This is a genomic window from Bacillus sp. FSL E2-8887 (genome assembly GCF_038007205.1).
GTDB classification, from domain to species: Bacteria; Bacillota; Bacilli; order Bacillales; family Bacillaceae_G; genus Bacillus_A; species Bacillus_A mycoides.
This window is the reverse complement of the sequence record NZ_JBBOWS010000001.1, coordinates 1,614,800-1,845,485: the sequence shown is the minus strand read 5'-3', so window position 1 is coordinate 1,845,485 and position 230,686 is coordinate 1,614,800. Positions and strand designations below refer to the sequence as shown.

The following is a 230,686-nucleotide window of genomic DNA, read 5'->3' as shown; positions in this document are numbered from 1 at the left end:
CTTGTTGTAATAAAACTTTCCAGTCATACTTCGCATTTCGCTCCACTGCTAAAAAGTCGGCTACATGATATACACCTTTAATGCCTTCAATTTTCAAAATTCCTTGCACTTGCATTGGTGCTTGTTCTTTATTTTCATTTGTATAATTATTACGCGCTCCTGATGGTAATACTTCATTCAAAATAACTTTCATTGTATTTGGACTTGGCGTCGGTTCAATTGCTTTAATCTTCACGTAAAAAACTCTCCTTTATTGCGTGTTCTTAGCTGTATTGTAACATGTTACCCCTCTATACTCCTACTCGGATGCTTAATTTTACTAATTCCTCTTCTACATTTTTAGAATTTCAATTATTTCTATTTTCACCTAATCGTTCCGGAACTATAGTTAAAAGTCTAATTGACAATAACAAAAAAAGGTATTAATCTTAACTCATAAAATGACCCTGGTCATTTTATGAGTTAAGTCACTTAATTGTGGAGGGATAACAAATGAATAATGTCATGATTATAGGTGGTGGTATTGCTGGTCTTTGCGCAGCAATTTCCTTACAAAAAATAGGCTTAGATGTAAAAGTATATGATAAAAATATTGAAACTACTGTTGCTGGTGCAGGTATTATCATTGCCCCAAATGCGATGCAAGCACTTGAACCATATGGAATTTCTGAGCAAATAAAAAAATTTGGCAACGAAAGTGACGGTTTTAACCTTGTATCCGAAAAAGGAACTATATTTAGTAAATTGACCATTCCAGCTTGTTATCCAAAAATGTACTCCATTCATAGAAAAGATTTACATCAATTGCTACTTTCCGAACTACAAGAAGGTACTGTCGAATGGGGAAAAGAGTGCGTAAAAATAGAACAAAATGAAGAAAACGCCTTAAAAATATTATTTCAAGATGGTAGTGAAGCACTCGGCAATATACTCATTGCTGCAGATGGTATTCATTCTGTCGTTCGAAAACAAGTAACACAAAGTGACGGTTATCGTTATGCCGATTATACGTGTTGGCGCGGCGTAACTCCAGCTCATAGTCTATCTTTAACAAACGATTTTATTGAAACTTGGGGAACAAACGGTAGATTTGGTATCGTCCCTCTCCCAAACAACGAAGTATACTGGTATGCGCTCATAAACGCTAAAGCTAGAGATCCCAAATACAAGGATTACACAACAGCAGATTTGTATAATCATTTCAAAACTTACCATAACCCCATCCCATCTATTTTAAATAACGCCTCTGACATTGATATGATTCATCGTGATATTGTAGACATTATTCCAATGAAACAGTTTTTTGACAAACGCATCGTCTTTATTGGGGATGCTGCCCATGCACTTACACCTAATTTAGGCCAAGGAGCTTGTCAGGCAATTGAAGATTCTATTATTCTTGCTGAATGCATCAAAAATAATGCCCACTATCGCCAAGCATTTATAGAATACGAACAAAAAAGACGAGAAAGAATTGAAAAAATCTCAAACACTGCGTGGAAAGTTGGAAAAATGGCGCAAATAGAAAGTAAACCTTTAACTATACTAAGAAACCAAGCAATGAAACATATTCCGAAATGGATTTCTGATAGGCAAGCACATGAACTATACAGTTTTCATTTATGACAAACTCCAACGAAAAGTATGAACGGAATTCTCTCTATCCTTCTTTCAATTGTATTAAACAGTAAAATTAGGAGGCATGAAATAAGATTTCATTTGAGATACTCTAATAAACAGATATAATTGTTTGTATTAGGAGTCGATTATATGCTTAGAGAAACGAGAAAAAAAGAATTAAAAGAACTTATATTCCTAAAAGCAGTACAGCTCTTTCAAGAACGTGGGTACGAAAATGTAACGGTTCAAGATATTACTACTGCATGTGGGATTGCAAAAGGAACTTTCTTCAACTACTTTCCGAAAAAAGAAAACATATTATTATTTTTAGGTGATTCTCAAATTGAACTATGGAATGAAAGTTTAAAAACGTATGAAAATGTGGAACATCCAAAAGAACGAATCAAACTTGTTTTAGGAGACTTACTAGATCGCTTTACTGGACATGGAGAATTAATGAAGCATGCTGTTTTTGAAATTATTAAATCTAACTACTTAGTAGAAAATGAATTAAAAAGTATACAACAGCTACAAGAAAGTTTGTCTTCAATTATTACAGCAGCGAAAGAAACAGGAAAATTAAACAGTCAATGGGATATAAATATTATCACTTCTACTATTATGAGTACTTATTTTTATACACTCATGTCCCAATCCCTATTAAATTCTAATGAAACAAATGCAAAAAATATACTCAATCAACAGTTAGATGTTGTTTGGGAAGGTATCAATCAAAAATAATAGAGGGCTATACTACATAGCCCTCTTAATTTTTAATGCTCTTTACGTTCTACCCCTATGCACCCTCCCTCCTTCTCTCCAGAAATGTAATACTCTCAATCAGAACTTCAGTTCTATATACTCTCTTTCCTTGTTCATCATCGTAATTACTCGTATGAATACGCCCTGTAATCCCAACAAGTGAGCCTTTCGTACAATATTCTGTTACATTTTCAGCCGACCTTCTCCATACAACACAATTAATAAAATCTACTTGCTGTTCACCTAAACTATTTCGAAAACCTCTATTCACCGCAACACATATTCGTGCATAAGCGACACCTTGTTTTGTGTAGTATAATTCTGGCTCCTTTGTCAATCTACCGATTAATACAACCCGATTCATCATAAGTTATACCACCTCACATATTTTTCTTCATTGTAAAGAAAAATGTTGGAAGGGTAAAAAGCGCAAAATGATATGTTTGTAAGCAAAAATTATTACTTTATATCTTACAAATCAAAAAAAGAAACCCTACATAGTTTAAACATGTAAGGTTTCCAAAAATATTATACTTCACTGCAAGATATGTAATATCCTCCGCGGGCCATCTTTATTTCGGCGCGGTACATTACATTTTCTAAGTAGAAAGTAATCGGTTTAACTTTACTCTCAATTTTTAATTGTTCATTACATTTAGCCGCATAGCTTTCAATAGCTGAACGAATAACTTCTGCTGATGGATATGTTAAAGCGTCATCTAGTTCTATGAAAAAACTTTTAGAAAATAGTTTTTTCATAATCCCTTTTTTCTCTTTCATCATATTCCATCCCCCTTCAATTTAAGTCGCCAACATCCATATTTTCAATTTATCTTTAAAAATAAAAAAACCTGCACATTTCATGCAGGATTTTTTATTAGTCATTTTTCGTAAAGTAAGAAACGAAACGAAGAATTTCTAAGTATAACCATACTAGCGTCATCATTAGACCCATTGCACTGTACCATTCCATATATTTTGGAGCTTGGCTACGTGCACCATTTTCGATTAAATCGAAATCTAGTAATAAATTTAATGCAGCAACTACAATAATAACTGCACTAATGATCATACCAATTGTTCCACCTTGGTGAATATATGGAACAGAAACACCGAACATGTTTAATAAGAATACGATTAAATACATAACCATAATTCCCATTGTTGCTGCCATAACACCTGTGCGGAATTTATCAGTTACCTTCACTACGCGTGTTGCATATAAAACTAACATCGCAAATAGAATTGAGATTGTTAGTAATACAGCGTTTAAAACGATAGAATCCTGAAATTTCATTGCATAAACTGCTGAAATACTTCCTAACACTACCCCTTCTACTGCCGCATAAATCGGTGCACCAATTGGTGATATGCGCGGGAAGAAGATAGATGCAAATGCAACGATTGCCGCAATAACTAAAGCACCAATTAATACTGGCATTTTCATCGTACCTTGCGTCATCTGTATGTATGAATAGACAGACGTTGCAAGCAGCAAGATAAGCATGATAAACGTTTTGCCTACTGTTCCGCCAATAGTCATCGCAGAAGTATTTGCTCCCTCTTTACGGAATGCCTCTTTTTTCAACATTGGATTAGATGTTCTCATTTTTTCCCTCCTAAAATAGGTTCTACCAATAGTGTAAAGTTTTTCTCTTTACTTTTCAATATATGCAGCTTGTTTTTATTTTAATCCTTCAACGATGTCGGATAGTTCACTCCATCGTTCCATCGTTTTTTCTAGCTCTTCTTCTATCTTCTGCCCTGCTTCAGATAATTCTTGGGCCTTTGTGAAGTCAGATCCAACATTCGTAAGTTCTTCTCCAATTGATTCAAGTTTCTCTTCTAGTTGTGCAATTGTATCTTCAATTGTTTCCCATTCACGCTGCTCATTGTAAGAAAGTTTACGTTTACGTTGTTGTTTCGGAGCCTCTTCTACTACTTTTTTCTCCTTTTGAACTTCTGCTTTCTCAATGAGTTCTCTCGTTTTTTCCATTTCTAAATACTCTGTATAACTACCTAGGAATTCACGCACTTCGCCTTCGCCAGTAAAGATGAACAATTCATCTACTACTTTATCTAAGAAGTAACGGTCATGCGATACAGTTAAAACGACACCTGGGAAATCTTCTAAATAATCTTCTAGCACTGTTAATGTTTGTGTGTCTAAATCATTCGTAGGCTCATCAAGTAATAGTACGTTTGGTTCTCCCATTAAAATACGCAATAAATATAACCGTCTTCTTTCGCCACCAGATAGTTTACCAAGCGTTGTTCCATGTGAATGCGGTAGGAATAAGAAACGTTCTAACATTTGAGATGCGCCAATTACCTTTCCGTCTGTCGTATGAATAACTTCCGCAATTTCTTTAATGTATTCAATCATACGCTGGTTTAAATTCATCTCTTCATTTTCTTGCGTATAATAGGCAACTTTTACAGTTTGTCCTACTTCAATTTCACCACTATCAGGAGAGAATTTTCCTGCAAGCATATTTAATAGTGATGATTTTCCGCTTCCATTTGCTCCGATGATTCCGATACGATCACCAGGCTTCACAATATGATTAAAGTTATGTAATACTGTTTTATCACCAAATTTTTTCGTTACATCTTTTAATTCAAGTACTTTCTTTCCTAAACGACTTCCACTTAGTGCAATATCAACTGATTGCTTCGCTGCTGGTCCTTCTTGTCCCTTCAGCTCATCAAAACGCTGAATACGCGCCTTTTGTTTCGTAGAACGGGCTTTTGCACCACGGCGAATCCAAGCAAGTTCACGACGATATAAATTTTGGCGTTTTGATTCTTGTGCCGATTCTTGCTCTTCACGAAGTGCTTTCGCTTCTAAAAATGTACTGTAGTTTCCTTCGTAGCTATACAGTTTACCGTTATCTAATTCAAAAATACGGTTTGTCACACGATCTAAGAAATAACGATCATGGGTTACAAGTAATACCGCACCTGTATATCTTGCTAAATATTCTTCTAACCATTCAACTGTCTCATGGTCAAGATGGTTCGTAGGCTCATCCAAAATTAATAAATCAGGTGTTTCAATAAAACATTGCGCCATTGCAATACGCTTTTTTTGTCCACCAGATAGGCTTCCAACAGTTGCTGTAAAATCAGTAATTCCTAATTTCGTTAATAACGATTTTGCATTCGCATTTGCTTCCCATGCACTCATCGCATCCATACGTTGCTGCACTGCAAATAATTGTTCCTGTACTTTTTCATTACTTGGATCTTTTTCGATATTTAATAACGATTGTTCATAATCACGAAGAAGACGAATTAAAGGTGTATCACCATGGAACACTTGCTCTAATACTGTTAGTTTTTCATCAAACTCTGGTTGCTGTGATAAATAACTAATTGTATATCCGCGTGAATGCGTCATATCACCTGTATCAGGAGTTTCTAATCCTGCAATAATTTTTAATAACGTTGATTTACCAGTGCCGTTTACACCGATAATTCCGACACGTTGTCCTTCTGTAATACTACATGATAATCCATCAAATAACGGTTTTTCTCCGTATGATTTCGATAAGTTCTCCACAGTTAACATTTTCATATTTGTGCATTCCACTCTTTCATAAATTGTTCAATAAACTGTTCCATATAACGATGACGAACTTCAGCCTCTTGTTTTGCTGCGTTCGTGTTCATTAAATCTTTTAGTTTTAAAAGTTTTTCATAAAAATGATTTAAAGATGGATCATTATTTTTTCTATATTCATCTTTCGTCATCACTTCTCGAGGAGGGATAGTTGGATCATACATTAATCTCCCTTTCGCTCCTCCGTATGCAAACGTTCGAGCTATTCCAATTGCACCAAGAGCATCTAAACGATCCGCATCTTGAACAATTCTACCTTCAAGTGACTCAACTGTGCCACCATGACCGCCCTTATAAGACATATTGGCGATGATATGAAGAACATGCTTACTTTCATCTTCTTCAACACGTAACTCTTCTAACCAATCAGAAACTTTTTTCATTCCTGCTTCTTCACTCTCATTTAACTTCTCATCTGCTACATCGTGAAGTAATGCTGCCATTTCAATTATAAAACGATTTCCCCCTTCTTGCTCGGATAAAGAAATCGCCAATTTATGTACGCGTTCAATATGATACCAATCATGCCCACTCGCATCTTTTTCTAAAATATGCTTTACGAAAGTTATTGTTTTTTGTATTTTTTCTTGTTTTATCATTTTATCTTCACCCAGTTACTTATTGTAACACGCCCGCATTTTTTCATCACATATTTTCTTGTCCGCCCATACACTAGGTGGTAGGCATCATTATGAAGGAGGAATAAAAATGTTCTATAATAACCAACCACCTTACCCACAACAACCTCTTTATCCTCAACATCAGGAACAAAGATATGCTGAACAATATGAGGAGCAAGAGACACAACATCAAGAGCCACAATACGAACAAAATCCATACGCAACACCGCAAAATCAAGAAACTGAATATCCTCAAAACCCTTATGACACACGTCCAAATTATGAATATCCTCAAAATCCATACGCAACACCGCAAAATCAAGAAACTGAATATCCTCAAAACCCTTATGACACACGTCCAAATTATGAATATCCTCAAAATCCATACGTAGCACAACCTAGCCAAGAACCTCAATTTCAAGGTACTCCATACGAGACGCAACCACAATATCAACAAAATCCATACCAACAACAAATGTATCAACCAAACTATGACGCACGTGTCTCACCACCTAAACCACCAACAATTGATCCGACGCAACCACAAATATTACCACCTGGGCCGACTTTAGATATTACACAACCACAAATTTTACCACCTGGACCTATTACAGAACCAACGCAACAACAAATCCAACAAGTTGTCGGTACACAGTTTTTACCTTTAAAGAAACCTGTACTTGATTTCGTAAAACCTTGGGTAGATTACGGCTTGAATGAAGCGAAACATACATCACACAAACATGCTTTAACAGAAGTTGCTGCGATTATGTTCTTAGTTGGTAAAGGATTCAACCCAACGATTGCTCATTATATTGTAGAATCTTGGGAGAAGAATGAGCAGTTTTAGAATTGTTTATTTATTAATATATTAAAACTAAGAAAGTGCCCCAAACGCCTGTTTCACAAGCATTTCCGGCACTTTCATTTGTTATATTATATTCTATCTCAAAAGGAAATTTCATATTTTTTCACGTGTTTTTATATTATTTGTAAGCAAATAATATCCTTAAGTAAATTTTAAATACTATAATTTAAAAAGTCTGACTCAAAATGAATTACTCCATAATATACATAGATAGGCTGCCCTTTTATAGTATGATGTACTTCATTTTTCTCTGCTTTAGATATTTACATTTTTTTCTTCTTGCCTCCTAATTTTAATCGGGAGGGTGAGGAAGAAAATGGTTCAAATAAAAATTACGCCTGAAGAACTAGAACAAGTTGCAAAGCGGGCTAATGATACAAAGCATGCGCTAGAATCCATACATAATAATTTATGCAATCAAATTGATTACATGTGTTTCCAATGGACTGGTGCATCGAATCAAAATTTCGTTCAAATGTTCAACATGCAAAAGTGCATTCACAGCTATTAATGCACTTTTGCATGTTGAAGAAGAATTAAAGAGAATTGCTGAGAAATTCCGCGTTACAGATAGTCAAGATGTAACGACTCAAAAAAGTACTACACATAGTAAAGCACCTGAAAAATCTATCCTTGAAAAAGTTTGGGATGGTATAGTAGATGGTGCGGGAGATGCTGTTGGAGATACAATTGACGGTATAAAAGCACTAGGAGACTGGGAAACTTGGAAAGGCATGGGCTATACTGTCACCCATTTAGATGAAGCTTTGCCTGCTATGTGGGATGCATTATCAGATTCTTTTAATAAAGATGTTATAAATGGTGATGCAGAAACCCGCGCAAGATGGGGATCATATGCTTTAACACAAATTGGATTAGGATTCATTGGAGATAAAGGTGTCAGCAAAGCCGCTAAACTAGCTCAAGGTGCTAAATTCTCTCAAGGTATATCAAAAGCTGGACAATTATTTAATAAAGGCGATAACTTGGCTTTTGCAGGTGGTAGTAATGGTATCAAATCTGGATTTGACAGTGCTTTATTTAGACAAGCTGAGGCGGAACTATCAAGCTATCAGTTTGCTAAAGGTGAAAATACTACTACTGTGAAACCTGGTGATAGCAGTTCACTTGCCCCTGGAGGAGGCTTAGCTACACATGAGGCTAGAGGTGGACATTTACTAGAAAGACATGTAGGTAAAACGGATGAAGAACTATTGCAAATATTAGAAAGTGATACTAGAATAACAGGTGCATCCACCTTTACAGATAGAGCGACAGCTGAAAATATAGCTAACAATGTTTTAAATAACCCTAGAAACCAAGAACTTATTCAAAACTGGTTAAATAATTCACGTAATAATCGGCCCTTAGCCTTACCCTATAGTGGTAATGAAATAATTGGTAGAGGAATTCAAAGAGGTTCTACGACAATTGAGGAAATGACCAATGCTAAAATTTTTTTAAAGAAAGATGCAAACGGAAAATTTATTTTAACTGGCTATCCAAATTAATAAATAGGAGGATAAATATGTTATTAAAACACAATCCAGAAGATGAAATTTATCAATTCCTAGCAGGAAACTTTCATCAAGATTCTTTCTATGAAGAGGTAATTCAAGAACTAATAGAAGAGGAAAACAAAGAATATATACAAGATGCTATTATTTTCTTAACTAAATTTATTCAAAGTGATTACAGTAACGAAGAAAAAAATAGATATATAAAAGAAGCTGCAGATGGAATATATTTTGAGGGATTAAAAGTAACACCTTTAGAATGGTTAGAACAAACCGTTGATTTATTAAAAAAAAGATAAAAAATGCAATGCTACCCAAAAGCCGTCTCTACTAAAGGAAACGGCTTTTATCTTACTTCACAAACATATAGACTTCATTTACTGTTACGTTGTATATTTTCCTTTCCATATGGGGCTACCGTATAACAAATATACATTCAATAGTTAGTGAGGTGATAATGACAAATTGTTCAAAGTTATTTGTTATTATCACCCATTAATTTTAAACTTTAATCCTTCATCTACTATGTTCTTCTAATACAGAAATAGAATCTAAAAAAGGAAATCGAAATAACTACCTTTTTTATTTTATAAGTTGTAAAGCTTTCATGTAAGGTAAAACCTGGTGATAGCAGTTCACTTGCCCCTGGAGGAGGCCTAGCTGTACATGAGGCTAGAGGTGGACATTTACTAGAAAGACATGTAGGTAAAACGGATGAAGAACTATTGCAAAGATTAGAAAGTAATTCTACAATAACAGGTGCGTCCACCTTTGCCGATAGAGCTACGGCTGAAAAAATAACAAATGAAGTTTTAAGCAACCCGCAAAATACGGAAAAAATAAACAGATGGTTAAATAACCCTAACAGCAGGCCAACCTTACCGTTAAGATACCAAAGTACAGATGTTACTGGTAGGCATGTTGCTAGAGGATCAGAAATTATCTCAGAAGTAACAAATGCAAAAATTGTTTTAAAAAAAGACAGAGATGGTAGTTTTATTATTACAGGATATCCAGAAAGATAGATGAGAGTTTACATGAAAGATAAATACACACAATATGAAGAATTAGGTGGTTTTTTAGCAGGAACTTTCCATCAAGATATTGAATCACTCGAATTCGCCATAAACGAATTTATCACTGAAGTTACTAATATATGTTTAGAGAATACGATTGAAGACATTACATCATTCCTACAAAGTGGTTTAACTGTTCATGAAAAAGAAGAGTTCATTAAATATAATGCCGAAATTTATTTTCCTGCTTTAAACCTTACCCCTATAGAATGGCTAGAGCAAATAGTTGACCTCTTAAAAAGAGCATTAAAAAATAAATAGTAAGAACGATTTTCGACCGCCCTTTACAGGTGGTCTTTTACTTTTTTCTACTTCATATATACAAAAGCTTCATTTGTCGTAACATAGTATATTTCCCCCTTTTCTATTGTGTACTTTATATTGTAGCGGATCGTTTACATTTACTTTTTATCCCTTATGGCGATAATTTTAATGACCAATAAATAACCTAGCGACTACTTACAATATCCTCAAACAGGAAATGGATTTGTAATGTCCGAAAACGGACGGATTATTCCAGAATATGAATCTTAGAACCAAAAGACGGAGCGGAAATCTACACGATAATTAATGGTGAAGAAAAATTAGTAGGAGTATATCGCGAAAAATACCAGCATTTTATTCCAGCAACAACAAAAAAATTTTGTTTTTAAATGTTTATTTTCTAATCGTAGCTGTTCCAATTCATTTAGCTCTTTTGGCCCTTTTCTATAAGAATATTGTTTTCCTAAAGGTTGTTGAAAACGATAAGTTTGACCTGTACGATACCATTTCATCCATGTCTTAATTTGGGAAACATTTTTAATTTCGAGTATCTCCATAATGGTACGATTTGAATAACCATCCTTTTTCATCTCAATCACTTTCCACTTTATTTCTTCTGGATAATGAACTCTTGTCTTCAAACGAAAAACACCTCCATTGAATTTGCATACTTAGTATGCGAATTCAGGAGGTGTTTTTCTCATGTACCACTATTCGGGTTCACTTCAAAAGTGAGAGTGGTCTTTTTATTGCTTTATCTAGCGACCTTTTCAAATCTCCTTATATTAATGCTCGCTATTAAGACCTTCTCCTTCTAGGACCTACAATTAATTTGATTGCTGTTCTTTCTTGATTATCGATAGTAACCTCTTGAAATGCTGGAACAAGAACCAAGTCAATGCCACTTGGAGCTACAAAACCTCTTGCAATCGCAATTGCTTTAATCGCTTGATTTAAAGAACCAGCTCCAATCACTTGGATTTCTACTTTGCCACTTGCTCTTAGTACGCCCGCTATTGCACCTGCCACTGAATTCGGACTTGATTTTGAGGATACCTTTAATATATTTTCCATGTAAGTTGCTCCCTCTATTATTTAATCTCTCTTTTCTTACTGTTTGAAATATAACTAACGTATCTTTAACTACTATTCGAAATAAATACAAACAATTCTGTATAATTACATTCATTCGATATTTTTTGCCTTCTTCCTGCACAACTACATAAATAAAAAGCGACGACTAAGTTAAAAACTTAATCATCGCTTTATCCATTTCTCTGTTTCACTAAAATGCTGTCCTTTAAATACTTCTCTTCTTTACTTTGGCGATATACTATCTTAAAGTTTAAATACTTCAACATTTTAAAACCTTGGATAGAGTTATCTGCTAAATATTCATCCTTTTTCTTCTCCAAAATTCATTACATAGAATATTCTAACTCCATTTTTTTGAAAACTATATCTCCTCATTAGAGCACTTTATATTATGCCAGCTTTTTATCCCAAATCTATTACCTTATATATGGACAAGTATACACGCCAATTGCTTTTCGATTGCATAAACTACTATGTGTTATACATTTATTAATAATAGGAGGTAATATATTGGGTTCATACTATCATTCTTCAAGTTCATATAAAAGATCTTCATGCCACTCTTCTTCTAGTTCATATAAAAAATGTTCGTGCCATCAATCTTCCAGTTCGTATAAAAAATGTTCATGCGACCATTCACATAAATCATCTAAGCCTGCTTACGGCACTTTTTGGCAAACTGAGTTTATAACTGTTCCTTTTGGCGGTTCTTTTCCGTTTAATCACGTTGGCCCTTTGGCAGGGGGAGTTTCCTTATTAAATCCGACTACTATACAATTTAGTAAAGCTGGTGATTATAGAATTTCTTTCATTTCAAGTATTAACACTACGTTAAATCCTGTATTTCCCCATATTCCAGTCATAACTATATTTTTAAATAATAATCCACTTGCTAATAGTCAAGGTGATTTCGCTTTTCAAATGAATACTTCATCAAATAACGAATGCCTTCAACTAGTTGGCGAAACTATTGTTACGGTGCCTGCTAATTCAACTCTTCAACTTAGAAATAATAGTGGTTTTAATCATCAAAGTATTGTAACTTGTGATAATGGTATAAATTCAGTTGAATTAACAGTTACAAAACTAAGTTAATACTATTCCCTCACATTCAGATGCTAACTCAGCATCTTTTTTATTGCATAACGCTTTTTTTATTCCTATCGTCCTCTTATAGAACATAAGCTCCTATTTCACTTTTCTATTCATCTAATAAACATGAAAAAGTGCCGAAATCCTTCTTCCACAAGAATTCGGCACTTTTTTTATTAAAACCGATTCATTCTTTCCTACTTCTCCACATAAACCGATTTAACTATCGTACGATTATAAGGTTGTCCTTCCTTATTCATTCCTTTCATATCAATTGTAACGTTATATACACCTGGCTGTTCTATATTTTTCAAAGCACCTGTAAATGTAGTTGTATTAATGTTTTTCGATTCATTTGATTCAGAAACTAATTTTCCATCTTTATTAATTACTCGTACTGTTACTGAAAGATCGCCTTTCATTTCTGGAGCTACAGGTGATTTTTTGAGTTTATACTCTGCTTTATTTACTTTAACCTTTGCCGGCATTTGAAGGACGAACGGAGCATCTTTTTTGTAATCGGTCACGATTAAATATGCATCTTTCGGCTGCTTCGCCATCATTTTAACTTGCCATTCTCCTGCTTCCATTTTATCAAATTTAAATGTTCTTATAGTGGCTCCTTTAAAGAGAGATTCACCTTCACCAGTAGATACAGCACTATCTTTATTTGTATAAACTTTTCCTTTTGGAGATATTAGTTGTATTTCTACATCTGAAGAAGCTGTTAAAATAGAAACTACCCCTTCTGCTTTTTTATCAACTGCGACAGTTTGTCCTACCCACTCATTTTGTGACAACTCTCCTCCTAAAATAGCTTGATTAGAAGTTGTGTTTAATTGTTCTGCCTTATCCTCTGAACTATTACTCGGGGCTAATAAAGCTGGTACTGGTACATTTACTGTCCGTAAATATGGTTCAATTCGTGCGAAAACGGCTGAACCTTTTCGTATATTATCATGATCAAATCGTGAATCTGTAAATAAATGTGTTCCATATGGTAACTTAGCACTCCATTCGTTCACCAATCCATCATTAGAACCGTATGATGACAAATACAACCCGCCCATAGATAGTGCTGAAAAAACAGGTCCCCAGCTTGTCCCAGTAGCCGTATAGTAACGGTTTAATTTAGCTGCAGGATTATTATCTATTGTAGAACGAAACTTTGCCATTTCACCTATTTGCAATGAATATGTCCCATCATCTTTTTGACCTAATATAGAGGCAAGCCATCCTGCCCACCAACTATATGATAAATCCGCTAAATTGGATCCGTAATGCGGAGTGGCAAGCGTAATAACATTTCCAACAAATCGATTCGCTCCATATCCAACTAACGCAGCTTGTGTATCAATACCACCTTTACTGTGAGCTACAATATTTACTTTTTTGCCAAAATGATTATAAATCTCTTCAAGCTTTTGTGCTAACAATTTTCCATTGTCCCATTGGCTAGCTGATCCTTTCCCCGCGGCATCATATAATTGAATAAATACAGTTTGATAGCCTGCTTTCAAAGCATAATCGTACATATCATTCATCTCATGATATACTGTCTTTCCATACCAACTATCCGCATTACCATTTCTTCCTTGTACAAAGAGAATTGGTGTTTTATTCTCATCATAATTAGCAGGTTTCTGACCTAAAAACCATTCTCCAGGAGTAAATACTTCTTGATTTGGAAAGCCAGTCTTAAGCTCTGTTACAACCTCCGCGTGTACATTTGCACTAAAAACCAGCGGACTCATAAAACAAAGTACAATAAATAATGCGATACTCCTTTTCATAATTCCCATTAACATCCCCCTTTTTCTCCTGAAAGAAAACGCTGCCATTCCGTTGAACACCAATTGTTTTAAATTCCATTTAATCAATTACTTTTACGTTACAATATAATAAGAAATTAATAGCCGCATTCCTTTCTTATCAAACGTTATTCTCTCAACATTTCTTCATTCCTTTTTACAATAAGCGTTTTGAATATTTCTCAATAAAGCTTTCTCTTTACAAAAAAGCTGCGTATAAAAGGTCTCTTTAATAACCTTTTATACGCAGCTTCTTTGTTTAAAACTCGATGATGTACTCATCATCATATTTATCGTATTGCAAACCCGCTCCTATTTTGAATTCTGTAACTTGATCTCTTAGAAATGGTGCATCTTCTATTTTACTAGTTGCTATTTCAATCCCATATTTTTTTGTTAAATGCGCTAATTCTATTAAAAACCATTCTCTTCGTAATACGACTGGAATATCATACGTTCGTCTTTTCATATATACTAGCACCTCTTTTATTTTCATTATTGAAAAGAATATCACTTCTACTTTCGATACACTTTTTAAAACTATCGTTCATCATCAAAGGCCAATGAAACATTATAGTATATGCATGTCCGTTTTAAACGTGCTATGGCAAAAATAATATTAAAAAACTTAAAAATCCTTATTTAGTTTACATAAAAAAATTATGTAATAGTAAAAGGGGAAGGCTTGTCCCTCATCCTTTTACTATCAAAAGCTAAATTAAGAACATCTTGGTACACCTAAAGCTAAGAATAAACCTGCTACTCCTGCTGTAATTGGCACTTTCAACGTAATAACATCGTCTACTTTTGTTACTAAAAAGTAAGCATTCCCTTCTTGTAACACACAATTCACTAATAATTGAAATTCCATTCAAATCTCCTCCTCTCAATCGATATACCATAATTTATGAAATCTCTTTCAAAATGTAATAGTAAATATATCTATTTTTCCTTATATACGAAATAAATGTTTATACGTCTATTAAAAATATTAATTTTCTAAATTAATATAAAACGTGTAATATCCAATAAATCCCTATATAATCAATAGAGAAAATCTTACAAATGGAGGTATGAAAATGGCAGTTTTGAGTAATATTGGTGCAGCTTTATTTTTTATTGCTTTTATCCTTTTAATTCTTTGCATCATCTCGTTCTTTAAGAAAAATGGTAAAGCAATACGATATGGTCGTTCTACCGTTATTCTTTTTATGATTTCAATCGTCTTAATAATAACTGGCGCAGAGACTTCTAATCACCCAATCGTTGAATTCTTTTCTATTTTAAGCTTTGTTTTATTTATTTTCTTCCTCGTACTAGCAATATTATCTGTAATTAAAAAGACAGGTGTTGCAAAAAAACAATTTATCATTACAGCTATTTTATTTGTCATTTTTGTTGTGCTATTAGGTATTTCAGGTCCTTCTTCTGAAAAAACGACAGCAACTAATAAACAAGTCGCTTCTAATAGTGAAGAGAAAAAAGATGACGAAAAGAAAAAGGAAGTAGAAAAGAAAGAAGCGGACGAAAAAACTCGTAAACAACAAGAAGATGAAAAACGCCAAGCCGAAGAGCAAGCTCTTAAGCAAGAAGATGAAAAGCGTCTAGCTGATGAACAAGCTCGTAAACAACAAGAAGAGCAAAAACGTCTAGCTGATGAACAAGCTCGTAAACAACAAGAAGAGCAAAAACGTCTAGCTGATGAACAGGCTCGTAAACAACAAGAAGAGCAAAAACACCAGGCTGATGAACAAGCTCGTAAACAACAAGAAGAGCAAAAACGCCAGGCTGATGAACAAGCTCGTAAACAACAAGAAGAGCAAAAACGCCAGGCTGATGAACAAGCTCGCAAACAACAAGAAGAGCAAAAACGCCAGGCTGATGAACAAGCTCGCAAACAACAAGAGGATCAGCAAAAAGTACAGCAAGCTCAAACACAACCAGCTGCAGGTAACAATAGTAATGTAACTTACAAAAATTGTACTGAAGTTAAAAACGCTGGAAAAGCTCCATTATATAGAGATCAACCAGGTTATAGCTCTAAACTTGATCGTGATGGCGATGGAGTTGCATGTGAAAAATAGTAGTAAAAAAGAAGCTTCTAGTAAGCTTCTTTTTTTATTATCAGAAACTATTGCGACGAATTACCCTCCCTCTCCCTTTTATAAAACTCATTTTATTATTCTCAAAAATGACACATAATAAGTGATTTAAATCACCACATTGATTTTAATTTAACGCTATTCTTAATTTAGATATTACATTTAAACTTTATGGAGGCATTCATATGAAACATACATTTACTGAAACTTCAATTATCGGTGAGATTGTTACACAATTTCCGAAAGCTAGTGACCTTTTTAAATCATATAGAATAGACTTTTGTTGTGGTGGTAATAGACCACTTATTGACGCAATTAATGAAAGAAATTTATCGGCAACAGAGGTAATTACAGAGTTAAATACACTTTATAATAATACGAAACTATTAAATGAATCTGAAATTGATTGGAAAAATGCTTCATATCGTGAATTGATTGATTATGTGATTAATAAGCATCATCGCTATTTAAATGAAGAGTTGCCACAGCTAAGTCCATATGTGACGAAAGTATTACGCGTTCATGGAGCAAATCAGCCTCATTTAGCTCAAATTCATAAACTATTTCATGAACTTAAGATTGAATTAGAACAACATTTAATTAAAGAAGAAACGGAAGATTTCCCATTAATTTTAGAATTCGAGCAAAATCCAACTGATGAAAACTATGCAAAGTTACGTAAAGTAGTAGATGAGCTCGAAAATGAACATAACCACGCTGGCAATATTATTAAAGAACTTCGTAAGGTGACAAATGACTTTATTCCACCAGAAGGCGCTTGCGGCACTTATCGACTTGTTTACCAACGTCTTGAAGCGCTAGAGTCTGATTTATTTGAGCACATTCATTTAGAAAATAATATTTTATTTCCACGTGCTATTACGAGAGTATAAATCAAGTGCAGGACATGAGTGTAAATACTTATGTCCTGCTTTTTCATTTTTTGAAAAATATCCACATCCCCCTCACACAAATCCTAATTTTAACAATTTGTGAATCATTGTCAACTACCCCCACTGAGATAAAACGTTTCAGTGGAGGCTTGAGTTAGAACGCTAGGTCTTTTCGTCTATCGCTAGACAGTTTGACGCTCTAGAATTCATGCCACCTTAAGGTAACACCCCAAGTAAGTTTTTGGTTGGTACTAGAAACGAACAATCGTTTCCCCACTTGCACCACCCTTTCGAAAAAGAGCAGTTCTTCCTTGAGGAAGAAGCCACCACTCAGATGAATCCGGCGTGTGCTACAAGCCCCGACAAGTCGAGTACACATGGATGGTTGACACACCCACTAAGCTATGCGCGAAGCAAAAGCCCTACGTTTTTGCACTTTTAATAGAATCGGCGTTTTCACTTTGAGATTGTCATCCAATTGTACAATTTTTGATTTTTCCAATGTATTCAATGCACCATTAATATCAGCATGGATACATGTTCCTGCTTTACTTTGGTACAGACCACGAGTGATTCGTTTGCCACTAAAGCGATAATGCGTCCTATCATCCTTATCCCAAACTGGAACCCTATCTTTATCAAGAAAACTAGCTTTTGAAGTATAGCTTTCTTCTTGTTTTAAAAATCGGATGCCTTCTTTTATACATTTATTCTCAATTGCTGCAATCAGTTTATGAAATGGGATTTGAACAAATTTTTGATTATTCTTTTTTCCCATATCAGATTTTTGTTTCCAACCAGCGTTATACCCTACGACAACAGTATCTATGTTGCATGCTTTCACTTTTTCGAACAACAAGCCTACAGTTTGTGAAATGTAACCATTTATTTGTCTTTCCCGTTTATGCCAAAGTGCAGCCATTTTGTTCGTTACAACTCGTTTAGAAAGTCCATTTTCCATGTTTTTCAGTTGTAGATTACGTATCATTTTGTTGAAGTACTGGTTAATGGATTTTAATTTTTTTCCATCAATTAAAAATGCATCACCTGTATTTGTTACGCAACTTACTAATCTGTCTACACCTAAATCGCAACTCAAAGCTTTACTAATAGTCGTGGGTTGTTTCTTCATTTGAGAAACGTGCATTTCATATGTGTAATGCACCTCAAAGAACCGACCTTTTTGCTTCGGTACAATCTCAATGTAGGAGATTTTTTTATTTCTTAAGTTTTTAGGCATACGTATTTTAATGGAACCGAATTTTTTTCTGAATGCAACATTCATCGGAATCATCCAATACCCGTTATTATCAACTTTTGGAACTTGATAGATTTCAATGATTCGTTTGTCAGTGGAACGGGAATAATTCGGAAACTTAGGACGACCTGTGAAGGTTTCAGGTTTTTTCTTCCACTGTTCCATTGCTTTAAAAAAGCTCTTCACTTCTGTAAATAAGGCTCTACGAATCGCTTGAACAGAGTTTGATTGAATACCCCAGTAGTTCATATCGGTTTGCATGGCAGTGTCCACTTCTTTTACAGTAGCCATCTTGTTATTATTCAAATAACTTTGTTTAATCGTGTACAATCCAACATTTCGCAATGCTTTAGAACTATGTGACATGCGTTGCAGTAAGCGAAATTCTTTAGCTGTGAGACAAGCTCGTCCGATATTCTGTTTCTGCGTGAATCGTTGCATGGTTTCTCTTTTCTTTTGTTTACGTAATACTTTCACTGCTTTCTTTCTAGCCATTGTTTTCACCACCTTTCTTAGAGAGTCCATTAAAATTATTTCTTTCCTAAGATAGTGTTTTATCTTAGGGAAGAAATAATTTTGTAACTGTTAATTACTTTTGACAAATCAATATTTGGAACGAAACGGAACAAAATGTGAACATGTTCTTCATCGTAATTACATTTGGCTCAAGTAACCGAATGATGATTATTATCCAATTTCGTTATCTTACGATATATTCCCTCCTTATCTACGACAGATTATATCGCAAGACAAAAAGAAATAAATATTCGCCCTCAAAAAATTATTATGAACCAAACAAAAGTGTTTGGTCTATTGAATGATAGCAATTCATCTCCACCTGAATTGTTGGGTTTCACCCGTAACACAAATTAGATGGAGTCTTCTTGCCGAAAGGGATAAAAATGTGATAAATATCACATCTCCCTCTTTTTTAATTTTCTATAATAGAAATATAATCCTTTGTTCAACATTTCACATAAAAAGGGGAAACGAAAATGAAAAAACGTTTAGTTATGATCGGAAATGGTATGGCTGGCATACGTTGTATGGAAGAAATATTAAAACATGATAGTAATTTATATGAGATTACTATTTTCGGAGATGAACCACATCCGAACTACAACCGTATTATGCTCTCTCATGTATTACAAGGAAAAACAAATATGCAAGATATCATTATGAATCAATACAGTTGGTATGAAGAAAATGAAATAACTTTGTATACAAATGAAAGAGTTCAAAGTATTAACCGAAAAGAAAAAATTATTATTACAGAAAAAAATCGTACTGTTACATACGACAAACTCATTATCGCAACAGGTTCTAGTGCTTTTATTTTACCAGTTGAAGGTTCCACCCTTCCTGGTGTAACAGGATTTCGAACAATTGAAGATACACAATTTATGATGGATACCGCTAAAGAAAAGAAAAAGGCCGTTGTCATTGGTGGTGGATTACTCGGTTTAGAAGCCGCAAGAGGTCTTATTGACTTAGGAATGGACGTACATGTTGTTCATTTAATGCCTAGCTTAATGGAGCAACAACTAGATACGAAAGCATCTTCCCTATTGCGTGAAGATTTAGAAGCGCAAGGCATGAAGTTTCTAATGGAAAAGAAAACTGTAAAGATTCTTGGTACAGACCATGTTGAGGGCATTCAATTTGAAGATGGTGAAGTTGTAGATTGTAATTTAATCGTAATGGCTGTCGGAATACGCCCAAATACTCAAATAGCAAAAGATGCTAGTTTACTTGTAAATCGCGGCATTGTAGTCAATGACTATATGCTAACGAATGATGAATCCATTTATGCAGTTGGAGAATGTGCAGAACATGACGGTATCGCATATGGACTTGTTGCTCCTCTTTATGAACAAGGCGCAATATTAGCAAAACATATAACGAATTTACAAACTAATGGATATACGGGCAGCATCGTCGGTACACAGTTAAAAGTTGCAGGTTGTGATTTATTCTCTGCTGGTCAAATTTATGAAGATGATCAAACGAAAGCAATTTCAATCTTTGATGAATGTAAACGTTCCTATAAAAAAGTATTAATTCGTGACAATAAAGTCGTCGGTATCGTTTTATATGGTGATGCAACTGATGGTACACGCCTCTTTAGCATGTTAAAGAAAGAAGAAGATATACAAGAATATACAGCCGCTTCCCTTCTTCACAAAGCTGGTGAAGAAAGTGAACTTGACGTTGCTACAATGAGTGCGGATGACACAATTTGTGGATGTAATGGCGTTACGAAAGGTACAATCGTTCATGCCATTTTAGAACAAGAGTTAACTACTTTTGAAGAAGTTAAAGGATGCACGAAAGCCGCAGGGTCTTGTGGTAAATGTCGTCCGCTTGTGGAACAAGTTCTAGCTCATACACTCGGAGATGCTTTTGATGCTTCTGCGCAGTCTGCTGGTATGTGCGGATGTACAACTTTATCACGTGACGAAGTCGTAGCCGCCATTCACGAGAAAGGTTTAAAATCGCCAAAAGAAGTACGAAATGTACTCGGTTTTGCACATGAAGACGGCTGTTCGAAATGTCGTCCTGCTTTAAATTACTATTTACGTATGGCGATTCCGGAAGAATATGTAGATGATAAATCATCCCGTTACGTTAATGAAAGAATGAATGGTAACATCCAGCATGATGGTACATTCTCTGTTATTCCACGTATGTACGGAGGCGTTACAACCGCAGATGATTTAATGAAAATTGCTGAAGTCGCAAAAAAATATGACGTTCCTCTTGTGAAAATTACAGGTGCGAGCCGAATCGGCTTATATGGTGTTAAGAAACAAGATTTACCTAACGTATGGGCTGACTTAAATATGACTTCTGGATATGCGTACTCAAAATCGCTTCGTAATGTAAAATCATGTGTTGGTTCTCGCTTCTGTCGTTTCGGTACGAAAGATTCTTTAGGACTTGGTATGCTCCTTGAACAGTCATTAGAAATGGTAGATACACCTCATAAAATGAAAATGGGTGTAACAGGTTGTCCACGTAACTGTGCGGAAGTACTTACGAAAGATTTCGGCGTTGTGTGTGTTGAAAATGGATTCCAACTGTATATCGGTGGAAATGGTGGTACGGAAGTACGCGAGGCTGATTTTGTAATGATCGTCCCTACTGAAGACGATGTCCTTCGCATCGCTACAGCTTACATGCAATATTATCGTGAAACTGGTATTTACGGGGAGCGTACTGCCTATTGGACAGAACGATTAGGCTTCGATCATATAAAAGAAATACTACAAGATACAAGTATGGTCACGATGTTAAATGATCGTTTCCAAACAGCTCGTAGCACATATACGGAAGCTTGGGGAGAAGCACTCGAAACGAAGTCTTTAAAAGCGATGTATGAAGTAGAAACTGTGAAATAAGGAGCTGTGATCTATATGATACAAACGAAAGAAAAAATAAAAGTTATGCGTGCGGAAGACCTTCCTATTCAAATTGGTAAAGAGGTACAAATGAAAGACATGTCTATCGCCCTATTCCGCCTTTCAAATGGTGATATTCGAGCTGTAGAAAATCGGTGCCCTCATAAAAATGGACCGTTAGCGGAAGGAATTGTATCTGGGGAATTCGTCTTTTGTCCACTGCATGATTGGAAAATCTCATTACTAACAGGTGAAGTTCAAAAACCTGATGACGGCTGTATCCAAACGTACGAAGTAGAAGTTATTGATGGTGACATTTATATAAAGTGAAACTTTAATCAGCGGGGATTGGTTCATCCCCCGCTGATTATTAGCCCTCACCAATCGGGCTTTTACGGGCAGTTGATCCCTACCTAACTACTTTGCTTTCGCTGAATTTTGAGGTAGGGGTCTTACTGCCCTGCAAATAGCGGGATAAACATGTAATTTACGAAAGGAAGCCTCCTCTGGCTTCCTTTTAAATAAAAAATGATGAGGTGCGATTATGAACGGATATGTATATTTAGTTGGTGCAGGACCAGGTGATGAAGGGCTTATTACAAAGAAAGCGATAGATTGCTTAAAGCGTGCAGATATTGTCTTATATGACCGCTTATTGAACCCTAACTTTCTTAGCTATACAAAGCCAACTTGTGAACTTATTTATTGCGGTAAAATGCCAAAGAATCATACTATGCGTCAAGAAATGATTAACGCCCACCTCCTTCAATTTGCACAAGAAGGAAAAATCGTTGTCCGCTTAAAGGGCGGAGATCCATCTATTTTTGGCCGTGTTGGTGAAGAAGCAGAAACTTTAGCAGCAGCGGACATTCCATATGAAATTGTACCAGGTATTACATCTAGCATCGCCGCTAGTAGCTATGCAGGTATCCCCCTCACCCACCGTGACTATAGTAATAGCGTTACTTTACTAACTGGGCATGCAAAAGGTCCTTTAACCGATCATGGAAAATATAATTCATCCCACAATAGCGATACAATTGCCTACTACATGGGTATAAAAAACTTACCTACAATTTGTGAAAATTTACTACAAGCAGGAAAACAAGAAAATACACCCGTAGCAGTCATTGAGTGGGGTACAACTGGAAAGCAACGCGTTGTCACAGGAACACTTTCAACCATTGTTCCTGTCGTCAAAAACGAAAATATTTCTAACCCTTCTATGACAATTGTTGGTGATGTCGTTTCCTTACGGGATCAAATCGCTTGGAAAGAACGTAAACCATTGCATGGTAAAAAAGTTTTATTTGCATCCGCAACAAATAAAACCAGTTTCATAAAGCAAAAGTTACAAGAATGCGGTGCAGAAACATATCAAATTCCAACTTTCAAAAGGGAAGAATACACGTTAACATCTGAACAAATCAATGAAATTTTTAACGTTGATCGCCTTGTATTTTGTTCAGATGAAAGTGTAGAAATCTTGATGCGATCATGTAGTAAACACCAGAAAGATATTCGTTCCTTACAGGCGAAACTGCAGTATATGAACGTTGCCACTCAAGAAAAACTTATGCAATATGGGCTACTAAGTAAACAAGCAGAGTTCTCTTCCGATACAACTGTTTATTTAGGCAGAAATATTAATCGAATTGGTTTTATTCAAGAAAAAATTGGTGCTGGGTCTTATATGATGACTCATGAGTATACAATTGATCATCGCTTCGATGAAATTCATTCTCGTATGCTTTCTGAATTCTCATGGGATAGCATTGTATTTGAAGGACGTGCTTCAATTGATACGTTTCTAGCAGAAATAAAACGACTTGGCTTTATCGATATTCTTACTCTTCCCTTCTCGTATACCGACATTCCAACGTTACACTATGCGAATAAAGTTGGTTTTCATAATGTAGATGAGCAATTACAAGACATGATTATGAAGAAAGATTTGGTGGTACGATGAAAGGAATTGTATATGTTGGACACGGTAGTCGCCTGCGAGAAGGTAATGAACAATTCATTCACTTTATTCAATCTGTTATGAAAGAACGTAACGAAAGGAGTCAAAAAATAGCTTTTCTAGAACTAACGACACCTACCATTTCGGATGCAGTTACAGAAGCAATACTAGAGGGCGCAACTGAAATATTGATTGTACCTGTTTTATTATTTGCAGCAGCTCACTATAAACGTGATATTCCTTTTGAAATAGAGCAACTACAAAAGAAATATCCACATATAACATTTTCAGTTGTACCACCTTTTAGTACGCATCCACATATGGTTGAACTTGTAGTGAAAAGAATACGTGAAACTATGCCAAAGCAAGATAGTAGCGTTTTACTCGTAGGACGAGGCAGTAGTGATCCACAGCCGATACATGAGTTACAACAAATCGGAGCAGCGGTCGAACGAAAACTCGGTATGCCCGTATCGTGCTCCTTTTTAACGAAAGGAGCGCCCTCTTTTACTGCTGAGCTCAAGACGATAACATCGACTGCGTCCCATGTATATGTCATGCCGTACCTTCTCTTTACCGGATTGTTGCTTCAAAAAATTAAGTTGCATACAAAAAAATATGATCACGTTACGACTTGTAATTGTCTTCAATTTGATACATATATGAAGTTGGCATTATTAGAACGAATGGAGGAATGTGTGTATGTATAATATGTATCCTCTTATGTTTAATTTAGATAAAAAAGTTGTTGTTATAGTTGGTGGTGGTAAAATTGCATATCGGAAAGCGTCTGGATTAAAAGATACAGGCGCTTTTGTCACCGTTATCAGCCCAGAGATTTGCGAGGAAATGAAGGAACTTCCTTATATTACTTGGAAGCAAAAAACTTTTAGTAATGATGATATTAAAGATGCTCACCTTATTTATGCAGCTACAAATCAACATGATGTCAATATGATGGTCAAACAGGCCTCCCATGATTTCCAATGGGTTAACGTTGTAAGTGATGGCACAGAATCATCCTTTCACACACCTGGTGTCATCCGAAATGATGAATATATTGTAACGATTTCAACTTCAGGTAAGGATCCATCGTTTACAAAGCGTTTGAAGCAGGAACTAACATCTATATTTCCTAAACTTATAAAAAAGCTTTCTCGTACTCACAAATAATAATCTATTTCTTAGCTAAAATAGTAATTACCTTTGGACAAACGTTTTTTTAGAAGCGTTTGTTCTTTTTGTTTTAGTTCCTTTTTTGAATTAAGCCGCTTGATTATCAGACATGGTACAATTGTAAACGACACCCAATATATCAAAGACTGTTTTCTTCTCATATCGATGGGATTTCCGTCCATCATTTACCGCCTCAAATCTATCCGTTTTTGCACGTATATTCAAAACAAAATATATGACACATAAATAACGACAGTTACTGTAATAATGCTGAAAAGTGTTGAAAATAAAACGATTTGTGCATGTAGTTCAGGCTCTATTTGATACTCCATAGCAATAGTTGCTGTATTTCTTGAAGTAGGAAAAGAACTTGCAATAAATAATGATTGTGCAACAATACCATCAATGTTTAGTAGGTATATCATGGCAAGTGCTAATAATGGTCCCATCAATAATCTTCCAATTAAAGCCCATGTTATGACTCGATGGAAAAAATTAAGCTTAATGTTGGATAATTGCGCTCCTAGCAATATGAGTGCTATTGCAACAAAACTATTCGCAAGCTGATTAAGAGGTAGAAAGATAGAATTAGGTATTTGAATTGTAAAAGATTGAAAGAGAACCCCTAATATGAGTGCATGAAATACAGGCAGTCTTAGAAATGATTGAATAATACTTCCGATTGTTTTTGTTGCTGATAGTAAGTTATATATCCCGTATGAATAAGTTAAAAGATTCTGGAAAATCACAATGAAAATCTGAATGGAAACCCCCACTGGATTGTGACTGAAAATCAATTGACTTACTGGTAATCCATAATTACCGGAATTCATTAACGAAATGCTATTTTTTAGAGCTGCACTTTCTCCTTTTTCTAACTTTAATGTTTTTGAAATGAAATGACTTACTATCATCACACTCAGACTGTAAAGTATTAAATAGTATATTATCTGGAGCAACAAACCTGTTTCTATACTAATATCATATATATTCACAAATACAGCCGCTGGCATCAAGCAATAAGTAATAAGTGTAGATAGCTGCTTTAAGTTAAATTGGAACTTTCTTTGTAAGATTGCACCAATTAGAATCAATATTAATATTGGTAATATCACGTCTAATATAATAAAAACAAACATTTAATACCCCATTCTAAATACATTATAGTTGGATTAAACTCTTTACTAAATATGGATACAGTTAATTCAAATGTAGCCCCTGACGCTACCCAAAATACCATTTGAAAGCATTCGTATACAGGATTTTATCGGTAGCTTGTTCATCAAATAGCTGTTGAATCAATTTGATATCTCCATACTCAAAAGGTCTTTTTGCTCTTGTAGATGGTAAATCTGTTCCAAACATAAGTGCATCTGGGTTAACTTCATAAATCGACTTTAAGGCATTCTCAACATCTAATTCGACACGACCAAAACCAGTAGCTTTCACATGTACCCCTTTATCAACTAGTTTTAATAAATATGGTAAACCTTCTTCTGATAACCCTAAATGGTCAATTGATATAGCTGGTAATTTTTCTATAGTGGATGCAATTTCGGGCAACTCTTTTGCATCCATATAAAGCTCACTATGCCATCCTACTAAATCATGAACTCTTCTAGCAAAGTAATCCAGCTTCGATAAATCTTCTGAACCACCTCTTTTAATATTAAAGCGTAATGCTTTTACCCCATTTTCATTTAAATTTAGTATTTCTTCATCCGTCACTGTAAAAGGTAATTGTGTTACGCCACAAAATGTTGAACCCAACTGTTTTAGTGCCTTTAATAAATATTCTTGATCAAACCCTTGGAAAGAACCAGATACGATCGCTCCACCAATTACATTCAAATTAGGAGTTTCATTCTGATAATCTTCTACAACAAAGTTGGGTGGAAAATACCCTTGGTTCTCAATAATCGGAAAATTAAAATCAATAATATGAAAATGTGCATCAAAAATTCTCATTTCATTTCCCTCCCCTCTCTTTTCTTTAACATATCAAATATGACTCATAAAGAAAATTATGGATTATTTATACAAATTCATAATTTTATCTTATCGACCTAAACTTTATTCTTTATTTTAAGTGTACTTTTTCACAATATCCATTAGCCTTACGAAAAAATCTGGCCCTAAAAAATATGAAGTTTTTTCTTGTTATAAATACCGTCATATGTTTTGGAATTTCAGAATATTTAAATCCACCAATATATTTTTATACAGATTAATAGATATCCTTTAGAAAGGAGCGACTATTTATCGATTCGTTAGCGATCAATAGTCATCGTTTAATTCAAAAGTTATTATTTTCGTTCTCGATATATTCCGAATGTTTTATGAGGATTTTTCGTTTGTTCATTTCAGTCTTATAACAATCGTACTGTTGCTTTTACTTTGGAAACTTTCAATAGACAAAAAACAGAGTTCTCGATTGTGGAATTAGATTTAAGTTCATACATTTATCTCTTAATATCTTTATCTGTAGGTAAAACAATTGCAGCTATTATATAAAGTAACACCGTAAATCCACTAGTAAAAAAGGCTGATAATGCAGTGACTATGCGAAGGATACTTACATCAATTCCATACTTATCGCTTAAGCCACCTAATACACCTGATACTTGTTTATCTTGAGTGGACTTATATAATTTTTTCATCTAAACACCCCGATCCAATTAAGTATTTGTATGCTAAAAATTAGTTCTATCTTCGGAAGAGATTTAAACTTTCTTTAACTAACCCTTTAATTGAATAACATCTGATATCTATATTTTAACATAAAATTCCATAAAACTTCTGTTTTTCATTTTTAAACCACATTATTTTAGAATACAAGTGTTTGTTAAGTTAGCAATAAAAAACATATCGAAGCCTATTACTAAAAGAACCCTCCTAGATTACTTTAGGAGGGTTCTTTTTCTTTATTAATGATTCTTTAACATCACTAACAGCTTCTCTTGGCTATACATCCATACTGTAATGATTAAACAAGCAAGAGCGACTTCTGATAACGCCATAAATCCAATTGCATAATGACCTGTTAGTTGGAATAGTAACGTTAAAATTAATGGTGGGAAGAACCCTCCTAATCCACCTAAAGCTGACACAACCCCATTTACAATCCCTGCTTGCTCAGAGAAGTACATTGGAACAAGCTTAAAGATTGTGCCATTTCCAATACCTGCACAGAATGCGACTAGTAAGCAACCAAACGTATACACGTTCATACTAGGCATGAATGATAAAACAATACCAGATAGTGTTAAGCCGATAAATACGAAGATTAATATTTTAAATGGATTAAATTTATCACCGAGCCAACCACCAATCGGGCGCATCATTGTTGCTAATACGATGAATCCAGCTGTCCGCATGCCTGCATCTACTTTCTCTAATCCGAAGTGAGATACTAAAAAGTTTGGTAAATATACTGTAAATGCAACAAATGATCCGAAAGTTAAAAAATAAAAGATACATAGAAACCAAAGTTTTTCATTTTTATATACACCTTTTATTTGTTCCATTAATGGTGTATTCACCTTTTTTTCCTTACGATCGCCTAATAAAAAGTTCATAAGTGCAAATGCTGCAAGTAAAACTAAATAACACTGTACTGTTGTTCTCCAGCCAACTGATGTCGCAATTACAGGTGCTAAAAATGAAGTAATTGCTGTTCCAGCGTTACCCACACCGTAAATACCATTTACAAAACCGTGACTCTCTTTCGGGAAGTATTTCGGTAGAGAAGTTACTCCTACAGAGAATACAGCACCACCAATCCCTACAAATAATCCACCAATAATTAAATCCATCATAGAATTGGCAACACTAATGTAAAAGACAGGGAATAATAAAAGTATAAAACTAATAAAGAACAATTTTCTTGCTCCGTAACGATTTGTCCAATAACCAATTGGAATGCGAAGAATAGAACCTAAAATAACCGGTACTGCTGTGACCATAGAAATTTGTCCCGCAGTTAATGGAATATCCGCTTTAATATATGGCATTAATGATGATAAGATAACCCATACCATAAAACCGATAACTAGATTAGAAGTTTGTAAACTTAATTGAAAATTAGGACTTTTCACCTTGTTCCCTCCTATGTATGCATAGTTATATTCATTCTCTCCAGCCTAATCACGTCCTAACATGATTAGGCTGAAAAGAATCAACCACCACTTACTGGCGGAATCATTGCTACTACATCGCCAGTTTGAATAATGTCATCCTCATTTGCATACTCTTCATTTACGGCGACCATTATCTCGTTTGAAATCGCTACGCTGTATTTCTTAATGAGAACTTCCTTTAGTTCAGCAACCGTAATATTTTCACAATCTATGTACAAGGCCGGCTTACTTGCTTCTTCTTGCAAATGTGCAAATAATAGTACTTCAATCATGTTCTCATCTCCCTTTCAGGCTCACCATTTGCATATGCTATTTTCTCTAACTGATCACCTATCCATGACTCACCATCTTCCCAAAACTCTTTCTTCCAAATCGGAATAATTTGTTTTATACGCTCCATAATATATACGTTCGCCTCATAGGCTGCTTTCCGGTGTGGTGTTGAAACGGCGACAACAACAGCAAAATCAGAAATTTGCAATGTACCAATGCGATGTGTAATTGCTACATATGTCCCAGGCCACTTCTCTTCTACTTCATTACCAATTTTCTCAAGCTGTTTTTCCGCCATTGTTTTATATGCTACATACTCTAAATATAGCGTACGACGTCCTTTCGTAAATTCTCTGACGGTACCAATGAAAGTAGTAACCGCACCACACTCACACCGAATTACTTTGTTTGTAACTTCTTCAATTGAAATAGGTGTATCAATTACTTCATAATACGTATGTGTCATTTTGCACCTCTTACCTTTGTATAAATTAGCAATCTATTTTTCTATTACTTGTATGATCGAAGTGGTTCTTTCCACGGCCACTCACTTCCTATGTTCGATTCCAATAATAATACCGAAACAATTATTCCTGCTTCAAATCCTCTTGTTCCGCCCGGCAGGACGATAAATGCGTTCGCCTCTGCAAGTGAAGAAATTGCACTAGATTTATCTAAACCAACTGGTGTAGCTTGCAATTGGCCATCTACAATTTCTACTCTCCCTCTTACAAAACGAGTAAATGGGTTTGCTTTCGGAAAATCTTTCTGTAAAATCGCTTCTGCACGATATACATGCGGATCTTTTCTTTGCAAATATGTTCGAATAACTGGTCTAACATATAATTCACATCCGACATAACAAGCAGAGGGATTACCAGATAGACCAAATAATAGTTTTCCTTCTAGCTCAGCTACAGTTGTCACGCTTCCTGGTCGCATCGCTATTTTATTGAAAAGTACATTAGCTTGTAATCTCTCATAAATAGCAGGTAAATAATCGTAGTCTCCTACTGAAACGCCACCAGTTGTAATTAAAATATCGACTTCTTTTATTGCTCTTTTTACGGTCTCATAACACGTCTCTAAATCATCAGCAAATTGTCCATAATAGCGTACAATTCCACCTGCTCGCTCAATTTGAGCAGCAATCATATAGGAATTACTATTTCGAATCCTCCCCGATTTAAGCTGTTCATGTACTTCTAAAAGTTCACTTCCTGTCGCTACAATTCCAATAACCGGCTGTTTTACAACATGTACGGAACTATAACCAAACGTAGCAAGAAGCGCCGCTACTCCAGGGTTAATAGAAGTCCCTTTTTTCACAAGTATGGCATTTTGTTTTACATCTTCTCCTTTAAAAGAAATGTTATCACCAGCAGCAAAAGAGCGTTTTAATTTCATATAAGTCTTTTCTTTTTCTTCAAATCCTTCCGTTAGCTCTAACATAACAACCGCATTACATCCTGCTGGAATTGCAGCTCCTGTCATAATACGTACAGCTTGAAATGCTTTCACCTCTTCTCTAAAAACAGAACCTGCCCCGATCTCACCAATCACTTCAAACTGAATCGGGTTACTGCTATTTGCTTCTTTTGTATCTTCCGCTCGAATCGCAAATCCGTCGTACGGAGAGCGATCGAAATGCGGGACATCATGATCTGCAATAACATCTTCTCCAAGCATTCTACCGTAGCTGTCTATAAGAGAAACCTTTTCTATTTCACCTTGATGAGCATACTCCATTATGCGTGCAACTGCTTCTGCTACTGGAATTGGTTTACGTTTTTCTAGCATTCTTTTTTCACCTCGTTTTGATAAGGATAAACTCTCTTTCTGTTCATCCTATATATTTTGCGTATAATCGTTTTGCCATTTTTACATCATTTGTCCCATGAATAAATGCCCTACCGTCTGTAAATAAAACAAAACGATATTCATCTACTAGAAACGATAGTAAATATGGAGTTTTTTTGACACTCACGCTTTTTTGTAAGCGATTTCGAACTTCTTCTAAATTAAGAACTCGCTTTATCCCTGGACGGATTTGAACTGTATTCCGCCCGCATAGCACTTCAGTTTTCATCTGTGATCCAAATGTTAAATTTGGGTAAGTGCGTACATTCCCACAAGATGGACATGTACTTTTCTTCTGCCTATTTACTTTTAATGAGAGATATTGATTGTTCCAAATATCAAATGATAACATCGTTCCCCTTAGCGCCTGAAAATCATTCACCAATATTTTCATCGCTTCTGTCACTTGGTGAGCAACGACCATTTGTACAGCCGGCTGAATGATTCCTGCTGTATCACATGTTGCACCGCCCATAGGATGATCCATTAGGCAGCGAAAGCATGGTGTTTTCCCCGGAAGAATTGTATACGTTACACCGTAACTTCCAATGCATCCACCGTATATCCAAGGTATATTTTCTTTTTGCGAAATGTCATTTATAAGTAGACGCGTATCGAAATTGTCAGTCGCATCTAATATAAGATCCACTTCTTTTGTTAACTCTTCTATTTCTTGCATTGTGACATCCGTTACAATTGGTACAATTTCTACTTCAGAATTAATCTTTCTTAAATGTTCTGCCGCTGCAATTGCTTTTGGTTTACACTGCTGTGCATCTTCTTCTGTATATAACTGTTGCCGCTGTAAATTACTCCATTCGACGTAGTCACGGTCAGCAATTGTCAATTTCCCAATCCCCATCCTAACGAGCGCTTCCGCATTTGCAGCTCCTAGTGCACCCGCACCGATTAGGAGGACATGTTTTTTTCTTATTTTTCTTTGTCCCATTTCACCAATTCCAGAAAACAATACTTGCCTTGAATATCGCTCTTGCATAGGGAATCCTCCTTTCGCTATCCACCAATATAAGACATTTCAACTTTTGGACGTTTATTTGTACTTTCAGCCGTTCTTTCATCCGAATACCGATCTGTTCTGCACTCCCATGTATGTTGGAGAATTTTTAATAATGAAGCATCAGAAATATTTTCTCGAAGAAGCGTTCGCAAATCAGTTCCTTTCGTTCCAAATAAGCACGTAAAAAACTTACCGTCTGCCGAAATACGAGCTCTCGTACAAGAGGAACAAAAAGATTCAGAAACAGAAGTAATAAATCCAACTTCTGCATCGCTCCCTACATATCGATACAATTTCGCAACTTCTCCAAAGTAACGAGGTTTAACAGGCTCAATCGGATATACACGATTAATTTTCTCTATTAATTGTTCCTTCGTAATAACTTGTTCAAAGTTCCATCCGTTCGTACTGCCCACATCCATAAATTCGATAAAACGAAGCTGAATTTCTTGTTCTTTAAAATAACGAGCCATTAGAAGAATTTGACTATCATTCATCCCTTTTTTTACGACCATATTTACTTTTACTTCTAATCCAGCTGCTTTTGCTGCTTCAATTCCTTTCAATACAGGTTTTGTACTTACATTTCGTCCATTAATTTTTCGGAAGACATGATCTTCTATCGCATCTAAACTAATGTTTACACGTTTTAATCCCGCTTCTTTTAATGACCTTGCCTGTTTTGCTAAATGAATACCGTTTGTTGTGAGTCCAATATCCTTTAAGCCTTCTAGCTTTGTAAGCCTTGCAATTAACTTCGGTAAATCTTTACGCAATAAAGGTTCACCGCCAGTAAGTCTAATTTTATTAACACCCATACTTATAAATAATCTCGCTAACCTTTCTATTTCATCGAACGTTAATAAAAACTCTTCCTGTAAAAAAGCATAATCAGGTCCGAACACTTCAGCTGGCATACAGTACGTGCACCTAAAATTACAACGGTCAATAACTGAAATACGTAAATCTTGAAGTGGCCGCTCTAAAGAATCTTTCATCTTCTCGTGCATCTATATCCCTTCTTTTCTACTGCAATCATTAGTAAGCTTTCAATTTTTTTATTTGCCTTCATTATAAAAAAGAAGCTACATATTCAATGTGACTTTTCTCACATTACTTTCCCCATTCAAAAATTCTTCACAAATCCGTTCGAATTTTGTTCACATCTCTAGTCCCATTCTCTTTACATACTAAAATTTCTTAAACTAAAAAACTTATATTCGTATAATATAAACCCTTACTATAAGTAGCTTTTTAGACATTTAAGGTCGTTTTTCCTTACGGTCATTGAAATTTTACTTTATTTTCAAAAATATCTCTTGCAATTTCATCATGATTACATCCAAAATAAGAAATATACTGCTTATAAGAAGAAAGGTGATTGCTGTGGCAAACAGTACGGCATTATCCAAAGATTTAAAGGAGTTACTTTCATCTGTTGAATATAAAATGCAAATCAATAAGGGGAGTTTTATTTTTCAAGAAGGTATGGAAGCAACAGAAATTTATATCATTCACTCTGGAAAAGTGCAAATCAGTAAACTTAGTGCTGACGGACAAGAATTAACACTTCGCATTTGTTCACAAAATGATATTATTGGGGAATTAACATTGTTCACGGAAGATGCAAGGTATTTATTAAATTCAAAATGCCTTGAAGATGTTGAAGTAGGCGTTATAAAGCGTGAAGCCTTAGAAAAAGCATTACTCCAAAAACCCGCTCTTGTATTTGAATTTATGAAATGGATTAGTGAACATTTAAGAAGAATGCAAACGAAGTTCCGAGATCTAGTATTACACGGCAAAAAAGGTGCCCTATATTCTACTCTCATTCGAATGACAAATAGTTATGGTGTGTTAAAAGAAAATGGGATTCTCATCGATTTACCATTAACGAATCAAGAACTTGCAAATTTCTGTGCAACTTCGCGTGAAAGCGTAAATCGAATGTTAAATGATTTGAAAAAAAAAGGTACGATTTCTATTCATAAAGGAAAGATTACAATCCATGATTTACAATTTTTAAAATGTGAAATTGCTTGTGAAGATTGCTCTGCCTCTGTTTGTAGCATAGAGTAGCATCTTATTTAGATGCTACTCTTTTTCTCTTGCATACAGTTATTTCCTAAAAAAGACGAGGCCTTCCATTAGACCTCGTTTCATGTTAGTTGCTAACTTCTATTCGTTTACTGTGGCATTATTTTTTCAATTCATTAGGAATACGTCTTCTGTAAATCACATAACTACGGCTTAAGTATTTAATTGGGGCACTAAATACATGGACAAGTCTAGTAAATGGCCATACTGCGAATAGACCCATACCTGCAATTATATGAATTTTAAACCATACTGGTACTTCCATCATATATTCAACTTTCGGTTGGAAAATAAAGAGACTTCGGAACCACGGACCGATTGTTGTACGATAATCAAACCCTTTTGAGTCGATATTTAAAAAGGTTGAAGAAAGTCCCGCTAGCATTACGATTAGTAATAAAATAAGCGCAATATAATCTCCCCTTGTACTCGTTGCAATGATGCGTTTTACTGTTACACGGCGGTACGTTAATATAATTAAACCGATGATAGAAGCAACACCTGCCGGAAGTCCGAAACTAATTGCCATTATATGATACATATGCTCAGAAATACCTATTGAACGGTATACAGACTCTGGAATTAAAATCCCCATAACATGACCACCAATGACGAACATGACCCCAAAGTGGAATAATAGACTTCCGATTCGGAGCATTTTCTTTTCTAATAGTTCACTAGATTTTGACGTCCATCCAAATTGATCATAGTTGTATCTGAAAATATGTCCACCGATAAAGATTGCAAAAATGATATAGGGAAACAATACCCATAGAAATTGATCCATCATTTTGACAACTCTCCTTTCTAATTTGCCTGTACACCCCATGTATTGATAGCGAGTAGAACAGCGGCGAGAATTGGTTCATACATACAGTTTGCTTCTTTTAATTGCCCGTGCAACGCTTGTATATTTTCCGTGTATTTACTCATAATTGGTTCGCTATCTTTTTCATTCGCGTTTGCAAGAAACTCAAGTAGAAGCGGTAAATAATCAGGTAGTTCTTTATCTGTTACGTTAAAACCAGATTTTTGATAATGCTGTTTTAACTCTAATAATTCAATTCCACGCTCTCTTTGTTCACCTGTTTTCATGTAGGTAAGATACATATTTGTCTTCTTTCCAAAGTCGAATGTATAGACGTAAGAATCAATAAGTTGATTGTCTGTTTTATTTAGCGCTTCTTTTATAAATGTTGTAAGTGATGCTCTGATTTCTTCCTGTTCAATTTCTTGAATCTCTTCCTGTAATTCTAGTAAAGCTTCCCTCCAACCTAGTTCAGGATAGGAGAGAAGAAAAGAAGAACAAGAAAAAGCTGTTTGTAAACTTTGTTTCATAGTTTTCTGCCCCCTTTTTTTAAGAAATTGTCGTACAAGAGCCTGGCCCACCTGCGAAAGATAAACCACAACTTCCTTGCTCGCTATATAAATCTGCAACTTGTTCGCGGTGAGACGTCGGGATAACAAAGCGATCTTTATATTTCGCAATAGCAAGAAGACGATACATATCTTCTACATCTTCTTTCGTTAAACCGAGTTCTTTTAATACAGCTTCATTTGGTTCTTTATTAATTTGCAATGCTCTCATATGTGTTCGCATGACAGCCAATTTTTTCAATGTAAGACGAATATGTGATTCATCTCCTGCAGTGAGTAAATTCGCTAAATATTGAATTGGAATACGCATATTATCAATAGCAGGGAAAATCTCTTCTGCTTGCCAGTTACTACCTTTCCCCTCCACCATGTTCATAATTGGGCTAAGCGGCGGGATATACCAAACCATTGGCATTGTACGATACTCTGGATGAAGAGGTAGAGCGATTTTCCAATCGATAATCATTTTATAGATTGGCGACTGTTGTGCCGCTTTAATCCATTCTTCAGGAATCCCTTGTTTTTTCGCTTCAGCTGCTACTTCTGGATCATTTGGATCTAGGAAAACAGTAAGCTGAGATTCATATAAATCTTTTTCATTTTCAACAGAAGCCGCTTCTTTTACTTTGTCAGCGTCATATAGCATTACCCCAATATATCGAATACGTCCTACACATGTTTCAGAACAAATTGTTGGCATACCAGCTTCAATACGAGGGAAACACATTGTACATTTTTCAGCTTTATTTGTTTGCCAGTTAAAATATACTTTTTTATACGGACAAGACGATACACAAAATCTCCATGCACGACATGCATTTTGATCCACAAGAACAATCCCATCTTCCTCACGTTTATACATCGCACCCGATGGACAAGAAGAAACGCAAGATGGATTCATACAATGTTCGCAAATACGTGGTAAATACATCATAAAGACATTTTCAAAATCCGTTTTAATTCCTTCTTCCATTTTCTTGACGTTCGGATCTTGTAACCCTGTTATATGTCCGCCTGCTAAATCATCTTCCCAGTTTGGACCCCATTCAATTTTGTCGATAAATTCACCCGTAATTGCTGATTTCGGACGAGCAACTGGTTGATGCTTACGCTGTGGGCTATTTGTTAATGTTTCATAATCATAATTCCAAGGTTCAAAGTAATCATCAATTGTTGGCTGATCTGGATTGTGGAAAATATTCATAAGACGCTTCATTTTCGAACCGGATTTCAGCTGAATTTCACCATTTTTCAATTCCCAGCCGCCTTTGTATTTCTCCTGATTTTCCCATTGTTTCGGATAACCAATTCCAGGTTTCGTTTCTACGTTATTGAAGTACATATATTCAGCACCTGGACGATTCGTCCAGGTGTTTTTGCATGTTACGCTACAAGTGTGGCAGCCGATGCATTTATCTAAGTTCATTACCATTCCGACTTGCGCTTTAATCTTCAAGCCAATCTACCTCCTTCAGTTTACGGATTACAACGTTTAAGTCACGCTGGTTCCCAGTCGGACCATAATAGTTAAATCCATAGCTTAATTGGCCATATCCACCAATCATATGTGTTGGTTTAACGTGAATACGGGTTGGACTATTATGTGTTCCCCCGCGGGTGCTTGTTAATTTCGTACCAGGCACGTTAATGTGACGATCTTGCGCATGGTGCATAAATGCCATCCCCCTCGGTATACGGTGTGTTACAACAGCACGTGCTACGACTACGCCGTTACGGTTAAAGCATTCAATCCAATCATTATCAGCAACACCAGCTTCATTCGCATCATCTTTATTCATCCAAACAGTTGGACCACCTCTAAACAGCGTTAACATTGGCAATGAATCGAAGTACATACTATGAATCGACCACTTATTATGCGGTGTTAAATAGTTTAGTGTAATTTCTTTCCCTTCTACTTCAGGGCGTGATTTACGGAATGGTTTATGTTGCAGTATTGGTTTAAATGTTGCCATCGTTTCGCCAAATTCTTTCATCATGTCGTGATCTAAGTAGAAAGATTGTCGACCAGTTATCGTTCTCCAAGGGATGAGACGTTCAACATTTGTTGTAAATGGTGAGTAACGGCGTCCACCTTTTTCAGAACCCGTAAAGGCCGGAGAAGTAATTACTGTTTTAGGCTGCGCTGTAATTTGTTCAAATGTGAAGCATTCTTCTTCACGTTCTTCTGCTAAGTCACGTAGTTTTAAATCGGTTTGTTTTTCAAGCGCTTCCCATGCTTTTACCGCCATATGACCGTTTGTTGTAGAAGAAAGTGTTAATACCGCCTCAGCAGCATTAATTGCTTCTTTTATGTCTGGGCATCCTTTCGCAATAGAATCCGTTCGAACAACTCCTAATCGACTCTTTAATTGCTCATATTCTTTTTCTGCCGACCAAGAAATCCCTTTCGTACCAATCGGTTGTTTTCCGGTATTTGGTCCAAGCGCTGTCATCTTGTCATAAATCGTTTTATAATCCCTTTCGACAACATGAATTTGCGGCATTGTTTTACCTGGGATCGGTTCACACTCACCTTTGCTCCAGTCTTTAATCTTACCAAGTGGTTGTGCTAATTCTTGCGGTGTATCGTGAAGAAGTGGTGTTGCAACAACTTCTTTCATTGGTTCAAGATCGATTTTCTTCGCTAAATCTGACACAGCTTTAGAAAGAGAGGTGAAAATATCCCAGTCAGAGCGTGCTTCCCACGGTGAACCGATTGCTGGATTAAATGGATGCACAAATGGATGCATATCCGTACTGCTTAAATCATGCTTTTCATACCAAGTTGAAGCAGGTAAGACGATATCAGAATAAAGCGCCGTTCCAGCCATACGGAAATCTAAATTAATGAGTAAATCTAACTTCCCTTCAGGTGCATCTTCATGCCACTTAATTTCTTCTGGTCTTAATGAGTCACTATCGTCATTCATTAATCCGTTTGTTGTACCTAATAAATGTTTTAAGAAATATTCGTGTCCTTTACCGGAACTTGAAATTAAGTTTGCACGCCATACGAATAAGTTACGCGGGAAGTTGTTTTTATTATCTGGGTCTTCAATCGCAAATTTCAGTTCTTTTTCTTTTAATTTTTGTGCAACGTATTTTCCGATTTCTTCTTGTGTTGTTGCACCAGCAGCAACAGCTTCTTTATATAATTCAATTCCATTCTTCTCGAATGTTGGATATGAAGGCAACCAGCCAAGTCGTGCTGCTAATACATTGTAATCACCGTGATGTTGATAACGAGAGTTGCCCTCAACTGGTGATGCTAAATGTCCAACAGGTGTATCTTCATAGCGCCATTGATCTGTTACGAAATAGAAGAAAGATGTACCGTTTTGTAATTTCGGTGGCCCCTGCCAATCTTTCGCCATCGCGATTGTTTGCCATCCTTCTGCTGGTCGTAATTTTTCTTGACCAACATAATGTGCCCAACCGCCGCCGTTTACACCTTGTGCCCCAACGAGAAGAACAAGATTTAAAACTGCGCGATAAATCGTATCAGAGTTAAACCAATGGTTAATACCAGCTCCCATAATAATCATCGAGCGGCCATTCGTATCAACTGCATTTTGCGCGAACTCACGAGCAATTTGAATAATAAGCTCTCGTTTTACTCCAGTCATTTTCTCTTGCCATGCAGGTGTAAACGGTACATCATCATTGAAATCTTTCGGTTCTTGCCCGCCAAGACCTCGGTTCACACCGTAATTTGCTAACGTTAAGTCATATACAGTTGTAACGAACACTTCGCCTTCTTCTGTCATAACTTTTTTCACTGGAATTGTACGTTCTAATATTGTATTTCCATCATCAGAGAAGTACGGAATTTGCACTGTTTCAACACTATCTTCCATTCCAAGTAAAGAAAGACGTGGATCAATCGTTTCACCTGTCTGTTCATCTTCTAAACGCAAGTTCCATTTCTTCTCGTTATCCCAACGTGATCCCATTGTGCCGTGAGGTGTTGCAAAATCTTTCGTGTTATCGTTCCAAAGAACAGGCTTCCATTCTCCTAACTTTGTTTCACGTCCAATATCAGTAGCATTTAAGAAACGATCAGCGACGAATTGATCTCCTTTTTCTTTCAATGTGACAAAGAAAGGAAAATCAGTATATTGCTTCGCATACTTTGTGAAGTATTCCACTTGATTATCTACGTAAAATTCTTGTAAGATCACATGCCCCATTGCCATCGCAAGCGCACCGTCTGTACCTTGTTTCACACTAATCCAATCATCCGCAAACTTAGTAGACTCGGCGAAGTCAGGACTTACAGAAACAACTTTCGTTCCTTTATATCGAACTTCGGCTAAAAAGTGTGCATCTGGCGTTCTCGTCATCGGTACGTTTGAACCCCATGTCATAATGTAACCAGAGTTATACCAGTCACTACTTTCTGGTACATCAGTTTGATCACCCCAAATTTGCGGAGAAGCTGGTGGTAAATCAGCATACCAATCATAAAAGCTAAGCATCGGTCCACCCATAAGTTGCATAAAACGGCTACCTGCAGCGTGACTTAACATCGACATTGCTGGAATTGGTGAAAAACCAACATTTCGGTCTGGACCGTATTTAATTACTGTGTATAGTAATGAAGCAGAAACGAGTTGTAATACTTCATCCCAATTCGCACGAATGAATCCCCCTTTACCACGCGCCTGCTTATACGTACGTGCTTTTTCAGGGTTTTCCACAATGCTTTTCCAAGCGTCTAGTGGTGACTCGTTATTTTGTAGTTCCTCTTGCCACATTTCCCAAAGCACACCACGTACATACGGATATTTCACACGAAGCGGACTGTAAATGTACCAAGAAAAACTCGCTCCACGCGGACATCCTCGTGGTTCAAAATCAGGCATATCAGGACCTGTTGTTGGATAGTTAAGCTCTTGACCCTCCCATGTTACAATTCCATCTTTCACATAAATGTTCCAGCTACAAGAACCAGTACAGTTCACACCGTGTGTAGAACGGATTACTTTATCATGCTGCCAACGCTTTCTGTACACATTTTCCCATTCACGATCTTCATATGTTTCTTGTGTATGATTATCGTTATAACGATCTATTGGTGAAAAATATTTTAAACGTCTCATTAATGCTGAAGGTTTCTTCTTCATACTGTTCACTCCTTTAGTACGTCTCTCTTACATACCCTTACTATAAAAGAGGTTGTAAAATACAGATGTGACATTTCGCACAGTTCAAGAGATTGTCAAAAATTCCGGAACAAATATAAAAAAGTGAAAATCTAATCATTGTGGAGGGTTCACATCCTTCACTGACTGTTAAATTACTTCCTTGCTTCTAGCAAAATTTAAGATGAAGTACAGATTATAATGAGCGTGCAAAAAATTTCTTATATAATAGCGGAAGTAATTTGGGAATAGTTAAATTTGATTTACCTAAATCGTAAGATAAGTTTATAAATGAAAATACAATACTTTCAATCCAACATACTAAGGGTAAATATCCTGAAAATAGTTGAACAAAAAACGCCAGGAAACCCATATGATTTGCCAGCAACTTGGATTGAATGAAGAGAAGAATACACCAGAATGGTAGGATATTAAGATAATAATAAAAGGAGTAGATTATGATATTAGAACCGCTTTATGCAGAAAACATTATAGTAGCCGTCATATATAAAAATGAGTTTAGGTGGTATGTAACAGATAAAGAACTATGGTTTTTAGATTATAATAAATTAGATAATGCATATAAAAATTTAGGTATAAGCATTGAAGATAATGATGAAACGGAAGAAAGAAATGGAATAAAAGTATTAGATCATGAAAATGTAGAAGTATTTTTAGTAAGGATTAATCAATATAAAACAACTAAAGAAGAATTAAATTATTTACTACTTGAAAATATTAAAAGGAAGAATGCAGTAGAAGATCTATTAGATTATAGTCCAGTCTTATTAATTAACTTTGATAATAAAATACTATATTCAATGTTTCCAGAACCGGCATCATACGAAAACTATGTTCCAAAAGATTGGATAGGTACATATGAAGATTTCACTGAACTCATACCTACATCAGAGAAATATTGGATAAATAAGTTTAATAACAATCTACTTTTACTATAAATGTAAGTAAGACAAGAGTAATGATAGTATAAGAATTTATTACCTTAATAGAGCTTATGAGATTAATAGAGAAGTAAATAGAGTCACTAAAGCCAGAAATAAAGGAGTAAAATAGTCATGAAATATCCATATAGTTTTGAAGTACTTAACAGTAGTGATTTAGTTATGAGACTTCCTCAAGAAATAAAACTTGTTGAAACTTTTTTAGGAATTGAAGTTTCAGCTTTTGGAGATTGGATTTTAGAAGAAATACATAGTGTTTTAAACGGAGAAAAAAATTATGTAGTAGTAAATGGCAACATTTGCGGTTTAGAAATCCGGAACGACACAACTACTGTGTTAGACAATTTAGCCGAAGATGGGAAAGGAGAATATTGTGAGATTGAAACAATGGAATTGGTAGAATTGATTCATATTTGGTTAAATAAACGAAAAGAATATAAAAAAGATAAAAAATAAAGGAGTGTAATAATTTAAATAGATGGCCTCTTCATGTGAAGCCGACTTTATTTTATTCATATATATTTTAATCATAAGGCGTATTAATATATGTTCCAAACTTTACGCGTAGGGTTTCCTACGCTATTTATTTTGCTCATTGAGGTCAATCTTTCCTGTCCTTCCCCTCTTCTACTTTTACCGACGATACTATTCTATATCAAAACGTATTTCACATAAAACGAGAAATCATTATTTACCATATTGCCCTTAGTTACGGAAACAATTATACTGGATGTAATCAGATAAATAATCTGAATATTCTTAGAATTAAAGATAAAAGTTTCACTACTTGCAAATAGAAAGATAAATTCTATTTTCCACTAAATAGATTAGAAAACGATAATAACATTAGGAGGATTACGATGCCCCAGCTTGATTCATTACATCCCATAGTAGAAAGAATAATCAACAATATTGAAAAGTTAATGGTCGGAAAGCGAAAAGAAACGATCTTAGCTTTGACAGCTCTCTTAGCTGAAGGTCATGTACTATTAGAAGATGTTCCTGGCGTTGGGAAAACAATGTTAGTACGTGCTCTTTCTAAATCTATTGATGCTGATTACAAGCGCATTCAATTTACACCTGATTTACTGCCGTCAGATGTAACAGGAGTTTCTATTTATAATCCGAAAGAGCTCCAATTTGAGTTCAAGCCTGGACCAATCATAGGGAATTTTATACTTGCTGATGAAATTAATCGTACATCTCCCAAAACACAATCTGCCTTACTTGAAAGTATGGAAGAAGGCAATATTACAATAGATGGCATGACAAGACCGTTACCAAAACCGTTCTTTGTAATGGCTACACAAAATCCGGTCGAATATGAGGGAACATATCCTTTACCAGAAGCACAGCTCGATCGTTTCTTATTGAAACTAAAAATGGGATATCCTACACCAGAAGAAGAGTTTGAAATTTTAAACCGGATGGAAAAAACAAATCCACTCTCTCATTTACAAGCTATTACTACAATAAAAGAATTACTTTATTTACAACAGAGCGTACGGGAAGTAAGCATGGACAAAGCAATCAAGCATTACATTGTAAAACTTGTTACTCAGACGCGTTCTTATAGTTCTATACAGCTAGGTGCAAGTCCACGCGGCTCAATCGCTTTAATGAAAGCTTCACAAGCTTATGCATTCATCCATGGCAGAAATTATGTTATTCCAGACGATGTTAAATTTTTAGCTCCTTACGTTTTAGCTCACAGACTCATTCTAAAAATGGAAGCAAGATTTGAAGGAATAACAGGAGAACAAGTTATCGCCAAAATCGTTGCACGAACTACCGTGCCGACTCAAAGGACGAAAAACCTTTGATGAAACGACTACTACGAGCACTATATCACGTTACGAAGTTATTGCTAATCCCTTTATGCCTAGTCTTAACATTTGTGTACGCTATGCTTCAAGGAGGATTTGTAAGTTGGTTTTTGTTTTACAGTACGATTCCTATTGGTCTTTATTCACTACTACTTCCCTTCTACGCTTTACGAGACGCTGAAGTAAAACGAATAACAAACCAAAATGAATATGCAGCAGGAGAACAATTTTTAAGCACCATTACAATAAAAAGAAGATTTCCTTTTCCCTTACTTTATTTAATTATAGAAGATGAACTGCCATCACAATTTACAAATTGTAGACAAACGAAGGTGAATAAGGTAATACTCTTTCCAGGATTGAAACGAAATATTTCATTTCAATATGCAATTGACACAATCCCTAGAGGAGAGCACACTTTTTCAAGCGTACGTGTCAAAACTGGTGATCTATTCGGTATGATGGAGAAAGAAGTAACTTTTTCAGTTCTAGATACATTTTTAGTCTATCCCCAGTACGTAGATATAACGTATCGACAATTGGAAAATCATTTCGAACAAGGAGCGCTTTCAGCAAATATAAATTTAGCAAAAGACTCTACAATCTCTGTCGGTGTCAGAGACTATAAACCTGGTGACCGCTTTTCATGGATTGATTGGAAAGCAACTGCCCGAACAAACAATATTATGACAAAAGAGTTTGAACAACAGCGCAGCCATAATATCATGATATTTATGGACAGAACTGAGTCCCCTCTATTCGAATCAGTCGTAACATTTTCCGCCTCTATTGTAAGGGCTGTCTTGAAGCAAAATTCACCAGCGTCATTCGTGTCTGTCGGAAAAGAACGAACTTTTTTCCCTTTAGACAATGGTGATACGCAGTTACAACAAATCTTTTGTCATCTAGCGAAAGTACAAGCAGACAGTGTATTCCCGCTCTCCCGGAGTGTAGAAATGGAATTAAGAAAAATTTATGAGCCCGTAACGATTATACTCGTAACAAGCGATCTTTCTCCCGTTATTCAAAAGGCGGCTGACTTTGCTGCTATAAAAAACAGAAAATTAATGGTGTTTGTCGTGAAAGAAAAAGCAAATCAACTCTCACATCGAGAACTAAGTATTCTAGAAACTCTACAAAAACGAAAAATATTTGTAAATGTGGTTTATGGGAACCGGTATACAAACGTGTTTTTTGAGGTGAGCAAATGATAACATTACGAACAAAATACAAATGGGATATGAGCAGATTCTTCATGCATGTATGTGCATTTCTACTTTTACTAGAATGGCTAAGACCCCTTATAGGTATTACAAACGTAGGTAGATTAGATATTTTTGTAATATTTATAGGAATTTGCTTCACTCTCTCTTTTTTTCAAACAAGGTGGCAGATTCCAATAAAGATCGTCACGATCTTATTCATCATTCATTTCCTGTATTATAAAAATGCTTTTATAAATCCATCTTGGCTAACGAAATTTTTTGCTGATATTTCTCGAAATTCCTCTCTGTTTTTCCAGGGGAATTTGCTAGATATTTCTCCCGTTTTTCCAACACTTTTATTTTTTTTATACTTTTGGTTTTTGAGTGCTTTCATCTCTTTTTGGATGATTCATAAAAAACGTGGGTTGTTATTTCTTATATTGACTATTATTTATATCACCATTTTTCATAACTTACATTTATACAATGCAAACTACGCTATTATTCGTACTATTGTCATCGGCTTTTTTATGCTTAGTCTTCTTCGCATAGAACGAATAAGAGAGATGGAACACTTACAAAATTTTGCTAGAGAAATCTCAAAATTACTTAGACCTCTTACAATATTTATTGTATTGTCAGCAACTATCGCATACTTTGCTCCAAAATTTGGCCCTCAATGGCCAAACCCAATGGATTTTTTAAAATTCAACACATCCGAAGCAAGTAAAAAACAAGAAGTTTCTAAAATTGGATATGGTTTAGATGACTCGCGATTAGGCGGTCCTTTTAAGGCAGATCCTACAATTGTTTTCACAGCACAAACGCAAAACAAACAATATTGGAGAGTCGAAACGAAAGATTTTTATACAGGAAAAGGCTGGGAAGTTTCTGAAAATCAAAAAAAGATTTCTTTTAAAAATAAAAACGACGTCGTGAGCTGGTACGAACAAAATACAAAAACGGAGGCCACTGAGGCGACAATCACCATGAAAAAAAGTTATCCACACCTTACCTATCCAGCAGGATTAATATCAGTTGAGGCTTCTTCTAATGTATCATACAGCGTTGACCCCTTTTCAGAAAAAATCTATACGATGGACGGAGATTCTTCTACTATTTTAAATTCATATAAAGTAACATATGGGGTCCCAGAGTTTTCCATAGAAAACTTGAAAGCTGTAAAAACAAATGAAGGTCAAGAATCAAATCCTTATTTCATGACAAAGTACACGCAACTTCCCGAATCATTACCACAGCGAGTAAAAGACTTAGCTGTAAATCTAACAAATGATAAAGACAACCGATATGATAAAGTATTAGCTATTGAAAACTACTTTACCGACCATTCTTTTGTATATGAAACAATGAATGTGTTGTTCCCTTCCAAAAACCAAGATTATGTAGATCAATTCCTTTTCGATACAAAAAGCGGCTACTGTAATAATTTCTCGACGTCTATGATTGTGTTACTTCGTTCTACCGGGATTCCTGCTCGCTGGGTAAAAGGTTATACAGAAGGAACTCTTGATAATACACTTGCCTCTGCAGAAGGTGAGGATGTTTATAAAATCGCGAACGATAACGCACACTCTTGGGTCGAAGTATATTTCCCAGGATACGGATGGATTCCATTCGAACCAACAAAAGGATTTACTAATCCCTATAATTTTACAAATAATACTCCTGCTTCTACTTCACAAAATAACGAAGTAAATAATTCTAATAACGAGCCAATACACCAACGGAACAATGAAGCAAAGCTCAAAAGTTTAATAGAAAATACAGAAGAAGCCTCTACTAAAAAGATCACAAATTCTAAAAATGATTTTTCTTGGTGGTACGTATTCCTCTCTACGATACCGATTAGTATCATCGGATACATTCTCTTCACCACTAGAATGAAATGGATTACATTTTTTATTATTCTTTTCTATAAATACCGAAAAGATGATGCTGTTTATCAAAAAGCTTACGGTGCACTTTTAAAACAATTTGCGAGAATCGGCATACCACGGGGTGAAAGTCAAACATTCCGAGAATACGCTCTCCACATCGATACACTTTACAATTCGGCCGATATGCAACAACTTACTTTCAGTTATGAGAACGCTATGTATCAAAAGGAACAGGCCGCAGCCGAATGGAAGACATCCGTACACTTATGGGAAGTGCTTATGAAAAAAGCAGCTTCTCTGCCTAAATCAAACGACTACGATAGAGTGATTTAATCTTGATAATGTGAGTTTAAAGAAAACACCTCAAAGAGCTACTTTGTTCTTTGAGGTGTTTGTTAATAAAGTGAAACTCCTAATTATTCCCCAAGTACCTTCTCAATCTCAACCTCTAAATCCATCGGCTTCGTCTGTGGTGCAAAACGCCCTACTATTTTCCCGTCTTTTCCAATTAGAAACTTAGTAAAGTTCCATTTCACTGCTTTCATACCGAGTAAACCTGGCGCTTGTTCTGTCATGTATGTATAGAGAGGATGAGCCTTGTCACCTTTTACATCAATCTTTGCAAACATTGGGAAGTTCACACCGTAGTTCAATTCACAAAAACTAGTAATATCAGCTTCTGTGCCTGGTTCTTGTCCCCCAAATTGATTACAAGGGAAACCGAGTATTTCTAGTCCTTGGTCTTTATATTTATCATATACTTCCTGTAACCCTTTATATTGTGGTGTAAATCCACATTTACTAGCTACATTTACAATAAGAAGTGCTTTTCCTTCGTAATCTTTTAACGATTTTTCTTCTCCTGTTATTGTTTTAGCTGAAAAATCATAAACTGTCATTGTTCATACCCCTCTCTTCACTATCATTCTATGTTTATACTATACTACATTCGTGAATATACAGCTCTTATTACGTATTCACATACCGTAATGATAGCGCTTTATTTTCGTTCGAAAATTCGAAACAATATACTAGACTTTTATGATGGAAAGTTTTACAATTAATTTGTGAACAAAATGTGACAGTTTATATTTCCATTATAATAGAAAAGGATGGTGTTCATTATGAAAACTGCACAACATGAAACGATTTCAAATCGCGAGTTTTATTTCGTACTATATATGATGTTATTGTATGTTATTGGCTGGGTAATCGATGTAAATGGTTTATTTTTAAGCTCCTACTTTAATTTAGCAGGAGAAATTATGCTTCCGATCGTTGGTGGCATTGTTGGACTGTTCGTTATGTCTATCAATAAAGAACAAACGAAATAACTACATTACAAAAGGGCAGAAGACGAGCTTTCGTTTTCTGTCTTTTTCTGTTTTTAGCGTATAATAGATACATACCGTATATAAGGAGTGGTAAGTATGAAAAAAGTAGAACAACTATCTTCTCATCTATATCTTATTGATGATTATGACTTACAACATGATGAACGCACAGGTACATACGTTTTATTAGGTGACGATATTACTTTAATTGAAACTTGTGCGGCCCCTTCTCTTCCCTATATTTTAGACGGCTTACAGCAATTACATATTAATTTAAATGATGTAAAAAACATTATCGTTACACATGTTCATTTAGATCACGCAGGCGCAGCAGGGTTAATGATGGAAAAGTGCCCAAATGCTACTCTATTTGTGCATCCGCGCGGGGCTCGTCATATGATTGATCCAACAAAACTAATTCTTGGCGCAAAAGCTGTGTACAAAGAAGATTTTGATAAACTTTTTGATCCAATTCTTCCAATTGAAGAAGAACGTGTTCATATTGTACAAAATGGTGATACATTAAAAATTGCAGAAGACCGTACACTCACATTTTATGATACACCGGGACATGCGAAGCACCATATTAGCATTCACGATTCATTAACAAACGGCATTTTTACTGGTGATACAATAGGAATTTATTATAGAGAACTCGCAGACCTTGATGTAGAACTATATCTACCATCAACGTCTCCTTCACAATTCCAGCCAGATGCGATGATTGCTTCTAAAAATCATATTCAAAGTATGAATGTAGATACTATTTATTTCGGTCATTACGGCGCATCATCCAATGTTACAGAAGTATATAACCAACTTGAACATTGGTTACCTATTTTCGTTAATACTGGAAATGAAATTTTTCAAAAACATACTGATTTTGATGAGGCTACTAAGGCATTACAATCTTTGCTACTGGAGAAAGTCTCCACTCATCTTACAAAGCTAAATGTTCCATCCAATCATTCTGTTTATAACATTTTACATCTTGATTTAGAAATTAGCGCGATGGGAATTATTGATTACTTAACGAAGCAAACAAAATCCACAATTAACTAATAGAAAACGAAGATATATACAACGCCATTATCGTATATATCTTCGCTCCTTGAATATATTTTTTAATAAAGGATGGTGGAATGGAATGCAAAAAGTGATACTATACCTCTGCTTTACATTATTTATCATCTTATTATTAGTTGTAGGTGTTAAAATTCAATTTTATTTAGATACAGACGCGCAAGTGAACTTTAACGTCTATCCAAGATTATTCTACTTTACACTCTTCCCTCTTTTGGTCGGCATTTTATTACGATTCCTACAATCAATTAATCGCGAAACGAGTAAACAAAACTGGAACTTTCAGCCGGATAAGTTTATCGCTATTACGTTGCCAACACTATTCATTGCCTTTTCTCCAGCTCTACTCTTTTCACCAGTTGGTAAATACCTACCTTATTTAACTAATATTATTCTTGTGAATACAACTTTCATTACCATTATTAGTTTAATAGCTGGTTACTCACTTTTAGATTGTTTGATACAAAAAGACAAGGAGAATAGTAAGGAATATAACTAAGTGATTTCCCACTTTCACTTTATTAAGCAAGTCAAGGTAATTCTGCCCCTGACTTGTATGCAAAAGAACCTAATGTTCAATTTTTAAGTGCCGTTGGTTATGCTGGGTTATTTATAAGTGCAATACTCCTTGTAAGAGTTGCTATACATGTGGTAAGGAAATTTAAGTAATAACAAAACGAGTATGAAATCGCATAGATTTTATACTCGTTTTTTATTGTTCATATATTTAATTGGTAATAGGAAATTTATGTTAAACTAAAGAAAGTCGCGCACTAAATCAAAATACATTTCAAACAAGGGAGACTTATTATGAAATTAGGGACTTTCTCGTTTCTAACGTTTATCACAAGTATATGTTCTTTCTTTATTTTAAGAGGACCTAATTCAAATTTAACATTAATTATTGTGCTTCTAAGTATTCTTTCATTACTCGGTATTATTTTTGCGATCGCATCAAAGAATTGGCTATTTAAAATAGTTGGTACGACATTAAATGGAGTCATACTAATATTTGTATATTTCTTATTGCTAGCAAAAGGAATAGGTGGTTAATATATTTACGTTTCAATAAGAAAAGCTCACAGCTTAAGCTATGAGCTTTTTTACTTATCTCACCTTTTCATCTACATACTCCATAAACTGTTCTGCTTTAATAAATCTTTCTTTATAAGCTTCAGGTACTTCTTCTACTGTTATCCCACCACTCGATTTCGCTTTTACTAATACAGTTTGATATGACATTAACGCTTCCATATATTGTTCATACTCTTCTGAAGTTAATACTTCTTTACTAGATTTATGGCCATTTAATTTATCAAAATACGGCTGAAGTTCCATTTCTACCTTTTTCATTTCCTCTTTTTTAGCTGGTGATAATTGATCATAATCAATATTACCGTTCGAATCCCCGTACTCAAGCTTTGCATTCGTTAATTTCTTTAGTTCTTTTGTAAACTCTTCATATTCTTTTGCACCCATTTCATTTTCCGCTTGTGACAATTTCGCACTAAAGCGCATGTATCCTTCTAATGTTAAACTTCCGGCATGCTTCTTTAAGTTTTCAAAAGATCCGTATATACCATCTGCCATAATAGATTGATAAGCAAAACCAGTCGTCGGGATTAAAAATGCGGCTGCAAGCACTCCTGCGATAAGGCGCTTCTTCCTTTTACTTCCCCCGCTCTTCATTTTTATTTGAACAATTACTTTTTCTTTTAACTCCGGCGGGGCAATAATCCCCTTCGCTTCTTCTTGTATAGATTCTCTAACTCTACAATCTAAGCTCATTTCACATTCCCTACCTCTCCTAAAAAGATTTCTTCTACTTGCTCTTTTTGACGTAGTTTCTTTAAGGCCGCATGAATTCTAGATTTCACGGTACCGATTGGAATATGTAATATTTGTGCTACTTCTTCTTGTGAGTAATCGTGTAAGTATCTTAAGATAATAACTTGTTTCAATTTATATGGTAATTTATGAATGAGTTCAATTAATTTTTGGTTTGATATTTTACTTACAACATCGCTAGAAAAATCAATTTCTACTGGTTTTCTTTGCTCTTCTGCTTTTTTTACAATTCGCAGTCGCATCCACCTCTTTCTTCTATAAGAATGGATTTGTTTAATCGCAAGTCCAATTAACCATGGACGAAATGGCTTCTCACTATCATATTTACGAAGCGATTCATATAGCTGTATGTATATTTCCTGAACGACATCATCTATATCTGCTTTATCCTCTATTAAAAAATGTGCTGTCTTATATACTTCTTGAATCGTTTTATCATACAATTCGCTATACGCTTCTTTATTGCCTGATAAAGTTAATTGGATTAAATCTGTATACACTGTTTCATCTTTCATGTACCATCCCTCCTTTGTCTTACACTATATATTGGCAAGCAAACGATATTTCGTTCGATTTCTTTCAAAGATTTTTCAAATAAATTAATATAATGATGCAATAACTTCATAAGCTTCACTTATAACCCTGCATAACAATTATATAATTTTCCAATTCCTAATGAAGATTTAAAATAATATATATAGTCAAATTTAGGAGGATGTATATGAAAGCTATCGTTGTAACTTCATTCGGTGGTCCTGAAGTGTTGAAATATACGGACATGGATATTCCTACAATTTCAGATAATCAAGTTTTAATTCGCGTTGTTGCTACTAGTGTTAATTTCGCCGATATTAAATCACGTTATGGCAAAAAAGGAAACAAATCCTTACCTTTTATTCCAGGGATAGATGCAGCTGGTATTGTAGAACACGTAGGCTCTCATGTAAAAAACATTCATCCTGGCCAGCGTGTCATTACTTTTCCTCAAAATGGCTCTTACGCTGAATATGTTGTCGCGAACGAAAATCTTACTTTTGTATTACCTGATGAAGTTAATTTCCAAACTGCAGCCGCTTGCCCTATCGTATCTTTTACAAGCTATAATTTACTCGCAAATGTTGCAAGGATTCAACAAGGTGAATCTGTTCTAATTCATGCAGCTGCTGGAGGAATTGGTACTACCGCGATTCAACTCGCAAAATTATTAGGGGCTAAAAAGTAATCGGGACTGTCGGAAGTGAAGCAAAAAGAAAAATTGCTTTAGATGCTGGCGCTGATTATGTTATTTGTCATCAAGATGAAGATTTTGTAGAGAGGGTAAATCAGCTTACACACGGAGAAGGCGTTAATATTGTTTTAGATTCTATTTCTGGAACTGTTTCTGAAAGAAGTTTAAACTGCCTTGCTTATTACGGTCGCCTCGTCCATTTCGGCAATGCTAGCGGAGAAGTTGGTAGTTTTCAAACGAAAGATTTACACGCAAGTTGCCGTTCTATACTCGGTTTCAGCTTTGGCACTACACGGAAAAAACGTCCTGAATTGCTTCAAGAAACTGCGAATGAAGTTTTCCGTTATTTACGCGATGGAAGTTTACAAATTAAGGCTACGAAATCTTTTCCCCTTCAAGATGCAGGGAAAGCACATGAATGGGTCGAAAGTAGACAAAGTACAGGGAAAGTAATACTACACGTTCAGACAGCTCCCTAAAATGAATACATGAAATAGAGGTGTTATTCATGGGATCACGAATTATGCATATCATTATCGCTAACTGTATTGCTGAGAAACTTTCTATTCAAGATAAAACTTCTTTCTTACTTGGTGGTGTAGCTCCTGATGCTGTTCATTCAAAAAAAGAAAAAGGAACTTCACATTTTTACGCTGGTACAACGAAGAACTATACGAGAAGAATAGATTATGATTCATTTATTCATAAATACGAAGATCATCTGGATTCCCCTTATATTTTAGGTTATTATACCCACCTCATTGCCGATGATAATTGGCTAAGCGGCTTTTTTCTACCTTGGCTTAAAAACAGAATAGAAAACGACGAAACTATCGCACCTATGTACTATAACGATTTTAAATTATTGAACGCACAATTGTTGCATCATTACGATAAAGAACAGCAGCTCTTCGCCCTACTTAATCAAGAGGCTAACATTGTGAATATAGAGGAGATTTCTAGAAAGAATGTTTTAGCTTTTCGGCAATATATTTTTGAAGATATGCTATATCCTGAGCAACACTTGCACGAAAACTTACAAGTGTTTTCATTTGATCAAATCGTTGGTTATATTGAGACTGCAATTGAAAAAGGAACATTTTTTATAGAACAACTCGTTAATAAAAAATTGACTTCAAATATTTAATCCCCCTCATTATTTACGAGGGGGATTTTCACATAACTATATAATTATTTATTTTTTCCCATTACTGCAAAGTAATTCCCTTCACTATCAGCAAAGTTAAACACTTTACCAGAAGGCATAGTTACGTCTTCCCAATTATTTATCTAGGCTTTTTCTTACCAGTAAAAGCTGGTTTCTTTTTCTTTGGTGCTGGTGGTTTCGATTCTACAAATGTTCCTTTGAACATTTCTTGTTTCGTAAACACGATACCTAATTTTTTCGCAAATTGAAGTAATTTACGCTCTTCTTGTTCTGTTACAAGAGAAACAACTGTTCCTTCTTTGCCCATACGTCCAGTACGTCCTGAGCGGTGAATATATTGGTCTACTGTGTCTGGTAACTCTAAGTGGATTACGTGTGTTAAATCATCGATATCTAATCCACGTGCTGCAATATCAGTAGCAAGTAATATTTCTAATTTCCCGCTACGGAACGCGCGCATCGTTACTTCACGCTCTTGTTTGCTTGCCTCTGCATGAAGTGCTGCTGCTTTCATTTTACGGAACTTCAGTTTTTGAGTAATTTCATCTAAACGGAATGGATCATTTAAGAAGGCAACTGCTTTTACATTTCCCATATGCATAACTCTTCTAATATAATCATTTTTTTCACGACGCTCACAAACGATATACGTATGTTCAACTAGGCTCTGTGCCTCTGAACGTGTTACACGTACTAATTGTGGTTCAACTGTCAAATCACGTGCCGCATCTTCTGCAGCTTTTGTTATTGTCGCCGAGCAGAACACTAATTGACGATCGCGCATCGTTGATTTAATTACATCAAGTACAGCACCCATCATCTTTTGTTTTACAATTTGATCAAACTCATCAAATACAATCGTTTTCACTTCATGCATCTTTAATTTTTTCATGCGAATCAACTCTAAAATACGTCCTGGTGAACCGACAATAACTCTCGGATGTTTCTTTAATTTTTCAACTTGGCGCTTAATATCCGCACCACCAATTAAAGACGCACCTGAAATATCCGTTCCTGCTGTAAACTTTTGAACCTCTTCATGAATTTGCATAACAAGTTCACGAGTTGGCGCTAAAATTACAACTTGAGGTTGTTTAACTTCAGGATTAATTTTATGTAAAAGTGGTAATAAGTACGCTAATGTTTTTCCTGTTCCAGTTGGAGATTCAGCAATAACGTCTTGTCCTTCTAAAATAGTTGGAATCGCTTGTTTTTGAATTTCAGTAAATTCTTTAAAACCAGCCTTTTCCCAAGCTTGTTGTAAAAATGGTTGCATATCTTTTATCATTTGTTTTTCTCCTTTATCTCTATTTTTGAAGAAAATGTTGTATTGTTCGCACCGTTTCTATCATGTGTGAAATAACAGCTATTAAATCATCAACATGGTCTTCTGTAATCGATTTTTGAAATAGAACCTCTACCTTATTATGATATGAAATCGCTTGCTTATTATATTCGTATGAAATTTTTTGCGTAATCATTCGCTCTTTTCCCCATATAGAATGCAATAAAGTTTCAATTTCTTCGCATCCTATCTCTGGTTGCTCCATTTCGAACGAGAATTCCAGCTTCATTTCACAACCTGGTATAAACTGAGGTACTTCTAATATTTCACCTGATAAATTCTTTGCATCAACAGATAGTGAAAATGTCGCCTCTACCATCGTTTTAAATGTTTCTGTTAGTTGAAATGAAATACTATACATACGACTTAATGAAGCAAGGTCCATCACATCTTTTCGATCCGTTACGAGAATATCACCGTGTAAATCGAAATCATAGACAGCTCCTTCCACAATTACCTTTAAATTTTCAAAAGCAGTTGGATCAAACATAATTTCCTCCAAAAAACAGGCGCCTTTCGATGGAAAGGCGCCACTTGATGTATATATAGTTTACAGATAAACGAGATGAATTACAACCTTTTAGAATAAACCTACTGCTTTTCCATCTTCATTTACATCCATTTGCAGCGCAGCTGGCTGTTTTGGAAGGCCTGGCATTGTTAACATTGTTCCTGTTAACGCAACGATAAACCCTGCACCGATAGATGGTTTTAATTCACGAATTGTAACGATAAAGTCAGATGGGCGACCTAATTTTGTTGCATCATCTGAAAGAGAGTATTGTGTTTTCGCCATACAAATCGGTAGGTTACTCCAACCTTCTCCCTCATATTGAGCTAATTGCTTACGTGCTTTCGGAGCAAATTCAATATCTTTTGCGCCGTACACTTTTTGAGCAATTGTACGAATTTTTTCTTCTAATGGTAATTCTAATTCATAAAGTGGTGCGTAGTTGTTTTCACCTTTTTCAATTTCTTTTAACACTTTCTCAGCAAGGTCAACTCCGCCTTGGCCACCTTTCTCCCAAACTTCTGTTAAGGATACTGCATAGCCACGCTCATTGCACCATTCTTGTAAGTATGCAACTTCTGCATCTGTATCAGTAATGAATTTGTTAATGGCAATTACGAAAGGAACACCGAAGCTTTGAATTGTTTCAACATGCTTCTGTAAGTTCTCCATACCTTTTGCTAACGCATCTACATTTTCTTCTTTTAATTGATCTCTCGCCACACCACCGTGCATTTTAAGCGCACGAATAGTCGCAACAATAACTACCGCTTCTGGTTTAATACCAGCTGCACGTGCTTTAATATCTAAAAACTTCTCGGCACCTAAATCTGCACCGAATCCAGCTTCTGTAATAACATAATCACCTAATTTTGCTGCCATTGTCGTAGCGATAACACTGTTACAACCGTGAGCGATATTCGCAAATGGTCCGCCATGAATGATAGCTGGTGTATTTTCTAATGTTTGTACTAAGTTCGGTTTTAATGCATCTTTTAATAGAAGTGTTAACGCTCCTTCTACTCCTAAATCTTTAACTGTTACAGGTTGATTTGAAAAATTATAAGCGACAACAATGCGAGATAGACGTGATTTTAAATCTTGAATATCTGTTGCAAGGCAGAATACGGCCATAATTTCAGATGCTACTGTAATATCAAAACCATCTTCACGTGGTACACCTTGAACCGGTCCACCAAGGCCAATTACTACGTTACGAAGGGCACGATCATTTAAGTCAACACAGCGTTTCCAAACGATTTTACGCGTATCAATTCCAAGTGTGTTTCCTTGTTGGATATGATTATCAATGAACGCCGCTAATGCGTTATTGGCAGTTGTAATCGCATGAATATCTCCAGTAAAGTGAAGGTTAATATCTTCCATTGGTACTACTTGAGAATAACCGCCACCTGCTGCTCCGCCTTTTAATCCCATTGTTGGTCCAAGAGATGGTTCGCGAAGTGCAATTACTGTTTTCTTACCAATTTTATTAAAAGCTTGACCTAAACCAACTGTTACTGTTGATTTACCTTCTCCTGCTGGAGTTGGGTTAATCGCTGTTACTAAAACAACTTTACCGTCTTTCTCATCTTGTAAACGCTTAAAAATATCAAGAGATAACTTGCCTTTATAATGTCCGTATGGCTCTAGTTCTTCTTCTAAAATATTTAAATTAGCTGCAATTTCTTGAATCTTCTTCATACTTGCTTCTTGTGCGATTTCAATATCAGATTTAACTGTTGTAGTAGTTGTCATATACCCTAGTCCCCCTTTAATTGATTCTGATGATATTGTATCAGTTTTTTGTATTTTCTGCACTTATTTACCTCCTAAAACCCTTCAATTTTGTTATACGTTTTTTAACATAAATACCCATAAAAATGTTAACGCTTGTTGTAACTCTGTAGGTAGCTGACCTAACATCTTCTCATTTACTCCGCGCTTATATACGCCAGTACCATCTACAACTTCAAATCCTTGTTCTTTTGCTAACTGTTCAAATTCCCAAGGCATCATCGTATTGCAAACAACGTCTTTGCCATATAGGCGCGGATAACTGTTCTCTCTCGGTTTTGCTGTCGGTCCTAAAATTGCAATACATGCGTATCCATCTTTCTTTAAAACACGCTTTATTTCATTTAATGCTCGCAACGGCTCCTCGGTCCATTCTAAAGAATTAATTGCCATAATTGCTTCAAATTTCTCATTTTCAAATGGTAATGAAGAAAGATCACCTTTTATAAAAGATAAGTTTGGGTCTTCTCCGCGCTCCTTACCCTTTTGAATCATAACTTCCGATAAGTCCACCCCAACCGCTTTGTAGCCAGTAAGACTTAATTTATATGTACCATACCCATCACCACAGCCAACATCTAACACTTGTACTTCCTTTTCCACGTACTGCTCAAAAAATGGAATGATTGTACTCCTGCTCCCGCTATCCCACATTTCTTGACTATTTTGATTCCAAAACTCTGCATTGTTATCCCATTTTTTCTCTGCCGATTCATGCCAATTAAACTTCGCCATACATTCCCCTACCTTCACGTATTATCATTCATTTCATTCTACATCATGTTCCAAAATCCCTGTTTATCTTCATAAGGAGATAAAGTGAAACTTTAATCAGTGGGGGTGTTTGTTCGTCCCCCACTGATTATTATTTGAACCAATCGGGCTTTTACTGGCAGCCCGACTCCCATCTAACTTCTTTGCTCCAGCCGAATTTTGAGGCGGGGGTCTTACTGCACGGCAAATAGCGGGATAAACAGGATAACAACGGAATCTATTTTCTCCAATTTTTGCTTTACTTGGGTTTAACTCATGCTCATGTTCTGCTCCTTATGAAAGATACTATAGATACACCCAATTGAAAGAGAGGGATGTACATGCGAAGAAAGAGAAATCATCATTTTAAAAGTGGTGAAAAAAACGAAGAGTATGCAGCTGAAATATCTCCGGCTGGTATTCCGATTAGACATGAGCGCAAAGAAATTGCAAATGAAATAGAAGGTACAAATACCGGTGCAATGATCGGCTATGTCGCATTATTTCTTTCGTTATTCTCCATTGCTTTTTATCCTGTTACACTCGGCTCCCTTGCTATTTTAGTTGGCTTATTAGCTGTCAATTTTGGAGCGAGAACACTTGGATATACCGCAATTGGTTTTGGTAGTTTTTCTGTTTTATTTACTTTACTCTATCCGCTTGCTTTGTCAGCGTTTTAAAAAAAACACACCAAGTTATACTTGGTGTGTTCATTCATGATACAACATGATATGACCGCATCCACAACAATGCTTCGCTGTAATTTCTTGAAAAACTGGATAATTTTCTTCATCTCTATGCTCAATAAACACCTTTTCAAATCGGTACATGTTTGGCGCATATGCCCAATCTTGTTTCGTACGTGCATATAATGTTGAAGAAAAAAACTCCTCACCACCACAAACGATACATCCCTTCTTCATCAATACCCCTCCTATGCTTGTCTTACTTCATCTATATGAACATAAGCATAAAAAAAAGACCTTCTATTACTAGAAAGTCTTCTCTGAAACAAAAAGAAATGTACCGAATATACCTACTCCGCTATATTCTTTCGTAACACCAGCTTCTGTTTTATACGTTTGCTTTACAGTCATAAAGAAAACACCATTTCGTGCATCAATACTTTCAAACTGTAATTTCTCTTTTTTTTCATCTACATTTTGCGTGCATTCAAAGCTACTCTCGTCACATTTCAATGCATACTTATCCTCTAAATACAATTTAAAATCTGATTCTTTCGGACAAGTTATAAGTAATATTGCCACGAGAATAATACTTACAATACCCACAATTGTATAATATTTCTTCATTTGTTCTCCTTTCAAAAGACAAGAAAACTTGACTTCATGCGCCAAGTTTTCTTAGTCTACAACCCATTGCCACTCTTGTTCTTTCTTATCAAAAATGAGCCAACCCGTTTCTGTTGCTTCCGCTTTCAATTCATCGATATTATCTAGTACCTCATCCGTACTTTCGAATGATCCTACTACATATACCGGAATTTCAAGACCTCTTCTCGACTCAATTTTCCCCGCTAAATCAATGTATAATCCATCTTCCATTAACGGCATAAGCCCAAGGATAACTTCCTTTGAAATTGCTGGGAAAATTTTTGATTTTTGGAAGAAAGTAAAACGTTTCTTTCCAAACGAACCGAGTTTATATGGAATCACTTTACTCAGCATTCCTACAAAATCACCGATTCTACGGTAATACACTTTGTTGTACCAACCGTCATCATGTGAAAAATAAACGAACCTATTCTTCAACAATGGGAAGAACGTTCTTCCAAGTGGTTCTTTTTTGTGAGCCAAATATAATAATTCTGCAATTTCTTTTGGCTCTAACTCATCTAAATCGCTTGCATCATCGAAATCTACCCAACAAAATTCATCAAATTCATCAATCTCTGCTTGAATGAGTTTATGTATGTTTTCTTCCTCAACATATTCAAATAAAGTATGATAATGAAAATCTGTCCACTCAAAATTATGCTTTAAAAGCAATACTTGATGAAGCGGTGAAGGGATGTTACTTGCAAACTCTTTAAACGTAATTCCAGATGTAATAAAACAATGACCCCGACGATTACCATTAATATATATCATATTGTTTACTTGGTCAGATCCTCCAGACAAAGCACCTAGCCACCTTCGTTTTATATGTTTCAATTCTATAGCATATTTTAACATGAAAAATTTTAGAAACATAGAAAAAACTTCAAAAACTATTTACAATTTCATGTGTTTTATTACATACTGATTACAAGAAAAAACGCCTGCTTATGAGCAGGCATTTTTAAAGGATTTCATCTGGGTTTTGAGGGTGATGATTTCCCTCTTTCTTTTCATCTGTTTGGAACATCGATTGAATTTTATCAATTGTTTGTGGAGCTAATTCAATTATTTTTTCTGCTAAATGTGTCGCATTTTGTAAATGAAGAATATTTACCCCGTCTTTATTCACGACTAGAAATGCTACTGGTGTAATAGAAACACCACCCGCGCTACCGCCACCAAATGCAGGGTTACCGTTCGCTCTTTGTCCATCATTCGTTTGGAAATCAGAACCTCCTGCTCCAAAACCGAACGCTACTTTAGAAACCGTTAACACTACACCACCGTCAGCCGTTTGAACAGGCTCTCCAACAATCGTATTTACATCGACCATTTCTTTTAAATTTTCCATTGCCGCTTTCATTAACCCTTGAATTGGATGATCCACCGTTCATAACCTCCTTTGTCATATCTTTCCTAGTTTTTCCGAAAGTTGGTGAACTAAACATAAAATTTTATATTGATTTCAAAAAACTTAAGTTGTAATATTTAGAAAAATAAAAAAGAGGTCGATTTTTTATGATGAGAAAATTAACAAAGAAAGATCATGAACAAGTATTCGCTTACCTAAAAGAAGAAGCAGCCCTTAACTTGTTTATTATTGGGGATTTAGAAGCTTTCGGTTATGAAACAGACTTTCAAGAATTATGGGGCGTATATAAAGAGAATGGAACATTAAAATCGATTTTACTTCGCTTTCACGATACATTTATACCGTATAGTAAAGAAGAGTTTGTGGTTACTGACTATGAGGCACTTCTTTCCGCATATAAGCCGCTTAAACTCTCTGGCAAGTCAACTATTGTAGAAAGATTTGAAACTGCTCCAAGTGTACAACTAGGCGCCAAAAATGAAATGTATTTTTGCGAATGTCTAAATGACAGCAACTTACCTAGCACACCAATTCATGAAACAATTAAACTTGCCTCACTCGATGATATAGAACGAATTATGAAATTACGAAGTGACATTGCTGAATTTCCAGTTGCTAATGAATCAGAGAAAATATTAAGACAAACTCTCGAAACAAATACAGGACGTACATATTATATTGAAAAAGACGGTGCTATTATCGTATCTGCTTCTACTTCCGCTGAAAATTCACTATCGGCTATGGTTGTTGGAGTCTGCACACATCCGAATCATCGCGGGAATGGATATGCTTCGCTCATATTACAGAAAATGATCCAAGACTTTACGAAAGAAGGCCGAACGCTTTGCTTATTTTATAACAATCCAGCTGCTGGACGAATATATAAACTTTTAGGGTTTAAAGATATTGGGATGTGGACGATGTATCGATAATAATGCATAATACACGCAGAAGAGGCTGCCTATTATAAGTAGCCTCTTCTGCGTATAACTAATATCTATTCACATGTACTCCGCTTGTCGTTACTATATGATATACTATGAATTTACTTGTTAACTCTTGTTAATTTCTATAACATAAAAAAACAATTTAAATCTTTTATCTTTACAACTGAACCAATTAGGAACGCTTTATCGTTATTCTCTGTTCTTATTTAGATATATTTTTCGACTTGCTACTGAAATTTTCTAATAAATAGGAAATTCCAATACCTACTCCACCAATAATTAGAGCAACAATAGCTGTTAAAACCCTTTTTCCCATTGGCTGCGGAAAGAAGAAGGAAGAAAAAAATAACACTGCGGTAAAAATACACATTAAAATGCGCCCTTGTTTAAACATGCTTGATTGCTCCTTTTTTCTTTGTTAAATAAAAAATCAGCCCTCCATTACCAGGGAGATAACGTTAAAAGAGGCGACCAGTAGGCCACCCCCAAGTAAAGCTATTAGTCATACATGTTATATATTTTCAACTGATATTCCATGCAATCTATCTCTATTTTACCCTTTTCTTTTTTCGATTTCTAAATATAATCTCTAATACAATTACCGTACTGAATCCTACAGTTAGTTGTAAAACTGTAAACAGCAATTTATCATTTAGAGGCATTGTAGGTACACTCCACAGCAGTACTGGAGGGATAAGTATGCCAATGATTACAAGGGTTCTCATTATTTCCCCCATTTTATTTCCCCTATCTTATTTTTTAAATCTATATGTATTTTTCAACTAATCTACAATTCTAATAATTTCTCACGTAGAACTAATTCACTCTCAGTCATATACCCTCTATGCATTTCCTCTACAATCTTATCATGATTAAAACAAAGTACTTTTTCATCACCTAGATAGCCCACTGGATAAGGAACGCCCACATAATCAAAATCACGTTTATCTGCTGATACAACCATTCTTCCAATGATCATAATAATCGGTTCTACCTCTTCTAGTTTTACTACTGTTCCGATTGGTAAAAGTTTCATTTATTCATTCCCCTTTATATATTTTTTGATAAAAGTGTTCAATAAGCAATTAAGACCACATAGCTATTACACCAAATAAAAGTATTACAAATACATTTATAATTTTTATATTAATGTCTGCAGTTACCATAAAACTTGCAATTACTCAATTATACTTTCTTATTTAAGTACATTAATTATCTCTATTCTTTTTAAATTTATTAGTGATGTATTCTAATAAATTTGTAGTCCCAAGAGACATTACACCTAATACAAGTATAAAAGTGAAAATAATAATTTTCCCTTTTAAATCTAAAGGAAAAAACAAACTAGCAATAGCCATTGCTATAAACCCAACAATTTTAATAATTTTTGACGATTTAAACATTCTCTTATTCCTCTTCCCCACGCTTTTTGAATTTTGCAAATAGACCACCACCAACTTTTCCACCACCAACATACGCACCAGTTTCTTGACCTACATGAAACTTATAACCAAACGTCCCCAAACCAAATTCAGCTCGCACTTCGAGATCGTGATCTTTAAAAAATGGAATAATATTTGGAATATCAATTCTATCTAGCTTTGCTTCATATTTTTGTATTGTCACTTCTGCATCATCTTTAAACGTATAATCCTCAACCCCGTATATAACTGAAGCATCTATGAATTTTTGTGTTACTGATATTTCTGAAACATAAGGGTTTTTAAACGAAAGACTATCCTCGAATCCTGTAACTCCGCCCTTCACTCCAAGAATCTTCCCTGTCAATACATCTTCTTTTATCGTATCAAATTTATAAGGAAGTCCCACCTCTAGCTCTGCATGCCCAGCTTTGAACCCTAGCTTACTATTCTCAGAAAGTTCATATTCTCCCTCTAGTAATGACCCTTCTGTTTTAATATGATAGCGATCCTCTGTATTTACTTTTGTTGAACCTGTAAGTGTTTTATAATCCCCGTTAAAATGGTGGAAGCCATCGCAATAGCAACATCCATATTATCTACCTGCTCAAATTTATTAGCAGAATCAAGAAGAAACTTCTCAAGTGGCTCTAATATGGTTATAAATTGCGCCATCTTAAAAGATGAATCGCGGAAATCCATATTAAATTTCATATAAGTTGAGCCCAACCAATTACTAGAAATCATATCAATATCTCGTTTTAGTCGCTCCTGTGTTGCAGTTGTATTCGTGATAGTTGATCTAATATCCCTGCCACTTTTCTCAACTGTTCAGGAGTAACTTTTATATCCCCCATAGCCATTCTCTTTTTAAATATTTATATGGGGATATTTTACCATATAAAATTAATTTTACAGAATAATATTTTTTATACTCTTAAAAATCCGAAAACTCCCCCTCCTCAAGAGAAGCAATTTTAATCAATACTATTAAATGCACAGATAGCTGATAACGAGACGGAAGCAATTCCTAGTATTCTTTTCCTAGATTATTTGTACACAAAAAAGAGCAACCTGCGTGGGCTACTCTTCCTGAAATCGCTCTTCATGGGAAAAATTATTGTGATAATTCCCCCCTATTTTATTAGTCTTATTTATTATTAAGTTTACTATACATCCGTTCGTAAAGTTTATTAGTACCAAGTGCACATGCTCCTAAAATAAGAACACCTATAATAAAGCCAACCTTTTTAGGTAATTCATACGGAGACATAATAGCAACTACAAGAAATATAGCAATCGCGACATATGTAATATATTTTCCAACCTTAAATGGCTGCATAATAATATGCTCCTCTCTTAATCCTCAAACTTAATGGTACCACCTAGTCCATAACTATCTCTAACATATAATCCCGTTTCTTATCCTAATTATTATTCCTCCTTCAATCTAAGTTTCATTTACTCATCCTCCTTTTAATATACTCCATTAAATTAATTGCTCCTATCGCCATTGCTCCCCAAAAGATCACACCAAATGTATATATAATCTTTTCTTTTATTGAATATGGCCCCATCAGCCCGACAGCGACTGAAATTACAACTAGTATTACCATTATAATTTTCGGAATCTTCATCACCTTACTACTCCTTATCTGTCTTCTCAAATTTTACAAATCTACAACTTTGGACTTTACTACTGTTCCCACTTGTAAAAGCTTCATTTTCATTCCCTTTTATCTTTTGTTTTTCCAATAAAGTCCATTAAATAGGTAAATCCAATTGCTAATCCGCCAAAAACAAGTACAAAAAAGAAAGTAAGTATACGATCTCCTAATGACTGCGGAAAAAATAATGAGAGTAGTGCAATAATAGGTACTGTTATTAAATATATAGTTCTCATTCGCTTGAAAGGTAGCATTTATTTACTCCTTTTTCCATTGAATTTCTCCATAAAATTTATAATAAATGTGTTCCATACTAGAGAAAATCCAGTAAATATAAAAACAGCTAGCGAAATAACAATTTTATCCCGCATTAACGGGCAGTAAGACCCCACCTCAAAGGTCGAATGGAACAAAAAAGTTAGGGGGAGATCAACTGCCCGTAAACGCCCGATTGGTTCAACTAATAATCCGCGGGGGATGAACACCCCCCACGGATTAAAGTTTCACTTTATCTTTCCACGTTTCTCCATTTATCATAGCGAGTGTGATTAATAGTACTGCTGCACAGATTACTATTTGCGTAACTTTGTGCATAGTAATCTCCTCCTTACACACCTTAATCATCAAACTTTCCCACTTCTTTCATTAAAACTCCTTTCTCAAGTCCCTCCGACTCAATTACAATTGCCATCAAGCCCTTTTCCGTACTCGTCTCATGTAACTCACCCTTCTCCCAAAACACAGCTTGTCCAGCTTCTACCTTCACTTTTTCTTTATCTGCCCCGCATACATATCCTTCACCATCCACAATAAGAAGCAGTTGAGATACAACTGCTTCATGATATCCGATAATTCCATTCTCTTGTAAATGCATGGCACCGATATGTATATTCCCTTGATGATTTAATATTTTTGTCATTATGAAATTAGATTGAAATGCTGATATGTGCTTCCCAGCTTCTGCACTGAAATCAAATATTTTCATTCCTACTCCTCCCTATATGTATAAAACCATCCTTACTGTCTGCATCAAATGCCCTTCAAAATCTTCTTCAAATTGCTCTAAAGCTGCAAAACCTTTCGCTTCATAAAAGCGCTTTCCTTTTTCATTTGCTGCTTCTACATGTATGTACAGTTTCCGAATCCCTTTAAGTCCGTTAATCCCTCTTTTTAACAAAGCACTTCCTATCCCTTTTCCTTGCTGATCTGGTAACAAATAAATCGCACCTAATTCTGCTTCATTTTGCAGTCTAACGGGTGAAAAATTCGCAAATCCAATTACTTCTCCCTCTTCTTCTGCAACGAATAAATGTGTATTTTTAAGACGATATTTCATTTTTTCATCAGAATAGGCTTCATCTAAAAAACTATTTTGAATCTCTCTCGGAATAATTCCTTCGTAAGTATCATGCCAAGCTATTTTTGCTACGTTTTGTACAGCATGAATATCTTCTTGCTTCATTTCTCTAATTACATATGTCATCTCGATGTCTCCATTCTCTTTAAATTATATTCTGCTAATATACTAGAAGAAATGGCAAAACCATCTTCAAAATTTACCTTAATTAATTTTAACTTCTCAATCGAAGCTAGTGTAACATTAAATTTTTCATATATATATTCCATTACACTTAAAAATTGATTTGAATTTAACCCATTAGCAATCGTGCAATGCGGAATCCATTTTCCTGGAACGTAATAGGACTGTGGATTATCATGAAAAGTTTTGAAATAATCATGATAAGAATGATGAAGTCTTAATAATTCATCAGTAATGGTTGGTGCTAGAAAGATCGTTCCGTTAGTAGGAAAAGTTCCAACTGAAGGAAAAGTTACAGCGGAGATGTTCTCTTGAAAAACTACAAACTCCTCTAATTTCTTCGTATATAAATTAACATCTAACTCATTATAATCAGCCAATGTAATATGTGGTTCTACTCCAGCTAGTTGATTTATTCCAATTATATTTGTTAATTCATTTTGCAATTCTTTAATTTTATTAGTAAACACACTATCCAATGTAGCAATAATAGCGTACATGCTTCCTCACCCCTTCGTTACACATAGCGCTTCCCATTCTTCACGAATCATTCCCATTCGAATAGAATCATAGTATGTCCCGTTATAATATCGGCATTTTCGCATTCTACCTTCTAAGCTCATTCCTATTTTCTCCGCTACTCTCATCATTCTTTCATTGCCAGACCAAGTTGTGAGCCCCACTCTACCAATCTCCATATTTTCAAATAGCAAATCTCTATATAGTTTTAATGCTTCTGTACCATATCCACCATTCCAGTATGCTGGGTCATAAATTACGATTCCCATTTCTAACCAACGCGTCGGTTTATGTTCCCAATAAAATCCGACTGTCCCTATAATTTGACCGTTATTTTCTATTATTAAATTTGATAGCGGTTCTTCTTGTAAACGAGTTTGCATCTTCTCTTTATAGGACGAATATTCTTGCATTGAGAACGGAAAATACGGTGCATCCCATTTTTTCCACTCTGGATTTTCTTCTTTATATATGAAGCTCCATAATGTTTTTATATCTGATTCTTCAATTGTACGAATTGTAACTTTGTTCCCCTTTAATATAACGTTTTGCATAATTCCCTCCTACATTCCTCTTTATTTCATATACAATTATAATATTTTTTCAGAAAAATCAAAACAAATATCATTTATTATATTGTATAATTTTGTTATAAAATACGAATTATTTATGTAAATTAGCCTATTTTTTCGAGTTTAATTTAGAAACGGAACTTCGGAAAAAATCAGATGAAGTACGAACTCGTAACATAGTTAATAAAAAATAGGAGGTTATATCCCTCCCATTTTAGCTAAATATTGTATTCCTCTTCTTTTCTATCTCAAGTAGAATTCCTTTCTCTATCCAGCCTTCTACACCATCTTTTTTAATTAAATCATATCCGACACAACTACCATCAATGAGAGAAACAACATCCCCGTTTCTAACGCTTAATTGTGCACAAGAAATATCCGTTTTCACTGTATACTCACCTGATTCAAGTTGCTTTATATACTCGTTTTTCACATGAAGTAATTCATTTGTTCCTAGTTGTTTACATACGGTAAAACCTTTCATTCTCTCCACAGGCTCTATATAATAATGCGGATATGTAACCCCGCCCTGCATTACTGAATTCGCATTAAAATCGGCCAATACTTCATACTGCGGAAAATGATCTACATATGTATAAGAAAACGTATCACCTGAAGTTGTCCTCTGAATAATAAATGCATTTAATTGCCCTGCTTCTTTAATCGCATTACCACCATCAATCGCAATAATTTTTTTCTCCTTATCAATAACTGGATTGTTAGACGGCGCCTCCTCGGAATAGTTCACAACAGGCCAATGTCCAACAATTACGTACTTATCCGCTCTATGTGACTTATTAAAAAACTCCGGCATTGCAATTGCATTTTTCCTGTCTGTTTGTCTCCAATTCTCTCTATCTTCAAGACCAGCATGTACAAAGATATAATCTTCTGTTTCAATCGCTGTCGGCAATTCTGTTAGCCACTTTATTTCTTTTGAAAAATAGCTCATCAATATGTTTTTCACTTCACAAATATCACTTTCTTCATTAACTGTAACGTTCAATTGCCCTAGCCATTCATTAAAAATTGTATTTTTTCGCGTACATAAATAATTTATTAGCGCAGGATTTTCATTTACAAGCGCTTCAACTACAACTTCACAATTCCCTTCAACTACATAAACATTTGGCTTGCTAACTACTAAATCCATCACATAGTTTACGACGCCAATGCTATCGTTCCCCTTCTCACAAAGGTCTCCATTTATAATTAAATAATCATCATCTTTAAAATTAACTTTATGTAATAATTCCTTTAAAAGATTTAATTCGCCATGAATATCAGATATTACGATAACTCTTACACCTTTTGGGATTAATAGTTTCTGAATTTTTTCCAAGTATAAACTCTCCTAACCTTCTTTTAATTCCATATTATCGTCTCAATTATAAAGAGACTATTCGACAAAATAAGTAATTAACCCTCCTCATTCTTCAATTCTAAATTAAAAGGGGTTCCATATGTTCTCACACATAGACCCCCCTTACTATTATAATTCTTTATAAAAAGAATAGCTTACCTTATCATAGCCTTCTCTTTCATAAAAACGATGTGCATCAACTCTTGGAAACGCTGATGTAAGAACGATAGAACTGCACCCTTTTTCTTCCCCCCACTTTTCTACATATGACAGCAGAACCTTACCATATCCTTTTGATCTGTGAGCTTCTGCAGTTACAAGATCATATACGAAAACATGTTTCTCATTATAAAAATTCGTACAAATCGCTACACCAGCTAGACTAACAACTTCGTCATCTTCATTCTGTAACGAGAGTAGTTTATAATTTTCTTTTTTCATTTTTTGAAATAAAGAACTTGCTTCTTCTCTTGAAATTTTTGTTCGTAATTGCTGTAATACAGGGAATACATCATGTAAATCAGCTTCTGTTACTATTTCTCTAATATTCATTTTGATTCTCCTCTTTCTATTTATTAAATTTTCTAAATGTTGTATCATCATTATAAAAAGTAACTGCCCTTAACTTAAGTGACAGTTCGATTATTTTTTATATGGCCAGTTTTTAAAGGAGAATTCTTAAAATGGATCTTACTATCCCATTACAATTAGAAAGTAAAACACCAATTTATTTACAAATTTACGAATATATGAAACGAGAAATCTCTCAGGGATCACTGCCTGCCGGTACACGCCTTCCTTCTCACAGAAATTTAGCGATACAACTTAATGTTAGCCGTATTACTGTTGAATCTGCTTATCAACAATTACTAGCTGAAGGTTATGTAGAAAGTAAACCGAAGCGCGGGATTTTTGTTGTGGAAGTTGATATTGATGTCATTCAAAATAAACAACAAGTTGTGTCAAACAGCGCTAACAATATAAAAAAAGAACAATATGACTATGATTGTAGCCAAGGGCTGATTGATCAAAAAGCTTTTCCAATTACAAACTGGAAAAGAGCATTACAAGAAACTTTATTCCAGTATGAAAATGAATTATTTGCTAAAGAAGATCCTCAAGGTGAGTTCATTCTACGAGAACATATTTCAAAATATTTATACCATGCTCGCGGGGTACATTCTACACCTGATCAAATTATTATTGGAGCCGGTACGCAGCCTCTTCTTTGGTTACTACTCCAACTGCTTGGTTCAAAAAAAGAATATGGAATCGAAAACCCTGGATTTCACCGTATAACTGCTATGATTCAACGTTCTGCTCTTCCTGTTCACCCTATATCTCTAGATGAGAAAGGGATTCATATTTCAGCTTTACATGAATCAAGTGCTAATGTAGCATACGTCACTCCATCTCACCAATTTCCTCTTGGAATGATTATGCCATTATCTAGAAGGCTCGAATTATTAAGATGGGCCAATGATTGCGAAGGATATATTATTGAAGATGATTATGACGGGGAATTTCGTTATGTAGGAAAACCTATCCCCTCTTTACAGGGACTAGATTCAAATGAACGCGTTATTTATATGGGAACTTTCTCGAAATCCTTTTTACCTTCTTTGCGAATGGGGTATATCGTCTTACCACCTCATCTTTTAAAAATCTATAAAGCGCTTGGAGGCATGTTTAAACAAACTGTTTCTACCCTGCAGCAACTTTCCTTTGCAACCTTTATTCAAAATGGGGATTGGGAACGCCATATTAATCGAAGTCGTACGTTATATAAAAGAAAACATATTTCTTTAGTTAAATCTATTACAAATGAAATGGGCAATAACGTTCATATACTCGGTGAACAATCAGGGCTTCATATCGTACTTCATGTTCATAATGGGATGAACGAACAAGAACTTATTCATGCTGCTGCAAAACAGCGAATCAAGTTGTATCCTCTCTCCACATATGATTCTGTACATAATTTAAGAGAGGCGTCATATGTATTACTCGGTTTCGGCAGTATTCCCGAAGATAGTATCGAAACGGTTGTCAAATTACTGAAAAAAGTCTGGTTCCCTAACTAAAAATAACTCCACGTAAGTTATACTTACGTGGAGTTATTTTTAGTCACTATTTTTCTGATACTTGCCCTGATCTCGCTGTCCTTCCTGGACGCTTAACACCAGTTGTTTCTGTTGAATAAGAAGCTTCAATTATAGCGGTTGGATCTACAGAGAGAACGAGATCTTTCATTTTTGGATAAATGAAACGGTTTGTAATACAATAAATGATTTTCTTGTGCTCTCCTAAAAAACCACCTTCTCCATGTAGATACGTAACGGATAATTGCAATTCTTTCATAAGCAAATCGCCTATTTCTTTATTTTTCCCAGAAATAATCATAACGCTCTTTCCTTGATTAATACCATCTAATATGAAATCAATCATTTTCGTAACAATATAGAAAATAGCTAATGAGAACATCGCTTGTTCGATTGAAAATAAAATGGCAACAAAAATGAAAATAACCGCATTTACAGCAAGTAAAAATGTACTAATTGGTACTTTAAAATGCTTGTTCATCCAAACAGCTAACATTTCTGACCCATCAATTGCTCCACCCATTTTTACAACAATCCCAACACCAACTCCAAATAGAACTCCTCCATAAAGTACAATTAATAATTCCGAAGTTGTAATTGCTGGAAATGGCTTTAAATAAATCAATCCAAGTGTTGTAACAACATTTGCATAAGACGTACGGATAAAGAACTTCTTACCCATTACTTTTGCAGTAAATAACAAAATAGGAATATTAAGTCCTAAAAACACTCCGTAAAGCGGTAATCCTGCAACTTTATTTGCCATAATAGCAATCGCAGTTACCCCACCGTCTACTAGGCCATTAGGCGCTAAAATAAGTTCTAGTGAGCCCGCTACAATAATGGATCCAATTGTTAATAATACGTATTCGAATAATTTTTTCATTCATTACCCCCAAAACTTATATATTTTCTTAGTATTATTTTAACGTAATTTTACTACTAATTGAAAGATATCAGTTTATATACACAAAAGTTTCACCTTTATAGTGATTTTTTATGTAATTTATTTATAAAAACACACTTACGTATTTCAGTAAGTGTGCTCCAAACATTTATTTAAGTTTTAAGTATGAATTCACTTTCATTTTAAATATTTCATCAACTGCTCTATTATACCCACCAGCATTTCGAAGTGACTCTCCAACTTTACGACTATTTTCCTTAAACGTTACATCATACATTACTTTCTTTACAGTCTCACCTAACAATTCAGAAGTTAATTCTTTACGATTAAGCCTTATTCCAGCTCCTACTTCACTCACTCGTTTCGCAACTAAAGGCTGATCTCCTGTTACCGGAATTACAACTAACGGGACACCGTAATATAGTGCTTCACTCGAACTATTCATACCACCGTGTGTCACGAATACATCAGCGTACTGTAATACTTCTAATTGCGGCACATAATTATACAACTTAAAGTTATTCGGAATGTTTTCAAATTGACTTATATTTATCTTCTTACCAACAACTAATACGACTGTCGCTTCTACATCTTTAAACGCTTCAAAACATTTTTCATATAACTCAGGTTGTTCATTAAAAACTGTTCCCATAGAAATGAAAATCAATTGTTTATCTTTTAAATCTTCCATAGGAAAGCTATCTACTTCTTTTCGAGTAGCAATTGATGGACCGACAAACTTATACGATTCATCGAATACATCTGAACGCGGCTGATATTCCTTTGAAGTATATACAATAGTAATATCACCAGGATGATTCATAATATCATACATATTAATACATTTCATTCCATACTGCCTATTCCATTTTTCCATTCCCGCTAAACAAGATTGATATAATGGATTAGTTTCATCTACTTGTCTCGATTCTTGTTCATCATTAAAAGTAATGTACTGATTAAAAGCAAACGTTGTACAAGAAGAAACGCTAGGTAATTTTAAAACATTCGCTATAATACGTCCTACTGGAAAATGATTATCATATATCAAGTAATCGTACTTTTCCCCTTTTGTTTCTTCTACAATTTGAGTAACAATACGCTCTGATGCTTCAATCATATGAGATAGCATCGTCAAAGGACTCCCACCTTCATTTACTCGTTCCATAATATTAATTTGAGAGAGGAAATTCTCAAACACTCGGAATTCTGCACCTGTTGCTTCAATCTTCTTTCTATAATCTTCAATACAATACGAAACAACTGTTTCCCCTCGCCGAATTAACTCACTTACAATAGCTAAAGTCGGATTTATATGACCTTCTCCAGGGAAATTTATTACGAGTACATTTGCCATAATATTCTCTCCTATCTAATATAATCAATAGTTAATCATATTAATTAATTTAAAACTATTAAGTAATCTATTCTACTTCTTCATATTTTTCTCTTCATTTTATTATTGAGAAATATTTTTCATAACCTACATTATAACTCTTATAAAAGTAGACTTAACCTTTCATTTATTGAAAAATACGGGATTTACATTCAGGCATTTTTCAGATTTATCATCAGAAACATTATTTTGATAATTCATACAAAACTAGAAAAATATAATTTTCACACTGATTTCTCACCATAAATTTATTTAAGTTCTATGTTGTCACCATCATTATCCACTTGGTACATATTCTGTTATATAATGAATTTATAGAATTTACAGAATAAGGAGTCCTTTCATGCTACAACAACTATTCATTTCACCTATTATATCTGTTCAAGCACTACATCCGGGCTATGAAGACCATGCAAGCGACGTGTTTCTTGTTAAAACAGAAACTGAAGAAGTTATTGTTCGTTCCTCAAAAATGACTGAAGAGCCCAACAATGATTTTTAGTGGGGATGTAAAAACCTTTTTGGAATTGATCCAAGGCATGTACATCATTTAGAAACAATACACGCATTATTGAAAAAGCATACTACCTTGCCCATCCCGACTATTTTGCAAAAACATGTTTTAAATGAGCGAGAGTATGTAATCGTCGAAAAACTAACCGGAAATACGCTGCAATCATTTTTCGGACAACCTGATTCTATTTTATTCAGCCTTGGAAAAGGACTAGCAGAAATTCATTCGTTTCAAGCAGAGTTTATAGGAAACCCATCAAATACTTTCCACATTCCACTAGAAGAATTTAAATCTCACATATTAAAAGTCAGTAAAGATCTTGTAAATAGGTTCTATTCCGATAACGTGAGCATCCAAAACGCATTTCATACTTTTGAGTCACAGCTATCTTCCTTGCCGTCACCGAAGGAATCTACACTTGTTTTAATTGATATGGATCCTACTCAGTTTTTATCAGATGGAGAATCTATTACTGGTTTAGTAGATACAGAAGCTTATGCAATTGCTCCACGAGAGTTTGATTTTATTGGATTAGAATATGTACTTACAGAAAAAGAGGCTCATGCTTTTAAACAAGGTTACGAAACCATTATGCCCATTCCTCGTCTTGAAGAATGTAGACATCCCTATCGATATTTGTACCGGTTATTATCTGTTCAGGGCAGTGTGGAGTTAGACAAGTGGCTAAGTCATCCATCCTATTTTTAAATACGAATGAGAGGGATTATGAAATGAATATTGAAAAAAAGAAATCTTTAACAGCAAACGAAATTCAGCAAATGAAAGATTTAGCTCATATTTGCGGACAACACGATCAAATTGATTACTCGTCAGATTTACATATAAACTTTTTAACTGCCCGTAATATAGAAGTGGTAAATGATTTTCTATTTTATGATGATACTCAATTAATCGGCGCATTAAGTATGTATGACTTTGAGAGACCAACAAAACTGGAGTTAATAGGGTTTGTTCATCCGAACTATAGGAAACAACATATAGGCACTACTCTTTTACAAACCGCAATGAAAGAAATACAAAAAAGAGAGGCAGATGAAGCCCTTCTTATAATTAATGGTGACTCTATTTCAGGGAAATCATTTGCAAAACAAATGAACTTTCCTTATTTATACAGTGAATACGGTATGGAGTTCAAAACAAACGAAGCACAAAAAACAATGAAAAATAATATTAATCTTACCGTTGCATCTTCTGAATTACTTCCTGATCTTATAGAAATCGCTAGTGAAGCTTTTGGAGATTCGGCAGCAAATACATCCACATGGTTACAAAAGATGATGAATTCATCTTCCCATCAAGTTTACAGTGCTCTTATCGATGAAAAAGTGATAGGAACGATTACAGTTACTGAGCAAGAGCAATCTACTACACTATCAGGATTCGCCGTTCATCCTTCTTATCAAGGTAAAGGATATGGTAAAGATATTCTTAGTTATATGGTACATACACTTATTACAGAAGGAGTTTCAACAATTGAACTAGACGTCGAAACGAAAAATAACAATGCTTTAAAACTATATACACAATGTGGTTTTGAAATTAAAAAGAAGCATGACTATTATAATTTAATGAATTTTGAGCAGAATACATATGTCTAAAAAACTAATTTATTCTGATTATGATATTTTTGCAGACATTTATAATAAACATTGGGGACATTTTGCAGAACACTCCTATCCAGCCTATCATAAATTTGTTTTACAAGATGCCGCTTCCCACTCCCGTATATTAGACCTTTGCTGCGGGACTGGTCATCTTACTAGGAAACTAATTGATAATAATTTTATAGTAACTGGTATAGATGGTTCTGCTCAAATGATCGAACACGCACGTCAAAATGCGCCAGATGCAACCTTCATCGTCGATGATGCTCGCTATTTCAATATAAATGAGCAATTCCACTACGTCATCTCAGCCGGTGATAGCTTAAATCACATTATGAAATTAAACGAGCTAAAAGACGCTTTTCATCATGTTTATTCGGCATTATATGATGGAGGTACATTCGCATTTGATATAAATACAGAAAAAGGATTTCTTGAAAACTGGTGTGCTTCGTTTCATATTTCAGAACGAGAATATGTTTGTACCATTGATTCCACGTATGATAGTGAAAGTAACAGAGCAGAAATGAACTTCATACTATTTAAACATGACATAGATGATAGTTGGAAAAGAAGTGACTTTTCTTTTGAGGAAGCCTGTTACTCCAATGAAGAAATAATTTCTTCGTTGGAATCTGTAGGATTTAAAAACATTCAACTACATGGTGCAAATAGAACATTTTTCATTTGTCAAAAATAAAAAAACTGAATCATATCGATTCAGTTTTTTCTTAATATATTTACAATTGCAGTCGTTTCATCATTTTCTTTATAGACACGTGGAATTCTTCTGTCCAACATACATGTAACTTCATAGTTAATTGTACCTAGCATATCTGCTATTTCTTCTACCGCAATCTCTTCTTCATCTTGTTTGCCGTAGAATACAACTTCGTCTCCTACTTGTACTGGCATTGCATTTGTAACATCTAGCATAAGCTGATCCATACAAACACGGCCAATTACAGGTACTCGTACTCCGTTTATTAGTGCATGCCCTTTATTAGATAGCTGACGATTATAACCATCAGCATAACCAATCGGTACAGTTGCAATCCATTCTTCGCCCGTTGTTACATAAGTATTCCCATAGCTAACACCACGATTTTTCTTCGCATGTTTAACATGAGCTACTTTTGATTTTAAAGACAACGCTGGCTGTAAGGAAGCAACTGTATGATCCACTTCTCTTGAAGGATACATACCGTAAATTCCAATACCGACACGAACCATATTTTGAAATGTGTTACTAAGTTCCATTGATCCTGCACTGTTTGAACTATGAATATATGGAAAATGAATTCCTAATTCTTCCGCTGTATTTACAGCTTTCTCAAACAAACTTGTTTGCATATTTGTATAAGTTTTATCTATTTCATCAGCGGTAGAGTAATGTGTAAACATCCCTACTACTTCTACATATCGCATACGTTTTAACTCTTCAAAAAACGGTTTAACTTCTTCTTCCTGTAAACCAATACGGCTCATTCCTGTATCAATTTTCACATGAATTCGCACTTTCTTTTGAAGATGGTTTGCAACTTCATCTATACCTTGTAAATCTTCTACTCTATAAACAGTCATCATAACGTCATATTGAATTACATCTTCTACAGCTGCTACTGGTGTATATCCTAAAATTAAAATAGGTACAGTGATTCCAGCTTCTCTTAATTCAATTGCTTCATCTACAAATGCAACTGCAAGTTGGTTTATTCCTGCTTCAATAGCCGATTTCGCAACTTCAACTGCCCCATGACCATACCCATTCGCTTTTACAGCAGCCATCATTGCAATATTTTCATCATTCACACGTTTTTTAAATTCTTTTACATTATGTTTTACCGCATTTAAGTCAACTTCAACAATTGTATCTCTTCCATATTTCAAGCTCATTGGTCTAACTCCTAACTCAATAATTACATTCCATTCTATTTCACGTTTCATATGACCTTTTACAATATAATACTTTTCACTATGCTAGTCAAACTACTAGAATTTTCGGAATTTTGAGTATGATATAATACCCTTAAGAAACTATTATATACGGAGGTGAGAATAATTACAATGTTTGTTCCATCTGCATTGAATCAAGTTAAAATTGCTATCGATACTTCCATTCAAATACTGAACCAATATACTGAAAGTGATTTGAAAATAAAGTCGATTGAATCAAAGCGGTCATTATTTGAAATGTGTACACATCTTTCCCTTATTTGCCACGCTGATTTACTCATATTAAATGGTATTACGGAAAAAGACTTACATACCTTTTATATAGAACAAACACCAGAAACAATTACTCAAATACAGCAAACGATGATACAAGGGTACGATTTACTTTCTAAAACTTTTTTATCCTATTCCAATGAAGAATTAGCGGAAATTATGACTGCTTATTGGGGTATTTCTTACTCTCGATTCGAATGGTTGCTTGAAATCGTTGCACATTTTTATCATCATCGCGGGCAAATTCATATTTTATTAGTTGAGCATATTAAAGATCCTTGCATTCCTTTATTTGAATAAAAAGAGTGGAAACAAAACCAATAAAGAGTATCAATCCTAATAAAATAAACGTCTGAGCATAGTCCCCTATTTTCATAAGATAAATAGAAATAATAGGTCCTATACTAGTTCCTAAAAATAAAACGAAAGTATAAATAGAAACTGCTATTCCCCTTGATTTTCCTCCTAATTGGCCGAAAAGAGAAACTAAAGACGGAACGGATATAGCAATACCTATTACAAAACAGATACTCATCATTACAAGTAGCGGCAGGTTCGAAATAAAGCCCATTGAACTTAAACTAAAAATAGCAACCAACAATCCGCCCTGAAGAACTTGCCTTACTCCGAACCTCTTTGTTAAACGACCCGCAAGTGGTGACAGCAACATACCAAATAGCCCCGCTAAGCGAAAATAAAGAATTTGTTCTGGAATTAAATTGTAAGTAGGAGAGCTCAAATAATTCCCTAAAACAGTATACATGTTAACAAAAGCCATTAATAAAACAAATGCAATCATATAGCTCAATACTAAGCTTTTATGTGTAAAAACTTTACCCATCTGTTTAATTGGTCCCAAAATATCAGTATTGGATTGAGACATTTCCCCTTTCGGAAGAGAATAATGAATCCATACAGCAGTAATGATATAGACAATACTAAGAAGAAAAAACACCATATGCCATCCAAAATGCTGACTAACAGCTGTACTTATTACTTGCCCTGCAATTCCAGCTACTAAAAAACCGGTACTAACAAATCCTATTGTTGTAACCTTTTTTTCTACTGGAAACATTTCTACAACGTAAGCTAACGCTACTGGAGAAAATGTAGCTGCTGCTATCCCCTGTAACCCTCGAAGAATAACAAGCCAAAATAAACTATCCACAATCCCTAAGAAAAAAGAAACAATCGACAGTGCAAGCAGTCCAATAAAGATCACTTTTTTTCTCCCATATTTATCAGAGATTGCCCCAAATAACAAACAACCTATAGCAAAGCCAACAGAAAATATACTGCCTGTAGCCGCAGATTGTGCTAATGAAACCTTAAAAAGGTCTGAAAATAGAGCGGTTAAAGGAATCGTCACATATAGGCTGGACATAACTACCATGCCCGCCCAACATAACACCGCTGTCATTATTGTGTAATTCCTTTCACTATTTACTTCTTTTGATATTTCCATCATAAAATCTCCCCCTTACAATGATTTTCCCCATCGGTTTAAAACATCTAAAGTAAACTACTCAAAACGACATTCCTTTAACACGTACTTAATTTGTTTACGTTAAAAGACATATCACCACCCTTCATCAAATTAGCTAGACATATAATAAGGTAACCTAATTATATGTCTAAATAAAAAAGTCGACTCACACAATCAACTTCTTTATCTGCCTTCTCCTAATTTCTTCTGCATAGTTACTTGCATTTTATTTAATAGCTTCTCTAAAGTTTGACGCTCTTCTTGACTAAATTCATCAACTAACGACGCGCAAGATAACCAAAAAGTCGGTAAAGAATGCGCAACTAGTTCTTTTCCTTTCGGAGTAATTTTCACCTTTAATCTTCTTCGATCTTCAGAATGATTGAATCTTACGATTAACTCTCGTTTCTCCATCCAATCTAATAAGCCAGTGACAGAAGCACGTGTAATCCCTAATCGGCTCGCAATATCCGAAGGGCTCATGTTCACTTCTCCCCCATTCGATTCCATTTCACGCAAAATAAACAACAGTAAAAAATCTAATTTACTTTCTGAAATACCAAGCGGAGCTAAATCTACGTCAACTGCATCTAGAACATTATCAGACGTCCATAACATTAACAAACCAAGTTTTGCTGCGATTGGATCCGTATCCGCTGATGCTGTCTTTTTTATTAACTCTGCATAAGGCTCAATCCCTAAAGGAAGAGCATCTTTTTTTGAATCCATTCATTTTCACTCTCCTTCCTTTTATTTAATTAGCTTACCTAACTACTTTTCATTATACTCATTTTCTTCCTTCTATTGCAAGAATATTGTTAGACAAAAAAATCCTGTTTTTAAAACAGGATTTTTCACACTGACTAACTAATATTTCTAAATAATCCCAAACTCTTTTAAAGCAAAAGAAATGCCACCTTCACTTGATTTCTTTGTAACGAAATCTGCTCTTGTTTTTAACTCTTCTCCGCCATTCCCCATCGCAATTCCTAATCCTACATATTGCAACATCTCAACATCATTTCCACCGTCACCAAAAGCAATTGCTTCTGATTTACAAATTTCCAGATGTTCCAATACCTTTTGAATTGCAGTTAGCTTCGATACTTTACTATCTTCCAACACATTCATAACGTAACCATGAAAACGTTCAAACGTAAGTGCTGGATATCTTTCAAAGAATTTTTGAGCTTCTGTTTCATCAGCATACAGACATACACAATAAATCTCTTCTGATAAGTTTCTAACTTTGTCAGGATACCGCTCTAAATTTAACGTTTCATTTAATGCTCGTATTACACGTTCGTCTTTTGAGGCAATACCATTCATTACAAATTCCTCTGTAAAATAAGAAACACTGTGACCATGTAATTCAGCGAAATTTGAAATATCATGAACAATTCCACTTGAAAGTACCGATTTATGTATAACTTCATCAGCACATTTTATATGTGCACCATTTGCAGAAATAAACGTATTTATGCCCAGCTCTTTAAATTGTGAGCATAAACTATATGGTCTCCCTGTTGTAACAACTACGTGAATTTCTTTATCTATTAACCTTTGTATCGCTTCTTTTGTGCTTTCATGCATACTTCTATCAATCTCACTTAAAAGAGTACCATCCACATCAAAAAATACAACTTTGTACATATCCTCTTACATTCCCTCTAAATGATTTGTATCATTTATAAAATGAATAGTTTTCTGTTTATCCGTAAGTTCAATCAAACTAATTCCCGTATCTCCCATTTTAAAATAATAGTCCATGCTAATTGGCATTTGGAAAAACGCTCGTAAAAGACTATTTATTACACCACCGTGTGCAACAATTGCAATTCGGTCATATGTATTCTCTGTCACGATTTTAGAGAAAATTCCTTCTATTCTCATTCTAAATTCAATAAATGATTCCCCGTTTTCAAAACGATCATGAAGAAATTTTGGCTCTGGATATTTTTTCGCTTCTTCAAATGATAACCCTGCTTGTACCCCATTATTAAACTCCATTAATTCTTCTTCTAGTTGAATTGGGCACCCAATTCCTTCTGCTAATGTTTCACCAGTTTCGCGAGCACGTTTTAATGTGCTTGCCCAAATGAAATCTGGCGGGAAATCTGCTTTCACTTTCTGTACAAGTCTTTGTACTTGCTGTCTTCCCTTTTCTGTTAATTCAAAGTCAGCTCGACCTTCATGTACATTTAAAATATCTGCTTCTGATTCACCGTGGCGTATTAGTAGTATTTGCATGTTTCTTCCGCTCCCTTGTTTAATATTCACAAAACTCCATTATATCACATTCTTAACTTTATATAACAAAAAAGGAACGGTTTCCCGCCCCTCATCCATTCACTTTCTCTGCATCATTCCAATAATACTTACTAAACGCTTCCGTCAACACATCAATTGTGTTATATAATTCATCTAATGTATTATCAACACCACCAACTTCAATTAACATCGCATTTTTAGATAAATCTTGATTATAAACGCCATTTCCATCTTTTTTATACTTTGGAAAGATTCCTCTGCTTAATCCGTAATAGTTTTCATCTAAATAACTATTGATTGCTCTTGCAATTTTTTCATTTTCAGCACGCCCTTCATTTTCCATCCCAATTATAAAATATAATCTTGCATACGATTTCCCGTTAATTACTTTTGTTGTTACCTTCTTCCGCTGATCATCACGGTGTATATCAATCGGAAACGCAATTTTATTATTTTGTGCTAATGTTTCTTTTACATATTCATGAGACGCTTTATATGATTGCGGCCATTTCCATTTTTTACTCGCTAATAAATCCCCCATATTCGTTTTATCATGAACTACTGGAATTCCTTGTCCTTCAAGTTGTTCTTTCATACGTTTCCCTAGTAAGGACACATTTACATCTGGACTTGATGGATCGGTAGCCCCTGGTAATAACGGAAAGAAAGATTCCCAGCTATGTGTATGATAAATATATACTGCACTTTCACCTTTTTTCGCTCCGTTCTTTTTCTGAACCGGATTATTCTTTTCAGCTTCTGTAACTTTATCTTTTGCTACTTCTCGCTCTTTCGTTACTTCTTCAATCGGTACACTAGATTCATTTGGGATATTCGTAAAGTTTGTCCCTTCCCCAGCTACGATAATGTTAGAGTAATACTTTGACATACCAGGTACTTCTTTACCGACAAACGTTCTTAAATCTTTAATTTTCAAATCCGTCGCAATCGAGAACATTAAATTTCCAAATGACTCCCTTTTATTCTGCTTAAAATAATCAAATCCGTAATAGCGATTCTCACTTTCTATCATTTGAACAAAACCTTGCATCGATACTTTTCCAAACCATTGATTCACGTAATTCGATTTCATTGTATGTAAAAGCGACGTCAAAATCGACGCAATAATAATTATGACTAGTGCATATAGAAAGAGTAACGAGATTAGTTTCTTCCCATGTATACGGGTTGCATACTTTTTCAATGTATCACCTTCTTTATACATGGATATGTACAAGCTTTTCGTAATATACGCAAAAAAAAAAAGAGAAATGGCATCCCATTTCTCTTTCTCACTCTTATTATTCTTTTTCTGTATCTGACGAAGGTAATTTCTTCGCTTGTTTTTCTTTGAAGATTTCCCCAATTGCACCAAGAGTACCAAGTGTTTCAATTGCATTAGACGGAATAAAGACTTTATTCGCTGGTCCTTTTGCAACCTCAATTAATGATTCAAACGATTTATAAGCAAGTACGCGTTCATCTAAATCTGCTGCGCGAAGTAATTCAATTCGGTTTTGTTCTGCTTTTGCGATTTCCTCAATCGCTCTTGCTTCCCCTTGCGCTTCTAATTCTTTTGCTTCTTTTAAACCTTCAGCTTCTCGAATACGCGCTTCTTTATCCCCTTCAGCCATTAAAATTTTACTTTGTTTTTCCCCTTCAGCCCGAAGGACTTTATCTTGTTTCGCTGCTTCAGCTTCTAAAATGATCGCACGTTTATTACGTTCTGCTTTCATTTGTTTTTCCATTGATACTTGCACATCTTTTGGTGGATTAATATCGACTATTTCGACACGCTCAATACGAACGCCCCATTTTTCTGTCGCTTCATCAAGTGCTAAACGAATTTCTGTTGAAATTTTTTCACGACCTGATAATGTTTCATCAAGCTCCATTTTACCAATAATTTGACGCATTGTTGCAGATGTAATATTACGAACACCATATTCATAGTTTGAAATACCATATGTCGCAAGCTCTGGTTCAACAATTTGATAGAAAATAATTGTATCAATTTCTACTTGTACATTATCTTTCGTTATTACCTTTTGTGGTGGTACATTCGTTTGTTGAATACGTAAATCGTGATATACACGAACGCGGTCTACAATTGGGATTAGAATATTTAATCCTGGGTGCATAATCCGTTGAAATTTACCAAACCTTTCAACGACCCCAACTTTTTGCTGAGAAATAATTTTAATTGTCAATGCAATAAATACAACGACAATCAATGCGAAAATAATCGTTAACGTTAATGCTACTGCCATATTTATTCACTCTCCTTTTTCACTTGTAAAATAGTACTATGCCTCTGTATAACAACGACTTTTTCTCCAGCATCAATAGGAGTATCCGAAATAGCTGTCCAAGTATCTCCATCCACTTTCACAATACCGTTCACTTCACTTGTAATCGTTTGCATAACAATTCCCTTTTTACCAACAAGTTTATCTACTGTATCAGTAAAACCTTTTGCTTCTCGAAAGTTTTTAGAAATTCTTTTCGTAAAGAAAGTCAATGTTAAACTTACAATCGCCCCAACAACAACTTGTAAAAATAGTGCATCAGGAGCAAACAAAGCAATAAGACCTCCGACAACAGCTCCAATTCCAAGCCAAAGCATGTAAAACGTAATCGACAACATTTCTGCAATAAATAAAATACCCGCTATTATAAACCAAATCACCCATCCAGCCATATGCAACCCTCACTTTCTTTCTCATTTTCTATATGTATATGAAGAAAAGAATGGTTTATCCGCCCTTTCTCATAGAGGGGGCGTTTGCTACAAGCTATTATATGTATTCGCTGTTACAACAAGCATTAATATAATGCTATATTAATATATTCTTCATTATACACGAAAACCCCTTTCAAAAAATGACAAAAAATTTAATTCTTTCAAAAATATATTTTTCTGATTATAATTTGAAAAATATTATTGATTTGAAGGTGGGCTTCTTATTGCCGAAACGTTCACTAGCTTACTACTTAGGCTCCAAAATGTGTATTATCCTCGCTGACATTGTATACAACTAAATCAGCTACAATTACCGATATTTTCGGTGTTCGTACTATTTATATTATCGCTTCGCTTCTTTTCTTATTTTATGTTCTACTTGTTTGTCTTTTCGTTTATTAAAGCATCAGAGATTGCAAAAGAAAGAGATTTCTATTTAACATATTGTATCTCAGTGATTTATTTCTTATATAAGACTTCCAACTAAATAGTCCAATGAATTTATATCAACGATTTTTCAATTATATATATTACAACTTACAATATATCAACGATTCGATATGAGATATCGATTCATCAAAAGAAATCGACAATACTTTTAGCTATTAATAAGAGAAGGCTGGCCTCCATAAATCCATTTCAGGCAACCTTCTCTCGTTTCTATTTACGATAAGTTTGGCATTTTTCTATGTTTTGTCGCTTGTTCAAAAGCATATGCTAGTTTAATTAATGCCCCTTCACTAAAAGCAGCACTTGCAAGAGTAATTCCAAAAGGCCTCCCATTATCCATATATCCCGCAGGCATTGCTATAGATGGATAACCTGCTTTCGCACATATAGTAGATCCTATATAAGAAGGGAACAGTATCGCATCCAGATTATATTTTTCCAACGCAAAATCAATACCTTGTTTTTGCGAAAAATATATATCTTCTAATCTTGCGTTTAAATATTCTGGATTTCTTAACGTATTAGGAAAATCTTTTCTTCTTTCTAACTTAGTTTGTCCATATTTCAAAGCTCTTTCTGCTATGTTTTTATTAAACTCCATTAACTCCGAAATAGAATGTACTGGAATAGTAGAAGGTAATTTAGAAAGATAGTTATCCAAGCTGTGCTTCAGCTCATAAAGTGGAACTCCCCAACTCCATTCCCTATGAAAAGACGGAATATCAATATCTTCTACTACTGTCGCTCCCTCACTACGTAATACTTGGATCGTTTCCTCAAACAATTTTTCATCGTACTCACCATTTTCGTAATAATCTTTTGGCGCATTGCTATAAACACCAATCTTCGCTCCCTTTAAACCATTAGCATCAAGATAAGATGTATAATCTTGATATGCCATGCCTTCACTTTTATGAGTAGCTACATCTTTTTCATCCACCCCAGTTAGACTCCCTAGTAAAATAGCAGCATCTGTTACCGTTCTAGCAAACGGACCGGCTGTATCTTGAGAATATGTGAACGGAATAATTCCATTACGGCTAATTAAACCAACTGTCGGCTTAATACCTACAACCGAGTTTTGAACAGCTGGACTTAAAATAGAAGCATCTGTCTCTGTTCCAACGGATAATACAGTAAAGTTAGCAGCAACTGCAACGGCAGATCCTGTACTCGATCCACCAACAAACATATCATCCTTTCCTGTACCGTAAGGATTAATCGTTTGACCGCCTCTAGCGCTATATCCAGCCCACATTTCAAAAGACATTCCGTTTGCTAACTCTGTCATATTTGCTTTCCCTAGTATAATCGCACCTGCTTCTCGGAGCTTTTTAACAAGAAATGCATCTTCACTACTTATATTTTGTTCCAGGGCAATCGTACCTGCACTTGTATGCATTGAGTCATTCGTTTCAATATTATCCTTAAGTAAAACAGGTATACCATGTAATAGGCCTCTTACACCTTTTGTCTTTCTTTCATGATCTAGCGCTTCTGCAATAAAGATAGCATCCGGATTGATTTCTAAAATAGAATTGATTTTCGGACCATCTTGGTCATACTTTGCGATTCTATGAAGATAATACATGACTAGTTCTTTTGAAGTTAACTTCCCAGCTTCCATTTCCTTTTGAATATCATGAATTGTTAATTCTTTTTGCAATAATGTATTAAACTGAATTTCCATTTTCATTCTCCTTTTATAAGCCCTTATATATATGACGTGTATCTATTACTTTTTCATTTTCTCCGCTCCTCGCATAAACAGCTACAATCCCTTTAAAGAAATTCAACTCACCAGTTTAAAAACCTTTAATTTCCAGAGAAATAAAAAGAGTCTGAAACGAATACAATATCGCCTCAGACTCTTTTTATTATTTTACATATACCTCTTCTAACAAATGTAAAAACTCGCCTTGTTTACCTGCTAATTCAGGGCATTTGTTAATATCAATCCATTCATAACAAAATACTAAACCTTTGTCTTCCTCACCAGCACTTACTATATGTTCCCACGTATCTTTCACATCTGTTAATAATGAAATGTGGAAAAAATGACGTTTTTGATATTCCTTTTTTTCTTTCATATAAATAATGTAATCAGAAAGGAAGCGCTCGATACAAAAATGGCGTAGTCCTGACTCTTCTTGTACTTCACGTAAAATTGCTGCCTCTAACGTTTCGCCTTCATCTACCGTCCCGCCTGGAACTTGGATACCAGCCTCTCGTATATCACGATGTTTAAAAACGAGTAGTTGCATAGCCCCTTCTTTTTCTCTCGTAATATATGCATGTACCTTTTTCTTATATAACATCGTCATCTTAGCCCTCTCCCCTCAATTCATTACTGCGTTACTTCTTCAATCGTCAGTTGGTTTTCATATAAATATGTAGCTTGCGGATTCCCAACATACCGTACATGCCACGGTTCATAACGATAACCGGTAATCCCTTCTTTCTCTTTCGTATATCGAATAACAAAACCAAACTTATGGGCATTTTCAGAAAGCCACTTTCCTTCTTTCGTCTCCCCAAAAACAGTTTCTAGCTGAAATTTAGCAGATTGAGATGTAATATCCATAGCTAGTCCTGTTTGATGTTCACTCGTACCAGGGACTGCACTAGACATCGCTGTCTTTGCTTCTCCATCTTGTCTTTTATACATTGTATTTAATGCTTTTTGTCGATCAAAAGATCTAAATCCAGAGACTGCAAAAAGGAAAATCCGCTCATTATTGGCTTGCTGAAACATTTCCTCAAGTGCCACCGCTGCCTCTTTCCTCATCTTTTTCTTCTCTTGATCACCTTCACTAGAGTAACGTACTTTCGGAACAACTAAATCTGGCGGTCTATACCCATCTGGTAAACGCCTATTTTTATTCACAAGTACAAGCATCGAACTTGGATTACTAATGACTGCGATATCCCCATCCATATTAGCAATCGTTTCTTTAGCTTTCGGAAATATATTGTTTACATTTACTTCCTTCGCCTCTTGCTCCTTATACATCTTATAATTTATTCCTGCTACTCCAATGATCAGTATCATTGCTACGATACCAAGTAGTGCCCATCTTTTTTTCATATAACGACCTCTTATTTTAATAATTTGGCCATTTCATACTCATCGATACCTTTTCCATCGATGATAAGAGCAGATTTTTTGACACCTTCTTGTTCAAATCCAATTTTGCTATATAGTGCCTGAGCTCTTGTATTGTGGGCCATTACCGTTAATTCTAAACGCCATACATCATGTAATCTTGCCCACTTCTCCACTTCTTTAAACAAACTCGTTCCAATACCTCGGCCACTATACTCTTGCAAAATACCAATTACAATGCCTGCCACATGTCTCTTTCTTTGAATATTATTTCCATTAACTAAAATAAACCCTACTATTCTCTCTTCTTCAACTGCTACAAATATTGTCGCATATTCATTTTCAATAAAACGGTGGACCATCTTTTCTTGTTGCTCTACTGTAGTTTTTCTTTCTCCTAGTTCGTATAACATAAATTTCGTTTCTTCGTCCAATTGCTTATTTAATTGCAAAAACGATGTTGCATCTTCTACTCTAATCTCTCGTATCACCTTGATCCCCTACCCATTCTGTTAGTTAAAAATTTTCCTTGTAAAAAGATTTTCTCTATTTTTGCGAAAATCCCTTTCTAATTCTCCTATTATAAATAGACAAATTTCGATATTACTATAGCAATTACAAATTATGTCTATAATGTGACATCTTATCATCCTCATTTCATGACAAACAAAAAACGTAAGCTGTACACTTACGTTTTCCCCCAATTGATGTAGGCTGATAACCATCGGCAATGCCTACCACTAATTCAAATTTCACTTTATCCATTCACTTTTTCTGCTTGCCAAAAATATTCACCAAATGCTTTAGCAAGTGCATCAATTGATCGATTTAATTCTTCCTCTGTATTATCTACCCCGCCAACTTCAATTAATATCGCTTGTCCTGATAGGTCTTGATTGTAGACTCCATTTCCTGTTTGGAATCCTTTTTGAATTACACCACGGCTCATTCCCGGATATTTCTTACTAATCGTCTCATGTAACGCAGTTGCTAATTGTAAGTTTTTTTCATAGTTTTTGTTACCTTTCCCAATTACAAAAGCAAGCTTAGCATATGATTTATCTCCAATTGTTTTTGTTGTTACATTTTTCCGTGCACTATCACGGTGTAAATCGAAGAAGTATTGTAATTCTTTATTACCAGCCATCGCTTCTTGTACAATTTCCCGTGACATTTTATAAGAACTAGTATCATTCAATCCTTTACTTATTAACTTTTGACCGACATTAGTCTTATCGTTAGTAGCACCTATCCCTTCACTTGCCAGTTGTTCACGAAAGCGATCTCCAACTATTGAAATATTCGTTACAGAACTCGTTGCTTTATTTGGATTAGGATCATTTGTTAAGTTAAGTAACGGCAAATAAGATTCCCAGCTATGTGAATGATATATAAATGCAACTTGTCTTTTTCCAGTCGTTTGAGCTGGTTGTTTTTTCTCTTTATTCGTATCAGGCTTTGGCGCTTGTCCACCTTCTCCAGTCCGTTCTTTCACTACTTCTTCAAGAGGAACACTCGACTCTATCGGTAAGTTAGAATAATTTGTTCCCTCACCTGCGATAACGATTTCTGTATCGTACTTACCAAAGCCAGGAAGCTCTTTCCCGACAAAACTACGTACATCATCAAAACGAATATTCGTAGCCATCGAAAAGAGGAATGAAGAAATAGAAAAGTCTTGATTCAAATTCCGGTACTCCTGTGTAAAATAATGATTCTCTTTCCCAATAACGTACATGTAGCCATTCATCGATAACTCATTTAACCAATTATATAAATACGTTGACTTTGTCTCTTTCATAGAGGTTACCATCATACTAATAAGAAAAAAAGTCGCCAGTACTGTAGTAATAATAAATAAAACTAACTTACGTACACTTGTGAACTTCACGTAAAAAAAGCCTCGATTCATACTATCACCCTCTCTATTTCAAGTTATGTACAAGCTCTAGAGAATAGACCGCTTAAATTCCGGCTATATTGTTAATGAGGTGAAATGAATTGAAGCTACTAATAGGAACATTACCAATCGTCTTATCATTTATTTTTTATTTGTTTGCTTTACATCCTAAAATTCGTATTGTGCTACATATTTCCGCATACTTAGCACTGTATGTACTCGGGACAATTATTTCTATTAATATATATGATGTTTTAATACAAAATTTAGTTTTCATGACAAGCATTCATGGAATTTTACTGAATCCATTTTTCCTTATTGCAGGAGCGTATATAGGAACATACACTTTATACTTACTTTTGTCTTACATTATTACAAATATAAAAAATGGAGCGTAATGAAATGCAACCACCGTTCATCTGTCATACATGCAAAAAAAGAATTGCGCGAAAGAAAGATCTTATTACCTCTACACGGCATTTCCGCTTTTATTTGTTTCACAACACTTGTTTCAAAAATCAGCAATTATTTGTCTCACGTTTTATTCCTATAAATACACTCTTTGGTTTCTTTCTTATTACATATGGGCTTATTGCTGGCAGCATTCTAATGTTCACGGAGCCCTCTATCAATTGGCTTATTTTTTTGCTTCCTATTTTATATCGGTTTCTTTCATATTATTACGTTGAACGTTTTTTCTGTAAATAACTAGTAGATTGACCTCTAGGAATGCTTAAACACTCCCATTCATTTTCTTTTAACATTTTACCAATGTAAATGATTTGTCCAATATGTAAAGCATAATGAGAAATTTGCCTTTCGATCGCTTGCATGACAGTGTGTTCTTCTCCGCGAATGTATACTTTCTGCAAAATCTGCTCTGCTGTTAAAGTATCCATCGTTTTAAAGACATACTCCCACCCTTCTTGCCACGCAGCAAGCGCTTCTTGTTTTGAATTGTAGCCACCTTCAAATTCACCATCTCGGTTACGATCTATTTTTTCGCCATCAGACGTTAAAAATTCCGTCCATCTTGAACGCATATTACCATGCAAATGTTTCATTATAATCGCGATACTATTTGTCTCTTCCTGAGCAGACCACATTATCTGTTCATAAGATAATTGAGAAAGTACACGTTCTCCTTGTTTTTGTGTTGCCTTGAAATTCGAAATGGCACATTGTAAATATTCTCGTCCGATATCCATGTTTACCCCTACCTTCACACTAACTAATTTTCGTTCCATTTGGCAATTCCATATTAGGCTGAAGCAACACAACATCACCAGCTTCAGGAACACCACCCAATACAAGCACTTCCGATTTAAATCCTGCCACACGCTTTGGCGGGAAATTCACTATAGCAACGACTTGTTGACCGATTAAATATTCTGGGCTGTATCTTTTCGTAATTTGAGCACTGGACTGCTTAACCCCTAGCTCTCCAAAATCAATTTCTAACTGTATTGCAGGAACCCTTGCTTCTTTAAATTCCTCTGCATGTGTTACAGTTCCAATTCGTAAATCCAAAGTCAAAAAATCTTCAAAACTAGCCATTTTATCAATCCTCCCAATTATTACTTAGACAAAACATAAAAATCCCCTTCAAAAAAAGAAAGGCGCCTAGGCACCTTTCTTTTGTAACTCACTTGATTCATTTGATTTATAGAAGAAGAAACCGAGAACTCCGCCAATACATGCTGGGATTAGCCATCCTATTCCTTCTTTATATAATGGTAACATTTGTAGCACATTAGAAATCGCATCAATTTTAATGTTCGCACTTTCTAAACCGTTAAAGAAACTAATTAACAACGCACCTAAAATCGCTCCAATATATATTGTATTACGCTTCCCTATCCATTTATGGAAATATGAAAGAACGATTAATACAATTGCAACTGGATAAATGATCATTAACACTGGTAATGTTACTGTGATTAATTGTGTTAACCCTAGGTTAGATACAATTAAACTAAATACACATACCATAGTTACAATCGTTTTATGCGAAAGTTTTGGGAATAAGTTTGTAAAGAAGCCAGCACACGCAGATGTTAATCCAACAGAAGTTGTTAAACAAGCGAGTATAATTACAAGTCCTAATAAAATTTTGCCACTTCTTCCATATAACTCATTTACAACATTCGTTAAAATAAGACCACCGTTCTCCGACACACCAAGTGATGTACTTGTAGATCCGAGATATGCAAGTGATAAATATATTAACGTTAAGCCTAATACAGCAATAATCCCTGATACAACTGTTATTTTTGCGATTTGTCCGCTCTCTTTTATCCCTTTTGAGCGAATAACTTGTACAACAACAATCCCAAACACAAGTGCACTAATCGCATCCATCGTTAAATATCCTTGAATAAATCCACCAAAGAAAGCATTCTCTTTATAAGCAGCTAAAGGTGCAGCTGGTTCTCCAATTGGATCAATAATTGCTTTTCCGACAATAACAGCAACAATCAATACTAACAATGGTGTAAGAAATTTCCCGAACCAATCCACTAATTTAGATGGATTTAATGATAAATACCACGTTATTCCGAAGAAAACTATAGTGAAAAGAAATAGCATGTACCACTCAGAAACCATTGTCTCTGATAGAAATGGCTTCATACCCATTTCAAATGAAACAGCTCCAGTACGCGGAATCGCGAAAAATGGTCCAATCGCTAAATAACTAATCAATGGGAAAATAAACGCAAATATAGGGTGAACTCTAGAAGATAGCGCTTTCAAGTCCCCCTCTACAAACGCGACAGCTGTTACAGCTAATAGGGGTAATCCGACTCCCGTTACAAGGAATCCAATTGTAGCAATCCAAACATTTTCTCCTGCTTGTTGACCTAAAACTGGCGGGAAAATTAAATTTCCTGCTCCTAAAAATAGTGCAAATAACATTAAACCAATCGCTACCGTATCACCTGGCCTTAAACGTCCCTTCATGCTTTTCATTTGCATAGCACTTTTTCATTGTTTATATCTCTTTTCACAATATGCTATGCATCCTCCTCTCTGCTCAAGATGATAAAATATGCCCCTTACAAAGCAGTGTCTTTCTCCATAATTTCTCCATTCCCCTTATTCTTACTCTAATTATTAATTTTTGATTTTTTCGAAAATTTAACTCATTAGAGTGGTATAACGTGGAGTTTAGTTGTCAGACCTCTTTGTTTTTATCACACATATAGTAACATATTTAGTTGAAAAATAAAAACATATTTTCAATTTGATTTTTTTGAAAATCAAAATTATCTACATATACTTCCTTTATTCATTCTATTACACAAATATTTTTTAAAATTTACGATTCATATATTTTATTATATTTAGATATCTTTATGTGAAAGAAAGTAAAAGCCATCAAAAATAAGATGGCTTTACTTGTTAGTCTATCGTTTCAACTTCACGTGGATTTTTCATCTCTTCAACATACACAACTCTAAATCCATGATCTTCTAAATCCTTTAGCAATGTTTCTAATTCACTATCTTCAAACTCTTCTCCCAATGTAAACATTATTCTACGTACTAATAAAGCATCATTATCAAAAGTCATTAAGCTTTGAATACCAGTGTATTTCTTTAGCACTGTCGATAATTTTTGAATGGCCCCATTATAATCTTGTGTTCCAATCATGACAGAATATTTACTAGAATGGACTCCCCATGCATCTTCTAATAGTTCAAAAACTTTTTTATGAGTTAAAATACCAAGGAAGACCCCTTTTTCATCAACTACTGATAAATACGGTAGTTTTTTAATTGTAAAAAATACTTTAAAGAAGGAAGAGTCTTCTCTCACGTACCCATTTTTATCGTTCAATAATTGTAATACATTATCTTCAAGTGAACCTTTATATTCTAAAATATCTACTTTGTATACATTCCCTAAAAACTTCTCTTTTTTTTCATCTAAAACTGGTACACAACGATACCCCGTTTTATTTAAATGTTCCAGCATTTCCCCTATCGTAATTGAACTTGAGCAAAACAAAACTTCCCTTTTTGGCACATAATTCCCTTTAATCCTCATAAAAAAGCCTCCTTATGCTAAAATACTTTCTGTGCCATAACTATATTATATTTTCAGAAAAAAATAAATATATTATTTTATTTTTCTGAAAATTATTCATTTTTCCGTCATAATTTATTCATTAATCATACACTTATTTAAATTGAAACTTTAATAAGCGGGGATTTCCCCCCACTTATTATTAGCCTTCACCAATCGGGCTTTTACTGGCAGTCGATATACCCACCTAACTTCTACGCATTCGCCGCATTTTGAGGTAGAGTCTTACTGCCCGTTAAAGCGGGATAATCTCTCTAACTTACTTCGAGAAAAATATGTTGTAACTTTATCCGAAAAAAGCTAAAATAAGAATAAGAATTTTCTGAATATTCAAAGAGTAGGTGATTGTATGTCCTTATTGCGCTCACATATATGTAAATTTATAGCCGGTGTTTTGATTATTTTTGTCATAAGTCCCCTTCCAGCATTATTCATTACACATAATTACTCCTACTTAACTGGATTTGTAAGCATTTTTCATAATTTAGCACAGCCTTCTTCCATTTCAATTCCAACAATTGATTGGATGCATGAGCCTATCCTTTTCTCAGCAAATCAGCTTGTACATACCTCTAACCATTCGTCACCACTGTTCCCCTACATATGGGAAATATATTTTTTATCAATCGTTCGTTTCACATTCACTCTTGTAATCGGTTTCTTTATAAGTCTAGGAATTGGCCATCTATTTTTAAAAGCACCAAACTCATTAAAAAAGTGTAGTTCTTTATTTCGCTGGATACCGTATTCTTTTGGCACTGTGATATTACAATGTTCAGTCCTATTATCACTTCTCTACATATCTAAATTCATAAAGTTTCCTTTCTTCTCTTCTTTTATCATCGTATGTAGCACTTCTATGATAATCGTTATGCAAGCAATTAGAAAATGGCTACCGTTCTTAAATACTACTAATGAATACGAAATAAAAAATTCATCTTTCCTTGTTGATACGTTATTTATTGCGCTTACTTCCAATCATAAATCTATTTTGAGTTCCATTATTCTTTCATTCGTTTTTATGGAATGTATTTTTCATACAAACGGACTATTACAATTTATCGTCCAATTTGGTAGAAATGCACCTATAGTTGTCACAATTGGTTTATTACTACTTTATATTCCATATAGCATCTTATCGTTTCTCCAAGCTTTATGGACAACAAACCACTCTAAACAAAACACGTATACTTTAACTAGAAGTATTTCGAAACCATAACATAGAATAACCGTCTACTTAAATTAAAAGTAGACGGTTATTCCTATTATATAGAGGACAAAATAACAGCAAATTAAAAAACTACTATAGAAACCTACCATTATTTACCCATTTTCTTTGACTAATCTTTTCATTTGGATTTATTATAAAAGTATAACATAATTACAGGAGGTGACATCTTTATTCCAAATTAGGAATAAAGAACACACTTGGACATATTAAATATTTTTCTCATCTTTATACTTATCCTTATTTCTGGTTTTTTCGTTGCTTCAGAATTCGCTGTCGTAAAAGTACGAAAAAGTCGAATTGACCAGCTTGCTAATGAAGGTAATAAACAAGCATTAGCTGCAAGAAGCGTTTTATCTAACTTAGACGTTTATTTATCCGCTTGTCAGCTTGGCATTACTATCACCTCTTTAGGACTTGGTTGGCTTGGTGAACCAACTGTGGAACATTTACTGCGACCACTATTTGAAAAAATCAATATTACTGGAACAATGGCTAACACGTTATCCTTTATTATTGCTTTTAGTGTGATTACTTTTTTCCATGTTGTATTAGGCGAGTTAGTTCCTAAGTCTTTCGCAATCCAAAAAGCTGAAGCAATCACATTAAAATTTGCAAAACCGCTTATTTTATTTGATAAAATTATGTATCCGTTCATTTGGCTTCTCAATAGTGCAGCTATATTTTTCACAAAATCACTCGGTTTAGAGCCTGCGAAAGAAAATGAACTTGCCCATTCCGAAGAAGAACTACGACTCATTTTAGGTGAAAGCTATAAAAGCGGCGAAATTAATCAAACCGAATATAAATATGTAAATAATATTTTTGAATTTGATGATCGTGTTGCTAAAGAAATTATGGTACCTAGAACTGAAATGGTTTGTTTATCTACTGAAAATACGTTAGAAGAAAATATGAAAATCGTTGCAACTGAAAAGTATACACGTTATCCTATTATTGAAAAGGATAAAGATGATATTATTGGAATGATAAATACGAAAGAGATTTTTCATAATCAAACAAAAGGCATTTACAAACCACTTGATGCCTACATACATCCTGTTTTAACTGTATTTGAAACAGTTCCCATTCGTAAAACGTTAATACACCTCCAAAAGAACCGCGTACAAATGGCGATTATTATGGATGAATACGGCGGAACTGCTGGCCTTTTAACGATGGAGGATATTCTTGAAGAAATTATCGGAGAAATTCAAGATGAATTTGACGCAGACGAATCACCAATGATTGAAAAGCGTACTCCTAGGCTTACTGTTTTAGATGGGAAAGTACTCATTTCTGAAGTAAATGATATGTTTGGCCTACATATCGATGAAAGTGATTTAGATACAATTGGTGGTTGGCTTCTCTCTCAATCAATTGATTTAAATATTGAGGCTGGCTATTCAGTTGAATATGATGGTTTTCAATTTAAAGCATTAGAACTTGATGGGCATCAAATTAAAAAGATTGCTGTACATAAATTAGATACTACAAAGGAGTTATAAAGTGACTGTTTTACTAACAATTTGTATCATTGCTTGTTTCATTGTTTCATTTCTTGCCTTTATATACCCCATTATCCCTGGCATCCTTGCCGTATGGGCTGGCTATTTCATTTATCATTTTGGAATAAACGGCGGAGAGTTAACGACATCTTTTTGGATTATTCAAGTCATTTTTACACTCTTCATTTTCGTTGCTGACTTTATTGCAAATGGATACTTCCTAAAAAAATACGGAAGTACAAAATCGGGCGAACGTGTTGGTATGGTTTCTATCATTGTCGGATCGTTCTTCTTCCCACCATTCGGGCTTATTATCATACCGTTCTTATCTGTATTTATTACGGAACTAATGCATAAAAAGGCGCCAAAAGACGCCCTTTTAGTCGGAATTGCAACTGTTGTCGGTTTTTTAAGTAGTACAGTAGCGAAAGCAATTCTCCAAATCATTATGATTATCATCTTTGTATGCTATATCATTTTTTAGCCATCCCTATTTTGGGATGGTTTTTTAATATGAAATACCTACTCGGCTTTTCTCGTATAAGCTTTTATTACGTATACTCCATGTAAACTGAGCTGTATCACCAACTGTGATTTTCGATCCATCTGTTGGCAACATATCTTGTTCAGTTCGATATACACCGGTTACATCACCATCTATTAAATGCGTCGGACAAACAACAGTCCAACATAGTTTACTATTATTCAGCGCTTCATAAGCAGCTAAATGATCTTCCGCAGCTGTTGTCATTTTTCTTTTCGATTCTTTTGATTGGAAACGATATATACTTGGGTTTGTTCGTGCTTGTAAAATACCAGCAGTTCCTATTGTAACAATTTTCTTTATGCCCTCTTCTTCCATTTGCTTTATAATAATCGGTAAACTCTTCTCTAACGTCCCATTCCGATCAGTTCCAAGAGCACTAATTACAATATCACATCCTTTAATCGCTTCCTTTATATCATTTCCGTTTAACACATTTCCCTCTATAATATGTAACCTTTCATGCTCTGTTTCCACTCTACTCAAATCACGAACTAATACCGTCACTTCATATGAATCATGTAATGCCAATTTCATAATGTGTGATCCTACTCTACCTGTCGCTCCTAATATACATACTTTCATTTATTATCCCCTCTTCCATTCTTTCTCTCTATTTTTCCGCAAAACTTACAAATACGCAACAAAAAAGCTCCCTCATATATGTGAGGAAGCTCTATTATCCATTTATCCCGCATTAACGGGCAGTAAATTCGGCGAATGCGAGGAAATTAGGTGGGAGATAACTGCCCGTAAATGCCCGATTGGTGTGGGCTAATAATCAGTGGGGATGGACAAAATCCCCACTGATTAAAGTTTCACTTTATTTCTTTTCTTTCGAATCAGAAGATTTTTCTGTTCCACTTGTTTCTTTATCTTTCTTTTCATCTTGCTGCGAAGTTGTGTCATCCTCTTTCTTTTTATCCTCATCTTTACTACAACCTACCATTAATAAAGAACTTGCAAGTGCCATAGCAGCTAATGACTTAACCCATTTGTTCATTTGCGTTTCCTCCCTTTGATAGAATATGTACAACCCCATATTACTCTTTATTTTTAAAGGAAAGATTTAAAAACAGTAAAGATATTGTAAACTTTTGTAAATACTCTGATAACACAACTGGTTTGTCTCAATTCTTCTAATTGAGCCTTTCATTAGACATAAAAAAACTAAGACGCCTTTCATTCCGTCTTAGTTTTTCACGCAAACTTCTCACTTTCATTTTCATATAAATGTTTAATTTTATATTCCTTCTTCACAACATATTGCCAAACACTATAAGCATAACGATTCATTTTCACAAAACAATTTTCCAAGAAAGAACGAAACTCTGGGTTCGCAACTTCCACTGCAACTTGAGCAAACTTTAATGCTAATCGCTTCAAATGTGAAATATAACAAATAGCAATCCCAATATCCCCTGTATACTCATTATCTGTTTCCCTATCCATTTCAGTAAATTCCGGCCACATTTGTTTACAAGTTATATGTTGTATATTTTCTCCTTCTTGAAAATTCACTTGTTCATTATATGCTTGTAACATATACGGTAAATGATGCTGCAAAATATCTTTTAATTCTTCATCTCGAACCTTGCTCGTGTATTCTCCAACTTTATATATAAGTGTGTAACTATATGTCATCAATTCTTTCATACAATCCATTAAAGCGCCTCCCTTCCTATTTCATCTCTATACTATAAATATGATGCGATAACATTTGATATTCTTGCTAGAAACCAATCCCATCTACTAATTTTCTCAAAATCTTCTTCAGAAAATCGTTTTGATTTATGAAAGTCTTCTTTTAATCGACTCCATACGTCAGCAACGACTGTCTTATCATATATGAAACAGTTAGATTCGTTATTTAAGTAAAAACTTCTATTATCAAAATTTGCTGTACCAATATCAACCATTTCCTCATCGATGATTGTTACTTTCCCATGAAAAAATCCATTTCGATATTGATAAATCTCCGCTCCAGCATCTAACATGTCTTTCAAATAAGGATAGGCAGCCTGTTTTAGCAATACTGCATCACTTTTAAATGGGACGAGGATTTTTACATGGACACCACGATTTAATGCATCTTTCAGCCCCTTCACCATTTCTTTACTCGGTACAAAATATGGTGTAGCGATAATTAAAGAATGTTTTGCCTTCTTTAAAAACGCTCCATACTCCTTCCATAAACCTTTTCCATTCGAAAATACGTATTGATATTTTACATTTCCTTGTACAGGTAACTCTTGGTGTATAGGAAACTTTTCTCCCGTATCTTCTTGCCAATCTTCCGCAAACTTCCGTTCCATATCAGTAGCTCCATTCCCTTCGATGCGTACATGATAATCACGCCACGGACCAAATTTAGGATCCTGTCCAAGATATTCCTTTCCGATATTGAAGCCACCAATGTACGAAACTTTCCCATCTATAGTAACAATGCGTCTATGATTACGTTGATGCAAAGAATAAAATAAGTTTTTTAATTTAGGTTTTTTACTAAATGTAAACTTCACGCCTTTTTCTTTTAATTGATTAATTATCTTTTTCTTAAGCTTATATCCGCCAATGCGGTCTACTGACAATTTCACAACTACTCCGCTAGATGCTTTTTTCTCTAATAACTGTAAGAACTTTTGGCTTATTTCATCTTTTCCCACAATATAAAAATGAATATACACATTCTTTTCTGCACGATTTATATCCTCAAATAAACTTTTATATAACTCATCACCGTTCGTATATACTTGAAAATCCCCTAATCGGATTTTTTCTAATTCATATCCACTAGCCATTTTCTTCCCCATTTCCACATCAACGTTCATCCATATGAATACACCTATAAAACAAATTATTACAATTAAAAAGCGCTTCATGGATACGTTCCTTTCTCTAACTACTGTTATTCCTATATCTTTCCTTTTTTAAAACATTATCATACAAAAAATATGTCATTGCATGATATACGTCCATATCAAACAGGAGCTCATCTGCATATTGTATGTTGTATCTTAAAATAAAAGGAGGAAATAACAATGGGCTTCGCACATGGTAATGGATTTGCGCTACTAGTCGTATTATTTATCCTCTTAATTATCGTCGGTGCTGCTTGCTTCTGCTAAGCAGTTATTGTAGTACGATATGAGGATGAAAAAACTATAAAAGCGGACACCTATTTTTAGGTGTCCGCTTTTCATTTCAAAAATCTCCTAACCTATTACAAAATAGTACCACTAGGAAAGTATTTTATATCAAAAAGTTAGCAGTGTAGCTACCTTCTTACTCTCTGCCTTACGAATATGGCGCTGTTCTGCACGTAACACAGCAATTCGATGCAATTCTTTCTCCTCTTCTGTCTCAGGGATAACACGCGGTACAGGAACTGGATTATTCTCCTTACTAAGCGCAACAAAAGTAACGAATGAAGTTGCTGCTACACGTTTTTTACCTGAAATTAAATCTTCTGCTACTACTTTCACAAATATCTCCATAGAAGTTCTTCCCGTCCAAATTACGAAAGATTCATAACTAACACAATCTGAAGAACGTACTGGATGTAAGAAATCTACCCAATCCATAGACGCTGTGACACATTCCATTCTCGAGTGTCTCGTTGCTGAAATTGAAGCAACCATATCCATCTCCGCCAATATCTTTCCACCAAATAGCGTGTTATGATCATTTAAATCCGTTGGAAATACTCGACTCGTTTTAAACACCCTTGATTCATTAGCTGTTTTACCCTTTACTTCAGTCATTGTTATCACCCCTTTAATTATTTATCCCTAATATCCCAATATACACTACATCTCATGAACTACACGTTTAATATTAACAATTTTTAGAACTTTTAGTCCACAAAAAAGAACCGATTTTATCAATCGGCTCCTCTAAACACATATTGTTCTTTCGGCTGTTCAACTTTATTCCATTTCGTTACCTCTAACACTGGAATATTCGCATGAAACGGCTGATAAAATTCAGTTGAAATTTCTCCCTCTATCTGAATCCAATCATCATTTTTCCACTCTACCCCTTCTGGTTTTTTAACTAACATACCATATACACCCGAATCCGCAACACAATGTATAATGCCGAAACGGAATAAGAAATATTGTTCCTTTTTAGAAGAATCATCTCGGAAAACAAATCCTTTATAAGACAGGGTTTTACCAGTAAATTCACCAGGATAATTATAAATTGTCTCCATACCCTTTAAGAAATCTTCATCTTTTAAAGTGATATTATCTTTCGTAACAAACTCTTTCTTCCCTTTTTCCATTACACCACGATATCCTTCTTTCCCGTAATAAATACTCGTGTCAGGTCTTAGAAATTGTCTTGTCATAAATGGATCTTTACTTTCTGCTTGCGCTACTGGAAAATGGAATCCCTTCGCCTTAACAATATCGGAATCTAATGTTGCAATTGGGAAAAACAATCCTGTAATGATTGGAAAACAGAATAACGTATAAGAAAACACTTTTTTCCACCATGTATTCTCATCTTTCGAATGATCATGCCCACAATGACTATGATCACAACTACAATCATGTTTCTCTTTTTCCTTTTGGTGCTCTTTTTGGAAAACGATAATAATTTGTACAATCGTTAAGAAACCTAAAATAATAGCAGCAGTTTTTGATAAATAGGCGTACTTCATATTTATATACTTCGTAATGTTACCGGAAATATGAAGCTGTCCAATTAAAATTGTAAAGCCTAATAATATATATGCTCGAAACATAACCTACCACCCCATCGCATAAATGAGTAGTGAGCTTGCATAAACAACAAGTGTAACTGTAACCGTCACAACAATTACAAATTTTGTTTTAAATGTCGCAAGCATCATAAACATATTTTTAATATCCACCATCGGTCCATATACGAGAAACGCGACAAGTGACGCTGTTGAAAATGTACTTTGGAACGAAGAAGCAATAAATGCATCCGCCTCTGAACAAAGTGATAAAATGAAAGCAAGTCCCATCATTACAGCTGATGAAGAAAACGGACCTTGTCCAATAGCAAGCAATGTTGAAGTTTGTACAAACGTTTGAACTGCAGCAGCAATTAACGCTCCTAACACTAAATATTTCCCCATTGAGAAAAATTCCTCAACAGCATGTGTACATACATCCCACATTTTTGCACGTAACGGACGCTTATGGTTCACTTCTGGGAAGTGATCATCTCTTAATTGATGTTCTTTAAACATAAATGATAATATAATTCCAACGATAATTGCTACGATAATCGCTACAATAGAACGATACCATACCATGTGCATACTACTTCCAAAGGCAACGTATGTTGCAAATAATACGACTGGATTAATGATTGGTCCAGTTAACATAAATGCAATCCCGGCATATGGCGGAACCCCTTTTCCGATTAATCGCCTTACAATCGGAACGATTCCACATTCACAGCCCGGAAACATCATCCCTAAAAAAGTAGCCATTAAAACAGACAGAAATCGATTTTTCGGCATCCATTTTGCTACCATATCTTCTGTTACAAACATTTGAATGAATCCTGAAATAAATACACCAATGAGCACAAAAGGAAGTGCTTCGATCAATATGGAGATAAAAATTGTATTCATTTGCAGGAATGCTTTCGGTAATTGAAACAATTCCATGATGTATTTCCTCCAACTTTTCATTAACAATATGTAATTTTAACCTCATTTTATGAATTGGACAAGACTTATACGGAATTCACCCCTTTCATATACATTACATTTTATAAGTTATATTCTATTCAAAATTTAGGATTTCATAGCAAAAAAGCTGCTCTAGCGCAGTTACACAACTATGCTAGAGCAGCTTTCTTCTCGTTAAAAGTAACGTTTCTTCCAAAAAACAAACGCTAATGTGAAAGATAGTGTTACACATATTATGAGTACAATTACAAAACCATGTGCTTCCCCTTCAAACGGAACCTTTACGTTCATTCCAAAGAAACTAGAAACCATCGTTGGTAACGATAAAATGATTGTAATAGACGTTAACAGTTTCATAACACTATTTAAATTATTTGATATAACGGAGCTAAAAGTATTCATCATTCCACTTAAAATGTGACTATATATTTCCGCCATTTCAATAGCCTGTTTATTTTCAATTAATACATCTTCTAATAAATCTTGATCGTCTTCATACATTTTTAAAAATGTACTGTTACGCATTAATTTTTGAATTACAATTTTATTCGCCTTTAATGATGTTGTAAAGTAAACTAAACTTTTTTCAAGGCCTAGCAATGTAAAAATTTCTTTATTTTTCATCGACTTATTTAATTGGTGCTCTAAATCGATTGTTTTTCTGTTAATTTGCTTTAAGTATCTTAAATAATAAGTAGAAATCGTATATAAGAGCTGAAGTGCAAAGCGTGTCTTTTTAAACGTATAAAATTCTTTAATACGTTGATTAATAAAACGTTCAAAAATTGGGTTTTCTTCTAAACAAATTGTCACAAAGCAATCTGGCATTACAATCATACCTATTGGAATCGTGTCATAAATCGAATTTCCTTCTTCATCATGTCTGACTGTCGGAATATCCACGATAATTAAAGTATTATTGTCTTCCTTTTCAATACGAGAGCGTTCTTCATCATCCAAAGGGTCTTTAATGAAATCTAAGTCTACATTTAAAGTTTGTACTAGATATTGAATTTCTTCTTCCGTTGGATGAAGTACATTAATCCAGCAACCCTTTTGCATTTCCTCAACCTCTTGTAGTTTTCCGTTTCGGTCTGTTAAATAAATATTTAACATACTATCACCCCGATTCTTTTTACATGTAGGAATCTACCTCTCTTACATAACAGTTTTTGAACCGCCATTCTCAGCATATGAAACATACGTTTAAATTTCAATAGAAAAATTATTTTGAAAACGTTTTTATAAGAAAAATATTCTAAACAAAGAAAAAGACAGAGTGCTCTCTGCCTTAAAAAGCTTATGTTGCCTTTATAACATATTTAGAAAGCATCCACAAGTTAAAGCCAACTGAAATCGTATAGCCAGCGTATGTTGAAATGATAAAACTTACATAATCAAAATACGGTAGCAATACAATATTTAAAACTATCTTCACAGTTATTCCGATTACTAATCCTAGCACTGTTTTCTGTTGTTGATTAATTCCTTGTAACATGGCAGCGGTTACTGTAAATAGTGAGAATAGTATACAAGCAGGAGCATAGTACTGCAAAATAATACTGCCCATCTCCGGATCATTTCCAGCACCAAATAAAAGAGTATACACTGGTTTTGCTAAAATCATCATTCCAATCGCCGCCGGTACGGTAATTCCTACCACTAATAAATTTGTCCTTGTAAAGTGTTTATACAGTAGCTTCTCATTTCCCGCTGTATAAGCTTTCGTCATCTCAGGTACAAGGGACATACTAAAAGCTGTTGCAACAGAAACCGGGATAAGTACAACCATCTGAACAAGGCCAATAATCGCATTAATCTTTTCTGCTTCTCCTTGCATATATCCTACTTGTATAAGTAGCTTATTAATTGTAAATGTATCAATCGTCTGATATAACGGAATCGCTAATCCAACTACAACGAAAGGAATAGAATATGTAAACAGTTCTCTATACAACGAAAAAAAAGTTTTCGTCGTTTGTGGTATACTGGCAATCTCTTTTTTCTTTAAATGTTTTCTCCTTCTTATATAATACGCACTTAAAACACTTAATCCACCTAGTGCTCCCATAAATGCTCCAAACGTTGAAATACCAACTGCCAACGAAACAGAAGCTTTTATAACATATAAAACGACAAAGCTTCCTATCAAAATAGTTAAGACCCGAAAAAATTGCTCTACAACTACACTGAGCGCAGAAGGTCCCATAGATTGAAAACCTTGAAAGAAACCACGTAACAAGCTCATTACAGGAACGAGTATTAACGCAAAACTTACAATTTGAATATTGTGCGTGACAGCTACCACACTATTACCCGACTGATCATTTCCATCAATCACAAGTTTAGCTAAATGTGGTGCTAACATATATAATGTTAAACAAGAAATAACGCCCATAATGACCATAAAAACGATACCACTCTTTAGCACTCTCTTAACAGTGTGATAATCATTGAGTTGATCATATTTTGAAACCATTTTTGAAACGGCAAGTGGCAATCCCATCGTTGCAATACTAAGCATAATTGTATAAGGACGGTATGCATACGTATATAATACGTACCCACTCGTACCCACCATTGCTGTAAATGGTATAACATATATAAACCCTAACATTTTAGATATCATCGTTGCCATCGTTAAAAATATCGTTCCACGTAAAAACGGTGATCCTTTCATCACATTCCCCCGCTACGCTTTATTATTACACATTATGGACAACTCCTTTTTTTTAGAACTGAAACAATAAAAAAAGCCAATGAAAAATCATTGACTTTAACGCGCTGCTTTTTTCTTTTTTAAATACTTTAAACCGAAGTATAGAGCAACAAAGAGAACAGCCCCTATAATTATGTAATGTGTGTAATCAGATGCATACTCTTTAATATGTCGCCAATTTCCACCAAGCTTTTCACCTAAGTATATAAATAGTATTGACCATGGAATAATCGCTACAACTGTATACAGTGTGAAAAGTTTTAATGGCATCTTAGCTAGTCCTGCCGGAATAGAGATTGCATGACGTACAATTGGGATAAAACGTGCCGAAAATATTACTCCAGCTCCGTAACGCTTAAACCAATTTTCTGCTATGTCTAAATGGTGTTTATTAATAAGTAGATATTTTCCATATTTCTCTACAACTGGACGTCCTCCATAGTATCCAAGCCAATATAAAAAGATTTGCGCTAAAGTACCACCGATTGTTCCAGCAATAACTGCACCGACAAAGCTAATTTTACCATCTGCGACTAAAAAGCCAGCATACGAAAGTACAATTTCACTCGGGATAATTTCAATCATTAAAGCTAGTGCTACTCCAAAGTAACCTAGACTTGCAAAGAATTGCAATAACTGATCTATTATGTTTGCTAACATTTTCTTTTCTATCTCCTTTTTTCTTCACATACCATCCCATTATTACATAAAGGTTGCATTCTGCCAATATCTTCATTTCAACAATATCATCGGCATAAGCATTATTAATCTATTAATATTTCTTTTTGAGGTTCTTTCATGTAGGCAAACATTTCTTTAATTTGCTCTTCTGTATTTCTAGCAATCGATAAATTAGGCAATTCATTCTCATCAAAAAACTCCACATCTTCTGTTTCAATACTAGTTTTCTTTTCGCCACCAATAATCTTACAGCCAATAAAAATTTTATATACATGTGTTGCTGAAGGCGATGGTTGATGTTTTTCTTTATCAAATATAGCGAGTAGCTTAAAATCATCTACTTCATAGCCCGTCTCCTCTAAAACTTCTTTTGCTGCTACTTCTGTTGGCGTATAACCAACATCAGCCCATCCACCTGGCAATGCCCATTTCCTATCACTTTTTTCTTTCACAAATAATAGTTTTTCATTTTGAAAAATAACTGCCCGTATATCAACTTTAGGTGTTTGATAGCCTGTCTCACTTGCAAATAAATTCTCTACTACTTCCCAATCTGTCTTTGTGTAATGTGACATCATTGAAACTGAAATGTCCCGTAATTGTTGGAAACGCTCTATATCATATACATCCTTAGAATACGTTAAACCCGCTTGAGCTATAGATTGTATTTGTTTTACCCAATCAATCCACTTGACCGTCATGTTTCCACATCTCCATTCTTTATTAAGTAAATATTACGTCAATTCAATCGATACATCTTTATTATACAAAAAAAGAGATTGATAATGTTCCAATCTCTTTCAAAATTAATCCAATTCATGTAAGTGGTCTTGTATATACTTCCTTCTTTTATTTATATATTCATCAATCATATCAGCTTCTTGATCAAATGTTTCTAATTTTCCTTTCATATATGGATCTTGTAGTAAATATGGACGAATCGATTCACACAAACCTTCTACTTTCGGCATCATAAACGAAACGGTAAATTGTTCTTCTAATATTTCTTCCAAAATACTTCGGTATTGTTTTCTAAAAACAGGTATATCTAACAATCTTGCACTTAACGTATTATACCCTTGAATCCGAATGTACTCATGATTAAGCGGTCTCCCTTGTACATCCCGCCCCCAAGTCGCATCGTAATCCCACGGTATCACTTCAAATAAATTTGTTTCATCATTATGATACAGTGCATAGTTATGAACAAAACCATCAAAATTTTGAGTCAAAATAACTCCCGCTAACCAACGTAAATATTTATCAACATTAAGGTATTTTCCGATCCCTTTTTCATACTCATCCCTCGATAGTGTATTTGCTTGAAAAACGAATTCACTAAGTTGCTCTTCACTATTTTCATTCGAACATTTAAATTCATACCCTGCAAAAAGCTCAGTTTTAACATCTTTATCTCTCTCGCTCATTAGAGAAAAATTTGCGTCATCATCTATCGCATAATAAATAGAACCACTCGGCAACCCTCTACTTTTTAAAAAGTTTTCATCAACCGATTCTAACTGTAAATATACACCTTGGGTTTGACCATTTATTTTTATAAACACATGCTGTGACTTCGGTGAAAGTACCCCAATATCATTAAAAAAGTCTAATGATAATTTGTTACGAATAAGGGATGGATCCATAAATTCAGAGTTTAAATGAAATTCCTTCACACCTAGAAATTTTTTCGGTTTATAAAACTGAACATGATATGACTTTTTCTCAAACTCACGAATATGAGCACCCCGATAAACGATATCAATATCATACTTCTTTTTTCCATATGTTAACTTTGCTGGCACTGGACTATCTGACCAAATGTCTTTTTTCATTTCCACTAAGTACATTGGATGAATAAAAAATTCATATGAAGGTAGCATATATTCTCATCCCTTCTCTATTCTCTTCATTCAATGTATGCGCCTTGTCTTGTCCATACATCCGCTATCATCTATTTATATAAAATTACACTCTTGTCTTGTTCAGAAAGAAACCTAATCTCATATCATGTTAAGGAAAAAGAATACTTGTTCAATTTAATACACGATAAGGAGGATTTCTATGAAACGTGACATTAGAAAAGCTGTTGAAGAAATCAAAAGTGCTGGGATGGAGGATTTCTTACACCAAGATCCAAGTACTTTTGATTGCGATGATGATCATCATAAATGTACAACAGGGTGTAAATGTACAACAGGGCGTAAATGTACAACAGGGCGTAAATGTACAACAGGGCGTAAATGTCCAAGAACAAGATGTACTCGCGTGAAACATTGTACTTTCGTTACAAAATGTACTCATGTAAAAAAATGGACTTTTGTTACAAAATGTACTCGTGTACGCGTTCAAAAATGGACTTTCGTTACAAAGGTTACTCGCAGAAAAGAATGCGTTATAGTTACAAAACTTACTCGCGTGAAAAAATGTACTTTCGTTACAAAATGCGTTCGCTTTGAAAAGAAATGTTTCTGGACAAAACGATGTTTCTGTAAAAAATGTGTATTTTTCCCTCATAGCCATCATGGTTCTTGTGATGATTCGTGGGATCATGGTAAGGACTGTCATGATGATGGGCACAAATGGGACGATTGCAAAGATAGCAGACACAAGTCTTCTTCTTGCAAGAATAAGAAATTCGATCACTTCTGGTATAAAAAACGTAATTGCTAGTTTTTTATGTCCACCAAAAAAGGTCGCTTTGCGACCTTTTTTACGTTTACTGAAAATGACTTATATCTGCAAATTGTTTTACTTTACCACGGTTTTCATCAAATTCAATCACACTAAGACTCGCGCTATGCATAAATGGCTCTTCCCATACATCTTCAATTTCAAAACCTGCAAAATGCCCTACGAGTAATTTCGCTGCTGCAGCATGAGTAACTATTAAAATATTTTCTCCTTTATGCTTTTCTAAAAGAAAGTGTATCCCTTCAATTACTCTTTTATGAACGGCCGCAAAGTTTTCCCCTGATGTTGACTGAAAAAGATGTGGTTCATTCCAAAATAAATGTACTTCTTCTGGATATTGCATTTCCAAGTCAGCAATTGTTTGCCCTTCCCATATCCCCATGTTTATTTCATAGAAACGTTCATCTTCTATAATTGGAAGATCGCGTTCCCCTTTAATCAATTCAGCAGTATGAAGCGTTCTTTCGCTTGGACTACTATATATGGCATGGAGTGGTAAATCCTTCATACGCTCCCCTAATTGTTTCGCTTGTATCATACCATTCTCTGTTAATGCTGAATTTTTCCGTCCTTGCATCCGCCCTGCTACATTCCATTCTGTCTCACCGTGCCTTGTTACATATACCGTTGTCTTCATTTCACATGCCCCCTTACCATTTTGGCCGCGATTCCCACGGCTCTACTCTCCCTACAATCCATTCTGTGCATTTACTTTCAATTCCTTTTATAACTCCGTCAGCTATCTCTTCATGAGTAAGCCACCTTGCATATGTATCTTCTAAAATAAACCCTAATATAACTCTGTAATAACTACATAATGCCCCGCCTATTTTTTTTGACTTCGTACGTGATGCACTACTACCTAATATATGAAATAAACTGTACTTTTCCGACGACAATTCTACCTCATTACAAATGAGTCGTAATGCATGCTTTGCACTAGAGTGTATCCATGCAACTACTAATGTAATTGGACCATTCTGTTCAATTGTATTTGTAATAGATCGCTTTAGACCATCGTCATTTTGATAATCTAAAGGAAGACATGTAATATTTTCTGGTGCCGAACTAGCTTGCTTAACATTTTCTAATTTCACTTCATCTCGTCCAATAACAGACACACGAAATCCTTGATCACAAAGCCACATAGAAACTTTCTTTAACATTCCTGTTCCACCAATTACAAGCGCATGCAACTTCTTCCCCCCTTAGTAAAATGTCATATGAGGTTTCTCATCTCTATAATAATTTAGACGGTCTTGTAACGTCCCTGAATGAAACTCAAATTTATGACCATCAGGATCAACAAAATATATAGATTCACAATCTCTCACATCACGCTCTCTTCCTTGTAAAATATGAACTTTATTTTCTTCTAATCGCTGCAGTAAGCGTTCAAAGTCTTCTTGTTCAACAGAAAATGCGAGGTGCGTATAAGATTGATGAATCTCCTTTCTTGGAATATGTGCCTCTTCGTTCAGTGCTATCCATACTCCACATATATTGAAATATGCAAGTTTTCTCCCTTTAACTAATAGTTCTCCTTCTAGCACTCTTTCATAAAACATAATAGCGTTTTCTAAATTTGATACTGAAAAACAAAGATGATTGATTCCTTTCAACACTCCACGTTCCTCCCTAAACAAATAAAAGATGAGTGAAAATTCACTCATCTTTTATTATACTATTTCTTTGTAATATATGCCCATTTATAACTAAAGTCGCCACCGAACGTATGGTTAGCAATACCATTTACATACGTCTTCTCTAAGTAAGCTGTACTTTGTTGGTACGTAGGTGAGATTGCAGCGTCTTGACCAATTAAGATTTTTTCAGCTTCTGCAAGTGCTTTCCAGCGTGCTGCGTCATCTTTTAGTAGTTCTCCTTTTGATTTTGCTACTAAATCATCGTACTTCGGATTTGAATAATCCATTTCATTAAATGAGCTTCCAGTAACGAACATATCAATATATGTCATTGGGTCTGGATAATCTGGACTCCATGCAGATAATGAGAATTCATATTCAAATTTCTTTTCTAAATCTAACTTCTGCTTATATGGTTGTTGCTTCAGATTCACTTTAATACCAGGTAAGTTTTTCTCTAATTCTTCTTTAATAAAGTCGCCCACTTTTTTACGACTACCGTTATCATCATTTAGTAATTCTACTGTAATTGTATCTTGACCAAGTTCTTTCTTCGCTTCTTCCCACAGTTTTTTTGCTTTCGCAGCATTATCTTTACTGTCACGGAAATTTTTATTTACAGTACGGAAGTCTTTTCCATCTGGTCCTGTCGTAAACTTTTCAGGTACTAAGAAATACGCCGGCAATGATCCATCATTCAAAATTACATCCGCAATTCCTTTTTTATCGTACGCTAAATCAATCGCCTCACGAACCTTTTGATTTTTAAACGTTGCATTTTTTTGATTAAAACGTAGGAAATACATACGTGGGTCTAGCTTCGTTTTAAATTCATCTGGTTTATTCTTTTTATATTTGTCTACAAACTCAGAACTTAAAATGACACGATCTGCTTGATCACTATCATATAAATTTACCCCAGTACTTGTCTCTTTTACTATACCCACATTAATTTCTTGTAATTTTACAGCATCTTTATCCCAATAATTTGGGTTTTTCTTTAACTGGTAACTTTGTTCATGTTTCCATTCACTCATTGTAAATGGTCCATTGTACAATAATTTATCTGCTTCTAATCCGTATTTATCCCCTTGTCCTTTTACATACTTTTCATTTAATGGGAAGAATGTAGGGAACGAAGTAAGCTCGAGGAAATAAGGTGCTGGTTGCTCTAATTCTACTACCAACGTTTTATCATCCTTCGCTTTAACACCTAATTGATCCGACGGTACTTCTCCTTTATTTACTTTCTGTGCATTTTTCACATCAAATAAAATAAATGCATATTCTGCTGCTATTGCTTTATCTAATGTACGTTGCCATGCATATACAAAATCTTGTGCTCGAACTGGATCACCATTTGACCATTTTGCATCACGTAATTCAAATGTATATGTCTTTTTATCTTCACTAATCTTCACGTCTTTGGCCATACCTGGAGTTGGTTTATTATCTTTATCTAGACGATATAATCCTTCCATTGCATTTACAAATACACGGAAAGATACAGAATCTGTTGATTTAGATGTATCCATTGAAGGAATTTCAGCTGTTTCTAGTAAGTTTAATACTTGCTTATCCGCTACTCCCTTACCTGCTTCTTTCTTCGTTGTAGATGCCTTCTCCCCATTTCCGCAACCTGCAACCAATACACTAGCCGATAATGCAACTGCAGCAATCGTTGTTACCTTTCTCTTCATTCTTCCTTCCCCCAATCTATATGTATAAGTTAAAACTTGTATAATATATTTTATTATACAAAAAATTCTGATTATTTTAAATATTTATTTTCATAAAAAGAAAAAAAGCGGTCAGAAATTGCTTTCCCTCCGCTTTGTTGAATAGCATTTACTTGTAAGCCATCCTCTATATCAAATGGATTTTGAACTTTAAATATTTCCTCCATTATCTTCAAAAACTCTTCTTCATTTTTAGATTCACCGTTAATCGTAAGTGAATATGGTTCCACTTCTCCCAATTTATAATCAACAATAAATTGAATTGTCACCTTTTTCCTTGGCATCTCAGGACTCTCCCCCTGAAATTCTACTAATTCTAATCCTTCCGTTCCCCGATAGTATATCCATCCTGAATTTTGAAAATAATTTTCGAACGATTCACCAATTGAAAAGACTGGATATTCATAAAGCGAGCTTGTACGAACTTTTTGTATAATATCTCGATCAGTCGGAAAAAAGAAATGACTGAAAAAAATACTAGCAACTGCTAAAATAGTAACGATTGTTGCTCCCATTTTACTCGTTCCACCACTATCACGGATGAGATAATTTTCAACCGATTCATCTTTAATTCCCCGTGCTTTTATTCGATATATACGCCTTTCTGCAAATTGATAATATAATCCATTTGCAAAAATCCCCATCCCAAATAGAATGAAAATGAGTAATAAAAACGTAAGAGGCACCATATTAATGATTGGCAACGCTACGTTGAACCCCATATAATAAGAAAATGCATCACATGCTACTAATAACAGTATAAATAAAGCAGCAGGTACGTAATACTTGCGATATCCAAGCCAACCTACATTAAAAATAGCAGCCAGACCATTCCAGCTCCACCTAGCAATTCGCTTATTCTCAAGCTCCCATTTTCTTTTGTAATATGGATATTGTCTCCCTACATATACTTCTAATTCTTTGTCTATTAGCGAGCTTTCTTCACCTTGTTCATTATGCAAGTTTCGTTGACAATTTGCACAATTCAGCTGATCATTAATACAAGGTCGCCCACAATTTATACATTTCAAAACAATCCCTCTTTCCATCCATACTTCATTGTGAACTACCCACCACTTAGTATCTCTTACGAGCTTACCCCGAAGTGGGGGCTTCTCGGTTCATCGTTACTTTTGATAGCTAACGAATTTGTCTTAGGACAGCCGAGCTAACTCCCTCGTTCCAAAGGTTGTTTCTTACGATTTATTTAAAATACCTTCATGTTTCAATAACCACTCTTTCCTCCATAAACCACCCGCATACCCAACAAGTTTTCCACTCTTTCCTATTACACGATGGCATGGAACGATAATTGAAATTGGATTCCGGCTATTTGCCCCTCCTATCGCTCGTACAGCTTTCGTATTCCCAACCTTCTCCGCAATATCTAAATATGAAGCACTTACGCCATACGGAACAGTGTAAAGTGCATCCCATACATTCTTTTGGAATGGTGTTCCTTCAGCAGACAATGGAACTGTAAACTCTTTTCTTTTTCCTTTAAAGTATTCATCTAATTCATTTATACATTGTTCAACAAGTTCATTTTTATGTTCTTCTTTTCTATCTTCAACAAATATAACAGACGTAATTCCTTCTTCGTTCGCTGTAATTTCTAACAAACCTAATTCACTATCATAATAAGCCTGGTACATATGTCATCCTCCAATTCATTACATATTATTTATTGTAACACGAATAGACGAAATTTTTCGTATAAGCGTTTTATTAGGGAAACAAAAAAGAGGATGATACAATGTAAGAAAATTCAATCAAGGGGGATATTTGATGGAGTTTCAACTCTTTTCACCTTATACAATTAAGGACGTTACGTTAAAAAACCGTATCATTATGTCACCTATGTGCATGTATTCATCAGAAAATGAGGATGGCCAAGTAACTAATTTTCATCTCGTCCATTATGGAACCAGGGCTGCTGGCCAAGTAGGTTTAGTTATGATTGAAGCAACAGCTGTGTTACCTGAAGGACGAATTTCTAACAAAGACTTAGGCATTTGGGATGATACTCTAATTGAAGGCTTACATAAAACGACAACATTTATACATAATAACGGTGCAAAAGCAGCCATTCAACTCGCTCACGCCGGAAGAAAGGCTGAATTAGAAACAGATGCTTTCGCTCCCTCAGCAATTCCGTTTAACGATAGAATGAAAATACCAGTAGAAATGAATAAACAGCAAATTAAAGAAACTGTTTCTGCTTTTCAAAAAGCAGCTTTACGCTCTAAACGAGCGGGGGTTGACGTTATTGAATTACATGGTGCTCACGGTTATCTTATTAATGAATTTCTTTCTCCGCTTTCCAATAAGCGGATTGATGAATACGGGGGCTCACCTGAAAATCGCTATCGTTTCTTACGCGAAATCATCGATGCTGTAAATGAAGTTTGGAACGGACCGTTATTTGTTCGTATTTCAGCAAATGATTATCATCCTGACGGGTTAACGGTTCAAGATTATGTGCAGTATACAGGATGGATGAAAGAACAAGGGGTAGATTTAATCGATTGTAGTTCTGGCGCTGTTGTACCCGCACATATTGATGTGTATCCTGGTTACCAAGTACAATATGCTAAACATATTAAGGAGCATGTTAACATCGCGACTGGTGCGGTAGGATTAATTACAACCGGATCACAAGCAGAGCAAATTTTAAATAATAACGAAGCAGATTTAATTTTTATCGGACGCGAGTTACTTCGTAATCCATACTTCCCAAGAATAGCTGCCAATGAACTTGGCTTTGAATTAAAAGAACCATATCAGTACCGACGAGCACCCGGGAAAATTAAAACTAATAAATAAAACCGAGAAATTATTCTTCTCGGTTTTATTTATTTTATTTCTATAATATCGTTTGAACTATAAATATGAATACCAGATTCTTCACGTAGCGCTGTTATATACATTCCTTTCGCCACATCTTTAGCTGAAATTGGTTTATACTTTTTAAAAGCCCCTTTAAATATAAACGGAAGAATACGAGATAATTTCTCAGCCATTCTTTCCCCAAAACGATATTCTTTTCGATTTCCAACTAATAATGACGGCCTGAAAATATGTATGCCACCAATAACTAGCTTTTTCAGCTCCTCTTCCATTTTCCCCTTCACTTGCGAGTAAAAGAAAAATGATTTAGGTTTTGCTCCCATTGATGAAATAACAAGAAAATTTTGCACACCTTGTTTTTCAGCTAAGCAGGCAGCTCGTAATGTATATTCATAATCTACTTTTTTAAAATTCGACTTCGACTTCGCTTTTTTTATCGTTGTTCCTAAGCAACTAAAAACATCATCTACTGCAAAAAATTCTTTGTATTCCTCTAATACTGAAAAATCCACCTGTTTCTGTTGCAATTTCTCATGCTGTAATTGTAATGATTCCCTTACAAAAATAGTAACCGAATCGTAGTAATCTGAGCCAAGTAATAGTCGCGTTATTTCTTGTCCAACTAATCCACTTGCGCCAAGTACTAACGCTGTTCGCTTATTCATATATGTGTATACCTCTTTATTTACTATTCTCTCCTATAGCTAATCGTCGCTAACAGGAGTTTCCGTTCTCCCATTTTACCATAAGTAAAGCACTATGCGTATGCATAGTGCTTTACTTACTCTTTTTTCTCTTCTTTTTCTTCCGCTGGCAATTTTGTAATTGTTGTAGCATCCCCTAAATTACTTATTAGTCTTCTTAAAAAAATTAAAACAAAAGATAATGGCAAAACAACCGCAAGTATTAATAAGATAGCTTCCATGAAGTAACCCAAGCGCTCATCCCCTTTTTTCTGCTCCCTCCCAATATATGAAAGTAACATTGTCACATATGCACCAATCATAAAAATTAATACCTTTCTTTTTGACAGATTTATTACAAAATCAAATCGTAATGATTATTATTTATTGCAACTTTCATAAAGATGTATTATACTAGGTTCGCAAACTAAAACGTAATTATTCCGTTTTGTATCAAAACGATATTTTCTTCTTATATTTGGAGAAAATATAATTGTAAAAAAGAAAAGAGGAGAATTATATGCCTAAAAAATTAGCTCTATTTTCATTTATACTTATTTTCACACTCATCTTTGCTGGATGTTCTAACAACAAAGATAGTGCAGCGAAAAAAGATGGGAAACTTTCTGTTTATACAACCATTTTCCCACTCGCTGACTTTGCAAAAAAAATCGGTGGTGATTATGTAAATGTAGAAACAATTTACCCACCTGGTGCGGATTCTCATACATTTGAACCAAGTCAAAAGCAGACTGTACAAGTGGCGAAAGCCGATTTATTTGTTTATAACGGCGCAGAATTAGAACCATTTGCCGAAAAAATGGAAAAATCATTAAAAAAAGAAAACGTAAAAATTGTAAATGCATCTAAAGATATCGAACTTCGTGCTTCATCTGAAGAAGAGCAGCACGATCATGGAGACGGTCATAAAGAAGATGAACATCATCACGATAAAGACCCACACGTTTGGATAGACCCTACTCTTGCGATGAAACAAGCAGAAAAAATTAAAAATGCACTTGTAGAATTACAGCCTGAACATAAAAAAGAGTTCGAAAAAAACTTTGCAGCACTACAAACAAAATTTACTGATTTAGATGATCAATTTAAAGCAGTTGTTGCAAATGCAAAAACGAAAGAAATATTAGTTTCACACGCAGCTTACGGCTACTGGGAACAACGATACGGTTTGAAACAAATTCCAATCGCTGGAATTTCAGCATCTGATGAACCATCTCAAAAGCAGCTTACTGACATTACAAAAACAGTAAAAGAGCACGGTCTACAATATATTTTATTTGAAACATTCTCTACTCCAAAAGTAGCATCAGTTATTCAAAAAGAAACAGGTACAAAAATTTTACGCTTAAATCACCTTGCTACTATTTCTGAGGATGATGCAAAGAACAATAAAGATTACTTCACATTAATGGAAGAAAACGTAAATACTTTAAAAGAAGCAACAAACTAATCAACTATATTTTCTAGGCAGCTGAATATGTCATTCAGCTGCCTTTTTATGTATTTATCCTTGACTTGATCGAAATAACAAGTAGAATTATCCATATTAGCTTGTAAGCTATACTAATTTAGAAGGTGAGTTGGAACTATGAATCTTCACATTTGTGAAGTAACAGCAAATAATTGGCGTTCAGTTGCTGCTTTAGACGTAGCAAAAGACCAGCAGCAGTTTATTGAAAGCAATGCGTTTTCTTTAGCGGAATCATTATATGAAGAAAACGGAACGTCAGTAGGCTTATATGACAAAGAAACACTCGTTGGATACGCAATGTACGGTTGGTATTCCCAAAAACATGAAAGTGTATGGTTAGATCGTTTTATGATTGACCAACAATTTCAAGGAAAAGGATACGCAAAATGTTTCCTTCGCTTACTAATTCAATTCTTGCAACAAAAATTCGAATGTAAAATAATTTATTTAAGTTTACATCCTGACAACAAACACGCAATGGGACTATATGAGTCATTTGGCTTCCGTTTAAATGGGGATATTGATGACGAAGGTCCAGTTGTAGGTGTTGTAATGGAATTACTTATAGATGAAAATACAAGCCTGTGAAAACAGGCTTTTTATTATGCATTTATCAATGTTATGTTTTCTATTTTTAGTTTCTTTCCCTTATATACTTCATTTTTGTAATCTAGTATTACCTCATTAAAATGCTCATAAAAAATAAGCCTGCGATTTACGCAGACTTATTTCACACATTCTTCAAAATGTTCTTGGAACCATTCTTTATTAATATCTCTTCCGATGAAAACTACTTCGCTTACTCGCTCTTCGCCCTCTTGCCACTCTCTATCGTACGAAGCAGCAAATAACGTATGCACACCTTGGAAAACAATACGTTTATCTACTCCATCAATAGATAAAATTCCTTTGTAGCGATATAAATGCTCCCCTAGTTCCTGAACGACAGCTGACATCCACTCATTCAATTTTTGTAAATCTAACGGACGTTCTTCACGTAGTACAAACGATTTTACACCTTCTAGATGGTTATGTTCTGTATGAGGGTAAATTTGCAGCGTATCTTTCGTTTTAAACGTTTGAATTTGTAATAACGATGGAATATCTACCTCACAGTTAGTCGCCTCGATTAACTTTGCAGTCGGGTTAATTCCTTGAAGTTCATGCAAGAGATTTTCTTTCTCATTTTCTTCAATTAAATCTAATTTATTAACTAACACAACATCAGCAAAGGCAATTTGTTCTTTTGCTTCTAGTCCCTTTTCAAAATGTTTATGTATATGATAGCTATCTACAACTGTTACAACACCGTTAATTTGGTATGCAGATTGAATAACTGGATCTAAAAAGAAAGTTTGAATAATCGGACCTGGATTTGCAAGACCTGTTGTTTCAATTACTAATCCATCAAAGTCCATTTTCCCTTCTGCTTTCACATCCAGTAATTGTTTTAAAGCAACAAGTAAATCTTCACGCACAGTACAGCATAAACAACCGTTTGTCATTTCCATAATTTCTTCTTCAACGTTCATAATTAATTGATTATCGATACCAATTTGCCCTATTTCATTTACAATCACTGCTAATTTCTTGCCGTGGTCCTCTGATAAAATTCGATTTAATAATGTCGTTTTCCCTGATCCAAGAAAACCAGTTAGTATTGTTACTGGAATCATTCCTTACATCTCCTTATAGCTATATGTTTCTACATTATAGCATATAGAGAAAAACGTTTTTGTAGCAAAACATATTTATTGTATGTACGACCCTGTAACTATATAATAATACGTAGTAAGAAAGCCTTTTCAAAAATATTATTCATTCATATAGGGGGTACTTATAGTGGAACGAGTTCAAATGGCCGAAACGCTAGAATTTTCTCGTATTATTCAAGGTTTTTGGCGTTTAGCAGAATGGAATATGCCAAAGCAAGAGTTACTTTCTTTTATTGAAGACTGTATGGATTTGGGGATTACTACTTTCGATCACGCTGATATTTATGGTGGGTATACGTGTGAAGGATTGTTTGGAGAAGCGTTACAATTAAAGCCTTCCTTACGCGAAAATATGCAAATCATCACTAAATGTGGAATCGCTCCCCCATCACCGAAATTTCCAGAACGATATGTTGCTCACTACAATACGAGTGCTGAACATATCATAAAGAGCGCGGAGGATTCATTACAAAACTTACATACAGATTATATTGATGTATTGCTCATTCATCGTCCTGATCCATTCACGGACCCAAACGAAGTGGCAGAAGCGTTCTCACGCTTAAAGCAAGAAGGAAAAGTTCGTCACTTCGGTGTTTCTAACTTTTTACCTTCTCAATTTAATATGTTAAGTTCATATTTAGATTTCCCGCTCATTACAAATCAAATTGAAGTATCTGCGATGCAAATGGAGCATTTTGAAAAAGGTACGATTGATTTATGCCAAGAAAAACGAATCAATCCAATGATTTGGTCACCTCTTGCTGGTGGAGAAATCTTTACTGGCCAATCAGAACGCGCCGTACGTGTACGTGAAACTTTACAAAAAATTGCTACTGAGCTAGGCGTTGATAGCATCGATACTGTTATGTATGCATGGTTACTTGCTCATCCAGCTAAAATGATGCCAATTGTTGGCTCTGGCAAATTAGATCGAGTAAAAACGGCTGCAATGGCAACAAAAGTTAATTTAGACCGCCAACAATGGTTTACAATTTTCGAAAGCTCTAACGGTCATCCTGTACCATAATATAAAAAAGAAGAGCTATTTTCTTACAGCTCTTCTTTTTCATATGTATTTCTCGTCATTGCAAATACACACATATCCCTTAATCCATTTCCATCCACCGCAACACTCGCGCTTTCTAAAGTACCCTCTAATTTAAAGCCTAATTTCTCTGGTATCGCTCTACTCTTCTTATTTAGAGAATCACAACGAATTTCTACCCGGTTTGCTTTCAGTTCAGTGAAAGCATAATCCGTTATTCCTTTTGCAGCCTCTACCATATAGCCCTTTCCACTAAACCTTGAATCAATCCAATACCCGATTTCAAATTGAGGTATATCCCAATTAATACGATGTAATCCGGCAGATGCAATAAATTCACCTGTTTCGTTCGAAAAAACTAGTAATCTCAAATCCTCACGCTGCAAAAATTGAATATGCGATTTTCTAATACTCTCTTCTATTTCTTCCTCTGTTTGCTCTTTTTGTGCAAAGACCATCCAAGGTTTTAATTCTTGTATTGAAGCTTGAATTGCGTCATATACAACTTTACCATCACCTGGTTTTGGCATTCGAATAAAAAGCCTGTCAGTATAAAATTCAGAAGGAAAATCGAATAATAACGGATTCACTGTAAACACTCCCTATAATTCTTTTATATATAATAATATCCATCTCAAGTTATACAGTAAAGAAATTTCTGAATTTTAAACTTTTTGACCATTCACTTCCATCGCCACACGCACTCCGGATTCAATCGCACCTTGAATCCATCCGTGATACAGCGTTGTATGATCTCCGGCAAAGTATATTCTCCCCTCAGGTTTTACAATGACTGGCTGTAATTCTGATTCTTGGCCAGCTTGAAATAGTGCAAACCCTCCAAGCGCATATGGATCTAATGTCCAACTCTTTGATATTCCAGACATGAACTCATCATATACTTGACCACCTAATATTGTTGCTAAATTTTGTAGTGTGTAATAGATACGATCCCCCTTTGATAACCCATCCCATAGTAATGCATCGTATGACCATGTATAACTCCCTAGCATAATGGCTGGTCCTTTTGAACCGATTCCATGACTTGGATAATACGCATAACGTATAGGAAGATCTGTTATAATTCTCCCACCTAATTGCCCTTGTTCCTCCCAAAAACGACTTTTAAATTGAATCCCTATTTTTGTAGCCGGCATATAATGCAATTCGCGAATTGTTTTCCACTTCGCATGAGATATCGAATCAAATGGATCTACTTCTACAAAGCGCATTGTTGAAAAAGGAATTGTAACAATAACTAAATCCCCTGTAATACTACTATATTCAAAAGTTTCCTCGTTCCGGTAATAGGCTGTTACACTATTGGCTTGTTGATGAAGCTTCATTAATTTTTGATTATATATAATATTTTCTTCTAATTGTGGTAAAAAAGACTTTGGTAATCTATCATTCCCACCTATTATTTCACAAAATCCACTTTCCTCTTGCATAATGTATAAAAATCGTAACGTCTCAACAAATGACCTTTCCAAAAAACCTTCTAAATCTAATAGAACACCAATCATCTCAATCGTTACTGGCGAAAAATAAGTATTATATTGATAAGGATGATACTTTAAAAATTGCCCTGTAGAATATTTCCCAAAATCCTTTACTACAATATCCCAATTTTTTTCTGGATTTCTTTTAATAAAATTTATAATTGGCTGTACCGCTAATAATAATAGGGCCTCCGACGTTTTCCCCTCTTCGTTCATTTCCACCGGATACTTTAAAATACTTGGGTCCTTTTCATATTGTTTCAACGTTGTTTTTCGGCCATTAACATATATAATATCAGTCTCATTCCTATTAATAAAAGGGCTCACCTGTAGCCCATACTTTCTTATATATGCCATCGTTAATTTGTGCGAATACGGAATTCTCATCGCTCCAACATCTAAATATAATCCGGTATCTTCCATCCTAACTGTCTCTATGCGGCCACCTACACGGTTGTTCGCTTCAAAAACCTTCACTTCATGCCCTGCTGCTTTTAATAAAGATGCCGAAACTAATCCAGCCATACCAGCCCCTACTACAATGATTTGTTTCGGACGTGTCGTCTTCCTCAATCCCTTATTTATAACTTTTAACGTTTCATCCATCTCATTGTTAAACATTATATCTTTCTGCACAATCCCACCCCTTACTTCATGAAATACGAATTAGTGGTTTAGTGCATTTTATTCATAAATTCACTTAAACATAACACCACCACAATTTGAAAATTCACTAAAAATACATAAGGTGCAGCTCTCCCCCTTCCACATGCTTCATATGATAAACATACAGATAGTAACTGTATGGAAAGGATGGATACACATGAAACGTACTTACGATTATCAGGCTACAAAAAAACATTTAGAATTAAAAAAACAGCAGTTATGTAAAAAACTCACTAGCGTTAAACTAACTGAAGAAGAACGCAAGCAAATACATTTAGAAATTGATAACTACGAATATATATTAAACTTAGTCGAAATGAATCATTATGAACGAGGGTTTTCTCATTAAAAGCGGATAAAAAATTATTCACTTTTCCTTTTGAGCATTTCATTACGCATTTTTCGTAAGTAAATATATAATAGGATGTACATTAAGATTGAGAGGTATATTCTATGATCAAATTAAGTGTATTAGACCAATCACCTATTTCAGATGGTAGCACAGCAGCCCAGGCTATTTCGCATACAGTTACGCTTGCACAAGAAGTTGAGAAACTCGGATTCACACGTTTTTGGGTATCCGAGCACCATAATTCAATTAGCTTAGCTGGTTCAAGTCCAGAAATACTCATTTCACATATTGCCGCGAAAACTGACCGTATTAGAGTTGGTTCTGGTGGTGTTATGCTGCCACATTATAGTCCATATAAAGTTGCCGAGAATTTCCGCGTTTTAGAAGCACTTTATAAGGGCCGCATCGACCTTGGTGTCGGTAGAGCGCCTGGTGGTATGCCGATAGCAACTCGCGCACTTCAAGAAGGTAAAATGGTCTCACTTGATCAATATCCAGAACAAATTGCAGATGTTGCTATGTACTTACATGATCAAGTACCAGAAAACCATCATTATGCAAACTTAAAGGCTACTCCAGTTATCCCAACATCTCCTGAAATGTGGATGCTCGGTTCTAGCGGAGAAAGTGCAATGATTGCCGCAAAGCAAGGCGCTTCTTTTGCATTTGCACAGTTCATTAACGGATACGGTGGCCCTGAAGTAATGAAGGCTTACCAAGAACAATTCCAACCTTCCTATTTAGGTGATAAACCAAAATCAATCGTATCTATTTTTGTTATTTGCGGAGAAACAAATGAAGAAGCGGAGAAGATTGCATCAAGCCTTGATTTATCGATTTTACTATTAGAACAAGGAAAACGGACTACTGGTACTCCTTCTATTGAAACTGCTCAAAATTATTCGTATAGTGCTTATGATCTATTCCGCATAAAAGAAAATCGTCAACGTATGATTGTCGGTGATCCGTCTTCTGTGAAAGAAAAAATATTAAACTTAAGCAAAGCGTATAATACTGACGAATTTATGATTGTCACGATTACTCATCAATTTGAACATAAATTAAACTCTTATCGCCTATTGGCAGATGCTTTTAATTTATAATAACGAAAAAGAGATGCATCACATATGATGCATCTCTTTTTCTTACTACCAATCAATTGTTTTTGCTTCCTATATATTCAATAGCTTCTTTTAATAACTCATCAAAATTATGAGGGTAATCATGATTTAAGTTAGGCACAACTTTATACTTATGTTCTATATTTTTATCCTTTAATAACTTTACAAATTGCTGTGTACCTTCAAAACAATCTTCATCTTGATCCCCACATATTATATATCCTTTTATGCTTTTATCATGCAATATTCCAATCATTTCTTCCCATTCTTCCATTTCCGGGAGCCACGGTGCCACAAAAATAAAACCGTTCACTTCTATTTCACCTTGTAACATGAAATGTAACGCTACTCTTGCCCCAGCAGAAAAGCCACCAATAATAATATTCTCAAATGGTTTATTCACTTTAATCTTATTGTAATGTCCTTTTAACTCTTCTCTTCCTCTTTCGATATTATCCCAAACATATCCATCTGAAAATTGAATTTGGGAAGATTGAGGCAATGCTAGCATAAAACCTTGTTCCATTACAGAGTTCCAATATGGTTCTATTATTTGTATATTTTCTTGATCCCCATGCAGTGTTATTAGTAGATTTTCAGTTTGTTTGCTGTATTTATATTTCACGTCTGCTTGTTCCGATTTCTTTGCTAATTCTTCTCTTTCTTTACATAATTGAACCATTCTATGAAACTCTTCAAATTTATGTAGTGGTTTTAAATCATCATCGGAAATTAAATACTCACTTCCGTACCAAAATCCATTTTCTATAATTGCTTTCTTCATTAAATGCAACGCTTCTTCTTCAAGTCCTGCTGCACTTGCTAATGCATATTTAAAATTATATATTTGCGCTTCATTACCCATTACATCTTTAGCATTATTCATTATATAAGAATACGCTTCAAAACTTCCTTTATTTGCATAACAATGTAACGTTTCATTTAATAACTTAATATAAGTCATATTATTTTCCATATAGGAATTCCCCCGTAACCTTTTATAATAATTGCTTCTCCAATCTTCCTATCATTCTAGGGTCACGGTATAAATAGTTAAATTCTACAATTTAACTTAACAATACCTGATTCTCAGAATGATATTTAATAGTTAATGTATGTATACGCATAATACACCACTCCTTCCTATCCACTAGTTGTAGTATAAAGCTGAATAAACTGAAAAATCAATATTTTAATAAAAAAAAAGACAACAATAATATTATTGTTGTTCTCATAACATCTGCCCACTATTCTTTTTTTTCTTATCTGGTTTACTTGAAACTAAATAATGCTTTTCTGAAATATATAAGTTTCTTTTTAATATACGATTTAAATATGGTCCTAGCTTCACTCCGCATATGAGGCGATCTTCGCTATCTTCAACAATTGGGAACATTTCTTTTTCTGTTACATATTGATCTACGGCCTTTTGTACGATATCAATTTCTTTAACTAGGTTTAAATTTTCTTCTGTATGTTCAAATACTTCAAGCGTTTCCTTCGTTATCAGAAAAAAATTTGTTGGAAATGCAGGTAAATAGGGCTTTAACAAATCATAATTTACTGTGTAATCATCATTTACTAAAACTGTATAAACGATATTAGCATTCGTTTCTAGAAACTTCGCCATCGCTTGTTCTAATTCATCTTTCGTAATTTCCCTATCTTCTTTTCCAGTTCTGAAAAAGCGAAACATTGTATCGCCTCCTTTTTACTATATTATAGCATAAAAGAAAACTGAAAAATTATAAAAAACTCTATTGAAAGAATTTTTCAATAGAGTTTTTCTTTAATCCATTTATGTTTATTTTAAGAATGCACTTAACATCCATACATGTTGTTCTAATGTCGTATGAATTGCTAATAGCATATCAGCCGATGTTTCATCATCAGCTTCATCAGCTACTTCCATACCTTCTTTTAATTCTTGAATAAGTGCAGAAAAATCGTTTACTAAAATTTGCACCATTTCTTCTGCAGACTCTTTGCTTGTCCCTTCGATTACAGTTGAAGTTGCTAAATACTCTTTCATTGTCGCTAACGGTTTTCCTTCTAACGCTAAAATACGCTCTGCTAACTCATCAATGTATGTTCCTGCTTCATTATAAAACTCTTCAAATTTCTCATGTAATGTAAAGAAGTGCGGTCCTGTCACATACCAATGATAATTATGCAGTTTGACATATAATACATTCCAGTTTGCTACCTGCTTGTTTAATACTTCAACAACATTCGTTTTCGTACTCATACAATCCACTCCTCTTATCATGTTACTATCTTTTAATGACCTAACTTCATTTTACCATACATTCCCTATTCTTTTGAATGAACAGCTTATATGTAACAAAGTTTTAACAACCTTAATATTTCCCTAATATCATATAATTCATGTATCCTTTCAACTACTTCATATGTCTAATTGTCCAAGCTCACACATATGCATAATAGTAAGTCAAGCTCATCATAGAAGAAAGAGGGATAACATGGACAATCAACAATGGCAAGTAGCAAAGAAAGTCGCTGCTACTTATATCGGAACGGTCGTTGGAGCTGGATTTGCTACTGGGCGAGAAATTGTCGAATTTTTTACAGTTAACGGATTGTACGGAACCATTGGCATATGTATAAGTGGATTTTTTTTTATTTGGCTCGGTACAAAAATGATGTTACTTTCATCACAAATCGGGGCATTTTCAGCGCAAGAATTTAATAAATATTTATTTGGGGATGTATTTGGAAATGTCGTAAATACTTTATTATTACTCGTATTATTTGGCGTAACTAGCGTTATGTTATCAGGAGCCGGGGCAGTATTTGAAGAACAACTTCGTCTCCCGAGACAACTTGGTATTTTCATCACAGTCATCGCCTGCCTCATTATTGGGAGCCGGGGATTACAAGGTGTTTTTGAAGTGAATACACTTGTCGTACCTATTATGATGATTTTCATTATCGGACTTGCTATTACAACCTTTATTCATGGTACAACTCCTATTATTGACACCGTTCCTACAGAAAGTTGGAATATGAAATGGATTACTAGCCCTATTACATATGTTGCATTAAATCTGTCTCTCGCCCAAAGTGTTCTCGTCCCATTGGCCAGTGAAGTAAAAGATCGAAAAGCTATTTTATGGGGTGGTATTTTAGGCGGCGCGGGGCTTTGCTTTATTTTATTATGTAGCCATCTAGCAATATTATCAGTTGAACAATTTTATCAATATAACATCCCAATGGCTGAAGTTGTAAGAAGGTTTAATGCAACTTTCCATTTTTTCTTTGTTCTTATCATTTTTGGTGAAGTATTCACCACATTAGTTGGGAATATATTCGGAATGACAAAACAAATGCAATCCATTACCGGATGGAAAAGTAATAACATTATTTACTTCATATTACTAATTAGTTATTGCTTTAGTTTCATTGGATATAGTGAATTACTTCATATTCTATACCCTATTATCGGTTGGGTGAGCATCATTTTACTACCGATTATTGCCTTTAAACAACTTCAAAAAACATAAAAAAACATCCGTGTATACGGATGTTTTTCATCTTCATTCACATTCTTCACATACTTCCCAGTACGGCCCCATTTCTACTGCAAGATATGGCTTTAATTGCAAACGAATCATTCGACTTGGCATGCGTTCCAATACGAATTGAATGCCGTCTTCCTCTTCATCCAACTCAACTTTTGAAATAGCAATTCTTTGCATAGTAGTAATAGGGCTTCCATCTTTATATAAAGTGATTTTCACCTCATCATACTCATTAAAATACAATTCAACATTCATTTGCTTTTTTAACATTTCATCAACAATTTCATAATTATCATTTTGTTCCTGGATTATATATTTCCAGCCGCCTCTATCTAATTCTATCGGAGCAGCTTGGAATAATGTCATCAAATCCTCGTATAGCATAAGATAACCCCTCTCTTACTAAAAAACGATGAGTATTTTATATACCCTTTATCTCTATCACTATCCATGTTTATTGTACCATATATCACGAATCTTACTGCATTCATTTGCTTTATAAACACATACAAAACATATAGTATTTTCAGTTCACTCTCTATTCACTAGTACGTCCTCTTACTGATAACTTATCACTTTCCTTATTTCCTACACACTACTTATAACTCTTAAAAAACCACAAAAAAGAAGAGTAATTTATATCACTCTTCTCATAAGACTTTTCCTGTAGCTGCTAATGCTAACACTATAATTAAACTTGCAAATAATAGTGATACAATTAAACTAAAAATCGGTAATATTTTCTTTTCATTCTTCTTAAATAATAACCTTAAACTAAGAATGATATTTAATGGAACAAATATAAAATAAAAGTATTTAACGATTTGTAATGAGCTATTTGAAAGTGTTTTAAATACAAACACTTCAATTAAAAAAGCAACAAAGAATAAAATGCTTAACCAAAACGAGACATAGCTAAGCCAAGAATGTCTTTTCGTTCCCCAATACACTCCCATACTGATCTCCTTTAAACGTAGTCTATATTATATTAATTATACACCCGCTTAACAAATTCCTCTATTTTTCGACAAACATTAAATACATTGAACCTCTAATCCGTTTATCAGCTAAAAGACTGTCTCTAATAGCACTAATGCTATTTTGAGACAGCCTCCCCTTTTTATACTTTAAATCTTTCAATTAATACTTGTAACTCTTCAGCCATTTGAGATAGTGTACCAGCCGCAGAACCAATTTCTTCCATAGAAGCTAACTGCTCCTCAGCTGACGCTGCAACACTTTGTGTACTCGTCGCATTATTTTGTGCCGTCATAGCAATTTGACCAACCGAAATAGATACTTCATTTGCACCTTTTGACATCCCATTAGCTGTTTCAACCATCGTTTTAATTTGGTCAGCAATTTCATTTGTAGATTGTAAAATTTCAGTGAAATTTTGTTTTGTTTCATTTGCGATAACAAGTCCAGATTGCACTTCTTCATTTACATTATTCATAGATTTTACTGTCTTACTCATATCATCTTGTATTTCACAAATTAATTTACTAATTTCACTTGATGATACACTAGATTGTTCTGCTAATTTTCGTACTTCATCAGCAACAATTGCAAAGCCTCTTCCATGCTCACCAGCTCTTGCAGCCTCAATTGCTGCATTTAAAGCTAGAAGATTTGTCTGATCTGCAATATTTTGAATAACTTCTAAAATATCACCAATTTGCTTTGATTTGTTATTCAACAACTGAATAACAGCATCTGACTGTGAAACAGATTCCGCAATAGATTGCATTTGATTTACTGTTTTTCCAACTAGCTTTCCACCATCTTCTGCTTTTTCGCGAGTGTGAGCAGAAGCAGTATTAATAGATGATGAGCTATTTGCTACATGCTGAATCCCTTCTGTTACATCAAACAGTAACATAGCACCATTTTCTACGCTTGCTGTTTGCGTCGTTGCACCACTTGATATTTCATCCATTGCTGATGTAATTTGTTCAGTCGCTTCACTCGCTTGTCTCACACTTGCTGTTAACTCTTCAGATGCAGCTGCAACATGCCCTGCTGAAGTATTAATTCTTCCAATTAACGTTCTTAGTGAATCTGTCATTTCATTAAAACCTTTTGCAAGTTGACCGATTTCATCGTTTGAATTAATTTCAATTGTTTGCGTTAAATCTCCTTCACTTATTTCTTTAGAAGTGGCAACTAATCTCTTTAAAGGTTTTGTAATAGAAAGAGTTACGAAATAAATAAGTGCCCCTCCTACAACTAATGAAATAAGCATAACAATTAACATATTATAAAATACAGGCTGAGCAGCTTCAATTACTTCATTTGAGTACATCGTTCCACCGATTTTCCAACCTGTTTTTAAGTTTGTAGCAAATACCATTTTCTTTTCACTACCATCATACGTGTATGAAAAAGTGCCTTGATTATCTTCGTAAATTCTCTTTGCCCAAGAATCAGCTGCTTTATCTCCTGGTTTTTCTTGAGGATGCGCAATTATTTTTTGTTTTCCATCTAAAATGAAAGTATATCCTTTTTTACCAATATTGATTAACTTTGTTGTTTTCAATAAATTCTCTAAACTTAAATCTACCGCAACAACACCATTTTTATCTTCTGTTTGTTTCGCGATCGTTACGACAATATGTCCATTTCCTTTCGCCTTATACGGTTCAGTGACCACGATTCCACCTTGTTTACTCACTGCATCTTTATACCAAGAACGAGTTGTTGGATCATAATCTGCTGCCATTTGTATATTTGGTTCTTGCACAAACTTCTTATCATTGCCGGCAACATATACTTGTTCAATATCTTTATTTAAATTAATATATTGAGATAATACCTTTCTTAATTCATCTTGATTATCTCCTTGATACATATCACTATGAATCACTCGTGCAAAGTTATTTACTTCGTTAAATTTCGCCTCAATCATTTGATTGATTAAATTATCTAATATTTTTATATTATCGTGAGCACTACTCGTAATTTGTGATTCAAAATTCTTTTTAGCCGTTTGATAAGACATTCCTCCAATAATAGAGACAGCCGCAATTAAAATTATCAAAAATGAAATTAATAGCTTTTTTGCTACTTTTATATCTCGAAACCACCTTAACAGTTTACTCATTATAAACCTCCTACATTTAAATATTAAGTTTTAAAGATAAATAACCAATTATGAATATATCCCATTCCCTATCCTCTATTTTTACAATTCGTTTTTGATAAACACCTTGTAAAGTTTAAACAAATATTCCCCCTTTGTCTATATATATGAATAATATTATTATAAAATTTACAAATACAAAAAACCAAAGGAATAGTCCTTTGGTTTTTTACATTTTTTTATGTTGTTTAGAAATCTTCTTCCACTTATCACGCTCAGCTCTTGCGAGAATAGCATCTTGTTTTCTCATAAAATACGCCAATTCTCTTTGCAACTTTTTATAGCTTTGCAAACGATTTATCGTCATTAGCCCGTTATCAATTGCTTTATGCACTGCGCATCCTGGTTCATTCTCATGTTTACAATCTCGAAAGCGGCAAGTATTTGCAAGATCTTCAATATCAGAAAATGTAGTTTGAATTGCCGCGCTTCCTTCCCAAAGCTGAAGTTCCCTCATACCAGGAGTATCAATTACTAAACCGCCACTCGGTAATTGGAACAATTCACGGTGAGTTGTCGTATGTCTTCCTTTACTATCTTCTTCACGTATATCTCCGGTTTTTGCTACATCTGTTCCTATTAATGCATTTAACAAAGTAGATTTTCCTGCACCTGAAGATCCAACTAAAGCAACTGTTTTTCCTGGTGAGACAAATTGTTGCAATGATTCTATTCCGACGTACACTAAGCTATCAACAACAAATATAGGAACACCGATTGCTACCGCTTCAGTTTCTGCAATTTTCTGTTCCACATCTTCACATAAACTACTCTTCGTTAAAACAATAACAGGCATTGCACCGCTCTCATAAGCCACCAGCAAATAACGTTCCATCCTTCTTACGTTGAAATCATGGTTAAGTGCATTCACTAAAAATAGATAATCTACATTTGTTGCGATAATTTGTTCTTCAGTTCTGTTACCAGCTTCTTGTCTTGAAAAAGAACTTCTTCTCGGAAAAATACGGTGAATAATTGCCTTTTTCTCATTTTCTATTTTCTTTATATATACCCAATCCCCAACTGCCGGATAATCTCCCTTCGTTAACGCTTCATGACGAAACTTCCCAGACAGTTCCGCTACATATTCACCATCATTACAAATAATCCGATATATATGCTTATGCTCAAGTAAAATACGCCCTACTTCATAGTTCTCTACAGCTTGTTCTTCAAAAAAAGAATCCCATCCGAAAGATTCTAAAATATTTTGATCCAAATTGATATCCTCCCTAGTTTGAACTTAGTGGAAGGATCGTGCGCTCACTTATAGAGTATCGCCCTTTCCGTCCACCTTTGTATTTGGTTTATTATTCATATAAGTTAATTTCGCCATAATACATCACCCCGTTCTTATTTTAATTACTCTCATTATATGGAATATTGATTTAAAAAGCTACCTTATTTAACGTAATTTTCAAATAACTTATTTTTTAGCATTTTAATTTGTCCGCGATGACTAATTTCATCTTCTAGCACATGAAACCAAAGGTAGTGCTGATTATACGCTACGCCATTAGGCCACTTTCTTTCTGACATTAGCCATTCGTCATCCTGTTCACTCAAACACTTTAGTGTTTCTTCTCTCACGTTTTGCAAAAGTTGTACATAATACTGTATTTCATGACCATGAATCGTTCTCCCAACTTCCCCTAAATACAGTGCATCTTCCCATATTTCTAATTCTTCTTTTGTAAAGTCACGATTTTGAAATGAAATAAGCTGATGTGCTTTTTCAATAGCTGCTATATGCTTTAGTAACGCTCCGATGGAATTCCCTCCACTTGGCATAATTAAATCTAATTGCTCAACTGATAGATCGTTTATTTCCTGTAATGTTACAGCCCTCGTATGTTCCAGCATGCTTACTAATTCCCCTATATTTTTTGTATAACCATCTACACTTCTTATTCGATAATCTATATTCATATCACGCACCCCTTTCTACATTCATATTAAGGAATAACCGCTTCATACAATAGACTGAAATATATCAGATTTTTCTGTTATAATTAAATTGAATACGGAATAAACCTAAACAAACTTTCTCAATATGCTTATATGAAATATTAAAAGGAATCAATATCAAATTATCGAATCTTATTCACTAAAAGGAGTGGATTCGATGGAAATGTATCAATGGCTAACCGCTGTTCTCGTTGGTGGCATTACTGGCTTCGTTTCCCATCTGATCAATAACCAAGGCAAGTTATTGCTTCCACGCCGTTTAAAAACTTTTTTTCATTTTGGATTTTTAACTGATATTTTTACAGGTAGCCTCGCCGCACTTCTTGGACTCGTTTTATTCGATGTCACCTTAATAAAAGAAATTATAAAAGTCTCCATTGTGACCGCTATTTCCGGTCAAACGTTTTTACTTCACCAAGCTCTTGGTGGTGAACAGGCTAAAAATACGCAAATTGGGAAAGCTGATGAGAAAATCCAAGAAATTGACAAACTATTACGACGTTAGTCTATACTTTCTCTAAAAATTATTGTTATAATAAAAAATAAATATTTTCTATTGCGTCGTTTGTCAGAAGAAAGGGTGTTTCGTATGACAAAAAAGAAAATAGAAGATTTCTTAACAAACACCGAAAAAGAGGAACTGCTAGAAAACTATAAATGTTTACGAGAAGCCCGCACAAAAAGCGAAGCTAACTATTTTGGTGAGGCAGTAGACCATCTATTAAATAAAGTAAAAAAACGAATTATTAAAGAAGCAGGAATACATGATGAAAATGCGGCAACAGTTCAATCTAAACGAAAAGCACTGTTTTAGCTAAAACAGTGCTTTTTATTACGGCATTTTTCACATTACTTTCACATCTATTTCACAAATATAAGTATTCCTATATGTTAAACTAAGTATATCCTTTTCCAAGGAACTATATGCCGATATATAAATCCCTATCTCTTTAGGGATTTTTTATTTTTTTGGATTTCCCCGATTTATTTTTAAAGGCTTTATGATGCAATTCCTTTTTCACTATCTTCACTAAGCTTTTCACTTTTTCTAAACAAAAATAAAGCTCCTATATATAGTAACGCAGTAAAACTACCTACAAGTATAAAATTGTGAGATGCTGCAAATAACATTCCTGCTATTGCCGCTCCAATCATTTGGCCAATATACATAGAAGCATTAGCAAGAGCGGCTCCTGTTCCTCTTGCTATACTAGACATATTTTGTAAGCACCCCATCATCAATACAAACAAAATTCCTGTCACAAAAAATAAAACAAAGAATAATAACTCCACAAATATAATGTTCTTTACATGAGGAAGTAATACATATAGCACAGCTGTAAATACAATTCCACCATAGAAAGAAAGGTTATAACCAATTTTATTTACGATTCTTGGGCCAAAAATATTCCCTGTTAAATTTCCTAACCCTAATACGAGCATAGCTGTTCCTATTTCATGGACTTGTAAGCCAAATTGAATGGAAAGCCATACACCAAAAAATGAAAATGCAGCAAAATTACCAGTTTGAAAAACAAAATATGCAAAATAAGAAAGTGAAACCTTTGAATCTGTAAGTAATTGTTTATAGCGCTTTAAGATGTTTGTTTTACTTCCACCTATATGAACCGGTTGTATTTCTGGTAATACTACATAAATAAGAACGACAAGTAGTGCTGATAATATACCAATGACGAAGAATGGTGTTGTATAATGTATCGTTGCTAAATATGCTCCAATTGGCAGGCCTAAGATTTGGGAGATTGATAACCCTGCTGTTGCAATTCCAATTGCTTTTACAATTTGCTTCTTCTCTATAAGGAGCGGAATAGATGCCCATACTTGTGGAGATACAAAAGCTGCACTTACACCTGCTAAAAATCTAAATGTTAGCATCCATAAAAAACTCGGTGCCATTCCACACAAAAATGTACTTAATGCAAAAAAACTCATTCCTAATACCATCACTTTTTTTCTGTTTAAGCCATCTGATATAGGACCAGCGATAAGCGCAAATCCAGCGTATCCTAAAGCATATGAACTCACCATCCATCCTGATAATTCAGTTGATACATGATACACCTGTTGTAATGTCGGCAAAAGTGGTGAAATTAAGAAAGTATCTGTACCAATCATAAACATTATCGTAAAGAATACAGCTAGCACTCTTTTCATTTAAACCTTCTCCTTTTATATAAAAAGAGGGCCCTATCCCTCTTTTCAACTAATCTTCTAAAATAGATTCAATCTCTTTCATAACTTTTTCATTCAATGAAACATCCACTGCTCTTACACTTTCTCTTATTTGCTCTGCCCGCTTCCCGCCAGGAATAACAGTATCAATTCCTTTTTTGTTTAATAACCACGCTAAAGCTAAATGCGATACTTCAAGATTCATTTCTTTAGCTAAACCTTTTAACTTCTCAACTTTCTTAAAGTTACTCTTATATGTATTTTCTTCAAATAGATTTACACTTTGACGTCAATCGCTTTCGTTTAATTTAAAATCTTCTGTATATTTCCCGCCTAGTATCCCAAAGGCAAGAGGCCCGTACGGAATAAATGAAATACCTGATTCTATACAATATGGCAAAAGTTCTTCCCCAGCAACACGATCCAACATATTATACGGTGATTGTACAACATCTATATGTCCGTGCTGATTCGCTTCTTTTAATTGCTCTACATTTACGTTAGATATTCCAATTGAACGAATTTTTCCTTCTTCTTTTAGGCGAGTAAGCTCTCCAATTGAATCTATGTAACTTGTTTCAGGATTTGTAAAATGTAAATAATATAAATCAATATAATCAGTTTGTAATCTTCTTAAGCTATTTTCCACAGCATTTCTTAAATAGCTTCGTTCATTATTAATATGAACCTCTCCATTTAATAGCGGCTGAATTCCACCTTTTGTAGCAAGTACAAACTCGTGACGTTTTCCTTTTAATACTTCTCCTACCAATTCCTCTGATCTACCGAAACCGTATGAATCTGCTGTATCAAAAAATGTAATCCCTTGCTGAATTGCTTCTTCTATTAATCTTTTTCCTTCTTCCTCATTCACATCAGCATATAAATTATGTCCCCCAACAGCGTTTGTTCCTAACCCCAACTTCGAAATATTTAGTCCTGCCTTTTGCAATTTTGTATACTTCATTTTTTATCCCCCTATATTTCTATTGTTCGATTATATTCGAACAATAGAAATATACCACTTTATATGTTATAGTGCAAATATATTAACTTATACAAGTAGGTGAAAAAATGCGTACTCTCTATCATCCTAATCGAGAAGAAATTCAATTCTCTTCTGTCTTATACGCACTTAGCGATCAAATTCGTTTACAAATTGTAACTATGCTACTAGAGAAAAATGAACAATCTTGTGGCGCGTTAAACATCCCAATTGCGAAATCAACTTTATCTCACCATTTCAAAGTGCTACGTGAATCTGGTGTTATGTATACACGCCTTGAAGGCACACAACGTTTCATTTCAATTCGTGAAGATGACTTAAATGCTAGATTCCCCGGTTTATTAGACGTCGTAATACATGCAACAGAACCATACTAAAAAACATCTCATATTTATATGAGATGTTTTTTAGTAATTACTATTCTTTTAATAAATCTATTAATCCATTCCCTTCAGATGTACGTTCATACCCTAAAGGTACAGTCCTTTTTATAAGTTGCGCATATATTTCCGGCTCTGATAATTTTCTACCATACTCTCTCTCACACTGCTTTATGAGAAGTGCTAGCGCCCCAGCGACATGCGGCGTCGCCATTGAAGTACCACTTAATACCGCATATTTCCCCTCTGGATACGTAGACAGTATTTCATCACCCGGCGCTACTAAATCAATTTCTTGATTTGAATTACTAAAGCATGAAATTTTCCGCTCTAAATTAACAGCACCTACTTCAATTACTTCAGAATAAGCACCTGGAAAATCTAATTCTTCAGTATCATCGTTACAATCTCCATCATTTCCTGCAGCGCACACGACAAGTACGTCTTGTTTTACCGCATTTTGAATAGCTTCATGTAACTCTGGTACATCTTGCGGACCACCAAGTGACATTGAAATAATTCTCACTTTCTCTTTATTCGGTCCTCTCCAATTTACAGCATAATGAATGGCCTCAATAATTTGCTCATAACTTCCAGAACCATCTCCAGCTAATACTTTTAAAACTAACATTTTAGAAAGTGGTGCGACTCCTAGTACACCTACTCCATTTTCAGTCGCTGCAATTGTCCCCGCTACATGAGTACCATGCCCATTATTATCAAGATAAATATTGGGATTTCCTTCATAATCTTTTGTGAAATTTCTCCCACCAATAATACGATCTTTTAAATCTACATGATTTACATCACAACCTGTATCTAAAACAGCAACGACAATGTCTTTTCCTTTCGCGCTCTTTTCCCATACTTGCGGAGCATGAATCAATTGTACACCTGGTGGAATTTCATTTACTTGTTCAACCACTTTATTTACAGTAAACGGAATTAATTTAATGCCTTTTTGTTTATTCGCTGTACTACTATTCATCGTAATCCCTCCTGAAAATATATTATTTTCATTTCAGACCACTATTGAATGCGTTTAGATTTAACATTCGTTTTATTCGTTCCATTTCCCTTCCTCTCAAATGTTTCTCAATAAACAAAAGAAAAGGACCATTAATGGTCCTTTTCTTTTTCAGTTTTTCAATAGAATAATATAAAGTGAAACTATAATCAGTGGGTGGTGTTCATCCCTCACTGATTATTAGCCCTCACCAATCGGGCTTTTACGGGCAGTTGATCTCCCACCTAACTTCTTTGCTTCAGCCGAGTTTTGAGGTGGGAGTTTTACTGCCCACAAATAGCGGGATAAATTAAGACTAAATCTTACTCTTGTTCAAAAACTGCTCAATTTCTTTTATTACATGTTTTGCGCCTTCTATACTAACAGTAATGTTTCCATTTGCTAATGAAATATTTTGGTCTGAAACATCACCTGTTATTTGACAAGCATTGTAAGGTTGATATTTTTGTAAAATGACTTTGTCTTCTTCTACAAAAATTTCAAGTGGTGATTTGATTTGTATTCCTAATACATCTCGTAATTCTTTAGGAATAACTATCCGTCCCAATTCATCTACTTTTCGAATAATTCCTGTTGCTTTCATGTTACTCCCCCCTTACTCTCTATTATTTTTTTCACCTCGCTATTTTCATTTTATCACTATATATTTGGTAATGCCTTACTCTTTTTAGAAAATATAGTACAAAAGTTAAAAAAACACATTTAACGAATATTCAATCTTTCTTTCAATTGTTTTAAATAACGCGATCTTATAATTAAGAAGTATACAACTTGAATACCTACGAAAATACTTAATACAATTGTATTTTCTTTAAACAGTGAGTACTCAAACATTTGTCCTAACGCAGTTAATGCTACTGCCCCGTGTAATGTTGCAACTCCAACTGGAACGAAGAATAAAAGCGCTAAGCGGATTGTGACTACTTTCGATAATTCCCCTCTCGTCAATCCAACTTTTCGAATCATTTCAAATAAACGAGTATCGTCCTCCAAATCTGAAAATAAACGGAAGTAAAGGAAGCTTCCTGCACAAACGAAAAATACAATACCAATAAAGAAACCTACAAATAAAATGGGTCCTGCGATTTGTAGACTTTGATTTTGATCGTATTCTTCTGCACTAAACGTTGAATGTTCTTCATAAGGCTTCATCTGAAGCGTAAGTTCCTTACCGACCTCAATTTCATCTTTCGCGGATTGTGTTTTATACATATAATCTTTTTCTTCTTTAAATCCATCTTGTAATGAATCATATTGATTTTTAGAGATTACATACACATTACCTCTTAGTATTTTACTTAATGAAGAAGTATTAACTTTTTTCACATTTAAAGGTTCATTCATATTTGGTAAAGTAATTTCTTTTCTTTCTTTCATCGGTGGTCCGGGTATTTCGACTGACAAAAATAAAGCCTCTTTATTTGATACACTATTAAATGGTTCTCCTGTTAACTTTGCATATTCCTTATAATCTGATTCTTTTATAAAAATGGCGCTTCTTAACGACTGCTCCTCCGTTTTCTTCGATGAAATATTTATTTTTGAAGCTGCTATATTATGTCTCTTTAATCCTTCGTCAATGATTTTCAGATGCTGTGACTCATTGCTATTACCTTGCTTAGACTGATAGTGAAACGCAATTGGTCTGTCCATAATTTCTTTCGTCATCGAAGCAAACCCAACCAATGTACCTATTGCTGAAAATGCTACAGTTGAAATAATCGTTACAATAAAGAACATCCTTGCATTATCTCTCATACGGTATGCTAAATCTGACAAAGTAATAATATTTGTCTGTGTCCAATAGAAACGTTTACTTTTTTTACATAATCGAATAATAAAGACACTCAACTGCTTGTACAGCAAATACGTACCAATAATGACTACCGTTGTAACAGGAATCATCATTATAAATACCATTGCACCATGTGACATAAGAGCTCCTGCATAACCAGCACTAAGCAATACTACTGCTAATATAGAAGAAATTATAGATGCCTTCGGTTCTGGCTTCGCCTCTGCTGATCCTCTAAACAATTTCATAATTTTATTTTTACGAACCATTCCTGCACTAAACAATGAAATGATCATAAATAATACGAAAAACATAATACTCGTTACAACAATCGCTTTCATCGGTATGTAATAGGATAAAGAGATATCTAGTTTTAATATCATCGGAGCTACAAATATTAATATTCCTGAAAACAACATACCTGAAAGAATCCCAAAAATTATTGCCCCTATTCCAATCATTATATTTTCAAAGAAGATAAGACGCTTTAATTGATATTTCGTCATACCTAACATCATTAAAATTCCTAGTTCACGCTTTCTCGTTTTTAAAAACATTCCCATTGAATATAAAATAAAGAAGAATGTAAATAAGTAAATAATAGACTGCGCAAAAGACATACTTACGAATACGTACTGTCCTAATTCTCCAGCACTTAATACCGGATGAAACGCAAAAAATGAATACACAAAAAAGGCCATAATTGCAAATGCACTACTCAAAAAATAAGCTGAGTATGTTCGTCTATTTCGCGTTACATTTCGAAATGCGAGTTCTCTAATGTTCATACTACTTCTCCGCCCTTCTACTAACTATACTTTTATATTAGTAAAGTTCGGAAATACCTTCCATCGATTCAAATGACAAAAACCTTACATTATTGAAAGGTTTTAAACAATTGCTTATATAAAACAGTTTCATTATAATGACTACATTCATATTCATACACGCATCCTATTGTATATTCGTTAGTTTTGCGAAATAATAAAGGATAGAAGTATGTACCAATATACATATAAACTTATTTACCGCTTTAATATGAATAGGAGGAAAACATAATGACATTACAAGAACAAATTATGAAAGCATTACATGTTCAGCCTGTAATTGATCCGAAAGTAGAAATTCGTAAACGAATTGATTTCTTAAAAGATTATTTAAAAACTACAGGTGCAAAAGGATTTGTACTTGGAATTAGCGGCGGACAAGACTCTACACTGGCAGGACGTTTAGCACAGCTTGCAGTCGAAGAAGTTCGTAATGAAGGTGGTAACGCAACGTTTATCTCCGTACGTCTTCCATACAAAGTACAAAAAGATGAAGATGATGCACAATTAGCATTACAATTTATTCAAGCTGATCAGTCTGTTGCTTTTGATATCGCTTCAACAGTTGATGCTTTCTCAAATCAATACGAAAACTTATTAGGCGAATCATTAACAGATTTCAATAAAGGGAACGTTAAAGCGCGTATCCGTATGGTTACACAATACGCAATCGGCGGACAACAAGGGCTACTCGTTATCGGAACTGATCATGCTGCTGAAGCTGTAACAGGTTTCTTCACAAAATTCGGAGATGGCGGTGCAGATTTATTACCATTAACGGGATTAACGAAACGCCAAGGACGTGATTTATTACAAGAATTAGGTGCAGACGAGCGACTTTACTTAAAAATGCCAACAGCTGATTTATTAGATGAAAAACCAGGTCAAGCTGATGAAACAGAGCTAGGCATTACTTACGATCAATTAGATGACTATTTAGAAGGTAAATCCGTTCCAGCTGACGTTGCTGAAAAGATCGAGAAGCGTTACAAAGTGAGTGAACATAAAAGACAAGTACCAGCGTCAATGTTTGATGATTGGTGGAAATAGAACATAAAAAAAGAAGCTAATCTCATTTAGCTTCTTTTTTATACGTTAACGATATACCCCTACTCTTTTCTCTAATAAATCCTGCAAGCAATCTTCATGTTGTTTATTAAACAATGGCGGCATTTTGTCTAAAGGGAAAAACTGCAAATCTAACGTTTCATCACCGTCTATTTTTGTATTCCCTCCAACGATTGAAAACTTAAAGAATATTACAATTGCCTGTGCCTGATCTCCATTCGGATATGCTTGAAAATATTTCGTATACACACCAATGAGCTCATCAATTTTCACATCATATCCTGTTTCTTCTTTTATTTCTCGAATCGCAGTTTCTGCCGCAGATTCCCCGATTTCCATTGCACCGCCTGGAAATCCCCAAGCATTAAAGTCTCCTCTTTTTTGCAGAAGCACTTCACCAAATTCATTAAATACACAACCTCCTGCAAAATTCAAAATAACATAATCATGCCCTATTTTTTCACGTAATTCCTTTATATAATTCGCCATCTGCTTCTCCTTTTTATCCATCTTCCATTATTCTTTTTTATCTTTTTCAAGCAATTCAATAATCCGATCTAACTTCTGATTCATATTAATCACATGTTGTTTTTTCAGATTGTTGTTTTGCAATAATCTTTTAATGAACAGAGTAAATGATACAAAAAACAAAACGATAAGTCCGATTACTAGACAAAAATATATCAATGCAAATATATTATTTTCGAACAAATTCATTCAGCTATCACATCCTCTATTTCCAATTATTTTATCACATAATTCTAAATAGTCACTAGAATTATACTCAAACGTAAAAAGAGCACCTTTTAAAGATGCTCTTTTTCATTAATACGTAAATGTAATTGTCGCTAATGAATAACCTGTCATTGCACTATATGGCGCAACTTGATAAGATACACGCTTTGCACCTTTTGGCCAAGTTATTTCATTTAATACTTTCTTTATATCTTGCATCGTTCCATCCATGGACTGCTTATATCGTACTTCTACTTTTTCTGGCTTGGAAGCAAATTGTTGCTGTAATTTTTTCTTAAACTCATTGTAATTTTCCGCTCCGTATTGTGCAGATAAATACTTTAAATTTGTTTCTTTTAACATTTGTTCATATACAGCAGTTTTTGAACTACCGGCTTTTATTTTGCTTGTTAATTCGTTGAAGTAGCTTGTAGTTGCCGCTGGATATTCACTACGATCCCATTCATGGTCTTTGCTTAATTGTTCATCAGACATATTAAAATATGAATATGTTACGCGCTCAGCTTTATCAGGAACTGGATCATCGAATGTAGTATCAAGGTGGTACCACTTGTTATCAATGTTCACTAAATTCCATGCGTGAGCTTGTCCATTCCCTGTACCTGTTACAATATGATTTTGAATACCTGCTTCTTTTAGTAATTGATATGTTAACAATGTATATCCTTGGCAAACGGCAGAACGATTCGCTAACGCTTCATACGCTGTATATGCTTGATAAGAAGTATCATATGATACTTCTTTCACAACATAATCATGAATAGCTTTCACTTTTTCATGTTCATCCATGCCTTGTTTAATGATAGAATTTACAATTGCTTTCGCCTGAGACTTTACATACTGTGTTTGCTCTTTTGATTCACGATACTTCACTTGTAATGTAAATGTATAATTCCCTGGCATCCCTTTTATAGAATATTTAGTAGACGCTACATTATATTTTACATACTCATCAGCATCTACAATTTTATTAAACTCGCCATACAATTGGTCCATAATATTTCTAGCATTTCTATCTTTTGTTTTATATGTGATTGTAATATTTTCTTCTCTATTATCAATCTGTTTTTTTAATTCTTTTCTGAAATCATTTAACAACTTTGCATCTGATTGTGTTGTCACTGTAGTCGGATTCGTAGCCGCATAAGATACAGCTGACGCCTGTAAGCCTCCCATTACTATAGTTGAACAAAGTGCGGCAGCTGTCACATACTTACTTGTCTTTCCCATCTTGTCACTCCTTACATTCTATAACTATACAAAAAAGTATCGTATAGTTTCAGAGTATACAATACTTTTCAAAATAGGTCATATGAGATTATGCATATTTAACATTTTTAAAAGGGTTGTTCTTTTAGAAAAAGAACAACCCTTTTTTTAGCAAGTTTGCAATACACAGCATGTATTTTCAAAATGGCGATTTTTCAAGTCTTCATTTCCAATACAGAAATAAAGCATCCCTAAATCTCCCCACATCATATTACAATTTTTAGTATCTGAATCAATTTGGAATAAGAGCGTCATATGCTGTGGATCTATCCCCATATATTGTCCAGTCTCGTACAATACCTCATCTTGTACAGAGAATGGTTCTCCAAACATTTGATGATTATCATAGTTGTCTGGGATTAGCTCTTCAAGTAATTGCAAGAAACGATCTGAATCCGCCTCATCTTCAATGAAAAGCTCCGGTAATTTATACGTCAGTTCAAAAGTAATTGCGCACTGGTTATATTTCGCTTGTATTTCATCTACTCTACGTAATTGCTCTACAGGGATATCATAATAAAGTACACGTCCAGCTTCGGTTGGATCCACATCTTCTTCAAAGTAATTTTCAATACTAAAGAAATATAACATCCCTGTCTTAGGAAGATTATGATCCATACCAACGTTTTGTAAATCACTTAAATTAAATTGCGCGATAAAACGTAACGGATTCTCTTTGTATGTTGGATATTCAAATGTATTTGGCAAATCAGGAACTCCGCCCATTTTCGAACTGCCTATCGCAATTATTTCCTGTTGTTTTGGCACAACTTTTACACAAGGAAATACAGTATTAATAAGTTCCTGTTTCAAATGTGTTAGTTCATATTTATCAATTAATATTTCAATTTTCTGTTCCATAAATTCTCCTTACATTTACATACTTATTTGTATCATAGCACAAAGATTATACTTCATTCATTGTAAATTCAACAAGCCCTCCAAAAAACGGGCTTATCCCTCGTACGCGAACAAGTTTAAAAAAGCATAGTATACATTGTTCCTACAAACACGATAGTTCTTTATTTCTTCCAGTACATTTTCCCCTCGTTCATTTTTATTTTTAATTTAAGGAGGAATTCCACATGGGTTACGGATATAGTTGCGGCGGTTACGGCGGTGGTTACGGTTACGGCGGTAGTTGTGGTGGCGGTTGTGGTTATGGAGGTTTCGCTTTATTAATCGTTTTATTTATCCTTCTAATCATCATCGGAGCTAGCTGTTGGGGCGGCTTTGTAGGCTGCTAGTAAACTTAAAAACTATTGTAAAAAAGCACGTACAATACGTGCTTTTTTTCCATTTTCATTTTTTGGAAAGGAAGTATGTTCAATGAAAATTGATGGTGTTTTTGAAGGAGGCGGTGTACGCGGAATTGCTCATGTAGGGGCAATTTGCGCGTTAGCCGAAAAAGGATATGAATGGGAACGTTTAGCTGGAACATCAGCCGGCGCTATTATTGCAGCTCTTCTAGCAGCAGGATATTCTTGTTCCGAATTAAAGACGATTGTAACAGACATTGATTATGAAAAATTCACTAAAAAAACTTTTCTTGATAAAATCCCCTTTATTGGTAAAGGATTAAGCGCTTGGTCTACTCTAGGTATTTATTCAAATGTATTTCTCGAAGAATGGCTAGAAGACCTGCTTAGAAAAAAAGGAATTCATTTGTTTACAGACTTACCCGATTTGAATAAACTCAAAATTATCGCTTCAGATATAAGCAATGGTAAAATGGTTATTTTTCCCGATGACTTGCCAAACTACGGATTTTTAAATTATCGCTTCTCTATCGCTAAAGCAGTAAGAATGAGTGGAACCATTCCTTTCTTCTTCGAACCAGTGAAATGGAGAACCCCAAAATGGAAACAACCTTGTTATATGGTTGACGGCGGTATTTTAAGTAATTACCCAATTTGGATTTTCGATTCACCGACTTCTCCTCGCTGGCCTACCTTTGGATTTCATTTTGTAAAAGATGAGATTCAAGCTGATCCCGCCCACTATGACGAACCTATTTCCATGTTCAAAGGATTATTTAAAACGATGATGCAAGCTCATGATTTACGTCATTTAGATAAAGAATCAAAGGCTAGAACTATTACAATTCCAACAGGAATCATTACCAGTACTAATTTTCAACTAACTAAAGAAGAGAAAGAATGGCTCTATAACTCTGGTTATAATGCAGCTAATAAGTTTTTACAATCCTGGAACTTCAGACAATATGTTGATGAATATAGAGACGGCAATCAGGATCGAAAAACAAATCGGTATTTCCGCCAACTTGACTCATAATTATATTATTTTCCCTGTCACACTTTAATAGTAAATAAGCCTAATAATATAGTACATTATTAGGCTTATTTACTTCTTATGTACTCTCCCATTATTTAAGGATAAGTTAACCCTTCAGCTTCTTCTGCGGTAATTACTATGTAACGGTTTCCGGTTCTTAATCCTAACAGTTCTGCTTTTTCAACTGCATCCTGTTTTGTCTCTGCATAAGCAGCTAAATATTTATCCCCATCGATAATTTGGCAAATCACATATTGTTTCATGGTTTTCTCCTTTTACCCTTTAATTAATTGCGCAATCTTTTTTATTCCAACTTCAATTTCTTCTACAGTTGCATAGGAATAAGAAAGACGTAAAAATTGGTTAGCACTTCTATCATACAAAGTGCCTGGGTTTAACAACACCTTTTCTTGTAAAGCTTTTTCAAATAAACTACGATTCGAAATTGGTAGGTTTATATGTAGCCAAATGTAAAAGCTTCCTACTGGCTCATGCCAAGTTGCAATGCCACTACAATACTTTTCTAACATACTTATCATAAAATCTCTACGTTTTTTCAATTCACTTCTTACAAACTGTAAATGTTCATCATACAATCCATTTTCAAACCACTCCGCTGCAATCTGCTGGGATATAGAACTTGAACCATAATCAGTTTGCATTTTTATATCTGCTAATCTTTGAATAACTGATTCTGATCCAACAACCCACCCAATTCTTAAACCAGGACTAATGACTTTGGACATACTTCCAATATGTAGCACGATACCATTTTTATCATATGCCTTTAAAGGCTTTGAAACTGGTGCATCGAACCATAAATCTTGATATACCGCGTCCTCAATAATAGGTAATCCAATTTCATTACATATCTCCATCACTTCTTCCCTCTTCTTAGCGTTCATACTAAAATTGGTCGGATTATGAAAAGATGGGATTGTATATAAAATAGATGCGTTAAATTGTTTCTTATATTTTGTGATATAGGAAGTATTTATACCATTCTCATTTATTGGTATTCCAATCAAGCGCATTCCTGCTGATTGAAATACATTAAGCGAATATAAATATGATGGTTTTTCTAATAAAATTGACGCTCCTTTCGGAAGAAGCCCCATAGAAATAAGTTGCAGTGCTTGGATTGCTCCCGAAACAATTAAAATAGAGTCAGGAGATACATATACCCCATGCCCTTTTAAATATTCCGCAATTTTTTCTCTTAAATGGAGATTTCCTTTCGGTTCCTCATACCCAAGTGTAACATTTGATTGTAGAATTTTATTAATAATACCCTTCATCTTTTTCTCAGGCAAGAGACTCGGTGAAAGTTCACCTGTTCCTAATCGAATTACATCGGGAGTAAATTCAGCTTGATTAATCTCTTGTACAGCAGGAAGATTCGGATAATGAAGTCCTGTTTCTACATAAGACTGCCAGTTTGGAGGCGGGGCATATGTAGAAGTACTCTCACTATTATTTATAACAATTGTTCCCTTCCGGCCATTCCCCTCAACATACCCTTTTGCTACTAATTCATCGAAAGCCATTACAATTGTACTTCGATTCACTTCAAACGTATGCGCCAAATCTCTTTGTGAAGGTAATTTAGTTCCAATTGTCCATTCCCCATTAACAATTCTCTCTTTTATATAAGATTCTATTTGTTTATACAAAGGAACAGATGAAGACATATTAGGTTTCCAAACGAGCCTTTCCATTATCTCACCTCACATACTTTATGGTTGGTAACCTATCCAACCATATGGATGGATACAAATTTTCATTTCTTCTATACAATATAGACTATCATAATTAATCAAATTAAGTAGGAGGTAATCTGATGAGTGAAGCAATTATTCACGGTATCATCCTTGCATTTGGTCTTATCATTCCATTAGGTGTCCAAAATGTTTTCGTCTTTAACCAAGGCGCTAGTCAACCAAATATTTGGCGAGCTGCTCCTGTAGTCTTGACTGCATCTATATGTGATACATTATTAATATTAATTGCTGTACAAGGTGTCTCCCTTGTCCTCTTAACTTTCTCTTGGTTAACAACCACCTTGTATATGATTGGATTTTTCTTTCTTATGTATATGGGCTGGGTTATTTGGAGAAGCGATCCTTCAAATGATGTAAAACAAGAAAAAAGCATGCCTTTAAAAAATCAAATTATTTTCGCCGCATCAGTTTCATTACTAAATCCACACGCAATTTTAGACACAATTGGTGTAATCGGAACAAACTCTATACAGTACATAGGAAGTGAGAAATGGGCTTTCACTTTTGCAACAATTATAGTTTCTTGGATCTGGTTTATTAGTTTAGCTTTTGCTGGAAAATTTCTTAAAGGATTTGACTCGACAGGAAAAACGATTATAGTATTAAATAAAATTTCAGGGCTACTCATATGGGGAGTCGCACTTTATATGTTAAAACAAGTTGTTTTTCCTAACTAATTAAAGAGAATTGCATGTTATGTAATTGGCATGCAATTCTCTTTCGCATTATGAAGTTGGTTCCGGTTTCTGTTTTAACATCATTTTATCTTTTGCTGGTTTAATCCAAATAATTGCTATGACAGCACCAATAGCAGCGAAGATGCTTGTTAAATAAAACACTTCATGGTCTGCCCCTTTCATAAAAAAAGAATACAGGGGTGGTCCAGCTGCTACACCGATAAATCGCATTGAACTATAAAATGACGTAACTGTCCCCCTCTGCTCTTTTTCAATCCCTTGTGTAATAAGAGCATCTAGACATGGTAACGCCATACCAATTCCTCCCCCCATAATAACGAGACAAAGAAGTAGCAAATAGATTCCTTTTAGAAATAAAGGTAAGAAGACAGATGCAGCAGCCAGTAAAAATCCAATATAGATACACTTTTTCATAATATCTTGTTTATCTCCAATTTTTTTACCAGCCATATATGAGCTAAGTGATAGTACAAGTAAAGGAATAGCGAGTACACACCCTTTCCATATACCATGAATATCGTACTTCGACTCCAGTATAGTTGACAGATAAAAAAGTATTCCGAATAAAATAAGCATAATAATTGCACCTAGTATAAAAATGGCAATTAACCATCTTCCCTTTTCTCGAAACGTAGAGATAATAGATTGAATAAATTCCTTAAGTGGTGGGGCTTCTTCTTCTTGTTTCTTCGCCTTTACTAGTACCAGTAGTAAAACAATCGATATTACACATAAAACTGGAATCGCCAAAAATGGTAAGAACCATACAATTGCTGCAAGAGCTGATCCTAATATGGGACTCAATACTTTTCCAAATGTATTTGACGTCTCAATGATTCCTAAACCTGCACTAACCTGTTTTTCATCTTTGTATAAATCACCGACACATGGTATGACAACTGGCATAGCACCAGCAGCACCTATCCCTTGAATTGCTCTTCCGATAAGAATCCAAACATAAGGGTTATCAACTTTCCATGATACCCATCCCGTTATCGCTCCTCCAATAGCTGCAATTAATAAACTTGGAACCATTACCATCTTTCGTCCCCATCTATCTGATAAATAACCAGCAATCGGTATAAGTATAATTGCAATGATAGAATAAATTGTAATTATCATGGATACTTGGAAAGATGAAATATGTAATTTCTTTTCAATGGTTGGCAGGATTGGAATAAGCATTGAATTACCTAGCGTCATAACAAGTGGAACTGATGCAAGTGCAATTAAACAACAGTTTTCTTTTTTTAACATGTTGATTTCGGAACCTTTCATCATATATTTCTTACCATATAATAGCCCTGGTGGAAATTATGTTTACATTCCACCAGGGCTATTTCATCTTTACTACTTTCCATTTACAACAAAAGAAATTGGGTAAAATATAGCATTACTCCTATTCTTTGAATCCTGTTCACAATATATCCATACCAATTAATTGAAAATAAAAAAGAAAGGAAGAATCCTTCCTTTCTCCTATAACCTTCTACATTTAGCGAGTATATCCGCCACCAAGCTGTTGTTCTGCCATCGCTACAAGGCGTTTTGTAATTTCACCGCCTACAGAACCGTTTGCACGTGAAGAAGTATCAGCTCCAAGCTGTACACCAAACTCTTGTGCAATTTCATATTTCATTTGATCTAGAGCTGCTTGTGCTCCATGTGATGCTAATTGATTAGCGTTACGATTTCTAGCCATTACCGATCACCTCCTTATATATATTAAACTGTATCAAATCCGAAATTAAATACATGGTAATTTTTGGTTATTGTTACTTTTAAAAAAAGAGTCTCTTAAACGAGACTCTTACATCATTCCATCTTATGAAGTTACTACTTCTAATTTTCTATTTGTTAATACCTTCATTTCTTCTTTCAAGATATCTTTCGCATTATTTCCAAACCATTCTAGTGAAGCAAAATGGTCAGTATCTTTCACTTCCTGAATGATTTCATCATAATTTACTATACCTTCAAATAATGGAACCATTCCTTTACGACTTCCAGCTGCGGCATATACATTATGAGGTTCAAACACATGTAAATAATCCGCTGACGATATATTCTTAAAATGGTAATGTTGTATCCACGGCTTTAGTCGACGAAAACTGTCTATCGGTTCTGCACCAGACTCCCATATGTGAAGAAAATCAAGGTTTATTTTCAAATATGGATGGTCTACTTCTTCTAACAATTTCAAAGTAGAAGGCAAAGTATCCGTTAATGTATTTGGGTGTGTCTCTAATAGGACATATATATTGTGCTGAGCAAATAGATCACAAATCATACGAATTCGTTTCACATACTCTTTTCTCTCTTGTTCCGAGAAATCCTCACTACCTTTTTGCCCAGCAAACGTACGAATTTTATTTGTATTAAACCAATTAGATAATGTTACCAGTTGTTCACATTTTTCCAGCGTTTTTTGAAAATCTGCTAATAATGATATATCTAAATAATCACTTATCATCGTAACTTCTAAATTTTTATCCTTTAAAAAATCCAGCTCTCTCTCTGTCGTTTCACGCTCTTGCATATATAAATTTTGTGCATGAGTCCCCCACAACTCAATCCCTTCAAAACCGTTTTCGTATGCAAATTGAACAATATCAGTAAATGAAATTAGTTGATGGCGAAATGAAATTGTACATAGTGAATATTTCATAGGTTTGAACTCCCTTATCTTAAATTCAGTTAGATTGCTTTAAAAAGTTAAGACAGACTGATTTGTTTTCATATCTTTCCATGACAGAAACTGTCTCTCTAATTCATCCTTAATTTGCAGTTCAATTGTATTCATTTCATCAAGCTTCTCAACAATTGTTATTAACATATCTTTATTTTTTGTCATTGCCATTTTGATTGCGCGGTACTGTACATTTGTAAATCCTTGTACAATGTCTTCCACTCGATCACACCAATAATCAAAGTCTTTCTCCGAATATTGTAACGTTTCACGGAAGTATGCAAAGGCATGTTCATAGCTATATTTACGTATTGCCAATACGGGTATTTGCTTTACTGCCGCTACGAGCCCGGAAAGTGAATACCCATCCTCTTCATTTACCATTTTTATAATTAATTTTTTTAATTCCATAGTTAGTTCATTATCATTCTTTTTGAATGTCTCCATGAAATAACTTTCTATCATCTCTTGTGTTGGCTCCTGAATTCCTTCTATATCAATGGAATAGCCTCCACCAAATGGGTTGTCTTTAACAGAATGGAGCACTTTTTCTCTTTCCATATTCCCTTCCCAGCGAAAATCAGGATCAAGCATGAGCCATTCATCTTCTTTCTCTGTCTTCGATATCATTAAATAATGAGGAAACGGTTTTTGATGAAACTTATTTTCTCTCTCAGGCAATAAAGACATATCAACCATTACAATTACGTAACGATTTTCCGGCTTATTTTCTACTAATTCTAAAAATGTTTCTACATTGCTACTTTTATCTTTTGAATGATCATACCACTCGTTCACTTTAACACCATACAATTTTTCATACCAGAGTAAGTAGTTATCATGGTTAATGTTTTCGGAATGATAAGAAATAATCCCGCCTTCTGTTATATCAAAGTCTCCATCCCATAATCCGAAATAAAATGGACGGAAATCTATGTCACTACGCCTTTTTATAATTTCACAAAAACAACTCACTAAACAGTGAACTTTAATTGAAGTCATACTCTCATCCACTTTCCTAAAAGGTTAGTTATTCACATTTACTGCTTGTAACGGTTGTAACTCTTCCATAAAGTCAAGCAAGGAGCCTACTGTAAGAAATGCCTTTGGATCTATCTCATCCTCTGGAACACATAACTTTAATTCCATTTCAATGTATACAATAAGCTGCAACATCATTACCGAATCAATATATAAATCTTGATTTAAACGCATCGTTTCTTCTAAATGCGTTACATTGTTCAGCTCCATTTTTTCTCTCATAATGCTTAATACTGCTTCTTTTAACATTTCACGACTCATGTTGTTGTCTCTCCCATCTCTAATAACTTCCGACTTACTTTCCCTGTTTTATTTTTCGGAATCTCTGCTACATTTTCAATTTCATGTGGCACTTTATAAGACGGTAAATGCTGTATGCACCATTCTCTTATTTGTACTGGTTCAATACGAGAGACTACTTTCGCTTTTACTATTTCTCCCATCACAGGATGCTTCCCGCGATATACAATTGCCTCTTGAATACCTTCTAGTCGAAGCATCGTTTCTTCCACCTCTATAGGAAAGACCTTTAGACCAGATACATTAATAACATCATCCATACGCCCCATAAATTGAAGGCCCCGCTCAGATTTATATCCTAAATCTTTCGTATAAATATCCTTTTCCGCAATTTTCACTATGATTTCTTCCGGCTCATTTTCATCTGAACCAATGTTAATACTTACATGAGGAAGTGGTTTTCCTAAATCTAAATGTGTTTCCATATCATGACATATACTAATGCAACCAGCTTCAGAGCATCCATACTGCTGCATCATATGTTTCGTCATCCCTTTCAGCTTGTAAAATAGCGTTTCTGGCAAAGGTGACCCTGATGTCATAATTTTATGAAACTGAAAAGTCCCTTGTGGAAAACTCCCCATAATATGTAGCATAAGTGGTACTGCATATATGATATGTTTTTCTGTATTACGAACTATATTTAATGCGAATTTAGGGTTTTTATTAGTAATGATGATAGGCTTGCTACCCCTCGTAATTGCAGATAACGTGCCACAAATTAGACCGTATGAATGTGAAACAGGAGCCATAACGATTGGCACTTCGTCTTCATCACATTTTAAAGCTTCATTGTAAGCAGCGATTTCCGTTTCAATTTCCGTCCATGCTCTACGAATCAGTTTCGGTTCCCCTGTTGTTCCTGAACTATATTGTAATAACGAAGGTTCTTCTTGCAATGGCTTTTCTACTTCTAATTTTATAAAGTCGTTACTTTCTACGTATAAAAGTCCAGTACAATTTGCACGCCTTGCCATTTCAATAGCTGTATCCTTGGGTGTATCTTCATGAATAAGTAGTACAGATGCTCTCTTTTCTCGTAGGAAAAACACAAGTGTAATAATATCAAATGGATCTTTTAGACAAAGGGCAAATCTATTTCCTTCTGCTTCTTGAAACTGTTCCATTTCCTCGTAAACTTGTAATTTCCATTCAAAATCATTTTTGCTATATTCTTGTTTATTAACGATTAGCATGATTTCCCCCTGTAACAACTGATTTTTGTATTTTAAGTTGCCTTGCTCTATACAATGGATTTGGAACTTCATGAACAAGTGATTCCACATCCATATATAAACGCCGCTTCGTTAATTGCTCTGCATGGAATGTAGGTGTATATAATTGTAGTGCTTCAAAACGTTCTTTCAAATGCGAAAATCTGCTAAAATGATTTTCTAGTTCTTCAACAACCATGATCCAAAATCTCTCTTCTTTCAATTGATATTCATCGGCCAGTACGAAAGCTAATTCACCTAGATTGAATAAGAACAGCGCATCTAAAACCATTTCTTGCAAACATTCAATACGATCCATTTCAAAGAAATCATTTATTTTTCCATTTGCATATGTTTTATGCATTTTCGTAAAATCAGGACATTTCTCGTATTCTTTCAAGTAAGGACGGTAAAACTCCAGCCCTTCATGAAAATCTTTTAATGCAATTCGGGTCGGCATTCCTTCTTCATGAACCAAAATCATGTTTTGCCCATGTGATTCTAACGCAATTCCATGTTCTACAACGAGGTGTACAACTGGTATAATTGCTTTTTGAATAAGCAATTGTAGCCAGTGTTCTACTCCATATCTCTTTAACCACGAATCAATAATTGGTGTACCATCTTTCCCCTTAGCATATAAACCGTTAAATGGAATTGCCTCTTCTTTCTTATCTAAATATTTGTGAACGCTTTCGCGCCAAATACATCCTAATGAGCCATATGTAGCTTTTTTATTCGCATCGTACGTAACACTCGAAAATTCATTTAACAAAATTAAACGCGATTCATCCCTTAAATAAGGATCATGATCTACTATATCTTTTAACCAATTCGATATAGCAGGTGCACTCACAACCGAATGTGTTTTTAATATACGGATAGTTGAAGTATTGAGTAAATTCATTGATAACTTTACATATGGTTTCGCTCGGTTCGTAATATTTCTTAATGTCCGCATCGACTGCTGCGCGCAATATTCATCTTCTGATTTCCCTAAATGAATAATATATTTATCCTGTATATGGTCAGTATAATTCGGAATAATAAAGTTCTCCCACTGCCAAGGGTGAACAGGCATAAACATATACTTCTTCGAATCACAGTCCATTTTTCGAATACGATCCATATACTCTTCGATTTTCTTTTCACCAATTTCTTCTTTAAATGTACAGTTATAACTCTCTTCACTTTCATATCCTACAGTCGTATATTTCTCATGAACTGCAATCCATATTATTTTCATTGGTTGCATAAATTCAAATCCATATTGAAAATTATCACGATATTGAAACCCTATACGTGCTTTATAACTAGGATGATATGGGTGTCCATCTATTAAATGACTTTCAAGCTCATCATAAGATTTCGCAAGGTAGTCTTCTTCACAACTTCTCTCATATTGTGCAATCGTATCTTTAAAGATTGTTTGTTCTAATTCTTGAATAAAAGAATCCAATTTCGTTCGATCCACTTGAACAATTCGAAAAATCTCCTGTAAAAATTGTGAAACAGATTGTATTTCTTCTTCCTCATCTTGAACTCTCATTATTAATGAGTCATGTAAACAAATACGCCCAAATGTCATACGTTCTTGTCCATAACATTGATACGTAACATTTCGATTCTCGTTATCGAGCCCTTGTATAATAAAAAGAATTTGTTCTTCCTTTTGTATACGAGTTGGTGTAATGATTCCCTCATAAATTAACGATTCTACTAATTGGCGTAGTACTCTCCTTCTCACAAAAATGTATTCTTTTGATTGGAGCGCCTTCAATATTTTTGTTTGATAAACCTCTTCTTTCATAAATCCCTCCGCTATAATACGGAATATCGAATTCCATTATTTGTATTACGTGAAATTTTAGCATTACTTATGAACGAACAGCCACTTCTCTTACGAGTGGATTATCTACTTGTACATAAATTGCTTGCTCTAAAGGATTTGTCAGTTCATCAACATCGAAAAATCTCGTTAGCAAGTTTGCTTTGCATGCCAACTTATCCTCTTCCAACAATTCTCTTAAAAATGTAGAAGGTTCACGGTTATATGGAAGGAATGATTCAAGTACAGACCTTAATTCAGAAAGAAGAATTTCCTCCTTAATTAATCCTGCTGTACCAAAACCGTTAATAAGTCCAAACATATGATTAAAAATTAAATAGTAACGAAACCTTTCATCTACAATATAATCGTCATATAAATTTCCAGTACGTTCTCCAATACCAGATAACTCATTATTAAGCATCTCTTTCATTGAATTACAGAAATAAAACCCTTGATTATCACGGAAATAATATTTTACTGGATAACCATCCTTTAGCTGAACAACACTATTTTGCTGATGAGCTTCTAATGCAACTCCATACTGTAAATACATCCATACCATTGGCTTTAAAGAAATATTTATATACCGCCTAAACCACTCTAAACTTACTTCCTCACAGCTTCTATTTTCTAAATCTGCTAAGTGATGAATAATATTCGATAAACGAGTACGTTCTCCTGGTATAGCATCTTGAACTAGTCCAGCAATTAAAGTAACGTCATTTGCATGTTCACTATAAAAAGGATTCTCTCGAATAATCACTTCAAATCCAGATTCTTGTGTTCCATAATTTAATGTAATAAAGGCTGGATCACAAATAAAATCAAAACCTGGATACTTTTCTAGTACTTCACCAATTGACGTATTTAACATTTCCTTCCCTTCAAGGCCACTCTCAAGTTCCTTCAACTTATTAATGCGCATTGAATTTGTTACTTTCACCGGAAATGAAAACTTAAGCATATATTTTGAATGAGGATGATATAGCGTCCTAAGTGATGATGTTGCCATATAATGCTTACCTACGGGACCGATATACTCAAGTACTCCTTGATTTATCCACTCTTGTACATAAGGTTGATGTAATAACCATTCTGCCTGAAGCGGATGAATTGGAATTAATGAATATTCATCTTCCTTACAGTATTTCACTATAAATTTCTTACTTACCATCTCATCTTTACTTAATTCTTCTTTTATAATCGTTGTTGTAGAATCTAATAATAATGATTTTTCACTTACTATACTTTTATGTGCGCGAAAATAATAAAGCTGGCATTCTCCTTTTAATTCTGGAGAATACATTGCACTTTTCCACTCCAATATACCTTGTCTACTTTTTGGGGTTGGATGAGTTAAATGCCCAAATAATAAAGATTGCTCCGCCTCTATAAAGGATGTATGAAAACCATATAATTCGGATGTTTCTTCTATCCTCTCTTTCAAAAAACCTTCAATATTTTGACAACTTTGAATAACTCGAACCATAAGTTCGGCGGGATTTGTACCCTCTCCATAGTTCATAGACATTTCTTTTATTAAAAACGTAATAACAGTAACATAATCTGCTTTTATGACATTCTTACTTTCTCCAATTTGATAATAAAATTGTTCTCCAAACAAATGACGATCTGTTGGTGATTTATATATAACTTCTCCATACAAAGTAATGTTTTGTGCCGACAACCGACAGCATAAATAAGTGGGGATAGTATCTCTTTGAAATGAATGGCAGAAAATATCCTCTATCCTTTTATCCTCCGTAATCCATTCTCCACTTCCTGTTTCTCTTAAATAACAATTTAAAAAGCTTTGTATTGTTGCATGTTCCGCGATTTGTTTCGCATGCTGCATACTGGTCCTCCTCTTTATATTAACGCTATCGGAATTTCATATTACAATTGATAATTGAATATCGTTATCAATTATGATTCTAATTGATTGTTATTATCAATTCAAGAGTATATTTCAGAATTTTTTTATCTGACTAAATTTTTCTTTTTTTCTATCATATCTTTAATCTTGTTAAAAACATGATTAAAAATATCTTCCTTTCAAAATAATTACTTAATATTTTCTACATTTTTCATTATTATCGATCCAAAACAATTAAAAAAGGTATACCTTTGATAGGTATACCTTTTTTAATTGTTTACATAATACTATTATTTTATATTAAATCCTGCAATTGTTTGTATAAAAGATTTAAATCTCTCCAGCAATACGCTGTTTCTTCTACCTGTACTCTCTCTAAAAATTTCGTATCAATTTTTTCAGGATTAAATTTTTCATAAAACTTTTTAGAAGGATTATTAGTAACAACCCAAACTAAAAGTGATTGCATATCATTGTTTATACATTCCGATAATAAAGCTTGAAATAACTTTTGTCCTATTTTCATTCCTTGATACGTTTGTAAAAGGTATATCGCATATAATTCTCCATCACAATTATATGTACCGGTTCTTTCGATTCCCCCATCGATGAATCCAACTATTTCTCCATTTAACGTCTCTGCTACAAATCTATATTGGTGATTACCTTCTTTTTGAAAAATGCTTTCCCACAATTTCTCTCTTTGTTCATATGTTATATTATCTAAAAATTCGTTAGCAAATATCCCTTTATACGTTGTTTTCCAGCTATCAGCGTGTACCTTTGCTATACCTGGTATATCATCTTTTATCGCTCTTCTAATATGTATTTCCATCGTTTCTCCCCCTTGTTTACTCATCATTATACCAATTTATTTCCTTAAAAATCCAAATAAAAAAAGAGTGAATTTACTTCACTCTTTTTTTACAATTATCTACTTTCAACCTCAACAGATACAACATGATCGATCTCTTTTAGTGAACTATATAGCTCCGTTGTATATAAATCTTCCGGAGCTAAAATAACCATTTCTAATTGCTGAGATGCTCCATTATCAATATCTTTAATTTTCACTCGCTTCACTTGCATATTTAAATTTTTAATTTGCTTAAAAATCCCATCTAACTCTCGATGCTCATTTACAGTAATCTTGATAGACAAGTCCTTTTGTCTCAATGAATATGGGCCTGCAATTTTCACAATTTGCGGAAGTACATTGATTGCTAATATAATTAAAACCATAGCAACCGTCGCTTGTATATAAAATCCTGCTCCAATCGCAATACCTAAAGCTGAAGCAGCCCATACCATAGAGGCTGTCGTTAATCCTGAAATAACATCATTACTTCTTCGTAAAATTACCCCCGCCCCAAGGAAACCGATACCACTTACAATTTGGGCAGCAAGGCGCATTGGATCCATATTCGTATGACCCGGTACAGAATAAACATTCACTGATTCAATTGAAACCATTGTAATTAAACAACTCGCTACGGAAATAACCATACTTGTTTTCACACCAAGCGGTTTATTCTTTAGCTGCCTATCTATCCCGATGAATAATCCTAAAAAAAGTGCTAAACCTAATTTGAATAAAAATTCATATGACATATTTCATTCTCCTTGCTTTACAATGTTTCCCTTCGAATATTTCACTATAACTCTTTTATGATATCAATTCCAGTCTTTTCTATTCATTTAACGACAAAAGCCGAAAAAACATTTTTTATTATAATGTTTTTTCGGCTTTTTCTATAGATTTTTCATCGTAATTAAGATACTTCTTTAATTTTAATTTGTGCATCTTTATAAAATGCTAATTTATTATCATTATACTCTTTTGTATGTGTATTAAATTGTTCTTTCGCCTTTTGCGTTTCCACATTTAACTCGTTAACAGTTTTAACGTTTTCACCAATTTCTTTTAACTTCGTTTCTTTTACTTTTAATTTTTCATACAGTTCTTTTTCAGTCGCTAACGCCTTCGTGTAATTCTCATTCATCTTTTGGAAGGCATCATAACGATTTTTATACGATTCTTCTACTGCTTTTGCTTGTTTTTGCAATTTCTTATCTTCAAGCTTCTCTATATTGCTTTGAACCGATTTCGTTTCCTTCTGAGCTTTTTCTAACAGTTCTCTCTCGTTTTTCAATACTTTTTCACGCTCATCTACATTTGTAGTAGCTTGCTCAATCTTCTTCGTAACTGCTTCATTATGTTCTTTACCTTCTTGTAAAATTTGAGAATATAGTTCTTGCCCTTGCTTTTCTAATTGCTCTAATTTTTTCGTATCCTCAACTAAAGATTTTTCTTGTGTCGCTGCTGCTTCAAAAGCCGTATGTAAATTTTCTTCTGGCTTTTCACCGAAACAACCTGATAATAATCCTACTGATAATGCTCCAACAACTGCTACTTTTCCATACTTCAACTTCAATTCCTCCAATTACATACGGTTATCATGCCAGAAGTTCACTGGGAAGTGACTCTCTTCATGATATGCTTCAAATTCATAACCTTTTTCTTTTAGACCCTTTAAAATTGCTGGCACAGCAGCAACTGATTGCGGGTGAATGTCATGCATTAAAATGACTTCTTGCGGTTTTGTTGCACCAGCTAATACATTTTGAGCGATTTGCGCTGCTGCTGCATCAACTGGTACTTTATTATATTTCCAGTCTAAAGAATCAATTGTCCAGTCCCACACTTTTAAACCATCCTCAACTACTTTATTTCGGAGACCTTCATTTAAACCAGGCATCGATCCGTATGGAGGACGTGTTAATTTAGGGGCTTTCCCAATAATGTTTGCGATTAAGCCTTGATCTTCTTTCATTTCATTAACATACTCGCCATTTTTATATAACTTCGCAAAATTGTGTGTCATACTATGCATTCCAACATAATGTCCTTCTGCATTTTCACGTTTTACTAAATCAGGAAACTGTTTCACATTCGCACCAATTAAAAAGAATGTCGCCTTCGCATCATGCTGTTTTAACATATTCAATAATTCAGCCGTATATTTTCCTGGCCCATCATCAAATGTAAGATAAGCAACTTTTCTTTCCTTTCCGTTAAAACGACTTGGTGCCGTTTTATTCATTTCAACTTTCGATTGTTCACTTGCAAGCTGCACTACATTTTCTTGTTTCGCAACAGCTTTTGCTGGTGAAGTAATAGATTGAAACATGAAATACCCAATAGCTACTATTGCAATCGCTATTAAAACAACTGCAACTCGTTTAATTTTAAAAGCCTTTTCCATTCTATCGAATTCCTCTCCCTATTAATCTTATATATAAATCACCCAATATAATTATACATCTATTTATTTTTATTACACTATATAAACTTTATATAAATTATAGTGGGAGTTTTATCAAAATTGTTGTTCCTACACTTTCTCTACTTGTAATACTAAGCGTACCACCATGAAGCTCCACCATTTTTTTTACAATAGCTAATCCAATGCCTGCGCCTTCAATATGGTTATTAATCTGATAAAATGACTGCTCTATAAATGGTAGATGCTCTTTAGCAATTCCAATACCTTGATCTGTCACCTTAATCATGGCTTGTCCTTCACTTTTGGTCGCTTCAATGTAAACTGTACTTTTTTCATTTGAATATTTAATAGCATTATGAATAATATTTAGAAAAACTTGTTTTAGTCTATTTCGATCTCCTACTAGTTCTACTCGTTCTAAATTAGCAACTAGATGAATCTGTTTCTCTTCTGATTTAGGAGTCAATTGCCAAATCGTCTCTTCTAGTATATCGTACAATTGCACTTTTTGTTTATATAAATTAAAATGATTTGACTGCAATCTTGAAAAATCTAGTAACTCTTCTACTAAATGAATCAATCGGTCTGTTTCACCTGAAATAATTCCCATACCTTGCTTTATTTCTTCATCTGTTAAATGATCTACTGTTTTTAATGTCTCACTCCACCCTTTAATTCCTGTTAAAGGTGTTCGTATTTCATGAGAAATAGAGGCAATAAATTCATTTTTCATTTGCTCAGCCTTTTCTATTTTATCGGCCATATAATTTAAACTATGCGCTAACTCACCTAATTCACCAGGATAATCCTCTTTAATTTGCTCCTTTAATGTACCTTCCGCAATTTGCGAAGAAGCATGAATAATAGATTCGATAGGTTTCACAAACGAATTCGCCAATCGTCTACTGATTAAGAATACGATACCTGAAATGACAATTCCAACTGAAATAGTAAACATAATAATTTCAATAATCTTTGCATTTACATGTGTTAAAATAGTCGTATATTTTAACACACCGATAGTTTGCCCTTGATGTACGAGTGGACTTAATACTTCTAATTGTTCCACGTTATCTTTCGTAGTAATAACTTGGTGATACATTTCCCCCTCTAGTAAAGAATAAGGAATGCTTACTTTACCTTCAACCTTTTGCCCACTTGACGATTGTATAATTGTACCTTGCCGATCAATCAATTGTAATTCCGTTCCTTCTAATTGGAAACTCTCAATTATTTCTCCGCTATATTCTTGCAAACGAATAAAATATAGTGAATTGTATTCAGAGAAAAAACGTGTGCTTGTCTTTGCATGCGATTCAACATATTGCACAATGCCGTTATAATAATATCGATAAATAGAAACTGAAAATGCTACTTCAAATAATACAAGCATTAGTGTAATGACCGTCATAAAATATAAAGTCACTTTCCGTCTCATCTTATAGTTTCCTTCCACACATATCCTTTTCCCCATACAGTATGGATAAACTCTGGTTCTGACGGATTACATTCTATCTTTTGACGTAACCGTCTCATATTTACATCGACTACTTTCGTCTCGCCTACGTAATTAGTTCCCCAGATCATATTTAAAATTTCATCACGCGAAGCCGGCTTCGAAGCCTGATTCATTAAATACTGTAATATCATGTACTCTGTAGGGGTTAAATCAACTAATTGTCCACCTTTATATAATCTTTCTTCTATGATATTTAACGAAAACGGACCAGACGTGATTGTATTCGTTTTTTCTTCATGTACTTCTATTCTTCTTAATAAAGATTGTATTCGTGCAGTTAATTCTACTGGACTAAACGGCTTTGCGATATAATCATCTGCACCAATTCCTAGCCCTTGTACTTTATCTTCATCTTGTACACGTGCGGTTAACATAATAATACCCATTTTTTTATTTTCTTCCCGGATAGCTTTACAAACTTGAAAACCATCAATCCCCGGTAACATAACATCAAGTAACGCCACATCAACAGTATGTTCACTTAAAATCTGTAACGCTTCTTCTCCAGTGCTAGCTTCTAATACATAAAATCCAGCACGTTTCAAATTTAAGACAATAAAGCTACGGATTGGTATTTCATCTTCTAAAACTAAAATTGTTGACATAATTCCCACCTCCCTACTCTTGTTGATAATCCGCTAGCGGTTTTATATATGCTTTCATTTTTTCAAATTTTTCTTGCTTCGGTACTGCATATACATGAGAAGCCGTTTTAACTGCTGCCTCGTATCCTTTTATTTTGAACCATTCTTTCCGCTTAAAAATATGGACTTCAAGCCATGTTTCATTTGTAGTTGCATCTATAAATTTTTGAACATCCGGTGCTTCTTGCTGAACTGGGACAGTTATTTTTCCAATTAGCGCTTGAGGGATTTTGACAAAATAACCTTTCTCTATATTGACATATCTTTCTTCTATCAGTTTAATTCCCTCTTCACTCCACTGTATATAACGCTCAAACATCGTGCTCTCTCCGTACGATACCTCCTCCCAACCTTTTGGACGCACAGTACGAACAAATTCAATAATGCCGTCTTCATTAACGTCTTTACTTTCCACAACATAATCATTGAATAAATCTTCTTTCCCGTCTATAGGTAGCCCCTCATAATGATCCTGATCAAATTTTGCTACATATGTTATACCTGAATGAGCCCCAACTCCTGCATCAATTACAACTGCCTTTGACTTGTTAGAAATACGTCCCATTTGTATTCGTTGGATACTATTTATATATGGATCAAATGTAACTTCAGACATAGTGTTAAACTGTTCAATGAACTCAACTTTCAATTGCTCATCTTTTTTATAAGTAACAAGGCTTATATCATTAAGGCCATTTTTATTTAAATCCTCTATAAATAACTTCGTATATTGCCGATTATAAATCTCCTTCATATCATCATTTTCTTCCGAAAAGACATACATTACATGTTCTAAAGATTCACGACTTACAGAGATTCCAATTAATAACTCTCGCTTCCCGTTCCCTGTAAAATCACCGACTTTAACGATATCTATATTCTCACCATCAAATGTATGAGTGGACTTTAATTTCCAGCCATTGCTGCTTTCCGCATAAATAGCTAAATATATACTCCGATCTTCATTCGGTACTTTATAAAATACGATCGCTTCTTTCTTATTATCTTGTTTAAAATCCATTGACCAAATCATCTGTTTATCTTTATTAGACATTGGAGTAAGCAACCGATAATTAACTGGCAAATCTTTATCTATTTGCTCTTTTAATTCATTAATCCACTTTTCATTTGCAGGAGCTCCCATTAAACTTGTTGGAGCTTCAGACATTTTACATCCAGTCAATATAAAAATGATTCCCAAAATGCTTATCCATTTCTGCATATGATATCTTTCCTTACTACAAATTTTAAGTATTTTTTATACTATGTGCCTCTCCAATATTCTCATACATATGAGTATAGTTTTTCTAATATAAAAAATCGTTACAGAAAAGTTACAACTATATTTCCATAAAAAAAGATTGGCAAAGGCCAATCTTTTTTACTATTCGTTTCGAGCTGGTTTTGGTGTTATACCCAAATGATCATTTAATTTTTTTGAAATATCTTTTACATTTTTTTCGTTTGGACTGTAATAATAAATACCACCAATACGTTTATCAGTACCTTCAATTTGCATTTTTTCCATTTGCAGGTCAGATCCAGCCATATTTTTCGTAATAGCAAGCATATCATCAAACGTTAAGTTTGTTTTCATGTTGTTATCCACTGCATCAAGTAAAGAGCCCATTTTACTAATTGATTGAACAGACATTGCTTTTTTCGCAATTGCTTCAATTACAAGTTGTTGCCTTTGACCACGCATTGCGTCACTATCAATTTTACGCGTTCTAGCAAGTGCAAGGGCTTGTTCACCATTTAAATGTTGGTAACCTTTTTCTAAATGGATCATACCTGCTTGGTCTTTACTATCTTGTTCTGTGAAAGTAACCGGTACATCAATATCAATACCACCAATTGAATCTACAATTTGTACAAATGACTCAAAGTTAAACTTCACATAATAATCAACTGGAACATTTAAAAATCTTTCCACTGTATCTCTTGTACTTTCAACACCGCCAAATACGTGTGCGTGTGTAATTTTATCTAATTTCTTTCTAGATGGAATATAAACGCGTGAATCACGCGGAATACTTACTAATTTAACGGATTTATCATCTTTATTAATTGTCGCTAATAAAAGTGCATCTGTCCGAACTGCTTCGCCGTATTGGCTTTTTCTCATTTCACTTCCGTCTACACCCATGATTAAAATCGAAATATTATCCTTTAAAGGTTCCACTTCTTTGTCCCTTTTTGATGACTTATCAATTTTTGCATATGCATCACTTACAACCGCTTTTGCTTTGTTATATATAAACGATCCATATCCTACTCCTCCAAAAATAAGTAGGAAAAATGGAATTAAAATGAACCATTTTATTGACTTTCGTTTAGAACGTTTTTTATTGCTTCTCGTATTTTGTTCTAATTCAGAGCTCATACCCATTCGCCTCTCTTTCTCTTTCCCTAGTATAATGTAAGTCTATTAATCTTCATATTGAATTTCCTTTCAATTACCTTACATTTTTGTAAGGTTACTTCATGAATCCAACATGTATTCCATTTCACATTATACTCTTGTGCTTATTTTTGGCAAGTCACTATTTATCAACTTAAAAAATACAATACTTCGGAATATTCGAATTTACATATTTATTATTCTGTTATTTGCAGGTAGTAAGATTTTCACCTCACAATTTAGCAAGAATAAAGAGTCAAGTTTGTGCCGTACCATCTTGATTGGTGATGACTAATAATCAGTGAGGGATAAATCCCCCACTGATTAAAGTTTCACTTTATTATTTCTCATTTGGTGTGTATATCATTTGCTTCCCATTATTATTAATTAAAGCTGACTTTGCTTTTATTTTCGTTTTTTCTATTTCTACATCTTTATTTGAGAAATTCACAATGATTTTAATATCTTTTCCATATGAAGTAGATTGTACTAGCTTATCTTCTGACAGATATGCAAAGTTCGTCATTTCTTCTTTTACTGCCTTTTCATGAACTTCATTCCAAACTTTCAGATGCTCTGTAATTTCTTTTTTATGCTTATTCCACTCTACTTCATCTAAATGGTACAACGGAGGAACATTATACAATAACTCATATAACATACGATTTCCAACCTCGTCCTTTACCTTCAAACTTCCCCATTCCCAGTGGTGCGTTGTAATAACCGAATCATTGTATACTAGTTTATATAATGGCACCGAATATACTGGATTTAAATATACTTGCTTATATTCTTCTTTTAACGGTACTTGTTTTGCATATTTTTCTGGAACATTTTGATTTGGTGACCAATATCCACCGACATAATACGGGCTTGTTTTATTTTTTCTCATATCTTCATCGTCCCACTTAATAACTGGTGTTTCAATTCCATGAGCAAATGCAATCGTACTACTTGCAAAATCATTTCCGCCCTCAGAGCCAACTACCATACCTTTTTCTTGTGCAATATAATCCATTCGTTTTAATCTTGCTTGTAAATCTTGTTCTTGTGTCGTTAAATGTTTTGTTGAATAATCATCATAAATTTCGCCCGTCGCGTCACAATCAATAAACCATGAATTATATTTAGGGCCATTTTGTAATATATCGTTCATTCGTTCTTTTACACTAGGAAGTGATAATGTCGGATTTAATTTTCGGCCTCTCCCTAAAAACCCTTGCACTTTCTCACCATTTTTCTTCGTTACAGTGGCTTCTTCATATAACGATGGGTCATTAAAAGAAGCTGTGTTCCAATTTTTATCACCTTTTTCGTGAATAGAATGGTAAGAATCATACGGACCAACTAAATATCCCATTTCCTTAGCTTCTGTAACGAAATTAGGCTGCATAAATCCTTGTTCCCAGTTCGGTAGACCAATCCACGCTTTGTCTATCCCTACTTTTTTCATTTCCTTTATTATATCCGTTCCATCTGCTTTACCCCATTTACTTACTTCTTCAACTGCATCACCGAGTACTGACTTTAATAAATGTTTATTTAAGCTATACAGCTCTGTCTTCGATAAATGATCTACACCTTTCTTTAATAACACACTAGCTTCCTGATTAACTTTCGGGAAAATATCCTCTTTATACAATTCCTTCATAGATAATACTTCGTTTGTATAGCGTAAAATAACATTTTTTTGGTACTTATCGATAAAGTCTTGTTTACTCACCTGCTCAAATACATTCAATTCCCCAGGCTCTGAACTATTCTTTTGAATAAGGTCTTTTATATGGCTAAACACCGGGCTATTTATTTGCTCTCTTAGCTTCGGCCAATTCACGTTACTTTCTGATAAACCATTTTGATTCCAAAAGTAAAAATGAGCTGCCCCGTAAAGTTTTTCGATTTCTTTATTTTTTCTTGCCTTTTCTTGTAATGTTTTAAATTCACCTTTTCGAGCAATATTATCCTTATACAGTTTAGCAATACTTACTGCATCATTATTTGTCACATATAATTGAAATCCATATGTTTTATTTTTATTTATACTCGGGAATTCATGTGTAAAATCAAACCCTATTTTCGGATCTGAATGAAATTTCAATTCATTATTAAACATATTGTTCGCAATATATACGATCGAATATTTAGAACCATTTAATGCAAAAAACTTCATAGAAAATGATTCAGCAAATGAATATGCATCATCCTTTAAAAACTTCTTCCAATTCTCATCATTACTCGGAATTTGCTTACCTTCCCATAACGGAAGTGTATAATTTTCAGCTTGCACTTTTGGCCATGTGAAACTTTCTGCACCAGTCGATTCCACTTCAATATTTAAGTGGTCTTTTTTCTTTTCTAAATTTACTTTTACTTTTTGATCCGGATATTCCCATGATGTATGATCCTTGTCTTTTTTCAAATTCGATACCTTCATTTTTGGTAACGGTTGTGATGCCTGTTCTTTTACACCATCATGTTCTACAGTTAACGTAAAAGTCTCAGGATTTACATCGTAAGTAAAATCTTTATACGTCGCTTTCTTTATTTTAGACTCTTGTAAAGCATCATTACCTTTTACATCACACCCGACTAAAGTCGAAAGTGACAATGTTGTAAGAAGACATATCGCTATCATTTTTTTCATCTTCTGCACCTCCACCACTGAATATACAGGAGGTTTGTTACAGGAATATGGCAAAAAATAATAGAGCTAGCATTATGCTAGCTCTATTATGAGCAAAAAAATTTACGTATTACTATAATCTGTTTAAAGAAAATATGTAATACAGGCAGACTTTAATCCTTTTTTTTTATTCTCACTAATAATTAGATCAAGCAAATCTAAATTCCATCAAGCTTTCCTTAACTGAAAAAGTAACTATATATAATATATCCTAAAACTAGCACTAAAATTAATATCCCTGTACCTTTCCAATTCATACCACCTGTCATATCAGCGGGGCTACCTGATTCCGCCCTGTTGAGTCCATCATTCAAAGAACCGGTAGGATTATTTTTCAATTCACTTTGTCTCATGCGTTCTCTTTTTTCTTCTGGTGACTCTTTTGAACTCATATAATCACCTCTAAAATTAATGTTTATTCCGAAAAATCCCCTTTAAAATAGATTCTCCATAACGTAAAGAAAGCTAGCGATGCTAGCTTTCTTTATAATCCAATATGTTCTTCCTTATTTACAGTAATCCCTTTATGATCAATTTCAAGCTCACATACTTTCATAGCTGCAAATACTCTCGCTAATTGGTCAGCTATTTCTTTACGCTTCTCGTACGGAGTTAAAATAAAAATGGATGGTCCCGCACCACTAAGCGCTGTTCCATATGCTCCGAATTCTTTTGCACATTTACGAATTGATGGTAATAACGGTACAAGTTCTAAACGATATGGCTCGTGGAAATGATCTCTTTCCATCATTTCACCTACAACTTCCCACTTCTTTTGACATAACGCAGCTACTAATACGTTACTTATCGCACTAGCCTTAACCGCTTCATGAAACGGAAACATCTCTGGTAATACAGATCGACTTTCATCCGTATTTAGCTCTTCATTCGGAATAAGAGAAATTACGCCTAATTCCTTACTTTCAATCCTTACAACCGAAACATTTTTTCCATCAAGTGCTCCGATTACAGTTCCACCTAAAATAGAAGCAGCGACATTATCTGGATGTCCTTCAAAGTTTGTAGCAATTTGAACCTTTTGATCAGTTGTTAAATATAAATTTCCAAGTTGATTCGCAAGCTCTATTCCTGCTACAATCGCTGATGCGCTACTTCCTAGCCCTCTTGTCAGCGGAATATTACTAGTAACTTCTATTATATGGGGTGATAAAGAAGGACATACTTTACATGCCGTGCTAACAATTAAATTTTTATCGTCTTTTGGAATTGAATCGTCAAAAGAATGTATCACTTGCCACTTATCAGCTTCTTCCTTTACACTTACTTCTAAATATAATGACAAAGCTATTCCAACAGAATCAAATCCTGGTCCAACATTCGCTGTACTAGCAGGAACACGAACTCTTAATGGTATCACGACATAATCACCCCTTTAATATGATCTTTAATTTGTTCTATATCATTTGACACACTTGCAATATCAAATTTATTAGAAGAAATTGCGATATCAGGATCTTTTAAACCATTTCCAGTTAAAACTGCAACAACTGTTTCGCCTTTTTTAATTTTTCCAGATTGAACATGTTTAATTACACCCGCTAATGAAGCATTTGATCCTGGCTCTGCGAAAACTCCTTCAGTTTTTGCTAACAATCTATACGCATGTAAAATCTCCTCATCTGACACCATATCTATTTCACCATTAGACTGTTCGGCAGCCTCTACTGCATACGACCAACTTGCCGGATTACCGATGCGAATCGCTGTTGCAATCGTTTCAGGTGCCTCAATGACATGTCCTTTTACAATTGCCGCCGCTCCTTCCGCTTCAAAGCCGTGAATTCTGGGCTTCTTATAGCCTTTTTCTTTCTCGTATTCACAGAACCCTTTCCAATATGCTGTAATATTCCCAGCATTTCCAACAGGGATAGCTAGAACATCTGGTGCGTTTTGCAACTGGTCACAAATTTCAAATGCCGCTGTTTTTTGCCCTTCAATTCGGTAAGGATTTACTGAGTTTACTAATGTAATCGGCTCTTCTGCAGCAATATTTCTTACAGCCTTAAGTGCATCATCGAAATTCCCTTCTATTGAAATGATCTCCGCTCCATAAGCAACTGCTTGCGCTAATTTCCCATGCGCAATCTTTCCTTCTGGTATTACGATAATACATTTCATTCCGAGGCGTGCCGCATATGCGGCAGCTGATGCCGATGTATTACCTGTAGATGCACAAATAATTGCCTCTGCCCCTTCTTCTTTCGCCTTTGCAACTGCCATTACCATGCCACGGTCTTTAAAAGAACCTGTTGGATTCGCTCCTTCATATTTCCCGTATAACTGAATTCCTAATTGCTTTGATATATTTAATAATGGAATCAGAGGTGTATTCCCTTCCATTAAGCTGACATCAGGTGTGTTTTCATTCACTGGTAAATAAGAAGCATACTGTTTTAATAGTCCTTTATACATATTGTTTTTCCTCCTCAATAATGTAGTAACTGTTTATTTCACTTGCGACATCTTCTATCGCCCCTAAAACTTGTTCGAATTGATATTTTGAAGTTCGATGCGTCACAACAACGACTTCTGCAAGTTCGCGATTTAAAGGTAATTGAATAACTTCTTTTAAACTTACAGAGTAATTAACGAAACATTCCGTTACTTTTTGCAACATCCCTGGCTCATCTCGTAATGAAATACGTAAGAAATATTTCGAAACTACTTCTTCATCTCCTTGTAATTCGTAAGGCTCTGGTTCTTTTAACGCACTTTTATTTTTCGGAACTTGATTCATATTTTTAACGATTGAAATAATATCACTTACTACAGCAGAACCAGTTGGTAACTTCCCAGCTCCAGGTCCGTAAAACATCACTTCCCCTACTGCTTGACCGTGAACATACACCGCATTGAATTCATTATTTACATTCGATAACGGATGATGCCTTGGTAATAAAGTCGGTTCTACACTTAAATGAATGGCTGATCCTTGTTTCTCTGCTTTACCAATTAATTTCATTGTAAATCCTAATTTTTCGGCCATCTCTAAATCTTCTTTTTCAACCTTTCGAATACCTCTAACTTGAACATCATCTAAAGAAACATTCATCGAAAAACCTAAGTTTGCAAGAATTGCTACCTTTCTCGCAGCGTCTAGTCCATCTACATCCGCTGTCGGATCTGATTCTGCAAACCCTAATTTTTGCGCTTCCTGTAAAGCCTCTTCATACGACCATCCATTTTGACTCATCTTTGTTAACATATAATTTGTTGTTCCATTTACGATTCCCATTATTTTTTCAATTTGATCTGAAGCTAGCCCGTCTGATAATCCTCTTAATATTGGAATCCCACCGGCTACACTCGCTTCGTAACATAGGTCACATTCATTTTTATTTGCCAGTTGCAAAAGCTCCGCACCGTATACGGCCATTAAATCTTTATTTGCTGTTACAACATGTTTTTTATTTTGTAAAGCCGTAACAATATGCTGTTTTGCTTCTTCAATTCCGCCCATTACCTCTACTACAATATCAATATTTGAATCATTTAGAACTTCATCTACATTACTTGTTACTACGATTCCATCAATGCAAACATCACGTTCCTTTTCCAAATCACGTACAACGACTGTCTTTACCTTTACTTCATATCCTGTATCAAGAGCGATCTTTCGATAATGTTCTTTCAAAATATGGACAACACCACTTCCGACAGTACCTAATCCTAATACCCCAACATTAATAACGTTATTCATTTTCTAATCTCCTCCTAAATAGTTTAATTGTTACACCTGTGAATCACCTTACTCTGCTTTTTAATCATGCAGGTGGTGGTTATTTCCGTACGTACTAATCGTTTCATGTTACCGCACCTCCTTTCAAAGTAATAAAGTGAAACTTTAATCAGTGGGGATTTTGTCCATTCCTCACTGATTATTAGTTGAACCAATCGGGCTTTTACGGACAGTTGATCTCCCGTCTTACTCCCTCGCATCCGCCAAATTTTGAGATGGGAATCTTACTGACCGTTAATGCGGGATAAAAAAACACACTCATCCCTAGGAAAGGGACGAATGTGTTTTCGTGGTTCCACCCTTGTTCCAACCTAGACTTACTTTCTTCTAGATTGCTCAAGTTCAGATAACGGCTGATACCGTCAATAATTACTAGATTACTCGTTCACTATTGAAGTTCAAAGGTGGTAAGATCATTTTTCGTGTTAGGAAGCTCACAGCCTTGTCTTCCCTCTCTGTAAACCGTAAAAATCATCTCATGTCCTTATCGTTACTTTTTCGTTCATGTCTATTTGTTAACTTATTATAGTTATCAACTTTTTAAAAAGCAAGCCTATTTTTCTTCACAATTTTTAAGAATATGAATAATTATATTTTAAAATAATAAATCATCTAATACAGATGTATTCTCTTGCACATATATTCATCACATACAAATTAACAATATTCATAGTTAAAGTCTCACTCTAAAACGTTTAGAGTTTCATACTTCAACACTATATTTAAAAAATAATTTTTAATACAATCTTTCCCTATAACTTTCTTCTAAAGAACGTGCAACTTCCTCTTCTGAAGCATTCACTTTCGCATGCTCCATTAACATTTTCGGTGCTGAAGGTAGCTCTGTTTTATTTAACCATGACTCTGGATCCCACATTTTTGAACGAATAAAAGCTTTTGCACAATGAATATAGCATTCTTCTATTTCAACAACAATTCCAAGTAACGGATTGCGTCCATTCGCCTGCATTTCTTTCAAAATTTCTTCATCGTTCGTAATATATGCTTTACCGTTTATTCGGAGTGTTTCCCCAAGGCCCGGAATAAAAAAGATTAACCCTACGTGCGAATTTGAAATTATATTTAAAATAGAGTCTATACGACGATTACCCGGTCTTTCTGGGATGATAATTTTATTTTCATTTAATACATATACAAATCCAGGTGCGTCTCCCCTCGGCGAAGCATCACACTCTCCGAATTTATTTGCAGTAGATAATACTAGAAAAGGCGATTTAGACAGGAAATCTACACAATGGTGATCAAGTGATGAAATAACTTTTTTCAAAGCCCGTTCACTTGGTTGCCCCAATATTTGTCGTAATTCTTCCTCAGTTGAAATTATTGATTTTATTTCCTTATTCTCTATCTTCACTAATAATCACTCCTTTTTCTTTATTTTCCCAAAATTCAATACAAATATTGTATAATAAAATTTGCAGAAAGGGGAATTAAAATGACAGAGTGGTTAACAATATTTGATCCTGAAAGAAATACACTTGGAAAGAAATTACGTGATGACGTGCATCGTGACGGTGATTGGCACGAAACATTTCATTGCTGGTTTGTAGAAAAAGATGCTGAGGATATGTTCTTATATTTCCAATTACGCTCTAATAATAAAAAAGAAGCTCCGGGTATATGGGATATTACATCCGCCGGACATATTATGCATGATGAAGATGTACTAATTGGCGGTCTACGTGAAATTGAGGAAGAACTGGGTCTTTCCTTCCAAACGAATGATTTAACATACAAAGGAATCTATAAAATAGATTATGAAATTTCAAGCCTTACTGATCGTGAGTTTTGTCATATGTATTTCCACAATGTAATAAAACCACTTCCATTTGCACCAGGTGAAGAAGTAGACGATGTGATGAAAGTACATGCGACTTCTTTTCTACAACTATTAAGAAGAGAGATTTCATCTTTAACGACTAATTCTGTTTTAAACAATAATCCGATAACGATAGCATTTGAAGATATTTATCCTTATGATCTTGAATACTATGAATTTGTTATAGTGCAAGGACAAGAATCGCTAAACAAAAATAGTTTATAAAAAAATAGGACTCCCAGCTTACTTTATTCGGGAGTCTTATTTTTTTATTGCTCAAGTATCTTTAATTTTTTCTCTACTCGTATAAATAATCGTATAATTAACAACAGCATAACAATCATAATCGCTATCATTGTATGTGGATATCTAAACAGTATACTAATAACACTTCCAATTAACATCATAATGAATCCATTTTGTTTCATCACTTCTGCACTATACTTGTTACCTGCATCCCATAATTCCTTATTTTCCATAGACCGTTTCGTACGGTAACCATATGCTGCGTTAATATCCGTCGGTGGATTTTTTTGAAGAATAAGTGCCGCAAGTATAAATATAATACCAATCAATATGCTCATTCCTACGTTTACTAGTGCATCCATCAATTATATCCCCCCCTAACTTACACCTTCATTATACTATACAACTTTTAAAATTCCAATTATTAACATTTTTATTTTCTCTCTTTAGATGTCTGGAACATACTTGGAAGTGTTACAAAACGTGCCCTTTTCGTTTTTAACTGTGGAATGATTTTGTCTAGCGCATCTACAGATCCTTGTAAGTGTCCACCTGGAGTTGAATGCTGAAGTATGACACTTCCTGGAAATGAATTCCCTAGCACATTATTTGTAATCGTATCCGCACTTACCCCTTTCCAATCAACTGTATCAACACTCCACTGTACAATCATAAAATTTTGCTCCGTCGCCCACTTCAATTGATTTTCAAGTATTTCACCATACGGTGGACGTATAAATTTAGGAGCATAACCAGCTAAACGATTTAATATTTCTTCCGTTTTTATAATTTGATTACGGTACTCAGCCTCATTTACTTTCGCTAAATTCGGATGATTATACGTATGATTACCAATTACATGCCCTTCATTCGCGATACGCTTTACTACATTCGGAAACTTTTCTGCATTTTCACCAAGTAAGAAAAAAGTAGCTTTTACATTATATTGTTTTAACTTATCTAAAATTTTTGGCGTAAATACTAAATCTGGTCCATCATCAAATGTAAGAGCTACTTCCGCTTTATTGTATGGTCCTGAAAATGCATACGCATATTTTTCAACCCATGAAAAAGGTGTCCATGACCCCCGATTCTCTTCCTTCACTTTGACTTGATCATTTTGCGGAACATTTAATACATACGGCACTGCGTCTATATAGTTTCCATAATAAAATGAATGATATGGCATATAAGCATACGAAACATTTCGTTCTAGTCCCCAATGAAATGGAACGAACATTTCTGGTGCGTAAAAATAATACATGATAAAAACCTCCCTAAAATTTCATATGTGATTCATCTGTACTTTGTTAGAGAAATTCTTATTCATGAACAAAAATAAGACTGTCCGTAATTAGGACAGTCTTACTGCTTTATACAATTAATAAAGTGAAACTTTAATCAGTGGGGGTTTTACTGCCCGTTTATGCGGGATAAATCGATGTACTACCTTTCGGCAAAACTTTCACATGTTTTAAATAGCTTGTCACTTTGTCATCATCATCTTGCGGGTATTGATATCCATATGTGTTAGCAATTTCGTTCGCAACTTCCCTAAATAAATCACCCATTACAAAGAATGACTCCCATATATTTTCATATTCTGCATTTGAAAATGTATTTCTAAATTGCTCCCACGTATCTTTTTCAACATATTGCTCGAAATGCTTACCAAACTTTCCGGTATTCACTGTAAAATTTGTTTTCATACCAATATGCCATTCTAGCATTACGATTAACATATCACGCATTGGGCCTTCAAGCATTCCTTTCGCATAAGAAAGTTCCTCGCGCCACAATCCTTTTCCTACATTTGTACTGCACCACCAAAATTCATTACAGCAATCCAAAAACTCTTTTTCTGTAGGATTTTTTATAACGTAATCTTTATCACTTGCTGGCGGAAATTCTCCAATACATTTGTCTTTATCCAGTAGTAATTTACTTAAACTATCCTGTCCAATAAATTTATTTATTAAATCAACTGGAACTAGCATTAAATCAATTCGATTCCCATCCATGAACTGCATTAAATACGGAAATTTCCCGTCTTTATCAGCTGGAAGTAACGACATTTCTTCCGGCATTTGCACAATCATTATTTCTCCAAATCTATTAATCCAACTATGATTACACGTAAAAGATTGTATATCTTTTACAACATAAATAATATCATAGTCTTGAAAACAATCTTTTTTCACATTTGGATTCACACGTGACCCATTCATGATGACAGCTCGAATTCTTTCATCCTCTTTTGCTGTATTTATAATTAAGTCTAACATTTCTTTTTCAGTTCTCATCTTCTTATAGCCTCCAAGTTTTTAATATATAATATAAAGCTATGTAAATTGGAGGTCCACGAGCTAAATTCGTTGTACAAGATACACGTTATAATTTTTGAAACTTCTTTTTCATCCCTTTTTCCTCCTTACATTACTCTGTTACGACTGCAATTACAAACCCATCGTACCCTTTACTTCCTACAGTTTGAAGCGCAGTAGCACTTACACGCGGCTCAGCAGCTATTAGCTCATAGAAATGGCGTATCCCTTGTACACGAGGATCGCTACTAGTATTATCAATAACTTCACCTTCACGTACTACGTTATCCCCAATAATTACAGTACCAGGGCGTGATAGTTTCAGTGCCCATTCAAAATAAGCAGGGTTATTTTGTTTATCCGCATCTATGAAAATAAAATCAAATGGTTCATACTTCTCATTTTCTATTTGTTTTAAAGAATCTAACGCTAATCCTAATCGTATTTCAATTTTATCATTCAAATTGGCACGCTCAATATTGCTCCGTGCAATTTCAGCATGCTTTTCACTTGCTTCTAATGTAACAATTCGCCCTCCAGATGGCAATGCTCTTGCAAGCCATATTGTACTATATCCGCCTAGAGTGCCAATCTCTAAAATGTTACGCGCTCCTTGAATTTGTACTAATAGTTGTAAAAACTTCCCTTGAGTTGGCGATACATCATGTGCCGGTAAATTAGCTGAAGCATTTGCTTGAAGAACTTCTTCTAATGTAGAGTCTTTCGGTATTAATACATCACTCATATATTGATCAACAGCCGTCCATTTCTCAATCGTACTCATGGAAATACCATCCCCTTCAAGTTTTTCATGCTTTTCTACCATTCACTTCACATTATACCGACAATTCTGCTTTACATACAAAAAAATAAAAAAGGGACACCCATTCCATTACAGAATAGATGTCCCTTCTTTGTTTATAAATTTACCCCTTACGGATTAGTAGACCAAAGTCCTGCTGATTTAATAAATGTACGTTTATTTAATTTCAGCTGCGCTACGATAAACTCTGCAATATCTTCCGCTTGCATTACTTTATCAGGGTTTCCATCAGTTAATCCTAAGTCTACAGCCATGTCAGTTGCTACTGTACTTGGTGTTAAAGCTGTTACACGGATATTATGTTTACGAACTTCCATCGCTAACGATTCTGTTAAACCAAGAACACCAAATTTAGAAGCACTATATGCACTTGTTACAGGTGCACCTTTTTGTCCTGCTGTAGATGAAATATTAATAATATCACCAGATTGTTGTTCAATCATACTTGGTAAAGCTGCACGAGTTGCATAGTATACACCCATTAAGTTTACTTGAATGATTTTTTCCCAATCAGCAACTTCTAATTCTAAAAACTTACCGAATTTAGAAATACCAGCGTTATTAATTAAAATATCGATAGATCCTAAACCGTTTTTTAATGTTTCAATTGCAGTAGTTACCTCTTCATATGAAGATACGTCAGCAGTCGCAATAACAGCTTTTACGCCTTCTGCTTCTACTTCTTTCGCAACTGCTTTTAAGTTTTCTTCTGAACGAGCTAAAAGACCAACATTTACGCCTTCTTTCGCTAATGCGATCGCTACAGCGCGACCAATCCCTCTACCTGCTCCTGTAATTAAAGCATTTTTTCCTTGTAATAATTCTGCCAAGTGTAACACTCCTTAATCTTCTCAGTTGTTTATTATATTAAAAGTGTAGCTATGTTTATGTAAAAAGGCAATGATGCACTTTTATGTGCGTAGGTTACTTATAGGTAACTATAGTAATGGTAAATGCATTTTTCTTCATGATTTGGAATACGCACAATAAATTCTGTACCATTTCCTTCTACACTCTCAACTTTTATTTTTCCTTGATGAAGGTCGAGTACTTTTTTTACAATTGCTAGACCTAATCCACTTCCTCCATAAGCACGGTTTCGTGAAGAATCCGCTTTATAAAAACGTTCAAAAATATGTTGTTTCTGTTCTTCGGATATACCAATTCCCGTATCATGAATACTTACTTCCAGGAATTCTTTATGTTCTTTTAAATGAATTGTAATCGTGCCACCATTTGGTGTGAATTTAATACTGTTATGAATTAAATTAATCCATACTTGGCTCATACTTTCTTTGTCTGCGGTAACACACACTTTATCCATATCAAGATCTAGCTCAAGTTCTTTTTCATCCCAAAGAGGCTCACTATTTAACACAATTTGTTTCAACTGTTGATCTAATCGATAAGTAGCTCTTTCTGGTGAATACTCCTCTGACTCTAAAAGTGTTAGCTTCAATAAATTTTGACTCAATTTAGATAATCGCGTTGTTTCAGTTTCAATAATAGTAAGATAATGTTTTCTTTTTTCAACTGGTAGATTATCATCTTGTAGCGCTCGAGCAAATCCCTTAATAGATGTTAATGGCGACTGTATTTCATGAGAAACATTCGATACAAATTCTTGTCTCATTTTCTCCATTGCATTAAGTTCATCCGTCATATCGTTAATACTTTTTACAAGCACACCAATTTCACCATCATACTTTTCTTCATTCCGTATTTTTACAGAGAAGTCCCCTTTTGCAATTTTTTGTATCGGTTCAATGATCGTCCAAATCATCGCCTCTCGCTTCGGTCTCATTAAAATTCCGATTAATGTCCAAATAAGAACGATAAAAACAAAGCCGACCATATCACTAATTAGAAAAGTAATAAAAGGCGATACGTTTATTTCAAATGCTTTCATTACACTAGACGATACAAAAAAGGCTATTGACCAAATTATAGTAAGAAAAGCAAAGAGCGCTACTATCGCCCCCATTACTTTTAACATCTTCATCTTACTCATTCTTTCTCTTTTTCTCATTTACTTACCTCTAAGCGATACCCTAAGCCCCTTATCGTCCTTATACTAAACTTTGATAGCTCTTCTTGAAACTTTTCACGCAACCGATTAATATGAACGTCTAGCGTGCGTTCATTCCCTTCAAAATCATATCCCCATACGTCTTCTATTAATTGCTCTCTTGAACAAGTTCTTCCCGCTTTAGATCCTAATGTAAAGAGCAACTCAAATTCTTTTAGCGGCAGCGTCACCGTTTGTTCTCCAACGTTAACTTCAAATGTTTTACGATTTAACAGTACATTCCCAACTTGAATAGATTGCGATACTGTAATTTGGTAACGTTTCAATAATGCCTTCACTCTCACAACTAATTCTAAAGGATCAAATGGTTTTACAAGATAATCATCTGTTCCGAGGTGAAATCCTTTTACTTTTTGAGATGTTTCACCTTTAGCAGTCAGCATAAGAATTGGGATATCATAGTATTTTCTTAATTCATAACATAAATCAAACCCATCCATATTTGGCATCATAATATCAATAATCGCCATTTCGACTTTCACTTCTTCTATTTTTCGAAGAGCATCTAATCCATCAACGGCCTCATATGTTTGAAAACCTTCTCGTTCCAAAAATACAGAAACAAGTTCTCTAATGTGCGGATCATCATCTACAATTAAAATTTTGGGTATCAAGGAATCATATCCTTTCTGCTTAACATACTTTTTAGCACTCTAAAATCAACAAACAGTGAAGTGCCCCTTCACTGTTTGTTTTCATTCTATAATGCTCCTTCTTTAATTTTCAATTGTTGCATTGCAAATTCACGGTACATGTCATGTGTCCGTAATAACTCATCATGTGAGCCACTTCCTGTAAGATTCCCTTTTTCAATAAAGATAATTTTATCTGCATCTACAACAGTAGAAAGTCTATGCGCAATAACTAAAGTTGTTCTACCTTTCATTAAGTTATTTAACGCCTTCTGAACAACCGATTCCGATTTACTATCAAGACTTGACGTCGCTTCATCTAACATAAGGATTTGCGGGTTTCGTAGTAACGCTCGAGCAATCGCAATTCGTTGTCTTTGCCCTCCAGAAAGCTTCACACCACGCTCTCCAACTTCTGTTGCGTATCCACTTGGTAAATCATGAATAAACGCATCAACATACGCCATCGCTGCTACTTTTTCAATTTCTTCATCCGTCACTTCACCCTCAACACCGTAGCAAATATTATCGCGAATCGTTCCATCAATTAACGGACTATCTTGTGAAACGTAACCAATTTGACGTCGCCATGATTGTAATGAATATGCTGTAATTGGTTCTTTCCCTAATTTTATGAAACCACTAGTTGGCTCATAAAAACGTTCTAACAGCGAGAATAAAGTTGTTTTTCCGCTACCACTTGGTCCTACAATCGCCGTTACTTTTCCAGACTCAATCGTGAAGTCGATATTTTTCAAGATTTTCTCTTCTTCGTTATACTCAAAATGTACATTTTCAATAACGATTGGCTGCTTCGCATTTGTAACATTCATACCTGTTTCATGATCTTCTACTTCATATTCTAAAATCGTATTAATTCTTTCGGTTGCACCAATTGCTTTTTGGAACTGAGTAAAGAACATTGATAACTGACTCATTGGCATAATAATTTGAACCAAATACAAAATAAATGCTACAAGTTCACCTGTTGTTAATGCACCACTAGAAACTCGCATTCCACCATACCCTACGATAATAACAAGCAATGCCATTAAAACAAACGACATAACAGGTGAAATTAATGCTTGCACTTTTCCTTCTTTCAAACCAAATTGCAATAATTTTTTGATACCTGTATTACCTGTTTCATATTCTTTTTTTTCCGTATTTGAAGATTTTACTAAACGAATTTCTGATAGTACTTGTGTTAATACACTAGTAAAAGAAGCCGTTTCATCTTGAAGTGCTTTTGAAATCTTATACATTTTCCGTCCAAGTGGAACTAAAATTAGTACCGATAATGGAATAACCGTTAAAAGTAAAATTGTCATTTTCCAGTCTAAAACAAATAATACAATTAATGACCCAATAATTGAGATACCGCCTGTTAATAAGTTTGACAAATGCTCAGAAATTAATGTTTTAACAACACCTGTATCATTTGTCATACGACTAATTGTATCTCCCGTTCTGTTTTGATCATAATAAGACACTGGTAAAATAAGTACCTTTTTCCACAATCGTTCTCTAAGTCCAGCTACAATTTTTTGTCCAATATAATTCAGTAAATAAATTGACAATCCTGCAGCAATTGTTTGAATAATAAAGAATGCAATTAATCCAACAATTTGTCCCGTACTAATTGAAGAAAGTGAAAAATTATCAACTAAACCTTTTGTCAGCATTGGAATAAACAAACTCGCTCCAGTAGAAAGTAAGCTCATTATTAATGCAAAAATAAGAATGCCTTTCGGTGGATTTGTATCTTGAATGAGACGTAAAAACTGCCTCCAATTCCCTTTTTTCTTTTCTGTATTCCTAACTTCCATTGTCGTTCATCTCCTCGTTATAAACAAAACTATTCTTTCTAAAACTAGAATACGCTATAAATGTAAACTGAATGTAAACACACTTTTTTCTAATTTTACAAAATATACATATAAACTCATCTTTACAACAAGTATAAATATCTGATATTATTACCTGGTACTTATTATTATTCTATGTAAATTATAGACTACGCATAGAAAATATATAACTAATTTTATCAATTAGCTAATTTAAAACACTATATAAATCTCCAGCATTGAAAGGAGTATCCTTTTTGCAAACAAATAAACATTCCGAAAAGGAAACAATCATTTTTATTCATGGATTAGTTGGAAATCGCCGCGCCTTCAAAAAAGAGCATAAACGATTTTCTGCCTCCTACAACATTATAACTTATGATTTATTAGGTCACGGCGACGATAAAGGAGAAGCTATCGACTTTTCAATACAGCGCCTCGTAGATCAATTATTGAACTTGTATGAAAAAGAGGGAATTAAAAAGGCTCATATTTGTGCTCTAAGCTATGGCTGTTATATCTCTACGACATTTGCACAAATGCATCCAGAAAAAGTATTGAGTATTTGTCATATTGGTGGACATTATAATAACCCTTCCCGTTTATATAATGTTTTTCAGAATTTTTGGGAAAAACGTGGTGATGAATATTCATCTTGGCTTTCTCAGTATGCTAGTACTATTTTTCCAAGTGGAATACTAAGGGCAAATCCATTCGCTGTTATTTCACGAAATATTTATTACCGTTTCGGATTACAATTACACTCGTCCATTATTGCTGAGTCATTACGACACCGCTTAGAATTCGACTTAAAATCTAAATTAAAAGCACTTCCCCATCCTATATTATGGGTGATGGGAGAACATGATCATCTCTATAAATCTTGTCTCTTTGATTTGAAGTCCATTCTTCCGAACGTTTTATATAAAGAAATTCCATTAGCAGGTCATGCAGCAAACTTATTCCGTCCAAACTATTTTCATGATTTATATGCTAAGTTTTTGCATGGAAAATTGACATAAAGTGAAACTTTAATCAGCGGGGATTTGTCCATCCCCGCTGATTATTATCCCGCAAATAGCAGGATAAATACTACTATACTGTTAGTTTATCCAACTATGAAAAAGGCTTCCCAAGTTTCCCTGGAAAGCCTTTTCTCTATACGAAAAGTATATAAAATACTTTTTCTTAGTATGCTTTTGTGTAACCTAATAGGTGCTTACTCCAGTAAGAGTTGCTTACAGAGCTAATGCGTACACCAGTTGCGTCAGTTTCTGCACTGATGAACTGTCCATTACCTAAGTAAACGCCCATGTGAGAAGGACCTGATTTATAAGTATTTTGGAAGTATACTAAATCACCTGGTTGTGGACTGTTAGTCTTTGTTTTAGAGCTCCAGTATCCAGCAACTGTTTGACGAGCGCCTTTATGACCAGTTTGATTTAATACGTAGTGAATGAATCCACTGCAGTCAAAACCAGCAGGTGTTGTACCAGCAGTTCTGTATGGTGAACCATTTAAAGATCTAGCGAATCCAGCGATTGAAGATGTATCTCCACCTGTTGGTGCTGTTGGTTTTTGTACTTGGTTCGTACCTTGGTTACCACCAGTAACTACATTATTCACTCCGCCTTTTACAAACTTAACAAAGTCTGCACTTACGTAACCAGTGCGGCCATTATGGTTAATTTTATACCAACCATTTTCAGCGCCAGTAACGTTTAATACTGTACCATTTGTTACCCCACCAATTACAGGGTTATATGTAGCTGGACCTGTACGTACTTTTAAAGCACCTGTGTTAACAACATAAGATCCACCAGTTTGAACTGTAGTAGTATTGTTGTTGTTGTTTGTAGTTGGTTGCTGAGTTTCGTTAGATACAGCTGAACCACCTTTTGTTACGAAGTCTTTACTTACGTATCCAGTTCCACCATTGAAGTTAATTTTAAACCAATCTTGAACTTCACCTACAACTTGAACTGTTTTTCCTTTATTTACAGAACCTAAAACAGTATGAGATGCACTTGGGCCTGTACGTACGTTTAATGAAGAAACGTTTACTGTGTAAGTACCTGTTCCTTGCTGAACAGTAGTAGTAGTTCCTTTATTGCCACCAGTTGTTACGAAGTCCCCACTTACATAACCTGTTTGACCATTTACACTAACTTTGAACCAACCGTTTTCTTGTCCAATTACTTGAAGTACTTGACCTGATTTCACTTTAGAAATAACGTTATGTCCTGTACCAGCACCTGAACGTACATTTAATACATCAGCTGTTACTGTGTATTTTAATTCAGAAGTTGTTTCTACCGTTTTTGTTTCAGTTACAGTCGTTTGAGTTTGAGTTTGTCCATTAATTTCTTTTAGCGCATCATTTGAAACTTGTGCATGAGCAGAATCCATTCCAGGAACTGCTACACCTACTACAGATGCTGCTGCTAAACCTGCGATTACTTTTTTCATAAGTTGTCTTTACTTCCTTTCCCTACTATCCTCTTGAGAAAACTATAAACTTAGTACTTTACAATATTATCAAAGTAAAATATTCATCCAGTTCCATTTTTTAGCAAGAGTTTTATTTTTCACACATCGTTTATTTTAAACGATTGAAGTGAATTTAGTGTGAACTTCATGTGAACTTTATCATTAAACAGTGTGTTTTTGCAATGCTTTTTTCAAATTTCTTATGTATTTCATTGAAAATTCGACATTCCATTCATTATCTTACTATATATTTTTCTTTTGCTATCCACTTTAAAAAACTCTATTAATCTAATACAATGCAAAGAATGTATTTTCTAGTAAAGTCCCTTCCATGAAGCATACTCTTATCATGACAAAAAATGCTTTTTTTATCAATAGTATAATATTTTTAGAAAACTATTTTTGATATTATCCATCGTTTTTAAAAGATTTGACGATTTGTAAGATTTAACTCCAAAAATTCTGTTCTAATTTGACGAAAATACACATTCCACTATCTATTTTTCACTATCCATGGAATTTTCAGGATATTTATATTATCATATATAAAGTAGGATTTTAATCCATACAAATTTTATTCACCCCACACTGAAACCAATCGAACTTTTACAGGTCGGTATTCTATACGTATCATTGAATTTTGATATGGAAGCCTTACTGCCCGCAAATAGTGAGATAAAAAAAGGAGATATATTTATGAAAAACATAATAGATGATCCTATAAATAAAAATATAGAACTGTACTATGCTTTTTTTCAATTCGTTTCAATTATAACATTACAAAAAGTATCAACTATTGAAACACGTAAAAACAAATTAAAAAATCAGATGAAAAATTCCTACAAAAAAAATCCTTACTACTTATAAAAGGTGAACAGATTATATCTCTGTTCACCTTTTATTTTTTATTTTATTTGTAAATTTTCACACGAGTTTCTAATGGCTGATATTCTTTATCTCCTGCCGAAACTACCGGTTTACCAAATGGCATTTGCGCAGTTAACTTCCAGTTTTCAGGTACATCCCATTCTTTTTTTACTTCCTCATCAATCAACGGATTATAATGCTGTAGTGTAGCACCAAAACCTTCAATCTCTAATACTGTCCAAATCGCAAATTGCAACATTCCAGAAGATTGCTGAGACCATGTAGGAAAATTATCTTTATATAGTGCAAAGTTCTCTTGCAAACTTTCTACTACTTTACTATCTTCGAAATACAAAACTGTTCCATAGCCACTTTTAAATGCATTCATTTTCTCTTCAGTAGGTGCAAAATTATTTTCAGGCACAATTTTTCGTAACGTTTCTTTCGTAACATTCCATAATTTGTCGTGTTGTTCACCTAGTAATACAACAACTCTTGCACTTTGAGAATTAAAAGCCGAAGGTGTATGTTTCACAGCATGATAAATCACTTCTTGAATTCTTTCATCAGAAACTACTTGCTCTTTACTAATCGCGTAAATAGATCTTCTGTCTTCAATTGCTGAGTAAAAATCTTTTGCCATTACAATTCCCTCCAATTTTCATTTGAGGCAGTATCATATGTACGAAGCATATAATGCCTCTCGAACTTATTATTAATAAGTTCTTAACTTAATAATATCAACAAACAAAAACAAACTCAAATGATATCACTTGAGTTTCCACTTCCTATACGTCAAAAAATAAAAAAACAGTTTATTGTCACCAAAATCAAGGTTCAATAAACTGTCTGTCTTATTTTTATAACAATCTAAATTACTTCTTTCTTCACCTAATTAAGCAATTGAAATGCATAGGACATTAATTTATTTGTTTCTGTAAAACGTTTTGTTTTACTTTTTGTCCCCATAACAACTGTAATAACACGATTATCGCCTTGTTTTGCAGTACCTGTAAAACAATACCCTGCGCTATCTGTAAACCCTGTTTTTAAACCGTCTATTCCTTCTATATATAAAGCTTTATTATTTTTGTTTAACATCTCATTTGTGTTTGTAACATTAATATTATTAAATGCTAACTGACTTTGACGTAAGTGAGTCACTTCTAATATCTCTGGGTAATCTTTTATAAGATGGTACGCTAATTTCGATACGTCAGCTGCTGTCATTTTCGTTTCACTTCCGTCGGGCTCCTGCAATCCGGAAGCATTCGCGAATTTAGCTTTATCTGACATTTCTAACTGCTTTGCTTTTTCATTCATAAGTTGAACAAAGTTTTTTTCTGTCTTAGCTACATGTTCCGCTAAAGCGACAGCCGAATTATTAGCCGATTCAATCATTAACGCATGATATAAGTCCTTAACAGTTAATGTATCATTTGCTTGCATCGGGATTTTTGCACCCTCTGTTTGTGCCGACTTTGCACTTATTTTCACTGGATCTTCCCAGTGGACTTTCCCATTATGTATACTCTCTAAAACGAGATATGCTGTCATCATTTTTGACATACTAGCAGGGGCAACAGCTTCATTTTCATTATTTTGATAAATAACTTCTCCATTACTCGCATCGATAATAATAGCTGCTTTTGCATCAATTTCTGGTGGTATATATTTTGGTGGAACTACTTTTTCAGATAGCCCTGTTTTAGGTAGCTCTGCCACTTGTAAAGGCTGAGTATCTACATTTGTTTCACTCTTTTGAACTCCTTGGAAAAAGAACCAACATATACCCAGAATTACTACTAACAGGATTGTTAATCTTCCCCATTTTAACCGCTTCATTCTAAAACTCCTTTAACAAACCTTTTATACACTCATGTTTAACCATAACAACAATTACTTTATATCGTCAAGGTAAAAAGCATATTTATTCATCTATAACAATTATAATTTCAACCTCGTTCTCTTTTTCATATGTGTTACACTAAAAACAACGAAATATAAGAATATTCAATTACATTTAAACACAAAAAACACTATATAATAGAAAGGATTTATACAAATGATACTTCCAAAAGCATTAAAATATGGCGATACCATTGGCATCTACTCTCCCTCTTCACCAGTAACCTATACTTCTCCAAAGAGATTTGAGCGCGCAAAATTATACTTACAAAAGAAAGGATTTCATATATTAGAAGGTTCACTAACAGGTCAATATGATTATTATCGTTCCGGGAGCATTAAAGAGCGTGCTGAGGAATTAAATGACTTGATTAGAAACCCTAACGTCTCTTGTATCATGTCGACAATTGGGGGACTGAATTCAAATTCATTATTACCTTATATTGATTATGAGACTTTTCAAAAGAATCCTAAAATAATGATTGGCTATTCAGACACAACAGCATTATTACTAGGTATTTATGCAAAAACAGGAATTCCTACATTTTATGGTCCAGCACTTGTTCCTTCTTTTGGTGAATTTGAGCCTTTCGTAGATTGCACGTACAAATATTTTGCGGATACTTTATTAACTGATCAACACCTTCCTTACAACATAAACCAGCCGTTATTTTGGTCAGATGAATTTATTAATTGGGAAGAAAAAACGAAAGAAAAAGATCTTCGACCGAACAATTGGATTTCAGTAATGGGCGGAAAAACTACTGGACGTATTATTGGTGGGAATTTAAACACTATACAAGGTATTTGGGGTAGCCCCTATATGCCACTTATTCAAGATGGTGACATTCTCTTTATTGAAGATAGCTCAAAAGATGCAGCTACTATCGAAAGAAGTTTTTCATCACTTAAAATTAACGGCGTTTTTGATAAAGTTTCAGGTATCATCCTTGGAAAACATGAGCAATTTGATGATTGTGGTACAAATAGAAAACCTTACGAAATATTATTAGAAGTATTACAAAATCAAAAACTTCCTTTTCTAGCCGATTTTGACTGTTGTCATACTCATCCAATGATTACTTTGCCAATAGGTATTCAAGTAGAGATGGATGCAACAAATAAAACGATACAAATTATAGAACAGTGGAAAATCTAACTCTACTAGCTCTATTATTTTCAGCTCTAAAGCTACGCATTGCCTTCTATTGTTTTACATTAGAAGACATGATACTATATATTTTGGAATGTGAAGAAATAAGCAAAAATCATTTCAATATGCCTTTTATATATAATAAGAAGCTATTGATTATATACATCGAGTTTACATACGTGTATATAAAGTAAAAGAGAGTGAATATATGAAACCAACTATTAAAAACTATGTATTTCTACATGTAGCCTTCTTGATATATTCTATCATTATGGTTTACATGAAATGGGCATCTCAATTCCCTATTGCATCAATTTCATTTTTTATTGCTTACTTCGGACTTGTTGTACTTTTATTCGGATATGCAATTCTATGGCAACAAGTCATTAAGAACTTTGAAATTTCTAGAGCATATTCACACCGTGGGATTATCATACTATGGTCAATGCTTTGGTCAGTATTCCTGTTTGGAGATACGATACAGTGGAATCACATACTTGGCGCAGCTATTATTATCGTCGGAATTGTGGTGGTGACAAAAGATGAATAGTTATATGTTATTATTGATATTTGGGATAATTTTAGCCAATTACTCACAAATATTATTAAAAAAGGCTACTTTACAACAATACGATTCTAGAATAAAAGAATATGTGAATCCTTATGTTATCATCGGCTACTTTTTATTTGTAATTAATGCCGGATTAAATGTGATCGCCTTAAAGGGCATGGCATTAAAGCAAGCATCTGCATTAGAATCATTAAGTTATATCATCATTTTAATTTTCAGTTGGTACTTCCTAGGGGAGAAAATCACGAAACGAAAAATCATTGGCAACATTATTATTGTCATTGGTGTAATCATCTATTGTATTCAATAACAAAAAGATCCGTTTATGATAAACGGATCTTTTTGTTATTGCCCTAAATTTTGAACCTTATCTTTCAAATCACGAACTTGTTCTATCGTCTGCATAAGCTCAGAGTTTTTAAACTGCTCTACATTCATTTTCCCTTCCTCTATCTTTGTCATAGATGTATCAATTAATGTATTTAACTTTTCATTATACCCGACGATTTGCTGGTGAAGATCCTTCGCTACATCTGGTGGTGTTAATTCATTAAAAGCTGGTATATCTTGTTTAATTTCAGTAAGTTTCGTTTCTAGTTCTTTCCGGGCTTCCCCATCATTAACGGCCTTTTCTGCTAATGCTGGCGCTTCATTTGCAAATGCACTTATTTCATTTACATAGTCTGTCGCTTTTTGAGCGTAATCTATGGAGTTCTTCCCTTCCTCTACTAGCGAACATCCCATCAAACCAATTGAAACTACAATTGAAAGTAACATTGTTTTTGTAAACTTCATTTTTACCTCCTAAATAATTGCCATACTTTTATTCATTTATAAACACTTTATTTTCTTCTTATACACTTTATCACATCATATCTTATTTTTTTAATCTTCCTCTTATACATTCTAGAAAAATCATTATTATCCTGTTCAACATGTACCTCGAAACTATCTTCATTTAAATATAAAAACAGACATACTTATTTTAAGTACGTCTGTTTTCCAGGTACGTATAGCTCTCACTAATTAAAGTTTCTCTTTATCCTCTCACATGCCCTATTACTGTTATAATATCTATGTCTATATGTACACTAATAATATCTTCTATAATGTCCGTATATCCTTGACCTAAAGGTGTTCCGTAATGTAATAAAATTTCTTTTTTTTCATAAACTGACTTCGGTACTGTAAAAATAAATTTCCTCATATTCCGCTCATCAGCAGGCTCCAGTATTAAAACAATGCCATCCTCTTCAAACATATAATCACGCCTTCCAACAATCCATTCACTATGGCTCAAGTATTGCCTTGAAAGGATAGGTTTTAAACACCCTTTCTAACAATATATAACCATTTCATGATCAAATAGCTTATACGGCTTATATGATTTCACCACAAATACAAAAAAACACAAACCTTGAACTACCAAGAATTTGTGTTTTTTTGCATTTCATTCCTATATACCTTTATCAAGCTCATATAACCTACGATATTTCTCATTTTCTTTCAGTAGCTGTTCGTGACTACCTTGCATAGCGATTTGGCCACTATCAAGGAAAATAACTTCATCTACATGTTCAATTCCTACAAGATGATGTGTAATCCAAATAACAGTCTTTTCTTCTGTTGCAGAAAACATTGTTTCTATTAAGGCTAATTCCGTTTTAGGGTCTAAACCGATAGTTGGTTCATCAAGCACAATAATCGATGCTTCTTGCATAAGAGTTCTTGCAAATGCTACCCTTTGCCTTTCTCCGCCAGAAAACCTCTTTCCCATTTCATGCATTTTTGTTTGTAATCCATCAGGAAGAGAAGCAATGTGCGGCGCTAGCTGTGCTTTCTCTAAAGCTTTCCATATCTCTTCATCATTAGCCTCTGGTTTACCGATCCGCACATTATTTCCAATTGTCGTATCGAATAAATGTGGTTTTTGGTTTAATACAGAAATATATTTTGACAAAAAATCCGTATGAGCTTGTTCACCATTCAATATAACTTGCCCACTCACCGGACGTAGCGCACCAGTTAACAGTTTTAGTAAAGTAGATTTTCCTGTTCCACTTCTACCTAAAATAGCAATTTTCTTTCCTGCCTTTATTTGCAATGATACATCTTTTAATACAGGTTCATTACTATCCGGATAATTATACGACACATTACTCAGTTCAATATCTATATGTTTTTGTGCAACGTAATCTTTATCTCCAGGTAACTCATTTCCATCTTGCAAAATGATATCACTTTCTACGCTTTTAAGCCTATGAGCAGATTCTACATAAGATGGAATTCGATCAATAGCATCTGATATAGGGATAAGCGCATTTGTCACAGATAATGTCATTAATACGAAAGCTGCGATAACTGTAGGTGCAATCTGTTCACTTGCCGCTTGATTTCCAGTCCACATAATCATTGAAATAACTACAATGCCGACTATTAAATGAATGATACTGTCTCGAATATGGTACCAGCGTTTCACTCTCTTTTCTGTCTTTAACAACTGGACATTTTGCGCTACATACTCATTAATAAATTCATCTTTTCTACCACTCGCCTGCCAATCAGATAACCCAAATACAGCATCTGTCAATTGTTGATACAAACGATTTCTTCCTCGCTTCAAAGCAACATGATGTCGTTTCATCAAAAGTAGTGATACGAATGGGAGAAGAAAAACAATAACAGCTAACATACAAGCTGCGATAAGTGCAAATACTAAGTCAAATGCACCTATAACAATTACGAAAATGCTATATACAACTAACGCTAATATACTAGGGAATATTGTACGTAAATATAGATTCTGTAAATGTTCTATATCATCAGACAATACACCTAGTACATCACCAGTTTGAAATCGAGAGCGTAAAAATAACGCCTGTGGTTCTACAATTCTATATAGTTTTGTTCTCATTTTTTCTAAAATTCGTAGAACGACGTCATGCCCTACTAAACGTTCTAAATAATGAAAGACAGCTTGCCCTATACTAAACGCACGCGTTGCAACTATAGGAACATATACAGCCATTACATTTTCTGGTCTGAGAGCAGATTTAGAAATTAAATAACCTGAAATGAAAAGTAGCATCGCACCTGAACTAACTCCAAGAAGCCCGAGGAAAATAGTCAACGTCATTCTACCTTTATTTTGCTGTATATAAGGTTTAATCCAATTACTCATCGCTCTCCCCTCTCTTCCCTATGAAAATGTAATGTCTCATTCTTTAAAAGTTCTTCATATGTTCCACTTTCTTTAATTTCCCCTTTATTTAAAATAAGAATATGATCCATTTGCTTCATCCAATGCAGACGATGCGTTGCAAGAAATACTAACTTACCTTCAAACAGACGTAACATCGATTGCTTTATTTCAAATTCAGTTTCAATATCAAGATGTGCTGTAGGTTCATCTAATAAAATGATTGGCTTTTTACTTAAAAGTGCACGTGCCATAGCGACACGTTGTTCTTGTCCGCCACTAAGCATACGTCCACCTTCTCCAATTCTTTCGTACATCCCATGTGGTAATGATGCAACGAGCGAACGAAGACCAACTTCATTAATAACTCTCTCAACTTCTTCATCAATTGTATTCGTTTCATAGAAACAAATATTATCTTTTAATGAAAGCGGAAAAATATAAGGTTGCTGCGGAATATAAGCAATATTTTTTTGCCAATCTTCTCGAGTAGATTCACCAATTTCCACACCATTTACTAACATCTTCCCACCCGAAGGCGGTAGAAATCCTGCTAACACATCGATTAACGTTGATTTCCCTGCCCCACTTTCACCAATAATGCCTATAGCACCGTTACCTTGCCAAGTAAAATCAATTCCCTCTAATATAGCCTTTTCAGATTCATCATTATTTACTTTTACATCTTGTAATTTCAAACTACTAGAAGAATTCCATACTATATCTACATTTGAATCTTTCTTTTCTATTTCTTTTTGTTTCTGTAAAATTTCTTCTATTTGCTCCATTGCAAGTTGTCCATCTAATGTAGCATGATAATTCGCTCCAACTTGCTTAATCGGCAGAAAATATTCCGGCGCTAAAATTAAAATCGTAAGAGCTGGCAACAGTATAATTGTCCCATCTATTAACCGTATCCCTAATCCAACTGCTACAAATGCAATTGATAAACTCGTAAAGAAATCTAATGCAAAAGAAGAAAGAAAAGCAACTCGCAAAGTACGCATCGTTGCTTTTCTATATCGTTTACTTACTTTTTCAATCTTTCCTTCGTGCTGTTTACTTTTCCCTAAATACTTTAATGTTTCTAATCCTTTTAACGTATCTACAAAATGATTAGAAAGTACACGATATGTCTCATATTGGCTATCCGCCATTTTCTGCGCTGCTAATCCTAGAAGGATCATAAATATGATCACAATTGGAATCGTTACAACTAAAATGATTCCAGACTTAATGTCCAGTGTAAAAACATATAGAACAATTAGCCCTGGAACGATACTACTTCTAATCATTTTAGGAATTGTCAATTCAATATATGTTTTAAGTTTCTCAATACCTTCTATCGATAAAGTAACCAGATGACCAGTCCCATTCGTTTGGACAAATCTCGGCCCTAACGTAAAATATGCTTCTATTAACTGTTTACGTAATGCAAATCCTGTTTTTTCAGCGAAACGCTCAACCAATATTTGCGATGTTCGCACTAACATTTGGCGTGCTGCAAACGTGATCCCAAAATAAACAGTTTCATTTAGCACAGCTTGCACTGTTTCTCCATGAAATAAAAATGTGATTGCTCGTGCTAAAAATACTGTCTGCGCAATGATACTACACGCCTCTAAAATGCTAATAAGACTTAAAGTTACATATAAAACTCGGCTACCAGGATACGACGGAAGTCCTCTTTTTCTTTTCATTAGTACTCCAAATCTTTGTCTGACTTAACAGGTTGTCTAAATACATAGAAACTCCATATTTGACTACCGATAACAAACGGTAAAATAGCAAGAGAAAAATAGCTCATCAATTTTAATGCATAAGGTCCTGATGCCGCATTATAAATTGTCAAATCATTTACCGCTCCTAATGAGCTAATCATGACACGCGGGAACATACCGATGAACACACTTGCACTTAACAAAATGATTGTTAAACTCGTCATAAAGAAAGCCCAACCATCTCTTCTTCTTTTATTTAATAAAGTAGAAACAAATAGCGCTACAAAAGCTCCAATTGGAACCATTAGCCACTCTGAACCATGTGCGGTGAAAATATCTGTTTTCCATAACCCTACAGCTGCAAAAACAAGAAGTGTTATTAATGCAAAAGGTGCAATCTTTGTCGCGGCAATACGTGCGCGTTCTCGTAATTTTCCTGTTGTACGTATAGTAAGGAATTGCAAACCATGAACAATACATAGAAGAAGAAACATAACTCCCCCAAGTAACGCAAATGGGTGAAGTAATTTCATAAATCCGCCTACCATATTTTTACTTCCATCAATTGGTACACCTGTCATAAAGTTTGCGATTGCAACTCCCCAAAGTATAGGAGGTAGCAAACTTCCAATAAACATGCCCCAATCCCAGAAACTCTTCCATTTATGATTTTCTATTTTCGCACGGAATTTAAAGGAAACACCTCTTATAATTAATGCAAGAAGCATAAACACAAATGGAATATAAAACCCACTAAATAAAGTTGCATACCAGTGCGGGAATGCCGCAAACATAGCGCCACCAGCACAAACAAGCCATACTTCATTTGCGTGCCAAAACGGCCCAATTGTATTTAAATATATACGTTTTTCCAAATCGTTTTTCCCTAAAAACCTTGAAACGATTCCTACACCAAAATCGAAACCTTCAAGTACAAAGAAGCCAACGAATAAGGTTGAGATAATTAGAAACCACAACTCATTAAGAGATAACATACTCTTCCTCCTTATCAAATGGATCATGGCTTTGATAATCCTTTTTCGTTTTCTTATTCGCATGTCCTTTAATGATACGAACGAATAAGTAAACAGTAATTCCTCCAACAATTAAATATAGTGATGTGAATGAAACAAGAGAGAATAATACTTCTCCAAATGAAACGTTTGGAGATACAGCATCTTCTGTTTTCATAACACCGAAGACAACCCAAGGCTGACGTCCCATTTCAGTCATAATCCAACCTACTGTATTACCGATAAACGGTAGTGCAATTGCATATACCATTATTTTTAAATACCAAGGGTTTTCAGTTAAGCGATCTTTTCTTGATAAGAACCAGCCGTACATTCCTAAAAGAAGCATGAATGTTCCACTCATTACCATCGCTCTAAAACTCCAGAACATAGTATGTACTGGCGGAATATAATCTCCAGGTCCATATTTTTCTTCATATTGTTTTTGAATTTGATTCATCCCTTCAACTTGACCGCTAAATTTATCGTATGACAATAGACTTAGCATATAAGGGATTTGAATTTCAAACGAATTTTCTTTCTTCTCTGTATCAATTTTTGCAAATACTGTAAATGGAGCTGGATCCTCACTCGTATTCCATAATGCTTCAGCTGCTGCCATTTTCATCGGATGTGTCTTAATTAAATTTTGTGCTTGTGCATGACCGAAAAATAATACCAATGCAGTTGTAATTGTTCCAACAACGATAGAAACTCGGAACGATTTTTTAAACACCGCAGTTTCTTGGCCTTTTGATATTTTCCATGCACTTACACCTGCAATAAAGAATGCACCAGTTGCAATCGCCGCTGTAATTGTATGCGGGAATTGCACCCATAATTGTGGATTTTGAATAATCGCCCAAAAATCATTCATTTGTGCACGTCCATCTGCTGCCATTTCATATCCTACTGGGGCATGCATAAATGCACTTGCAGTTAAAATCCAAAATGCTGATAACATTGTTCCTATTGAGAGGAGCCAAATACATAAAAGGTGAACTCGCTTCGGAAGTTTATCCTCACCGAATACCCATAAACCTAGGAATGTAGACTCAATGAAAAATGCTAATAAACCTTCAATTGCAAGTGATGGTCCGAAAACATCACCAACAAAACGTGAATACGTTGACCAGTTCATACCAAACTGAAATTCTTGTAAAATACCTGTTACAACACCTACCGCGAAGTTAACAAGGAATATTTGTGTCCAAAACTTTGTCATCTTCTTATAAATTTCTTGTCCCTTTACCACATACAACGTTTGCATTAACGCAATGATAAAAGCTAAACCTATAGACAGCGGAACGAAAAAGTAATGAAAAATCGTTGTTGATGCAAATTGTATTCGTGCCAATTCGAGCGTTTCCATGCTAAAGTCACTTCCTTCATATTTTTTTATATAGTAATATCGATTGAATTGTATGAATTCATTTCATAACGAACAATTCAATCATTTGGAAATACAAAAAGATAAATTCGTTTATGTACTTTCTGAAAATATAGATTGTCAGTTTTTTAGATAATTACAAAAGAACTTTCTTCATACGATTTACCTTTTCACTATTTCAGTAGTGTTTTATTCGTTAATCGAATTGTATAATATACTTACATAATAAATTCAGGTGATTTTTGACGTATTATTGACAGGATTTTGTCTGAAATATGTCTTTTGTAATTTTTTTGAATTAGATTTCTCACATTTTAAAAACGTACTTTTCAAACATACAACACACTCTTATATCAATTGTTATTATGTTTTTCTCTTCATACACTTGACTTTCTCCTTGAAAAATGTCCTCGAATTAAACCTAGAAATATGCTAGTTTTTTGTCAAGAGAAAAATGTATTTCCAAAATTCAAATCAACAATATTGTTATTCACAAATAGAAAAAAACTCCCCTTTCTCTAGACATAAAATTCGTTTTTTTGTCATTTTTCAAACAGACTAAATAAAAAATTACCGAGAATAAATTATATTCCCGGTACTTTAATCATTATTTCGTTGTATATTTTCTAACAGCCGGCATAATTTCGGTAGCAATTAATTCAATATTTTTCTCAATCTTATCAAATGGTACACCGCCAAAATCAATCTGTGCCATAAAACGTTGCTGTCCAAATAATTCATATTGATAAAGCATTTTTTCAATAATTTGTTGCGGGCTACCAATCATTAACGCATCACGGTGATCTACTGCGTTAGTAAATTGTTGTTTTGGATACCCACCACCGCGTAGCGCAAGCATACCAGCATTAATATGAGGATAATATTCACTAAGTGCATCTTGTGAATTTTCTGCTGTATAAAATAAACTTGTTGTTGCAATTGGTAATGTTGCTGGGTCAAAACCACTTTGCTCAGCTGCTTCACGATATGCATCAACCGAAACTTTAAAATTAACAGCTGGGCCACCAAGTGTCGTAAGCATCATTGGTACACCTGCGCGTCCTGCCTTAATTGCACTAGCAGGTGGCCCTCCAACAGCACGCCAAATTGGCATATTGTTATTTTTAGCTCTCGGTATAATTGCCGCATGTTCAAGTGGCGTTCTAAACTGCCCTTTCCATGTTACACTTTCTTCTTTATTTATTTTTAATAAAAGATCCATCTTCTCTTCAAATAGTTCTTCATAATAATTTACATCGTAACCAAGTAAACTATATCCCCCAATACGAGATCCACGACCAGCAACGATTTCAGCACGACCATTAGAAATTAAATCAATTGTGGCAAAATCCTCATATACACGAACCGGATCTGACGTGCTTAATACTGTTGCAGAACTCGCGATTTTAATGTTTTTCGTAGCTTGTGCAATAGCTCCTAAAATAACTGTATGAGCTTGCGTTGTAAAATGCGCTTGATGACTTTCACCGACAGCAAACACATCAATTCCAGCTTCATCTGCTAACTTAGCTGTTTCAATTAGTTCATGAATTCTTTTTTCTGCACTTATTTTCGAACCATCATGCGGATTTAAAATATGATCTCCAATTGAATATAATCCAAATTCAATTCCCTTACTTGTATCAATACGATATTTTTCCATAGTTGCTCTCTCCCTTTTAATAAAGCGGTATTAATTTCTCTTCAATCTCTTTTCTTCTCTCTTCTAAAAATGGTGGTAAATCCAGCTCTTTTCCTAATTCTTCAACTGTTGAATCTACTGTAAATCCTGGGCCATCCGTCGCAATCTCAAATAAAATGCCATTTGACTCACGGAAATATAAACTTTTAAAATAAAAGCGATCGATAATCCCTGTTGATTGGAACCCTTTATCTTTCACCGCTTCATTCCAATAACTCAGTTCTTCATCATTTTTCACACGAATAGCTAAATGATGAATACTTCCTTTTCCTGGTCTTTCACTCTCTCCATCTTGCTGTTTCACCAAAATTTCTCCAAAAGATTGACCATCGATAGATTGATAAATCCCCTCATCTTCTGAACGAGATACTTCTTTATAACTAAACAAACCTGTTAATGTTTTTGATAATTTATTTAAACTGCGCACTGTCATTTCAACTGTTCCCATGCCTAAAATACGATGATTCTGCTCTACAGAAGATTCATCCCATGCAGTCCAATATTCAGGCACCTCTTCATCTTTATTATTTAACAGCACTAACCGTAGACCATCTGGATCTTCAAAGTGCAGTGCGTCTCTTCCGGCGTAAGTTGTAATTTCCCCATGCGCCACCTGGAGTGACTCAAAACGTCTCTTCCAAAATGTAAGACTTTCTATTGAAGGTACGAGCAAGCCTATTTGTGTTATTGCATTTGTACCACGGATTGTTCTACCTACATTCGGCATTTCAAAAAATGATAATTCAGTTCCGGCACTCCCTGTTAAATCACCATAAAACAAATGATACATAAATGGATTATCTTGATTGACTGTCTTTTTCACCCGGCGTAATCCTAAGACATCTCGATAAAAATTATTATTTGTTTTCGCATTTTTAGTCACCATAGAAATGTGGTGATGTCCTGGAATTGTATACATAAAACTTCCTCCTCTTTATCACTTGATTAGTCAATTGATTAAGTAAAAAAAATTACTCATTCGGTAATTCTTTTTTTTCACTATGCTTATGAACTTTTGACATCAACTCGTATAGTATTTTCTGCTCTTCTTCATTTAATACATCATCAAAAAATGATGATTGAAATGCAAGTTGCTCTGGCAATGCTCTTTCTAAAGCCGCTTCCCCTTGCTCTGTAAGACTAATTGTTTTCGTTTTCCAATCTTGTTTTCGTATAATATATCCTTCTTTTTCAAGACGTGTTAACATTCGAGAAATACCGCCTTGTGTAACGGTAACCTTTTCTGCTAACTCCATTTGTGTTAATGGCTGATAAGTCCGTATTTGCAAAAGCACATCAAATTGGGCTGTTGTTAAATCAAAACGTTTTAAAAACTCATTTGACATTTGATTACTTTGGTTCGTAAATCGTATTAAACGTAGCCATATTAACGATCCTATCGTATTTTCACGCATGTTTCATCACTTCCTAGCGTTAATCTTACTATCACTTTACCACTCAAGTGATAGTAATGCAAGTAGAAATATGTTAAAAATACCTCCCAAAATCATTATTCTTAACTTTCCATTTCATTCATTGCTATATTTAAAGCTGCCACAGCTTTTGGCCAACCAACGTAAAAAGCCATATGTGTTATTAATGCAACTAATTCATTCTCCATTATCCCATTTTGTTTAGCTAGCTTCAGATGAAATGGTAATTGTTCTGTATTACCAAGACTGATTAGTGCCGACAATGTACATAAGCTTCTTTCTCTTAATGTTAAAGCGGCATCCCGCCACACTTCCTCAAATAATATCTCTTCACTATAATGAGAAAATACAGGTGCTACTTCTCTCATTTTCTTTGGAATATAGAATTCAATTGGTTCATTCATCATTTTGCTCCCTTCATTTTTACCAATTGTGCCATCCCTTGACCAAATGACCAGTTTTCAGCAGCTATCTCATGTAATGTAATAAAAATGTCAGTAACTTTCACATTGGAACATGCTGAAATTTCAAAGGATATAGATTGATACAAACCTTTTTTCTGTTGCACTGTTCTTCCAGGTCCACATGTAATAGAAACATGAATCATATTCTCAGTTCTCATTTCTCCTCTTTCCAACAAATAATATGGATTATACAAAAATTGATTTTGTTGATAAGGTAAAAATATTTGAAAATAATCATTTTCAGGGATGTCGAAATGTTCAATTAATGAAAGATGGATACATTCACCTATCTTTTTCAACTCTTCTTTATTTAATATATCTTCATGATAATAAACGTTCACAAAAGGCATAGATTTTCATTCCTTTTTCTTAATTTAGCATTCAACAACATATCCTCGTGAAATATGTAAAATCTCATAAATAGTAACATCGCCCATTACATCTATTTCAGGCTTTTCCTTATAAAAACTGAATTGACTATATCCCCACTTATCCGGATTATAAACTATTACATTTCCTAAACATTTTTCTATGTTTTGCACATTTTCATTTACTTTATTTAATTGCGTCCCAATCAGCGATTTACTTTGAGAAATACTCCCTGCATATTCAACAGCATATCTACTTTTTCTAAAATCATTACTTAAATTAACAACTAATGGAACACCTATATTTATTTGTTGCCACCCAAACGATTGCAAAATATTATCGTAATACCCTTCGAATATAAATTTGTTCATCCCTTCATAACCATTCCACATATATAAAGGTGCATAACAGTTATAGAAATTCCCACCCTTACCTGTCTCAGTAATTAAATAAGCCTTAAAATTTAGTTCTTGAAAACCATCAGTTTTAAACCCATTATCCTTTACCCTTTTTTTAATAATCTCCATGTCATAATCCTTTGGTAAAATGACCTTATATTGCATACCAATCATGTTTATCACTCACTTTCGATCTTATATATATAATGATAAACCGATGATTGGCTGACGTAAAATAGGTATAAATTATGTTTGATATCATTTATAATGATACCGTATAAGGGGCTGAAATGAATGGAAATAAATGATCTTATCATATTTAAAACTGTAGCTAACGAAGGATCTATTAGTAAAGCCGCTAAAGAACTAGGCTATGTACAACCAAATGTAACTGAGCGAATCAAAAAATTAGAACAAGAATTAGAAACACCTTTACTACATAGAGATAACAAAGGTGTCTCCCTGTTACCTTCTGGTGACATTTTATTAGACTACACGAATAAAATATTAGCTCTTTTAGAAGAAGCCAAAGATGAAATTAAAACAAGTGCTTCTTCTTATGTAATAGCGACGTCACAATCTATTTTGACTAATTATTTAAGTATGCGTATTAAAGAAAATTTCAGGAATTATCAAATATATATAGAAAGTAGTAGCCATTTACAAAAACTACTACAGCAACAAAAAGTTGATATGGTCATAACTTATGAGGATTATCCCGACGCAGCGTTTAAAAAAGTATTCACCACTTCAATTTCTGTAGGCTTATTAAAAGCGAAAGAACAGTGTAACATTGACTTTTCAAAAGAACTTTTCTTTGTTAGTAACGATAAAAAGTGCCCTTTTAGAAATATGACAATACAATTTCTAAAAGAAAACAATCTATCTCAGCATCAACTTCAACAGTTAGATTCTTATTCGCTTATTGAAGAGTTTATTGTTGAGGGAAATGGGATAGCTTTTTTACCGATTAGAAATGATAAATTAGTTCCAGTTGAAAATGTCGCGGTTGAAAAACTACCTATTAACTTCTTTACAACTCGAGACTTAGATAAAGTGATTCCAGGTGAACTATTTAATTAATAAAAAGGCTACACTTGTCGTATTTTACGGGTAAATAAATATCCCTTTTCGAATCGCTAATATAACTTCATATACTATCGTACGGCTTAATAAAATAAAAAGGGATGTTACCTAGTTAATATGTTTAACTACTAGGACATCCCTTTTCATCTTGAAGACTTATTTTACACGTTCTGTTCCACCCCTGTACTCTTCTCCTTCTTACTTCTTTTAAAATTCTTCAACTTCTTAACCGTTCCAACTAATCCTTTTGGAAAAACTAATAACACGATAATGTATAATAAACCTAGAATAATCGTCCACCTTTCAAAAATCGGATACTCTGTAGCTAGTTCTGATAAATAATATTTCAGTGATTCAATAATCCCCGCTCCAGCAATAGCTCCGATTAACGTTCCAACTCCCCCAATCATTGTCATCAATAATGCATTTAACGTCATTTCAATTGAAAATACAGTTGTATTAACAAAGCGTAATGTGATGACAAATAAACCACCGCTAATCGCTGCAACTACTCCTGCAACAACACTAGCAATAATTTTATAATGAAGAACTTTATAGCCAAGTGCTTCAACTCGTTGTTCATTTTGTGAAATCGCCTTTAACACTTTCCCAATTGAAGATTTTGTGAAAAGACGTAACAAAATGAAAATACTGATTAGACATATAAATGTTATATAATAAAATGTAAAACGATCACGGAATATATCTGGTACACGAAATGTAAATCCATCTCCTCCATGAGTCAGTGAACGCCATTTTTCAGCAAGTACAAAAAACAGCTGGGAAATAGCGAGCGTTAACATTGCATAAAAATGACTTTTCAGCCGTAAAGAAAGCAAACCGATTATATAACTAACGATGGCTGATACAATAATTGCGGCTGCTATTCCTATAAAAAAGTTTGTGATAGACACCCCTTGTCGATCAAATAAAAGTGCTACCCCATACGCCCCTATACCAAAGAACATACAATGACCGAATGAAACAATACCTGTATATCCAAGGAGAACATCAAAACTCATAGCGAAAATAGCAAAGATGAAGATTTGAGTGAACAAAATTAACAAGCTCCGTGAATCATTTACGAATGGAAATACACTTAAACAAATGAGCATAAATACTCCGAAGTATACTTTAATTCGATTCGATGTGCTGTTCACCATTTCACCCCTTTTCACCAACAAGTCCCGTTGGCTTCACTATTAAGAAAAATAGTAACATTAACATATTAATTGCAAGTGATAAATCCGGTATAAAATATGCTGTAAAAGCACCAGCTAATCCAACAATTAAAGAAGCGATTGCTGAACCTTGTACGCTTCCTAATCCTCCAATTATCACTACTATAAAGGCTAAAATCGCATACTGCATACCCATCTCGGCGAAAATAACACCTGAATATGGTGCTAATAAGAAGCCTCCCAAAGCCGCCATCCCTGCTCCTAATAAAAAGACGAAAGAAAATATCGCTTTTACATTAATACCGAGCGCTTGAACCATCTCCTTATCCATTACACCAGCGCGAATCATAAGTCCTATCTTTGTTTTTTTCAACAGCAATAGTAAAGCGATGTAAATTAGTATCCCAACTAAAATAACGAATAGGCGATATTTTATTAAGATAACTCCTCCAAATGTAAAACTACCTTGAAGCCATAACGGTAATTTTGCAGCGATTGGATTAGGACCCCAAAATATTTTGATGCACTCGCTAAGAACGAGCATTCCTCCGAGTGTAACGAGAAGCTGCCGCACATGGTTTCCATACACTGGTCTAATAAGAAATCTTTCTAAAATGAAACCGAGAAACATCCCCATAGCGACTGCCCCAATTAGCGCTAATAAATAACTATCTGTCATATTGAATAACCAAACGCCTGTAAATGCTCCCCATGCAAATAAACCGCCATGCGCAAAATTTAGTACGCTCATTAAACCGAAAATAAGTGATAGACCAGACGCTAATAAAAAAATAAGCATCCCTGTCGAAACGCCGTTTACAAATAAGTTAATTAGCACATCCACGTTCTATCCCCCCGTATCAATTTTAAGAAATACCTAAATATTTATGACATGTTTCCTTATCCTCTCGCAGTGCATTCATAAAACCATTATGCACAATGCGCCCATTATCCATAATGTAAAAATAATCCCCGATTTGACTAGCCATCATAAAATTTTGTTCAACAAGTAAAACTGTCGTTTTCTCCTTCATTTTCAAAATAGCTATCATTAATTTTTCTATCATAATTGGAGACAGCCCTTTACTCGGCTCATCAATAAGCAGTAGTCCATCACTATTAATATATGCTCTTGAAATGGCCAACATTTGTTTTTGTCCTCCACTTAAAAGCCCACTTTTCTTATGCCAAAATTGTTTTAAGTCTGGAAATAGTTCGAGCATCCAATCTATTTTCTCTTCAGATTCTTTTCCTACTTTTCCCCTAGCAAGTGCAAATGTCTCCTCTACTGTTAAATCATGAAAAATCCCTTGATTCTCTGGTACATAACCTATACCTTTTCTTGAAATTAAATGTGTAGATAATCCATTTACTTGTGCACTATCATAATAAATTTCACCATTTGCTATCCGGTGAAATCCCATAACCGACCTCAATGTTGTTGTTTTTCCAGCCCCATTTCTTCCAAACAATACTGTAATCGTTCCCTTCTCAACCGAAAGGGACACTCCTTGTAAAATATGAAACTGATCTAAATACGTCTCTATATTATTCACTTGTAGTAGTGCCACTATATAATCCCCCTAAATAAGCACTTTGTACACGCTCATCTTTCATCATTTCTTCCGGCAATCCTTCAGCCAATAACTCTCCATGGAATAAAACGATAAGATGGTCTGACAAACCTAGTACCATATCCATTTTGTGTTCGATAAGTACGATTGTGCTCTCTGGATTCTTTTTAATATTTTCGATTACTTGTAATATAGCCGGAACTTCCTCAACAGAAATACCTGCTGTCGGCTCATCTAGTAGTAATACATCCGTTTTTAATGCTAATAACATAGCAAGCTCTAACTTTCTTTTTTCTCCGTGAGCTAAATCCTTAGCTAATACGTCCCCTTTCTCGTGAAGGAGTACTGTCTTCAAAAGACGTCTCGCTTCTCCAGTTTGCTGCTTTAACTTGGCTGCATTCGGAAAGAAACTGTAATAATCCTGAACAAACGATTGAACACTTAGACGCACATTTTCAAGTACTGTTAGCTCTGGAAAAATATTTGTCAGCTGAAAAGAACGACCAATCCCCAAGCGCGTTCGATCTGAAATTGATAATTTTGTAATATCCTGTCCTTTAAAATAAACTTCACCTTTCGTCGGAGAAATTTGCCCACTTAATAAATTGAATAGTGTTGTCTTTCCAGCACCATTCGGTCCAATTATTGAAATGAGCTTTCCTTTTTGTACCGTTAAATTAACATCCTTAATAACATGATGATCCCCAAAAGATACACAAAGATTTTTCGTCTCTAACAAATGTGTCATAAAATCCCTCCCACTGAAAGCCATGTTTATGAAAGAAACAAGTATAAAGAGGGTATTCCCTCTTTATACAAAAACAACAGAAAATTCAGTCTATTTATTCTGAATTGATGGTTCTGTCTCTTTCATCGTTAATTCTCTCTCTAACACTGGTACTGGATAATCAACACCATCTTGCTTTTTCAGCGTTATAGAATATAGAGTTTGTAATGCTTGATGATCCTTCTCTCTAAATTTCATCTTTCCTTTCGGTGTCTCAAATTCCATCCCTTCCATTTTCTTAATAAGTGTATCTACATCTGTATCGCCCTTCGTTTTCTTTAAAGATTCGACGATAGAAATTGCCGCTGACATTCCTCCTGCTGTAAACAGATCTGGAACAGCACCATTAAAACGTTTTTTATGTTCTTCTACTAGCCAATCGTTCACCTTATTCTTTGGAAGTGAGTGATAATAAACAGAAAACCCTTGCATCCCTATTAGCGCATCCATCGTTTTTAATGCTGGTATATCAGGTGCACCAGTAGAAATTTTAATACCTTGCGCTTCCACATTCATATCTTTCAACTGTTTCCATGGTGAATTCGCACCTGCCCAAACGATAAATAAATAATCTGGTTTTGAGCTAATAATATTTTGAATATTTGCAGTGAAATCAGTTGAATTCGTATCCGCGTATTGCTCGTTTACAATATTCGCACCTAATTTCTTTGCTCCCGCTTTAAATGCTGCAATCCCTTCACGACCGAAAGCATTATCTGGAGCAAACGTCGCAATCTTTACATCTTTTTTAGCAATTGAGGCAGCCCCAGCAATCGCATCTTGCGAAGAGTTTCTACCTGTTCTAAAAATATATTTATTCCAGTTCTTCCCGGTAATACTATCAGCAACTGCTGGTTCTACAACCATTATTTTTTCATATTCCTCTGCAAGTGGTAAAACCGCTAATGTATCACTTGAACTAGACGATCCGACTAAAAAATCGACTTTCTCTTCTTCTAATAACTTCGTAGCTTTTTTAACCGCTACATCAGCTTTCGTTTCCGTATCTTCTACAACAAACTTAATCTTCTTCCCTTCCACTTTCCCAGTTCCACCAGTTGCATAGTCTAACCCTAATTCAAATCCGTTCACTGTTTGTTTTCCATATGATTCTAATGGACCTGTTAATGAAGCAAGAACCCCTACCTTAATCGTCTTTTCATCTTCTGTACTTGTCTTCTTTCCCGAACAAGCTACTGTTACTAATAATGACCCTAAAACACAACCAGTAACCACCGTTCTTAGCCATTTACGTTTTTTTATCGACATTGTGATCCTCCCCATACTTTACTTTCTGATAGAATCAAACACGCCAAATTCCCCTGTCCGTAATCATGATTTTAAAATTGGTAATGGAAAACTCTTGTAGTAACCTCTACATTCGGCACAAATCTATAATCACCTTCCTATTAAATGGAAACGGACATACAATCAATATATATTCCGTTGTTCAAATGAAATTACTGTTTCATTACAGTAATCATCACGCAAAAAGCTGCAAATAATTAACTTAATTCATTAAGTCAATTATTTGCAGCTTACCTAAAAAAATGATTAGAAAAACCGATTAATTATTTTCGACTTTCTCTAACCCCTCAACCAATTGCTTCTTATCTAATCCTTCCCCTATTACTACCAAGTTTGTCGGGAAACCGAAGTCTTGTTCCAGTAAAGTTGGTACGCCAAATGAATATTGGAATAAGTGAGGGTATTTATCTCCATGGAATTTCACAAATCCTTTTACACGATAAATACTATCTGGTAAATTCGAAAGCCATTCGTATAATTTATCTTGATCAATCGATTTCGTAAATTGATACGTCATCGTTTGTATATGTAAATGCTGTTTGACATGTAGTGTCTCATGTTCCCCATCATTCGTAAATTCAGCTTCTTCTATGTCTTCTAAAGATATATTACAATATTTTGTTTCAAACAATTTCGCATGATTATTTATTACTTTTACTTCTTCAATTACTTTGTTCTTATCCGTATCTGTTAGTAAATCTAATTTATTAATTAAAATGTGGCTACCAAACTTCAGTTGCTCATGTAATAATTGCTGAACGTTTGCACTTAATACACTTCGATTTAACCACCTTACTGCATCTAAAACGACGACAATTGATTTCACTTCAAGGAAAGGAGCTAAAATTGGTGATACACATGCATCTAACACTTCAATTGGATGTGCGACACCTGTTGTTTCTATATAAATTACATCTGGTCTTTCTTGTTGATATAAAGAATGTAATTGAATTTCAAGCTCTTCTTTTAACGTACAACAAATACATCCTTTCAGAAGTTCCCTTAACACATTCTCTTTTCCAATAATATCTGTATCTACCGAGTATTCACCGATTTCATTCATCAAAACTGCAACTTTTCGATTTTTCTTCTTTTCTGCTAATAATAAATTTTGCAGCAATGTTGATTTTCCGCTACCTAAAAAACCACCTAATATATGAATTTCTACTTTACTCATTCGACCGACCATCCATTTCTCTACTTCAAATTTCTTCAAAGCGTAATTATTACGATTTATATTTATCATTTTATTAAAAGAATACCTATTTGTAAACAAAACTGCTAGATTATCGTTTCATTTTCCATTCACTTCATGAGCAACTCTAATTCCAGACTCGATTGCCCCTTGCATCCATCCATGTGTTAATGTCGTATGTTCTCCTGCAAAGTGCACTCTACCCGCTGGCGGCGTAATATATGGAAACAATTCAAGCTCTTGCCCTGGTTCAAAAGCTGTAAATGCTCCGCAAGAATACGGATTTTGACTCCAGCTAAAAGATTCTCCCGCAACATACTCACTATAAACCACATTTCCATATATTTGCGCTAAATTTTTCAACGCATAACGAATACGTTCTCTATTCGAGAGACTATCCCACATTAACGCCTCATCTGCCCACGTATAACTCACTAAAACGATAGCCGCCCCTGGTGTATGAATGCCGTAGCTCGGATAATATGTAAAGCGGATAGGTAAATCTGTAATTGACTTACCACCATATTGTCCTGCTCTTTCCCAAAATCTACTTTTAAACTCTATCGCAATTTTAGTTGAAGCAATATAATTTAATTCACGAATTGCCCGCCTTTTATAATAAGAGAATAAATGATATGGCTGAACTTCTACAAATCGCAAAGCTGAAAATGGAATTGTGACAATAGCGATGTCACCAGTTACTATAAATGAAATTAACGTTTGTTCATGTGTTACTTGCATCATTACTTTATTATCTTCCTGTATAATTTTTTCTACTTTATACGACATAAAAATATTATCCTTTAGCTCTGGTAAAAATGAATTTGGTAATTTATCCATTCCGCCCGTTATCTCATAATATTTCGTCGTTGAAGTGAAAAAGATCATTTCGCGTAATACTTCAATTAATGAAATTCCCATGTATGCTTCCATATCAAGAAGTACTCCGATCATATCTATTGCCCCATCTGAATAATACTCGGTTAAAAATGAACCGAGCGAATATGTTTTATACTTTTTTTCAACAATAATCCAGTTTTTATTAGGATCTTTCTTAATATAATTAAGTATCGGTTCCAATACCTCTAACATTAATCCTTCTGCCGTTTTCCCCTTTTCTTTATCTAAAACTGGATATCCAAGTACACTTGGGTCCTTTTCAAACACATCCAATCTCGTTCTTTTGTTATTCGTATAAATTATATCTGAAGAAGTTTTATTAATAAAAAGGTTTAACGGTAGTTTAAATTTATGAATGTAGGCTAAAGTTAAATCATGAGTATCCGGAATACGCATAGGGCCTGCGTTAAAATATAACCCTGCGCTAAATGGTTCACGAATCGTATACACCCTGCCACCTATTCTGTTATTCGCTTCTATAATCGTTACCTCGTGTCCAGCCTCTTTTAATAAAGATGCTGCAACTAATCCAGACATCCCTGCACCGGCAATTGTAATCCGTTTGGGGTTATTTGTTTTGGCAAGCCCTTCATGAATAATTTGAAGCATTTCTTCCATCGATAATGGATTCCCCATGCCAATTCCCCTTTTATGAAGGATTTTACTGAATTATATTCGTTTAACAGGATTCCTATGTTTCATTCAAGTAATTGAGCGGATACATTTTCAATTACTTGAATATCTTTTATAAAATGTAATAAAATAGATATGAAACTATAGAAGTAAGACGTATTATCTTACATAATAAAATTAATGAAATTGCGAGGAATTTTGAAATGAAAAAAGGTATTAACCGTGTTGTATTAGTAGGAACAGGAGCAGTTGGGTGTAGTTATGCTTACTGCATGATTAACCAAGCTGTAGCTGAAGAATTTGTTTTAGTGGATGTAAATGAAGCAAAAGCTGAAGGAGAAGCAATGGACTTAAGCCATGCCGTTCCTTTCGCACCAGCTCCAACAAAAGTTTGGAAAGGTAGTTATGAAGATTGTAAAGACGCAGACCTTGTTGTAATTACAGCTGGATTGCCACAAAAGCCAGGTGAAACACGCTTAGATTTAGTTGAGAAAAACGCTAAAATTTTCAAGCAAATTGTTCGTAGCATTATGGATAGTGGATTTGACGGTATCTTCTTAATCGCAACAAACCCTGTAGATATTTTAACTTACGTAACTTGGAAAGAATCTGGATTACCGAAAGAACGCGTAATCGGTTCTGGTACAACTCTTGACTCAGCTCGTTTCCGCTATATGTTAGGTGAGTACTTCGATATTGGACCTCATAACATTCACGCTTATATTATCGGAGAGCATGGTGATACAGAACTTCCGGTGTGGAGTCACGTATCAATTGGTATTCAAAAACTACAAACGCTTCTTGAAAAAGACAACACATATAACCAAAAAGATTTAGATGATATTTTCGTAAACGTTCGTGATGCAGCTTATCACATTATTGAACGAAAAGGTGCTACATACTACGGCATCGGCATGTCACTTTTACGTGTTACGAAAGCAATCTTAAGCAATGAAAACAGCGTATTAACTGTATCAGCATATCTTGAAGGTCAATACGGCCAACAAGATGTTTATATCGGCGTACCTGCTGTTTTAAACCGCGGCGGTGTTCGTGAAATTTTAGAAGTTGAACTAAGTGAAGAGGAAGAATTAAAATTCGATCACTCTGTTCAAGTGTTGAAAGAAACAATGGCTCCTGTTCTTTAATCATATTTTTCAATCAAAAAAGCAATCCGATTTATATTGGATTGCTTTTTTATATTTTTATAGTTCCCCCTCAATTTAAACGGTAATATTATCTATAAAAAGGGGTGATTTCATGAATGATTCTTTGACGATTGCAATCCTCTTGCTAGCTGTAGCATCCTTAATACTTTTCCTCTTCTTAATCATCAGAACGCTATTTCCAACTAAAAAATATGATAAGAATCTCGGATTGATTCTAATTATTTTAAGCTTGTTAGCAATACCGATAAGTATCTTCCTTGTAGGAGGATGGGCAGGTATGGGAGTTAGTGTAATCGCAGTCTTTATTTTTGCTGCTGCTATTATAGCTTTAATTGCAAATACCTTCATTAAACTACCTCCTCCAAAGAAAAAATAATAAATGACCGATGTTTTCATCAAGAGAAAACATCGGTCATTTTCTATCACTTATTATCTTTAATCGGTTCATCATTATTTACATCAAGTACATCTAATAAAAAGATAAAGATTGGAATCCCAATAATAAGCCCCCATATTCCGAGGAAATGCTCTGAAAAGATAAGAATCATAAATGTATAAAAAACAGGTAAATTCGTTTTTGCAGACATAAATTTTGGATTTAATAAATAACTTTCAAGAGCGTGGATTACTGTAATGAACACTAGTATGTAAACAACATACACAACCCCGCCGACGTTATAGGCAATGATACAAAGTGGAAACAAGGAAATAATAACACCAGCAACCGGAATCAAACCGAGTAGAAAGACCATGACAGCCAATACAAGAAGCTGTGGAAATCCTAAAATGACAAGTGCAATTACAGTGAGTACACAATTTACAACCGCAATTAAAAATTGTGCTTCAATCACTTTTCCGAACGATCTTGCAAACCTTTCACCGAAATATGCAATCTCCTCATAAAAAATTTTCAGCTTACTATCTTTAAATTTCGAAGTAAATGCTATAATGCGTTCTTTTTCTAATAGGAAAAATAAGCTTAAAATAAGAGAAAGTAGTATTTGTAAACTGACTTTTCCTATGTTTGCTATCGATTGATAAATGACATCTACACCTTGTTCGATATATTTCGATACTTCCATTCCATTAATTGTCGAAAGTGCATATTTAATTATCTCGTTATCAGGTGGGTTTTGAAAAAACAATTTAAATTGATAAATTAATTGTGAAATTTGTATCGTTAATACAGGCAAATATTTATATAGTGTAGTTACAATAAACGTCACTAACACAATATATAAACCAGCAATAACCACTTTCCTATTTACTTTCAATTTTTTTGAAATAAACTTTTGAAATCGATCCATCAAAAACGTGAGAATAAACGTAATTAATATTAAATTAATCATACTTTTTAATCCATACAATACAAGCACTAATATTATTAAAACGAGAAACCGTTGAAACCCTCTGCTTCGAAAGAAATTTTTCACTTCATTCATTAAGAATTAACCTCTCCCTTCAATGGATGGAAATTGGATATATTACATTTTATGAACTTCTATAGACAATCTTTCTTACTAATTGGAAAGAATCCTTTTTTTCTTTTTTATTGTCGGATTTTTTTATCTACTACTTTTCTAAAAACTACTTTATCAACTCTATATTTTAGGAGATCGTCTATTTTTAGATTGCTGTTCATACGCATATCCAATATTAAAAAGTTCTTTTTCACCAAACTGTTTCCCAACAAACACTACGCCTACCGGCTGACCATCAGAATCATACCCTGCCGGCACTGCTAATTCTGGATAACCAACCACAGCTGATAGAAGAACTTCATCGTTATTAATCATCACAAGAGCATCCAAACCTTTTTCTACTAAATACCTATCTAGCTCTTTTGTTGCATTTTCTTGACTCGTTTGAACTACTTTTTCAAACTCACCTTTCGTTATAGCAGATTTTTCAGAGCCCTCAATTAATGTTTGTCCATATTTCATTCGTCTTTTACTATCTTTTTTATTAAACGCTATAATCTCTTCTAACGATTTTACAGGCACATTTTTTTGCTTCGAAAGATAGTCGTTAACATTATGCTTGAACTCATATTCTAATGTTTGCAGATTATCTACACCCTCGCTGTTTAACTGAATATCATCAGTCAATATCGCACCTGCATCTTGAATGTCTTTTCTAATCTTTTCTGCTACTGCTTTTCTCTTTTCATCTTGTTGATCTACAGAAAAAAGAATCCCTATCTTTTTCCCTTTTAATCCATCTATCGATAAATCATTCGTATAATTTATTCTATCTCTATCTTTCATTTTTTCTGTCATAGCATCTTTTCCATCATAACCTACCATTGAATTAAATAGCGTTGCTGCATCTTTGACCGTTCTTGCCATTGGCCCTGCTGTATCAAGTGTTTCAGCTAACGGGATAATTCCTGTTCTGCTAACCATACCTAAAGACGGACGTAACCCAACTACTGATTGTTGCGTTGCCGGTGCTACTATGGATCCCGTCGTTTCCGTCCCGATTGCAAGCGGTGCAAAATCAGCTGCAACCACTGTAGCAGATCCTGAACTCGATCCTGATGTATCAAATGTAATCGGGCCATATGGATTTAAATTTTGTCCTTTCTTCCCACTATATCCACTTGGCATTGTAAAAGATAAATAATTCGCCCACTCAGACATATTTGCTTTTCCTAAAACAAACGCCCCTTCTTCTTTCAACTTCTTCACAATCATCGCATCTTCATCTGCAATCCAATCTTTTAATACATAAGTTCCAGCACTTGTCGGCATAACATTCGCTGTTTGTACATTATCTTTTACGATGACAGGAATGCCGTATAAGTTCGATTTCTTATTTAAAAATCTCTCTTTATCTAACTGTCGTGCTTCCTCCATTGCATTAGGATTAATCTCTGTAACAGTATTTAATGATATTCCATTTTGATCATGTTCTTGTATTCTAAAAAGATAAATACTCGTTAATTCTTCATATGATAATTTCCCATCATCAACCATTTTTTGAAGCTCATCCACAGTCGCATTTACAACTTCTTTTTCTTTTATCTTTATATTATCTATGTCGATCCCTTTAAGCTGATTATGTATCGGTTTTAACACTCTGTCTTTATCATATACAATACGCTCAGGTTCCTTTGGAAAATAATTTTTATACACGTAATATCCTCCGGCACACACCAATAGAACAATACCTCCAGCGATAGACAACGTTATCTTTACCCATTTTTTCATGTTGCTTCCTCCACTCTAAAAGTTGCTCATTTATATAAAAAAGAGAGTTACCTTTTACTTAACTCTCTCCAATCAAAATGCTAAATGAAAAAATGAAAGATTTCAATCTAATTACTTTTTTTTTGCATTTGCTTTGCTAACAATTCCTTCACCTGATTATATGTTAACCCTGAATTTTTATTTAAACGTTTCACTTCATCAACATCAGTACCGACAACTGTATATTTTTTCTCATCATTCATGTTCCCACTTCCTTTCTCACCAGATTATTTCTTATATTTCTTCCCTAAATGCACATAAATTAACACCAATACGAATAGGGAAGCTGGACTAAATTAAATAGACGAGACAGATGATATAGTATTCAATAACTAAAAGGAGTTCTGTTGCGTAAGAGGAATAGATAAAAATATGTCGAATTTATATACTTATTGAATTTAAGGACATGGAGGATGCATTTTGAAAACATATGAGTTTAAACATAACATTCCAACATTGGAAGAGTACAAATATTTGTGTGATTCTGTTGGATGGACTAATTATATGAATTTTGAAGTAGCGGATACTTCACTGAAGCATTCTATTCACTGCATCACGGTCAAAGATAATGAAAAAATTGTGGGCATGGGGAGAATTGTTGGTGATGGATCTATCTATTTCTATATTCAAGATATAGTGGTTCATCCGGATTATCAGAAACATGGTATTGGGAAAGAAATAATGCATCTTTTGGTTGCATACTTAAATGAGAATGCCCCTGATAAGGCGTTTGTCGGTTTATTTGCATCACAAGGTAAAGAATCGTTCTATGAAAAATTTGATTTTAAAAATTACTCACCAAACATGACGGGGATGTTTACTGTCATTTCAAAAACATGATAGATTTTTAATTGTAGGGAAAACTTCGATTCATATGAAAGAAATTATTCTTGCAGTAACCTTTTCCACAATCGCATTTAAACATTACATACGAAAGGAGAGTACATATATAGCTATATATGTACTCTCCTTTCATTTATTTAACTCTGTATATATTAAATTTCTTAATAAAATTTCACTACATCTTCAGTAGGTAAGAATGTTCTTTCCCCTGGTTGTTCATTTGGCTCACCAAATGGCATTTGTCCTACTAAACTCCACTCCGCTGGAATATTCCATGTTTCTTTCACTTCAGCATCTACGATTGGATTGTAATGTTGTAATGATGCACCAATTCCTTCAGCTGATAATAACATCCATACAGTATGTTGTAGCATTGCATTTCCTTGATGAGACCAGAATGGGAATTGATCTTTATATAACGGTGCATTTTCTTGCATTTTTTCTACAGTTGCTTGATCTTCAAAGAATAAAACGGTACCTACACCTGCATGGAAACCTTTTAGTCTTTCTACAGTCGCTTCAAAGTTTTCTGCTGGTACGCGTGATCTAAGCGTTTCTTTTACGATATCCCAAAACTTTTCATGCTCTCCATCCATTAATACGACCATACGGCCACTTTGCATATTGAAAGAAGTTGGTGCATGTAAAGCTGTTTTTAATACTTCTTCAATTCTTTCCTTTGTAATTGTAGCGTTTTTTGTTACTTTACGAATTGAACGACGGTTCACGATTGCTTCTTTTAAGTTTGTTGTAGTTGCTGACATTTTAATTCCTCCAAATATATGTTTTATTATTTTTATTTAAACAAATCAATTTGAGTCTTTCATGCAAGACGAATTAGCAATATCCATCCGCCTTACATTGCATACCTTCAAATGAATTTGTTTTATCCTTTTCGATTTCTTTATCAATTACTCTTTCTAGCGTTTCTTTACTAGCAAGTCCTTGAATGACTTCATCTCCAATCATTACAGTTGGTACAGCCATAATATTCGCTTCATCATATGCATGTTGAATCGCTTCTTGATGTTTTTCTTTATATTTACGAGTTACTAAAGCATCTTTAAATTCTGCTTCAGGAAGCCCTACTTCTACCGCTAATTTCGTTAATACATCAATATCTTCAATGTTTTGCTCTTCTTGGAAAAACGCAGTAAATACTCGGTGATGATACTCATTTCCAAGTCCACGCTCTTTCGCGAATTGGCACCCTTCAAAAGCTAAATGTGTATATGGATGCGGAGAAACGCGTGGCAGACGCATTTCAACCCCTAATTTTTTTGCAGTAGGAAGAATGAAAGAATCCCATGAACCTAACTTATCTGGCTCGTTCCAAGGATCTATTTTAGAATATGGACTTGGACGCAATTCAAATGGCATCCATTCGATTTCTACATCTTTCTCTTTCGCTACTTCATCTAATGGGCCTTTTGCTAAAAAGCAAAACGGGCATATAAAATCTGAGTACACTTTCATTTTTACAGTCATATCTTTTACACCTTACCTTCTTTTTATTTTTAGATGTAACCAAAACAGTTACAATTTTAAGAAAAAAATATGCATTCTCTTTTAGAGACTTGCAATTATCATATTATGCATTCATTTTTTGTTGTAAAGATTCAAATAACTGCCCCATCGTAATATTTCTCAAAACTTCTTCCATCGCAGATTGCGCCTGAACTAAAATAACCTCTAAAACAGCTTGAATATTCGCCCCAATTGGACAGTCTGGATTCGGTCTTTCATGAATGTGAAATAGTTTGTCTTCTTCCACTACATTCACTGCATGATACACATCTAATAATGTGATTTCATGTAAATCCTTTAATAATCCCGCGCCACCTGGTCCGCGATTTACGTAAACAAATCCAGATTGTTTCAAGTAAGACATTATTTTACGAATGACTACCGGATTTGTATTTACACTCTCGGCCATATAGTCTGAAGTGCAAACTGAAGATGGATTGTTTTTCAAAATAGATAAAATATGAACAGCTATAGAAAAGCGGCTACTAATTTTCATCGTGATCACCACCTTGATGTAATCATTATAGTTACAACCGGAATATAAGTCAATCCTTTTTACAAATTTTTTAAAGCAAATAAAAAAGTGCCCCATTACAATATATGAGACACCTCTTCTTATTCTGCAAACAAGTCTTGAAATTCTTCAATAAATAGCTGCACAGCGATTGAAGAATCCTTTAATGAAGGAACAGCTAAAGCAATTTCTCTCCATACTTGTGGTTCCAATTCTCTCGTTTGTATATTCTTTGGTAAACTCGTTAAAGATAACTCAGCCAAAATTGCGATTCCTAATCCTTCTTGAATCATATTTAAAGCTGTTGTAACTGTGGAAATTATATATTCAGCCCGAAGTGGTACGTTCGCTTGTTTAAACATATCGATAATGGGTGGTTCGTACCCACCCTTACATAATATGATCGGTTCATTCTCTAAATCACCTATTGTAATAGAATCGTTCTTACAAAGAGGATGATCCTCTCTTAAGACAACAACCATTTTCCCCTTCGTTAAGGGCACGATCTCCATATCTTTATTAGGCAAAATAACAATTCCTATATCAACAACCCTCGATACTAACCAATCTTCAACTTCTTTAATCGTGCCTTCACAAAGAACGACTTCTAAGTTCGGATACTTCTCCTTAAAAAGATTTATCATTTTGGGTAAGAAATGTGCAGAAGCACTCGGAAAACTCCCAATTCGAATCGTCCCAACTTCGTGCCCTTTCTCCATCGCTACTTCTTGTTCAATCTTCTCAACGCCGTTTAAGATTTCTCTAATATGTACAAGAATTCTATTTCCAACATCCGTAACGATTAGCCCTTTTCGTTTATCGCGTATAAGAATGGTAACTCCTAACTCTGACTCAATGCTTGAAATCGCATGACTTACAGCTGGCTGTGTCATATTTAACATCCCGGCAGCCTTCGTAAAACTCCCTAATTCAACCGTTTTAATTAAAACTTGAAGTTGTGTAATGGTCATAACTAATCACTTATACTCCTTATAAAAAAGATTCATTTTATTTATCATAGTCGATATCATATCATAGTGAAATGGAATACAACAAGGAGGGATTACAGTGACACAGCTTTCTCGAACTAAGACTGCCATAATCCTTACATTTCTCGTTATTATGTGGGGAATTAATTGGCCGTTATCAAAATTCGCTCTGCATTACACACCACCCGTACTCTTTGCAGGGATTAGAACATTAATAGGAGGATTTATCTTACTTACTTTCGCATTACCGAAATACAAACAATTAAATTTAAAGGAAACTTGGCATTTATACTTTATTTCATCTTTACTCAATATTATTTTATTTTACGGACTACAAACTGTCGGACTTCAGTATATGCCCGCCGGACTCTTCTCCGCAATCGTATTTCTCCAACCTGTCTTACTCGGCATTTTCTCATGGATTTGGCTTGAAGAATCTATGTACGGCTTGAAAATTTTCGGACTTATTCTTGGATTTATTGGTGTTGGGGTTATTAGCTCTAGTAGTTTAACTGGACATATTTCTATTATCGGTGTACTACTTGCTTTAGGGTGCGCTATCGGCTGGGCACTCGGCACAGTATTTATTAAGAAAACTGGACACCGCGTTAATGCCATTTGGATGGTAACACTTCAGCTTATTATTGGCGGACTTTGCTTAATCGGATTTGGTTCAGAATTTGAGAGCTGGTCTAACATCGCTTGGAGTATACCATTTGTAAGTGTACTACTATTCATCTCGTTCTTTGTTATTGCAATGGGATGGCTCGCTTACTTTACACTTGTAGGAGCTGGTGAGGCAAGTAAAGTTGGGGCTTATACGTTCCTTATCCCACTGATCGCTATTATTGTAAGCTCTATTTTCTTACATGAGGCCATTACAATTAGCTTATTCATCGGACTTTTATTTATTATCGTAAGCATTTGTTTTGTAAATATAAAGCCGAAAGCACTTGCTGTAAGGCAGCAAGTTGAAGTGAAATAAATAGATATGAGAAAGAGTCTACCACTTGTAGGCTCTTTCTTTTTTACCATTTTATCAGTACAGTCACTTAACATCTTAGCAAAAGGAAAATTTTCCTTTTTTATTGTATGATGATAATTAAGTAGAAAATATTATCTCTAATACATATGTATGGACTAACAATTCTAATCATAAGGGGGAATTATATGGTTTTACAGTATAAAGAATTTGGAGATTCAAGCTCTCCACTTATGGTTTTTATTCATGGGGGCGGAGTCAGTGGATGGATGTGGGACAAACAAATTAAACATTTTACTAACTTTCACTGCCTTGTTCCTGATTTACCCGAGCAAGGGGAAAATAGTAGTAAGGATCATTTTTCAATACACTTTAGTGCTGAAAAAATCATTGAATTAGTTGAAGAAAAAGGACAAGGTAAAACTGTTATAGTAATCGGTTTTTCGTTAGGTGCTCAAGTATTAATTACAATGCTCAGCATGAAACCAAACTTAATTCAATACGCTTTGATAAATAGCGCATTAGTTAAACCAATTCCTTTCGCTAAAACATTAATAAGATCCCTTGGCTTAACCTATCCACTTATAAAGAGTAAGACATTTTCCAAAATACAAGCAAAATCAATGTACATAGATGAAACACAATTTGATAACTATTATCATGAAAGTTGTCAAATAAGTAAAAATACATTTGTGAGGATATTAGAAGAAAATATGTCGTATACAATACCAAAAGGTTTCGAGAATGCTAGTAGCAATATATTAGTGACTGTTGGAGAAAACGAAAAAAGAATCATGAAAGACTCGATGACTGCAATCCTTGAAAGCAATCCTAATTGCACAGGTATTATCATTCCTAAAATCGGTCATGGAATCCCTTTAGCAAATCCCAAACTATTTAATACTTTAATTGAAAACTGGCTTAAGCATGATAACCTACCAGAAGAAGTAATGACAGTCAATTGAGTTCCTTATCTTAATAAACCATGTTGTATTTGTAGCTCTAATCCCCCTCGAAGCTGCTTAATCTCAAAATTTTATTAACAAAGGTCTCATTACTTTCAATGAGACCTTTCAATGTTCCCTACTTTTTACGACGTACTACAAAAACACACGTACCTACGGAAGATACAATCGCTAAAACTGATAAAACAATTGCTATTGTTTGCATATTACTTGTACCTTCATTTTTTTCCACACTAGATACTTCACCATGTTCTCCTGTTAATGATGTACCTTTTGCAATCGTAGTAAGTGAATGGGGCTTTTCAGCTTTCTCATCGCCTGTCCATTCAACAATTTCTCCATCTTTATATTGTTGATATGCATTCCAAGCTATTTGTTGCTCTTTATCTGGATTTTTAGCAACGAAAGTAAATCGTTGGAACTGACCAGGTAAAATCCCTTCTCCTGTTGCTTCCCATATTACAGTTTTAACTTTTCCAGCTGCATCTTTTTGTTCTTCCACTTTCCACCCTGGCACTGGCTCGTACTGTTGAAACTCGACTCCAGACGGTATTTTCAGTGTGACTTTTGTTGTTGCCATATTCTTTTCAACAGGTACCTTTATTGTATAAGTCTCCCAAGAGCCAACGTCAGAAGTTGCTGGTTTCACAGTTACGTGAGCACTAACAGGTAACGAAAAAATCCCCATTGCAATTATTGTTGCGATCATTGTTGTTCCTAATTTTTTTATACGTTTCATTTTCTATAAACTCCTTTTCATTTATAACGTCTTTTTTATCTGCCACCTACAATAAATTTATAATCCGTATCGAAACTATCAAGAGATTTTGTTAATCCGTGAACTTGTATATTCCAGTTTCCTGTCATGTTAATATACATACCTTCCGCTTCATATTCTCCCGGTGACACTGCCGAAACTTTAAATGAACCTTTGCCCATATTCATATCTAAAGATTGAGTCGTCAATACAATTTGTTCCATATCAGTAACAGGCTGTCCATTCTCATCCTTCAAAGTAATATGAAATGTATTCTGTCCTACCTTATTAGGACTTACATGTAAAGTAAGTTCATATCCATTATCTAATTGTTTACTCTCTGTAAAAGGTCCCGTAGGAGGCATCGGCGGCGTTTGTACATTTGTCATAAACGCTACGATTACGAAAACGATAATTCCAATGATAAACTCTACTTTCACCGTAGCTCCTAACCTTTGCTGCGCTCGCATTCTCCCTTTCACATAATGAATAATTCCCAATATCCCCATACACACGAATAAAAGTATCTTTGCTAATAAGGCCAATCCATACTTCGTATCAAATAGGGAATGGATTGTGGGAATAAAAAATGTACTGTTAAAAAGACCCGTTAATAAAATCACTATGACAGCACCTGTTGCCCATGGCGAAAAACGCTTAATCGCATCCCAATACATAGTCCACTTGTCATCCTCTTTACGTAAAAGAAGAACAATCGATGATAGCCCCCCAATCCATAACGAAGCTGCGAATAAATGTAGAAAGTCCATAACGACAGCAATTTCTTTAAACTTTAATCCATATGCATGACTATTGAAAGCTTTCATAACCAGTAACCCCATAAATAATACAATTGGAATGCTCCATACTTTAAACGACGAAAGCCTCTCACTCTTCACTGCAAAATATGTAACAATTATAAGCGTACTAATAAGAGCCATTTGAGTGATCCATACATAACCAAAAACAGATAGCTGTAATGTTTCTTTTAATAATAAAGGATCGAATGCTTCTAACCATGAAACATCAGCATTTATTTTCGCCTGCAATGGTAGATTGAATAGTAAACTAATAAATATCCCAAATAATGATATCCATATTATTCTCTTACTCCTTGATTGAACTGAGGTTGCATTCCCTTTATACATAATAAGATTAAAGAATAGAACTCCTAAAAATAGTGAGAAACTTGTATATAGAACCCCACGTTCCATGATCATATCGATTTGCGGAACATAGCCCATCTCTTCTACTTGTATATCATCTGTTCCCGCTTCTGCTAATCCAATACGGAATGGAATAACTCCTTGAATCGGATGTCCATCAGCTGAAATAGCTTTCCACTGAATAGAGTAAAGACCATTTTTGAGATTCTCTTTTAACCCAGCCTCTAATATTTTTTTGTTTTTCTTATCAATATGTGCATCTTTTAAATCTACTCTTTTACCTGAGGTGTCTCTTACGAACAATGTATTAAAACTTGAAACTTGTATGTCCTCATCGAATTCAATTTTCACAACAGATGGTGCTTTCTTTAACGTTTCATTTTCAGCAGGATTTGATTTCACAACATACGCATGAGCAGATGCGCTTTTTGGTATCAATATGATAAACACGCACGCTATTAATAGCCATGCCCCTAACCTTCGTATTACTTTCACAATCATTTCACTTCTTTCTTCTTTCTTCTTTCTTCTTTCTCGCTACACTTTCATTACTTTATACTTCCTAGTTTGATTTCCTGACGAAATATTAACCTGATTAAGTATTTTTTTATACAACATGACGCTTTCTTTCTCCCCACCTTTAAACTTCTAATATAATAGCAGCTACTTTAATTAAAACAACTTACATTTTTAAAGTCGATTGTTATTATATCATAAAATATATTTATGTAAGTTTCCTAAGAAGAAAAGTTCTCGTGAATCATTTGTGAAGAAAATGTGAAATACATAAATAAAAAGGTGTTACGTTATTACGTAACACCTTTTTATTTATAAATCGTGCCATTGGAGAAGGTATAGTATTCGTTGGTGTAAGTAATTCAATTCTATCACCATCCACTTCAAGAATGGCTACTTCTCCTTCCACACCTAGCACCTCACTTACGTAACGCTCTATTACTGTTCCTTACCAAACCTTTTCGTAAAAACGTATAACTATCTAGATCATGAACTACGATACCGCTATCCTAAACAAAATGAAACACTTCTTTAAGTCTCTCCATGATAGAGAACTCCCTTTATATCACCACTTCTATATCATCGTTTTAATTATAATTAAAAGCTAACCTTTTCTATACAATATATCCTTTTATTTTTTATAGATATTTAAAGAATGCATTTATATGAAACGGCTATTCCTAAAGTATCATATTAGGAATAGCCTCAATAACCAATATCTTATCTATCTTAAAAATTAAATTTGACATTTTCAATTTCTGTATTCTCGATTACTAACCCTTCAATCTCAATATTTTCTAATTTTATTTCTTTATTTGAACTAATCGTGTCTAAGATACCTAAAAAATTCTCCGCTAATTTTTTTATAGTTTCCATTCTATACAAACTACTCGCATATTCAAATTCAAAAAACAACTCTTTTTTTCCTTTTTCTACAAATAAGGTTAAATCAAATTTCGAAATTTTATTTCTATATTGAACAGGCGTCATTTTCAAATTCCCCATTATACTTTCATTGATTTGAGATTCTTGAAAAGCTAACATTGTAGAAAATATAGGGTTTCTCCCTAAGTCTCTCTTAATTTTTAACTTATCAATAATCATATCAAACTGGTAATCTTGATTATCATACGCTTTAATTAACTGTTCTTTAATCTCTGACAAAAATTCCGTAAAGTTTTTTTTCTCAATAGGGAAACTTCTAATTGCAATAGTATTTGCAAACATACCAATGATATTTTTCAAATCAGAATGTGTCCGCCCTAAAATAGGCATTCCTACAATTATATCGTGCTGCGAGGAACATTTTGATAACAAAATACTATAAGCTGCAGACAAAATCATGTACAATGTCGTATCTGTTTCTAAACATAAATTGTCTAAACGTTGCTTTAATTCATTTCCTCCTTCAAAAATAAAACTATTTCCTTCAAAGCTTTGTATAATTGGTCTAGGAAAATCCGTAGGCATATCTAATACTGGAAGATCCCCTGAAAGTACATCTAACCAATATTTTTCTTGTATACTTGCAGCACTTGTCTTTAAAAACTCATTCTGCCAATAAACGAATTCTTTATATTGAATAGGGTTTTCCTGTAACAGTTTTCCTTGATATAATTCTGATAACTCCTGCAGTAAAATATTGACTGAATATCCATCTGAAATCAAATGATGCATATCTGTTAAGAGCACATGTTTATGACTACTTAAGCGAATGATCTTAACTCTTACTAAAGGGGCTTTACTTAAGTCGAAAGGTTCAATAAATTCATCAATTATATTTTCCAGTTCGACATTCAGCTTACTTGATGGATTAGAACATAAATGTTCATCTAAAACAGAATAACTAATTTCTATATCCACTTCTCCCTGAATTCGTTGTTTGGGCACACCATCTACTACTTCAATAGATGTTTGAAATGCCTCATGTCTCTTTACAATCTCACAAAAAGCTTTTTCCAATTTATCCAGATTGATTTCACCTTCTAGTAAGGTTGCTCTTGGCATATTGTAACTAGTTCCAATCCCTTCCATCTGTTGTAGTGTATATATCCTTTTCTGAGCTGAAGAAAGGTCGTAATATTCGCACTTTTCCACAGGTTGTAATGACACATACTTACTTTCAGATCTTTTCTTTATATGCTTACTTATACCTCTTACTGTTGGTGCTTTAAACGCTTCTCTTAACGATATATCTACACTAAACTTTTTGTGAATTTCTGCCATTAAAAGCATTAACGACAATGAGTTTCCACCCATTTCAAAAAACGAGTCATTCATACTAATTTGCTTAACATTAAGAGTTTCTTCCCACATTTGTGCAACAGTTTTTTCAATTGGATCCTCAGGCAGTTCATAATTAGTTTTTATCAATAATTCATCCTTAATTTCTGGGAGTGCTTTAACATTTAGCTTACCATTTGGAGTCAAAGGAATTCTATCTAACTTAATAAAGATAGAGGGCATCATGTAGTAAGGAATCTTACTTGAAAGGTATTCCCTTATTCCCCACCCATTCTCATTCTCTTTCAACACAATATAAGCACATAGTATATTATTATTTTCTTTATCTTTTTTTGGAACAACAATTGCATCAAGTATCATATCGTGTTGCAACAGTACTGAATTTATTTCTTCTAACTCCACTCTATATCCTCGAATTTTTAATTGATTGTCAATTCTTCCGAGAAATTCTACTTCTTGATGGCATGTGAGCCTCCCTAAGTCTCCCGTTCTATAGAGTTTGATTTTTTCATGTCCCAAAGGTGAAACCGTAATAAACTTTTCGCTATTTAAATCAATTTGATTCAAATAACCTTCTGTCACTCCTACTCCCCCAATACAAATTTCACCAGCCATTCCAAGTGGAACAAGTTTTTGACCTCTATCCAAAATGAATATTTTCGTGTTATCTACTGGCTTTCCAATAACCGTTCCCTTGGATACAAGGTCAAAATCAGTAGCATTAAATTTGTGAAATAGAGCGCCAATAGTAGTTTCTGTAGGTCCATAGTGATTCATAATTACAGTTTGCGGATACACCCTATTAAACTTACTAATATCAGCCGACTTCACTTCTTCACCGCCCAATACGATTAACCTTAGCGCCATGCAATTCTCATAATCTTCAACCATACGATGGTTAACTAAATAATTAAATAGTGAAGGAGTCAGTTTTATATAACTTATCTTTTTCTCTTTCAAATATGTGATAAGGGTTTCTGGGAGCATATAATGTTCTTTTGGAACTAAATGTAACTCACCCCCATTTAATAAAGCTGTATACAAACTTGTATATCCTAAATCAAATGCAAAGGAAGATAATAGTAGTGTTTTATCCCTATACGTTATACTTGCTTCTCGTGTGAACCATGAAATATAATTTACCAAGCTTTGATTCTTAATCGGTACCCCTTTTGGGAGCCCAGTGGTACCAGATGTATAAATAATATATATTGGATTATCAACTGTACTTCTTTCCTCTATATTTGAAGGACATTCAAAAAATAAGCTCTTATCTTCCAATTCCATAACCTCACAAGTAAAATCATTAGAAGTTACTAAGTGAGACTGAGTCAAAAGAAGAATTGTATCACTGTCTTCAATCATGCTATTTATTCGTTCTAATGGAAACTCCGGATCAAGAGGTAAATAAATTGCCCCGCTTTTAATAATACTCCATAGTCCAATGATCATTTCAATAGAAGGCTCAGCTAATAAAGCGATTACTGTATCACTTCCTGCCCCCTTCTTAATCAAGTGTTTAGCTAATTGATTTGCTTTATCATTTAATTCCTTATAAGTTATTGTTCTCTGTCCAAACACTACAGCAGTACGATTCGGATGTTTTTCCACCAGTTCTTCAAATATACGTTTAATCGTTTTTTCTTCTGGATACAAAGTATCAGTATTATTAAAAACACCTATTCTATTTTTTTCTTTCATGGTTACTAGATCAATTTCCTCAATTTGAATAGTAATGTCCTCTATGATAGTATCAATAATTTTAACGAAATGTTCCGCCATTCGTTCTATCGTTTCTTTACGGAACAAACCTGTACTATATTCAAATATAAAACGAAGTTGTCCATCCTGCTCAGTTACTTTCAGCTCTAAATCAAATTTAGATGTACGATTCGTATACTCGTACGGTTTAATTTCAAAATCACCTATTTCCGCCCTTACTGCATCAACATTTTCAAAAGCAAACATCACATCAAACAGAGGATGACGATTCACATTTTTTCGCAATTGTAGCTTATCAACGAGCATCTCAAATGAATATTCCTGATGTTCGAGAGCTTGAAGTGTGTGGCTTGCAACTTCTTTCAAAAAATCCTCAAACCGTTTCTCTGAAGTAGGATAATTTCTGAGCGCAAGTGTATTAACAAACATACCTACCACATTTTCTAATTCAGAATTCAGTCTTCCTGCTACCGGGCTTCCAATTATAATGTCTTCTTGTCCGCTATATTTAAACAGTAGTATATTGAATGCCGAAAGTAATAATGAGTACAGAGTAGCTCCTTTTCGGCTTGAGATTTCATTTAATTTAGATGTATAATATGCATCCAAATTAAATTGAACTACATCACCTTCAAACATTGGCTCATCTAACCTTGGATAATCAGTTGGTAAATTGAGTAATGGTATTTCTTTTGAAAATATTTCAAGCCAGTACAGTTCTTTTAGTTTCCAGTTCCCGGATTCTATCATTTTGTTTTGCCAGTTTGAAAAATCTTTGTATTGAATTCTTACGTCTGGCAAATTATTTTTTTGATAAAGAGATGCAAACTCTCTAATTAAAATTCCCATTGATAAACCATCGGATATAATATGGTGCATATCATAAACAAGCAAATATTTCGATGATGGTAGCACCTCCACAATTGCTGCTCTGAACAAGGGCCCTTTCTCTAGATCAAATGGTCTAATAAATGTTTCAACAACACTCTCAAAATTTTGTTCATCTGCATACAAGTGTTGCATATTCCATTCAGGATTCTGATGGATTTTTTGAACTATTTTCCCTTGTACTTGTTTAAATGATGTTCGCAAGCTTTCATGGCGATTAATTAAAGCTTGCAATGCCTTTTCTATCTGTACTATATTAACTTCCCCTTCAAGAAATACTGCTCCGGTAATATTATAGTTTGTAGATGCACCATTCAATTGACTAACAATATACATACTTTTTTGTGCTGGAGAGACTTCATAATACTCCTGTGGTGGTGCTAGACGAATCGCTTCATATGTTTCTTTTTTCCCCATCATTTCTTCAATGATTACAGCCAATTCCTTAATAGTAGGAAATGTAAATATATTTCCAAGTGGAAGTTCAACTTCAAATTCCCTATGAATTTCAGAAACAAGTGTTATTGCTTTTAATGATTGTCCCCCAATTTCAAAGAAATGATGATTAATGCCTACACCATCAGTTCCCAGTATCTTTCTCCAAATACTTACAAGTTTTTGTTGTATCGTATTATAAGGTTTTTGATACTCTTCATCAAACTGTACTTTAATCTCCATATTTTCTAGGGACTTCCGATCAATTTTTCCATTCGGACTGAGCGGAAGGCTTCCTAGTTGAATAAAATAAGAAGGAATCATATATTCAGGAAGTTTTTTCCGCAAAAAACCCCTTATACTGCATTGATTATTTGTACCATGTGAGGGGGAATCATAGAATGCAACAAGATACTTATCATTTGCTACTCCATTCTTCACGACAACTATAGAGTTTTTTATGTTATCACATTTGTTTAAAACAACTTCAATCTCTCCTATATCAATTCGATGCCCTCGTATTTTTGTTTGGTCATCCTTCCGCCCCAGAACCTCAATGTTACCATCGCAAAGTAATTTCCCCATATCTCCTGTTTTATAAAGCATTTTTCCATAATTATGATAATACGGATCTCGAATAAACTTATCCTTCGTCAACTTAGAATTGTTAATATAACCTCTAGCTAAAGGTATGCCACCTATGAATATTTCCCCCTTCACTCCAATCGGCAAAGGGTGCATGTTCTCATCAAGGATATAAATGCGCCTGTTAGCAAGTGGTTTTCCCACGGGAATAACTTTTAAGTCGGCACTTTTAGTTCCTTTTCCAGACACTTCATATAAAGTACTTGTCATCGCCGTTTCAGCAGGTCCATATGCATTTAACAAAATAATATCTTCTAAAGGTAACTGTTCCCACATCCCTACTTTCTCCGCTGGCATTTGTTCCCCACCAACTATGACGAGTCTGAGGTTACTATCTGGAATTATTTCTGGTCTTGTATACCATTCTTGTACAATTTCGCCCCAATAATTTGTAGGTAGATTAACAACTGAGAGTCCAAGTTCAACACATTTCTGAGAAAACTGATAAGGAGTCCATATATTCTTATCACGCAAAACAAGAGAACTTCCTGCAGCTAGTGTTGTAAAAATCTGTTCAAGTGAAATATCAAAACTTATCGAAGAAAACTGAAGAACACGATCCTCCGGTGTCAGCTCATAACGTTTGCAAATATCAATGGAGTGGCTTACAACTGCTTCATGAGACATCATTACACCTTTTGGTCGACCAGTAGAACCCGAAGTATAGATGATATATGCCAAATTCTGGGGTTCAATTCTAACACTCGGTTGGTTTTTTGGTTCTTCGAGCACTGAATCCCATTCTATATCAAGACAAACGGTATGCCCCTGATAATCTCTAATCTTCGACTGTAAATTATTTTGGGTGAGTAATATAGGTACTTGGGCATCTTTCAACATCAAATTTATTCTTTCGCCAGGATAATCCATATCTATAGGTAGAAAAGCTCCACCAGCTTTTAAAACAGCTAAAATTCCTACAATCATTTTAGGTGAACGTTCAACATACACTCCCACAGGTATTTCAGGCCCTACCCCTAATTTAATGAGCTTATGCGCTAACTGGTTTGAAAGTATATCTAATTCTGTGTAAGATAAACTTTCATTCCCCTGTATAACAGCAGGTTTGTTTAAATTTAATTTTACTTGATCAGTAAATAAATCCTGAAAACATTGATTCTTAGGATAATCCAATGAAGTAGAATTATTATCACTTAAAATATGTGTAAGTTCTTTTTCGGAAATCATTGAGATATTCTCTAACTTACCATCTTCGCTAACAAGCATTTCCCACAAAATATTGATTAAATGTGAAAGTATCTGATTTGCTTCTGTTTCATTTAAAAAGGAACTATTGAATAGTAGCTTCAATTGAAGCTTTGGTTGTAGATTACAATAAACAACCAAAGGATAATCCATTTGTTCATCTATACGTACTGATTTCACTTGTAATGAACCAATTCCGTCTTTCAATTTCACATCGAATGGATAGTTTTCAACAATTACAATACTCTCATACAAATCATATAAGGCAGAGCTTCTTGGCATATCAATCCAACTTCTTATATCAACGAGTGAGGTATATTCATATTGACGCATTTCAACCTGCTTCAGTTGTACATCTTTAAGCCATTTAATCAAATTTACATTTTTATTTATCTTTACCCTAAAAGGAAGAGTATTCATAAAGCAACCAATTATTGAATCCGAACCTTCTAACTCAGCCGGACGCCCTGATGAAGTTACCCCAAAAATAATATCTGTTTCTTGGGAGTAGCGATTTAAAAGAATTGCCCAAGCCCCCTGAATCATAGTATTTAGTGTAATCCGATTCTTTCTAGTAAAGTCTTGAATTATCTGCTGTTTGTCTTCAGATACTTCGTATACTACATCTCCAAAAGCAGATAACTGATTTGAATTTTTTGCAGGAAAAATATTATTGAATCGTATAGGTGTTTTAAATCCATCTAACTCGGTTCTCCAAAATTGTTCCGCTTTCTTCTTGTCTTGCCTACGTAACCAGTCGATATAATCTTTAAATGAATATACATGTCCAAATGTTATCTTTTCGTCAACACATAATGCTTCATAACACTGACCCAGTTCCTTAAAGAGGATGCTATTACACCAACCATCTAACTGAAGGTGATGATGCGTCCATACTACATCATAGGCATACTCTTCTTGCTTAATGACCAAAATTCTCATAAGTGGTGGTTTTGAAAGGTCGAATCCCTTCTTACGATCTTCCTCAATAAGTTGTTCTAACTTTTGCAATCCTTCAGATTTCGAAAAATTTGTCCAATCTAAAACTTGAAAAGGAATTTTTAGATCTTTATGAACAATCTGTACAGGTTCTTCTAGCCCTTCCCAATGATATGATGTTCTTAAACTTTCATGTCTATCTAAAAGTTTTTGCCAAGCCTTTTCAAATATCTCAATATCTAATTTTGATTTTATTGAAAATATTGTTTGCTCCACAGTTACTGACGATTTTGGTGAATAGATATGATGAAAAACCATACTTTGTTGTACAGGTGAAAGCATGTATATATCTTCTATATTTTTATATACCTCAATCCATTCATCAATTTTCTTTTGATCTATGGAGACAAGTGGGAAATCTGAAGGCGTCAAATATGTACCTTCTTTTGTTTGACAGTGGTCAATTATATTCTTCAAATTGTTGACAAAGTCCTTTGCCAAGCCTTGAATGGTTTCAACCAAATGACTATTCGCACTATATTTCCATTCTACACATAATTTTTTATCAACGATCATACATTCAATTTCAAGCAAGTGACTTCTAATTCCATTCAAATCACGGGTTGGTCCTGTATTCACATCCGATATATTAAATAACTGCTGTTTTTTAATTGCTTGTTCGAACTGTCCTAAATAATTAAAGCTTATTTGTGCCCTTTTCCTAGACGAAATTTGCCCTCGCATCTCTTTCTCTGCTAAGTAATATAAAATTTCATAACCAATTCCACCATTTGGTATAGCACGATACCGCTCTTTTACTTGCTTCAATATTTCTGCTATGCCCTTCTCTTTTTCAATGTCGCCCATAACAATAGGATATACACAAGTAAACCATCCTACAGTTCTTGAAGTGTCGTACTCTTTTAACAAAGGATTCCTACCATGGCCCTCCAAATCAACTAGTGTTTCACCACTCCAATTTGCTAATGTACTAGAAAGTGCGGAAAGCAGAATATCATCAATTCTCATTTTAAATAATTGATACGTGTCATGCAGTAAATACTTTGTTTCTTTCTCCGTCAACATAAAAGAAAGTGTACGAGCAGAGTTTTCATCATTTCTCCCCCCTTCCATGTCAATAGGTATAGTATTTACAGAAGAAGGGACATTGTTCTTCCAAAAAGCAAGTTCATCTTTTAATTGATTGGAATAAGCATATTCATAGAGATGCTCAGACCATTTTTTAAAAGAGAGGCCTTTCACTGGAAGTTGAACAGAGCCACTATTTGTAAGCTGTTCATATATCATCTGTAGAGTGTCCAGCATAAGTCGCCATGAATATCCATCTATTACAAGATGATGTACTGTTATAAACAACCTTCCTTTTTCCTGATCCCCAGAATCAAAATATGCAACTTTAATTAATGGCCCATCTGTAATGTTTAATTCATACTGCAATTTTGATAAAATTTCATGCATATGACTATTATTAAAATCATGTAATTCAAATAACACATTCTCATCGGACTCTGAATAAACTTGAATCCATTCTCCAGCCCTTTGATAATAACGGAGCCTAAAACTATCATGATAATTTGTAAGTATACGAAAACTTTCATGCAACAAAGTCGGATTTATACCTGCTCGTGTTTCCAATAGCACAGATTGATTCCAATGATGATAATTTTCCAAATCTTGCTCAAAAAACCACTTTTGAATCGGTGTAAGAAGCACTTCTCCAGTCTCAGGTTCTTCTATTTGATCTTCACTATAGCTTTCTTTAATATCTGCAATACAATCCGCCAGTTCTGCTATCGTTTGGTTCTCAAACATCTGACTCACGGTAATCTCTATACCCTTTTGAAGCGCTTTACCTACTATTTGAATACTTAAAATTGAGTCTCCTCCCAACTCGAAGAAGTTATCATGTATACCAATTCCCCCCTGATGTAGACCCAATACTGCAGACCATACCTCTACTAGTTCTTCTTGAACTTTATTTTTTGGAGCAACGTAACCTTTATAAGTATGAATTTGAGGAGCTGGTAAGTTCCTTCGATCAAGCTTTCCTATGGAAGTTAAGGGCAGACTCTCTAGCTGAATATAGTATGACGGAAGCATATAATCTGGTAATTCTTTTGCTAAAAATCCCTTAAGTTCCTCCATGTTAACCTGAACATGGGAAACGATATATGCACAGATAACTTTTTTCCCATTATTAATTTCCCAATCAATTACAGCAACATCTTCAATGTAGTTCCTTTTTAATATTAAACTATGAATTTCTGAAAGTTCAATCCGATAACCTCTGATTTTCACCTGATGATCCTCTCTTCCAAGAAACTCGATTT

General features: G+C 34.5%; 233 protein-coding genes, 11 pseudogenes and 1 other annotated feature (2 of these 245 cut by a window edge). Of the genes and pseudogenes, 68 read left to right on the top strand and 176 right to left on the bottom strand.

Translation table 11 applies throughout. From position 1 onward, the window contains the following. On the bottom strand, nucleotides 1–235 hold the 5' end (the start) of the coding sequence (locus NSQ08_RS09260) for a conserved virulence factor C family protein (RefSeq protein WP_340773783.1). It extends 893 nt beyond the left edge of the window; the window shows 235 of its 1,128 coding nt (coding positions 1–235); its start codon is at nucleotides 233–235; the stop codon falls past the left edge of the window. A gap of 257 nt (nucleotides 236–492) precedes the next feature. Here NSQ08_RS09260 and NSQ08_RS09255 point away from each other — a divergent pair, with 257 nt between their 5' ends. Next, nucleotides 493–1,626, top strand: coding sequence for an FAD-dependent oxidoreductase (locus tag NSQ08_RS09255; protein WP_340773780.1), 1,134 nt, complete (start codon nucleotides 493–495; stop codon nucleotides 1,624–1,626). Nucleotides 1,627–1,770: 144 nt separating this feature from the next. Continuing rightward, nucleotides 1,771–2,361, top strand: a complete 591-nt coding sequence (locus NSQ08_RS09250) for a TetR/AcrR family transcriptional regulator (protein WP_002136037.1) — start codon at nucleotides 1,771–1,773, stop codon at nucleotides 2,359–2,361. A 55-nt stretch (nucleotides 2,362–2,416) separates the two neighbouring features. Here the strand turns inward: NSQ08_RS09250 and NSQ08_RS09245 are convergent, their stop codons facing one another. The 5 genes from NSQ08_RS09245 to NSQ08_RS09225 form a co-directional block, all read right to left on the bottom strand. Beyond that, nucleotides 2,417–2,749, bottom strand: a complete 333-nt coding sequence (locus NSQ08_RS09245) for a single-stranded DNA-binding protein (protein ID WP_002085936.1) — start codon at nucleotides 2,747–2,749, stop codon at nucleotides 2,417–2,419. 161 nt (nucleotides 2,750–2,910) lie between these two features. Continuing rightward, nucleotides 2,911–3,165, bottom strand: coding sequence for a DUF4318 domain-containing protein (locus tag NSQ08_RS09240; RefSeq protein WP_002012563.1), 255 nt, complete (start codon nucleotides 3,163–3,165; stop codon nucleotides 2,911–2,913). A gap of 94 nt (nucleotides 3,166–3,259) precedes the next feature. Further along, complete coding sequence (locus NSQ08_RS09235; protein ID WP_002127140.1) at nucleotides 3,260–3,991, bottom strand: Bax inhibitor-1/YccA family protein; 732 nt, start codon at nucleotides 3,989–3,991, stop codon at nucleotides 3,260–3,262. Between the two features lie 75 nt (nucleotides 3,992–4,066). Further along, nucleotides 4,067–5,962 carry an ABC-F family ATP-binding cassette domain-containing protein gene (locus NSQ08_RS09230; protein WP_340773771.1) on the bottom strand — a complete coding sequence of 632 codons (1,896 nt, stop codon included), beginning with the start codon at nucleotides 5,960–5,962 and terminating at the stop codon, nucleotides 4,067–4,069. After that, a complete protein-coding gene (locus NSQ08_RS09225) occupies nucleotides 5,959–6,606 on the bottom strand; it encodes an HD domain-containing protein (protein WP_002012557.1) in 648 nt (215 codons plus the stop codon). The genes NSQ08_RS09230 and NSQ08_RS09225 overlap by 4 nt, the downstream gene beginning before the upstream one ends. Before the next feature lie 109 nt (nucleotides 6,607–6,715). Between NSQ08_RS09225 and NSQ08_RS09220 the strand changes: the two genes are divergently transcribed. From NSQ08_RS09220 to NSQ08_RS09195, 5 genes and pseudogenes are all read left to right on the top strand, one after another. Next, nucleotides 6,716–7,477, top strand: a complete 762-nt coding sequence (locus NSQ08_RS09220) for a hypothetical protein (protein ID WP_340773766.1) — start codon at nucleotides 6,716–6,718, stop codon at nucleotides 7,475–7,477. Between the two features lie 334 nt (nucleotides 7,478–7,811). After that, nucleotides 7,812–9,006 (top strand): annotated as a pseudogene (locus NSQ08_RS09210) (WXG100 family type VII secretion target). 17 nt (nucleotides 9,007–9,023) lie between these two features. After that, the gene (locus NSQ08_RS09205) at nucleotides 9,024–9,311 is read left to right on the top strand and encodes a contact-dependent growth inhibition system immunity protein (protein WP_002141482.1); all 288 of its coding nucleotides are present in this window, start codon (nucleotides 9,024–9,026) and stop codon (nucleotides 9,309–9,311) included. A 315-nt stretch (nucleotides 9,312–9,626) separates the two neighbouring features. Further along, nucleotides 9,627–10,037 (top strand): annotated as a pseudogene (locus NSQ08_RS09200) (RNase A-like domain-containing protein); the annotation flags it as partial. A 12-nt stretch (nucleotides 10,038–10,049) separates the two neighbouring features. Next, nucleotides 10,050–10,349, top strand: coding sequence for a contact-dependent growth inhibition system immunity protein (locus NSQ08_RS09195; RefSeq protein ID WP_002141479.1), 300 nt, complete (start codon nucleotides 10,050–10,052; stop codon nucleotides 10,347–10,349). 371 nt (nucleotides 10,350–10,720) lie between these two features. Here the strand turns inward: NSQ08_RS09195 and NSQ08_RS09190 are convergent. Further along, nucleotides 10,721–10,993: pseudogene (locus NSQ08_RS09190) on the bottom strand (IS3-like element ISBt2 family transposase); the annotation flags it as partial. 157 nt (nucleotides 10,994–11,150) lie between these two features. After that, nucleotides 11,151–11,426 carry a stage V sporulation protein S gene (locus NSQ08_RS09185; protein WP_002035358.1) on the bottom strand — a complete coding sequence of 92 codons (276 nt, stop codon included), beginning with the start codon at nucleotides 11,424–11,426 and terminating at the stop codon, nucleotides 11,151–11,153. A 531-nt stretch (nucleotides 11,427–11,957) separates the two neighbouring features. Between NSQ08_RS09185 and NSQ08_RS09180 the strand changes: the two genes are divergently transcribed. Beyond that, the gene (locus NSQ08_RS09180; RefSeq protein ID WP_002127124.1) at nucleotides 11,958–12,542 is read left to right on the top strand and encodes a hypothetical protein; all 585 of its coding nucleotides are present in this window, start codon (nucleotides 11,958–11,960) and stop codon (nucleotides 12,540–12,542) included. Nucleotides 12,543–12,736: 194 nt separating this feature from the next. Here NSQ08_RS09180 and NSQ08_RS09175 read toward each other — a convergent pair whose 3' ends face one another. From NSQ08_RS09175 to exsG, 3 genes are all read right to left on the bottom strand, one after another. Further along, nucleotides 12,737–14,347 (bottom strand): lipase family alpha/beta hydrolase, encoded by a 1,611-nt coding sequence (locus tag NSQ08_RS09175; protein WP_016102113.1) that lies wholly within the window; start codon nucleotides 14,345–14,347, stop codon nucleotides 12,737–12,739. A 262-nt stretch (nucleotides 14,348–14,609) separates the two neighbouring features. After that, nucleotides 14,610–14,819, bottom strand: a complete 210-nt coding sequence (locus NSQ08_RS09170; protein WP_002085943.1) for a hypothetical protein — start codon at nucleotides 14,817–14,819, stop codon at nucleotides 14,610–14,612. 249 nt (nucleotides 14,820–15,068) lie between these two features. Further along, entirely contained in the window at nucleotides 15,069–15,221 is a 153-nt protein-coding gene (gene exsG / locus NSQ08_RS09165) for an exosporium protein ExsG (RefSeq protein ID WP_000395676.1), read from the bottom strand. A gap of 208 nt (nucleotides 15,222–15,429) precedes the next feature. On the opposite strand from exsG, the gene NSQ08_RS09160 reads away from it, so the two are divergent. Beyond that, nucleotides 15,430–16,434: an excalibur calcium-binding domain-containing protein gene (locus NSQ08_RS09160; protein WP_340773748.1), complete on the top strand. Its 1,005-nt coding sequence runs from the start codon at nucleotides 15,430–15,432 to the stop codon at nucleotides 16,432–16,434. Nucleotides 16,435–16,637: 203 nt separating this feature from the next. Continuing rightward, nucleotides 16,638–17,345 (top strand): iron-sulfur cluster repair di-iron protein, encoded by a 708-nt coding sequence (ric, locus tag NSQ08_RS09155; RefSeq protein ID WP_256492880.1) that lies wholly within the window; start codon nucleotides 16,638–16,640, stop codon nucleotides 17,343–17,345. A gap of 397 nt (nucleotides 17,346–17,742) precedes the next feature. On the opposite strand, the gene NSQ08_RS09150 is transcribed toward ric, so the two are convergent. Together NSQ08_RS09150 and NSQ08_RS09145 are read right to left on the bottom strand one after the other, a co-directional pair. Next, nucleotides 17,743–19,098 (bottom strand): RNA-guided endonuclease TnpB family protein, encoded by a 1,356-nt coding sequence (locus tag NSQ08_RS09150; RefSeq protein WP_002193037.1) that lies wholly within the window; start codon nucleotides 19,096–19,098, stop codon nucleotides 17,743–17,745. Between the two features lie 68 nt (nucleotides 19,099–19,166). Continuing rightward, nucleotides 19,167–19,259, bottom strand: a pseudogene (locus tag NSQ08_RS09145) (transposase); the annotation flags it as partial. 339 nt (nucleotides 19,260–19,598) lie between these two features. Between NSQ08_RS09145 and nirB the strand changes: the two are divergent. The 5 genes from nirB (at nucleotide 19,599) to NSQ08_RS09120 (ending at nucleotide 25,143) form a co-directional block, all read left to right on the top strand. Then, nucleotides 19,599–22,004: an NADPH-nitrite reductase large subunit gene (nirB, locus tag NSQ08_RS09140; RefSeq protein ID WP_088293917.1), complete on the top strand. Its 2,406-nt coding sequence runs from the start codon at nucleotides 19,599–19,601 to the stop codon at nucleotides 22,002–22,004. A 15-nt stretch (nucleotides 22,005–22,019) separates the two neighbouring features. Further along, on the top strand, nucleotides 22,020–22,334 hold the full coding sequence (nirD, locus tag NSQ08_RS09135) for a nitrite reductase small subunit NirD (RefSeq protein WP_002031610.1): 315 nt from the start codon (nucleotides 22,020–22,022) through the stop codon (nucleotides 22,332–22,334). 214 nt (nucleotides 22,335–22,548) lie between these two features. Continuing rightward, entirely contained in the window at nucleotides 22,549–23,973 is a 1,425-nt protein-coding gene (locus NSQ08_RS09130) for a uroporphyrin-III C-methyltransferase (RefSeq protein WP_002031608.1), read from the top strand. Further along, complete coding sequence (locus NSQ08_RS09125; RefSeq protein ID WP_002189425.1) at nucleotides 23,970–24,680, top strand: sirohydrochlorin chelatase; 711 nt, start codon at nucleotides 23,970–23,972, stop codon at nucleotides 24,678–24,680. The genes NSQ08_RS09130 and NSQ08_RS09125 overlap by 4 nt, the downstream gene beginning before the upstream one ends. After that, nucleotides 24,673–25,143: a precorrin-2 dehydrogenase gene (locus tag NSQ08_RS09120; RefSeq protein WP_002189424.1), complete on the top strand. Its 471-nt coding sequence runs from the start codon at nucleotides 24,673–24,675 to the stop codon at nucleotides 25,141–25,143. The genes NSQ08_RS09125 and NSQ08_RS09120 overlap by 8 nt, the downstream gene beginning before the upstream one ends. 224 nt (nucleotides 25,144–25,367) lie before the next feature. Here the strand turns inward: NSQ08_RS09120 and NSQ08_RS09115 are convergent, their stop codons facing one another. The 9 genes from NSQ08_RS09115 to moaA all read right to left on the bottom strand — a co-directional run bounded on the left by NSQ08_RS09115 (nucleotide 25,368) and on the right by moaA (nucleotide 33,446). After that, nucleotides 25,368–26,285 (bottom strand): AEC family transporter, encoded by a 918-nt coding sequence (locus NSQ08_RS09115; protein WP_243514723.1) that lies wholly within the window; start codon nucleotides 26,283–26,285, stop codon nucleotides 25,368–25,370. A gap of 85 nt (nucleotides 26,286–26,370) precedes the next feature. Continuing rightward, nucleotides 26,371–27,114 (bottom strand): amidohydrolase family protein, encoded by a 744-nt coding sequence (locus tag NSQ08_RS09110; protein WP_002189422.1) that lies wholly within the window; start codon nucleotides 27,112–27,114, stop codon nucleotides 26,371–26,373. 494 nt (nucleotides 27,115–27,608) lie between these two features. Next, entirely contained in the window at nucleotides 27,609–27,806 is a 198-nt protein-coding gene (locus NSQ08_RS09105) for a PspC domain-containing protein (RefSeq protein WP_000737853.1), read from the bottom strand. A 267-nt stretch (nucleotides 27,807–28,073) separates the two neighbouring features. Further along, nucleotides 28,074–29,243: a nitrate transporter NarK gene (gene narK, locus NSQ08_RS09100; protein WP_002031603.1), complete on the bottom strand. Its 1,170-nt coding sequence runs from the start codon at nucleotides 29,241–29,243 to the stop codon at nucleotides 28,074–28,076. A gap of 80 nt (nucleotides 29,244–29,323) precedes the next feature. Next, the gene (gene moaD / locus NSQ08_RS09095; protein ID WP_002127098.1) at nucleotides 29,324–29,557 is read right to left on the bottom strand and encodes a molybdopterin converting factor subunit 1; all 234 of its coding nucleotides are present in this window, start codon (nucleotides 29,555–29,557) and stop codon (nucleotides 29,324–29,326) included. Continuing rightward, nucleotides 29,554–30,024: a molybdenum cofactor biosynthesis protein MoaE gene (locus NSQ08_RS09090; protein WP_002031600.1), complete on the bottom strand. Its 471-nt coding sequence runs from the start codon at nucleotides 30,022–30,024 to the stop codon at nucleotides 29,554–29,556. The genes moaD and NSQ08_RS09090 overlap by 4 nt, the downstream gene beginning before the upstream one ends. Nucleotides 30,025–30,068: 44 nt before the next feature. Further along, a complete protein-coding gene (locus NSQ08_RS09085; protein ID WP_002031599.1) occupies nucleotides 30,069–31,358 on the bottom strand; it encodes a molybdopterin molybdotransferase MoeA in 1,290 nt (429 codons plus the stop codon). A gap of 43 nt (nucleotides 31,359–31,401) precedes the next feature. Then, entirely contained in the window at nucleotides 31,402–32,415 is a 1,014-nt protein-coding gene (locus tag NSQ08_RS09080) for a molybdopterin-synthase adenylyltransferase MoeB (RefSeq protein ID WP_340773716.1), read from the bottom strand. Between the two features lie 17 nt (nucleotides 32,416–32,432). Continuing rightward, nucleotides 32,433–33,446 (bottom strand): GTP 3',8-cyclase MoaA, encoded by a 1,014-nt coding sequence (moaA, locus tag NSQ08_RS09075; RefSeq protein ID WP_002141458.1) that lies wholly within the window; start codon nucleotides 33,444–33,446, stop codon nucleotides 32,433–32,435. A 376-nt stretch (nucleotides 33,447–33,822) separates the two neighbouring features. Here moaA and NSQ08_RS09070 point away from each other — a divergent pair, with 376 nt between their 5' ends. Next, nucleotides 33,823–34,515, top strand: coding sequence for a Crp/Fnr family transcriptional regulator (locus tag NSQ08_RS09070; protein WP_002189419.1), 693 nt, complete (start codon nucleotides 33,823–33,825; stop codon nucleotides 34,513–34,515). Between the two features lie 118 nt (nucleotides 34,516–34,633). On the opposite strand, the gene narI is transcribed toward NSQ08_RS09070, so the two are convergent. Genes narI through NSQ08_RS09050 form a run of 4 tightly spaced genes read right to left on the bottom strand, consistent with a single transcriptional unit; the run spans nucleotide 34,634 to nucleotide 41,039 of the window. Continuing rightward, nucleotides 34,634–35,323 carry a respiratory nitrate reductase subunit gamma gene (narI, locus tag NSQ08_RS09065; RefSeq protein ID WP_340773706.1) on the bottom strand — a complete coding sequence of 230 codons (690 nt, stop codon included), beginning with the start codon at nucleotides 35,321–35,323 and terminating at the stop codon, nucleotides 34,634–34,636. Between the two features lie 17 nt (nucleotides 35,324–35,340). Next, nucleotides 35,341–35,871, bottom strand: coding sequence for a nitrate reductase molybdenum cofactor assembly chaperone (gene narJ, locus NSQ08_RS09060; protein WP_002031591.1), 531 nt, complete (start codon nucleotides 35,869–35,871; stop codon nucleotides 35,341–35,343). 19 nt (nucleotides 35,872–35,890) lie between these two features. After that, nucleotides 35,891–37,366: a nitrate reductase subunit beta gene (gene narH / locus NSQ08_RS09055; RefSeq protein ID WP_002141456.1), complete on the bottom strand. Its 1,476-nt coding sequence runs from the start codon at nucleotides 37,364–37,366 to the stop codon at nucleotides 35,891–35,893. Continuing rightward, nucleotides 37,356–41,039, bottom strand: coding sequence for a nitrate reductase subunit alpha (locus tag NSQ08_RS09050; RefSeq protein ID WP_002189418.1), 3,684 nt, complete (start codon nucleotides 41,037–41,039; stop codon nucleotides 37,356–37,358). Before NSQ08_RS09050 ends, narH begins: the two co-directional genes overlap by 11 nt. Before the next feature lie 476 nt (nucleotides 41,040–41,515). On the opposite strand from NSQ08_RS09050, the gene NSQ08_RS09045 reads away from it, so the two are divergent. From NSQ08_RS09045 to NSQ08_RS09025, 5 genes are all read left to right on the top strand, one after another. Further along, entirely contained in the window at nucleotides 41,516–42,016 is a 501-nt protein-coding gene (locus tag NSQ08_RS09045; RefSeq protein WP_002031586.1) for a hypothetical protein, read from the top strand. Nucleotides 42,017–42,133: 117 nt separating this feature from the next. After that, a complete protein-coding gene (locus NSQ08_RS09040) occupies nucleotides 42,134–42,475 on the top strand; it encodes a hypothetical protein (protein WP_002031584.1) in 342 nt (113 codons plus the stop codon). Between the two features lie 404 nt (nucleotides 42,476–42,879). Next, nucleotides 42,880–43,842 (top strand): AAA family ATPase, encoded by a 963-nt coding sequence (locus NSQ08_RS09035; RefSeq protein ID WP_002085968.1) that lies wholly within the window; start codon nucleotides 42,880–42,882, stop codon nucleotides 43,840–43,842. Then, the gene (locus tag NSQ08_RS09030; RefSeq protein ID WP_137076640.1) at nucleotides 43,842–45,056 is read left to right on the top strand and encodes a DUF58 domain-containing protein; all 1,215 of its coding nucleotides are present in this window, start codon (nucleotides 43,842–43,844) and stop codon (nucleotides 45,054–45,056) included. Before NSQ08_RS09035 ends, NSQ08_RS09030 begins: the two co-directional genes overlap by 1 nt. Beyond that, nucleotides 45,053–47,281 (top strand): transglutaminase TgpA family protein, encoded by a 2,229-nt coding sequence (locus NSQ08_RS09025; protein WP_137076638.1) that lies wholly within the window; start codon nucleotides 45,053–45,055, stop codon nucleotides 47,279–47,281. The genes NSQ08_RS09030 and NSQ08_RS09025 overlap by 4 nt, the downstream gene beginning before the upstream one ends. A gap of 83 nt (nucleotides 47,282–47,364) precedes the next feature. Here the strand turns inward: NSQ08_RS09025 and bsaA are convergent, their stop codons facing one another. Continuing rightward, nucleotides 47,365–47,847: a glutathione peroxidase gene (bsaA, locus tag NSQ08_RS09020; RefSeq protein WP_002135920.1), complete on the bottom strand. Its 483-nt coding sequence runs from the start codon at nucleotides 47,845–47,847 to the stop codon at nucleotides 47,365–47,367. 225 nt (nucleotides 47,848–48,072) lie between these two features. Between bsaA and NSQ08_RS09015 the strand changes: the two genes are divergently transcribed. The 4 genes from NSQ08_RS09015 (at nucleotide 48,073) to NSQ08_RS09000 (ending at nucleotide 50,418) form a co-directional block, all read left to right on the top strand. After that, a complete protein-coding gene (locus NSQ08_RS09015; protein WP_002127081.1) occupies nucleotides 48,073–48,282 on the top strand; it encodes a DUF3925 family protein in 210 nt (69 codons plus the stop codon). A gap of 96 nt (nucleotides 48,283–48,378) precedes the next feature. After that, a complete protein-coding gene (locus tag NSQ08_RS09010; protein ID WP_002141446.1) occupies nucleotides 48,379–49,344 on the top strand; it encodes an MBL fold metallo-hydrolase in 966 nt (321 codons plus the stop codon). A gap of 85 nt (nucleotides 49,345–49,429) precedes the next feature. Further along, nucleotides 49,430–49,864 (top strand): hypothetical protein, encoded by a 435-nt coding sequence (locus NSQ08_RS09005; RefSeq protein WP_002135918.1) that lies wholly within the window; start codon nucleotides 49,430–49,432, stop codon nucleotides 49,862–49,864. A 311-nt stretch (nucleotides 49,865–50,175) separates the two neighbouring features. Continuing rightward, the gene (locus NSQ08_RS09000) at nucleotides 50,176–50,418 is read left to right on the top strand and encodes a hypothetical protein (RefSeq protein ID WP_002135917.1); all 243 of its coding nucleotides are present in this window, start codon (nucleotides 50,176–50,178) and stop codon (nucleotides 50,416–50,418) included. 54 nt (nucleotides 50,419–50,472) lie between these two features. Here NSQ08_RS09000 and NSQ08_RS08995 read toward each other — a convergent pair whose 3' ends face one another. Both NSQ08_RS08995 and NSQ08_RS08990 read right to left on the bottom strand, forming a co-directional pair. Further along, on the bottom strand, nucleotides 50,473–51,153 hold the full coding sequence (locus NSQ08_RS08995) for a DUF3600 domain-containing protein (RefSeq protein ID WP_105589732.1): 681 nt from the start codon (nucleotides 51,151–51,153) through the stop codon (nucleotides 50,473–50,475). After that, nucleotides 51,150–51,728, bottom strand: coding sequence for a sigma-70 family RNA polymerase sigma factor (locus NSQ08_RS08990; protein ID WP_002031567.1), 579 nt, complete (start codon nucleotides 51,726–51,728; stop codon nucleotides 51,150–51,152). The genes NSQ08_RS08995 and NSQ08_RS08990 overlap by 4 nt, the downstream gene beginning before the upstream one ends. A gap of 206 nt (nucleotides 51,729–51,934) precedes the next feature. On the opposite strand from NSQ08_RS08990, the pseudogene NSQ08_RS08985 reads away from it, so the two are divergent. Beyond that, nucleotides 51,935–52,920 (top strand): annotated as a pseudogene (locus tag NSQ08_RS08985) (quinone oxidoreductase family protein). Between the two features lie 29 nt (nucleotides 52,921–52,949). After that, a complete protein-coding gene (locus NSQ08_RS08980) occupies nucleotides 52,950–53,588 on the top strand; it encodes a zinc dependent phospholipase C family protein (RefSeq protein ID WP_105589731.1) in 639 nt (212 codons plus the stop codon). Nucleotides 53,589–53,632: 44 nt separating this feature from the next. Here NSQ08_RS08980 and NSQ08_RS08975 read toward each other — a convergent pair. The 5 genes and pseudogenes from NSQ08_RS08975 to NSQ08_RS08955 form a co-directional block, all read right to left on the bottom strand. Continuing rightward, nucleotides 53,633–53,719: pseudogene (locus NSQ08_RS08975) on the bottom strand (VOC family protein); the annotation flags it as partial. A gap of 8 nt (nucleotides 53,720–53,727) precedes the next feature. Beyond that, nucleotides 53,728–54,897 (bottom strand): DEAD/DEAH box helicase, encoded by a 1,170-nt coding sequence (locus tag NSQ08_RS08970; RefSeq protein ID WP_002012513.1) that lies wholly within the window; start codon nucleotides 54,895–54,897, stop codon nucleotides 53,728–53,730. A gap of 19 nt (nucleotides 54,898–54,916) precedes the next feature. Next, nucleotides 54,917–55,444, bottom strand: coding sequence for a hypothetical protein (locus NSQ08_RS08965; RefSeq protein WP_002065080.1), 528 nt, complete (start codon nucleotides 55,442–55,444; stop codon nucleotides 54,917–54,919). 90 nt (nucleotides 55,445–55,534) lie between these two features. Beyond that, nucleotides 55,535–57,223, bottom strand: coding sequence for a formate--tetrahydrofolate ligase (locus NSQ08_RS08960; protein WP_002031556.1), 1,689 nt, complete (start codon nucleotides 57,221–57,223; stop codon nucleotides 55,535–55,537). A 93-nt stretch (nucleotides 57,224–57,316) separates the two neighbouring features. Next, a complete protein-coding gene (locus tag NSQ08_RS08955; protein ID WP_002085991.1) occupies nucleotides 57,317–57,997 on the bottom strand; it encodes a class I SAM-dependent methyltransferase in 681 nt (226 codons plus the stop codon). Nucleotides 57,998–58,356: 359 nt separating this feature from the next. On the opposite strand from NSQ08_RS08955, the gene NSQ08_RS08950 reads away from it, so the two are divergent. Beyond that, nucleotides 58,357–58,695, top strand: a complete 339-nt coding sequence (locus NSQ08_RS08950; protein WP_001253195.1) for a hypothetical protein — start codon at nucleotides 58,357–58,359, stop codon at nucleotides 58,693–58,695. 30 nt (nucleotides 58,696–58,725) lie between these two features. Here the strand turns inward: NSQ08_RS08950 and NSQ08_RS08945 are convergent, their stop codons facing one another. The 4 genes from NSQ08_RS08945 to ytfJ form a co-directional block, all read right to left on the bottom strand. Further along, nucleotides 58,726–58,938 (bottom strand): hypothetical protein, encoded by a 213-nt coding sequence (locus NSQ08_RS08945; RefSeq protein WP_002012518.1) that lies wholly within the window; start codon nucleotides 58,936–58,938, stop codon nucleotides 58,726–58,728. A gap of 69 nt (nucleotides 58,939–59,007) precedes the next feature. Then, nucleotides 59,008–59,328 carry a hypothetical protein gene (locus NSQ08_RS08940; protein ID WP_002118741.1) on the bottom strand — a complete coding sequence of 107 codons (321 nt, stop codon included), beginning with the start codon at nucleotides 59,326–59,328 and terminating at the stop codon, nucleotides 59,008–59,010. A 51-nt stretch (nucleotides 59,329–59,379) separates the two neighbouring features. After that, nucleotides 59,380–60,156, bottom strand: coding sequence for a hypothetical protein (locus tag NSQ08_RS08935; protein WP_002085994.1), 777 nt, complete (start codon nucleotides 60,154–60,156; stop codon nucleotides 59,380–59,382). 160 nt (nucleotides 60,157–60,316) lie between these two features. Further along, nucleotides 60,317–60,742 carry a GerW family sporulation protein gene (ytfJ, locus tag NSQ08_RS08930; protein WP_002127061.1) on the bottom strand — a complete coding sequence of 142 codons (426 nt, stop codon included), beginning with the start codon at nucleotides 60,740–60,742 and terminating at the stop codon, nucleotides 60,317–60,319. A gap of 131 nt (nucleotides 60,743–60,873) precedes the next feature. On the opposite strand from ytfJ, the gene NSQ08_RS08925 reads away from it, so the two are divergent. After that, nucleotides 60,874–61,659 (top strand): GNAT family N-acetyltransferase, encoded by a 786-nt coding sequence (locus tag NSQ08_RS08925; protein WP_340773655.1) that lies wholly within the window; start codon nucleotides 60,874–60,876, stop codon nucleotides 61,657–61,659. A gap of 217 nt (nucleotides 61,660–61,876) precedes the next feature. On the opposite strand, the gene NSQ08_RS08920 is transcribed toward NSQ08_RS08925, so the two are convergent. From NSQ08_RS08920 to NSQ08_RS08855, 14 genes and pseudogenes are all read right to left on the bottom strand, one after another. Beyond that, the gene (locus NSQ08_RS08920) at nucleotides 61,877–62,068 is read right to left on the bottom strand and encodes a hypothetical protein (protein ID WP_000476179.1); all 192 of its coding nucleotides are present in this window, start codon (nucleotides 62,066–62,068) and stop codon (nucleotides 61,877–61,879) included. A gap of 154 nt (nucleotides 62,069–62,222) precedes the next feature. Next, nucleotides 62,223–62,411, bottom strand: coding sequence for a hypothetical protein (locus NSQ08_RS08915; protein ID WP_097809117.1), 189 nt, complete (start codon nucleotides 62,409–62,411; stop codon nucleotides 62,223–62,225). 50 nt (nucleotides 62,412–62,461) lie between these two features. Next, nucleotides 62,462–62,710 carry a DUF4176 domain-containing protein gene (locus NSQ08_RS08910; RefSeq protein ID WP_000771626.1) on the bottom strand — a complete coding sequence of 83 codons (249 nt, stop codon included), beginning with the start codon at nucleotides 62,708–62,710 and terminating at the stop codon, nucleotides 62,462–62,464. Nucleotides 62,711–62,882: 172 nt separating this feature from the next. Continuing rightward, nucleotides 62,883–63,077, bottom strand: coding sequence for a hypothetical protein (locus NSQ08_RS08905; protein ID WP_000477204.1), 195 nt, complete (start codon nucleotides 63,075–63,077; stop codon nucleotides 62,883–62,885). A 4-nt stretch (nucleotides 63,078–63,081) separates the two neighbouring features. Continuing rightward, a pseudogene (locus NSQ08_RS08900) lies at nucleotides 63,082–63,952 on the bottom strand (WXG100 family type VII secretion target). A 293-nt stretch (nucleotides 63,953–64,245) separates the two neighbouring features. Further along, nucleotides 64,246–64,437 carry a hypothetical protein gene (locus tag NSQ08_RS08895; protein WP_001182258.1) on the bottom strand — a complete coding sequence of 64 codons (192 nt, stop codon included), beginning with the start codon at nucleotides 64,435–64,437 and terminating at the stop codon, nucleotides 64,246–64,248. A gap of 115 nt (nucleotides 64,438–64,552) precedes the next feature. Beyond that, nucleotides 64,553–64,732, bottom strand: a complete 180-nt coding sequence (locus NSQ08_RS08890; protein WP_000701193.1) for a hypothetical protein — start codon at nucleotides 64,730–64,732, stop codon at nucleotides 64,553–64,555. Nucleotides 64,733–64,821: 89 nt separating this feature from the next. Continuing rightward, on the bottom strand, nucleotides 64,822–65,016 hold the full coding sequence (locus NSQ08_RS08885; RefSeq protein ID WP_088007896.1) for a hypothetical protein: 195 nt from the start codon (nucleotides 65,014–65,016) through the stop codon (nucleotides 64,822–64,824). Nucleotides 65,017–65,378: 362 nt separating this feature from the next. Then, a complete protein-coding gene (locus tag NSQ08_RS08880) occupies nucleotides 65,379–65,747 on the bottom strand; it encodes a cupin (protein WP_105589728.1) in 369 nt (122 codons plus the stop codon). Between the two features lie 12 nt (nucleotides 65,748–65,759). Further along, nucleotides 65,760–66,245, bottom strand: a complete 486-nt coding sequence (locus NSQ08_RS08875) for a GNAT family N-acetyltransferase (protein ID WP_002141432.1) — start codon at nucleotides 66,243–66,245, stop codon at nucleotides 65,760–65,762. Continuing rightward, nucleotides 66,242–66,802, bottom strand: a complete 561-nt coding sequence (locus NSQ08_RS08870; RefSeq protein ID WP_340773637.1) for a 2'-5' RNA ligase family protein — start codon at nucleotides 66,800–66,802, stop codon at nucleotides 66,242–66,244. The genes NSQ08_RS08875 and NSQ08_RS08870 overlap by 4 nt, the downstream gene beginning before the upstream one ends. Before the next feature lie 6 nt (nucleotides 66,803–66,808). Continuing rightward, nucleotides 66,809–67,375, bottom strand: coding sequence for a GNAT family N-acetyltransferase (locus NSQ08_RS08865; protein ID WP_340773633.1), 567 nt, complete (start codon nucleotides 67,373–67,375; stop codon nucleotides 66,809–66,811). Nucleotides 67,376–67,607: 232 nt separating this feature from the next. Then, on the bottom strand, nucleotides 67,608–68,735 hold the full coding sequence (locus tag NSQ08_RS08860) for a metallophosphoesterase (protein WP_340773630.1): 1,128 nt from the start codon (nucleotides 68,733–68,735) through the stop codon (nucleotides 67,608–67,610). A gap of 150 nt (nucleotides 68,736–68,885) precedes the next feature. Then, nucleotides 68,886–69,308: a GNAT family N-acetyltransferase gene (locus NSQ08_RS08855; protein WP_002193065.1), complete on the bottom strand. Its 423-nt coding sequence runs from the start codon at nucleotides 69,306–69,308 to the stop codon at nucleotides 68,886–68,888. A 131-nt stretch (nucleotides 69,309–69,439) separates the two neighbouring features. Between NSQ08_RS08855 and pdxR the strand changes: the two genes are divergently transcribed. Beyond that, complete coding sequence (pdxR, locus tag NSQ08_RS08850) at nucleotides 69,440–70,840, top strand: MocR-like pyridoxine biosynthesis transcription factor PdxR (RefSeq protein WP_340773625.1); 1,401 nt, start codon at nucleotides 69,440–69,442, stop codon at nucleotides 70,838–70,840. 46 nt (nucleotides 70,841–70,886) lie between these two features. Here the strand turns inward: pdxR and NSQ08_RS08845 are convergent, their stop codons facing one another. Both NSQ08_RS08845 and NSQ08_RS08840 read right to left on the bottom strand, forming a co-directional pair. After that, a complete protein-coding gene (locus tag NSQ08_RS08845) occupies nucleotides 70,887–71,744 on the bottom strand; it encodes a YitT family protein (RefSeq protein WP_002189389.1) in 858 nt (285 codons plus the stop codon). Nucleotides 71,745–71,913: 169 nt separating this feature from the next. Further along, on the bottom strand, nucleotides 71,914–73,122 hold the full coding sequence (locus NSQ08_RS08840) for a macrolide family glycosyltransferase (RefSeq protein WP_002031509.1): 1,209 nt from the start codon (nucleotides 73,120–73,122) through the stop codon (nucleotides 71,914–71,916). Nucleotides 73,123–73,504: 382 nt separating this feature from the next. On the opposite strand from NSQ08_RS08840, the pseudogene NSQ08_RS08835 reads away from it, so the two are divergent. The 3 genes and pseudogenes from NSQ08_RS08835 to NSQ08_RS08825 all read left to right on the top strand — a co-directional run bounded on the left by NSQ08_RS08835 (nucleotide 73,505) and on the right by NSQ08_RS08825 (nucleotide 76,000). Continuing rightward, nucleotides 73,505–74,383, top strand: a pseudogene (locus NSQ08_RS08835) (phosphotransferase). A 23-nt stretch (nucleotides 74,384–74,406) separates the two neighbouring features. Next, entirely contained in the window at nucleotides 74,407–75,294 is an 888-nt protein-coding gene (locus NSQ08_RS08830) for a GNAT family N-acetyltransferase (RefSeq protein ID WP_340773621.1), read from the top strand. Then, entirely contained in the window at nucleotides 75,287–76,000 is a 714-nt protein-coding gene (locus tag NSQ08_RS08825) for a class I SAM-dependent methyltransferase (RefSeq protein WP_061689829.1), read from the top strand. Before NSQ08_RS08830 ends, NSQ08_RS08825 begins: the two co-directional genes overlap by 8 nt. Before the next feature lie 20 nt (nucleotides 76,001–76,020). Here NSQ08_RS08825 and alr read toward each other — a convergent pair whose 3' ends face one another. After that, nucleotides 76,021–77,196, bottom strand: a complete 1,176-nt coding sequence (alr, locus tag NSQ08_RS08820) for an alanine racemase (RefSeq protein ID WP_002141421.1) — start codon at nucleotides 77,194–77,196, stop codon at nucleotides 76,021–76,023. A 171-nt stretch (nucleotides 77,197–77,367) separates the two neighbouring features. Between alr and NSQ08_RS08815 the strand changes: the two genes are divergently transcribed. Next, a complete protein-coding gene (locus NSQ08_RS08815) occupies nucleotides 77,368–77,829 on the top strand; it encodes a DinB family protein (protein ID WP_002141420.1) in 462 nt (153 codons plus the stop codon). Here NSQ08_RS08815 and NSQ08_RS08810 read toward each other — a convergent pair. The 7 genes from NSQ08_RS08810 to NSQ08_RS08780 all read right to left on the bottom strand — a co-directional run bounded on the left by NSQ08_RS08810 (nucleotide 77,798) and on the right by NSQ08_RS08780 (nucleotide 83,987). Further along, complete coding sequence (locus NSQ08_RS08810; RefSeq protein ID WP_340780072.1) at nucleotides 77,798–78,994, bottom strand: MFS transporter; 1,197 nt, start codon at nucleotides 78,992–78,994, stop codon at nucleotides 77,798–77,800. The genes NSQ08_RS08815 and NSQ08_RS08810 overlap by 32 nt on opposite strands. A gap of 204 nt (nucleotides 78,995–79,198) precedes the next feature. Further along, entirely contained in the window at nucleotides 79,199–79,744 is a 546-nt protein-coding gene (locus NSQ08_RS08805; RefSeq protein ID WP_012260789.1) for a MarR family winged helix-turn-helix transcriptional regulator, read from the bottom strand. A gap of 147 nt (nucleotides 79,745–79,891) precedes the next feature. Next, nucleotides 79,892–80,668: a Cof-type HAD-IIB family hydrolase gene (locus NSQ08_RS08800; protein ID WP_061689828.1), complete on the bottom strand. Its 777-nt coding sequence runs from the start codon at nucleotides 80,666–80,668 to the stop codon at nucleotides 79,892–79,894. Between the two features lie 6 nt (nucleotides 80,669–80,674). Next, nucleotides 80,675–81,265 (bottom strand): histidine phosphatase family protein, encoded by a 591-nt coding sequence (locus tag NSQ08_RS08795; RefSeq protein WP_016120081.1) that lies wholly within the window; start codon nucleotides 81,263–81,265, stop codon nucleotides 80,675–80,677. Nucleotides 81,266–81,356: 91 nt separating this feature from the next. Further along, a complete protein-coding gene (gene spoIIP / locus NSQ08_RS08790) occupies nucleotides 81,357–82,511 on the bottom strand; it encodes a stage II sporulation protein P (protein WP_033708353.1) in 1,155 nt (384 codons plus the stop codon). Nucleotides 82,512–82,587: 76 nt separating this feature from the next. Beyond that, a complete protein-coding gene (locus NSQ08_RS08785) occupies nucleotides 82,588–83,556 on the bottom strand; it encodes an SPFH domain-containing protein (protein ID WP_002031527.1) in 969 nt (322 codons plus the stop codon). Between the two features lie 2 nt (nucleotides 83,557–83,558). Then, nucleotides 83,559–83,987: an NfeD family protein gene (locus NSQ08_RS08780; protein WP_002012470.1), complete on the bottom strand. Its 429-nt coding sequence runs from the start codon at nucleotides 83,985–83,987 to the stop codon at nucleotides 83,559–83,561. A gap of 351 nt (nucleotides 83,988–84,338) precedes the next feature. Between NSQ08_RS08780 and NSQ08_RS08775 the strand changes: the two are divergent. Further along, nucleotides 84,339–84,469 (top strand): annotated as a pseudogene (locus tag NSQ08_RS08775) (MFS transporter); the annotation flags it as partial. 224 nt (nucleotides 84,470–84,693) lie between these two features. On the opposite strand, the gene NSQ08_RS08770 reads toward NSQ08_RS08775, so the two are convergent. The 5 genes from NSQ08_RS08770 to spoIIP (NSQ08_RS08750) form a co-directional block, all read right to left on the bottom strand. Continuing rightward, nucleotides 84,694–86,169, bottom strand: coding sequence for an amidase family protein (locus NSQ08_RS08770; RefSeq protein WP_340773607.1), 1,476 nt, complete (start codon nucleotides 86,167–86,169; stop codon nucleotides 84,694–84,696). A gap of 187 nt (nucleotides 86,170–86,356) precedes the next feature. After that, entirely contained in the window at nucleotides 86,357–86,803 is a 447-nt protein-coding gene (locus tag NSQ08_RS08765) for an NUDIX hydrolase (RefSeq protein WP_002141412.1), read from the bottom strand. Nucleotides 86,804–86,826: 23 nt separating this feature from the next. Beyond that, nucleotides 86,827–87,567, bottom strand: coding sequence for a M15 family metallopeptidase (locus tag NSQ08_RS08760; RefSeq protein WP_002031537.1), 741 nt, complete (start codon nucleotides 87,565–87,567; stop codon nucleotides 86,827–86,829). 11 nt (nucleotides 87,568–87,578) lie between these two features. Then, on the bottom strand, nucleotides 87,579–88,076 hold the full coding sequence (locus NSQ08_RS08755) for a GNAT family N-acetyltransferase (protein ID WP_002141410.1): 498 nt from the start codon (nucleotides 88,074–88,076) through the stop codon (nucleotides 87,579–87,581). Between the two features lie 266 nt (nucleotides 88,077–88,342). Continuing rightward, a complete protein-coding gene (gene spoIIP, locus NSQ08_RS08750) occupies nucleotides 88,343–89,497 on the bottom strand; it encodes a stage II sporulation protein SpoIIP (protein ID WP_002141409.1) in 1,155 nt (384 codons plus the stop codon). An 89-nt stretch (nucleotides 89,498–89,586) separates the two neighbouring features. Between spoIIP (NSQ08_RS08750) and NSQ08_RS08745 the strand changes: the two genes are divergently transcribed. Next, nucleotides 89,587–89,883, top strand: coding sequence for a hypothetical protein (locus NSQ08_RS08745; RefSeq protein WP_002012463.1), 297 nt, complete (start codon nucleotides 89,587–89,589; stop codon nucleotides 89,881–89,883). Between the two features lie 4 nt (nucleotides 89,884–89,887). Then, nucleotides 89,888–90,193, top strand: a complete 306-nt coding sequence (locus tag NSQ08_RS08740) for a permease (protein WP_080466632.1) — start codon at nucleotides 89,888–89,890, stop codon at nucleotides 90,191–90,193. Here NSQ08_RS08740 and NSQ08_RS08735 read toward each other — a convergent pair. The 4 genes from NSQ08_RS08735 to cbpA form a co-directional block, all read right to left on the bottom strand. Further along, entirely contained in the window at nucleotides 90,166–90,732 is a 567-nt protein-coding gene (locus NSQ08_RS08735) for a DUF1572 domain-containing protein (RefSeq protein ID WP_340773588.1), read from the bottom strand. The two genes, NSQ08_RS08740 and NSQ08_RS08735, sit on opposite strands and share 28 nt — an antisense overlap. Beyond that, a complete protein-coding gene (csaA, locus tag NSQ08_RS08730; RefSeq protein ID WP_113708773.1) occupies nucleotides 90,713–91,042 on the bottom strand; it encodes a chaperone CsaA in 330 nt (109 codons plus the stop codon). The genes NSQ08_RS08735 and csaA overlap by 20 nt, the downstream gene beginning before the upstream one ends. A 66-nt stretch (nucleotides 91,043–91,108) precedes the next feature. Further along, a complete protein-coding gene (gene brnQ4 / locus NSQ08_RS08725) occupies nucleotides 91,109–92,446 on the bottom strand; it encodes a branched-chain amino acid transport system II carrier protein BrnQ4 (RefSeq protein ID WP_445686590.1) in 1,338 nt (445 codons plus the stop codon). Nucleotides 92,447–92,887: 441 nt separating this feature from the next. After that, complete coding sequence (cbpA, locus tag NSQ08_RS08720) at nucleotides 92,888–93,535, bottom strand: cyclic di-AMP binding protein CbpA (protein ID WP_002031550.1); 648 nt, start codon at nucleotides 93,533–93,535, stop codon at nucleotides 92,888–92,890. Nucleotides 93,536–93,923: 388 nt separating this feature from the next. On the opposite strand from cbpA, the gene NSQ08_RS08715 reads away from it, so the two are divergent. The 3 genes from NSQ08_RS08715 to NSQ08_RS08705 all read left to right on the top strand — a co-directional run bounded on the left by NSQ08_RS08715 (nucleotide 93,924) and on the right by NSQ08_RS08705 (nucleotide 96,794). Then, nucleotides 93,924–94,793, top strand: a complete 870-nt coding sequence (locus NSQ08_RS08715) for a hypothetical protein (protein WP_002031551.1) — start codon at nucleotides 93,924–93,926, stop codon at nucleotides 94,791–94,793. Between the two features lie 209 nt (nucleotides 94,794–95,002). Then, nucleotides 95,003–96,310, top strand: coding sequence for a hemolysin family protein (locus NSQ08_RS08710; RefSeq protein ID WP_016120073.1), 1,308 nt, complete (start codon nucleotides 95,003–95,005; stop codon nucleotides 96,308–96,310). 1 nt (nucleotide 96,311) lies between these two features. After that, nucleotides 96,312–96,794 (top strand): DUF456 domain-containing protein, encoded by a 483-nt coding sequence (locus tag NSQ08_RS08705; RefSeq protein ID WP_000217328.1) that lies wholly within the window; start codon nucleotides 96,312–96,314, stop codon nucleotides 96,792–96,794. A 24-nt stretch (nucleotides 96,795–96,818) separates the two neighbouring features. Here NSQ08_RS08705 and NSQ08_RS08700 read toward each other — a convergent pair whose 3' ends face one another. The 4 genes from NSQ08_RS08700 to cls form a co-directional block, all read right to left on the bottom strand. Further along, a complete protein-coding gene (locus NSQ08_RS08700; protein WP_002031554.1) occupies nucleotides 96,819–97,439 on the bottom strand; it encodes an NAD(P)-dependent oxidoreductase in 621 nt (206 codons plus the stop codon). Between the two features lie 238 nt (nucleotides 97,440–97,677). Next, nucleotides 97,678–97,857 carry a hypothetical protein gene (locus tag NSQ08_RS08695; protein ID WP_002012451.1) on the bottom strand — a complete coding sequence of 60 codons (180 nt, stop codon included), beginning with the start codon at nucleotides 97,855–97,857 and terminating at the stop codon, nucleotides 97,678–97,680. 197 nt (nucleotides 97,858–98,054) lie between these two features. After that, nucleotides 98,055–98,519, bottom strand: a complete 465-nt coding sequence (locus NSQ08_RS08690) for a spore coat protein (protein WP_002012450.1) — start codon at nucleotides 98,517–98,519, stop codon at nucleotides 98,055–98,057. Nucleotides 98,520–98,551: 32 nt separating this feature from the next. Beyond that, nucleotides 98,552–99,736, bottom strand: coding sequence for a cardiolipin synthase (gene cls, locus NSQ08_RS08685; RefSeq protein ID WP_340773567.1), 1,185 nt, complete (start codon nucleotides 99,734–99,736; stop codon nucleotides 98,552–98,554). Nucleotides 99,737–99,895: 159 nt separating this feature from the next. On the opposite strand from cls, the gene NSQ08_RS08680 reads away from it, so the two are divergent. Further along, on the top strand, nucleotides 99,896–99,982 hold the full coding sequence (locus NSQ08_RS08680; protein WP_000505094.1) for a YjcZ family sporulation protein: 87 nt from the start codon (nucleotides 99,896–99,898) through the stop codon (nucleotides 99,980–99,982). Between the two features lie 129 nt (nucleotides 99,983–100,111). Here NSQ08_RS08680 and NSQ08_RS08675 read toward each other — a convergent pair whose 3' ends face one another. The 8 genes from NSQ08_RS08675 to cotH form a co-directional block, all read right to left on the bottom strand. Beyond that, nucleotides 100,112–100,618 carry an acyl-CoA thioesterase gene (locus NSQ08_RS08675; RefSeq protein ID WP_002012448.1) on the bottom strand — a complete coding sequence of 169 codons (507 nt, stop codon included), beginning with the start codon at nucleotides 100,616–100,618 and terminating at the stop codon, nucleotides 100,112–100,114. A gap of 119 nt (nucleotides 100,619–100,737) precedes the next feature. Then, on the bottom strand, nucleotides 100,738–101,607 hold the full coding sequence (locus tag NSQ08_RS08670; RefSeq protein WP_002012447.1) for a TIGR03943 family putative permease subunit: 870 nt from the start codon (nucleotides 101,605–101,607) through the stop codon (nucleotides 100,738–100,740). A 3-nt stretch (nucleotides 101,608–101,610) separates the two neighbouring features. Further along, entirely contained in the window at nucleotides 101,611–102,507 is an 897-nt protein-coding gene (locus NSQ08_RS08665; RefSeq protein ID WP_002031485.1) for a permease, read from the bottom strand. A 198-nt stretch (nucleotides 102,508–102,705) separates the two neighbouring features. Then, the gene (locus tag NSQ08_RS08660; RefSeq protein WP_000932392.1) at nucleotides 102,706–103,647 is read right to left on the bottom strand and encodes a magnesium transporter CorA family protein; all 942 of its coding nucleotides are present in this window, start codon (nucleotides 103,645–103,647) and stop codon (nucleotides 102,706–102,708) included. Nucleotides 103,648–103,831: 184 nt separating this feature from the next. Beyond that, entirely contained in the window at nucleotides 103,832–105,211 is a 1,380-nt protein-coding gene (locus NSQ08_RS08655; RefSeq protein ID WP_340773558.1) for a putative polysaccharide biosynthesis protein, read from the bottom strand. Nucleotides 105,212–105,307: 96 nt separating this feature from the next. Beyond that, nucleotides 105,308–105,910 carry a DedA family protein gene (locus NSQ08_RS08650; protein ID WP_002031481.1) on the bottom strand — a complete coding sequence of 201 codons (603 nt, stop codon included), beginning with the start codon at nucleotides 105,908–105,910 and terminating at the stop codon, nucleotides 105,308–105,310. A 104-nt stretch (nucleotides 105,911–106,014) separates the two neighbouring features. Beyond that, on the bottom strand, nucleotides 106,015–106,632 hold the full coding sequence (locus tag NSQ08_RS08645) for an NUDIX hydrolase N-terminal domain-containing protein (RefSeq protein WP_002031477.1): 618 nt from the start codon (nucleotides 106,630–106,632) through the stop codon (nucleotides 106,015–106,017). A gap of 105 nt (nucleotides 106,633–106,737) precedes the next feature. Then, nucleotides 106,738–107,814 (bottom strand): spore coat protein CotH, encoded by a 1,077-nt coding sequence (gene cotH, locus NSQ08_RS08640; RefSeq protein ID WP_050000246.1) that lies wholly within the window; start codon nucleotides 107,812–107,814, stop codon nucleotides 106,738–106,740. Between the two features lie 181 nt (nucleotides 107,815–107,995). Here cotH and exsB point away from each other — a divergent pair, with 181 nt between their 5' ends. After that, the gene (gene exsB / locus NSQ08_RS08635; RefSeq protein ID WP_340773547.1) at nucleotides 107,996–108,604 is read left to right on the top strand and encodes an exosporium protein ExsB; all 609 of its coding nucleotides are present in this window, start codon (nucleotides 107,996–107,998) and stop codon (nucleotides 108,602–108,604) included. A 46-nt stretch (nucleotides 108,605–108,650) separates the two neighbouring features. Here the strand turns inward: exsB and NSQ08_RS08630 are convergent, their stop codons facing one another. The 6 genes from NSQ08_RS08630 to NSQ08_RS08605 form a co-directional block, all read right to left on the bottom strand. Beyond that, nucleotides 108,651–109,262 (bottom strand): phosphoserine phosphatase 1, encoded by a 612-nt coding sequence (locus tag NSQ08_RS08630; protein ID WP_340773544.1) that lies wholly within the window; start codon nucleotides 109,260–109,262, stop codon nucleotides 108,651–108,653. Between the two features lie 13 nt (nucleotides 109,263–109,275). Continuing rightward, a complete protein-coding gene (locus NSQ08_RS08625) occupies nucleotides 109,276–109,821 on the bottom strand; it encodes a short-chain dehydrogenase (protein WP_340773541.1) in 546 nt (181 codons plus the stop codon). Nucleotides 109,822–109,833: 12 nt separating this feature from the next. Beyond that, nucleotides 109,834–110,250: a FosBx1 family fosfomycin resistance bacillithiol transferase gene (gene fosB, locus NSQ08_RS08620; protein ID WP_002126995.1), complete on the bottom strand. Its 417-nt coding sequence runs from the start codon at nucleotides 110,248–110,250 to the stop codon at nucleotides 109,834–109,836. Between the two features lie 59 nt (nucleotides 110,251–110,309). Further along, nucleotides 110,310–111,971 (bottom strand): peptide ABC transporter substrate-binding protein, encoded by a 1,662-nt coding sequence (locus NSQ08_RS08615; RefSeq protein WP_002189364.1) that lies wholly within the window; start codon nucleotides 111,969–111,971, stop codon nucleotides 110,310–110,312. A 71-nt stretch (nucleotides 111,972–112,042) separates the two neighbouring features. Further along, nucleotides 112,043–113,041 (bottom strand): DUF2628 domain-containing protein, encoded by a 999-nt coding sequence (locus NSQ08_RS08610; protein WP_012260773.1) that lies wholly within the window; start codon nucleotides 113,039–113,041, stop codon nucleotides 112,043–112,045. A 165-nt stretch (nucleotides 113,042–113,206) separates the two neighbouring features. Then, nucleotides 113,207–113,665 (bottom strand): methylated-DNA--[protein]-cysteine S-methyltransferase, encoded by a 459-nt coding sequence (locus NSQ08_RS08605; protein WP_340773534.1) that lies wholly within the window; start codon nucleotides 113,663–113,665, stop codon nucleotides 113,207–113,209. 133 nt (nucleotides 113,666–113,798) lie between these two features. On the opposite strand from NSQ08_RS08605, the gene namA reads away from it, so the two are divergent. Further along, nucleotides 113,799–114,836, top strand: coding sequence for an NADPH dehydrogenase NamA (gene namA / locus NSQ08_RS08600; protein ID WP_340773531.1), 1,038 nt, complete (start codon nucleotides 113,799–113,801; stop codon nucleotides 114,834–114,836). A 29-nt stretch (nucleotides 114,837–114,865) separates the two neighbouring features. Here namA and NSQ08_RS08595 read toward each other — a convergent pair whose 3' ends face one another. Next, the gene (locus NSQ08_RS08595; protein ID WP_340773528.1) at nucleotides 114,866–115,525 is read right to left on the bottom strand and encodes an oxidoreductase; all 660 of its coding nucleotides are present in this window, start codon (nucleotides 115,523–115,525) and stop codon (nucleotides 114,866–114,868) included. A 116-nt stretch (nucleotides 115,526–115,641) separates the two neighbouring features. Further along, on the bottom strand, nucleotides 115,642–115,866 hold the full coding sequence (locus tag NSQ08_RS08590) for a hypothetical protein (RefSeq protein ID WP_002012427.1): 225 nt from the start codon (nucleotides 115,864–115,866) through the stop codon (nucleotides 115,642–115,644). Nucleotides 115,867–116,063: 197 nt separating this feature from the next. Here NSQ08_RS08590 and NSQ08_RS08585 point away from each other — a divergent pair, with 197 nt between their 5' ends. Further along, entirely contained in the window at nucleotides 116,064–117,014 is a 951-nt protein-coding gene (locus NSQ08_RS08585) for a metal ABC transporter substrate-binding protein (protein ID WP_002141395.1), read from the top strand. A 138-nt stretch (nucleotides 117,015–117,152) separates the two neighbouring features. After that, a complete protein-coding gene (locus tag NSQ08_RS08580; protein WP_340773522.1) occupies nucleotides 117,153–117,623 on the top strand; it encodes a GNAT family N-acetyltransferase in 471 nt (156 codons plus the stop codon). Between the two features lie 137 nt (nucleotides 117,624–117,760). Here NSQ08_RS08580 and NSQ08_RS08575 read toward each other — a convergent pair whose 3' ends face one another. Then, nucleotides 117,761–118,711, bottom strand: coding sequence for a CobW family GTP-binding protein (locus NSQ08_RS08575; protein WP_002086082.1), 951 nt, complete (start codon nucleotides 118,709–118,711; stop codon nucleotides 117,761–117,763). A gap of 166 nt (nucleotides 118,712–118,877) precedes the next feature. Between NSQ08_RS08575 and NSQ08_RS08570 the strand changes: the two genes are divergently transcribed. Next, nucleotides 118,878–119,780 (top strand): aldo/keto reductase, encoded by a 903-nt coding sequence (locus NSQ08_RS08570; RefSeq protein WP_002141394.1) that lies wholly within the window; start codon nucleotides 118,878–118,880, stop codon nucleotides 119,778–119,780. A gap of 23 nt (nucleotides 119,781–119,803) precedes the next feature. Here the strand turns inward: NSQ08_RS08570 and NSQ08_RS08565 are convergent, their stop codons facing one another. Next, on the bottom strand, nucleotides 119,804–120,388 hold the full coding sequence (locus NSQ08_RS08565; RefSeq protein ID WP_002126982.1) for a GNAT family N-acetyltransferase: 585 nt from the start codon (nucleotides 120,386–120,388) through the stop codon (nucleotides 119,804–119,806). Nucleotides 120,389–120,463: 75 nt separating this feature from the next. Further along, entirely contained in the window at nucleotides 120,464–121,936 is a 1,473-nt protein-coding gene (locus NSQ08_RS08560; RefSeq protein WP_340773509.1) for a flavin monoamine oxidase family protein, read from the bottom strand. Nucleotides 121,937–122,123: 187 nt separating this feature from the next. Between NSQ08_RS08560 and NSQ08_RS08555 the strand changes: the two genes are divergently transcribed. Both NSQ08_RS08555 and NSQ08_RS08550 read left to right on the top strand, forming a co-directional pair. Further along, entirely contained in the window at nucleotides 122,124–122,315 is a 192-nt protein-coding gene (locus NSQ08_RS08555; RefSeq protein WP_002012420.1) for a DUF3896 family protein, read from the top strand. Nucleotides 122,316–122,419: 104 nt separating this feature from the next. Further along, entirely contained in the window at nucleotides 122,420–123,421 is a 1,002-nt protein-coding gene (locus tag NSQ08_RS08550) for an LLM class flavin-dependent oxidoreductase (protein ID WP_002141391.1), read from the top strand. A gap of 52 nt (nucleotides 123,422–123,473) precedes the next feature. Here NSQ08_RS08550 and NSQ08_RS08545 read toward each other — a convergent pair whose 3' ends face one another. The 3 genes from NSQ08_RS08545 to NSQ08_RS08535 all read right to left on the bottom strand — a co-directional run bounded on the left by NSQ08_RS08545 (nucleotide 123,474) and on the right by NSQ08_RS08535 (nucleotide 125,687). Then, entirely contained in the window at nucleotides 123,474–124,415 is a 942-nt protein-coding gene (locus tag NSQ08_RS08545) for an alpha/beta hydrolase (RefSeq protein WP_201033024.1), read from the bottom strand. 255 nt (nucleotides 124,416–124,670) lie between these two features. Beyond that, entirely contained in the window at nucleotides 124,671–125,135 is a 465-nt protein-coding gene (locus tag NSQ08_RS08540) for a DUF3939 domain-containing protein (RefSeq protein WP_000488199.1), read from the bottom strand. A gap of 108 nt (nucleotides 125,136–125,243) precedes the next feature. Beyond that, nucleotides 125,244–125,687: a Dps family protein gene (locus tag NSQ08_RS08535; protein WP_002012416.1), complete on the bottom strand. Its 444-nt coding sequence runs from the start codon at nucleotides 125,685–125,687 to the stop codon at nucleotides 125,244–125,246. Between the two features lie 235 nt (nucleotides 125,688–125,922). Between NSQ08_RS08535 and NSQ08_RS08530 the strand changes: the two genes are divergently transcribed. Next, nucleotides 125,923–126,963: a YkvI family membrane protein gene (locus tag NSQ08_RS08530; protein ID WP_002031445.1), complete on the top strand. Its 1,041-nt coding sequence runs from the start codon at nucleotides 125,923–125,925 to the stop codon at nucleotides 126,961–126,963. 33 nt (nucleotides 126,964–126,996) lie between these two features. Here NSQ08_RS08530 and NSQ08_RS08525 read toward each other — a convergent pair whose 3' ends face one another. The 5 genes from NSQ08_RS08525 to NSQ08_RS08505 form a co-directional block, all read right to left on the bottom strand. Beyond that, nucleotides 126,997–127,365, bottom strand: coding sequence for a DUF3979 family protein (locus NSQ08_RS08525; RefSeq protein ID WP_002141388.1), 369 nt, complete (start codon nucleotides 127,363–127,365; stop codon nucleotides 126,997–126,999). A 266-nt stretch (nucleotides 127,366–127,631) separates the two neighbouring features. After that, entirely contained in the window at nucleotides 127,632–127,937 is a 306-nt protein-coding gene (locus NSQ08_RS08520; RefSeq protein WP_002012413.1) for a hypothetical protein, read from the bottom strand. 164 nt (nucleotides 127,938–128,101) lie between these two features. Further along, nucleotides 128,102–130,084 (bottom strand): methyl-accepting chemotaxis protein, encoded by a 1,983-nt coding sequence (locus NSQ08_RS08515; RefSeq protein WP_002086101.1) that lies wholly within the window; start codon nucleotides 130,082–130,084, stop codon nucleotides 128,102–128,104. 208 nt (nucleotides 130,085–130,292) lie between these two features. Further along, nucleotides 130,293–131,342, bottom strand: a complete 1,050-nt coding sequence (gene rsgA / locus NSQ08_RS08510) for a ribosome small subunit-dependent GTPase A (RefSeq protein WP_044444234.1) — start codon at nucleotides 131,340–131,342, stop codon at nucleotides 130,293–130,295. 182 nt (nucleotides 131,343–131,524) lie between these two features. Continuing rightward, entirely contained in the window at nucleotides 131,525–132,052 is a 528-nt protein-coding gene (locus tag NSQ08_RS08505; protein ID WP_340773479.1) for a DinB family protein, read from the bottom strand. A gap of 196 nt (nucleotides 132,053–132,248) precedes the next feature. On the opposite strand from NSQ08_RS08505, the gene NSQ08_RS08500 reads away from it, so the two are divergent. Continuing rightward, nucleotides 132,249–132,596, top strand: a complete 348-nt coding sequence (locus NSQ08_RS08500) for a DUF4257 domain-containing protein (protein WP_000426320.1) — start codon at nucleotides 132,249–132,251, stop codon at nucleotides 132,594–132,596. 84 nt (nucleotides 132,597–132,680) lie between these two features. After that, a complete protein-coding gene (locus NSQ08_RS08495) occupies nucleotides 132,681–132,905 on the top strand; it encodes a hypothetical protein (protein ID WP_002141385.1) in 225 nt (74 codons plus the stop codon). 185 nt (nucleotides 132,906–133,090) lie between these two features. On the opposite strand, the gene NSQ08_RS08490 is transcribed toward NSQ08_RS08495, so the two are convergent. Beyond that, nucleotides 133,091–134,266 (bottom strand): MFS transporter, encoded by a 1,176-nt coding sequence (locus NSQ08_RS08490; RefSeq protein WP_193653198.1) that lies wholly within the window; start codon nucleotides 134,264–134,266, stop codon nucleotides 133,091–133,093. 49 nt (nucleotides 134,267–134,315) lie between these two features. Further along, a pseudogene (locus NSQ08_RS08485) lies at nucleotides 134,316–135,251 on the bottom strand (aldo/keto reductase). A 107-nt stretch (nucleotides 135,252–135,358) separates the two neighbouring features. On the opposite strand from NSQ08_RS08485, the gene NSQ08_RS08480 reads away from it, so the two are divergent. Next, nucleotides 135,359–135,667, top strand: a complete 309-nt coding sequence (locus NSQ08_RS08480; protein ID WP_001259916.1) for an ArsR/SmtB family transcription factor — start codon at nucleotides 135,359–135,361, stop codon at nucleotides 135,665–135,667. A 40-nt stretch (nucleotides 135,668–135,707) separates the two neighbouring features. Here NSQ08_RS08480 and NSQ08_RS08475 read toward each other — a convergent pair whose 3' ends face one another. From NSQ08_RS08475 to NSQ08_RS08465, 3 genes are all read right to left on the bottom strand, one after another. After that, entirely contained in the window at nucleotides 135,708–136,658 is a 951-nt protein-coding gene (locus NSQ08_RS08475; protein WP_002012402.1) for a serine protease, read from the bottom strand. A 334-nt stretch (nucleotides 136,659–136,992) separates the two neighbouring features. After that, nucleotides 136,993–137,280 carry an AbrB/MazE/SpoVT family DNA-binding domain-containing protein gene (locus NSQ08_RS08470; RefSeq protein WP_002012401.1) on the bottom strand — a complete coding sequence of 96 codons (288 nt, stop codon included), beginning with the start codon at nucleotides 137,278–137,280 and terminating at the stop codon, nucleotides 136,993–136,995. A gap of 119 nt (nucleotides 137,281–137,399) precedes the next feature. Further along, nucleotides 137,400–139,280, bottom strand: coding sequence for an ABC transporter permease (locus tag NSQ08_RS08465; RefSeq protein ID WP_340773463.1), 1,881 nt, complete (start codon nucleotides 139,278–139,280; stop codon nucleotides 137,400–137,402). 270 nt (nucleotides 139,281–139,550) lie between these two features. Between NSQ08_RS08465 and nadE the strand changes: the two genes are divergently transcribed. Then, the gene (gene nadE / locus NSQ08_RS08460; RefSeq protein WP_002064947.1) at nucleotides 139,551–140,369 is read left to right on the top strand and encodes an ammonia-dependent NAD(+) synthetase; all 819 of its coding nucleotides are present in this window, start codon (nucleotides 139,551–139,553) and stop codon (nucleotides 140,367–140,369) included. A 45-nt stretch (nucleotides 140,370–140,414) separates the two neighbouring features. On the opposite strand, the gene NSQ08_RS08455 is transcribed toward nadE, so the two are convergent. The 4 genes from NSQ08_RS08455 to NSQ08_RS08440 form a co-directional block, all read right to left on the bottom strand. Beyond that, nucleotides 140,415–140,876: an NUDIX hydrolase gene (locus NSQ08_RS08455; protein ID WP_002141378.1), complete on the bottom strand. Its 462-nt coding sequence runs from the start codon at nucleotides 140,874–140,876 to the stop codon at nucleotides 140,415–140,417. Between the two features lie 27 nt (nucleotides 140,877–140,903). After that, entirely contained in the window at nucleotides 140,904–141,104 is a 201-nt protein-coding gene (locus NSQ08_RS08450) for a DUF4083 domain-containing protein (RefSeq protein ID WP_002031430.1), read from the bottom strand. Nucleotides 141,105–141,212: 108 nt separating this feature from the next. Next, nucleotides 141,213–142,373, bottom strand: coding sequence for a transglutaminase domain-containing protein (locus NSQ08_RS08445; protein ID WP_002031428.1), 1,161 nt, complete (start codon nucleotides 142,371–142,373; stop codon nucleotides 141,213–141,215). A gap of 147 nt (nucleotides 142,374–142,520) precedes the next feature. Further along, on the bottom strand, nucleotides 142,521–143,273 hold the full coding sequence (locus NSQ08_RS08440) for a YwqG family protein (RefSeq protein WP_002189330.1): 753 nt from the start codon (nucleotides 143,271–143,273) through the stop codon (nucleotides 142,521–142,523). A gap of 224 nt (nucleotides 143,274–143,497) precedes the next feature. Here NSQ08_RS08440 and NSQ08_RS08435 point away from each other — a divergent pair, with 224 nt between their 5' ends. Further along, nucleotides 143,498–143,659 carry a YjcZ family sporulation protein gene (locus tag NSQ08_RS08435; RefSeq protein WP_002012392.1) on the top strand — a complete coding sequence of 54 codons (162 nt, stop codon included), beginning with the start codon at nucleotides 143,498–143,500 and terminating at the stop codon, nucleotides 143,657–143,659. An 82-nt stretch (nucleotides 143,660–143,741) separates the two neighbouring features. Then, entirely contained in the window at nucleotides 143,742–144,707 is a 966-nt protein-coding gene (locus NSQ08_RS08430) for a patatin-like phospholipase family protein (protein ID WP_002141372.1), read from the top strand. A 95-nt stretch (nucleotides 144,708–144,802) separates the two neighbouring features. Here NSQ08_RS08430 and NSQ08_RS08425 read toward each other — a convergent pair whose 3' ends face one another. Continuing rightward, complete coding sequence (locus tag NSQ08_RS08425; RefSeq protein WP_002012388.1) at nucleotides 144,803–144,970, bottom strand: DUF3933 family protein; 168 nt, start codon at nucleotides 144,968–144,970, stop codon at nucleotides 144,803–144,805. Between the two features lie 12 nt (nucleotides 144,971–144,982). Then, entirely contained in the window at nucleotides 144,983–146,425 is a 1,443-nt protein-coding gene (locus tag NSQ08_RS08420) for an aminotransferase-like domain-containing protein (protein WP_340773445.1), read from the bottom strand. Between the two features lie 122 nt (nucleotides 146,426–146,547). On the opposite strand from NSQ08_RS08420, the gene NSQ08_RS08415 reads away from it, so the two are divergent. Further along, complete coding sequence (locus NSQ08_RS08415; protein WP_002189328.1) at nucleotides 146,548–147,165, top strand: LysE/ArgO family amino acid transporter; 618 nt, start codon at nucleotides 146,548–146,550, stop codon at nucleotides 147,163–147,165. Nucleotides 147,166–147,213: 48 nt separating this feature from the next. On the opposite strand, the gene NSQ08_RS08410 is transcribed toward NSQ08_RS08415, so the two are convergent. The 22 genes from NSQ08_RS08410 to NSQ08_RS08305 all read right to left on the bottom strand — a co-directional run bounded on the left by NSQ08_RS08410 (nucleotide 147,214) and on the right by NSQ08_RS08305 (nucleotide 171,809). Continuing rightward, nucleotides 147,214–148,464: an MFS transporter gene (locus NSQ08_RS08410; protein WP_340780071.1), complete on the bottom strand. Its 1,251-nt coding sequence runs from the start codon at nucleotides 148,462–148,464 to the stop codon at nucleotides 147,214–147,216. 217 nt (nucleotides 148,465–148,681) lie between these two features. Then, a complete protein-coding gene (locus NSQ08_RS08405; protein WP_000113539.1) occupies nucleotides 148,682–148,888 on the bottom strand; it encodes an alpha/beta-type small acid-soluble spore protein in 207 nt (68 codons plus the stop codon). Between the two features lie 123 nt (nucleotides 148,889–149,011). After that, a complete protein-coding gene (locus NSQ08_RS08400) occupies nucleotides 149,012–149,854 on the bottom strand; it encodes a sugar phosphate isomerase/epimerase family protein (protein WP_016102186.1) in 843 nt (280 codons plus the stop codon). 39 nt (nucleotides 149,855–149,893) lie between these two features. Then, a complete protein-coding gene (locus NSQ08_RS08395; RefSeq protein WP_016102187.1) occupies nucleotides 149,894–150,877 on the bottom strand; it encodes a DUF6005 family protein in 984 nt (327 codons plus the stop codon). Between the two features lie 24 nt (nucleotides 150,878–150,901). Next, nucleotides 150,902–151,177: a petrobactin biosynthesis protein AsbD gene (asbD, locus tag NSQ08_RS08390; RefSeq protein ID WP_016102188.1), complete on the bottom strand. Its 276-nt coding sequence runs from the start codon at nucleotides 151,175–151,177 to the stop codon at nucleotides 150,902–150,904. Further along, a complete protein-coding gene (locus tag NSQ08_RS08385) occupies nucleotides 151,174–152,412 on the bottom strand; it encodes an AMP-binding protein (RefSeq protein ID WP_016102189.1) in 1,239 nt (412 codons plus the stop codon). The genes asbD and NSQ08_RS08385 overlap by 4 nt, the downstream gene beginning before the upstream one ends. Further along, on the bottom strand, nucleotides 152,399–154,240 hold the full coding sequence (locus NSQ08_RS08380) for an IucA/IucC family protein (protein ID WP_016102190.1): 1,842 nt from the start codon (nucleotides 154,238–154,240) through the stop codon (nucleotides 152,399–152,401). Before NSQ08_RS08380 ends, NSQ08_RS08385 begins: the two co-directional genes overlap by 14 nt. Before the next feature lie 67 nt (nucleotides 154,241–154,307). Beyond that, on the bottom strand, nucleotides 154,308–156,116 hold the full coding sequence (locus NSQ08_RS08375; RefSeq protein ID WP_016102191.1) for an IucA/IucC family protein: 1,809 nt from the start codon (nucleotides 156,114–156,116) through the stop codon (nucleotides 154,308–154,310). 316 nt (nucleotides 156,117–156,432) lie between these two features. Next, complete coding sequence (locus NSQ08_RS08370; protein ID WP_016102192.1) at nucleotides 156,433–156,999, bottom strand: GNAT family N-acetyltransferase; 567 nt, start codon at nucleotides 156,997–156,999, stop codon at nucleotides 156,433–156,435. 68 nt (nucleotides 157,000–157,067) lie between these two features. Further along, complete coding sequence (locus NSQ08_RS08365) at nucleotides 157,068–157,748, bottom strand: MgtC/SapB family protein (RefSeq protein WP_016102193.1); 681 nt, start codon at nucleotides 157,746–157,748, stop codon at nucleotides 157,068–157,070. 161 nt (nucleotides 157,749–157,909) lie between these two features. Further along, entirely contained in the window at nucleotides 157,910–158,566 is a 657-nt protein-coding gene (locus tag NSQ08_RS08360; protein ID WP_016102194.1) for a YkyA family protein, read from the bottom strand. 15 nt (nucleotides 158,567–158,581) lie between these two features. Beyond that, the gene (locus NSQ08_RS08355) at nucleotides 158,582–159,403 is read right to left on the bottom strand and encodes a peptidoglycan-N-acetylglucosamine deacetylase (protein ID WP_016102195.1); all 822 of its coding nucleotides are present in this window, start codon (nucleotides 159,401–159,403) and stop codon (nucleotides 158,582–158,584) included. Nucleotides 159,404–159,500: 97 nt separating this feature from the next. Further along, nucleotides 159,501–160,862: a sensor histidine kinase gene (locus tag NSQ08_RS08350; protein ID WP_016102196.1), complete on the bottom strand. Its 1,362-nt coding sequence runs from the start codon at nucleotides 160,860–160,862 to the stop codon at nucleotides 159,501–159,503. Beyond that, nucleotides 160,859–161,548, bottom strand: coding sequence for a response regulator transcription factor (locus NSQ08_RS08345; RefSeq protein ID WP_016102197.1), 690 nt, complete (start codon nucleotides 161,546–161,548; stop codon nucleotides 160,859–160,861). The genes NSQ08_RS08350 and NSQ08_RS08345 overlap by 4 nt, the downstream gene beginning before the upstream one ends. A 13-nt stretch (nucleotides 161,549–161,561) precedes the next feature. Next, nucleotides 161,562–162,809: a hypothetical protein gene (locus NSQ08_RS08340; RefSeq protein WP_016102198.1), complete on the bottom strand. Its 1,248-nt coding sequence runs from the start codon at nucleotides 162,807–162,809 to the stop codon at nucleotides 161,562–161,564. A 162-nt stretch (nucleotides 162,810–162,971) separates the two neighbouring features. Continuing rightward, nucleotides 162,972–163,973 carry an LCP family protein gene (locus NSQ08_RS08335; protein ID WP_002189306.1) on the bottom strand — a complete coding sequence of 334 codons (1,002 nt, stop codon included), beginning with the start codon at nucleotides 163,971–163,973 and terminating at the stop codon, nucleotides 162,972–162,974. 358 nt (nucleotides 163,974–164,331) lie between these two features. Continuing rightward, nucleotides 164,332–166,635 (bottom strand): glycoside hydrolase, encoded by a 2,304-nt coding sequence (locus NSQ08_RS08330; protein WP_016102199.1) that lies wholly within the window; start codon nucleotides 166,633–166,635, stop codon nucleotides 164,332–164,334. A 218-nt stretch (nucleotides 166,636–166,853) separates the two neighbouring features. Further along, nucleotides 166,854–167,066 (bottom strand): DUF6366 family protein, encoded by a 213-nt coding sequence (locus tag NSQ08_RS08325; RefSeq protein WP_002031378.1) that lies wholly within the window; start codon nucleotides 167,064–167,066, stop codon nucleotides 166,854–166,856. A gap of 92 nt (nucleotides 167,067–167,158) precedes the next feature. Next, a complete protein-coding gene (gene thrB, locus NSQ08_RS08320) occupies nucleotides 167,159–168,052 on the bottom strand; it encodes a homoserine kinase (RefSeq protein WP_002189304.1) in 894 nt (297 codons plus the stop codon). Beyond that, on the bottom strand, nucleotides 168,049–169,107 hold the full coding sequence (gene thrC / locus NSQ08_RS08315) for a threonine synthase (protein WP_002189302.1): 1,059 nt from the start codon (nucleotides 169,105–169,107) through the stop codon (nucleotides 168,049–168,051). Before thrC ends, thrB begins: the two co-directional genes overlap by 4 nt. Next, the gene (locus NSQ08_RS08310; protein ID WP_002031370.1) at nucleotides 169,100–170,395 is read right to left on the bottom strand and encodes a homoserine dehydrogenase; all 1,296 of its coding nucleotides are present in this window, start codon (nucleotides 170,393–170,395) and stop codon (nucleotides 169,100–169,102) included. Before NSQ08_RS08310 ends, thrC begins: the two co-directional genes overlap by 8 nt. Before the next feature lie 307 nt (nucleotides 170,396–170,702). Further along, nucleotides 170,703–170,934, bottom strand: a binding site (T-box leader). 236 nt (nucleotides 170,935–171,170) lie between these two features. After that, the gene (locus tag NSQ08_RS08305) at nucleotides 171,171–171,809 is read right to left on the bottom strand and encodes a pyridoxamine 5'-phosphate oxidase family protein (protein ID WP_002012360.1); all 639 of its coding nucleotides are present in this window, start codon (nucleotides 171,807–171,809) and stop codon (nucleotides 171,171–171,173) included. 81 nt (nucleotides 171,810–171,890) lie between these two features. Here NSQ08_RS08305 and NSQ08_RS08300 point away from each other — a divergent pair, with 81 nt between their 5' ends. Then, nucleotides 171,891–172,499: an NUDIX hydrolase gene (locus NSQ08_RS08300; protein WP_016103190.1), complete on the top strand. Its 609-nt coding sequence runs from the start codon at nucleotides 171,891–171,893 to the stop codon at nucleotides 172,497–172,499. A 44-nt stretch (nucleotides 172,500–172,543) separates the two neighbouring features. Here NSQ08_RS08300 and NSQ08_RS08295 read toward each other — a convergent pair whose 3' ends face one another. From NSQ08_RS08295 to NSQ08_RS08260, 8 genes are all read right to left on the bottom strand, one after another. Continuing rightward, on the bottom strand, nucleotides 172,544–172,882 hold the full coding sequence (locus NSQ08_RS08295) for an SdpI family protein (protein WP_002141354.1): 339 nt from the start codon (nucleotides 172,880–172,882) through the stop codon (nucleotides 172,544–172,546). Between the two features lie 71 nt (nucleotides 172,883–172,953). Beyond that, nucleotides 172,954–173,784, bottom strand: coding sequence for a peptidoglycan-N-acetylglucosamine deacetylase (locus tag NSQ08_RS08290; RefSeq protein WP_340773401.1), 831 nt, complete (start codon nucleotides 173,782–173,784; stop codon nucleotides 172,954–172,956). A gap of 160 nt (nucleotides 173,785–173,944) precedes the next feature. Continuing rightward, entirely contained in the window at nucleotides 173,945–174,823 is an 879-nt protein-coding gene (locus NSQ08_RS08285; protein ID WP_012260764.1) for an aminoglycoside 6-adenylyltransferase, read from the bottom strand. Nucleotides 174,824–174,956: 133 nt separating this feature from the next. Next, on the bottom strand, nucleotides 174,957–175,628 hold the full coding sequence (locus NSQ08_RS08280) for an O-methyltransferase (protein ID WP_340773396.1): 672 nt from the start codon (nucleotides 175,626–175,628) through the stop codon (nucleotides 174,957–174,959). A gap of 149 nt (nucleotides 175,629–175,777) precedes the next feature. Further along, nucleotides 175,778–176,497: a 3-ketoacyl-ACP reductase gene (locus NSQ08_RS08275; RefSeq protein WP_002012353.1), complete on the bottom strand. Its 720-nt coding sequence runs from the start codon at nucleotides 176,495–176,497 to the stop codon at nucleotides 175,778–175,780. Nucleotides 176,498–176,595: 98 nt separating this feature from the next. Continuing rightward, nucleotides 176,596–177,696: an envelope stress sensor histidine kinase HitS gene (hitS, locus tag NSQ08_RS08270; RefSeq protein WP_340773391.1), complete on the bottom strand. Its 1,101-nt coding sequence runs from the start codon at nucleotides 177,694–177,696 to the stop codon at nucleotides 176,596–176,598. Continuing rightward, nucleotides 177,693–178,370 carry an envelope stress response regulator transcription factor HitR gene (hitR, locus tag NSQ08_RS08265; protein WP_002031358.1) on the bottom strand — a complete coding sequence of 226 codons (678 nt, stop codon included), beginning with the start codon at nucleotides 178,368–178,370 and terminating at the stop codon, nucleotides 177,693–177,695. The genes hitS and hitR overlap by 4 nt, the downstream gene beginning before the upstream one ends. A gap of 86 nt (nucleotides 178,371–178,456) precedes the next feature. Beyond that, on the bottom strand, nucleotides 178,457–180,217 hold the full coding sequence (locus NSQ08_RS08260) for an ABC transporter ATP-binding protein (RefSeq protein WP_282914777.1): 1,761 nt from the start codon (nucleotides 180,215–180,217) through the stop codon (nucleotides 178,457–178,459). Nucleotides 180,218–180,492: 275 nt separating this feature from the next. Here NSQ08_RS08260 and NSQ08_RS08255 point away from each other — a divergent pair, with 275 nt between their 5' ends. Next, complete coding sequence (locus NSQ08_RS08255; protein WP_002135756.1) at nucleotides 180,493–181,257, top strand: alpha/beta fold hydrolase; 765 nt, start codon at nucleotides 180,493–180,495, stop codon at nucleotides 181,255–181,257. Between the two features lie 166 nt (nucleotides 181,258–181,423). Here NSQ08_RS08255 and entFM read toward each other — a convergent pair whose 3' ends face one another. Further along, complete coding sequence (gene entFM / locus NSQ08_RS08250; RefSeq protein ID WP_002202346.1) at nucleotides 181,424–182,704, bottom strand: enterotoxin EntFM; 1,281 nt, start codon at nucleotides 182,702–182,704, stop codon at nucleotides 181,424–181,426. Nucleotides 182,705–183,421: 717 nt separating this feature from the next. Between entFM and NSQ08_RS08245 the strand changes: the two genes are divergently transcribed. Further along, complete coding sequence (locus NSQ08_RS08245) at nucleotides 183,422–183,592, top strand: hypothetical protein (RefSeq protein ID WP_002086168.1); 171 nt, start codon at nucleotides 183,422–183,424, stop codon at nucleotides 183,590–183,592. A gap of 43 nt (nucleotides 183,593–183,635) precedes the next feature. Here the strand turns inward: NSQ08_RS08245 and NSQ08_RS08240 are convergent, their stop codons facing one another. Beyond that, complete coding sequence (locus NSQ08_RS08240) at nucleotides 183,636–184,235, bottom strand: nitroreductase family protein (protein WP_340773378.1); 600 nt, start codon at nucleotides 184,233–184,235, stop codon at nucleotides 183,636–183,638. A gap of 248 nt (nucleotides 184,236–184,483) precedes the next feature. Beyond that, nucleotides 184,484–185,437, bottom strand: a complete 954-nt coding sequence (locus NSQ08_RS08235; RefSeq protein ID WP_002031349.1) for a D-alanyl-D-alanine carboxypeptidase family protein — start codon at nucleotides 185,435–185,437, stop codon at nucleotides 184,484–184,486. A gap of 220 nt (nucleotides 185,438–185,657) precedes the next feature. Here NSQ08_RS08235 and NSQ08_RS08230 point away from each other — a divergent pair, with 220 nt between their 5' ends. The 3 genes from NSQ08_RS08230 to NSQ08_RS08220 all read left to right on the top strand — a co-directional run bounded on the left by NSQ08_RS08230 (nucleotide 185,658) and on the right by NSQ08_RS08220 (nucleotide 187,534). After that, the gene (locus NSQ08_RS08230; RefSeq protein WP_002141346.1) at nucleotides 185,658–186,659 is read left to right on the top strand and encodes a S66 family peptidase; all 1,002 of its coding nucleotides are present in this window, start codon (nucleotides 185,658–185,660) and stop codon (nucleotides 186,657–186,659) included. Nucleotides 186,660–186,861: 202 nt separating this feature from the next. Beyond that, on the top strand, nucleotides 186,862–187,203 hold the full coding sequence (locus tag NSQ08_RS08225; RefSeq protein WP_002086172.1) for an EamA family transporter: 342 nt from the start codon (nucleotides 186,862–186,864) through the stop codon (nucleotides 187,201–187,203). Continuing rightward, on the top strand, nucleotides 187,196–187,534 hold the full coding sequence (locus tag NSQ08_RS08220; protein ID WP_002135751.1) for an EamA family transporter: 339 nt from the start codon (nucleotides 187,196–187,198) through the stop codon (nucleotides 187,532–187,534). Before NSQ08_RS08225 ends, NSQ08_RS08220 begins: the two co-directional genes overlap by 8 nt. A gap of 35 nt (nucleotides 187,535–187,569) precedes the next feature. Here NSQ08_RS08220 and NSQ08_RS08215 read toward each other — a convergent pair whose 3' ends face one another. From NSQ08_RS08215 to NSQ08_RS08160, 12 genes are all read right to left on the bottom strand, one after another. Further along, complete coding sequence (locus NSQ08_RS08215; protein ID WP_002012340.1) at nucleotides 187,570–188,019, bottom strand: DUF6376 family protein; 450 nt, start codon at nucleotides 188,017–188,019, stop codon at nucleotides 187,570–187,572. 244 nt (nucleotides 188,020–188,263) lie between these two features. Further along, entirely contained in the window at nucleotides 188,264–188,485 is a 222-nt protein-coding gene (locus tag NSQ08_RS08210) for a hypothetical protein (protein WP_002031341.1), read from the bottom strand. A 195-nt stretch (nucleotides 188,486–188,680) separates the two neighbouring features. Further along, on the bottom strand, nucleotides 188,681–190,405 hold the full coding sequence (gene cydC / locus NSQ08_RS08205; RefSeq protein ID WP_002141344.1) for a thiol reductant ABC exporter subunit CydC: 1,725 nt from the start codon (nucleotides 190,403–190,405) through the stop codon (nucleotides 188,681–188,683). After that, nucleotides 190,402–192,123 carry a thiol reductant ABC exporter subunit CydD gene (gene cydD, locus NSQ08_RS08200; RefSeq protein ID WP_002031336.1) on the bottom strand — a complete coding sequence of 574 codons (1,722 nt, stop codon included), beginning with the start codon at nucleotides 192,121–192,123 and terminating at the stop codon, nucleotides 190,402–190,404. Before cydD ends, cydC begins: the two co-directional genes overlap by 4 nt. Continuing rightward, entirely contained in the window at nucleotides 192,123–193,139 is a 1,017-nt protein-coding gene (cydB, locus tag NSQ08_RS08195; protein ID WP_002141342.1) for a cytochrome d ubiquinol oxidase subunit II, read from the bottom strand. Before cydB ends, cydD begins: the two co-directional genes overlap by 1 nt. Further along, nucleotides 193,126–194,529 carry a cytochrome ubiquinol oxidase subunit I gene (gene cydA / locus NSQ08_RS08190; protein ID WP_002012335.1) on the bottom strand — a complete coding sequence of 468 codons (1,404 nt, stop codon included), beginning with the start codon at nucleotides 194,527–194,529 and terminating at the stop codon, nucleotides 193,126–193,128. Before cydA ends, cydB begins: the two co-directional genes overlap by 14 nt. Nucleotides 194,530–195,154: 625 nt before the next feature. Next, the gene (locus NSQ08_RS08185; RefSeq protein ID WP_002031331.1) at nucleotides 195,155–196,210 is read right to left on the bottom strand and encodes an LLM class flavin-dependent oxidoreductase; all 1,056 of its coding nucleotides are present in this window, start codon (nucleotides 196,208–196,210) and stop codon (nucleotides 195,155–195,157) included. 16 nt (nucleotides 196,211–196,226) lie between these two features. After that, on the bottom strand, nucleotides 196,227–197,168 hold the full coding sequence (locus NSQ08_RS08180; protein ID WP_016103180.1) for a ring-cleaving dioxygenase: 942 nt from the start codon (nucleotides 197,166–197,168) through the stop codon (nucleotides 196,227–196,229). A gap of 52 nt (nucleotides 197,169–197,220) precedes the next feature. After that, nucleotides 197,221–197,664 carry a MarR family winged helix-turn-helix transcriptional regulator gene (locus tag NSQ08_RS08175; protein ID WP_002012331.1) on the bottom strand — a complete coding sequence of 148 codons (444 nt, stop codon included), beginning with the start codon at nucleotides 197,662–197,664 and terminating at the stop codon, nucleotides 197,221–197,223. Between the two features lie 101 nt (nucleotides 197,665–197,765). After that, entirely contained in the window at nucleotides 197,766–198,089 is a 324-nt protein-coding gene (locus NSQ08_RS08170; RefSeq protein WP_033709001.1) for a carboxymuconolactone decarboxylase family protein, read from the bottom strand. Further along, nucleotides 198,086–198,496, bottom strand: a complete 411-nt coding sequence (locus tag NSQ08_RS08165; RefSeq protein WP_002031325.1) for a tautomerase family protein — start codon at nucleotides 198,494–198,496, stop codon at nucleotides 198,086–198,088. The genes NSQ08_RS08170 and NSQ08_RS08165 overlap by 4 nt, the downstream gene beginning before the upstream one ends. 24 nt (nucleotides 198,497–198,520) lie before the next feature. After that, a complete protein-coding gene (locus tag NSQ08_RS08160; RefSeq protein WP_002031323.1) occupies nucleotides 198,521–199,087 on the bottom strand; it encodes a DUF4865 family protein in 567 nt (188 codons plus the stop codon). Between the two features lie 120 nt (nucleotides 199,088–199,207). On the opposite strand from NSQ08_RS08160, the gene NSQ08_RS08155 reads away from it, so the two are divergent. Then, nucleotides 199,208–199,996: a LysR family transcriptional regulator gene (locus NSQ08_RS08155; protein WP_002031321.1), complete on the top strand. Its 789-nt coding sequence runs from the start codon at nucleotides 199,208–199,210 to the stop codon at nucleotides 199,994–199,996. A gap of 164 nt (nucleotides 199,997–200,160) precedes the next feature. Here NSQ08_RS08155 and NSQ08_RS08150 read toward each other — a convergent pair whose 3' ends face one another. The 7 genes from NSQ08_RS08150 to NSQ08_RS08120 all read right to left on the bottom strand — a co-directional run bounded on the left by NSQ08_RS08150 (nucleotide 200,161) and on the right by NSQ08_RS08120 (nucleotide 207,580). After that, a complete protein-coding gene (locus NSQ08_RS08150) occupies nucleotides 200,161–201,114 on the bottom strand; it encodes a branched-chain amino acid ABC transporter permease (RefSeq protein ID WP_002126891.1) in 954 nt (317 codons plus the stop codon). A 49-nt stretch (nucleotides 201,115–201,163) separates the two neighbouring features. Next, a complete protein-coding gene (locus NSQ08_RS08145) occupies nucleotides 201,164–202,024 on the bottom strand; it encodes a branched-chain amino acid ABC transporter permease (RefSeq protein ID WP_193654048.1) in 861 nt (286 codons plus the stop codon). Nucleotides 202,025–202,046: 22 nt separating this feature from the next. Beyond that, nucleotides 202,047–202,751 (bottom strand): branched-chain amino acid ABC transporter ATP-binding protein, encoded by a 705-nt coding sequence (locus NSQ08_RS08140; protein ID WP_098501099.1) that lies wholly within the window; start codon nucleotides 202,749–202,751, stop codon nucleotides 202,047–202,049. Continuing rightward, the gene (locus NSQ08_RS08135) at nucleotides 202,729–203,502 is read right to left on the bottom strand and encodes an ABC transporter ATP-binding protein (RefSeq protein ID WP_016104549.1); all 774 of its coding nucleotides are present in this window, start codon (nucleotides 203,500–203,502) and stop codon (nucleotides 202,729–202,731) included. Before NSQ08_RS08135 ends, NSQ08_RS08140 begins: the two co-directional genes overlap by 23 nt. Before the next feature lie 90 nt (nucleotides 203,503–203,592). Beyond that, on the bottom strand, nucleotides 203,593–204,810 hold the full coding sequence (locus tag NSQ08_RS08130) for a substrate-binding domain-containing protein (RefSeq protein ID WP_061674159.1): 1,218 nt from the start codon (nucleotides 204,808–204,810) through the stop codon (nucleotides 203,593–203,595). A 298-nt stretch (nucleotides 204,811–205,108) separates the two neighbouring features. Beyond that, entirely contained in the window at nucleotides 205,109–206,026 is a 918-nt protein-coding gene (locus NSQ08_RS08125) for a CobW family GTP-binding protein (RefSeq protein WP_215591160.1), read from the bottom strand. Between the two features lie 117 nt (nucleotides 206,027–206,143). Beyond that, nucleotides 206,144–207,580: a flavin monoamine oxidase family protein gene (locus tag NSQ08_RS08120; RefSeq protein ID WP_340773351.1), complete on the bottom strand. Its 1,437-nt coding sequence runs from the start codon at nucleotides 207,578–207,580 to the stop codon at nucleotides 206,144–206,146. A gap of 200 nt (nucleotides 207,581–207,780) precedes the next feature. On the opposite strand from NSQ08_RS08120, the gene NSQ08_RS08115 reads away from it, so the two are divergent. Together NSQ08_RS08115 and NSQ08_RS08110 are read left to right on the top strand one after the other, a co-directional pair. Further along, complete coding sequence (locus tag NSQ08_RS08115) at nucleotides 207,781–208,725, top strand: L-lactate dehydrogenase (RefSeq protein ID WP_002012312.1); 945 nt, start codon at nucleotides 207,781–207,783, stop codon at nucleotides 208,723–208,725. Between the two features lie 112 nt (nucleotides 208,726–208,837). Beyond that, complete coding sequence (locus NSQ08_RS08110; RefSeq protein WP_002189262.1) at nucleotides 208,838–209,122, top strand: YesK family protein; 285 nt, start codon at nucleotides 208,838–208,840, stop codon at nucleotides 209,120–209,122. A 46-nt stretch (nucleotides 209,123–209,168) separates the two neighbouring features. Here the strand turns inward: NSQ08_RS08110 and NSQ08_RS08105 are convergent, their stop codons facing one another. The 3 genes from NSQ08_RS08105 to NSQ08_RS08095 all read right to left on the bottom strand — a co-directional run bounded on the left by NSQ08_RS08105 (nucleotide 209,169) and on the right by NSQ08_RS08095 (nucleotide 212,200). Continuing rightward, on the bottom strand, nucleotides 209,169–210,188 hold the full coding sequence (locus NSQ08_RS08105; RefSeq protein ID WP_002031308.1) for an AI-2E family transporter: 1,020 nt from the start codon (nucleotides 210,186–210,188) through the stop codon (nucleotides 209,169–209,171). Nucleotides 210,189–210,347: 159 nt separating this feature from the next. Next, the gene (locus tag NSQ08_RS08100) at nucleotides 210,348–211,958 is read right to left on the bottom strand and encodes an amidase family protein (RefSeq protein ID WP_340773345.1); all 1,611 of its coding nucleotides are present in this window, start codon (nucleotides 211,956–211,958) and stop codon (nucleotides 210,348–210,350) included. Between the two features lie 107 nt (nucleotides 211,959–212,065). Then, nucleotides 212,066–212,200 (bottom strand): hypothetical protein, encoded by a 135-nt coding sequence (locus NSQ08_RS08095; protein ID WP_002012306.1) that lies wholly within the window; start codon nucleotides 212,198–212,200, stop codon nucleotides 212,066–212,068. Nucleotides 212,201–212,417: 217 nt separating this feature from the next. On the opposite strand from NSQ08_RS08095, the gene NSQ08_RS08090 reads away from it, so the two are divergent. Then, complete coding sequence (locus tag NSQ08_RS08090; protein WP_002031303.1) at nucleotides 212,418–212,837, top strand: GNAT family N-acetyltransferase; 420 nt, start codon at nucleotides 212,418–212,420, stop codon at nucleotides 212,835–212,837. A 164-nt stretch (nucleotides 212,838–213,001) separates the two neighbouring features. On the opposite strand, the gene NSQ08_RS08085 is transcribed toward NSQ08_RS08090, so the two are convergent. The 4 genes from NSQ08_RS08085 to NSQ08_RS08070 form a co-directional block, all read right to left on the bottom strand. Continuing rightward, the gene (locus NSQ08_RS08085) at nucleotides 213,002–213,604 is read right to left on the bottom strand and encodes a nitroreductase family protein (protein WP_002012304.1); all 603 of its coding nucleotides are present in this window, start codon (nucleotides 213,602–213,604) and stop codon (nucleotides 213,002–213,004) included. A 73-nt stretch (nucleotides 213,605–213,677) separates the two neighbouring features. Continuing rightward, nucleotides 213,678–214,328 carry a DsbA family oxidoreductase gene (locus NSQ08_RS08080; protein ID WP_002012302.1) on the bottom strand — a complete coding sequence of 217 codons (651 nt, stop codon included), beginning with the start codon at nucleotides 214,326–214,328 and terminating at the stop codon, nucleotides 213,678–213,680. A 103-nt stretch (nucleotides 214,329–214,431) separates the two neighbouring features. Further along, nucleotides 214,432–214,863 (bottom strand): Rrf2 family transcriptional regulator, encoded by a 432-nt coding sequence (locus NSQ08_RS08075; RefSeq protein ID WP_016098333.1) that lies wholly within the window; start codon nucleotides 214,861–214,863, stop codon nucleotides 214,432–214,434. Between the two features lie 119 nt (nucleotides 214,864–214,982). After that, on the bottom strand, nucleotides 214,983–215,852 hold the full coding sequence (locus NSQ08_RS08070; protein ID WP_002012297.1) for a LysR family transcriptional regulator: 870 nt from the start codon (nucleotides 215,850–215,852) through the stop codon (nucleotides 214,983–214,985). 97 nt (nucleotides 215,853–215,949) lie between these two features. Here NSQ08_RS08070 and NSQ08_RS08065 point away from each other — a divergent pair, with 97 nt between their 5' ends. Both NSQ08_RS08065 and NSQ08_RS08060 read left to right on the top strand, forming a co-directional pair. Next, nucleotides 215,950–216,855, top strand: coding sequence for a DMT family transporter (locus NSQ08_RS08065; protein WP_002086216.1), 906 nt, complete (start codon nucleotides 215,950–215,952; stop codon nucleotides 216,853–216,855). Between the two features lie 185 nt (nucleotides 216,856–217,040). Continuing rightward, nucleotides 217,041–217,817, top strand: a complete 777-nt coding sequence (locus NSQ08_RS08060) for an alpha/beta fold hydrolase (RefSeq protein WP_340773335.1) — start codon at nucleotides 217,041–217,043, stop codon at nucleotides 217,815–217,817. A gap of 118 nt (nucleotides 217,818–217,935) precedes the next feature. Here the strand turns inward: NSQ08_RS08060 and NSQ08_RS08055 are convergent, their stop codons facing one another. From NSQ08_RS08055 to NSQ08_RS08040, 4 genes and pseudogenes are all read right to left on the bottom strand, one after another. Beyond that, nucleotides 217,936–218,556 (bottom strand): YcnI family copper-binding membrane protein, encoded by a 621-nt coding sequence (locus NSQ08_RS08055; protein WP_002168627.1) that lies wholly within the window; start codon nucleotides 218,554–218,556, stop codon nucleotides 217,936–217,938. Nucleotides 218,557–218,591: 35 nt separating this feature from the next. Continuing rightward, entirely contained in the window at nucleotides 218,592–220,241 is a 1,650-nt protein-coding gene (locus NSQ08_RS08050) for a copper resistance CopC/CopD family protein (RefSeq protein ID WP_061689777.1), read from the bottom strand. Nucleotides 220,242–220,560: 319 nt separating this feature from the next. Continuing rightward, nucleotides 220,561–220,756: pseudogene (locus NSQ08_RS08045) on the bottom strand (glyoxalase); the annotation flags it as partial. 229 nt (nucleotides 220,757–220,985) lie between these two features. Then, nucleotides 220,986–230,686, bottom strand: partial view of an amino acid adenylation domain-containing protein gene (locus NSQ08_RS08040; protein ID WP_340780066.1) — the 3' portion only. It continues 2,539 nt past the right edge of the window; the window shows 9,701 of its 12,240 coding nt (coding positions 2,540–12,240); its start codon lies beyond the right edge, outside the window — the gene reads right to left on this strand; it ends in the stop codon at nucleotides 220,986–220,988.

Coding starts and splice junctions, on each gene's coding strand:
- NSQ08_RS08085 (WP_002012304.1), bottom strand. CDS start 213,604: ATGTCAGCAACTACAACAAACTTAAAAGAAGCAATCGTGAACCGTCGT.
- hitS (WP_340773391.1), bottom strand. CDS start 177,696: ATGAGAAAAAGAGAAAGAATGAGTAAGATGAAGATGTTAAAAGTAATG.
- NSQ08_RS08475 (WP_002012402.1), bottom strand. CDS start 136,658: ATGAATAGTAGTACAGCGAATAAACAAAAAGGCATTAAATTAATTCCG.
- NSQ08_RS08280 (WP_340773396.1), bottom strand. CDS start 175,628: ATGAGTACGATTGAGAAATGGACGGCTGTTGATCAATATATGAGTGAT.
- NSQ08_RS08445 (WP_002031428.1), bottom strand. CDS start 142,373: ATGGGAAAGACAAGTAAGTATGTGACAGCTGCCGCACTTTGTTCAACT.
- NSQ08_RS08310 (WP_002031370.1), bottom strand. CDS start 170,395: ATGAATAACGTTATTAATGTTGGGGTATTAGGATTAGGTACTGTCGGA.
- NSQ08_RS09220 (WP_340773766.1), top strand. CDS start 6,716: ATGTTCTATAATAACCAACCACCTTACCCACAACAACCTCTTTATCCT.
- NSQ08_RS09205 (WP_002141482.1), top strand. CDS start 9,024: ATGTTATTAAAACACAATCCAGAAGATGAAATTTATCAATTCCTAGCA.
- NSQ08_RS09015 (WP_002127081.1), top strand. CDS start 48,073: ATGAAAACTGCACAACATGAAACGATTTCAAATCGCGAGTTTTATTTC.
- NSQ08_RS08340 (WP_016102198.1), bottom strand. CDS start 162,809: ATGCAGAAATGGATAAGCATTTTGGGAATCATTTTTATATTGACTGGA.
- NSQ08_RS08220 (WP_002135751.1), top strand. CDS start 187,196: ATGAATAGTTATATGTTATTATTGATATTTGGGATAATTTTAGCCAAT.
- NSQ08_RS08295 (WP_002141354.1), bottom strand. CDS start 172,882: ATGGATGCACTAGTAAACGTAGGAATGAGCATATTGATTGGTATTATA.
- NSQ08_RS08170 (WP_033709001.1), bottom strand. CDS start 198,089: ATGATGAATGAACCAATTGAATTCTATATTCCAAAGAAAATGAGAGAA.
- NSQ08_RS09230 (WP_340773771.1), bottom strand. CDS start 5,962: ATGAAAATGTTAACTGTGGAGAACTTATCGAAATCATACGGAGAAAAA.
- NSQ08_RS08455 (WP_002141378.1), bottom strand. CDS start 140,876: ATGGCGAATTATATAAAGGAATTACGTGAAAAAATAGGGCATGATTAT.
- NSQ08_RS08115 (WP_002012312.1), top strand. CDS start 207,781: ATGAAAAAAGGTATTAACCGTGTTGTATTAGTAGGAACAGGAGCAGTT.
- NSQ08_RS08545 (WP_201033024.1), bottom strand. CDS start 124,415: ATGGAAAATAATATGACTTATATTAAGTTATTAAATGAAACGTTACAT.
- entFM (WP_002202346.1), bottom strand. CDS start 182,704: ATGAAAAAAGTAATCGCAGGTTTAGCAGCAGCATCTGTAGTAGGTGTA.
- NSQ08_RS09030 (WP_137076640.1), top strand. CDS start 43,842: ATGAAACGACTACTACGAGCACTATATCACGTTACGAAGTTATTGCTA.
- NSQ08_RS09235 (WP_002127140.1), bottom strand. CDS start 3,991: ATGAGAACATCTAATCCAATGTTGAAAAAAGAGGCATTCCGTAAAGAG.
- NSQ08_RS08980 (WP_105589731.1), top strand. CDS start 52,950: ATGGGATCACGAATTATGCATATCATTATCGCTAACTGTATTGCTGAG.
- NSQ08_RS08465 (WP_340773463.1), bottom strand. CDS start 139,280: ATGAACATTAGAGAACTCGCATTTCGAAATGTAACGCGAAATAGACGA.
- NSQ08_RS08165 (WP_002031325.1), bottom strand. CDS start 198,496: ATGCCTTTTGTGAACGTTTATTATCATGAAGATATATTAAATAAAGAA.
- NSQ08_RS08470 (WP_002012401.1), bottom strand. CDS start 137,280: ATGAAAGCAACAGGAATTATTCGAAAAGTAGATGAATTGGGACGGATA.
- exsB (WP_340773547.1), top strand. CDS start 107,996: ATGAAACGTGACATTAGAAAAGCTGTTGAAGAAATCAAAAGTGCTGGG.
- NSQ08_RS09195 (WP_002141479.1), top strand. CDS start 10,050: ATGAAAGATAAATACACACAATATGAAGAATTAGGTGGTTTTTTAGCA.
- NSQ08_RS08580 (WP_340773522.1), top strand. CDS start 117,153: ATGAATCTTCACATTTGTGAAGTAACAGCAAATAATTGGCGTTCAGTT.
- NSQ08_RS09245 (WP_002085936.1), bottom strand. CDS start 2,749: ATGATGAATCGGGTTGTATTAATCGGTAGATTGACAAAGGAGCCAGAA.
- NSQ08_RS08135 (WP_016104549.1), bottom strand. CDS start 203,502: ATGACACATTTGTTAGAGACGAAAAATCTTTGTGTATCTTTTGGGGAT.
- NSQ08_RS08375 (WP_016102191.1), bottom strand. CDS start 156,116: ATGCAGCATGCGAAACAAATCGCGGAACATGCAACAATACAAAGCTTT.
- NSQ08_RS08050 (WP_061689777.1), bottom strand. CDS start 220,241: ATGATTGTGAAAGTAATACGAAGGTTAGGGGCATGGCTATTAATAGCG.
- NSQ08_RS09040 (WP_002031584.1), top strand. CDS start 42,134: ATGAAATATCCATATAGTTTTGAAGTACTTAACAGTAGTGATTTAGTT.
- NSQ08_RS08325 (WP_002031378.1), bottom strand. CDS start 167,066: ATGAGTTCAAAAGAGTCACCAGAAGAAAAAAGAGAACGCATGAGACAA.
- NSQ08_RS08830 (WP_340773621.1), top strand. CDS start 74,407: ATGAATATTGAAAAAAAGAAATCTTTAACAGCAAACGAAATTCAGCAA.
- NSQ08_RS08400 (WP_016102186.1), bottom strand. CDS start 149,854: ATGAAATATTCACTATGTACAATTTCATTTCGCCATCAACTAATTTCA.
- NSQ08_RS08365 (WP_016102193.1), bottom strand. CDS start 157,748: ATGTCATATGAATTTTTATTCAAATTAGGTTTAGCACTTTTTTTAGGA.
- NSQ08_RS08335 (WP_002189306.1), bottom strand. CDS start 163,973: ATGAGCTCTGAATTAGAACAAAATACGAGAAGCAATAAAAAACGTTCT.
- brnQ4 (WP_445686590.1), bottom strand. CDS start 92,446: ATGAAGGGACGTTTAAGGCCAGGTGATACGGTAGCGATTGGTTTAATG.
- NSQ08_RS08925 (WP_340773655.1), top strand. CDS start 60,874: ATGATGAGAAAATTAACAAAGAAAGATCATGAACAAGTATTCGCTTAC.
- nirD (WP_002031610.1), top strand. CDS start 22,020: ATGATACAAACGAAAGAAAAAATAAAAGTTATGCGTGCGGAAGACCTT.
- NSQ08_RS08615 (WP_002189364.1), bottom strand. CDS start 111,971: ATGAAGAGAAAGGTAACAACGATTGCTGCAGTTGCATTATCGGCTAGT.
- NSQ08_RS08330 (WP_016102199.1), bottom strand. CDS start 166,635: ATGAAAAAAATGATAGCGATATGTCTTCTTACAACATTGTCACTTTCG.
- NSQ08_RS09105 (WP_000737853.1), bottom strand. CDS start 27,806: ATGAAAAAATTATATAAGTCCACTCAAGATAAACAAGTATCAGGTGTA.
- NSQ08_RS08920 (WP_000476179.1), bottom strand. CDS start 62,068: ATGTTTAAACAAGGGCGCATTTTAATGTGTATTTTTACCGCAGTGTTA.
- NSQ08_RS08520 (WP_002012413.1), bottom strand. CDS start 127,937: ATGGGAGTGTATTGGGGAACGAAAAGACATTCTTGGCTTAGCTATGTC.
- NSQ08_RS09115 (WP_243514723.1), bottom strand. CDS start 26,285: ATGTTTGTTTTTATTATATTAGACGTGATATTACCAATATTAATATTG.
- NSQ08_RS08875 (WP_002141432.1), bottom strand. CDS start 66,245: ATGACATATGTAATTAGAGAAATGAAGCAAGAAGATATTCATGCTGTA.
- NSQ08_RS09090 (WP_002031600.1), bottom strand. CDS start 30,024: ATGACACATACGTATTATGAAGTAATTGATACACCTATTTCAATTGAA.
- NSQ08_RS09045 (WP_002031586.1), top strand. CDS start 41,516: ATGATATTAGAACCGCTTTATGCAGAAAACATTATAGTAGCCGTCATA.
- NSQ08_RS08680 (WP_000505094.1), top strand. CDS start 99,896: ATGGGCTTCGCACATGGTAATGGATTTGCGCTACTAGTCGTATTATTT.
- NSQ08_RS08940 (WP_002118741.1), bottom strand. CDS start 59,328: ATGAAGAAATATTATACAATTGTGGGTATTGTAAGTATTATTCTCGTG.
- NSQ08_RS08675 (WP_002012448.1), bottom strand. CDS start 100,618: ATGACTGAAGTAAAGGGTAAAACAGCTAATGAATCAAGGGTGTTTAAA.
- NSQ08_RS08395 (WP_016102187.1), bottom strand. CDS start 150,877: ATGACTTCAATTAAAGTTCACTGTTTAGTGAGTTGTTTTTGTGAAATT.
- cotH (WP_050000246.1), bottom strand. CDS start 107,814: ATGCTACCTTCATATGAATTTTTTATTCATCCAATGTACTTAGTGGAA.
- NSQ08_RS08760 (WP_002031537.1), bottom strand. CDS start 87,567: ATGAAAAAAAGATGGGCACTACTTGGTATCGTAGCAATGATACTGATC.
- NSQ08_RS08290 (WP_340773401.1), bottom strand. CDS start 173,784: ATGTATTATTTTTACGCACCAGAAATGTTCGTTCCATTTCATTGGGGA.
- cbpA (WP_002031550.1), bottom strand. CDS start 93,535: ATGAGGATTAAAGGGAATTATGTGCCAAAAAGGGAAGTTTTGTTTTGC.
- NSQ08_RS08630 (WP_340773544.1), bottom strand. CDS start 109,262: ATGAAGACAACGGTATATGTAACAAGGCACGGTGAGACAGAATGGAAT.
- NSQ08_RS08595 (WP_340773528.1), bottom strand. CDS start 115,525: ATGAATAAGCGAACAGCGTTAGTACTTGGCGCAAGTGGATTAGTTGGA.
- narJ (WP_002031591.1), bottom strand. CDS start 35,871: ATGAAACAAAGTTTACAAACAGCTTTTTCTTGTTCTTCTTTTCTTCTC.
- NSQ08_RS09005 (WP_002135918.1), top strand. CDS start 49,430: ATGCAAAAAGTGATACTATACCTCTGCTTTACATTATTTATCATCTTA.
- NSQ08_RS08385 (WP_016102189.1), bottom strand. CDS start 152,412: ATGCTAATCGTTAATAAACAAGAATATAGCAAAAATGATTTTGAATGG.
- cydC (WP_002141344.1), bottom strand. CDS start 190,405: ATGAGTAATTGGATTAAACCTTATATACAGCAAAATAAAGGTAGAATG.
- NSQ08_RS08655 (WP_340773558.1), bottom strand. CDS start 105,211: ATGAAAGGATCACCGTTTTTACGTGGAACGATATTTTTAACGATGGCA.
- NSQ08_RS08575 (WP_002086082.1), bottom strand. CDS start 118,711: ATGATTCCAGTAACAATACTAACTGGTTTTCTTGGATCAGGGAAAACG.
- NSQ08_RS08895 (WP_001182258.1), bottom strand. CDS start 64,437: ATGCAGCCATTTAAGGTTGGAAAATATATTACATATGTCGCGATTGCT.
- NSQ08_RS09025 (WP_137076638.1), top strand. CDS start 45,053: ATGATAACATTACGAACAAAATACAAATGGGATATGAGCAGATTCTTC.
- csaA (WP_113708773.1), bottom strand. CDS start 91,042: ATGGCTAGTTTTGAAGATTTTTTGACTTTGGATTTACGAATTGGAACT.
- NSQ08_RS08840 (WP_002031509.1), bottom strand. CDS start 73,122: ATGGCAAATGTACTCGTAATAAATTTCCCTGGAGAAGGTCATATAAAT.
- NSQ08_RS09125 (WP_002189425.1), top strand. CDS start 23,970: ATGAAAGGAATTGTATATGTTGGACACGGTAGTCGCCTGCGAGAAGGT.
- NSQ08_RS08645 (WP_002031477.1), bottom strand. CDS start 106,632: ATGACGGTCAAGTGGATTGATTGGGTAAAACAAATACAATCTATAGCT.
- NSQ08_RS09110 (WP_002189422.1), bottom strand. CDS start 27,114: ATGAGAATTTTTGATGCACATTTTCATATTATTGATTTTAATTTTCCG.
- NSQ08_RS08370 (WP_016102192.1), bottom strand. CDS start 156,999: ATGATGAGTAAACAAGGGGGAGAAACGATGGAAATACATATTAGAAGA.
- NSQ08_RS09185 (WP_002035358.1), bottom strand. CDS start 11,426: ATGGAAAATATATTAAAGGTATCCTCAAAATCAAGTCCGAATTCAGTG.
- NSQ08_RS08285 (WP_012260764.1), bottom strand. CDS start 174,823: ATGAGAACTGAAAAAGAAATGTTAGACTTAATTATAAATACAGCAAAA.
- NSQ08_RS09150 (WP_002193037.1), bottom strand. CDS start 19,098: ATGGCTAGAAAGAAAGCAGTGAAAGTATTACGTAAACAAAAGAAAAGA.
- NSQ08_RS08300 (WP_016103190.1), top strand. CDS start 171,891: ATGACAGAGTGGTTAACAATATTTGATCCTGAAAGAAATACACTTGGA.
- NSQ08_RS08120 (WP_340773351.1), bottom strand. CDS start 207,580: ATGGGGAATCCATTATCGATGGAAGAAATGCTTCAAATTATTCATGAA.
- NSQ08_RS08180 (WP_016103180.1), bottom strand. CDS start 197,168: ATGTATACAATTCCAGGACATCACCACATTTCTATGGTGACTAAAAAT.
- NSQ08_RS09010 (WP_002141446.1), top strand. CDS start 48,379: ATGAAAAAAGTAGAACAACTATCTTCTCATCTATATCTTATTGATGAT.
- NSQ08_RS08880 (WP_105589728.1), bottom strand. CDS start 65,747: ATGAAAATATTTGATTTCAGTGCAGAAGCTGGGAAGCACATATCAGCA.
- NSQ08_RS08110 (WP_002189262.1), top strand. CDS start 208,838: ATGAATGATTCTTTGACGATTGCAATCCTCTTGCTAGCTGTAGCATCC.
- NSQ08_RS08890 (WP_000701193.1), bottom strand. CDS start 64,732: ATGAAGATTCCGAAAATTATAATGGTAATACTAGTTGTAATTTCAGTC.
- NSQ08_RS08380 (WP_016102190.1), bottom strand. CDS start 154,240: ATGAAAGAAGAGGTTTATCAAACAAAAATATTGAAGGCGCTCCAATCA.
- NSQ08_RS08885 (WP_088007896.1), bottom strand. CDS start 65,016: ATGCTACCTTTCAAGCGAATGAGAACTATATATTTAATAACAGTACCT.
- NSQ08_RS08825 (WP_061689829.1), top strand. CDS start 75,287: ATGTCTAAAAAACTAATTTATTCTGATTATGATATTTTTGCAGACATT.
- NSQ08_RS08425 (WP_002012388.1), bottom strand. CDS start 144,970: ATGAAACAATATGTGATTTGCCAAATTATCGATGGGGATAAATATTTA.
- NSQ08_RS08435 (WP_002012392.1), top strand. CDS start 143,498: ATGGGTTACGGATATAGTTGCGGCGGTTACGGCGGTGGTTACGGTTAC.
- NSQ08_RS08160 (WP_002031323.1), bottom strand. CDS start 199,087: ATGATTGGTATGCAATATAAGGTCATTTTACCAAAGGATTATGACATG.
- NSQ08_RS08910 (WP_000771626.1), bottom strand. CDS start 62,710: ATGAAACTTTTACCAATCGGAACAGTAGTAAAACTAGAAGAGGTAGAA.
- NSQ08_RS08670 (WP_002012447.1), bottom strand. CDS start 101,607: ATGTTTCGAGCATATATATTATTAGGCTTTACAATTTTAATTGGACAG.
- NSQ08_RS09240 (WP_002012563.1), bottom strand. CDS start 3,165: ATGATGAAAGAGAAAAAAGGGATTATGAAAAAACTATTTTCTAAAAGT.
- cydB (WP_002141342.1), bottom strand. CDS start 193,139: ATGTTATCTCTTAATGAGTTGTGGTTTCTAATTATCTCAACCTTATTC.
- NSQ08_RS09130 (WP_002031608.1), top strand. CDS start 22,549: ATGAACGGATATGTATATTTAGTTGGTGCAGGACCAGGTGATGAAGGG.
- NSQ08_RS09225 (WP_002012557.1), bottom strand. CDS start 6,606: ATGATAAAACAAGAAAAAATACAAAAAACAATAACTTTCGTAAAGCAT.
- NSQ08_RS08740 (WP_080466632.1), top strand. CDS start 89,888: ATGCAACCACCGTTCATCTGTCATACATGCAAAAAAAGAATTGCGCGA.
- cydA (WP_002012335.1), bottom strand. CDS start 194,529: ATGGAAACGCTCGAATTGGCACGAATACAATTTGCATCAACAACGATT.
- namA (WP_340773531.1), top strand. CDS start 113,799: ATGGAGTTTCAACTCTTTTCACCTTATACAATTAAGGACGTTACGTTA.
- NSQ08_RS08150 (WP_002126891.1), bottom strand. CDS start 201,114: ATGCTCATTTGTTTAAGTGTATTTCCATTCGTAAATGATTCACGGAGC.
- NSQ08_RS08665 (WP_002031485.1), bottom strand. CDS start 102,507: ATGGAATTGTTTCAATTACCGAAAGCATTCCTGCAAATGAATACAATT.
- NSQ08_RS08995 (WP_105589732.1), bottom strand. CDS start 51,153: ATGAGCTTAGATTGTAGAGTTAGAGAATCTATACAAGAAGAAGCGAAG.
- alr (WP_002141421.1), bottom strand. CDS start 77,196: ATGAGCTTGAAATATGGAAGAGATACAATTGTTGAAGTTGACTTAAAT.
- NSQ08_RS08410 (WP_340780071.1), bottom strand. CDS start 148,464: ATGAAAGGTTCCGAAATCAACATGTTAAAAAAAGAAAACTGTTGTTTA.
- NSQ08_RS08515 (WP_002086101.1), bottom strand. CDS start 130,084: ATGAGTAAACTGTTAAGGTGGTTTCGAGATATAAAAGTAGCAAAAAAG.
- NSQ08_RS08785 (WP_002031527.1), bottom strand. CDS start 83,556: ATGGCAGTAGCATTAACGTTAACGATTATTTTCGCATTGATTGTCGTT.
- NSQ08_RS08345 (WP_016102197.1), bottom strand. CDS start 161,548: ATGTCAACAATTTTAGTTTTAGAAGATGAAATACCAATCCGTAGCTTT.
- NSQ08_RS08415 (WP_002189328.1), top strand. CDS start 146,548: ATGAGTGAAGCAATTATTCACGGTATCATCCTTGCATTTGGTCTTATC.
- NSQ08_RS08905 (WP_000477204.1), bottom strand. CDS start 63,077: ATGTTTAAATCGTCAAAAATTATTAAAATTGTTGGGTTTATAGCAATG.
- NSQ08_RS08865 (WP_340773633.1), bottom strand. CDS start 67,375: ATGCAAAACGTTATATTAAAGGGGAACAAAGTTACAATTCGTACAATT.
- NSQ08_RS08990 (WP_002031567.1), bottom strand. CDS start 51,728: ATGAAAGATGAAACAGTGTATACAGATTTAATCCAATTAACTTTATCA.
- NSQ08_RS08230 (WP_002141346.1), top strand. CDS start 185,658: ATGATACTTCCAAAAGCATTAAAATATGGCGATACCATTGGCATCTAC.
- NSQ08_RS08550 (WP_002141391.1), top strand. CDS start 122,420: ATGATCAAATTAAGTGTATTAGACCAATCACCTATTTCAGATGGTAGC.
- NSQ08_RS08525 (WP_002141388.1), bottom strand. CDS start 127,365: ATGCTATACGAGGATTTGATGACATTATTCCAAGCTGCTCCGATAGAA.
- NSQ08_RS08715 (WP_002031551.1), top strand. CDS start 93,924: ATGTCCTTATTGCGCTCACATATATGTAAATTTATAGCCGGTGTTTTG.
- NSQ08_RS08810 (WP_340780072.1), bottom strand. CDS start 78,994: ATGGAAATATCAAAAGAAGTAAATAGTGAAAGGAATTACACAATAATG.
- NSQ08_RS08845 (WP_002189389.1), bottom strand. CDS start 71,744: ATGAAAAAATTATTCGAATACGTATTATTAACAATTGGATCCATTATT.
- cydD (WP_002031336.1), bottom strand. CDS start 192,123: ATGAAAAGAAAAAGAGGACTTCCGTCGTATCCTGGTAGCCGAGTTTTA.
- NSQ08_RS08060 (WP_340773335.1), top strand. CDS start 217,041: ATGGTTTTACAGTATAAAGAATTTGGAGATTCAAGCTCTCCACTTATG.
- NSQ08_RS09120 (WP_002189424.1), top strand. CDS start 24,673: ATGTATAATATGTATCCTCTTATGTTTAATTTAGATAAAAAAGTTGTT.
- NSQ08_RS08960 (WP_002031556.1), bottom strand. CDS start 57,223: ATGACAACTACTACAACAGTTAAATCTGATATTGAAATCGCACAAGAA.
- NSQ08_RS08260 (WP_282914777.1), bottom strand. CDS start 180,217: ATGGAAGTTAGGAATACAGAAAAGAAAAAAGGGAATTGGAGGCAGTTT.
- NSQ08_RS08105 (WP_002031308.1), bottom strand. CDS start 210,188: ATGAATGAAGTGAAAAATTTCTTTCGAAGCAGAGGGTTTCAACGGTTT.
- NSQ08_RS09170 (WP_002085943.1), bottom strand. CDS start 14,819: ATGAAAAGACGAACGTATGATATTCCAGTCGTATTACGAAGAGAATGG.
- NSQ08_RS08530 (WP_002031445.1), top strand. CDS start 125,923: ATGGACAATCAACAATGGCAAGTAGCAAAGAAAGTCGCTGCTACTTAT.
- cls (WP_340773567.1), bottom strand. CDS start 99,736: ATGAAGCGCTTTTTAATTGTAATAATTTGTTTTATAGGTGTATTCATA.
- NSQ08_RS08695 (WP_002012451.1), bottom strand. CDS start 97,857: ATGAACAAATGGGTTAAGTCATTAGCTGCTATGGCACTTGCAAGTTCT.
- NSQ08_RS08240 (WP_340773378.1), bottom strand. CDS start 184,235: ATGGCAAAAGATTTTTACTCAGCAATTGAAGACAGAAGATCTATTTAC.
- NSQ08_RS08420 (WP_340773445.1), bottom strand. CDS start 146,425: ATGGAAAGGCTCGTTTGGAAACCTAATATGTCTTCATCTGTTCCTTTG.
- NSQ08_RS08735 (WP_340773588.1), bottom strand. CDS start 90,732: ATGGAACGAAAATTAGTTAGTGTGAAGGTAGGGGTAAACATGGATATC.
- NSQ08_RS08855 (WP_002193065.1), bottom strand. CDS start 69,308: ATGAATATTAGAGAAATAGTAACAGAAGCTGATTTACATGATGTATTC.
- NSQ08_RS08125 (WP_215591160.1), bottom strand. CDS start 206,026: ATGAGTAAAGTAGAAATTCATATATTAGGTGGTTTTTTAGGTAGCGGA.
- NSQ08_RS08955 (WP_002085991.1), bottom strand. CDS start 57,997: ATGGCGAAGTTTAATTGGCATGAATCGGCAGAGAAAAAATGGGATAAC.
- NSQ08_RS08700 (WP_002031554.1), bottom strand. CDS start 97,439: ATGAAAGTATGTATATTAGGAGCGACAGGTAGAGTAGGATCACACATT.
- NSQ08_RS09250 (WP_002136037.1), top strand. CDS start 1,771: ATGCTTAGAGAAACGAGAAAAAAAGAATTAAAAGAACTTATATTCCTA.
- NSQ08_RS08495 (WP_002141385.1), top strand. CDS start 132,681: ATGACAAAAAAGAAAATAGAAGATTTCTTAACAAACACCGAAAAAGAG.
- NSQ08_RS08185 (WP_002031331.1), bottom strand. CDS start 196,210: ATGGAAAAATATCGTATTGATACAAGTAAGGGAATTGAATTTGGATTA.
- NSQ08_RS08870 (WP_340773637.1), bottom strand. CDS start 66,802: ATGTACGCTATTATTGCTACATTGGATAGTGTGTTTACTAATAAAATT.
- exsG (WP_000395676.1), bottom strand. CDS start 15,221: ATGGAATTTCAATTATTAGTGAATTGTGTGTTACAAGAAGGGAATGCT.
- NSQ08_RS08585 (WP_002141395.1), top strand. CDS start 116,064: ATGCCTAAAAAATTAGCTCTATTTTCATTTATACTTATTTTCACACTC.
- NSQ08_RS08155 (WP_002031321.1), top strand. CDS start 199,208: ATGGAAATAAATGATCTTATCATATTTAAAACTGTAGCTAACGAAGGA.
- NSQ08_RS08210 (WP_002031341.1), bottom strand. CDS start 188,485: ATGTTTGAAGAGGATGGCATTGTTTTAATACTGGAGCCTGCTGATGAG.
- NSQ08_RS08430 (WP_002141372.1), top strand. CDS start 143,742: ATGAAAATTGATGGTGTTTTTGAAGGAGGCGGTGTACGCGGAATTGCT.
- NSQ08_RS08355 (WP_016102195.1), bottom strand. CDS start 159,403: ATGGAAAAGGCTTTTAAAATTAAACGAGTTGCAGTTGTTTTAATAGCG.
- NSQ08_RS08770 (WP_340773607.1), bottom strand. CDS start 86,169: ATGGAAATTCAGTTTAATACATTATTGCAAAAAGAATTAACAATTCAT.
- NSQ08_RS08650 (WP_002031481.1), bottom strand. CDS start 105,910: ATGTTAGCAAACATAATAGATCAGTTATTGCAATTCTTTGCAAGTCTA.
- NSQ08_RS08225 (WP_002086172.1), top strand. CDS start 186,862: ATGAAACCAACTATTAAAAACTATGTATTTCTACATGTAGCCTTCTTG.
- NSQ08_RS09035 (WP_002085968.1), top strand. CDS start 42,880: ATGCCCCAGCTTGATTCATTACATCCCATAGTAGAAAGAATAATCAAC.
- NSQ08_RS08800 (WP_061689828.1), bottom strand. CDS start 80,668: ATGTACAAAGTTGTATTTTTTGATGTGGATGGTACTCTTTTAAGTGAG.
- NSQ08_RS08235 (WP_002031349.1), bottom strand. CDS start 185,437: ATGAAGCGGTTAAAATGGGGAAGATTAACAATCCTGTTAGTAGTAATT.
- NSQ08_RS08215 (WP_002012340.1), bottom strand. CDS start 188,019: ATGAAGTTTACAAAAACAATGTTACTTTCAATTGTAGTTTCAATTGGT.
- NSQ08_RS08245 (WP_002086168.1), top strand. CDS start 183,422: ATGAAAAACATAATAGATGATCCTATAAATAAAAATATAGAACTGTAC.
- NSQ08_RS08605 (WP_340773534.1), bottom strand. CDS start 113,665: ATGTACCAGGCTTATTATGATAGTGAATTAGGTTTGTTAGAAATTACA.
- nirB (WP_088293917.1), top strand. CDS start 19,599: ATGAAAAAACGTTTAGTTATGATCGGAAATGGTATGGCTGGCATACGT.
- NSQ08_RS08950 (WP_001253195.1), top strand. CDS start 58,357: ATGCGAAGAAAGAGAAATCATCATTTTAAAAGTGGTGAAAAAAACGAA.
- NSQ08_RS08100 (WP_340773345.1), bottom strand. CDS start 211,958: ATGAAAAAATGGGTAAAGATAACGTTGTCTATCGCTGGAGGTATTGTT.
- NSQ08_RS09085 (WP_002031599.1), bottom strand. CDS start 31,358: ATGCTAGAAAAACGTAAACCAATTCCAGTAGCAGAAGCAGTTGCACGC.
- NSQ08_RS08965 (WP_002065080.1), bottom strand. CDS start 55,444: ATGTTTGATCCAACTGCTTTTGAAAATTTAAAGGTAATTGTGGAAGGA.
- NSQ08_RS08765 (WP_002141412.1), bottom strand. CDS start 86,803: ATGACGATGTTATATAAGAAAAAGGTACATGCATATATTACGAGAGAA.
- narI (WP_340773706.1), bottom strand. CDS start 35,323: ATGATGGATCAATTTCTATGGGTATTGTTTCCCTATATCATTTTTGCA.
- NSQ08_RS09050 (WP_002189418.1), bottom strand. CDS start 41,039: ATGAAGAAGAAACCTTCAGCATTAATGAGACGTTTAAAATATTTTTCA.
- thrC (WP_002189302.1), bottom strand. CDS start 169,107: ATGTATAAAGGACTATTAAAACAGTATGCTTCTTATTTACCAGTGAAT.
- nadE (WP_002064947.1), top strand. CDS start 139,551: ATGACATTACAAGAACAAATTATGAAAGCATTACATGTTCAGCCTGTA.
- NSQ08_RS08175 (WP_002012331.1), bottom strand. CDS start 197,664: ATGCGTGAAAATACGATAGGATCGTTAATATGGCTACGTTTAATACGA.
- NSQ08_RS08535 (WP_002012416.1), bottom strand. CDS start 125,687: ATGAGTACGAAAACGAATGTTGTTGAAGTATTAAACAAGCAGGTAGCA.
- NSQ08_RS08440 (WP_002189330.1), bottom strand. CDS start 143,273: ATGGAACAGAAAATTGAAATATTAATTGATAAATATGAACTAACACAT.
- NSQ08_RS08480 (WP_001259916.1), top strand. CDS start 135,359: ATGCGTACTCTCTATCATCCTAATCGAGAAGAAATTCAATTCTCTTCT.
- NSQ08_RS08970 (WP_002012513.1), bottom strand. CDS start 54,897: ATGATAAAAGATATGCAACCATTTTTACAACAAGCTTGGGAAAAGGCT.
- NSQ08_RS09175 (WP_016102113.1), bottom strand. CDS start 14,347: ATGTTAATGGGAATTATGAAAAGGAGTATCGCATTATTTATTGTACTT.
- NSQ08_RS08450 (WP_002031430.1), bottom strand. CDS start 141,104: ATGAATTTGTTCGAAAATAATATATTTGCATTGATATATTTTTGTCTA.
- NSQ08_RS08490 (WP_193653198.1), bottom strand. CDS start 134,266: ATGAAAAGAGTGCTAGCTGTATTCTTTACGATAATGTTTATGATTGGT.
- NSQ08_RS08690 (WP_002012450.1), bottom strand. CDS start 98,519: ATGGATTGTATGAAAGAATTGATGACATATAGTTACACACTTATATAT.
- NSQ08_RS08405 (WP_000113539.1), bottom strand. CDS start 148,888: ATGGCTAGAAATCGTAACGCTAATCAATTAGCATCACATGGAGCACAA.
- moaA (WP_002141458.1), bottom strand. CDS start 33,446: ATGCACGAGAAGATGAAAGATTCTTTAGAGCGGCCACTTCAAGATTTA.
- pdxR (WP_340773625.1), top strand. CDS start 69,440: ATGGATCTTACTATCCCATTACAATTAGAAAGTAAAACACCAATTTAT.
- NSQ08_RS08555 (WP_002012420.1), top strand. CDS start 122,124: ATGAAACGTACTTACGATTATCAGGCTACAAAAAAACATTTAGAATTA.
- NSQ08_RS08795 (WP_016120081.1), bottom strand. CDS start 81,265: ATGCAAATACTACTAATACGCCACGGTGAATCAGAAGCAGATATTTTA.
- spoIIP (WP_002141409.1), bottom strand. CDS start 89,497: ATGAATCGAGGCTTTTTTTACGTGAAGTTCACAAGTGTACGTAAGTTA.
- NSQ08_RS08805 (WP_012260789.1), bottom strand. CDS start 79,744: ATGGATTCAAAAAAAGATGCTCTTCCTTTAGGGATTGAGCCTTATGCA.
- NSQ08_RS08130 (WP_061674159.1), bottom strand. CDS start 204,810: ATGTCGATAAAAAAACGTAAATGGCTAAGAACGGTGGTTACTGGTTGT.
- NSQ08_RS08095 (WP_002012306.1), bottom strand. CDS start 212,200: ATGAATGATGAGAAAAAATATACAGTTGTCGGTACTGATGTTGATGAA.
- NSQ08_RS08945 (WP_002012518.1), bottom strand. CDS start 58,938: ATGAAGAAGGGATGTATCGTTTGTGGTGGTGAGGAGTTTTTTTCTTCA.
- NSQ08_RS08070 (WP_002012297.1), bottom strand. CDS start 215,852: ATGACCATTACACAACTTCAAGTTTTAATTAAAACGGTTGAATTAGGG.
- NSQ08_RS09255 (WP_340773780.1), top strand. CDS start 493: ATGAATAATGTCATGATTATAGGTGGTGGTATTGCTGGTCTTTGCGCA.
- ric (WP_256492880.1), top strand. CDS start 16,638: ATGAAACATACATTTACTGAAACTTCAATTATCGGTGAGATTGTTACA.
- NSQ08_RS08660 (WP_000932392.1), bottom strand. CDS start 103,647: ATGTTAAATATTTATTTAACAGACCGAAACGGAAAACTACAAGAGGTT.
- NSQ08_RS08915 (WP_097809117.1), bottom strand. CDS start 62,411: ATGGGGGAAATAATGAGAACCCTTGTAATCATTGGCATACTTATCCCT.
- NSQ08_RS08590 (WP_002012427.1), bottom strand. CDS start 115,866: ATGATTGGTGCATATGTGACAATGTTACTTTCATATATTGGGAGGGAG.
- NSQ08_RS08500 (WP_000426320.1), top strand. CDS start 132,249: ATGGAAATGTATCAATGGCTAACCGCTGTTCTCGTTGGTGGCATTACT.
- asbD (WP_016102188.1), bottom strand. CDS start 151,177: ATGAGTCGTGAAATGTTAAAAGAAGCAGTATTAAGCATTATGAGAGAA.
- NSQ08_RS08055 (WP_002168627.1), bottom strand. CDS start 218,556: ATGAAACGTATAAAAAAATTAGGAACAACAATGATCGCAACAATAATT.
- NSQ08_RS08780 (WP_002012470.1), bottom strand. CDS start 83,987: ATGGCTGGATGGGTGATTTGGTTTATAATAGCGGGTATTTTATTTATT.
- spoIIP (WP_033708353.1), bottom strand. CDS start 82,511: ATGTATAAAGAAGGTGATACATTGAAAAAGTATGCAACCCGTATACAT.
- NSQ08_RS08350 (WP_016102196.1), bottom strand. CDS start 160,862: ATGAGACGGAAAGTGACTTTATATTTTATGACGGTCATTACACTAATG.
- bsaA (WP_002135920.1), bottom strand. CDS start 47,847: ATGACAGTTTATGATTTTTCAGCTAAAACAATAACAGGAGAAGAAAAA.
- moaD (WP_002127098.1), bottom strand. CDS start 29,557: ATGATTGAAGTACTATTATTTGCACATTTGCAAGAAGAAGCAAGTAAG.
- NSQ08_RS08505 (WP_340773479.1), bottom strand. CDS start 132,052: ATGAATATAGATTATCGAATAAGAAGTGTAGATGGTTATACAAAAAAT.
- NSQ08_RS09080 (WP_340773716.1), bottom strand. CDS start 32,415: ATGCAAGAGCGATATTCAAGGCAAGTATTGTTTTCTGGAATTGGTGAA.
- NSQ08_RS09000 (WP_002135917.1), top strand. CDS start 50,176: ATGAAATTAGGGACTTTCTCGTTTCTAACGTTTATCACAAGTATATGT.
- NSQ08_RS08815 (WP_002141420.1), top strand. CDS start 77,368: ATGTTTGTTCCATCTGCATTGAATCAAGTTAAAATTGCTATCGATACT.
- NSQ08_RS08540 (WP_000488199.1), bottom strand. CDS start 125,135: ATGTTTCGCTTTTTCAGAACTGGAAAAGAAGATAGGGAAATTACGAAA.
- NSQ08_RS09160 (WP_340773748.1), top strand. CDS start 15,430: ATGGCAGTTTTGAGTAATATTGGTGCAGCTTTATTTTTTATTGCTTTT.
- NSQ08_RS08080 (WP_002012302.1), bottom strand. CDS start 214,328: ATGACTGTAAAAATGAAAGTGTACTCAGATTTTATATGCCCGTTTTGC.
- NSQ08_RS08075 (WP_016098333.1), bottom strand. CDS start 214,863: ATGAAAATTAGTAGCCGCTTTTCTATAGCTGTTCATATTTTATCTATT.